General features: G+C 43.5%; 187 protein-coding genes, 1 tRNA gene, 2 pseudogenes and 1 riboswitch (1 of these 191 cut by a window edge). Of the genes and pseudogenes, 102 read left to right on the top strand and 88 right to left on the bottom strand.

Annotated features, from left to right (window positions below; genetic code table 11):
• The 4 genes in view from tkt to LDK34_RS00940 are tightly spaced (at most 60 nt apart) and all read right to left on the bottom strand, a layout consistent with a single transcriptional unit that may run on beyond the window.
• A protein-coding gene (tkt, locus tag LDK34_RS00955; protein WP_236941194.1) for a transketolase crosses the window boundary here: on the bottom strand, positions 1 to 316 show its start. Its footprint begins 1,670 nt before the window's first position; the window shows 316 of its 1,986 coding nt (coding positions 1-316); the start codon lies at positions 314 to 316; the stop codon falls past the left edge of the window.
• 60 nt (positions 317 to 376) lie between these two features.
• The gene (gene ulaA / locus LDK34_RS00950; protein WP_017261379.1) at positions 377 to 1,753 is read right to left on the bottom strand and encodes a PTS ascorbate transporter subunit IIC; all 1,377 of its coding nucleotides are present in this window, start codon (positions 1,751 to 1,753) and stop codon (positions 377 to 379) included.
• Positions 1,754 to 1,772: 19 nt separating this feature from the next.
• Positions 1,773 to 2,078 (bottom strand): PTS sugar transporter subunit IIB, encoded by a 306-nt coding sequence (locus LDK34_RS00945; RefSeq protein ID WP_236941193.1) that lies wholly within the window; start codon positions 2,076 to 2,078, stop codon positions 1,773 to 1,775.
• Positions 2,079 to 2,091: 13 nt separating this feature from the next.
• Entirely contained in the window at positions 2,092 to 2,541 is a 450-nt protein-coding gene (locus LDK34_RS00940) for a PTS sugar transporter subunit IIA (RefSeq protein ID WP_236941192.1), read from the bottom strand.
• 136 nt (positions 2,542 to 2,677) lie between these two features.
• On the opposite strand from LDK34_RS00940, the gene LDK34_RS00935 reads away from it, so the two are divergent.
• Positions 2,678 to 4,732 carry a BglG family transcription antiterminator gene (locus tag LDK34_RS00935; protein WP_236941191.1) on the top strand — a complete coding sequence of 685 codons (2,055 nt, stop codon included), beginning with the start codon at positions 2,678 to 2,680 and terminating at the stop codon, positions 4,730 to 4,732.
• Positions 4,733 to 4,791: 59 nt separating this feature from the next.
• Here the strand turns inward: LDK34_RS00935 and LDK34_RS00930 are convergent, their stop codons facing one another.
• The 14 genes from LDK34_RS00930 to LDK34_RS00865 all read right to left on the bottom strand — a co-directional run bounded on the left by LDK34_RS00930 (position 4,792) and on the right by LDK34_RS00865 (position 30,561).
• Positions 4,792 to 5,205: a MerR family transcriptional regulator gene (locus LDK34_RS00930; protein ID WP_236941190.1), complete on the bottom strand. Its 414-nt coding sequence runs from the start codon at positions 5,203 to 5,205 to the stop codon at positions 4,792 to 4,794.
• A gap of 108 nt (positions 5,206 to 5,313) precedes the next feature.
• A complete protein-coding gene (locus tag LDK34_RS00925; RefSeq protein WP_236941189.1) occupies positions 5,314 to 6,633 on the bottom strand; it encodes a HEPN domain-containing protein in 1,320 nt (439 codons plus the stop codon).
• Positions 6,626 to 7,504, bottom strand: coding sequence for a proline iminopeptidase (gene pepI, locus LDK34_RS00920; protein ID WP_017261128.1), 879 nt, complete (start codon positions 7,502 to 7,504; stop codon positions 6,626 to 6,628). Before pepI ends, LDK34_RS00925 begins: the two co-directional genes overlap by 8 nt.
• Before the next feature lie 376 nt (positions 7,505 to 7,880).
• Positions 7,881 to 8,891 carry a WxLIP family cell surface protein gene (locus LDK34_RS00915; protein WP_236941188.1) on the bottom strand — a complete coding sequence of 337 codons (1,011 nt, stop codon included), beginning with the start codon at positions 8,889 to 8,891 and terminating at the stop codon, positions 7,881 to 7,883.
• A gap of 41 nt (positions 8,892 to 8,932) precedes the next feature.
• Positions 8,933 to 9,661, bottom strand: coding sequence for a WxL domain-containing protein (locus LDK34_RS00910; protein ID WP_236941187.1), 729 nt, complete (start codon positions 9,659 to 9,661; stop codon positions 8,933 to 8,935).
• Between the two features lie 111 nt (positions 9,662 to 9,772).
• Positions 9,773 to 10,540 carry a WxL domain-containing protein gene (locus LDK34_RS00905; RefSeq protein ID WP_236941186.1) on the bottom strand — a complete coding sequence of 256 codons (768 nt, stop codon included), beginning with the start codon at positions 10,538 to 10,540 and terminating at the stop codon, positions 9,773 to 9,775.
• Positions 10,537 to 12,249, bottom strand: a complete 1,713-nt coding sequence (locus LDK34_RS00900; protein WP_236941185.1) for a pectate lyase-like adhesive domain-containing protein — start codon at positions 12,247 to 12,249, stop codon at positions 10,537 to 10,539. Before LDK34_RS00900 ends, LDK34_RS00905 begins: the two co-directional genes overlap by 4 nt.
• A 474-nt stretch (positions 12,250 to 12,723) precedes the next feature.
• Positions 12,724 to 14,256 (bottom strand): glycosyltransferase, encoded by a 1,533-nt coding sequence (locus LDK34_RS00895; protein ID WP_236941184.1) that lies wholly within the window; start codon positions 14,254 to 14,256, stop codon positions 12,724 to 12,726.
• Positions 14,253 to 15,833 carry a glycosyltransferase gene (locus LDK34_RS00890; protein WP_236941183.1) on the bottom strand — a complete coding sequence of 527 codons (1,581 nt, stop codon included), beginning with the start codon at positions 15,831 to 15,833 and terminating at the stop codon, positions 14,253 to 14,255. The genes LDK34_RS00895 and LDK34_RS00890 overlap by 4 nt, the downstream gene beginning before the upstream one ends.
• Positions 15,834 to 15,974: 141 nt before the next feature.
• A complete protein-coding gene (locus LDK34_RS00885; RefSeq protein ID WP_236941182.1) occupies positions 15,975 to 26,594 on the bottom strand; it encodes a KxYKxGKxW signal peptide domain-containing protein in 10,620 nt (3,539 codons plus the stop codon).
• A 419-nt stretch (positions 26,595 to 27,013) separates the two neighbouring features.
• Entirely contained in the window at positions 27,014 to 27,667 is a 654-nt protein-coding gene (locus LDK34_RS00880; RefSeq protein WP_236941181.1) for an MIP/aquaporin family protein, read from the bottom strand.
• A gap of 232 nt (positions 27,668 to 27,899) precedes the next feature.
• Positions 27,900 to 28,235, bottom strand: a complete 336-nt coding sequence (locus tag LDK34_RS00875; protein WP_017261136.1) for a hypothetical protein — start codon at positions 28,233 to 28,235, stop codon at positions 27,900 to 27,902.
• A gap of 82 nt (positions 28,236 to 28,317) precedes the next feature.
• A complete protein-coding gene (locus LDK34_RS00870; protein WP_161002613.1) occupies positions 28,318 to 28,539 on the bottom strand; it encodes a hypothetical protein in 222 nt (73 codons plus the stop codon).
• Between the two features lie 177 nt (positions 28,540 to 28,716).
• A complete protein-coding gene (locus LDK34_RS00865; RefSeq protein WP_236941180.1) occupies positions 28,717 to 30,561 on the bottom strand; it encodes a Cna B-type domain-containing protein in 1,845 nt (614 codons plus the stop codon).
• A 580-nt stretch (positions 30,562 to 31,141) separates the two neighbouring features.
• Here LDK34_RS00865 and LDK34_RS00860 point away from each other — a divergent pair.
• Together LDK34_RS00860 and LDK34_RS00855 are read left to right on the top strand one after the other, a co-directional pair.
• Complete coding sequence (locus tag LDK34_RS00860) at positions 31,142 to 32,263, top strand: baeRF6 domain-containing protein (RefSeq protein ID WP_236941179.1); 1,122 nt, start codon at positions 31,142 to 31,144, stop codon at positions 32,261 to 32,263.
• Between the two features lie 137 nt (positions 32,264 to 32,400).
• Positions 32,401 to 33,069, top strand: coding sequence for a YdeI/OmpD-associated family protein (locus LDK34_RS00855; protein ID WP_236941178.1), 669 nt, complete (start codon positions 32,401 to 32,403; stop codon positions 33,067 to 33,069).
• Between the two features lie 293 nt (positions 33,070 to 33,362).
• Here the strand turns inward: LDK34_RS00855 and LDK34_RS00850 are convergent, their stop codons facing one another.
• Genes LDK34_RS00850 through purH form a run of 3 tightly spaced genes read right to left on the bottom strand, consistent with a single transcriptional unit; the run spans position 33,363 to position 36,565 of the window.
• Positions 33,363 to 33,908 carry a phosphoribosyltransferase family protein gene (locus LDK34_RS00850; RefSeq protein WP_236941177.1) on the bottom strand — a complete coding sequence of 182 codons (546 nt, stop codon included), beginning with the start codon at positions 33,906 to 33,908 and terminating at the stop codon, positions 33,363 to 33,365.
• A gap of 2 nt (positions 33,909 to 33,910) precedes the next feature.
• Complete coding sequence (locus LDK34_RS00845) at positions 33,911 to 34,987, bottom strand: NCS2 family permease (RefSeq protein ID WP_236941176.1); 1,077 nt, start codon at positions 34,985 to 34,987, stop codon at positions 33,911 to 33,913.
• A 57-nt stretch (positions 34,988 to 35,044) separates the two neighbouring features.
• Positions 35,045 to 36,565 carry a bifunctional phosphoribosylaminoimidazolecarboxamide formyltransferase/IMP cyclohydrolase gene (gene purH / locus LDK34_RS00840; RefSeq protein WP_236941175.1) on the bottom strand — a complete coding sequence of 507 codons (1,521 nt, stop codon included), beginning with the start codon at positions 36,563 to 36,565 and terminating at the stop codon, positions 35,045 to 35,047.
• Positions 36,566 to 36,877: 312 nt separating this feature from the next.
• Here purH and LDK34_RS00835 point away from each other — a divergent pair, with 312 nt between their 5' ends.
• The 4 genes from LDK34_RS00835 to LDK34_RS00820 all read left to right on the top strand — a co-directional run bounded on the left by LDK34_RS00835 (position 36,878) and on the right by LDK34_RS00820 (position 40,516).
• Complete coding sequence (locus LDK34_RS00835; RefSeq protein ID WP_236941174.1) at positions 36,878 to 37,672, top strand: SDR family NAD(P)-dependent oxidoreductase; 795 nt, start codon at positions 36,878 to 36,880, stop codon at positions 37,670 to 37,672.
• An 80-nt stretch (positions 37,673 to 37,752) separates the two neighbouring features.
• A complete protein-coding gene (locus LDK34_RS00830) occupies positions 37,753 to 38,067 on the top strand; it encodes a hypothetical protein (protein WP_236941173.1) in 315 nt (104 codons plus the stop codon).
• Between the two features lie 213 nt (positions 38,068 to 38,280).
• Positions 38,281 to 39,153: a helix-turn-helix transcriptional regulator gene (locus tag LDK34_RS00825; RefSeq protein ID WP_236941172.1), complete on the top strand. Its 873-nt coding sequence runs from the start codon at positions 38,281 to 38,283 to the stop codon at positions 39,151 to 39,153.
• Positions 39,154 to 39,598: 445 nt separating this feature from the next.
• The gene (locus LDK34_RS00820; RefSeq protein ID WP_236941171.1) at positions 39,599 to 40,516 is read left to right on the top strand and encodes a quinone oxidoreductase family protein; all 918 of its coding nucleotides are present in this window, start codon (positions 39,599 to 39,601) and stop codon (positions 40,514 to 40,516) included.
• A 53-nt stretch (positions 40,517 to 40,569) separates the two neighbouring features.
• Here the strand turns inward: LDK34_RS00820 and LDK34_RS00815 are convergent, their stop codons facing one another.
• The 15 genes from LDK34_RS00815 to dnaA form a co-directional block, all read right to left on the bottom strand.
• Entirely contained in the window at positions 40,570 to 41,949 is a 1,380-nt protein-coding gene (locus LDK34_RS00815) for a DHA2 family efflux MFS transporter permease subunit (protein ID WP_236941170.1), read from the bottom strand.
• A 162-nt stretch (positions 41,950 to 42,111) separates the two neighbouring features.
• Positions 42,112 to 43,305 carry an MDR family MFS transporter gene (locus LDK34_RS00810; protein ID WP_161002625.1) on the bottom strand — a complete coding sequence of 398 codons (1,194 nt, stop codon included), beginning with the start codon at positions 43,303 to 43,305 and terminating at the stop codon, positions 42,112 to 42,114.
• Between the two features lie 101 nt (positions 43,306 to 43,406).
• Entirely contained in the window at positions 43,407 to 44,789 is a 1,383-nt protein-coding gene (gene dnaB, locus LDK34_RS00805; RefSeq protein WP_017262417.1) for a replicative DNA helicase, read from the bottom strand.
• Positions 44,790 to 44,869: 80 nt separating this feature from the next.
• On the bottom strand, positions 44,870 to 45,322 hold the full coding sequence (rplI, locus tag LDK34_RS00800) for a 50S ribosomal protein L9 (protein WP_236941169.1): 453 nt from the start codon (positions 45,320 to 45,322) through the stop codon (positions 44,870 to 44,872).
• A 5-nt stretch (positions 45,323 to 45,327) separates the two neighbouring features.
• Entirely contained in the window at positions 45,328 to 47,355 is a 2,028-nt protein-coding gene (locus tag LDK34_RS00795; RefSeq protein ID WP_236941168.1) for a DHH family phosphoesterase, read from the bottom strand.
• A 151-nt stretch (positions 47,356 to 47,506) separates the two neighbouring features.
• Positions 47,507 to 47,749: a 30S ribosomal protein S18 gene (gene rpsR / locus LDK34_RS00790; RefSeq protein ID WP_017262420.1), complete on the bottom strand. Its 243-nt coding sequence runs from the start codon at positions 47,747 to 47,749 to the stop codon at positions 47,507 to 47,509.
• A 25-nt stretch (positions 47,750 to 47,774) separates the two neighbouring features.
• The gene (gene ssb, locus LDK34_RS00785) at positions 47,775 to 48,317 is read right to left on the bottom strand and encodes a single-stranded DNA-binding protein (protein ID WP_161002010.1); all 543 of its coding nucleotides are present in this window, start codon (positions 48,315 to 48,317) and stop codon (positions 47,775 to 47,777) included.
• Positions 48,318 to 48,353: 36 nt separating this feature from the next.
• Complete coding sequence (gene rpsF / locus LDK34_RS00780; protein WP_017262422.1) at positions 48,354 to 48,653, bottom strand: 30S ribosomal protein S6; 300 nt, start codon at positions 48,651 to 48,653, stop codon at positions 48,354 to 48,356.
• A gap of 305 nt (positions 48,654 to 48,958) precedes the next feature.
• Positions 48,959 to 49,288 (bottom strand): heavy metal-binding domain-containing protein, encoded by a 330-nt coding sequence (locus LDK34_RS00775; protein WP_161002627.1) that lies wholly within the window; start codon positions 49,286 to 49,288, stop codon positions 48,959 to 48,961.
• 149 nt (positions 49,289 to 49,437) lie between these two features.
• Positions 49,438 to 52,080, bottom strand: coding sequence for a DNA gyrase subunit A (gene gyrA, locus LDK34_RS00770; protein WP_236941167.1), 2,643 nt, complete (start codon positions 52,078 to 52,080; stop codon positions 49,438 to 49,440).
• A gap of 63 nt (positions 52,081 to 52,143) precedes the next feature.
• Positions 52,144 to 54,174 carry a DNA topoisomerase (ATP-hydrolyzing) subunit B gene (gene gyrB, locus LDK34_RS00765; RefSeq protein ID WP_017262425.1) on the bottom strand — a complete coding sequence of 677 codons (2,031 nt, stop codon included), beginning with the start codon at positions 54,172 to 54,174 and terminating at the stop codon, positions 52,144 to 52,146.
• 86 nt (positions 54,175 to 54,260) lie between these two features.
• A complete protein-coding gene (gene recF / locus LDK34_RS00760; protein ID WP_236941166.1) occupies positions 54,261 to 55,445 on the bottom strand; it encodes a DNA replication/repair protein RecF in 1,185 nt (394 codons plus the stop codon).
• Positions 55,446 to 55,706, bottom strand: a complete 261-nt coding sequence (yaaA, locus tag LDK34_RS00755; protein ID WP_017262427.1) for a S4 domain-containing protein YaaA — start codon at positions 55,704 to 55,706, stop codon at positions 55,446 to 55,448.
• Between the two features lie 354 nt (positions 55,707 to 56,060).
• Positions 56,061 to 57,200, bottom strand: coding sequence for a DNA polymerase III subunit beta (dnaN, locus tag LDK34_RS00750; protein ID WP_161002631.1), 1,140 nt, complete (start codon positions 57,198 to 57,200; stop codon positions 56,061 to 56,063).
• Between the two features lie 228 nt (positions 57,201 to 57,428).
• The gene (gene dnaA / locus LDK34_RS00745) at positions 57,429 to 58,763 is read right to left on the bottom strand and encodes a chromosomal replication initiator protein DnaA (RefSeq protein WP_236941165.1); all 1,335 of its coding nucleotides are present in this window, start codon (positions 58,761 to 58,763) and stop codon (positions 57,429 to 57,431) included.
• Positions 58,764 to 59,378: 615 nt separating this feature from the next.
• Between dnaA and rpmH the strand changes: the two genes are divergently transcribed.
• From rpmH to yidC, 3 genes are all read left to right on the top strand, one after another.
• Positions 59,379 to 59,513, top strand: coding sequence for a 50S ribosomal protein L34 (gene rpmH / locus LDK34_RS00740; protein ID WP_011668979.1), 135 nt, complete (start codon positions 59,379 to 59,381; stop codon positions 59,511 to 59,513).
• Between the two features lie 110 nt (positions 59,514 to 59,623).
• Positions 59,624 to 59,968 carry a ribonuclease P protein component gene (gene rnpA, locus LDK34_RS00735; RefSeq protein ID WP_017262430.1) on the top strand — a complete coding sequence of 115 codons (345 nt, stop codon included), beginning with the start codon at positions 59,624 to 59,626 and terminating at the stop codon, positions 59,966 to 59,968.
• 129 nt (positions 59,969 to 60,097) lie between these two features.
• Positions 60,098 to 60,895 (top strand): membrane protein insertase YidC, encoded by a 798-nt coding sequence (gene yidC, locus LDK34_RS00730; protein ID WP_161002119.1) that lies wholly within the window; start codon positions 60,098 to 60,100, stop codon positions 60,893 to 60,895.
• A gap of 111 nt (positions 60,896 to 61,006) precedes the next feature.
• Here the strand turns inward: yidC and LDK34_RS00725 are convergent, their stop codons facing one another.
• Positions 61,007 to 61,477, bottom strand: coding sequence for a helix-turn-helix domain-containing protein (locus LDK34_RS00725; protein ID WP_178943421.1), 471 nt, complete (start codon positions 61,475 to 61,477; stop codon positions 61,007 to 61,009).
• Between the two features lie 316 nt (positions 61,478 to 61,793).
• Between LDK34_RS00725 and LDK34_RS00720 the strand changes: the two genes are divergently transcribed.
• The 5 genes from LDK34_RS00720 (at position 61,794) to mnmG (ending at position 68,900) form a co-directional block, all read left to right on the top strand.
• Positions 61,794 to 62,993: a TMEM175 family protein gene (locus LDK34_RS00720; RefSeq protein WP_178943420.1), complete on the top strand. Its 1,200-nt coding sequence runs from the start codon at positions 61,794 to 61,796 to the stop codon at positions 62,991 to 62,993.
• On the top strand, positions 62,977 to 64,194 hold the full coding sequence (coaBC, locus tag LDK34_RS00715) for a bifunctional phosphopantothenoylcysteine decarboxylase/phosphopantothenate--cysteine ligase CoaBC (RefSeq protein WP_178943419.1): 1,218 nt from the start codon (positions 62,977 to 62,979) through the stop codon (positions 64,192 to 64,194). The genes LDK34_RS00720 and coaBC overlap by 17 nt, the downstream gene beginning before the upstream one ends.
• A 116-nt stretch (positions 64,195 to 64,310) precedes the next feature.
• Positions 64,311 to 65,351: an RNA-binding cell elongation regulator Jag/EloR gene (gene jag, locus LDK34_RS12585; RefSeq protein ID WP_178943418.1), complete on the top strand. Its 1,041-nt coding sequence runs from the start codon at positions 64,311 to 64,313 to the stop codon at positions 65,349 to 65,351.
• 164 nt (positions 65,352 to 65,515) lie between these two features.
• Positions 65,516 to 66,907, top strand: a complete 1,392-nt coding sequence (gene mnmE, locus LDK34_RS00705; RefSeq protein ID WP_236941164.1) for a tRNA uridine-5-carboxymethylaminomethyl(34) synthesis GTPase MnmE — start codon at positions 65,516 to 65,518, stop codon at positions 66,905 to 66,907.
• Positions 66,908 to 66,983: 76 nt separating this feature from the next.
• Positions 66,984 to 68,900 (top strand): tRNA uridine-5-carboxymethylaminomethyl(34) synthesis enzyme MnmG, encoded by a 1,917-nt coding sequence (mnmG, locus tag LDK34_RS00700; protein ID WP_250161172.1) that lies wholly within the window; start codon positions 66,984 to 66,986, stop codon positions 68,898 to 68,900.
• A 177-nt stretch (positions 68,901 to 69,077) separates the two neighbouring features.
• On the opposite strand, the gene LDK34_RS00695 is transcribed toward mnmG, so the two are convergent.
• The 4 genes from LDK34_RS00695 to LDK34_RS00680 are packed head-to-tail and all read right to left on the bottom strand — an operon-like array spanning position 69,078 to position 72,521.
• Entirely contained in the window at positions 69,078 to 69,950 is an 873-nt protein-coding gene (locus tag LDK34_RS00695) for a 1-acyl-sn-glycerol-3-phosphate acyltransferase (RefSeq protein ID WP_178943416.1), read from the bottom strand.
• Entirely contained in the window at positions 69,947 to 70,906 is a 960-nt protein-coding gene (locus LDK34_RS00690) for a glycosyltransferase family 8 protein (RefSeq protein WP_178943415.1), read from the bottom strand. The genes LDK34_RS00695 and LDK34_RS00690 overlap by 4 nt, the downstream gene beginning before the upstream one ends.
• Positions 70,907 to 70,923: 17 nt before the next feature.
• Positions 70,924 to 71,748, bottom strand: coding sequence for a glycosyltransferase (locus LDK34_RS00685; RefSeq protein ID WP_178943520.1), 825 nt, complete (start codon positions 71,746 to 71,748; stop codon positions 70,924 to 70,926).
• The gene (locus LDK34_RS00680; protein ID WP_236941163.1) at positions 71,748 to 72,521 is read right to left on the bottom strand and encodes a lysophospholipid acyltransferase family protein; all 774 of its coding nucleotides are present in this window, start codon (positions 72,519 to 72,521) and stop codon (positions 71,748 to 71,750) included. Before LDK34_RS00680 ends, LDK34_RS00685 begins: the two co-directional genes overlap by 1 nt.
• Before the next feature lie 492 nt (positions 72,522 to 73,013).
• Here LDK34_RS00680 and wecB point away from each other — a divergent pair, with 492 nt between their 5' ends.
• Both wecB and LDK34_RS00670 read left to right on the top strand, forming a co-directional pair.
• Entirely contained in the window at positions 73,014 to 74,132 is a 1,119-nt protein-coding gene (wecB, locus tag LDK34_RS00675; RefSeq protein WP_178943414.1) for a non-hydrolyzing UDP-N-acetylglucosamine 2-epimerase, read from the top strand.
• Positions 74,133 to 74,216: 84 nt separating this feature from the next.
• Positions 74,217 to 74,537, top strand: a complete 321-nt coding sequence (locus LDK34_RS00670) for an MMPL family transporter (RefSeq protein ID WP_225439134.1) — start codon at positions 74,217 to 74,219, stop codon at positions 74,535 to 74,537.
• A gap of 149 nt (positions 74,538 to 74,686) precedes the next feature.
• Here the strand turns inward: LDK34_RS00670 and LDK34_RS00665 are convergent, their stop codons facing one another.
• The 3 genes from LDK34_RS00665 to pyrF are packed head-to-tail and all read right to left on the bottom strand — an operon-like array spanning position 74,687 to position 77,025.
• Positions 74,687 to 75,580: a dihydroorotate dehydrogenase gene (locus LDK34_RS00665; protein WP_178943413.1), complete on the bottom strand. Its 894-nt coding sequence runs from the start codon at positions 75,578 to 75,580 to the stop codon at positions 74,687 to 74,689.
• A 46-nt stretch (positions 75,581 to 75,626) separates the two neighbouring features.
• Positions 75,627 to 76,301, bottom strand: a complete 675-nt coding sequence (pyrE, locus tag LDK34_RS00660) for an orotate phosphoribosyltransferase (protein WP_178943412.1) — start codon at positions 76,299 to 76,301, stop codon at positions 75,627 to 75,629.
• On the bottom strand, positions 76,294 to 77,025 hold the full coding sequence (gene pyrF / locus LDK34_RS00655; protein WP_178943411.1) for an orotidine-5'-phosphate decarboxylase: 732 nt from the start codon (positions 77,023 to 77,025) through the stop codon (positions 76,294 to 76,296). The genes pyrE and pyrF overlap by 8 nt, the downstream gene beginning before the upstream one ends.
• A 325-nt stretch (positions 77,026 to 77,350) precedes the next feature.
• Between pyrF and LDK34_RS00650 the strand changes: the two genes are divergently transcribed.
• Positions 77,351 to 78,577: an MFS transporter gene (locus tag LDK34_RS00650; protein ID WP_178943518.1), complete on the top strand. Its 1,227-nt coding sequence runs from the start codon at positions 77,351 to 77,353 to the stop codon at positions 78,575 to 78,577.
• Between the two features lie 273 nt (positions 78,578 to 78,850).
• Here LDK34_RS00650 and LDK34_RS00645 read toward each other — a convergent pair whose 3' ends face one another.
• From LDK34_RS00645 to LDK34_RS00620, 7 genes and pseudogenes are all read right to left on the bottom strand, one after another.
• Positions 78,851 to 82,060: an MBG domain-containing protein gene (locus LDK34_RS00645; RefSeq protein WP_236941162.1), complete on the bottom strand. Its 3,210-nt coding sequence runs from the start codon at positions 82,058 to 82,060 to the stop codon at positions 78,851 to 78,853.
• Between the two features lie 75 nt (positions 82,061 to 82,135).
• A pseudogene (locus LDK34_RS12665) lies at positions 82,136 to 82,207 on the bottom strand (hypothetical protein); the annotation flags it as partial.
• The gene (locus tag LDK34_RS00640; protein WP_284144464.1) at positions 82,204 to 86,979 is read right to left on the bottom strand and encodes an MBG domain-containing protein; all 4,776 of its coding nucleotides are present in this window, start codon (positions 86,977 to 86,979) and stop codon (positions 82,204 to 82,206) included. The gene LDK34_RS00640 and the pseudogene LDK34_RS12665, both read right to left, overlap by 4 nt.
• Before the next feature lie 338 nt (positions 86,980 to 87,317).
• Entirely contained in the window at positions 87,318 to 88,592 is a 1,275-nt protein-coding gene (locus tag LDK34_RS00635) for a dicarboxylate/amino acid:cation symporter (RefSeq protein ID WP_017262451.1), read from the bottom strand.
• Between the two features lie 388 nt (positions 88,593 to 88,980).
• Complete coding sequence (locus LDK34_RS00630; RefSeq protein ID WP_225439132.1) at positions 88,981 to 90,078, bottom strand: PTS sugar transporter subunit IIC; 1,098 nt, start codon at positions 90,076 to 90,078, stop codon at positions 88,981 to 88,983.
• A 31-nt stretch (positions 90,079 to 90,109) separates the two neighbouring features.
• The gene (locus LDK34_RS00625) at positions 90,110 to 91,105 is read right to left on the bottom strand and encodes an NAD(P)-dependent oxidoreductase (RefSeq protein ID WP_178943408.1); all 996 of its coding nucleotides are present in this window, start codon (positions 91,103 to 91,105) and stop codon (positions 90,110 to 90,112) included.
• A gap of 29 nt (positions 91,106 to 91,134) precedes the next feature.
• Complete coding sequence (locus LDK34_RS00620; RefSeq protein WP_178943407.1) at positions 91,135 to 92,322, bottom strand: aminotransferase class I/II-fold pyridoxal phosphate-dependent enzyme; 1,188 nt, start codon at positions 92,320 to 92,322, stop codon at positions 91,135 to 91,137.
• 559 nt (positions 92,323 to 92,881) lie between these two features.
• Here LDK34_RS00620 and LDK34_RS00615 point away from each other — a divergent pair.
• From LDK34_RS00615 to LDK34_RS00580, 8 genes are all read left to right on the top strand, one after another.
• The gene (locus LDK34_RS00615) at positions 92,882 to 93,709 is read left to right on the top strand and encodes an ABC transporter permease (RefSeq protein WP_178943406.1); all 828 of its coding nucleotides are present in this window, start codon (positions 92,882 to 92,884) and stop codon (positions 93,707 to 93,709) included.
• Entirely contained in the window at positions 93,706 to 94,518 is an 813-nt protein-coding gene (locus LDK34_RS00610) for an ABC transporter permease (RefSeq protein WP_178943405.1), read from the top strand. The genes LDK34_RS00615 and LDK34_RS00610 overlap by 4 nt, the downstream gene beginning before the upstream one ends.
• 3 nt (positions 94,519 to 94,521) lie before the next feature.
• Positions 94,522 to 95,565, top strand: coding sequence for an ABC transporter ATP-binding protein (locus tag LDK34_RS00605; protein ID WP_178943404.1), 1,044 nt, complete (start codon positions 94,522 to 94,524; stop codon positions 95,563 to 95,565).
• 9 nt (positions 95,566 to 95,574) lie between these two features.
• Positions 95,575 to 96,633: an ABC transporter substrate-binding protein gene (locus LDK34_RS00600; protein WP_178943403.1), complete on the top strand. Its 1,059-nt coding sequence runs from the start codon at positions 95,575 to 95,577 to the stop codon at positions 96,631 to 96,633.
• A 14-nt stretch (positions 96,634 to 96,647) separates the two neighbouring features.
• Entirely contained in the window at positions 96,648 to 98,348 is a 1,701-nt protein-coding gene (locus tag LDK34_RS00595; RefSeq protein WP_178943402.1) for an adenine deaminase C-terminal domain-containing protein, read from the top strand.
• Positions 98,349 to 98,860: 512 nt separating this feature from the next.
• Positions 98,861 to 100,093 (top strand): FAD-dependent oxidoreductase, encoded by a 1,233-nt coding sequence (locus LDK34_RS00590; RefSeq protein ID WP_178943401.1) that lies wholly within the window; start codon positions 98,861 to 98,863, stop codon positions 100,091 to 100,093.
• Positions 100,093 to 101,370 carry an NAD-dependent dihydropyrimidine dehydrogenase subunit PreA gene (preA, locus tag LDK34_RS00585; protein WP_178943400.1) on the top strand — a complete coding sequence of 426 codons (1,278 nt, stop codon included), beginning with the start codon at positions 100,093 to 100,095 and terminating at the stop codon, positions 101,368 to 101,370. The genes LDK34_RS00590 and preA overlap by 1 nt, the downstream gene beginning before the upstream one ends.
• A gap of 279 nt (positions 101,371 to 101,649) precedes the next feature.
• A complete protein-coding gene (locus LDK34_RS00580; RefSeq protein ID WP_178943399.1) occupies positions 101,650 to 102,213 on the top strand; it encodes a DUF1097 domain-containing protein in 564 nt (187 codons plus the stop codon).
• Positions 102,214 to 102,321: 108 nt separating this feature from the next.
• Here LDK34_RS00580 and LDK34_RS00575 read toward each other — a convergent pair whose 3' ends face one another.
• The 3 genes from LDK34_RS00575 to LDK34_RS00565 are packed head-to-tail and all read right to left on the bottom strand — an operon-like array spanning position 102,322 to position 104,736.
• Entirely contained in the window at positions 102,322 to 102,486 is a 165-nt protein-coding gene (locus tag LDK34_RS00575; protein ID WP_236357384.1) for a FeoB-associated Cys-rich membrane protein, read from the bottom strand.
• A 35-nt stretch (positions 102,487 to 102,521) separates the two neighbouring features.
• A complete protein-coding gene (gene feoB, locus LDK34_RS00570; RefSeq protein WP_236941160.1) occupies positions 102,522 to 104,513 on the bottom strand; it encodes a ferrous iron transport protein B in 1,992 nt (663 codons plus the stop codon).
• A gap of 4 nt (positions 104,514 to 104,517) precedes the next feature.
• Positions 104,518 to 104,736, bottom strand: a complete 219-nt coding sequence (locus LDK34_RS00565; RefSeq protein WP_178943397.1) for a FeoA family protein — start codon at positions 104,734 to 104,736, stop codon at positions 104,518 to 104,520.
• 172 nt (positions 104,737 to 104,908) lie between these two features.
• On the opposite strand from LDK34_RS00565, the gene sufC reads away from it, so the two are divergent.
• The 9 genes from sufC to LDK34_RS00520 all read left to right on the top strand — a co-directional run bounded on the left by sufC (position 104,909) and on the right by LDK34_RS00520 (position 113,521).
• Positions 104,909 to 105,703, top strand: coding sequence for a Fe-S cluster assembly ATPase SufC (sufC, locus tag LDK34_RS00560; RefSeq protein ID WP_178943396.1), 795 nt, complete (start codon positions 104,909 to 104,911; stop codon positions 105,701 to 105,703).
• Between the two features lie 12 nt (positions 105,704 to 105,715).
• Positions 105,716 to 107,014: a Fe-S cluster assembly protein SufD gene (gene sufD, locus LDK34_RS00555; RefSeq protein WP_178943395.1), complete on the top strand. Its 1,299-nt coding sequence runs from the start codon at positions 105,716 to 105,718 to the stop codon at positions 107,012 to 107,014.
• A complete protein-coding gene (locus LDK34_RS00550) occupies positions 107,004 to 108,251 on the top strand; it encodes a cysteine desulfurase (RefSeq protein ID WP_178943394.1) in 1,248 nt (415 codons plus the stop codon). The genes sufD and LDK34_RS00550 overlap by 11 nt, the downstream gene beginning before the upstream one ends.
• Positions 108,229 to 108,696, top strand: coding sequence for a Fe-S cluster assembly sulfur transfer protein SufU (sufU, locus tag LDK34_RS00545; RefSeq protein ID WP_178914867.1), 468 nt, complete (start codon positions 108,229 to 108,231; stop codon positions 108,694 to 108,696). The genes LDK34_RS00550 and sufU overlap by 23 nt, the downstream gene beginning before the upstream one ends.
• Positions 108,696 to 110,102, top strand: a complete 1,407-nt coding sequence (sufB, locus tag LDK34_RS00540) for a Fe-S cluster assembly protein SufB (RefSeq protein WP_178943393.1) — start codon at positions 108,696 to 108,698, stop codon at positions 110,100 to 110,102. The genes sufU and sufB overlap by 1 nt, the downstream gene beginning before the upstream one ends.
• A 45-nt stretch (positions 110,103 to 110,147) precedes the next feature.
• Positions 110,148 to 110,474, top strand: coding sequence for a metal-sulfur cluster assembly factor (locus LDK34_RS00535; protein ID WP_178943392.1), 327 nt, complete (start codon positions 110,148 to 110,150; stop codon positions 110,472 to 110,474).
• Between the two features lie 62 nt (positions 110,475 to 110,536).
• Positions 110,537 to 111,418, top strand: coding sequence for a helix-turn-helix domain-containing protein (locus LDK34_RS00530; protein WP_178943391.1), 882 nt, complete (start codon positions 110,537 to 110,539; stop codon positions 111,416 to 111,418).
• Between the two features lie 404 nt (positions 111,419 to 111,822).
• Positions 111,823 to 112,875 (top strand): sensor histidine kinase, encoded by a 1,053-nt coding sequence (locus tag LDK34_RS00525; RefSeq protein WP_178943390.1) that lies wholly within the window; start codon positions 111,823 to 111,825, stop codon positions 112,873 to 112,875.
• Positions 112,868 to 113,521, top strand: a complete 654-nt coding sequence (locus LDK34_RS00520) for a response regulator (RefSeq protein ID WP_178943389.1) — start codon at positions 112,868 to 112,870, stop codon at positions 113,519 to 113,521. The genes LDK34_RS00525 and LDK34_RS00520 overlap by 8 nt, the downstream gene beginning before the upstream one ends.
• 134 nt (positions 113,522 to 113,655) lie before the next feature.
• Here the strand turns inward: LDK34_RS00520 and LDK34_RS00515 are convergent, their stop codons facing one another.
• The 3 genes from LDK34_RS00515 to LDK34_RS12630 are packed head-to-tail and all read right to left on the bottom strand — an operon-like array spanning position 113,656 to position 115,156.
• Complete coding sequence (locus LDK34_RS00515) at positions 113,656 to 114,216, bottom strand: hypothetical protein (RefSeq protein WP_178943388.1); 561 nt, start codon at positions 114,214 to 114,216, stop codon at positions 113,656 to 113,658.
• A gap of 53 nt (positions 114,217 to 114,269) precedes the next feature.
• Positions 114,270 to 114,716: a DUF3021 domain-containing protein gene (locus LDK34_RS00510; RefSeq protein ID WP_178943387.1), complete on the bottom strand. Its 447-nt coding sequence runs from the start codon at positions 114,714 to 114,716 to the stop codon at positions 114,270 to 114,272.
• On the bottom strand, positions 114,713 to 115,156 hold the full coding sequence (locus LDK34_RS12630; protein ID WP_236941159.1) for a LytTR family DNA-binding domain-containing protein: 444 nt from the start codon (positions 115,154 to 115,156) through the stop codon (positions 114,713 to 114,715). Before LDK34_RS12630 ends, LDK34_RS00510 begins: the two co-directional genes overlap by 4 nt.
• 190 nt (positions 115,157 to 115,346) lie before the next feature.
• On the opposite strand from LDK34_RS12630, the gene LDK34_RS00500 reads away from it, so the two are divergent.
• From LDK34_RS00500 to LDK34_RS00490, 3 genes are all read left to right on the top strand, one after another.
• Positions 115,347 to 115,637 (top strand): hypothetical protein, encoded by a 291-nt coding sequence (locus LDK34_RS00500; RefSeq protein ID WP_161002713.1) that lies wholly within the window; start codon positions 115,347 to 115,349, stop codon positions 115,635 to 115,637.
• Between the two features lie 272 nt (positions 115,638 to 115,909).
• A complete protein-coding gene (locus LDK34_RS00495) occupies positions 115,910 to 116,230 on the top strand; it encodes a hypothetical protein (protein ID WP_178943386.1) in 321 nt (106 codons plus the stop codon).
• A complete protein-coding gene (locus tag LDK34_RS00490) occupies positions 116,227 to 116,505 on the top strand; it encodes a hypothetical protein (protein WP_225439131.1) in 279 nt (92 codons plus the stop codon). Before LDK34_RS00495 ends, LDK34_RS00490 begins: the two co-directional genes overlap by 4 nt.
• Before the next feature lie 64 nt (positions 116,506 to 116,569).
• On the opposite strand, the gene LDK34_RS00485 is transcribed toward LDK34_RS00490, so the two are convergent.
• The gene (locus tag LDK34_RS00485) at positions 116,570 to 118,879 is read right to left on the bottom strand and encodes a glycoside hydrolase family 31 protein (protein WP_178943385.1); all 2,310 of its coding nucleotides are present in this window, start codon (positions 118,877 to 118,879) and stop codon (positions 116,570 to 116,572) included.
• A 40-nt stretch (positions 118,880 to 118,919) separates the two neighbouring features.
• Positions 118,920 to 120,227 (bottom strand): SLC45 family MFS transporter, encoded by a 1,308-nt coding sequence (locus LDK34_RS00480; RefSeq protein ID WP_178943515.1) that lies wholly within the window; start codon positions 120,225 to 120,227, stop codon positions 118,920 to 118,922.
• Between the two features lie 274 nt (positions 120,228 to 120,501).
• Between LDK34_RS00480 and LDK34_RS00475 the strand changes: the two genes are divergently transcribed.
• From LDK34_RS00475 to LDK34_RS00455, 5 genes are all read left to right on the top strand, one after another.
• Positions 120,502 to 121,500, top strand: coding sequence for a LacI family DNA-binding transcriptional regulator (locus LDK34_RS00475; RefSeq protein WP_236941158.1), 999 nt, complete (start codon positions 120,502 to 120,504; stop codon positions 121,498 to 121,500).
• Positions 121,501 to 121,518: 18 nt separating this feature from the next.
• Positions 121,519 to 122,151, top strand: a complete 633-nt coding sequence (locus LDK34_RS00470) for a sugar O-acetyltransferase (protein ID WP_178943383.1) — start codon at positions 121,519 to 121,521, stop codon at positions 122,149 to 122,151.
• Between the two features lie 407 nt (positions 122,152 to 122,558).
• Positions 122,559 to 123,395, top strand: a complete 837-nt coding sequence (locus tag LDK34_RS00465; protein ID WP_178943382.1) for a zinc ribbon domain-containing protein — start codon at positions 122,559 to 122,561, stop codon at positions 123,393 to 123,395.
• Positions 123,396 to 123,409: 14 nt separating this feature from the next.
• On the top strand, positions 123,410 to 124,321 hold the full coding sequence (locus tag LDK34_RS00460; protein ID WP_236941157.1) for a zinc-ribbon domain-containing protein: 912 nt from the start codon (positions 123,410 to 123,412) through the stop codon (positions 124,319 to 124,321).
• Between the two features lie 24 nt (positions 124,322 to 124,345).
• The gene (locus tag LDK34_RS00455; protein ID WP_178943380.1) at positions 124,346 to 126,070 is read left to right on the top strand and encodes a zinc ribbon domain-containing protein; all 1,725 of its coding nucleotides are present in this window, start codon (positions 124,346 to 124,348) and stop codon (positions 126,068 to 126,070) included.
• Between the two features lie 705 nt (positions 126,071 to 126,775).
• Here the strand turns inward: LDK34_RS00455 and LDK34_RS00450 are convergent.
• Positions 126,776 to 126,848: transfer RNA gene (locus LDK34_RS00450), tRNA-Lys, on the bottom strand.
• Between the two features lie 136 nt (positions 126,849 to 126,984).
• Complete coding sequence (locus tag LDK34_RS00445; RefSeq protein WP_178943379.1) at positions 126,985 to 127,398, bottom strand: nuclear transport factor 2 family protein; 414 nt, start codon at positions 127,396 to 127,398, stop codon at positions 126,985 to 126,987.
• Positions 127,399 to 127,544: 146 nt separating this feature from the next.
• On the opposite strand from LDK34_RS00445, the gene LDK34_RS00440 reads away from it, so the two are divergent.
• The 7 genes from LDK34_RS00440 to LDK34_RS00410 all read left to right on the top strand — a co-directional run bounded on the left by LDK34_RS00440 (position 127,545) and on the right by LDK34_RS00410 (position 135,034).
• Complete coding sequence (locus LDK34_RS00440) at positions 127,545 to 128,546, top strand: helix-turn-helix domain-containing protein (RefSeq protein WP_178943378.1); 1,002 nt, start codon at positions 127,545 to 127,547, stop codon at positions 128,544 to 128,546.
• 48 nt (positions 128,547 to 128,594) lie between these two features.
• Positions 128,595 to 129,158: a TMEM175 family protein gene (locus LDK34_RS00435; protein ID WP_178943377.1), complete on the top strand. Its 564-nt coding sequence runs from the start codon at positions 128,595 to 128,597 to the stop codon at positions 129,156 to 129,158.
• 107 nt (positions 129,159 to 129,265) lie between these two features.
• Positions 129,266 to 129,976 (top strand): response regulator YycF, encoded by a 711-nt coding sequence (gene yycF, locus LDK34_RS00430; RefSeq protein ID WP_178943376.1) that lies wholly within the window; start codon positions 129,266 to 129,268, stop codon positions 129,974 to 129,976.
• Between the two features lie 26 nt (positions 129,977 to 130,002).
• The gene (gene walK, locus LDK34_RS00425; RefSeq protein WP_236941156.1) at positions 130,003 to 131,856 is read left to right on the top strand and encodes a cell wall metabolism sensor histidine kinase WalK; all 1,854 of its coding nucleotides are present in this window, start codon (positions 130,003 to 130,005) and stop codon (positions 131,854 to 131,856) included.
• Positions 131,846 to 133,174 (top strand): YycH family regulatory protein, encoded by a 1,329-nt coding sequence (locus LDK34_RS00420; protein WP_236941155.1) that lies wholly within the window; start codon positions 131,846 to 131,848, stop codon positions 133,172 to 133,174. The genes walK and LDK34_RS00420 overlap by 11 nt, the downstream gene beginning before the upstream one ends.
• A 14-nt stretch (positions 133,175 to 133,188) precedes the next feature.
• The gene (locus LDK34_RS00415) at positions 133,189 to 134,100 is read left to right on the top strand and encodes a two-component system regulatory protein YycI (RefSeq protein WP_236941154.1); all 912 of its coding nucleotides are present in this window, start codon (positions 133,189 to 133,191) and stop codon (positions 134,098 to 134,100) included.
• A 145-nt stretch (positions 134,101 to 134,245) separates the two neighbouring features.
• The gene (locus LDK34_RS00410; RefSeq protein WP_178943514.1) at positions 134,246 to 135,034 is read left to right on the top strand and encodes an MBL fold metallo-hydrolase; all 789 of its coding nucleotides are present in this window, start codon (positions 134,246 to 134,248) and stop codon (positions 135,032 to 135,034) included.
• A 69-nt stretch (positions 135,035 to 135,103) separates the two neighbouring features.
• Here LDK34_RS00410 and LDK34_RS00405 read toward each other — a convergent pair whose 3' ends face one another.
• The 4 genes from LDK34_RS00405 to LDK34_RS00390 form a co-directional block, all read right to left on the bottom strand.
• Positions 135,104 to 136,066 carry a glycoside hydrolase family protein gene (locus LDK34_RS00405; protein ID WP_178943372.1) on the bottom strand — a complete coding sequence of 321 codons (963 nt, stop codon included), beginning with the start codon at positions 136,064 to 136,066 and terminating at the stop codon, positions 135,104 to 135,106.
• 105 nt (positions 136,067 to 136,171) lie between these two features.
• A complete protein-coding gene (locus LDK34_RS00400; RefSeq protein ID WP_178943371.1) occupies positions 136,172 to 137,527 on the bottom strand; it encodes a threonine/serine exporter family protein in 1,356 nt (451 codons plus the stop codon).
• Positions 137,528 to 137,817: 290 nt separating this feature from the next.
• Positions 137,818 to 138,186, bottom strand: coding sequence for a GNAT family N-acetyltransferase (locus LDK34_RS00395; protein ID WP_236941153.1), 369 nt, complete (start codon positions 138,184 to 138,186; stop codon positions 137,818 to 137,820).
• Positions 138,187 to 138,240: 54 nt separating this feature from the next.
• Positions 138,241 to 138,876, bottom strand: a complete 636-nt coding sequence (locus tag LDK34_RS00390) for an HAD family hydrolase (RefSeq protein WP_178943369.1) — start codon at positions 138,874 to 138,876, stop codon at positions 138,241 to 138,243.
• A 240-nt stretch (positions 138,877 to 139,116) separates the two neighbouring features.
• On the opposite strand from LDK34_RS00390, the gene LDK34_RS00385 reads away from it, so the two are divergent.
• From LDK34_RS00385 to LDK34_RS00365, 5 genes are all read left to right on the top strand, one after another.
• A complete protein-coding gene (locus tag LDK34_RS00385) occupies positions 139,117 to 139,509 on the top strand; it encodes a winged helix-turn-helix transcriptional regulator (protein WP_178943368.1) in 393 nt (130 codons plus the stop codon).
• Between the two features lie 102 nt (positions 139,510 to 139,611).
• Positions 139,612 to 139,932, top strand: a complete 321-nt coding sequence (locus tag LDK34_RS00380; RefSeq protein ID WP_178943367.1) for a winged helix-turn-helix transcriptional regulator — start codon at positions 139,612 to 139,614, stop codon at positions 139,930 to 139,932.
• 85 nt (positions 139,933 to 140,017) lie between these two features.
• Complete coding sequence (locus LDK34_RS00375; protein WP_236941152.1) at positions 140,018 to 141,160, top strand: NADH-dependent flavin oxidoreductase; 1,143 nt, start codon at positions 140,018 to 140,020, stop codon at positions 141,158 to 141,160.
• 104 nt (positions 141,161 to 141,264) lie between these two features.
• The gene (locus LDK34_RS00370) at positions 141,265 to 142,050 is read left to right on the top strand and encodes a glucose-1-dehydrogenase (protein WP_178943365.1); all 786 of its coding nucleotides are present in this window, start codon (positions 141,265 to 141,267) and stop codon (positions 142,048 to 142,050) included.
• Between the two features lie 74 nt (positions 142,051 to 142,124).
• Positions 142,125 to 142,991, top strand: a complete 867-nt coding sequence (locus tag LDK34_RS00365; RefSeq protein WP_178943364.1) for a GRP family sugar transporter — start codon at positions 142,125 to 142,127, stop codon at positions 142,989 to 142,991.
• An 84-nt stretch (positions 142,992 to 143,075) separates the two neighbouring features.
• On the opposite strand, the gene LDK34_RS00360 is transcribed toward LDK34_RS00365, so the two are convergent.
• Positions 143,076 to 143,456 carry a winged helix-turn-helix transcriptional regulator gene (locus LDK34_RS00360; RefSeq protein WP_017262510.1) on the bottom strand — a complete coding sequence of 127 codons (381 nt, stop codon included), beginning with the start codon at positions 143,454 to 143,456 and terminating at the stop codon, positions 143,076 to 143,078.
• A 205-nt stretch (positions 143,457 to 143,661) separates the two neighbouring features.
• Between LDK34_RS00360 and LDK34_RS00355 the strand changes: the two genes are divergently transcribed.
• The 9 genes from LDK34_RS00355 (at position 143,662) to LDK34_RS00315 (ending at position 153,094) form a co-directional block, all read left to right on the top strand.
• Positions 143,662 to 144,411: an SDR family oxidoreductase gene (locus tag LDK34_RS00355; protein ID WP_178943363.1), complete on the top strand. Its 750-nt coding sequence runs from the start codon at positions 143,662 to 143,664 to the stop codon at positions 144,409 to 144,411.
• An 11-nt stretch (positions 144,412 to 144,422) separates the two neighbouring features.
• Positions 144,423 to 145,040, top strand: coding sequence for a putative quinol monooxygenase (locus tag LDK34_RS00350; RefSeq protein WP_236941151.1), 618 nt, complete (start codon positions 144,423 to 144,425; stop codon positions 145,038 to 145,040).
• A 182-nt stretch (positions 145,041 to 145,222) separates the two neighbouring features.
• Positions 145,223 to 146,533, top strand: coding sequence for a S1C family serine protease (locus LDK34_RS00345; protein ID WP_225439130.1), 1,311 nt, complete (start codon positions 145,223 to 145,225; stop codon positions 146,531 to 146,533).
• Positions 146,534 to 147,427: 894 nt separating this feature from the next.
• Positions 147,428 to 147,907: a 23S rRNA (pseudouridine(1915)-N(3))-methyltransferase RlmH gene (gene rlmH, locus LDK34_RS00340; protein WP_178943361.1), complete on the top strand. Its 480-nt coding sequence runs from the start codon at positions 147,428 to 147,430 to the stop codon at positions 147,905 to 147,907.
• Positions 147,908 to 148,096: 189 nt separating this feature from the next.
• On the top strand, positions 148,097 to 149,881 hold the full coding sequence (locus tag LDK34_RS00335; RefSeq protein WP_178943554.1) for an ATP-dependent nuclease: 1,785 nt from the start codon (positions 148,097 to 148,099) through the stop codon (positions 149,879 to 149,881).
• Positions 149,878 to 150,084, top strand: coding sequence for a DEAD/DEAH box helicase family protein (locus tag LDK34_RS00330; protein WP_178943359.1), 207 nt, complete (start codon positions 149,878 to 149,880; stop codon positions 150,082 to 150,084). The genes LDK34_RS00335 and LDK34_RS00330 overlap by 4 nt, the downstream gene beginning before the upstream one ends.
• The gene (locus LDK34_RS00325; protein WP_225439129.1) at positions 150,044 to 151,243 is read left to right on the top strand and encodes a DEAD/DEAH box helicase; all 1,200 of its coding nucleotides are present in this window, start codon (positions 150,044 to 150,046) and stop codon (positions 151,241 to 151,243) included. The genes LDK34_RS00330 and LDK34_RS00325 overlap by 41 nt, the downstream gene beginning before the upstream one ends.
• Before the next feature lie 30 nt (positions 151,244 to 151,273).
• The gene (locus tag LDK34_RS00320; RefSeq protein WP_178943357.1) at positions 151,274 to 151,522 is read left to right on the top strand and encodes a hypothetical protein; all 249 of its coding nucleotides are present in this window, start codon (positions 151,274 to 151,276) and stop codon (positions 151,520 to 151,522) included.
• A 189-nt stretch (positions 151,523 to 151,711) separates the two neighbouring features.
• Complete coding sequence (locus tag LDK34_RS00315) at positions 151,712 to 153,094, top strand: PIN-like domain-containing protein (protein ID WP_178943356.1); 1,383 nt, start codon at positions 151,712 to 151,714, stop codon at positions 153,092 to 153,094.
• A 285-nt stretch (positions 153,095 to 153,379) separates the two neighbouring features.
• On the opposite strand, the gene LDK34_RS00310 is transcribed toward LDK34_RS00315, so the two are convergent.
• Positions 153,380 to 153,742, bottom strand: coding sequence for a TIGR02328 family protein (locus tag LDK34_RS00310; protein ID WP_178943355.1), 363 nt, complete (start codon positions 153,740 to 153,742; stop codon positions 153,380 to 153,382).
• Positions 153,743 to 154,155: 413 nt separating this feature from the next.
• Between LDK34_RS00310 and LDK34_RS00305 the strand changes: the two genes are divergently transcribed.
• Complete coding sequence (locus LDK34_RS00305; RefSeq protein ID WP_225439128.1) at positions 154,156 to 154,737, top strand: GrpB family protein; 582 nt, start codon at positions 154,156 to 154,158, stop codon at positions 154,735 to 154,737.
• A 74-nt stretch (positions 154,738 to 154,811) separates the two neighbouring features.
• Here the strand turns inward: LDK34_RS00305 and LDK34_RS00300 are convergent, their stop codons facing one another.
• Complete coding sequence (locus tag LDK34_RS00300) at positions 154,812 to 155,981, bottom strand: DUF2075 domain-containing protein (RefSeq protein WP_178943354.1); 1,170 nt, start codon at positions 155,979 to 155,981, stop codon at positions 154,812 to 154,814.
• Between the two features lie 222 nt (positions 155,982 to 156,203).
• On the opposite strand from LDK34_RS00300, the gene LDK34_RS00295 reads away from it, so the two are divergent.
• Positions 156,204 to 158,150 carry an elongation factor G gene (locus tag LDK34_RS00295; protein WP_236941150.1) on the top strand — a complete coding sequence of 649 codons (1,947 nt, stop codon included), beginning with the start codon at positions 156,204 to 156,206 and terminating at the stop codon, positions 158,148 to 158,150.
• Here LDK34_RS00295 and yaaA (LDK34_RS00290) read toward each other — a convergent pair whose 3' ends face one another.
• Positions 158,151 to 158,897 (bottom strand): peroxide stress protein YaaA, encoded by a 747-nt coding sequence (gene yaaA, locus LDK34_RS00290; RefSeq protein ID WP_236941149.1) that lies wholly within the window; start codon positions 158,895 to 158,897, stop codon positions 158,151 to 158,153.
• Between the two features lie 239 nt (positions 158,898 to 159,136).
• On the opposite strand from yaaA (LDK34_RS00290), the gene LDK34_RS00285 reads away from it, so the two are divergent.
• Positions 159,137 to 159,526 (top strand): type II toxin-antitoxin system RelE/ParE family toxin, encoded by a 390-nt coding sequence (locus LDK34_RS00285; protein WP_178943352.1) that lies wholly within the window; start codon positions 159,137 to 159,139, stop codon positions 159,524 to 159,526.
• Complete coding sequence (locus LDK34_RS00280) at positions 159,519 to 159,833, top strand: helix-turn-helix domain-containing protein (protein WP_178914829.1); 315 nt, start codon at positions 159,519 to 159,521, stop codon at positions 159,831 to 159,833. Before LDK34_RS00285 ends, LDK34_RS00280 begins: the two co-directional genes overlap by 8 nt.
• A 21-nt stretch (positions 159,834 to 159,854) precedes the next feature.
• Here LDK34_RS00280 and LDK34_RS00275 read toward each other — a convergent pair whose 3' ends face one another.
• Both LDK34_RS00275 and LDK34_RS00270 read right to left on the bottom strand, forming a co-directional pair.
• Positions 159,855 to 160,799, bottom strand: coding sequence for a linear amide C-N hydrolase (locus LDK34_RS00275; protein ID WP_178943351.1), 945 nt, complete (start codon positions 160,797 to 160,799; stop codon positions 159,855 to 159,857).
• Between the two features lie 66 nt (positions 160,800 to 160,865).
• Entirely contained in the window at positions 160,866 to 161,672 is an 807-nt protein-coding gene (locus LDK34_RS00270) for a MerR family transcriptional regulator (RefSeq protein WP_178943350.1), read from the bottom strand.
• Between the two features lie 103 nt (positions 161,673 to 161,775).
• On the opposite strand from LDK34_RS00270, the gene LDK34_RS00265 reads away from it, so the two are divergent.
• Both LDK34_RS00265 and LDK34_RS00260 read left to right on the top strand, forming a co-directional pair.
• Positions 161,776 to 162,732 carry a zinc-binding dehydrogenase gene (locus LDK34_RS00265; protein WP_178943349.1) on the top strand — a complete coding sequence of 319 codons (957 nt, stop codon included), beginning with the start codon at positions 161,776 to 161,778 and terminating at the stop codon, positions 162,730 to 162,732.
• Positions 162,733 to 162,744: 12 nt separating this feature from the next.
• Positions 162,745 to 163,089 carry an MmcQ/YjbR family DNA-binding protein gene (locus LDK34_RS00260; RefSeq protein WP_178943348.1) on the top strand — a complete coding sequence of 115 codons (345 nt, stop codon included), beginning with the start codon at positions 162,745 to 162,747 and terminating at the stop codon, positions 163,087 to 163,089.
• 150 nt (positions 163,090 to 163,239) lie between these two features.
• Here LDK34_RS00260 and LDK34_RS00255 read toward each other — a convergent pair whose 3' ends face one another.
• Positions 163,240 to 164,733 carry an amino acid permease gene (locus tag LDK34_RS00255; protein WP_178943347.1) on the bottom strand — a complete coding sequence of 498 codons (1,494 nt, stop codon included), beginning with the start codon at positions 164,731 to 164,733 and terminating at the stop codon, positions 163,240 to 163,242.
• 241 nt (positions 164,734 to 164,974) lie between these two features.
• On the opposite strand from LDK34_RS00255, the gene LDK34_RS00250 reads away from it, so the two are divergent.
• Entirely contained in the window at positions 164,975 to 165,709 is a 735-nt protein-coding gene (locus tag LDK34_RS00250) for a class I SAM-dependent methyltransferase (RefSeq protein WP_178943346.1), read from the top strand.
• Between the two features lie 330 nt (positions 165,710 to 166,039).
• Here LDK34_RS00250 and LDK34_RS12660 read toward each other — a convergent pair whose 3' ends face one another.
• The 3 genes from LDK34_RS12660 to LDK34_RS00240 all read right to left on the bottom strand — a co-directional run bounded on the left by LDK34_RS12660 (position 166,040) and on the right by LDK34_RS00240 (position 168,099).
• Positions 166,040 to 166,282, bottom strand: a complete 243-nt coding sequence (locus LDK34_RS12660; RefSeq protein WP_225439191.1) for a putative holin-like toxin — start codon at positions 166,280 to 166,282, stop codon at positions 166,040 to 166,042.
• Positions 166,283 to 166,592: 310 nt separating this feature from the next.
• Positions 166,593 to 167,357 carry an ABC transporter permease gene (locus LDK34_RS00245; protein WP_161002762.1) on the bottom strand — a complete coding sequence of 255 codons (765 nt, stop codon included), beginning with the start codon at positions 167,355 to 167,357 and terminating at the stop codon, positions 166,593 to 166,595.
• Positions 167,338 to 168,099: an ABC transporter ATP-binding protein gene (locus tag LDK34_RS00240; RefSeq protein WP_178943344.1), complete on the bottom strand. Its 762-nt coding sequence runs from the start codon at positions 168,097 to 168,099 to the stop codon at positions 167,338 to 167,340. Before LDK34_RS00240 ends, LDK34_RS00245 begins: the two co-directional genes overlap by 20 nt.
• Before the next feature lie 116 nt (positions 168,100 to 168,215).
• On the opposite strand from LDK34_RS00240, the gene LDK34_RS00235 reads away from it, so the two are divergent.
• The 3 genes from LDK34_RS00235 to LDK34_RS00225 are packed head-to-tail and all read left to right on the top strand — an operon-like array spanning position 168,216 to position 169,874.
• Complete coding sequence (locus LDK34_RS00235) at positions 168,216 to 168,905, top strand: ArsR/SmtB family transcription factor (protein WP_178943343.1); 690 nt, start codon at positions 168,216 to 168,218, stop codon at positions 168,903 to 168,905.
• 59 nt (positions 168,906 to 168,964) lie between these two features.
• Positions 168,965 to 169,498 (top strand): GNAT family N-acetyltransferase, encoded by a 534-nt coding sequence (locus LDK34_RS00230; RefSeq protein WP_178943342.1) that lies wholly within the window; start codon positions 168,965 to 168,967, stop codon positions 169,496 to 169,498.
• Positions 169,499 to 169,511: 13 nt separating this feature from the next.
• Entirely contained in the window at positions 169,512 to 169,874 is a 363-nt protein-coding gene (locus LDK34_RS00225; protein ID WP_236941148.1) for an iron-sulfur cluster biosynthesis family protein, read from the top strand.
• A gap of 36 nt (positions 169,875 to 169,910) precedes the next feature.
• On the opposite strand, the gene LDK34_RS00220 is transcribed toward LDK34_RS00225, so the two are convergent.
• The gene (locus LDK34_RS00220) at positions 169,911 to 170,225 is read right to left on the bottom strand and encodes a hypothetical protein (protein ID WP_178943339.1); all 315 of its coding nucleotides are present in this window, start codon (positions 170,223 to 170,225) and stop codon (positions 169,911 to 169,913) included.
• A 28-nt stretch (positions 170,226 to 170,253) separates the two neighbouring features.
• A complete protein-coding gene (locus LDK34_RS00215) occupies positions 170,254 to 170,622 on the bottom strand; it encodes a MerR family transcriptional regulator (protein WP_178943338.1) in 369 nt (122 codons plus the stop codon).
• Between the two features lie 131 nt (positions 170,623 to 170,753).
• Between LDK34_RS00215 and LDK34_RS00210 the strand changes: the two genes are divergently transcribed.
• Positions 170,754 to 171,137 (top strand): carboxymuconolactone decarboxylase family protein, encoded by a 384-nt coding sequence (locus LDK34_RS00210; protein WP_178943337.1) that lies wholly within the window; start codon positions 170,754 to 170,756, stop codon positions 171,135 to 171,137.
• Between the two features lie 89 nt (positions 171,138 to 171,226).
• On the opposite strand, the gene LDK34_RS00205 is transcribed toward LDK34_RS00210, so the two are convergent.
• The 4 genes from LDK34_RS00205 to LDK34_RS00190 all read right to left on the bottom strand — a co-directional run bounded on the left by LDK34_RS00205 (position 171,227) and on the right by LDK34_RS00190 (position 172,597).
• Positions 171,227 to 171,478: a hypothetical protein gene (locus LDK34_RS00205; RefSeq protein ID WP_017262540.1), complete on the bottom strand. Its 252-nt coding sequence runs from the start codon at positions 171,476 to 171,478 to the stop codon at positions 171,227 to 171,229.
• 169 nt (positions 171,479 to 171,647) lie between these two features.
• The gene (locus tag LDK34_RS00200) at positions 171,648 to 171,833 is read right to left on the bottom strand and encodes a small multidrug resistance protein (protein WP_161002770.1); all 186 of its coding nucleotides are present in this window, start codon (positions 171,831 to 171,833) and stop codon (positions 171,648 to 171,650) included.
• Between the two features lie 138 nt (positions 171,834 to 171,971).
• Positions 171,972 to 172,316 carry a type II toxin-antitoxin system PemK/MazF family toxin gene (locus tag LDK34_RS00195; protein WP_236941147.1) on the bottom strand — a complete coding sequence of 115 codons (345 nt, stop codon included), beginning with the start codon at positions 172,314 to 172,316 and terminating at the stop codon, positions 171,972 to 171,974.
• Complete coding sequence (locus LDK34_RS00190; protein ID WP_178943336.1) at positions 172,316 to 172,597, bottom strand: AbrB/MazE/SpoVT family DNA-binding domain-containing protein; 282 nt, start codon at positions 172,595 to 172,597, stop codon at positions 172,316 to 172,318. Before LDK34_RS00190 ends, LDK34_RS00195 begins: the two co-directional genes overlap by 1 nt.
• 270 nt (positions 172,598 to 172,867) lie before the next feature.
• On the opposite strand from LDK34_RS00190, the gene LDK34_RS00185 reads away from it, so the two are divergent.
• Entirely contained in the window at positions 172,868 to 174,559 is a 1,692-nt protein-coding gene (locus LDK34_RS00185) for a hypothetical protein (protein ID WP_178943335.1), read from the top strand.
• A 155-nt stretch (positions 174,560 to 174,714) separates the two neighbouring features.
• Here LDK34_RS00185 and LDK34_RS00180 read toward each other — a convergent pair whose 3' ends face one another.
• From LDK34_RS00180 to LDK34_RS00170, 3 genes are all read right to left on the bottom strand, one after another.
• On the bottom strand, positions 174,715 to 174,900 hold the full coding sequence (locus tag LDK34_RS00180; RefSeq protein ID WP_178943334.1) for a hypothetical protein: 186 nt from the start codon (positions 174,898 to 174,900) through the stop codon (positions 174,715 to 174,717).
• A gap of 169 nt (positions 174,901 to 175,069) precedes the next feature.
• On the bottom strand, positions 175,070 to 176,512 hold the full coding sequence (locus LDK34_RS00175) for a hypothetical protein (RefSeq protein ID WP_236941146.1): 1,443 nt from the start codon (positions 176,510 to 176,512) through the stop codon (positions 175,070 to 175,072).
• Positions 176,466 to 179,732, bottom strand: coding sequence for an adhesive domain-containing protein (locus LDK34_RS00170; RefSeq protein WP_236941145.1), 3,267 nt, complete (start codon positions 179,730 to 179,732; stop codon positions 176,466 to 176,468). Before LDK34_RS00170 ends, LDK34_RS00175 begins: the two co-directional genes overlap by 47 nt.
• 299 nt (positions 179,733 to 180,031) lie before the next feature.
• Here LDK34_RS00170 and LDK34_RS00165 point away from each other — a divergent pair, with 299 nt between their 5' ends.
• The 6 genes from LDK34_RS00165 to LDK34_RS00140 all read left to right on the top strand — a co-directional run bounded on the left by LDK34_RS00165 (position 180,032) and on the right by LDK34_RS00140 (position 186,852).
• Entirely contained in the window at positions 180,032 to 181,183 is a 1,152-nt protein-coding gene (locus LDK34_RS00165) for a serine hydrolase domain-containing protein (protein ID WP_236941144.1), read from the top strand.
• Between the two features lie 178 nt (positions 181,184 to 181,361).
• Positions 181,362 to 183,155, top strand: coding sequence for a glycerophosphoryl diester phosphodiesterase membrane domain-containing protein (locus tag LDK34_RS00160; protein WP_178943331.1), 1,794 nt, complete (start codon positions 181,362 to 181,364; stop codon positions 183,153 to 183,155).
• Positions 183,156 to 183,188: 33 nt separating this feature from the next.
• Entirely contained in the window at positions 183,189 to 183,686 is a 498-nt protein-coding gene (locus LDK34_RS00155) for a GNAT family N-acetyltransferase (RefSeq protein WP_178943330.1), read from the top strand.
• Positions 183,687 to 184,667: a DMT family transporter gene (locus LDK34_RS00150; RefSeq protein ID WP_225439126.1), complete on the top strand. Its 981-nt coding sequence runs from the start codon at positions 183,687 to 183,689 to the stop codon at positions 184,665 to 184,667.
• A 77-nt stretch (positions 184,668 to 184,744) separates the two neighbouring features.
• Positions 184,745 to 184,842, top strand: a riboswitch (purine riboswitch).
• Between the two features lie 68 nt (positions 184,843 to 184,910).
• Positions 184,911 to 185,507 (top strand): xanthine phosphoribosyltransferase, encoded by a 597-nt coding sequence (locus LDK34_RS00145; RefSeq protein WP_178943510.1) that lies wholly within the window; start codon positions 184,911 to 184,913, stop codon positions 185,505 to 185,507.
• The gene (locus LDK34_RS00140; RefSeq protein ID WP_236941143.1) at positions 185,497 to 186,852 is read left to right on the top strand and encodes a nucleobase:cation symporter-2 family protein; all 1,356 of its coding nucleotides are present in this window, start codon (positions 185,497 to 185,499) and stop codon (positions 186,850 to 186,852) included. The genes LDK34_RS00145 and LDK34_RS00140 overlap by 11 nt, the downstream gene beginning before the upstream one ends.
• A gap of 146 nt (positions 186,853 to 186,998) precedes the next feature.
• Here the strand turns inward: LDK34_RS00140 and LDK34_RS00135 are convergent, their stop codons facing one another.
• A complete protein-coding gene (locus LDK34_RS00135) occupies positions 186,999 to 187,970 on the bottom strand; it encodes a GMP reductase (RefSeq protein WP_178943328.1) in 972 nt (323 codons plus the stop codon).
• 211 nt (positions 187,971 to 188,181) lie between these two features.
• On the opposite strand from LDK34_RS00135, the gene LDK34_RS00130 reads away from it, so the two are divergent.
• Both LDK34_RS00130 and purB read left to right on the top strand, forming a co-directional pair.
• Complete coding sequence (locus LDK34_RS00130) at positions 188,182 to 189,495, top strand: adenylosuccinate synthase (protein WP_178943327.1); 1,314 nt, start codon at positions 188,182 to 188,184, stop codon at positions 189,493 to 189,495.
• Positions 189,492 to 190,787 (top strand): adenylosuccinate lyase, encoded by a 1,296-nt coding sequence (purB, locus tag LDK34_RS00125; RefSeq protein ID WP_178943326.1) that lies wholly within the window; start codon positions 189,492 to 189,494, stop codon positions 190,785 to 190,787. The genes LDK34_RS00130 and purB overlap by 4 nt, the downstream gene beginning before the upstream one ends.
• A 114-nt stretch (positions 190,788 to 190,901) precedes the next feature.
• Here purB and LDK34_RS00120 read toward each other — a convergent pair whose 3' ends face one another.
• Complete coding sequence (locus LDK34_RS00120) at positions 190,902 to 192,053, bottom strand: ArgE/DapE family deacylase (protein WP_178943325.1); 1,152 nt, start codon at positions 192,051 to 192,053, stop codon at positions 190,902 to 190,904.
• Positions 192,054 to 192,542: 489 nt separating this feature from the next.
• On the opposite strand from LDK34_RS00120, the gene LDK34_RS00115 reads away from it, so the two are divergent.
• The 3 genes from LDK34_RS00115 to LDK34_RS00105 are packed head-to-tail and all read left to right on the top strand — an operon-like array spanning position 192,543 to position 197,040.
• A complete protein-coding gene (locus LDK34_RS00115; protein WP_178943324.1) occupies positions 192,543 to 194,276 on the top strand; it encodes an ABC transporter ATP-binding protein in 1,734 nt (577 codons plus the stop codon).
• Positions 194,276 to 196,180 carry an ABC transporter ATP-binding protein gene (locus tag LDK34_RS00110; RefSeq protein ID WP_236941142.1) on the top strand — a complete coding sequence of 635 codons (1,905 nt, stop codon included), beginning with the start codon at positions 194,276 to 194,278 and terminating at the stop codon, positions 196,178 to 196,180. The genes LDK34_RS00115 and LDK34_RS00110 overlap by 1 nt, the downstream gene beginning before the upstream one ends.
• Positions 196,180 to 197,040: a hypothetical protein gene (locus tag LDK34_RS00105; protein ID WP_178943322.1), complete on the top strand. Its 861-nt coding sequence runs from the start codon at positions 196,180 to 196,182 to the stop codon at positions 197,038 to 197,040. Before LDK34_RS00110 ends, LDK34_RS00105 begins: the two co-directional genes overlap by 1 nt.
• Before the next feature lie 184 nt (positions 197,041 to 197,224).
• Here the strand turns inward: LDK34_RS00105 and LDK34_RS00100 are convergent, their stop codons facing one another.
• Positions 197,225 to 197,908: an EAL domain-containing protein gene (locus LDK34_RS00100; protein WP_017262566.1), complete on the bottom strand. Its 684-nt coding sequence runs from the start codon at positions 197,906 to 197,908 to the stop codon at positions 197,225 to 197,227.
• 797 nt (positions 197,909 to 198,705) lie between these two features.
• On the opposite strand from LDK34_RS00100, the gene LDK34_RS00095 reads away from it, so the two are divergent.
• The 8 genes and pseudogenes from LDK34_RS00095 (at position 198,706) to LDK34_RS00055 (ending at position 209,747) form a co-directional block, all read left to right on the top strand.
• Positions 198,706 to 200,100, top strand: coding sequence for an FAD-dependent oxidoreductase (locus LDK34_RS00095; protein WP_236941141.1), 1,395 nt, complete (start codon positions 198,706 to 198,708; stop codon positions 200,098 to 200,100).
• The gene (locus tag LDK34_RS00090) at positions 200,097 to 201,188 is read left to right on the top strand and encodes a glycosyl hydrolase family 8 (RefSeq protein WP_178943320.1); all 1,092 of its coding nucleotides are present in this window, start codon (positions 200,097 to 200,099) and stop codon (positions 201,186 to 201,188) included. Before LDK34_RS00095 ends, LDK34_RS00090 begins: the two co-directional genes overlap by 4 nt.
• Before the next feature lie 32 nt (positions 201,189 to 201,220).
• Positions 201,221 to 202,717, top strand: a pseudogene (wsfD, locus tag LDK34_RS00085) (glycan biosynthesis hexose transferase WsfD).
• Positions 202,714 to 204,303 (top strand): hypothetical protein, encoded by a 1,590-nt coding sequence (locus LDK34_RS00075; protein ID WP_178943318.1) that lies wholly within the window; start codon positions 202,714 to 202,716, stop codon positions 204,301 to 204,303. The pseudogene wsfD and the gene LDK34_RS00075 overlap by 4 nt, the downstream one beginning before the upstream one ends.
• A gap of 48 nt (positions 204,304 to 204,351) precedes the next feature.
• The gene (locus tag LDK34_RS00070; RefSeq protein WP_236941438.1) at positions 204,352 to 205,605 is read left to right on the top strand and encodes a glycosyltransferase family 2 protein; all 1,254 of its coding nucleotides are present in this window, start codon (positions 204,352 to 204,354) and stop codon (positions 205,603 to 205,605) included.
• A complete protein-coding gene (locus LDK34_RS00065) occupies positions 205,544 to 207,694 on the top strand; it encodes a cellulose biosynthesis cyclic di-GMP-binding regulatory protein BcsB (protein ID WP_236941138.1) in 2,151 nt (716 codons plus the stop codon). Before LDK34_RS00070 ends, LDK34_RS00065 begins: the two co-directional genes overlap by 62 nt.
• Entirely contained in the window at positions 207,669 to 208,532 is an 864-nt protein-coding gene (locus LDK34_RS00060) for a GGDEF domain-containing protein (RefSeq protein WP_178943316.1), read from the top strand. Before LDK34_RS00065 ends, LDK34_RS00060 begins: the two co-directional genes overlap by 26 nt.
• Positions 208,533 to 208,592: 60 nt before the next feature.
• Positions 208,593 to 209,747 (top strand): GGDEF domain-containing protein, encoded by a 1,155-nt coding sequence (locus LDK34_RS00055; RefSeq protein WP_178943315.1) that lies wholly within the window; start codon positions 208,593 to 208,595, stop codon positions 209,745 to 209,747.
• Between the two features lie 222 nt (positions 209,748 to 209,969).
• Here LDK34_RS00055 and LDK34_RS00050 read toward each other — a convergent pair whose 3' ends face one another.
• The gene (locus tag LDK34_RS00050) at positions 209,970 to 211,232 is read right to left on the bottom strand and encodes a DUF2075 domain-containing protein (protein ID WP_225439124.1); all 1,263 of its coding nucleotides are present in this window, start codon (positions 211,230 to 211,232) and stop codon (positions 209,970 to 209,972) included.
• Positions 211,233 to 211,697: 465 nt separating this feature from the next.
• Here LDK34_RS00050 and LDK34_RS00045 point away from each other — a divergent pair, with 465 nt between their 5' ends.
• The 7 genes from LDK34_RS00045 to lepB all read left to right on the top strand — a co-directional run bounded on the left by LDK34_RS00045 (position 211,698) and on the right by lepB (position 230,202).
• A complete protein-coding gene (locus LDK34_RS00045) occupies positions 211,698 to 220,109 on the top strand; it encodes a SpaA isopeptide-forming pilin-related protein (RefSeq protein ID WP_284144457.1) in 8,412 nt (2,803 codons plus the stop codon).
• Positions 220,110 to 220,588: 479 nt separating this feature from the next.
• Entirely contained in the window at positions 220,589 to 225,547 is a 4,959-nt protein-coding gene (locus tag LDK34_RS00030; protein WP_236941137.1) for a lectin-like domain-containing protein, read from the top strand.
• A 139-nt stretch (positions 225,548 to 225,686) separates the two neighbouring features.
• Positions 225,687 to 227,600 (top strand): heavy metal translocating P-type ATPase, encoded by a 1,914-nt coding sequence (locus LDK34_RS00025; protein ID WP_236941136.1) that lies wholly within the window; start codon positions 225,687 to 225,689, stop codon positions 227,598 to 227,600.
• Positions 227,601 to 227,685: 85 nt separating this feature from the next.
• Complete coding sequence (locus LDK34_RS00020) at positions 227,686 to 227,919, top strand: heavy-metal-associated domain-containing protein (protein WP_178943311.1); 234 nt, start codon at positions 227,686 to 227,688, stop codon at positions 227,917 to 227,919.
• 21 nt (positions 227,920 to 227,940) lie between these two features.
• A complete protein-coding gene (locus LDK34_RS00015) occupies positions 227,941 to 228,480 on the top strand; it encodes a ferritin-like domain-containing protein (RefSeq protein WP_178943310.1) in 540 nt (179 codons plus the stop codon).
• A 374-nt stretch (positions 228,481 to 228,854) separates the two neighbouring features.
• The gene (pcp, locus tag LDK34_RS00010; protein WP_178943309.1) at positions 228,855 to 229,490 is read left to right on the top strand and encodes a pyroglutamyl-peptidase I; all 636 of its coding nucleotides are present in this window, start codon (positions 228,855 to 228,857) and stop codon (positions 229,488 to 229,490) included.
• 112 nt (positions 229,491 to 229,602) lie between these two features.
• On the top strand, positions 229,603 to 230,202 hold the full coding sequence (gene lepB / locus LDK34_RS00005) for a signal peptidase I (RefSeq protein WP_178943308.1): 600 nt from the start codon (positions 229,603 to 229,605) through the stop codon (positions 230,200 to 230,202).
• Positions 230,203 to 230,686: the final 484 nt, after the last annotated feature.

Genomic DNA, 230,686 nt, shown 5'->3' with positions numbered 1-230,686 from the left:
CCTCTGGATGTCCAGGTGTTAGCGACCCTAACTGACGAAATTGTTTTAAATCGTCAGTTGTTAAGCCAAAGTGATTAAGATGCAACAAACTGTAAAGCAATGCGGAGCCATGACCGGCACTCAATACAAAGCGGTCACGATTAAGCCACTTAGGATCTTCGGGATTGAAATTCATCAATCTTTCCCATAAAACATAGGCCATCGGTGCAGCATCGATTGGCAACCCTGGGTGTCCACTGTTAGCCTTTTGAATCATGTCAACACTCAGAAAGCGGATTGCATTAACGGCGGCGGTATCTTTTTCAGTAAATGTCATTTCTCTTTTATCTTCCTTTCAAAAATGACCCGGTAGAATAACTTGACCGGGTCAAAAACACTATTTTGTTGCTTCTGCCTTCGAGTTTGCTTTATCGCGTCCATTTAAAATCAAACTAATCAAAACAACAATTACTAAGAAGCCTAGTATTCCAGCCACAACGGCGACCGTGCCCAAGTTACCAAGGTTTCCAAGTAAGATACCAGGAACTAGGTAGTCAGTGTCAGCAAACGTTGAAGCCGCCAGTTTTAACGTACCTAAGACAGGCAAGATGAGAAGCGGTAACCAACTAATCAATAAACTGTTGACCGCCGAACCGATAATCGCACCACGACGGCCACCCGTCGCGTTCCCGTAAATTGCTGCCGCAGCGCCACAGAAGAAGTGACCGACAACCCCGGGAATAATAACCGTTGTTTTCAAAGCAATCATGATAAACATGCTAATTGTGCCGACGATAAAACTAGTGAAAAAGCCAATTAGCACAGCGTTAGGCGCATATGGAAAGATGATTGGAACATCCAAAGCAGGTTTAGAATTAGGCACAAGTTTTGTCGCGATCCCTTGAAAGGCTGGGACAATTTCGGCCAAAATCATGCGAACACCTTGAAGAACAACGACGAAACCGGCGGCAAATGTACCTGCTTGAACCAGTGCATAAACCAAGTAATTAGTACCAGCGCTGAGTTTTGTTTCAACAAAATGCGGTCCCGCTACAATTGCTAAAATAATATAAACAATTCCCATTAATAATGTGATTGATACCGTTGAATCACGTAAGAAACTCAATCCTTTAGGCATTTCGATGTCTTCAGTACTGTTTTTCTTATTACCAAACCATTTACCCATCAAACCAGCAGTTGCGTAACCAATGTTACCCGTATGACCCATGGCAACCTCGTCGCCACCAGTGATTTGACGCATAAATGGTTGACACAAAGCCGGTGTCACAGTAAGCAATGTTCCCTCGAAAATTCCACCAAGAATAATGGTCTGCCAACCAGTACCAAGTTTGGCACTAATTAAAATAACTGCCGTCAAACACGAAACGTATAACATTGCTTGACCAGTTAAGAAAATATACTTAAACCGAGTGAAACGGGCTAGTAGGATATTGACAATCATCCCCACCAACATAATTAATGCTGTCGTCGTACCATACTTAACCAATGCAATGGCGACAACCGCTTCATTACTTGGCACGACGCCTTGAACATGTAAGGCAAACTGGAACATTTTGGCAAACGGCGTTAATGAGTTACTTAAAATCCCAGCACCACCGATTAAGACAAGGAAACCGGCAAACGTTTTAATCGTTCCTTGAACAACCTCAGTCGCCTTTTTCTTTTGTAGGAGCAGTCCCAACATAGCGATCAAGGCAACTAAAATAGCTGGTTGAGTCGCAATGGAGACAAATAAGTTCAATACACTTTTCATCTTTTTTGTCCTTTACGAATTAATCGTGAGCAATGTTTTCGTTATCTAAAACATAATTGACATGTTCTGCAGTTTCCTTTTTGTCGATCAGACTCTTTAGCAAAACGATCCGATCTTTAGGAATGCTACCTAGCGCGTCAGCCAACGTTGATTCAACGAAAAAGTAGTCTGCTGAATCGGCCGTGGCACTGCCAACGTCTGAGTGATCGACTGTAATATCGTTTGCATCAACATCCACGTTTTCGTCCTTTAGAATTTGTTGGACGTTCATTTGCACCATAAAGCTACTGCCTAAACCACTTTGACATACTGCTAAAATTTTCATGTTATTTCCTCCGTTATTCGTTGCGACTATGAATTATTGTGAGCAAATCTTCAGCCGACGAAGCAGCCATTAACTGTTTAACTGTTGCTTCGTTGGTTAACAGTGTCATTAATTGCTTAATGACTTCTAAATGACTATCACTATCAACCGCTGATAAAACGAACCATAAAGTAATGGGATGATCCTGGTTAACAAGTGCAATGTCATGATTCGTTTTGAGCAGTGCAAGCGAGATTCGATTTGATCCATTCTCAGGTCGCGTGTGTGCCAGTGCAATATGGTCACCAATGTTAATATACGGGCCTTGATTATTGACCACATCAATCATTGAATTAACGTATTGCTCTGTCACACTACCGTTGGCAACTAAAGGTTGTGCCGCAAGTCGGATTGCTGCCTCCCAACTCAAATCAGTTGCATCCGTTAACTGGACTGTTTCCTGGTTCAAAAGGTCATTCAGCATTCCATCACCTCCGCTATTAATTTATGGTTTAATCCTAGCATTGATGAAAACGCTAACAAGTGCAATACTTACACTACCAATAGTGCAAAATATTCACCCCGTCAAAAAAGGTGCTTAATTTGGAGGCTCATCATTCATGATTAACTTTACTAACATCAAGCATGGCAATGATCTTCTTAATTACTTGCTAACACGTCAGGATTACACCACTCTTGAAGAATTGAAAACACAGATCGGATTATCTCGTCGCGGCACTTTCTATGTTCTAAAACGCGTGAATGAAGAGTTAAACGACTCTAAGCTTGATATCATCATGAATCTTGCTGTAGTCGGCTATTTCATTCCTGAAGAAACAAAAAAAGAGCTTCTGAATCGATATTCAGAAACTCAACCTGTGACGGAACAATTTACAAAACATCAGCGTTGTCAGCTTATCGCTTGGGATCTCATCAATCACAAGTCACTATCCCTGTCAGACTTAACCAACAGATTTCAAATCTCCAAACATACGGCAATATCCGACCTCAAATCCGTTCGTGAACGTTTAGAATCCCATGGACTAGATATTATTCAACAGCCTAAAGGAAAACATATTTCTGGATCTGAAATATCGCAACGAAACTGGGTATTAGAGGCACTTAATGATCGTGACTCAATTCTGTACAGTCAAATCGACATTAATCCTTCACGCTTGATTGCGATTAACACTGAGATTCATAAGCTGGAAAAAATTACGGGCAATTACTTTAGTGACGATGCCTTATCAACACTTGATGACTTTATTTTATGGTTTTTGGAGCGAATCAAACAGCCAGAGAATCAATTGCCGGATTCTCCCTTAAGAACAACCAATGTAGATTCAATGTCGATTAATTGGTCAATCAAGTTCTTAAGCGATAACAACATTCATAATTTTAGTGAATCATATTTTTTGGGTCGTATCATCAACACAAGCCAGTTTTATCGTGTCAATCGTGCTGACGGATTAATCCAAACTATCTTTCCGATTTCCCGGGAAATTATCGATCGCTTTAACACCGTGTCTGGGGCCAACGTATCCCCTGAAAAGCTTGAATTAACACTATCTACACACTTATTGTCTACCTTTTATCGTTCAAAATTTATGATTCCCTATCACCATCCCAACCTTGAACAAATCACCGAAGGCTTTCGCGAACTATTTTCGTTCACTAAGTATGCCATTCGTCCGTTTGAAAAATTCATCAATGGCCACCTTAGTGATGATGAAATCGCACTGATTGCACTATATTTCGGCGGTGAATTGCGAGCCATTGAAAGCCGCCGTGGCAAACATGTGGATGTTTTAGTTGTCTGCTCTAGTGGTATTGGTACCTCGTACATTCTTCAGCAGCAACTCATTCAACATTATCCCAACATTGATTTTTCTCAGCCTCTTAGTGTTTTCCAGTATAAAAATCAAGATTTATCCAACATCAAGCTTATCATCAGTACCATCGAACTCAATGTCCCCGTTCATATCCCCATTGTTCGCGTATCACCGCTACCAAATAAAAAAGATTGGGAAACAATCGAAAAAGCATTCATCAATGCCCACTTAACTGATAACCATTTTAACGAAGCCAGTGTAAATTCTCTGCTCGATATTATCAGTAATTACGCTCGTATCGAGAACTTCGATGGTCTGACGGATGCTCTACGTGGTTACCTCAATCAAAGAGCAAAACTGCCGTTAAAAAAGGTTCCTGTCACAGGACCAACAAGCCTACAGAAACTTTTACCCAACAGCCATATTACCTATGCTGATGATGAGATGGGTAATTGGAAAAACGTTGTTCAACAAGCTTTGAAACCACTGTTGACTGAACACCTCATCGAGCAACGTTACATTGATCGAATCATTCGGTTAACAGTCGTCAACGGCCCTTACATGGTTCTAGGCAATGGCATCATGCTGGCTCATGGCACACCAAACGACGGCGTCAACGATCTTGGCATGAGCTTACTGTTACTTCAACACCCAGTCACCATTGAAAATAAGAATCACGCAGACAAACGGACAATTCAAATTGTCATTGGTCTAGCACCTTTGGATCAAACCAGTCATCTATCTGCGCTATCGCAGCTTATGCAAAAAATCCAAGATGATCACTGGGTTCAACAAATAAAAGCTGCTAGCTCAGTCGCCGAAATTACCAATCTGCTCTCATAGACAAAAAAGCTGCTGGTCACAATGTCTTCATCAGACATTGTGACCAGTAGCTTTCATTTCTACTGATTTGCTTTTTTCTCCGCGTGCTGTCGTTCTAGCTCACGAAGTTCTTCTTCGGTCGTTTCCATGTGATCATAGAAATGGTTGAGTTTGTAATTAAGGTGATCGATGGCAGACTGCAAGTCATCGCGCTTTTCTTCCATCACGGCGAGCTGTTCCTGCAGAATGGCCTTCTGCTCTTTCGTATTATCTTCTTGTGCATCGAATAACTGGATGTAACGTCGCAAATTTTCAATACTCATGCCGGCAGCTCGCATTTGCGTCACAAACGTGATCCGACGAATGATTCGATCATCGATATCACGATTACCAACCTCTGTTCGGTCAATTTCTGGAATCAGCGATTCTTTTTCATAATACCGAATGGCTGCCGATGATACGCCTGTTTTTTCACTAGCTTCTTTAATATTCATTGCGTTTTCTCCTTGTGGATCATAGTAGCACAATGGCCTAAATAACCGGCCAGTCTCGTTGATGCATTTACAATAGACCTTAATGTGCACTTGAAGGCAAGGGAAACATTAGAAATGAAGTTCGGTATTGAAAAATCGTGTATGAAATATCTCTGCAATGTCTGCACCAACACTCTGTAAAGATCTCTTTGAAAATCCAATCTCTGACAAAAGAAAGTATCGAACACTTAATTGTAAAATTCTTGTTGCAATTATTAGCTTCTCATCTTTATAAATACCTGGTCTAACATTTCCATGTGTCAAATACACTCTTGTGTTGACTAAACTTTTAATAAAATCATCTTCACTGTCAATACTCTTTTGTAAAACATCTCTATTTAAAATTTCATTTGGCACTCTCTTAAAAAGAAATGTTAGCTTGTCTCGTAAACAAGCATCACGATTACGGAAAAATGACTCAATACCTTCCGTTAAATTGATTAAAGTGTTTTCAATAATACTTTCCTGCGTAACTGTCAATATATAATCATCGGCCAGTAACTTTAATTCGCTAGACATATCAAACCAGTTAGTCAAACTATTAGGTAATTCATCTTCAACATCATTATATCTGGGCGTGATTCTAAGGTCACTTTCTCTCTCTACACTTCTTATGGGATAAGTTTGATTGAACAACACATTTGCTTTCAAACCGTTTGACAAATTGCCCTGTAAATATTTAGCACTAATAGTCTCACCAAGTAAAACAGTAAAAAATTTCGCAGTTTCATTAACTATTTTGGTCGATTGCAACATCGATACCGCATTAGAATTAGGTTCAATTATTAATCCTGTTTCATTTTTTATATTAACTTTTAGAAGTTCACGGGGGTAATTAATTGTGCCAGATTCGTCCAAACTAACACTGAAATTGCCTCCATCAAACGCGAAACTAGTTAAAAGTTTTCGCTCAGGTTTCTTGACTTCAAAAATTTGTTTACCGCTCTTTGGTTCTTTTTTGATGGTCAACATGTTGTTTGGCAGCCACACATTTAAATCGGTTAAAGAAAATCTAAAAAAAGATAAATACTGGCGCTGAGTAACCTTGTTGAAATTTCCATTTGTAATAAGCATATCTGATACTTGGTATCTCTCTGAGATTAATCCAGGTATAGAATTTGTATTGCCAATCATGCTCACCGTGGATAAAACAATATTTTCGCCGGTTTGGGCAAAGCCAAATACTGATTCATAATCCTCAAAGTTGAGTACATCTATCGCCGATGTCTCACTAACATTTAGCGTTCCAAAAACTTCGAGAAGTATATTTCCAGAGTCATAATGAAGTTTTCCCGGAATCCAATTTTCTGGATTAATTTCCTTTTTAACAGACCAAATTCCTTGGAATTCAAAGCGATCAAACATATTTTCATTAATTAATTTAGTCATTTTCCTTCAACCACTTATCCAGCACACTGATAAACTCATCATGCTGATCCAACAAAGCCAAGTGACGGCTGTTGGCGAACAAGTGCCACTTAGCACCTGGAATGTGGTCGTAAACGGACTTGGCAATCAGTGGTGTACATAGATCATCCGTCCCATTAGTAACCAATACAGGCACATGAATGTTTTTCAAATCATCGGTTACATCGTAGTCACTGATGGTTCCGTTCTCGGTAAATTCGTTTGGTCCCTCAGCAATTAAGCTGGCACGTTTACCATTCGTTTCACGACGCAGTGGTTCTGGTGAATTTTCATCCGGATCATCCCAGCAATAACGCTCCATGTAACGGTCGTTAGCAGCCAAGTACTTAGGACCGGAGAAGTCACCTGTCCGCTCAGCCTCGGCAATTGCCTCGCGATCCTCATAACTCAAATAGGAAATCAACCGATGTTGCTCTTGCGTCCACAACTTGATAGAAGCAGGCGAACCATCGATCATGACACTCTTAACCCCCGTTTGGTCATAATGCGTGAGGTACAACATTTCGAGCATGCCGCCCCAAGATTGACCCAACATGTGAATTTCATCTAGGTGTAAGTATTTACGGAGCGCGATTAATTCCTCAGCCCACGTTTCCTTGACATAAACGGATTCGTCCTCAGGCAATGATGACTTCCCACAACCAACTTGGTCATACATAATCAACTGACGACCAGTTTCTGCGTAGTCATCCAGCAATTCAAAGTAGTTATGTGATGAGCCAGGACCGCCGTGAATCAGCAATAACGGTGCCTTGCCCGGCGTCTTCTCACCGACAATTCGATAATATGTTTTATACCCACGAAATGGCATGTAGCCTTCTTCAATCTTCATGAATCGCAACTTCCTTTATGTGTGAAATATGGTGCTTATGTTGATTGTACGCCTTGCAACAGACATCGAAGCATCCTGAAATAATTATTTTTCAATCATCTTAGACAAATTAAAAACATGTTAGGCGAAATTATCATAACCCGCCTAACACGTTTTGAAATTCTAGATTATTTTCTTTTTTCTGTTAATTTTAACGTCCATTTCTAACTGTCAAGATATCTAGCAGCGTAAACGTTGGACCTAATAACCTAAACTCGCCACCATAAGAAGGATACGCATACCTATTTTAAACATTTTTCTAGCCGTTACGATCGTTGCCTCAAGAATTGTAGATGGGAAAAAGTATTAATTGTGTTCACATCCGTCTCAAATTAGCCTAGCGTTTACGTTTCATTTTGATAACCACCCAGCTCAGCACACCGATGATGATAATCAGCACGCTACCGACAGCCCAGTAAATCATCGTATGATCTGGCTTCAGCGTCACATCTTGGTTATTGTATTTTTCGGCCTGTTCCTTAGTAATCGTGAATTCACGAACAAAGTGCCACTTCTTCTTAGCGGCAGTGACTGTTAAATCAAGCCGGTAGCGCCCTGGTTTAAATCGTTCCCCGTTCAAACGGATTGGGTAATCCATGATCGAATTTGGTGCAAACTGAACGTGATCCTTTGTCGACTTATACAACGTCCGTTTGCGCGTTGTTTGAACCTTTGCCACGATTTTTGCCTGGCTTAAGTAACGTTTTTTTACATTGCGCAATTGAGCTGTGACCAGATTACGACCCGCTTCAGATTTAGCTTTTACATCCCCAAGTTTTAACATTGGTGTTAATTTTTGCCGACCTTGATGAAGGACCATTCCCACCACGTATTGATAATTATTCGTGACGGAAATTCCTTTCGAGGTCTTTTTCTTGTCGGGTGCTACTTTTTTAAACGAAATTCCGCCGGCAATCACACCGTTAAACTTTTGTTTAGGCGCATCGATTTCAAAAATCGCCATTTTCGAACTTTTGGGCGCTAAACTGAGTTGCTTTAGTGCTGTCGTCACAACATCTGTTATGGGTGTGGTCAACGTTTTGTCAGACTTAAACCGTGACTTACCGTACTCAACCACTCCGTTTGGATTCGTCTTCGCCACGTTCACACTTGTATTGATCTTAATGCGTTTGTCGGACGTATTGGTAACCTTCACCATGACACTTTCTTTTTGACCCGGCATCACGTTTAAATCAAAATACGTTTTCGATTGATCCCGTTGCAGTGACGATTTTTGTGGCTCCACGCTGAAATCCATGCTTTGTGCGTGAGCCACTTGACTATGTAGCAGGAGGCCAACCACCCCACAAAGCATCACTATAATTGTCGTTAATGTTTTCTTGGTCATGTTGAACCCTCCTGTGTTTCGCATATTTGAAACCTTTAAAACTAAATGGTTTCATCTGGTGTATCTTCTAGTGTCCAAGTCAATGTTCCATTGTAGGTCCCCGCACGAGCGGCACCAGCTGGAACTACTAGCTGAACACCAGTTGTTTCTTCTTGTTCAGTACCAGTCACCTCACCACCAAAACGATGGATGGTCGTTCCTGTTCCCTTACCCGTTGGCGCGTTTAATAATTTCACATTCGCGTCATCAGCAAGAACCGTCACATTGCCGCCAACCATAGTTGGTTCCTGGCCAGATTCAGTGCCTAATACAGCACGATCGTTGAATAGAATCTTGCTACCAGTCATTCGGTGACCCCCATTTCCCTCAAAGGGCAGGCTCTGCTTGACTGCTAATTGCCATCCAAGTCCACCACCCCGTTTGTCAGTAACCTGAACGAAGTTGGAACGTTTGACTGAACCTTCAATACCGTCGATTTGAACTATATCTGTTTTGGCATTGAATGTCTGTTCCTGCGTGTTGGATGTCGTCCGTTGACCGAAATCTAGTTTGGACGCGTAATCAATGGTCAATGACCCACTCTGATTAGTCGTCCCGGATCCTGTCAGTTCAGTTGCTGCGTCGTTAGGATCCAATGGTGTCGTAACACTACTTGGATCAGTAAATGAAACTGTCGCTGTAGAATCCCATGACGCCGCCATGACTGGTGTCGCCAATCCCAGCGTCAGTAATGACGTCGCAATAATGGTCGTTAGTTTGCTTAATTTCATGATTTTTACCTCACTTTTTTATCTGCAAAGGGACGGCCATCGTTCATTGTTGTCAGCCCGAATTGGTGGCAAACGGACGTGATGCAAACACTTCATTTTATTCATGTGCCATCACCCCTCCGTTTCGTTCGGTACATCGCTAAGGTTCCAAGTGATTTCGCCATTGTAAGTGCCTGCCTTGGCCTCTGAGGGTGACACTTGGAGCATAAGCCCCTCTTCACTATTCCATTGATTAGAAACGACATACGGATCATTGTCAGGATTACGTGCTGTTTCAATCTCAATGGCTGCATTACTTACTGGCAGTAGTTCGCCATTCTTTTTATACTTAATTGCGTCCGGCAACACATCGCCAGTCGTATTTGTTAACGCCTGCGTCAGTGTCAACGTTAACGACCACTGTTTGGTTACATAACGTTGATCGGTCACACTCAACGGCTGATCCCAGCTTACTAACGGAAACAGTTGATCAGCTTGCCGCACAATCAGATCACGACCAAAATTCAAATTTTTAGGGACACTGGATAATTGCAGCGTACCGGGCGGATTGTAAGCCGCCATTCGGTGCAATGTTTTGCCCCTGACGGCAGTTGCCATCGCTTCCGGATCACTGGTGACCGTGCTACCAGCAAATCTCCCCCACTCAATTTTTTCAAACGACTGTGTTGGATCACCGCTAACTGCAGTGGTATCCCAATATGCAAACGGCGAATTCGATAAGGTTAAGCTGGAATTAGTATTCAGATTTAATGCCCGAGAATTTGTACCAGTCCCAGTGTTTTGCAAATCAAATGCAGCCGGATCCTCAACGACAACTGTTGTCGTACCTGTGCCTAAATCTACTGTTGCTGCTGTTGTACTATTGTTTCGCGCAGTCAATGATCCCCGGCAACCGCAATATTATTGTTTCCCCCTGAGGAACGAATAGCCGCAATTGAACGATTATCGGTATCTAGGTTCATCTGAGCATTCTGGCTAATTGTTAAAGAGGCATTATCATTGGCAGCTTGAAAATAAACGTTGTTTCCAGGCCACTCCGCATTAAACTTTGTCCCATCCCCTAACGTAATGCTCTTGTAGTACAGATAAACAATTGGATAGCCTTGCGTGCCATTAGTGCCAGTCAAGTTCAGTGTACAGTTTTGACCCGTTGTAAATTTCCGAGTTCCACCTGTCTGGTCCTCAGAAGGCCGCAAATCATAATAAAACATCGAATAGTTCGTATTGTTGACGTTCCCGGTGTAGACCGTATTGTCGGCCATTTTCACGCTCCCGGTATAAACGTTTTCTGCCCGCGTATCTATGTTGCAGGTTCCTGAAAACGTGATGTCTGAATACGTTGCAATGGCCAGTCGATTAACCGTTGTAGCCGTGCTAATATTGCCAAATTCAAAGTGCCATTGACCTCGAGCAGCGCCACTATATGTGACGAAAGCTCCGGCCGTGTTTGCCACCTGAATATCATGCACGTTCAGTGTCGGATTGCCTGAAACCGGCACACCATAACGTAAAGCGCCACTACCTATATTTAGAGTGTGTTGCTGCCCATCGATTTCCAAACTCCGGGTGATGGGATTGGCAGATATTGAAGTGGCAGAAATGTTATTTTTCAAAAAAATCTTGGTTACGGATTGTTCGTTAATCGCAGTCTGTAACTCAGAAATATTGCTAACCTCACGTTCTGTCTCGCCAAGTTTTGTGTCTTCCTCTACCCGGGAAGTTTGTGTGCTTTCTGGTCGTGAACTAGTTTCTACATCGGTTCTACTAGACTGATTAGCTGACTGTGAATCAATTGAATTGGTTTCACGTGAAACGGTTACCTCACTTTCCAAATGTTTTGAACTGGCCTTGTTGCCTTCACTAACATCCGGATCATTTGATTCACGACTGCTTTCACTGGATTGACTACTCTCACTCATTGAAGACACCGAACTACTACTTGAGGATTCACTTTCACTGGCTGATTCTTCAGCAGCAGGATCAATCGTTTCAATCAGTGACACTTGTTCAGTGGGAATGTCACTGAGTTTGGTCACGTTTTTCGTATCCACATGGTCAAACGTCAATAACCAGCCACGGCCGCCAGCCTGAGCAGTTATAAACGAACCACTTCGTTCGTTGTTAATGCTCAAATTTCGTAAAGTTAATCGCGTATTATCACCCGATTTACCCAATGGCAGTGCACCCTCAGTTAAAGTTAACTGGTGTTGCTTCCCAGTAATCACGAGCGAAGTTGTCCGTGCAGCTAACTGACGGCCATCACCACTAATATCTGCGGCTAATGTAATCTCGTGAACATCGCTATTTTCGTAAGCATCTTTGAATTCAGCAAACGTATGAACAGTCGGCTTAACCTCAATAGCATCAGTTTTGTCGGCGGATGAGCTATTTGCAACCGCCGCTATCTTGTTTGTCGTAGAATCACTGGCCACTGAAGCATCAATTGAATTAGCCGTCTGCGAGTCATCCCGCGAAGACTGTTGTGCATTCTCTACTGATTCATTAGCCTGTGCCATCATCTGCGGACCAACTTGATTAGCGCCAATAATCCAAAACGCAATCATAAACAAAGTAAACAATCGTTTCATCGGCAAATCTCCGTTAATGCTGATTTTTTCACAATATATCAATTAGTATTTTTGAATTCAAATCATAACTCTGTGATTATTGATAAAAGATACGAAATTTGTCATCAATAAAGGCTTTTCACAGCAAAAAACGGATCAAATATGAATTAACATATTTGATCCGTTTTTGTGATTTAAGTTTTGTGTTTTACTACTCAGTTCATCAAAACTGACAACATTAAATTATCTAGTGATCTCAGATGAATCTTGCCGCTTATATCAGCTGAAGGGCGGCAACATTGATACCGAGCCGTGAAGGTAACGTTAATTCGAGTGATTTACTCGAATTTAGGTTACGGACGGGCGTAAAGACTCGGCACCTCACGAGGCCTTGCGGCGAGGTGAAAGACTCCGAACTTAGGAGGCTTGAACCGGTCCCACGGCGAGCGTGTCAATGTTGCCAACCGCAGGCGACATCCAGCGCATCACTAACTGTTAGTGTTTAATGTGCAATGCCCGCTTCCATTTGGCAAACACGATCGATTCCGTGCGCGGTGTGATGCTGTCGTACGCGTTACGGCTCATTGCTTCCCAAACTTGGTCATCTTTCATGACCCGTTGAATAGCGTTTGCTAAACCAACGACATCGTTATCCGCTACAAGGTAACCGTTCTTACCCTCGTCAATCATGTCTGACGGACCGTAATGCACGTTATAAACGACAGATGGAACCCCATGTGCCAACGCTTCTGCCAGTGCCAATGGTTCGTTGTCACTTTCTGTGGCGTTAACGTAAACCTGTGCACCATCGTAAGCCTTGTCCAAATCTGGATGATAGCCCTTCAGCGTGACACTATCCGTTAACTCAGCCTTCTTGATTTGTTCGGTCAGTGGCTTCTCTTGGTCACCATAACCGTAAATATCCAAGGTTGCGTCAGTGATGTGCTTCTTCACCGTTACAAACGCTTTGACGACGTCTTCCGTATGACGTTCCTTAGTTAACCGCCCAACGACGATCACCTTGTGAGCCGTCCGCTGAGGCAAACGAACACGTTTGGCATGTGCCTGTTCATCATTGACCACACTGAATGGCACAACGCTGATAGGTGCCTTAACTTGCGCCTCACCGCCCATCCACCGCGTCAAATCAGCCTTTTGCTCATCAGTTGCGACAATAATACCGGAGAGCTTATCAATTTGGTTAACGATCGGATTGGCGTAAATACCAGACAGGTTAGCGTAGACCTGATCTTTAGGATCAATAGTATGTGTCGTCGGCAGTGTAATAAACCGACTGACCTTGGTTGTCATGCTTAACATTGCATCGTAAGCCGCACCCGGACGGTCAGCAACGAACGTCGAACCTTCACCATCACGACGGTTTAATTCGTCGAGGAAGAAAGTAAACAGTTCATCATAGCTATCAAAGAACAGGTCCTGTCCTTTGTAATCCAATAATTGGAGTAACGACAGGAAGTTGTGCCCTTCTTTGTCGTGACTGAAGTATTCCTCAATCACCCGTTTTCCATCTGGTGCGTAAGTAACCTGACTGATAAGTTCACCAGCATCACTAAAGAATTGATCACGTGTTTTAAAACCACGGAAGTCCCACAATTCTGTTTGAACTTTTTTGCCAGTACGGTCAAACGCATCAACGCTGTATGACTGACCAATGGTGCCGGGCGCGAAATGAACATTCATCACTAGCTTATCGCCATCATAAACATGACTGACATCAGCCCCGGGATCCACATTATAATCAGCTGCTAAGTTCAACGATTCAATCTTTGGTTCGTTCTTGCCAACTGGCTTTAGATCTTCAATGCCCTGGAAATAGTCATACATATTAACGATCTGATCATCTTCGATGCCAAACCGTTGCTTGTTGGCATACAACATTTGATCAAAGTTCCGCGTCACCAACTTGGCAGGGGTGCCTTGATGTTTAAACAATTGTAGCCGCTTAATTTCGGCATGTTCAATCCCAGAATTCAAGGCCATCAGATATTCATTTACGAAATAAATCATTTGCTGGCCTCCTGTTGTTTGTCCGCCTGTGTTCTTGAGTCAGCTGCAGCAAACGCCCTAACATCGTCTAAAACTGGCCGCCATTTGTCCCACACAGCATCTTCTGAGAAACGTTTGGCATCCTCGTAGGCATTTTCACTGAACTTTTGCATTAGCCGGTCGTCTTTAAGTAACTTCGTGATGGCATCCGCCAAAGCATCGACGTTATCCAATTCAACCAAGTAACCATCGCGATCATTTTCAATGATTCCCTGAGGACCATACTTTGCGTCATACGACACTGTTGGCACCCCATGAGACTGTGCTTCCAATAAAGCCAATGAAAATCCTTCAGCTCGTGACGCCAGCACGTTAATTTGTGCACCATCGTAAACCTTACCAACATCCAAGGTGTAATCGTGGAAAGTAACTAAATCACCAAGCTTTTTATCAGCAACGATCTTATTCAATCGTTCGCCTTCCTTACCGTTTGCGTATCCCCAAAAATCTAGGCGCGCTGCCGGCACTTTAGCATGAACCTTTTCATAGGCTTCGATTACTTTATCTTGCTGCTTTTCGGGAGAAAGACGGGCCACCATGATGATTTGTCCTGGCGTCCTGTCTGACCATTTAACGTGAGGCGCATTTAGAACATCGTTGTCCACAATCCCAACTGGCAACTCGAAGACCGGTGTTTGATCGCCCCAACGATTAATAAAGTCCGTCCGTTGTTGTGGCGTTGGTGCCGCCACACCTTGCCACTGGTCCAAATTCTTAATTGCATACTCGTAGTTATAGTTCAGAGTCGCCGTCATGATCTTTTCAGGATCATTCAAGTGATTTGAGTGAAGGTGCATCATCTTAAATGCCCGTGTCCGCATGTTAAGCACAGACCAAGCCAATTCAAACGTTCGGTCAACGACAAATACGTTATTTTCACCGTTACGTTTGTTTAATTCATCAAGGAAGAAGCGCATCATCGCCTGCTCACCGTTAAATGAGTAGTTCGTCCCGTGCCAATTCATGATCCGATACAGCGAGTTATCGTACTTACCTTCCTGATTTTTCATATGGAATGTTTGGTAAACCACTTTACCATCAGGATTAAAGACTTGCTCAGCATTAACCACGCCGTCTGCGTCATGCCACTGCTCCAGCGCCTTGAAACCACGAGAATCCCAGTATTCACTCTTTACCAGTTTGCCATAACGATCAAACGTCCAAACCGTTTCAACTTCCTTATACTCAGGAGCGCGCATTTTAATTCGCTGAATAATGCGTTCAGAATTGCGCACCATAAACCCGTGCTCATCTTGATCATTAACCAGCACTTGTAAATTTGGTTTCACGTGTAAATCGGCCAGTGTAAAAGGCGTCTTTTTAAGGTCTTCTGTACCCTCGAAGAAGTCAAACAGATTGACCATGTCGCTATCCGCCAAGCCAGCATGAGCCAACGTATCGTGTAGCGTCAGTGAAAAGAAGCGCGTGACGATCTTTGCTGGTTCGCCGTGATCTTTAAACATCCCCAGCCGTTTCATTTCCGCGTGTTCAATTCCTGATTTCTTTTCGTTAAAACTTGCGTTGATAAAGTAATACATCCCATTACCTCACTTATCTGCACACCTATTTTTTAATCATACCAGAAGCTCACAAAAATAGGGCTCAGCATAATTGCTAAGTCCTATTTTAACGTACCTTGAGCCTGATGAACGACCTTTTCACGAGCTTAATACCTTTTTTTAATGCCGTTTTCGCTCGCCAAGTCCCAATAGTGTGACTAAACCGAGTAAAGCAAGGCTAGTCACGCCTGTTAAACGGAGGTTAGCGTCACCCTGTTCACCCGTTTTAGGTAGTTTTTTGTTGTTAGTCGTTGAATTCACCCCGTCATGTTTGAACCGCATTGGTTTAATCACGGCAGATGGAATCAGTCGATGTTGTTGAACAGCCTGCTTGGCAAACGCACCAGGACGCGTTGAAACCATCGTCAGACCGCCGTTTTCTCCAGTCTGTGAAGCCGATGCTGCCTGTTGGTCAATGGTTGGGGTCGAAGCACCGTTCACGTTGGGGTCTTTGTTCGCTTGTAACAATAAATCCGCGTGAGTCTGTAACTGTTGAGCTTGTTCTAATGCAGCTTGGGCTAGTTGTGCATAATGTTGGGCTAATGCGACATCATTATGCGCGGCTGCCTCAGCAGCTAACCGGGCATCGCGTTGGGCTTCATCCCTAGCTAATTGAGCAGCATTGGCCAGATTTTGACCATCTGGTGTCAAGACGCCCGCGTGAGCCGTTTGGCTTGCTGCAGTGGCTGCTTCGCTAGCCGCAACGCTGGCATTTTGCGCGTCTGTATTAACTGCCTGCTGAATCGCTGTCGCCATCTGTTGGACGGCTGCCTCAGCTGACTGAACCACTTGTGCAGCAGATGTTGCTACCTGTTCGGCACTAGCAGCTGCACTCGCAAATTGGCTGGCAGCACTAGCATCATTCAACAACGCAGCACTAGCCGCCTCGCTGGCTAACACACTCGCCAAGTTGGCAGCACTACTGGCAACTTTACCGGCTGCTTGAGCCGCAGAGACTTGCTGTTGTAAAAGTTTGTCCAAACTTTGAACAGTTGCATTCGCCGGGTCACTTACAGCTTGTTGACCGGTCTGAGCTGCAGTTGCACTTGCTGAGTTAACGTGACTGGTCGTATTGTTGGCAGTACTTTGAGTGGCCTCGTTAGCTGCTGAGGCTGCACTTGCCTCACTCGTAGCGTTACTTGAATCGGCTTTGACTGCCGTTTGCAAACTAGCTAATGCCTGGCTAGCAGCAACCTCATCAGAAGTCGCCAACTGTTGCGCTTTAGTAGCGGCTTCTTGAGCGCTTTGTGCCTTCTTGGCCCATTCACTAGCTGCTGATGCGTCATTAGTGTAAGCCGCACTGGCAGCAGATTTGGCAAAGTCGTTGGCTAAAGCGGCAGCCTCACTTGCGGCCGCTTCAGCGCTAGTCGCCTCATTAACTTTCTGCGCCACTTCACTAGAAAGTTGCTGGACACTGGCATTTTGTTTATCTGTTCCGGCCGCGCTGGTCGCAACCGTTGATGTTGAAGCAACCACTGATGCTAGCGAAGCAGTGGACTGGTTGGCGGAAGCAGCGCTGGATGCCTGCTTCGTTGCCTCACTGGCGTAACTAGCAGCCGTTGATGTGTCTGTCGTAACCGTATTATTGACCAATAATTGTAAATCAGTAGCATGACTGGTCAAACCTTGCACTTGATCTGTGAGTGTCTGCGTGTTGGCATTAGCTGATGCCGCCGCACTGGCATAGTGACTGGCGGCAGAAACATCGTTGTCAGCTGCTGCAGATGCTACTTGACTGGCTAATGATGCAGCGGTACTTGCGGTTGCGCTAAGAATCTTTTCAATTGACTGAGCGGCGCTCGCAGCAGAAGTTGCTTGGCTAGCCCAACTCTTGACGGCTTTGTTGGCCGTATCTTTATCGGCATCTTGATTAGCCGTCGATGCAGCGAGACTGGTCCCATTTACAACATGTTGAGCGGCTGCTGTGGCCGACCCAGCGACACTCGCAGCATTACTTGCACCAGATGCTTGCAAACTAGCGGCATGACTATCGGCACTTAATGCCTGCGCAATCAGTTGATTATTGGCAGTAGCCTGATTGCCTAACGAGTTAGCAACACTCTGTTCAGAATTTAGCAAACTTTGGACATTTGCGGCACTCACTGCAAAGTTACTTGCGGCACTAACATCGTTTAGGGCCGCAGCGGAAGCCGTTTGACTAGCTAACTGTTGTGCGACATCGTTCAAACTGGCGGCTAGGCTGTCTGCCGAGTTTAACTCCGACTGTGTTGCTACTTGTTGACTGATCAAACTTTGGTAACTGCTGTTTGCCTTATCTGCTCCCGACTGAACAGCCGTTGTCAATGTTGCGGCACTGCCAGCCAATGAGGCTGCCTGCTTGCTGACATCACTGGACTGTTTAGTTGCCGCACTCGCCTTATCGTTAACCCCATCGGCAATTTGGCTTACCGCATTCGCATCTGCCTTGACGTCATCTGAAAGAGCCGTCATTAATGACTGAGCCGATGTGTTATCCGCGTCGGCAGTACTTTCCAAACTGGCCACAGTGGATGCTGCAGCACTGGCCGACTGGGTCAGTTTAGTGGCTAATGCTGGATCATTAGAGGCAGCCGCGGCACTAGCTAATGATTGTAGCGAACGCGCTACACTGGCAGCTGAATTGGCCGCAGATAATGTCGCACTGGCAGCAGAATCTAACGATGCCAAACTTTGGTTTAGACTCTGTACTGTCTTATTAGCTGAATCTGTGGCAGCCAACTTTTTACCAGCTGATGTATAACCTGCAACACTCGCAACTTGACTGCTCGTCGATGCCGCCTCACTTGTCGCAATGTTGGCATGGATGGTCGCCGAGGTTACCTGCTCAGAGGCAGCTGTGTGATCGGCAGTCACTTTGTCGTTCGCATCGTCAGCCAAACTATGAACTAGCGACTCTAATGAGTTAATCGCAGATTGATCGCTCGTCATATCATCATTTAAAGACGTAGCGGCCGACTGTGCACTCGTAGCGCCACTGACATCGTTTAACGAAGCCGCGGAATTGGCCGCACTGGTCACGGATGCCAATTTGCTGATCGTTGACGTAGCCGAAGCAACCTGACTGTCAGCTGACTTGGCCGCAACTACTGCCTGACTGACGGCAGTTGAAACTGCCTGGTTCTTTGTATCCGCACCAGCCAGTGATTTCAGCTCGTTCACTAAGCTGCTGATAACAGCACGCTGATCTGAAATTGTCTTGTTGGCGCCACTAGCAGTTGTGCTCGTTGTCGTTACCTTTTCGGCAGCCTGGCTTGCAACTTTGTGATCATCTGTGACCAACTTTTGCACCTGAGCATAAATTGACGTGGCCGAATCGTTCAATTGATTGATCTTTGCCACATCAGCGGAGGCCACTGCTCCCGCTGACGTGGCCACTTTTTCAGCAGACTGAGCCGTTGATTGATCGTTTGTTAAAGCTGCCAAGGAAGCAACACTCGCAGCACTCGCAGCAATCGACGCCTGTTGTGACACGACGGTGTTCAAACTCATCGTTTCACTGTCGATACTTGTAGCACTACTATCCAGACTTTGAACTTCTGAATTCATTAAATCCGTCTTAGCCAGTGAGCTGGTGCTCGAAACGGTACTGGTTATTTGACTATCCACATTTTTACTGGTCATTACACCAGTTGCCGCACTACTGGCTGTGTTGCCAGCAGACATAGTAGCATCTTTTGCTGCGGTACTATCGCCAGCCAATGCTGATGTGGCCGAGTTCATAATACTCGTCACTTCAGACTGTGCACTTGCCGCTGTCGAGGCCAAATCATTGGCAACCTTGGCAGCACTTAGAGCTAATGACTGATCCTGACTCGCTAAAATTGGTTTATTAAAGCTGGCAACACTGGTTGCACTCTTTGCATAATCCGTTGCTGATGCTGCAGCAGCGCTGGCTTCACTAGCAGTTGTCGCAAACTTATTGACCAAACTCGTTGCTGTTGAAACGGCCATTTGAATACTTGCGTTATGAGGATCTTGATTAGCAACAACGGCCAATGAACTCAAATTAGTCGCTATTGTTGCGGAGGCCGCTTTAATAATTGGTGCGGCACTATCGGCTGACAACGCCGCACTGGCCGCCTGACTAGCTAAATCACTGGCAACCGTGTGATCGACAGTCGTTGCAACTGAATTAAAATCACTAGTTAATGACTCAGCCTTAGTTTCCAAACTATTAGCGACATCTTGATCTGAATCTGCCTCGCTAGCGAGTTGACTGGCAGTCGCAAAGTCATTGTCATTAGCAGCACTAGTGGCTTTATCCACTAATGTGGCAGCACTTGCTGCGGCTTGTTTGGCCTGATCAATCAGTCCATTAATCGAGTTAGCTAGATCGGCAGCGCTCTTGGAAAGCGTCGTCAATTGCGTATTGCTGGCATCACTAGTCGTCGTTTTAGCAACTGATGCGGCATTAGCACTCGCTGCACTGGCCAAACTATCAACCAGTGAGCTGGCAATACTAGCCACGTTAGCAGCACTACTGGTCGTATCCGCTGCCTGACTGGCACCAATGCTATCGTGAATCAACGTATTTTGCGTATCATTTGTTAAGGACTTAGCCTGTGCGGCAAGCCCATTGGCGACCGTATCGTCAGAATCCGCTGACGATTCAGCAGAAGCAGCCTGGCTGGCAAACGCACTAGCTGCACTGGCATCATTCAAAGCCGCAGCCGACGCAGCTTGGCTAGCAAACACACTAGCATTACTGGCAGCAACACTTCCAGCAGATGCAGCGGTTGAAGCTTCACTTGTTAATGAGTTGACCGCACTGGCCTCGCTTTGAACCGTTTTATTTTTCGGATCACGGGCAGCAATTGATGCTGCCTTACTTGCCAACGAGTTGACCGTTGACGCCGTTTGCGTTGTTTGGTCGGCAACACTGGTCGTCGTTGAAGCCGCGACACTAGCTGCACTAGCCGCTGTTGACGCATTATTACTATCTAAGGCAACTGTGCTGGCAATTTGACTATGAACACTGTTAACACCTGATTGAAGGCTGGCAACCGTCGAAGCGATACTGTTCGCTGTGCTGGCCTGTGTGGATGCCACGGACGCCAACGACTTTGCAGCTGACTGATCATTCAGCAAGGCCGCGTTTGACGCCGCACTAGCTGCACTTTCAGCGATACTAGTTGCCGTTGATAGACTGACTTTCTGGTCACTGACTTGATTATTAAGCTGATTGGCAGACGTCAAAATGGCGCCTAAATCAGTATTCGCGCTATCCGTGTTCACTAATCGACCCGCGTCACTAACAGCACTGGTCATTTGAGAAGCGGCACTGTTGGTTTGTTCAACATCACGCGTTGCCTGACTAGCTAAACTGTTTGCGACGCTAACCGCTGAATTAGCAACACTACCATCACCAGCAATATCAGTCGTTATCTGACTGTAAATATTGTTTGCCTGAGAAGCCAAACTATCAACTTGATACTCTAAAGAGCTAACAGTCGAAGCGGCAGCAGAACCCTTGGCCGCATACTGGCTAGCTAATGACGCATCATTGTTGGCCGCGGCAGAAGCTGCTAACGCTGCGTAAGAATTAGCTTCACTAGTAGCAGATGACGCTTGTTGGTTATCGCTCACAATCGCGCTTGCCAGAGAGTTAGCACCCTTAATTAGATTGGTAACTTCTGCGTTTTTAGGATCCGTAGCTGCCACAGAATTAGCAGCGCTCAGAATACTATTAACATTTGTTCCCTCACTAGCGGCAGCAATCGTTGCCTTATTCGCAATGCTGGCAGCCGTTGAAGCAGCTGAGTTTTGAATGGCAGCAGCCGTGCTGTCGGCGATGGCCGTTTGGTTAGCCGCAACGGCCAGTGAATTTGCTTGGCTCATTAATCCTTGAAGTGAATCTTGTAAGCTAGGAATTTGATGCTCAGCACTGGCTGCTAATGAGGCATCTTTGGTAGCCTCATTAACATCGTTCAACGCTGCAGCTGATGCGGCCATCGAACTATACGTGCTGGCCTGCTTAGCCAAGCCGTTTACCGTCGTTTCAATACTATTCGCGGTACTAGCAACCTGCTGCCCTTGTTTGGCCAAACTTTGTAGCGCGCTATCAGCGGTCGTCGCTGACGCAGCACTGGCAACCTCAGAAATTGCTTTATTAACGTTGCTGTTTTGCTGACTGACTGTTACTGCCTCACCAGAAGCAGTGGAGGCTGCTGCTGCCGCATCGGAACCTTGTTCACTAGCAGTAACACTATCAACATGGACTGCGTTGGCAATAATCGGCGCTGTCTGGCTGACAATAGTATTTAATGACGTTAACGATGTCGTTAATTGTGCATCCTGGCTCGCAATTGATGCCGCCGTTGAGGCAGCTTGAGAAGCACCTGTCGCGTCATTGTTTAACGCAGCCGTAGATGCCGTACTCGTCAGTTGGTCAACTGTTGCCCGATCACTAGATAACTGAGTTGCAAACGAGGCCGCAGAATCCGCTGCCTGACTGATAGCAACAGCCGATTTTTGAACTTCGGTATTTGTACTATCAGTTGCTGCATTACTGGCGGCTTTTTGCGCAATGCTATCAGCTTGGGAAGCAACATCAGAGCGGTTAGTCATCATCGATACCATATCGGTATCTGTTGACTTCGTTGTGGAAGCGGCCTGTGAAGCGGCAGTGCTATCTGCACTGACCTCGTCATCAATATCATCATCTTCAGCTAAGAAGTCCATGTAGAAAGCCCGCGCCGCTTTTGCCGCGGAGTCGGCTTTACTTTGCGCAGCTGACGCCGATGCATATAATGTCTTAGCATTGTCTGCCTGGTTTAGATCAGCGGCTGACTGAGCGGATTTGTACAGATTATTAGCAATTGCCGTTTGATCAGCTGCAACGGTCTGCAAAGACTGTGTGGAGGCAGCGGCTGATGCGGCCGCTGATGCTTGTGATTGAACACGTGCATTTTGTTTGTCCAATACGGCCTTATTAGCGGCCCTGACACTCAACGAGTTGTTGCTCGTCACAAAGTCTTGAATCGTACCAATATCCGCACTAGCCTGTACCGCGGCCGCACTGGTGGCCTTTGCCGCAGAACTCGCCGCAATACTATCGGAACTAACAGCACTCTGAACGAAATCATTGGCGCTTTGAGCAACCGTGAATAGACTGGTAGCCACCATAGCGGCCGATAAAGCTGCCGTTTGGGCACTCGTCGCCGAAGCAGCATATTCACTGGCTAAACTCGCATCATTCGAAGCCGCGGCCAGGGATGCCCGCGAAGCAAAGTCACTGGCAGCAGAAGCATAGTTACTCGATTGACTGGCAAATGACGTCGCTTGTTTGGCCTCGTAACTGGCCACGGAAGCAGCAGATGCCGCACCACTAGCAGCTGACTGAGCTAAACTGGCTGCACTGACAACCTTGTTATTCGCAAGGTCAGTTTTCCCCGTTGCTGAGGCCGCATTGGCATTTGTCACGGCCTGAACAGCCGCACCACTGGCGGTTACGGCATTATTAACGGCATTCGACGCAATGCTTTGGGCCTGGCTAGCCAGTTGTGAAGACACTTGACTATCAACGGTAACCTGACTGGCCACAGTCTTTGTCGAACTAGTGACGACCGCAGCCGCGCTGTGCGTTACCTGTGCTTCCGAGTTCGCCTGAGCCGCCAAACTAGACGCACTCATGGCATAATCGTACGCAGCGCTGACGTCATTATCATCAGCGGCACTAGCAGCTAATGATGCAAATTGTAATGCCTTATTAGCATCATTATTCGCAGAGTGAGCCGCTTTATTCCCAGCATCCGCATTTTGCGAAGTCGTGCCGGCGCCAGTTTGAACATTCCCGTTAGCCTGGTCCGCAGCTGCTAATGACATTGCCTGGCTAGCGGTCATGTTAGCCTGAATCGCAGTCATTGCAGCGGATAATGCGGCCGACTGAACGGAGTGCACGACACTCTGCGCTGTAGAGGCAACGTTGGAGGCGGCAATTGATGTCGCAGTAGCCGCCGTGCTTTTAGCTTGAGAAGCAGTGGATGTCGTTTGGGCCGCTGTGATACTGGTTGCATTCGTCAACGTTTGCGCCGCTGCTGCAGCACTATTAGCTACTGAAGAAGCGTTGGCAATTGCCGTAGATGCTACTGCTAATGCTGAATTGTATTGTTGCGTAGCCGAGCTGGCAGCTGTGTTAGCAGAAGCCGCTTTATTCTGATCAGATTGTGCCATATTGGAATAGTAAACAAGGTTTGAATCGTTTTTAAAGTTATTCTTTTCCCACTGGTACAACGAGTTTGCCGATTGAGCAGCTACATTTGCAGCTGATGCATCAGCCAGTTCCTTCAGATACGTTTGTTCAAGATTGGTGGCCAAACTGTTAGCAGAATTAGCCGTTGTAATAACCTCAGCGACCTTGCCGTTAACTGAGTCTAAAACGCTCTGCGCACTAATTGCTGCGCTTCCTTGACCCAAAATGGCCGTGTAATACGATTGAGTTGCTGAATATTGATTAATAACATTTTTATCATTCGGTGAGACAGACGCAGCGTAACTGGCGGCAACCAACGCTGATTTAGCACTAGAAAGCGCGCCACTGGTCATTGCCTGATATGAATTAACCTGTGACTCATCTGCTGTCACAGTCGGCGTTGGATCGGCCGTAAACGTGTATGTCAGTGACGTATTGGTACCAAATGTTTCCTTCAAATTTGGTGATTTGGTAAGTAAATAATTGAGTCCATCTGTCCCCTTAACTTCGGATGCCGGCTCAACAGCAGACAAATCAATAGCAGTCCCATCGACTCCAGAAATAGTGCGATCATCTTTAATCTGTTTGCCAGTAGCGTCAATGTAGTGAATGGTTGTTGTAACCACATTACCGGTATCAATTTCTGGCGTCGTTTGTGTGGCATCATTTTTAACTGTATAGGCCACAGCAGACTTAATTCCATAGCCAAGACTGTTATCCCAAACCACAACCGTGGACGGATCCATCCCTGTGTCAATTGCTGCCTGGGCCGACTTTTTATCTGGATAGATGTGAATCGTATCCCCGATATTCGCGGTCACCGTAATTGGCGCAGATTGACCAGATGGTGTTTTCACGTTCAGCGTCACTTTGGAAACACCTTTAGTGTATGTCAGGCTGCTAATACCAGCTCCCTGAGCGTTTTTTGAGCCACCAGTTGATGCAGCAAAGGATAACGTATAGTTAGTTTGATTGGCCTTAGGGATGACCTTGGTAAAAGTTGTCCCATTGCCACCATTGTCAGGAACCGTCATTGTTAGCAAACCGTCCCCGTTAGACTGAATCGTATACGTCATCGTAAAGTTGTGGTAATTACCATCAATCAACGCCTTATTCATTGGCCGCCAAGTCGTATTAGACTGCCCGGTATACGAATAACTATTTAACTGTCCTGACTGATCTGTTGTCCGCCAGCCAATATAAACCTGACTCGGATCGCCACCGTTCCAATAATACGTATCGAAAACAAATGCCATGGCATCTTTCAAACCTGGCACACCAAGACCACCACCAGGTTGACCATTATAAGTTTGTGTCGGATTCTCCGGCGACGGAACAAATACCAATGAAACTCCATCTGCACCACCCTGCGGTCCAGTTTTATTCCCAATTTGAACTGATCCCTTAAGCGTAAATGATTTGGTGAAATCCACTGTGTTGTTAAGGTTGGCATGACCCACTTCATCATTTTTATCTTCCGTTAGGCCAACTGTCCCATTATTGTTAAACTGCACACTGGTCCCGTTACCAGTGAATTGTGTCGACGCATTGGCTTGGGTGACGTTCCCGTTAGCTGTTCCAATTTCCATGTTGTTGCTTAAAGTAGGCAGGCTAACACTGGCGTCCTTTTGCGTAATCATCACAGGTTGATTAACAAGCGCCAACGATTTCTTCAGTTCTATCAGCTGAGCCGTTGTCGTGGCATCTGGGACATTAATCACTGTCATGCCATTAATCATTGTTAACGTGCTGCCTGTCGGTAATACAGCTTGTTGAACAATTGACGCGGGCACATTGGTATTAGTGTCTAATGGCAAAGGTGTTTCACGTGTAACAGTCGTTTTTGCTCTGGACTGAACTGTTACGATGCCAGCTTCAGAGGCCGTAGTCACGGCAGATTGCGACGGCGATACTAATGACGTCGTACTTTGTTGAAGACTACCTACTACGCTTTGGCTAGTAGCAACCGATAAAACAGCATCTGCCTGTGGCGCACGTGAAACTAGCGTGGCCGGATTAATAACATTGCCAGTCACAGCCGCTTGTTTTTCAGCCGGAGCACTTGTCGGCACCTGATTAATATCTTGCTGAGCCAAATACGCACGTGAAGTTAATGCGCTACTGTCAGGATTTTTTTCTGAACTACTGTTAACGCTGCTTTGACTACTAGCACTAGTTAAATCTGGATTTTTAGCATCAATCGGCTGACTAACTGTCAGTTGCGCTGAATTGGCTACTTGAGCCGCATTGGATTCAGAAGCAGCACTAGTCATTGAGCTACTGCTAATAACACTGCTGACTGCACTGTTATTAGTCGTATTTTGGGCAGCTCCGTCATTGCCAAGACTTGAAGAAGCAGTGATTGAAGTCTCAGTTGTCTGTGATTGAGCACCAGTTTGATTCGCCAAGACCATCTGATCCGTACCAATCATTCCCGTGCCAAAAAAAAGTAGCGCTATGCCTGCAAACAGCCAGCGCTTCCCTGCCTTATACATCTTGTAGTGTTCTTTACGTGCCGTTGCGAACCGACCCAACTCACTATCTTTCATAAATCCCCTCAGAAACTCTGTTTCGGAAAAATTAGCATCGTTAAATATCACATTTTGTTAATTATATATCGCACAATTTATTTGTAAACATAGTAAATTAATGCGTTATAAGAACATTTAGTTGCATTTTTAAATAGTATTAGTTTTATTTAAATTGGTACGGTTCAAAAGCCCTTATCACAGACTAATCGGCCACTATTGGAACATTAAAATAAAAAACGAAAGATGCTTTTCTGACAAAATTTTTGTTTTCTAAGAATTTAACGATTTTTATATTACTTAACTTTCTGGATTCGTGATGTTTATTGCCAGTACAAGCATTGAATGAAAAACAGCGTTCGACATCAAAAAACACCCTGGTTGCCTGACCAAACGGTCAAGTTTCCAGGGTGTTCGTATATAAAGTTTTAAAAATCAGTCTAGTCTTCGCTACCCATCCAACGACCAACAAAGGCCGCGATAGCAGCACCCAATACTGGGGCAATCAAGTAAACCCAGTAGTGAGACAACGCAGTACCACCAGCAAAGATGGCAGGTCCGAAACTACGAGCAGGGTTCAAAGAACCACCGGTCAAGTTCAAGGCAACAATGATCAAAAAGGCTAAGGTTAAACCAATTGCTACTGGTGCCATTGTGGCGTTACCAAACTTGTCGCTAGTGACCATCAAGATCACAAATACGAATAAGAAGGTAATAATTGTTTCGAAGCAGAACGCTGCGCCAGCAGAGATCTTAGGAAAATCCGTTTGACCAAAACCAACACTCTTTGGCAAGTTTAATGCGTGTTCAAAGAAGTCCAACACGGCTGAAGCAACTGTGGCACCTAAAAATTGCGAAATAATGTAAAAAATGGTGTCACTAGCTGACAAACGACCGTTGATCAACATCGCAATAGATACTGCGGGGTTGAAGTTACCGCCTGACACGCCACCAACGGCGTAAGCCATCATCGTAATGGCCAATCCGAATGCTAAACCAATGGCTAAAGTGCCGCCTTTAGCAACCGTAACTGTACCAGTACCGATGAAAACAAGCATGAAAGTTCCGATAAACTCGGCAAAATACTTTCTCATTTTCATTCCCTCCAGGAATATGTAAATTTAGAAAACTTTTGTTCGAACTAAATGATACCCTATTTAGCCTAAAAATACAGACTAAACACCTGTGATTAACCATTTCGCTACAAAATAATTACGTTTCATGTGTATTTTCAAAATTACATAGAAAAAGAGTTGAACCATGAGCTTATTTCAAACAATCACAAACTTGATTGTTCAAGATAAAAACTGATGATTCAACTCTATTTTAGTTTCGATGATTAGCTGCAATAACCTGCAAACGATGACCAGCAATCCACAATAGGATAGCCGCTACCCAAGAAGCAAAGATCACACTAATAATTCCTTGCTGATAAAACGCGCTACCATTGGCCAGCCATCGATCCGTGAGCTGATTCAATTTGGACAACTCCCACACACCTACAATGGCTGGGATCAAGGTCACCGTGTAAACGAAGAATGATGCCCCACCCGTTAACATTGTCAAACTAATAACAACACCAGAAAAGATGTTGATAATGGCTGCCCATAGTAATAACCCGTGAACGGCGGCATTTGCCTGTTCACGCCATTCCTGATTCATTTTAAATCCGTCCTTTTATCCTTAGTTAGTTGATTCATTATGACACACTTTACTAATCTAAGGGACAAAATGGCAGACGTTATTACTTTGTCTTACGATCTGCTAATGCCTGCTTGCCTTGATCAGTTAATCCTTCGACGGTATTGCCACTCGCTTCGATGTAACCAGCGTCGATCAAAGGCCGAGGATCCCCACCGATTGCATTATCACAGTAGTCTACAAAATGAGTCACTGGCGTCCCGGATTCAACACGGCCTGAGGCAATCGCATCTAAGATATCATAATCTGTATTTGTTAGTTCCATATCAATTCCTCCTTCTTAAACTGAGGAAATTATACCCTGTTCAGTCCTATTTTGTCCTAAATTTGTCCTACATGTCTGTGACAAACCGCAGTCGTATACACATGACCACATCACTAGTGGAAGGACCGTCTAATCCTTAAGCACACCGAGCTAATTGATGAAGAAGATGCATTTCAATTAACTGTGTTTACGACGCAATAGTAATAGACCGGCAACTAATAACACCGCCACACCGATGACAGCGAAAAGACCACTGCTCTTTTCGTTTGTAAATGGTAAACGGCCTTCCTTATTTGTCTTGGCCGTCTTAACTTCACCGTTTTGGGGCTCAGAATTTGTTGGTGTCGGCAAAGCAGCTTTAGGCAAAGCTGCCTGACTTTCGGATGAAGTGCTTGGTTTGTTTGGTACAACAGATGTATTTGGAGTTTCTGTTTTATTTGGTGTACTTGGTAATTCTGGGGTACTTGGCACGCTTGGGGTTTCAGGAATTCCTGGTGTGCTTGGTACTTCCGGAGTCCCTGGGGTTTCCGGATTTGACGGTTCGCCAGGTTTATCGGGTTCGCTAGGCACATATGTGTTGGTAAATCCTTCGCTTGTTTGAGTACTCTTATAATTTGCGACAGGTTCTTCTTTGACGGTGTAATTAATGACCTTTCCTTGATTGTCATACTTTTGCAGGTTGTCAAAGGCGTATTGCCATTTTGATTTATTAGAAACCGTCTGACTGTCCTTCTTGCTGCCGTTTGCATAAAGATCAATAACGACACTCTGAGGTCGTTTGCCAGCAGCGTCATTATCATCGACCCATGTTTTGGTACCAGTAACAGAAACAACCGCCGTGTTGTACGCCGACACATCGGCATGTTGATGATCTTTACTAATCGTAAACGGAATAGAAGTCTTACTCAATCGGTAGCCTGCTGCGGATTGATGTTCCACAAAAGAATAATCTCCAGCTGCTAAGTTTGCGACTGATATTTTTCCGTTAGCATCCGTTGTTAGGCCTGACTTAATCAATACGTTGTCCTTGTAAAGATCAAATGTTGTATTTGCCAGCGTAGCATGCGTTTGTTCATCATATTTTACTAAGTCAACGGAACCACTTGATCCATTTCCGGTGCCACCGCCGCCCCAAACAACATTGCTATTCACAGTGGTGCCATGGTCTGGACTATCTGATGTATTGGCAGAAATCGTGTTACTCCAAGTATTACCGCCATTTGAATTTAAATTTGTGACTTTGACCTTGTAAACAACATCAATATTAGTGGATATATCTCCAAGGTTAATCGTCAAATGTTTACCATTTACAGTCACATTCGGTGTTATTGTGCCATCATCGACCCACTGACCGTTTTCTTCATGACGCTTAGTCAAAGTCATTGAGTTAGAAATGTACTCTTGTCCTTCACCGAGGGTATCAGTTAACACCACATTTTTAAGATTTGCTGCTCCAGGATTAACTGATGCTTCCCAAATAACCTCAGTAGGATAGCCTTGTTTGTCATAGGTACTGCCATCTACCCAACCAATTTTGTTGATAAAATAACTTGCTGGCCCACCACCAGAGTGTGTCCCAATAACATTTAAAAATAAATGGCCTTCGCGATTAAAATTAGTATCTTCTAAGGCATTAGAAAAAGTAATCGTCCCTTGTGACTGTCCTTTTAAAATAGTCCCAGTACCGACGACCTTACCATCATTATTGGTGATATTAAATGTGACATCACTATTCATAACGACATTATCTGGCAGTGAGAACGACGTCGTGTCTCCGGCAGAGATCATTACCCCATCGTCAATCTTCCATTGATATTTTGCCGTATAGTTACTGTACCGATCGAGATCCTTTTGACCGGTAACATTGTTTCCAGCATCGTCCCAAATAGTCGCATCGTTGGCATTCAGGCCAGATACTGAAACGTTAGCCGCCTTTACAGTGTTAACGGACATCAACGGTCCCATTAAACTAACCACTAACGCCATAAACTGGATTAAAAACAATAGCTTATGCTTTTTCATTTGAGAATTATCTCCTTACTCAACATATAAATTATATTAGTCACTACATACTTTAGTGACTAATGTTTTACCAAATTAAATTATACAATGAATAATTAGCCGATGTTAAATGATCGTTATTATTTTTAAATCAAAGGCCAATGGCTAGCAGTTAACCTGCATTTCCTGTGTTAATTGACGCTTTCTCAATTTATTTGCTAATAGGAATAATGTTGCGAAAGCACACCCTTATCATTTTCAAATGTCCTCTCATCAAATAGTGTTAATAGACGTTCACAGTTTCTTTTTAAGCAAGATCCTCCTACCACATAACGCCAGTTTGCCTATAATATCAGCTTAAAATAGCTACTTTTCATTTCGGCTGCACAAATCGAATCAGTGAGAATTACATTCAATAATTAACTAATTTACAGCTTGCTTGGCATTGTATGCGGATTCATCCCCATAGGCACATAATTCGCGTCCAACCGTAGTGCTTGCTACGCTATCAAGTAGAAAGTTCCGTCCAACGGGTGTTTGAAGCCTTAAAGGACGCATGCCTAAACAACTAAGACGTGTTTAAATTAGGAGGATAACGCATATGCCAAACTCACTGTTAAATACAGCTACATTAACAACTTTATTAACACAACATCCCGATGCACCAGTTGTATCAATTTACGCAAACATTGATCCTGCTGATCGGCCACACACACGGTTACGTGTTCAGGATCTTATTCGTCAGGCAAAGCAACACGTCACCCGTCAGTTTGGCACCGACTGGTGGACCAGCATTGAGCCGCGAGTATCAGCGGCACTCAGCGACGACGCACTATTTGCACAAAATATTAAAGAAAGCATCGCCGTTCTAACCACAGCAGATCAAGTAATCATCGATCATTTGTCCACCAACGTAACTGACCAAGTGTCTGTAAGCACCGTGCCCGAGTTACGACCACTGCTGCGTGAACAACAGCGCGCATTCGATTTCGATTTACTTGCTCTAAATGGTGACTCGTTTAAGCTTTACCAAATTCGTAATCATCGCGTGATTTTAACTCCTCTGCCAGAGGATGCGCCAACCACCTTGACACAAGCACTCGGCACAGAAATCCGTGGCGGAGACGTTAACGGTGTCAGTCGCGGCGAACACGCCGGCTATCATGGGCACCACACAAAGGATGTCGGCAAAGATATTGACCTGACAAATTACTTCCAAGCCGTTGATAACTTCATGCAAGCTTGGCAAAAAGATACACAACGCCCGCTAATTCTGTTTGCCTTACCAGAAAATCAAGCTTTATTCCGCAAACTCAGCCGATTAACACATGTTTCCACCGATTATGTACTGAATGAATCTCCTGCCAACTTAAGTACTGCCCAGATTCAGCAACGGGTTGAACCCTTATTTGAACAGCATGCCGATCAAATTATTCAAACAGGACTCAAGGCTTACCATGATGCTGCTAATGCCAATCATCAGGTCAAATTACCAACCGACATCGCCACGGCTGTTTCTCATGGTCAGCTAGGGACTTTAATCGTCGCCGACACATCCGAGTGGCACGGTCACTTAGACCGTGATCAATTCATTACCGACCCAACCGCCGCTAATGCTATTCCTTCACTGTGTGTCACTATGCTTCAACGTGGCGGTGATGTGATTGTCGTTAATGAAGATCAGCTACCAGATGGCCAACCAGTTGGGATCAGTCGCTATTGATTTACACTAAGATGAAGTAAATATAAGGGGTTAAATGCGTCTTAAGCGGCGTACTTAACCCCTTTTTCTTGCGCACTATGCTATGCTGTCGATGACAATTAACGCTCAGATTAATGCATATATGAAAGGTGATACTTATGCCTAAAACGTTTGCCGACAAAATCAAACTCCCAACGTACAAACATGTTTCAATCCGTCATCAACCTGATACAATTGATACACTATCTCTTAAACAAGTCAGCGACTCAACAAAAACAAACGATCTCATTCTGAGTTTTTGTTTATCAACAGACATGATGGCCGCGGAAATTAAAACGATTGCGAACGAAAAATTGCTTTCATCTAGGGGCTATCTTTACCTAATTTATCCAAAATTGAAAAACAAACTTGGTCTGTCTGGGATTCATCGCGATGTTCTTTTCCCCGCTCTCAATGTTGATGAGGACAGCGGTGCAGTAGCTGATACCGGCCTTAAGTTTTCGCGGATGGTGAGTTTTGATGGTAACTATACAGCCGTGGGATTAACTTGGCTGGCAAGCAATCCTCGTCGTGCTAACAATCCATCTGGTCGCGTGGCAACTTATGAAGATCGGTTGAGCGAACTCAAACAACTAATCGGTACAGATACTGATGCCCGTCAAGCCTTCGATACGTTGACGCCTGGCTATCAGCGTTCTTGGGCACGTTATGTATTTAGTCCCAAAACATCTGGTACGCAGCAGGCTCACCTTCAACAAATGATTAGCTTGTTGAAGGAAGATTACGCATCAGTTGAATTATGGCACCAGGGAAAAAAGCGTCACTAAAAATTTTTCAAAAAATATACGCCACGTTTCAAACTCGTAAACGTTGTCACATCAATCGTTTACAAACGTTAACACCGAAATTTCCGCGTTTCGCAACTATTTCATTAAGTCTTTTTAAGCTTACTTTTAGGTAACGTCGGTATATTATAAGCATCGAAGGAGTTCATACCCCTCACTCCTCCGACGTAATGTATCTCCCCCCAGATATGTTAAGACTCTCTCTAGAATGATGGCTGACCTAGGATTCCCCGATCCTAGGTCAGTTTCTTTTTGTCTATTTTTATTGGGACGCCTTAAATTGAAAAGACTGGCAGAGACCCCAGAAAAGTAATATCATCCCTCGTTGCTGCTGTTCCCTCGGCCAAAATCGCACATTTACAAACAACATTGGCATCAACTTTAGCCATTAAATTTTCTGCTGCAGTCAATGAACCTCCAGTCGAAACCACATCGTCCACTAAGAGTATTCGTTTGTCAGTAAGTCGAAGAACATCATTACCATCTAGCACTAACGTTTGTGACTCATCTGTCGTAATTGACCTTACAGGAACACTTATTGGATGAGCCATGTACCCCTTTACACTCTTGCGAAGGACGACATAGTTTTTACGATGCGTTATTTTACTTATTTCTTCAGCTAACGGAATACCTTTGCTTTCCATTGTGACGATTTCATCAAATGGTTCAGTTATTCGTTTGACAAGTTCAGCGGCTGCATAACTAGCCATTTCTGTATCCCCGAGCAGAACAAACGATGCGATTGCAACAGTCGAACTAATCGGAATAATCGGCAACTTTCTTTTCAAAACTCCTATCGTAACTTCATAACTTTTTTCCATCCTCATAACCCCAATCCGATTATTGGCAAAATAAATTTGAAAATGGCCCCTGTCAATAAGCCTGACATTGGATCAACTAATGCTGTGACAATCAATGTCAACGCGGAAATCGATGCACCAGATCCTTTCAACGCTAACGCAGCGTTCTCTGGAAAAATAATCACAGCTCCCAAAATTAGCAAAAATCCTGCAATTGAAGCAGCTGGTACATATTTACCCAATCGTGGTAACCAACCGGAAAATAATAAAAGTGCCATTAGCAACATCATCAATATTCCAGAAACAACTGGTTCTGGTGCACTTGCGGTCGCCGAAATAATACTTTCTACTGGCGCCCCACCAAGTAAACTCGTTCCCATATCCGCAAAGGCCTGCGTCCCCGTCAGAATATTCAGGTTCACCGGATTTGGCTTAATGCCTGTTAACTGACCAGTTACCAGCCCGTATGAAATGTTCGCGCCAATATTCAAACAGGCTAAGCTTAGTGCTCCCCGAATCACTCGCAGATTAACCATTGGTTTCAAGAAGTGAAAGCGCCGCTCTACAACGTATTGTGGCAGTTCCACCCGATAGTGAATGCCATAAACGGCCACTATGCTTGATGCAATGACGGATAAAACAATTGTCCAAACCAAGTCCTTCGTTAATAAATATGTCAGCACAGCAACGCCGACAGAAGTGCCGCCAGCAATTCGTTCGTTTTTAACCATTGTCAAGCTGATCTTACTAAGCATTAAACCGACGCCTGCCATCATACCCGCGATGATACCATTTCCTAAAACATGTACGATACTCGTTAAAGTACCTGTCAAACCAATAACTAACATAAAGATGGAACCGCCAAAAATGATCGACGACCGTTCTCGGTGTGTTTGACCTAAACGACTCAATAAGCCTAATGACTCGGCCTGAAATGAAATAGGCGCAACTGATCCGACTGCGCCATTCACTAATGCGCCAAAAGCGAAGGAAAAGGATGTCGGAAAAATGGCGAATCCCAGAGTCATGGCCATAATACCTTGAGGAATCCCATTCAGAACAACGCCTATTGCTGCCATTAAATCAGCCAACCAATGCATGTAAATACCCCCGGATTATCATTCTGTATGTTTGGCGTAATAACATCAGGTCATAAACTAGTGTCGAAAATGTCGAACACCTGTCGTCACCATTACAATGCCAAGTTCGTTGGCCTTATCAATAGAATCTTGATCACGGATGCTACCACCTGGTTGAATGATTGCATGAATACCATGCTTAGCCGCATATTCAACACAGTCGTCCATCGGGAAAAAGGCATCACTAGCTAACACGGCCTCGTTAAATCGAGGCTGTTTTTTTGCGGCGCTAATAGCTAGTTCCACTGAACCAATACGATTCATTTGGCCGCAACCAATGCCCAATGTCTGATCAGCAGTAGCTACAACAATGGCATTACTCTTAACATGTTTCACAACAGTTTGTGCAAACTGAAGAGCTTTTAGTTCTGCCTCAGTTGGCTGAATTTCTGTTACAACGGTCATATCAGTAATTGCTTCAGTCTGACGATCTTTATTTTGTAAAAGCAACCCACCTGTTACAGAAATCGCCTCAAGTTCACCTGGTTGCGCTTTTCCTAATCCGATAGTGAGCAATCTGACGTTCTTTTTCTTAGCCAAAATTGCATAAGCATCGTCATCAAACGCAGGCGCCATGATAATTTCTAGAAACAAGGCGTGCATCTTTGTCGCTGTGGTAAGGTCGACCGATCTATTCAGCGCAACAATGCCACCAAAAATCGACATTTTATCTGCACTGTATGCTTTGTCCCATGCCTGCTCGATATCATCTCCAAGACCAATGCCAAACGGATTCATATGTTTGACCGCCACCACTGCTGGTCGATCAAATTCACTAAGTGCGGATAAAGCTGCATCAGCGTCTTTAATATTGTTGTAGGAGAGTTCTTTACCGTGAAGCTGGTTAGCAGATGCAAGACTTATTTTCGAAGGATATTCCTTTGTATAAAAAGCAGCTTGTTGATGTGCATTTTCACCATAACGAAGAGCTTGGCGCTTCTGATAAGTCATCGTTAATTTTTCTGGGAAGGGTTCAGGATTTAGATAATGTGCAATAGCTGCATCGTAGGCGGCAGTAATGGAAAAAACTTTTGCCGCCAGCTGACTGCGTAACGTCGCATCTTCAGACTTAATGCCGCTCAGTACAGCTGAATATTCGCTCGGATCTGCAACAGCCCAAACATCTTTAGCATTCTTCGCGGCCGCCCTCAGTGCAGTCGGACCACCAATATCAATTTGCTCAATTGCTTCGGTACGTGAAACACCCGGTCGATTTATCGTTTCAGAGAATGGATATAGATTGACGCACACAACGTCAATCGGTTCAATATTGTTTTCAGACAACGTTTGCATGTGTTCAGTTTTATCGCGCTGCGCAAGAATTCCTGCATGAATGCGGGGATGGAGCGTTTTAACTCTTCCATCAAGCATTTCAGGAAACTGTGTCACTGACTCTACGCTAATAACTGGCACCCCAGCGGAGCTTAGATGACGTGCAGTCCCGCCTGTTGAAATGATTTCAAAACCCAAGTCAACCAAACCACTGGCAAAATCCACAACTCCTGTTTTATTGAATACGCTAATCAATGCACGTTTCACCTTAACGTCTCCTTATCATCAAATGAGTGACTGACTTTTCTAATTAATTTCGAACATTTAAATAAAGTTCGTGTTTATAAAAGCATTCGTTAACTCGTTTTCAAGTTAATAAAGGAATTCTATCATTGCACTTTTCTTAAATCAACGATAAACATTAACTATTATGTTCAATATAAATTATATAGTTCGTGTTTTACAAATATATTAATTGTTATGATTCTCTTTTTCAGCGGTTACCAAAAAGTGCCTACTTGTTCTTTAACTGATAACCAACTAACCTGATGATTGCAAAAAGACAGGAGATTATGCCATATGGATTTACAATTAACGCACAAAATTGCCCTTGTAACAGGTTCAACCAAAGGAATTGGAAAAGCTATTGCTACTGAACTAGCTCGGGAGGGGGCCACGGTTATTATCAATGGCCGCAGTCAGAAGAGTGTTTCAATGGCCATCAGCGACATTACCGAAGCTGTCCCAGATGCATCTTTGCAACCAGCACCGTTTGATCTAACAACATCTGACGGTCGCACAACACTGGAAGAAAAGTTTCCAACACTGGACATCCTTATCAACAACCTAGGTATTTTTGGTGCCATGGATTATTTCGACATCGATGATGAAACTTGGAATAGCTACTTTAACACCAACGTTTTAAGTGCTAATGACCTCGTGAAATTTTATTTACCAGGGCTGATGAAAGCTGATTTCGGTCGGGTTATCTTTATCGCTAGTGAGGCCGCCATCATGCCATCCCCAGAAATGCCGCAATATAGCATGACTAAGGCCATGCAACTGAATCTATCCAAGAGCCTAGCCAACGTCACTCGTGGTACTAACGTTACGGTAAACACCGTTATGCCAGGGTCCACACTGACTGAAGGCGTGGTCGATTTCATTAACGATCTGTACCCTGACCCGAAACAAACGTTTGAAGAAAAAGAACGTGAATACATGGCCAAGAATCGACCAACGTCAACGCTCGGTCGACTCATTCGCCCGGAAGAAATTGGCAAGCTTGTTACCCTTGTCGCTAGTCCTGCCGTTGGTGGTTTTAGTGGTAACGCTATTCGTATGGACGGCGGGATTGTGCCAACGATGTTCTAATCACAGTGGGCGAGGTGCACGTTTTGCGGTACAATTAACCGAACGTTTTAATGAAACCGTGAAGAAAGTGAGTGCTGCTCGTGTATTATTTTCTTGCCCAGTTACTGGCCGTTGGCTATGTCGCAGCTTGTCTGGTAACCACTGTCAAATCATATTCTGACCCCAAGGTGTCTACTCACATTGCGATGTGGTGGTCCGCCGTAACTATCGTAATGGCACTCACACTTGCCAGTTGGGTCTTTCTTGTCGTCGGCAGTCTCGCCTCACTTGAATTGGCTTATCAAACGGACCGGTCCAAGGGTCTCATTCGTTGGTGGCCATTGATTGGTCGAACAGCCTACGTTGTGGTAACCATCGCGCTTTACCTCCGTTTTGGTGTACCAAATTTTAAATAGTCTAAAAAAGCCTGATTTCTCGCTGTATTGCTGAGAAATCGGGCTTTTGAATTTAAACCATATTGAACACTATTTAAAACACACATTTTTTGGCAACGTTGGTAGACCAACTTTATCAACACTTTTCCCGCCCATTTTTATGAAAAGGATGTTAAACTGCACTCATTAATTATTTGTATTGCTGAGACAGATACGTTTTAAGAGGAAAATATCATGTCTGAATATGAAACATCGTTTGCTGCCATGGCACAAACATTGGGCAAAAATTTAGCCATGCAACGCCGTCGTTTAGGCTTAACGCAAAAACAATTAGCGCGTGATATTTGTTCGCAGGGGCTCATCAGCAACATTGAACGTGGTAATTACGTACCCAATGCGATTCTGCTTGGTCAAATTTGTAACCGATTAAACATGTCCATCGACCACGCTTTATTGAACCATTACTACAAAATTGGTCACCACGAGAACTTTAACGAAACTGTTGAACAACTATGTAATCAGCATTTATATCAACAAATGCGGGACTATTTAGAAAAATCCGAACTTGCGGATCACTTGCGACGAGATGACGATTTGCAGATTTATTATTACTACCATGCCTGCAGCGTTTACCAATTAACAAAAGATGCGCAAGTAGCACTGAGAGAATTGAACCTAGCCTTATCCTTCACCTACTCTCCACATCAGACACACCTCACCAGCTTAGAAATGATCATCATTTCCTGCATTGATTTTGTCGAAAGTGAATCCAATATCAATCACGAATTTAATCGATTCAAACGGCTCGAAAACATTATCTTGAACGATGATAATCTAACTATTGATCCAAACTTTAGTTTAATATTCTATCAATACGCGCTAACTCTGTTTCACCACGGCAAAAAACCAGAATCCATCGCTATTCTACAGACCGGGATCAAATGGGCTACCGACCATAACGTAACGTTTATGTTAGCCGACTTCTTCTTTCTGTTATCGAAAGAATATATCACAATCAAAGACGATGACAACGCACAAACAGCAACGCAAAAGTATCAAGTTCTTGAATCGTTATTTCATCAGCCAATCAATCAAACAATCGACTAAAAGCAGTTAAGAGTTTGGTGACGAAACTTTTTTACCAAAATAACGCAGAATGCCCCGTTCCTATCATTTGGAGCGGGGCATTCTGCGTTCAAGCGAATATTTCTGCTTTTTTTAAACATTGAGCTTGCCTTACTCAAGCTAAGTGCGGTCGGTCATCACCCTTTTTCTAATACAACCTTCGCTTAAAGAATAAAACCGCACAAATTCTCACCGCCAAGAAGATTGCCAAGGCAACGCTAGCCCAGCCTAAAACAAACACAAAACTAACCGAGAAAATTTTCGCCAAACCTAGCAAAACTAATAACCATAAAACGACTGGCATGTAACCACCTCCATGAGAAAAGGATGCTCGCAAGTGAGAAATCAACAAAATCAGAATACTGATTTTTATCAAAACGAAATGCGTTTTATACTGCGTGCATCAAAACAAATGGAGGTCCATATCATGAAAGCAGTCATGCAAACCAGTTACGACGGCATTGATGCATTACGGATTATTGAGACACCATCCCTGCATGGTCAATTAATGGGCACACTGGTAAATGTCCATTTTGTCCCAGTATTACCCTGGGATGTAAAAAGTGAAATGGGGTTACTACCTGATGTTCACGCAGACCATTTGCCCAAAATACCGGGCTATGGCTTTTCAGGAATTGTTAACGCGAGTCATCTACTTGGACCGGCTGTCGGAACACGTGTCGTTGGGGCAACACCAACGGGTAGTTACGCAGAAATCATCAACGCACCAATTCCAATTTATTTATTCACCCTACCAGACGAGGTTTCTCTCGCTGATGCCGCAACCATTTTTGGCGGCGCTGATACCGCAATGATGATTTTAAACAGTGTCCGTTTGAAAGCAGCAGACCACGTTTTACTCATTGGGGCCTCTGGTGGCGTTGGCGATTATCTCGCCCAGCTTTTAACTTCGCGTGGAATAGCCTTCACAATCCTTTCTTCTCAAAGAAGCTTAGCGTACACACGGCAAACTTTTGTAGATGCCGACAGTCGCTCAACAATTGAAGAACTCGCTAATGAAACATTCGATTATGTCCTCGACACAGCCGGTGATGTCACAACACTAGGCAAGATTGAGCGCACGTTAAAAACGAATGGTGTTCTATTTACCTCAGCATTGCCAAATTATCAGCCGCATAGACAAGATATCCGTAGTCACTTCAACAACAACCCGATTCCACCAAAACAATATCAAACAATCATTCATATGCTCGCTACTGGTCAGCTCGTCGCACACATCGACCGCATTTTTCCAATGCAAGATGTTAAAATCGCGCAACAACGACTATTACAGTCGCCATCACGCGGTCGCGTACTATTAAGTGTTCATGAATCAACCCCTTGATTAGAAGAAATGGAAAACCATATTGTTACACGTGAAACTAAAATTGTTTCTGCCTAGCCATTGTCTGGAATTCCCTTCGCATTTTGTAAACGAAAGGCCTGCGTCACTGCAACCAGTAATAGACACAAACAAATGCCGAAACCAACTTGAATCCCGACTCGCGAGTTTGGCACATGTAAATGGGCATCAGTAATCGTAATAGCAGCCACAATTAATGCCGTCCCCATCGTTGCGGCTACCTGACGTAATGTATTAAAAATTGCGACACCATCGGGAAGTTGCGCCCGTTTAAGATAAACTAACGAATGCGTTTGTAACGGAATCAGCATCAGTACCAAACCTGATTGACGAACCGCCTGGCCTAACGTCACCATCCAAATCGATGACCGTGCACCAATCAACATTTGTAACAGCGTTCCACAAAGGTCAATTGTAAGTCCGATGAGCACTAAATGTTTGATTTTGAAACGATCATAAAATTTGCCACTGGTAGACGACATAAAGCCAGTAATTAGTGCCCCAGGTAAAATAACCAGTCCGGACACAAGTGGGCTCTTATGCATGCTATTTTGAACAAGCAGCGGTAATAAGATCGTATTGCCATACATTGTTGCGATTGTCAGCGAATTAATCACCAGTGCAAACGTAAATTGGCGCGTTTTAAAAACATTGAGGTTCACCAAAGGTTGTCTTGTTCGCAATTGTAGCCAAACGAATAATAGCCAGAAAACTATCGCTGCTACTAAGGATAAGCTAATCAGTAACCCTTCTCCCGACAGCAACTGGCTGACGTTTGATAATGCCCACAATAAAAACCACAGACCTAAACTAATCAGCACTAACCCTTGGTAGTCAAAGGACAACGCCAAGCTGTGCGACTCTGCTGGTAACACCTTAAAAGCCACAACCAACACGCCTGCCAAAAATGGAATTAGTAAGATAAATAAATACCGCCAAGAGAAGTAGGTCAAAATGACGCCTGACAGTGTCGGACCAATAATGGGCGAAAAATTGAATGCCAATCCGATAAAGCCCATCACTGACCCCTGCTTACCTTTGGGCGCATAACGGATCGCCATGACATTTACCAGCGGCACCATGACACCTGCTCCAACGGCCTGAATCATGCGTGCAAACACGACCAGCCAAAAAGATGGTGCCATCGAGCCCAGAATCGTCCCCACCAAAAAAACACTGGCAAAACCAAGAAATAGCCGTCTAAATGAAAACCGTTTAATTAAATAGGCACTAACTGGAATCATCAGTGCATTAATTAGCATATAACCATTGCTAACCCATTGGACTTGTTCGGCTGTAACGTGAAACGTCCGCATTAAAATTGGTAATGCAATGTTCATCAGTGTGGAGCATAGTAAGCTCCAAAAAGCGCCAAAGGTTAAAATCGTCAGTGAAATTTTTTCTTGTCGTCGCAACTACACAATCTCCTCGAATATAATCATAATTATATTTATTGTACGTGGTTCTGACCTCAAATTCACTGACAATTCTGAAAATAACACTATAAACAAAATCGGCAGCGACCCTAATCAGAGTTGCTGCCGATCTTATTAGTATTTATTTTTTACGCGAACACATTAATACTGTGTCGTTTTATGATACATCAATCGGCGAATGACAATCACCATGATCCATGTTAACGCAATGGCAACCGCCGCAAAACCAAACAAAAATTTGTATGAGGTCGCATCAATCAGGACACCACCTAGAAGTGGACCAATCGCGCGTCCAGCAGCAGCGGAAGCATTAACAGCACCTTGATATTTTCCCTTCACGTCTAATGGCGTCAACTGATTGACAATCGCCGGGATCGCTGGAAAGGCCGTCGCTTCGCCCAGCGTTAATACAGCAATGGCAAGGACAAACCCGATGTACTGTTTAACAAAGAGCAAAATAACAAATGATATTGCTACTGCGGCAATTCCCGGGATGATTTGATAGTACGGATTGCGAATACGGTCACCAAGAAAATTGACACCCATTTGAAAGACAAGAATAAGTCCGGCATTGATCGTCCATAACAAACTATATTTTGTCAGTGGAATCCCTTGATCGGTCATGTAAACTGCCATGTTTGATGTCCATTGTTCATACATGATCCAAATAACAATCAGTGTAGCGAAGAACGTCCAGATGATAATCAAATTAGGCTTAGGCAACTTGATTTTGCTCTTAGTCTGCTTGGCATGGGCTGCATGGGCCCGTACACTATCTACATTAAATTGCGTCATCGCGATGAAGAAGTAGGCCACATACATTGCGGCTGTGATAATGAATAGATACTGAACGCCGTGTTCATAAACAAAACCAACCATCATGGTTCCAAAGACAACCCCAAGGTTTTGCATAAAGTAGATCATGTTGAACACATATCGACCGTCACGACTTTTAATGGTCGTTCCTAAAGAATTAATCAGCGTGATCAAAAGTCCACTACCAAAGCCCATAAATACAAGACCTATTGGAAAGGCCGGCCACCCATGCCAAAAAATCAAGAAGGCCGTGGCAATAAACTCATAAACTGTCGCAATCAACGTCAGCTTATAAGCATCAACACGATCAAACAGCCAGCCACCTAAATAAGCACCAATGATATTTGCAGTTGAGTTAAACAACAATACAAGTCCAACGACCGTTAATGATTCATGAAGTGCATCATGAATATAGATGGTTGTTAATGGCCAAATAAAACTTTGTCCCATATTGTTGAGCAGCCCGGCAACTAATAACCATGGCAGCTTAATTTCTTTCCCAGTAACTTGTTGTTGCATCGGTCTTCCCTCCAATTTATTTCCCCGGAAATAATGATTGATTAGTAATGATAAACGGGTGCACATCATATCGATGCACGCCCGTTTTATTGGTTGTCACTTTAGTTTTGCGCGTTATACGCAATGTTTGAGAACTTGTTATACGACTTAACAAATAGCAATTTGACAGTTCCCCGGGCACCAGAACGGTTCTTTTCAATAATGACTTCAACTTCCCCAACGTTTTGATCCTCATCATCACGCGGATCATTGTCATTATCCTCATCATCGTTGTCACGTTCATAGTAGTCATCACGGTACAAGAAGGCAACAATATCGGCATCTTGTTCGATTGAACCAGATTCACGAATATCAGATAACACTGGTCGTTTATCCTGTCGTTGTTCCAAACCACGAGATAGTTGTGACAAAGCAATAACTGGTACACGTAATTCCTTAGCCAATTTCTTTAACTGACGGGAAATATCAGAAACTTCTTGCTGTCGGTTTTCTTTGTTCCCACCTTCGATCAACTGAAGGTAATCGACAATAACAATCCCTAGGTCATGTTCTTTGGCCAAACGACGACACTTTGCACTAATTTCAGCCATCCGGTTACCAGGTGTGTCATCAATGTAAACACTGGTCTTAGATAGTGCGCCCATGGCAACAACGAGGTTCTGCCATTCTTCATCAGTCAGCTGTCCTGTTCTCAAATGGTTTGCATCGATACTACCCTCAGCACAAAGCATCCGGTTGACTAACGATTCAGCTCCCATTTCAAGACTAAACAAAGCTACCGTTTTATTCGTCTTTGTCGCCACGTTTTCGGCGATATTCAGAACAAACGCTGTTTTACCAACACCAGGACGAGCAGCAAGGATAATCAATTCGTCGTCATGGAATCCAGTCGTCATCTTGTCCAGTTCATGAAAGCCGGTAGCTAAACCGGTAATTTCGTCGCCATTCTTCGACAACTCGTTAACGGTATTCATGGCCTGATTTAACACGTCCGCAATCGGTTTAAAACCACCACTATTGCGATCGTCGGCCACCTTCATGATTTCTGTCTCGGCATTCTCAAGCAGTGTCGAAACATCATCCTCTTCATTATACGAACGGGTAACGATGTCTGTCGCTGTCTTTATCAAACGACGTAGCAAAGCCTTTTCTTGAACAATCTTGGCATAGTAAACGACGTTCGCTGCAGTTGGCACTGCCTGCGCCAGCTCAGCAATGTAAGTCACACCACCAACGTCATCAATTTGTGCGTTAGCAGTAAGGGCATCGTTAACTGTCACAGCATCAACAACACTGCCGTTATTGTTCAAATCAATCATCGTTTGAAAAATAATCTGATGTGCTCGACGGTAAAAGTCCTCAGCTTGGAGATATTCCATCGCTTCAGGCATGGCGTCATTACTTAAGAAAATGGCCCCCAAAACGGCCTGCTCTGCTTCAATGTTTTGTGGCGGGGTTTGTTCCCGCAAATCTACATTATCCATGCTATCTCCACTTGATTCTGAACCAAAATAACAAAACGCACCATTTCCCGGGAAATAGTGCGGTCAAAATACCTTAATAACTATTGTTCAACCACGTGCACACGAATCTTCGCAGTCACTTGGCTGTGTAGTTTAACTGGCACATTCGTATAACCGAGCACACGAATTGGATCCGGCAATTCGATCTTGTGCTTATCTAACTTAATATTGAATTGTTGATTTAATGCCTGAGCAATCTGTTTTGAGGGAATTGAACCAAATAGACGACTATCTGAACCAGCTTTGGCCTTAATTTCAACAACTGTTTCATCAGCCTCTAATTTCTGTTTCAATTCCTGAGCCGTTGCTAATTCGGCTGCTTCTTCGCGAGCTTCAGCACGTTGCTGGCCTTTAAGTTGGCTCATGGCAGTTGCGGTTGCCGCTTTTGCCTTACCTGTCTTAATCAAAAAGTTTTGAGCAAACCCATCTGGTACTTCTTTGACTTCACCGCGCTTGCCACGGCCACGAACATCCTCCGTAAAAATAACTTTCATCGTTGTTACTCCTTTGCATCCTGTGTCGCTTCTGCCGCCTGATTATTGAGAATGTTCAATAATTCTTGACGAACTTCGGTAACACTTTGATTTTCAATCTGTGTGGCTGCGTTTTGTAAATGACCGCCACCGCCCATTTGTTCCATAATGACCTGCACGTTAACCTCACCAGTAGAACGAGCAGAAATACCAACCCGGTTGTCAGCACGTTTAGTGATAACAAACGAGGCTTCGACGCCTGCCATATTTAGCAACGAATCAGCAGCTTGGGCCGCCGTTACTGAATCATATGTGGTGCCGTCCTCTCCAGCAATCAATGCCGCGCTCTCATTAATCAGTTCAACTCGGCTAATGAGGTGATTACGTTGCATGTAACTGTCTGGATTTTCCTTATTAAATTGAACAATCAGTTCTGCATCGGCACCAGCTGATCGCAAATAGCTGGCTGCGTCGAACGTTCGCGTACCGGTATGATTCGTGAAATTTTTAGTATCAATTTCAATCCCGGATAGCATTGCTGTCGCTTCAATTTTGTTCATTGCATTTGCTTCCTGTGGTTGATACTCTAACATCTCTGTAATCAACTCACAAGTTGAACTTGCATAAGGTTCAATGTAAACCAAAATTGGGTTTTCGGGGAATTCTTCACCTCGACGATGATGATCAATAATCACAGTTCGATTCTGAAGCTTGTCATACACGCTCTCAGCCATCGACATAGATGGTTTAGAATGATCCACCATAATCAATAAACTTTGATCAGTGGCCCGATTAGCAGCATCTGCGGGCGTGATGATCGCATCTTTTACTTCCGAATAATTATCAATGGACTGTAGCAAACGTTGAATATCAGAATGGGACTGTTGTGCCTCATCCAGAATAATCCAACATTTCTTACCGTTCATCTGTGCAATCCGTCTAATCCCCAGGCATGCCCCTAATGAGTCCATATCAGGCGTTCGGTGACCAGCAACAAATATCTGGTCTGATTGACTAAATAATTCCTGTAATGCCTGAGAAATCATTCTGGCACGCACACGCGTCCGTTTTTCCATTGGGTTCGTCTTACCGCCGTAAAAACGAGCTTCCTCATTTTCAGCTTTAACGACAACCTGGTCACCACCACGACCAAGGGCTAAATCCAAATTACTCTGAGCTAAGCTAGCCAGACGATTGATATCTTTCTGTCCATAAGCTAATCCCATAGACAAAGTGAGCGGATAGTTCTGTTTAGAAGTGGTTTCACGAATCGTGTCGAGAATCTTAAACTTATCAGCTTCCAAATTTTCCAAGTCACTCAAATGGCCAACTAATAAATAATGATCTGAATTCAAACGGCGCAGGTACGTATTGAAATCTTTAGTCCAGTCTGTCAGTGTGCTCGTCACATAATTACGAAGTGTTGAAATATCTGAATCACTCATGCTTTGAGTCACTTCATCGTAGTTATCCAATGAAATAATTCCAAGAACAAGTTGTTCATTATGGTAGTCACGTTCAATCTGCGCGTAATGACTGACATCCATCAGGTACACAACGTTTAATTCTGGTTGAACGAGCAAGTAAAATTGCTTATCAGCCCACGTAATTGTAGTGTATGTTTCATCTTTTGCGTGTGCTTCAATCGCATCAGCCAACGTTTGATCCACGCTAGCAATGCTCTTCCCTAACACTTCTGTATCGCCAAAATAGGCCTGTAAATATGGATTAATCCAAGCGACGCGTTGATGATCATTGAAAATCAGCACGCCCATTGGCATTTCAATCAGTGCTTCCTGTTCACCACGTTTAATGCGATAGGATAAATCGGCGATGAACTCTTGCGTATCGATGCTGATCTCCTGCAGAGTATTGAAAATGACGATCAACACGACAACGGCTGCGATCAACACAATGAGCCCGAATATCCAATTCAACATAAATGCCGTAATAACACCTAACAGGCCGAGCGCCAACCCATAAAATGCAATCCACCGCAATCGCGTGTTTTGCATGAATACAGGCAAACGAAACCGTGCAAGTAATTGCCTCATGTTGTTCGTTCCTTTCCATAAAGTCCTGTTACCAGTTTATCACATCTAACGCAACCAATACACGGCGTGTGTCACTCCGTGGTCACCTTGACAAACATAAAAAATGAAAACAAAAAAACAGCCCCATAAGGACTGTTTGTTAGAACATTGATTAGTCTTCGGCTACGAATGGAAGCAAGCCCATGATCCGTGAACGCTTGATTGCCACCGTCAAACGACGTTGGTTCTTAGCGGACGTACCAGTCACCCGACGAGGTAAAATCTTGCCTCGTTCTGAGATGAACCGTTGCAACAATTCAGTGTCTTTGTAATCGATGTATTCGATGTGGTTTGCGGCGATGAAGTCTACCTTACGGCGACGACGGTTACCACCACGACGACGTTGATCTGCCATGATATGATCCTCCTATCTTCTGAGACTAGAATGGAAGGTCGTCATCCGAGATGTCAATGCTTTCACCGTTACCAGCGAAAGGATCAGCAGGGGCCTGGCTTGTTTGACTGGAAGGTGCAGCATTACCCGCATTGTTCCCGCCATTATTACCAGTGCCGCCAAACGGATTGGCGCTTCCTGATTGAGGAGCATTATTGTTGTAGCCGCCGTTGTCGTTTGTGTTACCAGAAGTCCGTTGATCAGATTGAGAACGGGATTCTAGTAAGGCAAAGTTTTCGACGACCACTTCAGTGACGTAAACGCGCTGGCCCTGTTGGTTCTCGTAGTTCCGGGTTTGAATCCGGCCCTCGATACCAACTAGTGAACCCTTATGCGTGAAGTTAGCGAAATTTTCCGCTGACTTACGCCAGATTACACAGTTGATGAAATCAGCCTCTCGTTGGCCCTGTTGGTTAGTGAACTGACGGTCCACTGCCAACGTAAATGAACCAACAGCTGCTCCTGATTGTGTGTAACGAACTTCAGGGTCACGGGTTAAGCGTCCGGTAAGAACTGCGCGATTAATCATAGTTGTAGTGCTCCTCTCTTAAAATTTTTGTTTTGTTTACTTGTCGTCACGTTTAACGATCATGTGACGCAAGATGCCATCGCTGATTTTAGCCAAACGATCAAATTCGTTTAAAGCTTCAGCCTGGTCAGTGGTTAGGTTTACAACGTGGTAAGTACCTTCGTTGAAGCCTCCAATTTCGTACGCAAAGCGACGAGTTGACCAGTCTTTTGAATCAGCAATTTGTGCACCATTGTCTGTCAAAATCTTGTCGAAACGTTCAACTAAGGCTTGCTTAGCTTCACTATCAAGATCTGGGCGAACAATATAAGTAATTTCATACTTAGTTGCTAACATTGACTGTCTACCTCCTTATGGACTTTTGACCCGCTGTTTTTCAAACGAGTAAGGAGTCATTCACCAGAATGGCGAACGCTCACGAACTAAAAGTATAGCATGGCAAAGCTTAAATAACAAGGTGTAGCTTATTGCGTTTGACGTAGCTGATCGACATTGCGGCCACATTACAAACACGAAACGGTTATTTGTCTTACCACAGAGCTTCTAATCCGCAACGCCTGTTGTTCGTTCACACACCTATAACATACGCAAAACGACAACAAATGTTTGTTGTCGTCGAAATTTTTTAAAATTATGGCTCACTATTTAAATTTGACTGCAGTTCCGTACGCAGCAACGGTCTCCATGTCTTGGCTAATTGAATCCGAGTCATAACGCATCATGACTACAGCATCAGCACCCATCGCCGCAGCATTTTCTCTCAATCGATCCACTGCGATATCCCGTGCCTCACTGAGCAACTCAGTATAGGCTTTAATTTCACCACCAACGATGTTTTTCAAACCAGCACCAATATTACGCACAACATTTTTAGATTGCGTTGTTAACCCAAAGACTTCACCAATAACTTCATACTCTTGACCGGGGATTCGTTCGGTCGTCACAACGAGAATCTTTTTTGAATCACTCATGCAGTATCACGCCCTTAGCTAGAATTTATAACTCGAGTTTATTGTCCAGGATTAGCATCGCAAAAGCAATCGACAGGCCCTGAGTCATAAAAAAAGCACCGCGTCGATTTTGCTCGTCGCGATGCTTTAATTAAATCTAATTATATTTTTTAGTCATTGTCGTCATCAGCATCATTAGATGTATCATCCTGATCAGCTTCAGCACGTTTCAACAATTCGTTGACCTGTGCATCAGCGTCACCGGCTGGTTCATCGCCTGCTACTGGTGTCGTCGAATCAACATCCTCGCTTGAAGATGATGCCACTGTGCTATCGCCATCGGTTGGTGTGGCACTGGCTGAATCATCTTCGTCTTCGATTTCCGGTTCTACTTTGGCCATCGTTGCGACTGAGGCATCTTCATCGATCCGAATCAAATGAACCCCAAGCGCTGCACGACCTGTTTCAGAAACAGAATCGATGCTAAAACGAATCATGACACCCTTATTGGTTACTAGCATGATGTCTTCCGTGCCGCTAACCGTTGTTAATCCAGTCAGTGGCCCGTTCTTAGCTGTCACGTTAACGGTCTTAATCCCTTTACCACCGCGACCCTTAATTGGGTACTCACTGGCTTTGGTTTGCTTACCGTAACCCTTCTCGCTAATAACAAGCACATGACTGTCCGGTTTCAACACGTCGGCACCAACGACAAAGTCATCGTCACGCAAACGAATTCCGCGAACCCCGGCCGCAGAACGACCCATGTCACGAACAGCATCTTCAGCAAATGATACCGCATAACCAAGGTGAGTTCCGATAATCATGTTTTGATGACCATCCGTGATGGAAACATTCATCAACTCATCACCATCGTGCAAATTGATGGCCTTCAGTCCATTGCTCCGAATATTACTGAACTCATTAACAGCCGTGCGTTTAACCACACCGTGAACCGTTGTGAAGAACAGATAATTATTGCTCTCATCCGGACCACCCTTGACGTTGATCACCGCTTGAATACGTTCACCAGCATCCACGCCAAGTAAGTTGATCACCGGAATTCCCTTAGCTGTTCGGCCGTATTCAGGAATTTCGTAGCCCTTCATGGCATAAACTTTCCCAGTGTTGGTAAACATCATCAACCGGTCATGAGTCGACGTAGAAATCAGGTGTTCGATGAAGTCGTCATCATGAACGTTCATCCCCTGAACCCCACGGCCACCACGATGTTGCGCTTTGAACTCGGTTGTTGGTAGACGTTTGATATAACCATTGTGGGTCAACGTCACAATGACGTCTTCTTCTTCGATTAAATCTTCGTCTTCAATATTCGAAATGTCACCGACCTGTAACTCAGTCCGTCGTTTGTCACCAAACTTAGTCTGAATTTCAAGTAGTTCTTGGTAGATGATTTCGTTGATCCGTGAATCATGAGCCAAGATATCCTTGTAATCAGCGATATCTTTCATCAACCCAGTGTATTCATCTTCAATTTTGCCACGTTCCAAACCAGTTAACCGAACCAGCCGCATGTCCAAAATGGCTTGCGCCTGTTTATCGGACAATGAGTAGTTGTTCATTAACTGGGCCTTGGCAACATCAGCTGTTTGTGAATTACGAATAATCGAAATAATGGCGTCAATGTGGTCTAAGGCGATCCGCAAACCTTCAAGAATGTGCGCCCGTGCCTGAGCACGCTTTAAATCAAATTCGGTCCGACGACGGATAACACTTTCTTGATGCCGCAAGTAGTCAATCAAAATTTGCTTAAGACTAAGAACTTTCGGCGTGCCATCTTCAATAGCCAACATGTTGAAGCTGAATGAGGTTTGCAACATCGTCATCTTGTACAAGTTATTCAAAATAACGGACGCAGAAAAGTCTCGACGCGCGTCAATCACAATCCGCATACCTTCACGATCAGATTCATCGTTGATATCCGTGATACCTTCGATGCGTTTGTCACGTGCTAATTCAGCGATATGCTCAATCAATCGGGCCTTGTTAACCATGTATGGCAATTCGGTCACGATGATGCGTTCCTTGCCGTTCTTTTGCGTTTCGATGTCAACTTTTGAACGCACGGTAATGGATCCCTTACCCGTTTCGTAAGCCTTCCGAATACCGGCCTTACCCATGACGATCGCACCAGTTGGGAAGTCTGGTCCCGGAATAGCCTCCATCAGATCAGCCGTTGTGGCATCTGGGTTGTCCATCAAAATGTGGATACCCTTGATAACTTCAGCCAAGTTATGCGGTGGAATACTTGTCGCCATCCCCACGGCAATCCCTGAAGCACCATTGACTAACAGGTTAGGGAACCGCGCTGGCAATACCGTTGGTTCACGTTCTGTACCGTCATAGTTGTCTTGGAAATCAATCGTGTTTTTATTGATGTCACGTAACATTTCCAGTGCAATCTTGCTCATCCGCACTTCCGTGTAACGCATAGCAGCCGCACCGTCACCATCGACAGAACCGAAGTTTCCGTGACCGTCAACTAACATATACCGGTAACTAAAGTCTTGTGCCATCCGCACCATGGATTCGTAAACGGCACTGTCACCATGTGGGTGATACTTACCTAAAACGTCCCCAACGATTCTGGCGGACTTTTTGTAGGGTTTGTCCGGTGTATTGCCAAGTTCATGCATATCGTACAAAATCCGGCGGTGAACCGGCTTCATTCCGTCACGAACATCTGGCAGCGCCCGGGCGACAATAACGGACATCGCATAATCCAAAAATGATGTCCGCATCGTTTGCGACAAATTGACGTCGGTGATGCGACTCGGTAAATCTTCGCTCATTTCGCTACTCCTTTGTCTTCGTTCTTACGTCGGCGCTCTAGTGCTTTAATTCGTACAAACAAATTAAGCATCGAGGTTTTCAACGAACTTAGCGTTATCCTCGATAAACTTCCGACGTGGCTCAACTTTATCACCCATCAACATGGTGAAAATCTGATCTGCTTCAATGGCATCTTGTGGATCAACTCTTAATAAACGGCGCTTTTCAGGATCCATTGTTGTTTCCCAAAGTTGTTCAGCATCCATTTCACCAAGCCCTTTGTACCGTTGGATCATTGGCTTAGGAGACGGCGGCAACTGACCTAAAATCGTGTTTAGTTCATCATCTGAGTCGATATAGCGCATCATCTTACCTTGAGCAACTCGGTACAACGGTGGCTGCGCAATGTAAACATAACCAGCGTCGATCATTGGCCGCATAAACCGGTAGAACAATGTCAGCAACAGTGTCCGAATGTGGGCACCATCGACATCGGCATCGGTCATGATGATTAACTTATGGTAATTAGCCTTTGAAATATCGAAATCTTCACCAAAACCAGTTCCTAATGCGGTAAACAATGACCGAATTTCTTCATTGGCTAAGACACGATCCAAACTAGCCTTTTCAACGTTCAAAATCTTCCCACGGATTGGCAGAATTGCCTGCGTTAACCGTGACCGACCTTGCTTAGCTGAACCACCGGCCGAATCACCTTCGACGATGAATAATTCTGAAATTGCTGGATCCTTAGAGGTGTTATCCGCTAACTTACCAGGTAGGTTTGAAATTTCCAGACCTGACTTTTTCCGTGTAACTTCACGTGCCCGTTTGGCAGCAACCCGCGCTTTCGAGGCCAAAATACCCTTGTCCACGATTTTACGAGCCGTGTCCGGATTTTCCATCATGAACCGACTGAATGTGTCACTAAACAAGTGATCCGTGGCGGTCCGGGCATCTGAATTACCCAACTTAGTCTTCGTTTGACCTTCAAACTGTGGATCTGGGTGTTTGATTGAAACAACGGCCGTCAGACCTTCACGAACATCATCCCCAGACAACGGATCGTCGTTATCCTTCAACTGACCACTCTTGTGCGCGTAGTCATTGATTACTCGTGTCAGCGCTGATTTAAACCCAGTTTCATGAGTCCCACCTTCATAGGTGTGAATGTTGTTGGTGAACGTTAGTAAATTGCTGTGGAAATCGTCAGTGTATTGCAAGCTGACTTCGACCACGATGTTGTTTTGAGTTCCTTCAACGTAAACAGGATCCTCGAACAAAACATCTTTGCCATCATCCAAGAACTTAACGTATTCCTTAATTCCACCTTCGTAGTGGAAATCTTGTTTGGTCGGCGTTTCTGGGCGATTATCGGCAATCGTAATCCGTAAGCCCTTGTTCAAAAAGGCCAGTTCACGAATCCGAGTCGTCAAGACTTTAATGTCATAAACCGTTGTTTCACGGAAAATATCCGGATCCGGCTTAAAGTGGACAATAGTTCCATGAGCATGCGGTTCTGAATCGCCGATGATCTTCATTGGTGTCTTAACGTGGCCAGTATCAAAATCCATGTAATAGATTTTGCCATTTCGCATAACCTTAACGTCCAATTCAGTGGACAAGGCGTTAACAACGGACGCACCAACCCCGTGCAGACCACCAGAAACCTTATAACCGCCACCGCCAAACTTACCGCCGGCGTGCAAAATTGTATAAACGGTTTCCAGCGCTGGTTTACCCGTTTTCTTTTGGATATCGACTGGAATCCCACGACCGTTATCCGTCACAGTAATGGAATTGTCCTTTTCAACAACCACATTAATTTCATTAGCGAAACCGGCTAACGCTTCATCAATCCCGTTATCGACAATTTCCCACACAAGATGGTGCAGTCCTTGAGAACTGGTCGTCCCAATGTACATTCCGGGACGTTTACGAACGGCTTCGAGGCCTTCCAAAACCTGAATTTGATCAGCATTATACTGACCAGCTTCAGCTTCACGTTGGTTGGCATCGCCAGAAGCAACCTTTGATGCTTGGTCAGCCTCTGCCTGTTCCACACGTTCGCGTTCCGCTTGCGTTAACTTTTGCTCGTCGTCTTGTTCAGCCAAAGTAATTCCTCCTCAAACGTGGTCCAGCATCTAAAAACGGACCGTTAACCACGTTGCTCAAAAACTGCTGCTTACTAACTTGTTACTTACTCCTGTTTTGGTTCCTGTCCATCGTTACCGTTCTGACTATCACTACCATCGCTTGATGATACTGATTCATCCTGACTTAAATGACCGCTAGCAATATTGAATATCGTTGGATCATTAATCAGTTTGCGGGCAATACCGCTTAACGATGTGGTGGTTAGAAAGGTTTGCACCTTGTCTTGAATAGACCGCAACAGGTGTGTCTGTCTTGCATCATCCAGCTCGCTCAGCACGTCATCTAGTAACAACACTGGATATTCACCTGTGATTGCCTTCATCAAATCAATTTCAGCTAGTTTCACAGATAATGCTGTCGTCCGTTGCTGACCTTGTGAGCCAAACGTCTGGACATTTTTGCCGTTAACCATGAAGTGAAGGTCATCGCGGTGAGGGCCAATTAATGTCGTCCCTTGCTCGATTTCCTTCGCTTGTTGTCGCTCAAACTGTTCCTGATACGCCTTGTACAACGTATCAACACTTTGTTCGCGCGTTGCTTTAATCTGGTTAACGTATTCAAACGCGAGTTCTTCGCGCTCTTGCGAAATCACTTTATGCACTTGTTGCGCCCAAACGGCCAATTGATCAAGAAAATTCAACCGTGCTGCAACAATTTCAGCGCCAAACGCAGCTAGTTGGTCACTCAACACACCGAGATAAACCAAATCCTTAGCCTGCTTACGTTGCAATTGCCGCAAGTAATTATTCCGCTGTCGCAAAATTGACCGATACTGGCCAGCGTTATACAGATACTTAGGACTCATTTGCCCAAATTCTTGGTCAATGAAATGTCTTCGCACTGATGGCGATCCTTTAACCAGCTCTAAATCCTCCGGAGCAAACAAAATCACATTAAGATTGCCCACATAAGCCGATAAACGAGCCTGCTCAAGGTGGTTCACCTTGGCTTTTTTGCCCTTCTTGCTAAATGTCAGCTCCAATGGCGTAACCGTATTCGTTTTATGAACACGACCAGCAACTAAGGCCTCATTAGCCTGCCAGCCAATTAAGTCACGATCATTTGCCGTTCTGTGCGAACGCGTCAAGGCTAAAACATAAATTGCTTCCAGCAGGTTTGTCTTCCCCTGCGCATTTTCGCCCAGTAACACATTCACACCTTGATTAAACTTGACGTCAAGGTCAGCGTAATTACGGAAATTCTTGAGGTGTAAACCTTCCAGGTACATTTACGCATCCTTTTCCGTCGTGTCTGCTGACTGATTTTGCCGTATAAAAAATAGCCCTACATCTGGGACATCTACTGAATCACCAGGATAAAGTTTACGACCACGACGATCATCCGGTTCGTTATTAACGGACACTGAATGCTCGCGTAAGTACCACTTAGCCTGGCCGCCTGAATCAACGACTGATTCCTCTTTCAATAGTTGGCCCAAAGTAATGAAGGCTGTCTTGATTAAAACTTCTTTTTTCACAATCAACACCATCCCTTACTTACAGTAACTATTATACCGTTTTCAGAACCGAAAAACAATTAATTAACCGGTTTTTACGCCCTATAATCGATTTTATATCTTTTTAAATACCTGATACTAACGAGCCCCCAAAATGGCTAAGAGACGCTTTAAACGCAAAATACGACAAAATCGCCTTAAAAAACGACTTTTATTTCGAATCTTAGCGTTGTTTTTCTAATACCCACGTTCTGTCGTTTGAAATTAGCGCAAACACCCCAACCACGGAATGTGACTTTCACAAGATTGGCGCAAAAAAGAAGCACCCTGAGACCAAAATGCTAGTGGTCCCGGAGTGCTCCTTTTGGGGGTTACTTATGCATTCAACTAAAACGTCCGCACAGGTGTAATTAGTTGAATAAAGTTTTGTTCATCCTCACTTGGTACCAAGGTGAATGGCCGTAGTGCCGAAGTGAAGCTTAATTTAATCTGTGATTGACCAAAAGAACGCAACGCATCCTTCAGATAATCTGGGTTAAACGAAATCTCTAAGTCTGACCCTTCTAGGCTGATGGCCGATAGATTTTCTTCAACAGCACCAACATCTGGTGAGTTGCCGAAAATTGTGGCCGATTTTTCTTCGCCCTTCAACGTGATTTTAACCACGTTGTTACGACTTTCATGTGATAACAGCGAAGCACGTTCAATAGCAGATAGTAACGTTGGGGCTGAAATTTCCATGGTCGTGTCAGATTCACTAGGAATTAGGCGTGACGTATCTGGATAATTTCCTTCTAACAAACGTGAATAGAAAGACGTGTCACCAAGTAAGAAGAGCACCTGGTTTTCAGCGAGGCGCATTTTAACATCAGTGCTGTCTTCACCAATCATCCGTGATAGTTCAACTAAGGACTTCCCGGGGATGATTACGTCATGAGTTTCCGTGGCTGGTGTCGGTAGCGTGATCTTGCGCTGACTTAAACGATGTGAATCAGTCGCAACAGCTGTAAATTGATCACCGGCCAAAGTAAAGTGAACCCCAGTCAAAATTGGGCGACTTTCTTGGTTTGAAACAGCAATAACTGTGGTATTGATGATGTCACGGAAGACATCCCCAGCCAGCGTTACTTCATCATCGCTTTCAATTTCAGGTAAGTGCGGGTAGCTATTGGCATCCAACCCGTTGATCGTAAAGGCAGCTGCTCCAGATGTAATGTTTGCCTGAAAACCTTCTTTAACTGCAATGGTCATCGTAGCTTCTGGTAACCGTTTGACGATCTCACCAAAGAAACGTGCTGGCAAAACAATGTTACCTGCTTCTTCAACATTCAGTTCTGCGTTTTCATCATCAGCACGGAGTGTGGTTTCAATCGAAATGTCGGTATCGGATCCAGTAAAGGTAATTTCATTATTGGTAACTTCTAGCTTTAATCCGGTTAATATCGGAATTGTTGTTTTTGTAGAAATGGCACGTGAAACATCATTGAGCTTTTTAATAAAACTTTGTCGATTGACCGTAAATTTCATTCTTAGTCCCCCAAAGTGGTTTATGTAATTTGGGGCAAAGCCCCATTACTTATTTAAGATATAAAGATAGTCGTAGTAGTAGGCAGTGTGGATACTGTGGAAAACCAAGAATTTCAAGAACTGGTAAAGTTTTCCACCTGTGGATAACTCAAGTAAAACTCAGATGGTTTCGATTCACTTATCCACAGGTCCTAACGACGTCCTGCCCCCATGATACGCCAGTTTTTACTAGCGTTGTATCTCAATTTTAAGCTGCTGAATGTTTTCAGCAAGTTTTGCGTCGTTTGAAATGCTCTCTGCAATTTTGTCGCAAGAATGCAAAACAGTTGTGTGGTCTTTGCCACCAAAGGCTTTACCGATTTTTGGCAAGGATGAATTCGTTAATTCACGGGCTAGATACATCGCAATTTGCCGTGGGACAACGATTTCCTTCATCCGCTTTTTACCTTTGAGATCGACGAGATTAACGTCAAAGTAGCTTGCAACCTTCTGTTGAATGAGCTCGATCGTAAGTGTTGGTTTGCTTTCGAGATTAAGGCTCTTCAATGCATTGTGAACTAAGTCTTCGTCAATCGGCTTCTTTTGGAGGCGCGAATAGGCCTGCACACGTGCGAGGGCACCTTCCAATTCACGGACGTTACTATTGACCTGACTGGCAATGATTTCGAGTGCGTCATCGGGAATTTCAATTTGTTCACGCTCAGCTTTATTACGTAAAATGGCAATTCGTGTTTCTAAGTCAGGCGCTGTAATGTCAACGGATAGGCCCCATTTGAAGCGACTCACTAAGCGGTCTTGTAACTTGGGAATCTCGTTGGGCAAGCGGTCAGACGTCAACACGATTTGTTTACTATTATTGTAAAGTTGCTCAAACGTATGGAAGAACTCTTCCTGAGTCCCTTCCTTGTCTGCAAAGAATTGAATATCGTCCACAAGTAGTAGATCAACGTACCGATACTTCAACCTGAATTGTTCCTGAGTCTTGTCACGGATCGACATAACCATATCATTTGTGAACTCTTCACTGGTGACGTACATGACGTTGGTATTAGGGTTACGTGCAATCATGGCATGGCCGATGGCGTGCATTAAATGCGTTTTACCTAGGCCAACACCACCATAAAGAAACAAGGGGTTGTACAAGGTCCCAGGTTCCTCAGAAACCGCCATAGCAGCAGCATTCGCCATCTGGTTCCCCTTACCAATAACGAATGTATCAAACGTGTATTTGTCGTTTAGAGAGTTTGCGTGATTAGCAACTTCAGTTGTGGCAGCGTCAGTAACAGGTTCTTTTACTGTTGGCTGAACCGGTTGCTCACCTTCAATGACGTATTCTGGTTCCAATTCAGCTTGAAAATCAGAGAAAGCAAATTCGACCAGTTTGGGGGTTAGTGTTCGCTCCCAGTAGTCTTTATGAAGCTGGGAAGGAACTTGTAAAACAAAGCGTGGCGGCTGGTAAGAAAGAGGCAGTGCTGATTCGACCCACGTATTAAAGGTAACGGGTGACAAATTAGCGCGGAAACTTTCTTTTAAACCATCCCAGAGTGTGTTTTTATCGACCACCGATGAAGCCTCCTAGAATGAATTATGCATAAATAGTAATAATTTATGGCGAAAAATGAGAATAACAAAATCTGCAAAGACAACTTTAGCATGAACAAACAGAGTTTTCCACAGGTTCCACAGAACAAGTTACGAATGTTCCACAGGATTGTGTGAAGGTTATCCACAGGAGCGTTGAAAAATCAGGATTTGGCCTCTGTGAAACAAGTTTTCCACCGGCAAGTGTGATTAAATAACGTTGAGAACAATAGCTTTCAAAAAGTTATCCACAGAAAAAATCAGAGGTGTGGATAACTTTTCAAACGGCTGTGGATTTGTACATTTTGCTGTTGAATTCCTGTGGAAATAACGTTTTTAAAAATCTAAAATCCACTGAACCTGTGGATTAATTTTGACAATCTGTGGATAACTTTTGTCCTACAAATTATCAGAATCGACAATTTGTTGTTTGCAAGTAACTCTGTCTATGATATTATATTTAGGAACTGCATGAGTTTTCTCGTGCGCTAGCTTTTAGCTAATCAACCATATATGTAACGCTGGATATCCAAGTGTGTCGTCACGTCACCACTAAGGTATCTGTGTCGTAACGATCCAAAGGAGGTGCAATCCAACATGAAAAGAACTTACCAACCAAAGAAGCGTCATCGATCACGTGTCCATGGTTTCCGGAAACGGATGAGCACAAGTAACGGCCGTCAGGTGTTAGCACGTCGGCGCCAAAAGGGCAGAAAAGTATTATCTGCATAAAAACAGGCCACTGATATTTTTCAGTGACCTTTTTTATTTTTTTAGTCCACGATGACCATTAGTGTTGGTTTTGTGGCGTTGAATCATTTTAGTTGAGGAGATTCGGACCATTGAGAAAGTCATACCGCATCAAAAAAGAAAGCGAATTTCAAACGGTCTTTGAAACCAGAAACTCGATTGCCAACCGTCAGTTTGTTATCTATACAATGGATAAACCAGAGCAGCCACATTTTCGTGTCGGTATTTCTGTCGGTAAGAAGATTGGCAACGCTGTCCACCGTAACTGGGTTAAGCGTCGAATTCGGCAGTCATTGTTGGAGTTAAAGCCAATGCTTCGTCAGGACGTCGACTTCTTAGTTATCGCACGACCTTCAGCTGATGGGCTATCAATGGCCGAAATCAAAGAAAACCTGACGCATGCGTTACGTTTGGCAAAGTTGCTGGATGCAGAGTAGTAGCGTTACAGCAAAATATAAGTGGGCAACATAGGCATTATCAAAATGAATGAAGTAAATGAGGAAAAAATCGTGAAGTCAAACGGAAAACGCTCCGGCCGTAAAAGCCGACGACGATTAGCGCTGACCATGATTGCTGCAGCCAGTTTATTCTTGGCAGCGTGTGGTAAAAAGCCAATCACCAGCAGTAGTACAGGATTTTGGGATCACACGATTCTGTATAATTTAAGTCAATTCATCATTTGGCTGAGTCATGTATTCGGCGGTTATGGGATGGGGATCATTATGATTACCCTGATCATCCGGATTATTATTCTGCCATTAATGATTTATCAAACGCGTTCAATGCGGCGAATGCAAGAAATTCAGCCACAGTTGTCAGCGTTGCAGAAGAAATATAAGTCGCGTGATACGGCTACGCAACAAAAGCTCCAGGAGGAAACACGGAAATTATATGCCGAAGTTGGCTATAACCCGGTTTCCGGATGTTTACCACTGATTGTTCAGATGCCAATTATTTGGGCACTGTATCAAGCAATCTATCGGACAGCAGCATTGAAGACGGGTTCGTTCTTATGGATGCAGCTTGGGGATCGCGATCCTTACTTCATTTTGCCAATCCTTGCTGCCGTTTTCACTTTCATTAGTTCTTGGTTGAGTGTTAAGAGTCAACCGGAAAGCAACTCAATGAATGCTGTGATGGTTTGGGGGATGCCAGTGATCATCTTCTTCACTGCCGTATCTGTACCAACAGCGCTGTCATTATACTGGGTAATTTCAAACGCCTTCCAGGCTGGTCAAACATTGCTGATTCAGAACCCTTGGAAGATTAACCGTGAGCGTGAAGAGCGTGAAACTGCCAAACGCGATCAAGCGAAGGCCAAGCAGCGAGCAATCAAAAAAGCTCGTCGGTCACGACGTCGCTAATTCAATAAATGATTGAAAAATCTGCACGCCTCATCAATTGATGAAGCGTGCAGATTTTTTTGAATCGTGTAAAAATGATGCTTGTTGTTTACAACAAAGGTTATAAAATAACTAATTTATGAGGTCGGACTGAACACTTTTTAGAATGTACTCAATGCGCTCTTCCATTTGATTCATATCTTCAAGGGAATGAGTCATCAGGATGTTGATAGCCAGCGCTTCAATTCGCTTATACCAAAACTGATAAACTTTTTTACCTGAAGCTAATAACTTTAAATTATGCACCCGTCGATCTTTTGTATCCTCGACTTGCTGAACCAAATTGAGTTTCATAAGAGCAGTAATCCGCGTTGACAGTAGTGGACTCGACATGCGGAAAAGGTGGCTAAGCTTCGAAGAAGTGATTCCTGGTTCTAAACCAATCTGAGTAACCAGTAAAATATCGCGTAGGCCCAGTTTGGGAAGATTGCCAACGTCCATATTGACCTTCTGTAATGCATAGATATCGGCGAGGTGGCCATGAATTAACAAGGTCGTCATTCGGGCGATGTCAGCCTGCGAAGGTTGAGCTTGCTGTGTCACTTTAATGACTCCAATCTGTATAGCTTTTAATGTGGTGTTTTAGCGCAAGTGCGCCGAGTGCGCTATTTATAGAATAGACGGGTGGTGTAAACAGTTCAAGCCATCAATGATTACAATAACGTTACAAATGAAACTATTGTGGACATTCATTATTTATCGGCTACAAGTTTTGCGATGAATATTGGCTACATCACGAATTAATTTACCCGCGACAACTATTCTTGATCAAGGTTGTGATTTGCCACACTTTATAGTGGTGTCTATGCACAAAGAACCTTAAACTGATAATAGTTTCGATTTGGAGATGGCATGAACGATGAATAAAGAGCGTTTCACCGGATTTTCTGACGCGATTATTGCGATTGAAGTTACGATTCTCATTCTTGAGATTGAACCACCTGAGCAGGCAACACTGGCGGCAGTTCTAAAGCAAGGCGGGTCGTTTGCCGCATTTAGCGCTAGTTTTCTATTAATTATGGCGACATGGTACTTTCATCACAATATTATTAATGTCGCTCACCGAGTGACGTTTCCCGTGTATTTGGCCAATACGTTGTGGATTTTTGTGATGTCATTATTTCCTCTAGCTACCGCTTGGGTTGGTCGATATCCATTGGCTTTTTGGCCTGAATGTCTATTCATTTTAGTAACATTGGTATGGATGGGCGCTTATTCGTTGTTAGTATATAGCTTAGATGTTGCCAATCCAGAACAACGCCATGAGTTTTATGCCTTGGGAAATTCCCGTACAAATTTACGATGGCGTTTTGGCATCGTTGTTGCCGTGTTACTGATTTTACCATGGTGGCCGATTGCCGGAATCATAGGCCAGATTCTGTTAGGTGTCGCATCTGCTGTATCAACACTGCGAAATAACAATCGTCATCAGGATATTAATAAATCGAGATTAATTGCCTTTACGGATGGCATCATCGCCATTATCGTAACACTGTTGGTTTTACAGCTAGTGGTGCCAACAGGAATTCACGTTCATGATTTATTGACCCAAAGTGTTAAATTTGCCACCTATGCGATTAGTTTCTTGTTCATTATGATTGTGTGGTATAACCATCATGATTTATTTAATGGTTCTGGTAAGATAACGACTATTGTTTACTGGGATAATGTGCTATGGCTTCTCTTTTTGAGCTTTTTCCCGTATGTGACAGCCTTTGTAGGGGAGTCTCCAGACAAACGGTTGGCAGAGTGGCTATACGTGGGTGTTCAATTGCTATGGTCGTTATCTTATACAAAAATGGCGCGTGACTTACGACGGGTCAATCCAGCTGATGGCGATCATATCCGGTTTGTTGGCAAACTAAATGGGTACAGTGCGACTGCATTGTACGGTGGTCTCTTTGTCGCCGTTGTGCTGGTCTACTTTGTGCCAATCAGTGGCTTACTTGTTACGATATTGTTGGCAGTTTTTAACGTTATTCGGGCTTGGCAAGATGCACAACGTCAAGAACATCATTCAGTGGAGAAACGGGAGGAAAAGCATGGGACTCGAGAATAAGCACATTGCCGTTTATGTCACCGGTGGCATTGCAATCTATAAGGCGGCTGAAGTCGTTCGCGGTTTGATGAAACAGGGAGCTGTTGTTCGTGTAGCAATGACAATGGATGCAACAAAGTTTGTAACGCCACTGACGTTTGGTGCACTAACTAAACAACCGGTATTAACGGATTTATTTGGCAACAATGGCAGTGACGGTCACTATGTGCCACACATTGAGATGGCTGATTGGACGGATATTGCGGTTGTTGTACCAGCAACGGCGAATAGCATTGCTAAAATGGCGATGGGAATGGCTGATGATGCTGTCTCAACAACATTGTTGGCCACCACAGCGTTAAAAATCGTGGTGCCAGCAATGAATAATCACATGTGGGCAGCGCCAGCGACCGTTCGTAATGTGGCAACATTAGCAGCCGATGGCGTGATGATGATGCAACCGGACACAGGGATGCTAGCGGAAGGATACGCAGGGCGTGGCCGACTACCTGAACCGACAACAATTGTAGATTTTGTGCAACAAAAGTGGGCTCAACAAACGGGGCGTTTGCGCCATCGCCATGTACTTGTCACTGCTGGCGGGACGCGTGAACGCATTGATCCAGTTCGTTTTATCAGTAATGATTCCTCAGGAAAAATGGGCTACGCAATTGCAACCGCGGCGGCTAATGAAGGGGCTGACGTCACTTTAGTTAGTAGTACAACCACTTTGAGTGCACCGGCCGGTGTTGAAATTGTCCACGTTGCTGGTGCTAAAGAAATGTTAAACCAGATGCAACACCGTTTTGCCCAACAGGATGCTGTCATCATGGCCGCGGCGGTCGCTGATTTTCGACCAGTTGAAGAAGCTACCCAGAAGATTAAAAAAACGGCTGATAACGATACGATGACGATCAAACTTACAAAAAATCCCGACATCTTAAAAACATTGGCAACGCAGAAGACTAAACAAGTCATGGTGGGATTCGCTGCAGAGACCGAGCATCTATTGGCAAACGCCCAACAAAAATTAACCGATAAGAAATTGGATATGCTGGTTGCTAACGATGTGAGCCGAAAAGATATTGGCTTCAACGCCGACAACAACCAAGTCATTATTCTGCGTCCCAATCAGGAGCCCGAAAAATTACCAATCATGACTAAGTCTGAGCTTGCGGCAGAACTTGTTGATAGGGTTGTAACGTTATTACCCGGGAAATGATTTCAGTTACTGACATTTTGGCGACGAATGGTCGGTAACTAGAATGTGAATGTTCAATAAAAAGTTAGTCAATCCATGCTAAAATGTAGGTACGTGATTTATTTGGAGGAATAGCTGTGACGCAATATCAGGGGAAGACCGTGGATGAAGCAATTCAAAACGGGCTCAAAAAAATTCAAATTGATCGTGACAAAGTAGCGATTACAGTTGTATCTGAACCGGTCCATGGCTGGTTTGGACGCTTGAAAAAAGAGGCCATCGTTGATATTACGATTAAGCCAGTTTCCGTTACAAAAACGCCGCAATCGGCAAAGGTATCGGCTGGTGCGTCCACGGGGGCAACTTCATCACGGACAACGCAAAGCAAACTACTTAAAAATGCTAAAACTAGTCCGACGTTTGATCATCCAAGTGGTCAACGGGTGACTGCTAAGCGTGATGAGGATATTGAACGAAATGTTGATGCAACTGCCGATGTTCGACAACGTGAGGGAGACCACCCCCACGCTAAAAGTTCATTAACCTCGGCTGAGGTTGCCGACAGTGTTGTTGCGTCTGCTGAGACCACTTCGACTGTTTCGACGACTGCCACGATGAGCAGTGCTGTTGCTCAATCGCAGACTGCTGGTTTGACTGATTCGATGTCTGCAACCACTCAATTGACACCAGAAGAGTTGAAGGCTCGCCAGCAGGCTAATCAAGCGCGCTTGGATGATAATTTGGAAGCAGTTGCCAATTACTTGCTCGATGCATTGGAACAACTTGGTATTAGCGCTGATGCCGAGGCTGAGACGTATCATCACGGCGCAGCAATAACCTTTATGACCGAACAAGAGGGATTATTGATCGGTCGGCATGGTCGTACGTTGAATGCTTTACAAGTGCTTGGCAATACATTTATGTTGCGGCAGGGCATGCAACATTTCGAATTAATGCTTGATGTGGCTGGCTATCGTGAGCGACGCGCCAGCACTTTAAGGCGTTTGGCTGATAATACTGCGCGTGATGTAATTGCGGGTGGTGAACCAGAGCTGCTCGACCCCATGCCTGCTTATGAGCGGAAGGTCATTCACACACAACTGGCTAAAAACACGCATGTGACGACTTTCTCACAAGGTAGGGAACCACGGCGCGGTGTGGTTGTGGCCCCACGCTAATGCTTGACAAAAAGAGCCGACGCTTTTAATATTGGGTACATTAATTAAACATTTGATATGAATATTACTGGTTAAAGTAGTCAAGGTGCTTTGCCCACGTGTTTTTACGCGTGGGGTGGCACTTTTTTTATGCAATTTATTAATCAGCGGAGAAGGGAGTTTATATGTCACAAACGATTACTGAGTTTGATACCATCGCTGCAATCTCAACGCCACCTGGTGAGGGTGCAATTTCAATTGTGCGATTGAGTGGTGAGGAGGCGTTGACTACTGCTGAAAAGGTCTTTAAGGGTCGTGATTTAAGTAAAGTAGCTAGTCACACCATTAATTACGGACACATTATTGATCCTGACACCAACGAAGAAGTTGATGAAGTGATGGTTTCTGTCATGTTAGCGCCAAAGACATTTACGCGTGAAGATGTTATTGAAATTAACTGTCATGGCGGGATTGTTGCCACCAACCGAATTTTACAGTTGCTGTTAAGCCATGGGGCGCGGTTAGCTGAACCTGGTGAGTTTACCAAACGTGCTTTCCTTAATGGCCGAATTGATTTGTCACAAGCTGAAGCTGTAATGGATTTAATCCGTGCCAAAACTGACAAATCGATGAAGGTCGCGTTAAATCACTTGGACGGCGATTTGGCTCACTTGATTCGCAATTTGCGTCAGGACATCTTAGATGTTTTAGCGCAAGTCGAAGTGAATATTGATTACCCTGAGTATGACGATGTGGAAACCATGACAACACGGTTATTGTTGGAAAAGGCCAAGGATGTAAAGGCTAGAATTGCAGATCTTCTCAGTACCGCTCAACAGGGTAAGGTACTGCGTGAAGGTTTGGCCACAGCCATTGTTGGACGACCTAATGTCGGAAAATCGAGTCTCTTAAATCACCTTCTTCATGAGGATAAAGCAATCGTGACGGATGTCGCCGGGACGACTCGCGATGTCATTGAAGAATATGTGAACGTGAAGGGTGTCCCGTTAAAATTGGTTGATACGGCCGGCATTCGCGACACGACGGATAAAGTTGAAAAGATCGGTGTTGAACGTTCTAAACAGGCATTGGCAGCTGCTGATTTAGTTTTGCTGGTCATTAATGGTAGTGAACCATTAACGGACGAGGACCGCACGTTAATTAAAACAACGGCAGATAGCAAACGAATCGTCATTTTGAACAAAACTGATTTGCCGCAACAAGTCGACTTGGCCGATTTGCAAAAGTTAGTTGGCGATGACGCAGTGATTGCAACATCCGTGCTGACGAATGCTGGGATGGATCAGTTAGAGGATAAGATTGCTAACCTGTTCTTTGGCGGTATTGAAAACAGTCAGACAACGGTAATGGTCACTAACGCTCGACATATTGGGTTATTAAACCAGGCTTCACAAGCCTTGGATGACGTTATGAGTGGTATTGCTGCGGGGATGCCGGTTGATTTGGTTCAAATCGATATGACCCGTGCATGGGATTTGCTGGGTGAAATAACCGGTGATTCTGTTCAGGATGAACTGTTGACACAATTATTTTCTCAGTTTTGTTTGGGCAAATAGTTACCGAGTATGTTTCATGTGAAACATACCGCCAGAACTACAGTTTAAATAAGTTGGCAATTGAAAGGAAAATGAAATGATTTCAGAGGGAAAGCCATACCAGGCAAAGGCGTATGACGTAATCGTGGTCGGCGCTGGTCATGCAGGCTCTGAGGCCGCGTTAGCTGCAGCCAGAATGGGCAACAAAACATTGTTGATGACTATTTCATTGGAAATGGTTGCCTTTATGCCATGTAATCCATCTGTTGGTGGTCCGGCTAAAGGGATTGTGGTCCGTGAAATTGATGCTCTCGGTGGTGAAATGGGCCACAACATTGATAAGACATACGTTCAAATGCGGATGTTAAATACCGGGAAGGGCCCTGCTGTCCGTGCCTTACGGGCTCAGGCCGACAAACATGCCTATCATGAGGAAATGAAGCACACGATGGAGCGGGAACCTAATTTAACGTTGCGTCAGGGTGTTGTTACTTCCTTATTGGTCGACGATGGTGTTTGTCACGGAGTTGTGACGGCAACTGGGGCACACTACGAAGCTAAGTCTGTGGTATTAACCGCTGGTACCGCTTCACGCGGAAAGATTATCATTGGGGAACTGATGTATTCATCTGGCCCCAACAACTCGCAACCGTCCATTGAGCTGTCAGAAGATTTAGAGAAACTTGGTTTTGACCTGGAACGGTTCAAGACTGGGACACCGCCACGTGTTGATGGTGGAACAATTCATTATGATGAAACGGAAGAACAACCTGGTGATAAGGAACCTAATCACTTCAGTTTTGATACGCCAGACAGTCAGTACATTGATGTAAAAAATCAGCTTAGTTGTTGGTTAACCTATACCAATGAACACACGCATGAAATTATTCGTGAAAACTTGGATCGAGCACCAATGTTCTCAGGTGTGATTGAAGGGGTCGGACCGCGTTACTGCCCTTCCATCGAAGATAAGATCGTTCGTTTTGCTGATAAGAGTCGGCACCAATTGTTCTTGGAACCTGAAGGTCGGCGGACTGATGAATGGTATGTACAAGGGCTGTCAACATCAATGCCGGAAGAAATTCAGCAGCATATTTTACATTCCATCAAAGGTTTGGAAGATGCAGAAATGATGCGGCCTGGCTATGCAATTGAGTATGACGTTGTGTCACCTTACCAGTTGCGTAACACGCTAGAAACGAAGCTGATTAAAAACCTGTATACTGCTGGTCAAATGAACGGCACGTCTGGTTATGAAGAGGCTGCTGGTCAGGGTCTGATTGCGGGCATCAATGCAGGTCGTCGTGCTTTAGGCGAGGATGATTTCACATTAAAGCGGTCTGACGCATACATCGGCGTCATGATTGACGACTTAGTGACCAAGGGCACGAAAGAGCCTTACCGGTTGTTAACGAGCCGTGCTGAATATCGGCTGATTTTGCGGCACGATAATGCGGATCTGCGTTTAACAGCTATGGGTCACGATCTTGGTCTGATTAATGATGAAAAATTTGCTAAGTTTGAAAGCAAAAAAGCGGCTATTACCGCTGAGTTAAATCGTTTGAAGTCTGTTCGTGTTAAGCCCAACGCGCAAGTTAACGCGTGGTTGGCAGCACATAATGATGCGCCGTTGAAGGATGGCGTGTTGGCAGCCGATTTCCTTCGACGCCCAGAAGTGACTTATGCTGATTTGATGCAATTTATCGATGGACCAGCTGAGCCACTCGATCACCGTGTGGTGGAACAGGTTGAAATTGAGCTAAAGTATGCTGGTTATATCCAAAAGGCTGAGGAGAAAATCGCCAAGCTGAAGAGGATGGAAGCAAAATCCATTCCAGCAAATATCGACTACGAAGCCATTGAAGGCCTGGCGACAGAGGGTCGGCAAAAGCTTGCTAAAATTCAACCAGAAACACTTGCTCAGGCAAGTCGAATTTCTGGTGTTAACCCTGCTGATATTGCGATTTTGTCCGTCTATATTGAACAGGGACGCATCGCTAAGGTGTCGCAATAGCTAAACAAATTGAACATCTGGTTTAACGGATACCTGTCAGAGGTAACGATTTAAACTATAAAAAGAGTGGTCGTCGCAAAAAATGTGACGGCCACTCTTTGGTATTGCTGTTAATTAACACCCACGTCTGGATCGTACTATCGTTGATTGTGCGCTAATGATAGTGAAATAATGGCTTTATTGCTGAGCACGATCCGGAATCCATCCTACAATATCTTGTGGTTCAAACTGATAAGATAGTGGTTCATGATAGGCTGCCTCGTAGGCGGCCTTTTTTTGTGCATAATCCTGATTCATCATGCGTGTGGCATTTGCGTTAGCCGATAGTTTAGGATCGGGATAAATGAGCGGCAAAATGTGTAAATGATAACTCGTTTCATGAAATTCCGACGTTGCTAATTTCTTTTCAGACCGGATTTCGGTAAAACATGAAATGATGGGCACGTTTGCTTTGGCGGCGTAATAATACGTGCCACGTTTGGGCGGCCTAGGCTTGCGGTAATTAAACCACATTTCCTGTTCGGGATAAATCAACACGAAGTGACCAGCGGCAGTTGCTTGTTGAATCAATGCTGGTAGTTCGCGACCGAGATAGTCCAACCGTTTGGAAAGGGGAATGATATCTAAGTTATTCATTAAATAACCCAGTCCGCCAGTCATCGCCAGATTTGTATCCTGGCTGACGATGAATAAGCGCCGGTGTTCATGGCGAGCTAGTAGCCGCGGTACCGTATTTTCAAGGGGATTGAAATGATTGGTGGTGATGATGGCACCTTGGTGTTTAGCTAGACTAGACAGATTTTCCCAACCGGAAACGGTGGTCGTTCGGTTAGTCAGCCAAGTTGCGATGGCCATAAACGTTCGCGCAATCCAGTTTGCAATTTTAAAGTGAAGCGTGTGACTGCGTTTGAGATAGTTATCGACAGCCTGCGCTTTGGCCTCAGTTGATAAGACAGGATCACCCACCTCTACCTTATCGTTAAAGCGCTCCTCAGCAACGGCCTGTCGAATGTTATTAATGACTTGGTCGCGATGATCTGCAACAATCATACGCGAATGGGCACACCGGTGGCGGCCACTTTTTTAAACGTCGTGGGTGTATCGGGTAACTGGCCAGCTTTAGTCATTAAAGTGGTCAGCTTGGCTCGATCGGCGTTTCGCTGTGCAGTTGTATAATCGTTTAATTGTTGATGGAGCATATCTTTGTATGAGGTCTGATCCGCATACTGCCAGAAATAATGACCGTACATAATGTGGTCAAAATACCACGGTTTATAAAATAGATTGTAATGAATCAATTGCGGATTCTTCACTGGTGCATACTGTGGGTCTTTTGGCATGGCGTCCCAAACCTCGTCTAAGTAACGGATGCGACCATGACACATTGTATTGAGATAATCTTGATCTGGCGCAATACAGTCAAACTGGTACGTTTGTAGCAATTTCAAGAAACGTTGACTGAAATGTTCCTCTCGTAATTTTGTTAGATTGAGGAGCAATACACCGGAATTGATGTATTCGTTAGCAGGTAGACCAAGTGCATTAGTGATGTAATCGACCATTGGCGGAACGTGTTCAATTGAATGGTCTGGGGCAGCGCCAATCAAATTATTAGCCAATGGCAGTTCGTATAAATTAGCTAAATTCCCGGGGATGACCGTATCGCTGTCAATGTAAATAGCTTTTTCAAACTGCGGAAACATGTCGGCGATAAATAAGCGATAGAAAATGGTTAAGGTAAAGAAATCGGCTCTGAGAAAATTTTGATGCTGATTTTGAATAGCAGATAACGACTGTGTTAAAGCCTTAAAGCTAACCTCTACATTAGGCGTACTAAGGGCGGAGAGGCTGGCCTTTGTTTGATCAGACAACCCTTGATGCAAAATAATGACTTGGTAATGATCATTTGAATCAGCATTTGAGGTTAGTGATTTGATTGAGACAGCGGCATAGGGTGCAAAATCGTCACTGATGGCGTAAAAAACAGGAATAATTGCTGAAGGCATCGTGTGTCGCTCCTTTCTTACTGATGTTGTTTGAGTTCAAGATACTTATTGAGGACATCATCGTAATCGTGAAGGCCTAACTCACTGTGGACCCGCTGAACTTCCCATGGTTTCACGGTGAACGTGTGCACCCACGGGAAGAACTTAAAACTCGTCGTAAAGTGTTGAAAAACAGTGTCAGATTGAATGCGATGCTGCTCGTTAAATCGTTCCGGTGCAATCCGTTTGGTGCGGCTCAGCTTGTTCAATGCAGTCTGATCTGGCATGAAACGTTGCTGCGTCTCACACATGTAGCGGGCTTTGGCAAAAAGCCGCGTTTGTCGAATGTAGGCTAAGTTAAGCAGGAGAACACCAGAATTGACGTAATCATAGACTTTCAGTTCATGATGGAAGAACCATTTTCCGTAATGATCCAGCACACCGACAAACTCAACGCCGTGAAGATCTTGGTGATAGAACGCTTCAAATGACTGACGGCAAATAATGTCAGCATCGAGGTAAAGCAAACGGTTAGGTAATTGTGGAATCTGGTCGGCATATAAACGGAGCATGGAATATGGTGTGAACCGTGACGTCATGTTCGCACTAGGTGGTGTTTGGTTGAATAATGTGGTGCAATCAATTGCTTCAATATTACTGAGTGGGTTGGCAGTGCGTAATTCATCGCGAGCACAAGTGAGTAATCGCTCACCAACGGGCTTGCATTGTGCCCCGTTTGACGACGATAACGTCATCGTCATCACGTAAATATGCAAGGGCTCTCGCACATGTTTGATGAGCGATAACGTTGCGATAAGGATGCCATCCTCTACGCTATGATCGCCACAGAATAAAATATTCATCATGAATCATCTCTTTTGTAGTGAATGTATTCGTAAGTGCTGGCGGCACTGCGCCGTTTCAAGGTCAGGGTCACATCTTGCCAAAGCTCATGCTGCTGAGCTTTTCTTGACTGCCCCGCTGTTGGTTGAAACGGGCCGTCAATATAAACCGTTAGCCGTGGTCGTTTGCCAAATTTACGCTTTTGATAAGTCGTCGTCATGCAGAAGACGGGCTTCTGCGTTTTAACGGGAAAGCTAAACGATGTTTCCGGAAATGGTCTAATCTTGGTGTAATAGGGCCACACATGTGCTTCAGGATAAATGACAACATAGTTATTATGGTTCATTGCCCGATCGACCGCTTTAATGAGCTGAATGGTCTGACTCGTTGTGGTTGCAGTTGGCAAGGCACCACCATAAGGTAGGTTAGGCCCGAGTATCGGAAGCGTGAAATTTGCGGGGCTGACAATGGCGTGAAAACGTTGCGCACCACCGATAACTAACGGCATAAACGCATCATTGACCGGCTGGGTGTGGTTTGCATACATAAAGTAGCCTTGATGGCGAAACGGTTTCAAGACACCGCGGTTAACCACCGTTAAACGCCAATTGGCGTAGCAATAAACGTAAGCAAATGCCTTAGCCAAACCACGAAAGATAAGGGACCATAATCGTTCCCACCAGCGGTCGCGATGCCATCGATAATCTTTGGGCAGAATATTCGTTTGGTGATTGGTCGTCACCACGTCATCTGTCACGTCATGATAGGTTTGAACTCGCTTAATGTGCCTCACCTCCTTCACGTCGGTTTTGGTTCATTTCTAATGTAACGTTAATCTTATCATAGATGCCAACATTTAGTATTTATTGGTCAAAAAAGGCCAGCGAACCTGTTGAAACATGATTGTTAATCGATTAGGTGGCCACTATTAAGAATAATATTGAGCAACCGCTTGGCTACTTTTGACGATCTATTGTGCTTACGGTTGCCGCACTGGTTGTTCTGGAGACGGATAGGATTTGAATGAGGACAAATGGGTATTGATTTAAAATGAGCGTTCACTCACTTTTGTGATTTCAGTATATGGTTAATCGACTGAAAGTCAATAACGTTTAAAGACAAATGATTTAAAGCAGATTTGGTAAGGAATCAATTATGCCGTTAAATCTTTGGGAAACAACCTTAAAACCTCAAAAATTTCGTTGCTTAAGCGCTAAATGAAGCTTACTTTAAGCCAGTCATGTTATGGTGGGCTTATTCAGTTTGTTAAGGGAGGATATCTAATATGGCACAGCAGCCAATTAAGGTAATGTTGATTTTTGGAACTCGGCCAGAAGCGATTAAAATGGCGCCGGTAGTGCAACGTCTGCAACAGGACGAACGATTTCAACCCATTGTGGTTGTCACAGCGCAGCATCGGGAAATGTTGGATCAGGTATTAACGATTTTTCATATCAAACCGGATTATGACTTAAATATTATGCGTGCTGGGCAAACGTTAACTGGGATTACCGTTCATGTCATCAGTCAGCTAGATGACATCATTCAACAGGAGCAACCGCGCTTGATTTTGGTTCACGGCGATACCACGACCACGTTTGCTGCATCTGTGAGCGCCTTCTATCACCAGGTTGCCATTGGGCACGTTGAGGCCGGTTTGCGGACATGGGACAAGTATTCGCCGTATCCTGAAGAAATGAATCGTCAGTTGACTGATGTGCTGAGTGATCTTTATTTTGCACCAACCACAACAAGTCGTGACAACTTATTGAAAGAAAACCATCCCGCTAGTCAGATTTTTGTCACGGGGAACACCGCTATTGATGCGCTTGGCGAAACAGTCACGCAGAATTATCATCATGAAGTTTTGGACAAGATCCCTGCAGGACACAAGTTTGTACTATTGACGATGCACCGGCGTGAGAATCAGGGCGAACCAATGCGCGCAACCTTCCGCGCAATCAAACGCGTTGTAGATGAGCGCCAGGATTTAGACGTGGTCTATCCTGTTCATCTCAGTCCTAACGTTCAAGAAGCCGCGCATGAGGTGTTTGCTGATGACGAACGCATTCACTTGATTGAGCCGCTGGATGTGGTTGATTTTCATAATCTAGCTGCCAAGTCCTTATTTATCATGACAGATTCTGGCGGTGTTCAGGAAGAAGCGCCATCGTTAGGCAAGCCTGTTTTGGTGTTGCGTGAAGCAACTGAACGGCCAGAAGGAGTCACGGCCGGTACCCTGAAATTAGTAGGCACAAACGAAGAAAATGTTTACACCGCGATGACCAATTTATTAACTAATCAAGCCGAATACGAAGCAATGGCTAGCGCCAAAAATCCGTATGGGGATGGGCATGCAAGTGAACGAATTGCGGATGCGATTGCAACATACTTTAAAGCCTAGTTTGAGAATGAGGGTTGCAAAACTAACTAAAAGAGCGTTTCACGTGAAACATAATCTTTAGTTGGCTAATGCAGAGAGGTTAAAATGCATGACTGTCAAACCTGCAGCAATTTTTACCGGCGTTATCATGACAAGTATGATTTGTTACAGGATGAGTTTCGGATAGTTAGAGAAACGATGGACGCGACAATCAGTGCTGTTTCATCCGTTGCACAGGCCATTTTTGTGTCTGGAATGACAATTATTGGTGGTTTTTCCGCGATTATCTTTGTTAGTTTCCCTGTGCTGAAATCGTTTGGTCTAATCACTGTGATTGATACTGGGTTCTCGCTGATTAGTGCACTGACGATTCTGCCGGTCATCATTGTGTTCATGCATCGTGGTGACAAATGGAAACGGGTGTAAGCATGCTTGCTTTAATGTTAGCTTTGTTGTTAGCAACAGAACCAAAAAACGTGTCACGCTGAAAGACAGTGTGGCATATTTTTTTGGTTCAGTAGGATTATTTTCCTTAAAGCTAATTCACCTGTAAGCACGAGTCTTGTCAGAGAAACTTAATGAGTTGCTGATGGCCAAGTTAAGTCGTATTCGGCTAGGGCTGCCGGAATGTTCGCCGCAATGTTTGCACAAGATGCAGGGTCATGAAAAGTGGCAGCCCCAACTTGAACAGCGTTTGCACCAGCTAGCATGAGTTCTACAGCGTCCTTACTGGTAAAGACACCACCGACGCCGACAATAGGCAGTGTGGATGCCTGGCGAACTTGGTGCACCATATAGACGGCGAGTGGGTGAATTGCTTGTCCAGATAGGCCACCAGTGCCATGTGCCAAACGCGGTTTTTGCGTTGCGAGATCAATTTCCATGCCCAATAGGGTGTTAATGAGGACAAAACCGGCAGCCCCGCCAGCCTCGGCTGCTTTAGCAATCGGGACAATATCCGTTACATTCGGTGTGAGTTTGACAAACACTGGTTTATCCACGGCGGCCACAATTTTGGCGGTCAGAGTTTGAACAGTTGCTGGATCTGTGCCAAATGCAAGGCCACCATGGTCGACATTAGGGCAGGAAACGTTGACTTCAATGAATTTAACGTTTGGCGCTGTGGTTAGCTGTTTTGCAACCTCAACGTATTCATTCATGCTACCGCCTGCGACACTGCCAACGATTGGTAGATCAGGATAGTGGGTGGCAAGCCAAGGCAACTTTTCGGCCATGACATTTTTAATGCCAGGATTTTTTAACCCAACGGCGTTTAGCCAGCCGGCAGTTGTGTTGGTTGTCGTTGGCCAAGGATTGCCTGTTCGTGGTTCAGCGGTCGTTGACTTAATTACTAAGGCACCAAGCGCATTGAGATCAGTCTTTTTGGCCAGTTCCTGACCGTAACCGACCGTGCCACTGGCCGCAATGACTGGATTTTTCAAACGCACACCTGCAAGTGTAATAGACATGTTAACCTCCTGATTATGATGAGTTGGGTTGTCGACGAGTATTGATTTACATGGATACTGGCTGCCAGTGCCAAGGATCATTATGCCAGGCTTTGGCCAATTCGCAGTCTGTTTCACTTAACTCATGGTGGTTGGTGAGATGCTCAAGTAGTAGGTGATAGTCCAGTAATGGCGTCAGTGATGTTTTCGCTTGTTCAAAATTAGTCGTTGCGTCAGGCAAGTCATAACTAAAAACAGAAACAACACCGTCTACGTGGGCACCAGCCGCGCTGACAGCTTTTGCGGCCCCCAGCACACTGCCACCGGTTGAAATGAGATCGTCAATAAGCACAACATGATCCTTGGATGACAATGCACCCTCAATTTGTTTGCCAGTCCCGTGATCCTTTGGGTGGGACCGTACATAAATCAATGGCAGTGAAAGTGCCTCGGCTACCCATGCAGCATGTGGAATACCGGCAGTAGCGACCCCAGCGATGACCGTCGCATTTGGATATTGACGTTTGATTAAGGCTGTGAGACCTGTTGCGATATGCTGACGCAACTCGGGATAGCTGATCGTCATCCGTAAGTCCGTGTAGACCGGCGAAATCATTCCGCTAGCATATTGAAATGGTTTGCTTGGGGATACTTTAACGGCCTTGATGGCAAGCAATTCAGTGATGATTGTTTCAGTTAGGTCAGTTGTATTTGTGTTTGAGGTATTATCCGTGTTAGTCATGAATTAACCACTCCTTTTTGATTGTCATATAAGCGTCTGCAGGTTGATTAGATTGAGTTATTGGACGGCCAACGACGATGGCTGAACTGCCAGCCTCTGCCGCTTGCCGAGGTGTCATGACACGTTGCTGATCATCGGCCGGGTTCGTTGTTAGACGAATCCCAGGCGTGACCAACAGAAAGTTATCGTTAACAAACGGTTTAATCGTTGTGACTTCCTGCGGGGAACAGATGACGCCATCTGCGCCTGCTGCTTCAGCCAGTTGAGCGAGTTGGCGAACCTGATCGGTCATTGGTAGGCTGACGTGCTGCTCATTAACTAACATCTTTTCTGAGATGGATGTTAGCTCAGTTACTGCCAGTAATTTTGGCGGCGTCACGTGCGCTTGCTGTGCGCCTTGCTGGAGGCCACGTTTGGCCGCCGCAATCATGGCCTTACCACCTAACGCGTGGACTGTAGTGTACTGGATGCCAAGTTGCCCGAGCTGGTAAGCAGCACGCTCCACAGTGTTGGGAATGTCATGTAGTTTCAAGTCTAAGAAGATGTCAAAGCCGCGTTGTTGAATGTGGCGAATCATTGCAGCACCTTCGCTGTAGAATAGTTCCATACCAACTTTTACCGCGGGTCGGTCATCTGTTTGTGATAGTTGATCAAGTAATTGATCGACTGAAGATGTTGTATTTACATCAAGGGCAACAATAATTGAATTCATGCTGGCGTTCATGAAAACTTCCTTTCGACCACTTGGGCACAAAAAAATGGATCATCTGCCCGGCTAACCGTTCAGACGATCCATTACTGGCATACATTTCGCCATAATATCGGATTGAATTTGAGCTAGCTTACCAACCTCACAGGATTGGTTTAAAGCGGCGCTTGTTTAATTGGAGATTATGATACTGTTTTTTTCAGCGGCATGCAAGAGGGAATTTTTTACGTGATACGGGTTGTCTGAAACGCACACTTGCAAATTATTTTTCGACGTGGCATGATAAGCGACAAGAAAAAATAACGAATGTCAGTGAGCATTCATTTTGGAGGTAATCGTGATGAATCAAGCGCCAGTAGCTTCTGCGATCCATACAGACAGTCAACAGAAATGGACTATTGCATCCACCAGTGCCGGTTTTGCGTTGGAAAATATGGATGTGATGTTTTTGTCATTTGCATTAAGCTCAATTATCACAGAACTACATCTATCAGCAGGTCAGGCAGGAATGATTTCTTCAGTGACTAACCTGGGTATGCTGGCAGGTGGTTTACTATTTGGATTATTAGGTGACCGGTACGGAAGGGTAAAAATCTTTTCGTATACGGTCTTTATTTTTGCCATTGCGACCACAGCCATGGCGTTTGCAAACTCGATTGGTTGGATCTATTTATTCCGATTTTTAACGGGCATTGGCGCTGGTGGTGAGTATGGTGTGGGCATTGCGCTGATTTCGGAACGGTTTGCCGCCAACAAGATTGGTCGGATGACTTCGGTGGCTGCTATTGGCGGTCAAATTGGGGCAGCATTGGCAGCCGTTCTGGCAGCCGTCATTTTACCAACCTTGGGCTGGCACGCATTATTTTTCCTTGGCTTAATTCCAGTTACGTTAACCGTCATTATTCGGCGGCATGTGCACGAAACACCCGCATTCTTAACGGCTAAACGAAGTGCTAACACACAGTCGGTTAACCTACTGGTGTTGTTCAACAGTCCACGAAGGGTATACCAAACGGTTGGACTCATGTTGATGTCAGTGGTTCAAATTGCTGGTTATTTTGGGCTGATGAACTGGTTGCCGTCAATTATGCAAAAGCAGGCTCATGTATCGGTATCCGGATCGGCCATGTGGATGATTGCAACCATTGCCGGCATGGTTATGGGGATGTTTGTCTTTGGTAACGTACTAGATAACATTGGACCTCGATGGGCGTTTGGCATTTTTCTCATCGGTGCAGCCATTTCGGTTTATATCTTCACACTGGCCAAAACAACAGCGACAATTCTGCCCGCCGGTGCACTGATTGGATTCTTTTCAAACGGCATGTTTGGCGGTTATGGGGCCGTAATCAGTGAACTTTATCCGGTCACGATTCGCTCAACGGCCAATAATGTGATTGTGAATGTAGGCCGTGCAATCGGGGGATTCTCCTCGGTGGCAATTGGCCTACTTATGGAACACTTTACCTTGCCAGTTGTCATGGGTAGCTTAGCGGGATTATACATCTTTAGTTTTATCGTAATGTTGACGATTCCAGCCCTGGTCAAACGGGGTATTACTGCTTAAACCAAATTAAGATTGTTAGTTTCTCTAAGAATGATCAGTTTAGGATAACTCGTTTAACGTTTGTTTTACAGCAGTATTCTGACTCACGGTTCAGATGGATGGAAGATATTTGACACAGGACGAAAAAGGCCAAACAACGAATATTACCCGGGAAATAATCCCTTTAAAACAAGACACATATAAAAAAGACATTGTCCCGTGCACTGGCAGTTGTATACCATGCGTGGAGACAATGTTTTTTTAAGTCAGCTGAGGAAACTTTAATTAATCATTTTAATCCTCGTCACGCTTGCGGCGCTTAAATCCTGCCAGTGCTAATAATGTTCCCAATAAACCTAAACCAACTTCTGCTGCTACAGTATTGGCATGTTCGCCGGTGTGTGGCAGTTCGGTCGTTTTTTCTGTATTAGCGAACGTGGGTTTCGATGTGACAGGACTTTCTGCGACGGATGGATCTTTTACAGAAATACTTTGATTATTCACATTGCTGGTCACAGCATCTGTAGCCGCACGTGACTTAAGCGTCTGGGTTTTCTGCTGAACAAGTGATTGTGTTGTTGCACTATTGTTTTGCTTCTCAGAGCCGCGTGACGCTGTTACAGATTGTTGAACGGCTTGACTGAGTTGTGACACATGAACCGATGATGAAGTGCTTTCCTGGTGACTTGTTGCGGAATCCTGACCCTGACCCTGAGCGGAAATATTGGCTTGCTGACTTGCTTGAGGACTCTGGCTCATGTTGGCCGATTCGGGGACATTGGTTGCCGGTCCCTTAACGGTTACTGTCGCCGTTTTCGTGACAGGATCACCAAAAATATAAATAACTGTATAAACACCGGGCTTTAAGGTATTAACGTTATCTGCGTTTTTAACAATTCCGTTTTGCATAATGAATTCTTGCCAGTTGACTGAGACACCACGATCATTTTTAGCATTGACGAAATTCATGCTTGGATTCCAGGTGTCTCCCTGTGTCAACGTAATATCAGTAACGTTGAGGTCAGCGTATGACTTGATGGTTAGTGGAGCCCCAAATGTCGTTACCGTGTAATTTTGAGCGTTTTTAACGGCAACATTAACATCATAAGTTCCTTTGTCTTCATTCATATTAGAACGCGTGTAAACGAGCTCATAAGGGTTTGAATCCAGCCACCCAACAACATCACTGGCATAGCTATCTGGGTCACCAAACGTTTTTTCAGCATGGTGCATCGTAACGGTTAGCGGAGCTGGTGTGACCTTGAATGTAACAACGGCCGGGCCACCAACAATATCAAAATTAGAATTAGCCTCGCGGAATTTTGACAATCCGCTTTCAGATAGTGAAACGGAATACTGACCAACGTCTTGGTTGTTTGCAGTCGGCGCTAAAATTGTAAAATCAGTTGCAGTTAAGCTAGTTGGCATTTTGATGAGGTTTGGAACATTGATTGTATAAACTGATGGGACAGGCTGAGCATTATACGTTTTATCGGCGACGACTGGTTTGAACTCAGCGGCGTTAACTTTAGCTTTTTGAATTGTATAAAGACCAGATGTAACGTCATCAAATGAATAGTCGATATTTTGTGCCTTTAATTTAGTGAGGCCAATCTTATTCAATTGAATTGTATATGTGCCTGCGCCTGTTAAATCGGCAGTACCCGTAATTGGGCTAATATCAAAATCATCGGATGTTAAAGCAGCTTGTTGCATGAAGGTTGGCATCGTTAACGCAAGTAGGTTATCCGGAACCACTGCTGGCTGACCGTCATAAACTTTCTGTGTGTTGCCAATCTTGATATCTGCAGTTGACACCGGCTTAACTGATACATATAAGGAACCTGTATCGGTTGCCACATCGTAATTGTTGGTTAGCTCGTCTTCATTATCAACAACAACTAGTAGCTCATAATGACCGTTTCGAATCTGAGTTGGATTGGATGCAATTTCAACATGGGCTTTCACCGAATCTGGCGAGATGAGTCCAGTAGTAGTGAATGAAAGATTCAGGTTTTGATCACCGACAATCTTGTGTTGATCCGTAGCTTTGAGAGAAAGCTTCTTTTTGTCAATGAAGTAAGTGCCTGGATGAACACTACTAATGCTGTAATTTTTATTGGCATCCTGAATCTTTTTTAAACCTGACGCAGCAATTTGAACTTGATAAGTCCCAGCCTGAATCAAATCAGAACTGCCTTTTATAACATTTGTGATAACAAAGTCGTTACGATTTAAATTTGTTGGCATTTGAAGATTTTGTTCACTTTGAAATTGGATTGTTGGTAATTCGGCAGTACTGTCATAAACCTTGCTAAATTTGACAATCGATACAGTCGCTTCGGCGGGCGTGATCGTAAAAATTCCGTCGGTATTGGTAATAGTGTAATTGCGTAATGTTTGTGAATCTGCATTCACTTGCGATGTGACGCTGTAAGTACCGACGGATTCACCGGCATCTCGACTAGTAGAAACGGTAATCACGTCCTTACCCTTTGTTCCAGTGATTGTAGCGGTTAGTTGTGGGTCCTTTTTGCCGAAAACCTTTGTCTTGTTAGTAGTGGTTACAATCAGATTAGCTGGCGTAATTTCATAATGACCTGAAAGGCTAGTTAAATCAGTATGGGTAAATGCAGTTCCAAGCTGCGTTTGCACATGTTGAATACCTGTGGAAGTAAGCTTCCATGTGTATTGACCGACGTTACTGTCAGTTGTCGGGTCAACGCTTTGGCCAGATTCATTGGTAAAGGTGTAATCTTCTGCGGCTAATAAAACATTTGGAACAGTGCCGTTGTATGCCGTATTTACTGGTTGAATATGCAATGTCGGCACATACTTGGATGAAATTGAGGCACCATCATAGGAGCTTGAAGATGATCCGGTTGTTGGCGTTGCTTTAAAGTCGATGGTGTAATAGTAGTTTGCATCATCATTAGTCGTGGTGAAGATACCAGTAGCATTTACTGGTGTCTCACTTAGCGTGTAACCGTCAATTTGTGCGGCACTCGTTGTGTATTGACTATTAAAATTACCACTCACAATCTTTGTAGCAGCAATTTTGTCAGTTGTACCCTTAATGTAATAGTTAGCACTAACAGTTTCTTGAAGGGGTACATATTCGTAATTAACTTCGGCGGTATTTGTACCAAACGTGCCGTTGGCATTTGCGGGCGTAGTGGCTAATTTATAACCGTCAACATTGGCCGCTGCGACTGAGTACTTGCCATCAAAGAAACCATTCACAGTCGTTGATGCTGCAACCTTACTCGTAGTGCCCTTAAGGTAGTAGTTAACGCTAACTGATTCCGGAAGTGGCGCATATTCGTAAATAACTGGCGCGTTAGTAATGCCAAATGTGCCAGTAGCGTTTGCTGGTGTCCCAACTAATTTATAACCGGCGATATCTTTAGAAGCTGTCGTGTACTGAGTGTTGAAGTCACCTTTTACTGTAGCCGGATCTGCGAGTGCGGTCTCTGTACCTTGAACAAGATAGCGAGACTCCACGGATTCATTATCGGCCGTGTAGAAGTAATCAACGTCTTTGTTTGCTGTGCCAAACGTCCCAGTGGCATTTGCCGGCGTTTCATCGAGTGTGTATCCAGCAACTTGAGCGGCAGGGGCCGCGTATTGAGTATTGAAAGTACCACTTATAATTGTTGAATCTTTAATCTTGTTGGTCGTGCCTTTAAGGTAATAAGGTAATAGTTAACGTTTACCGATTCTGACAGTGGTGTGTAGACGACGTTAACTGTGACCCCAGGGGTATCAGGAACAGCGGGCATGGTTTCTGGTAATGCATAACCCGGAATTGCCGGTAGGTTAACGCTAGACTGAATTGATTGACCAGGTGTGCCTGTGCCAAGCAGTCCGTTAGCAATTTTATTACCCTTACTGTCGACTGGCAAAACCGTGTAGTTAACGGTGTAATAGTAATTAACGGTGTTTCCCGTTGGGGCGTAGATACCTTGGGCATTGTCAGGTGTGGCTACTAACGTATAGCCATCAACGTCTGCAGCAGAAGTTTGATAATTTAAACCCGCGGCACCATTCGTAATGATTGAATCGACAATTTTAGTCGTCGTACCGTTGACATAATAATTAGCAGTGACAGTCGTATTTTGACGATATTTAACTGTTACCGACTGGTTTCCCTGATCCGTCAACGTATAACTGGTTGGTTGACTAGGTACAAGTGAATACCCAACGACAGTGGGCTGTTCAATTGAGATGGTATTTCCTACCTGTTGGGCATTAACTGTCTTAGCAGGAACAGTTGCCAGTTGATTACCGTCCTGATCAACATAAGATACTGTCACGACTGGCGTAATTGTCAGCGTTCCATCAGCAGTTGCCACCGTGTAATTAGGATTTAGGCCAGTGGTAACAGAAATTTTGTAGTTACCAGGTTTTTCTCCTGTTTCACGTGAAACGGTGTAATTTAATTGATCATTGTTTACAAGACCAGATACCGGGTTGCCGCCAATTGCACTCCCTGTTGCTGAAAATGTTGGATCATCATTTCCATATACTTTCGTGTTGTTGTTGGCTGTGATCAGAATTGGTCGTGGCGTAATCGTAAATGTTGCAGAATCACCAGGCACCAAGATGTAATTTGGATTAGGATTTTCTGCAGCAGATACAGATATTGTGTAAGTGCCAACGCTATCTTTGCCATCGGCGCTTGAGGTTCGTTTGACCTGATAAATATTGTCATCACCAATTACGATACCAATGTTAGGGTCACCGTTCAGTGCCTCAGGTGTATTAACGTTGAAGATATCACTAGGGTCAGGTTGACCATAAACTTTTGAACCCGGTTTCGGTGTAACGCGCACCTTTTTAGGCACAATAGTGAAAATGCCAGTTGGAAGTTCACTCAGATTAACATTACTAAAGTCGTACGTTGGGTTTGCTTGTCTGAGGGCATCCAAGCCTAACTGATTTAGTGACAACACATAAGTCCCAACATCTTTACCTGCTGTGCGGGTGAAGTCTGCTGATGTTAAGGAACCACTATTCATCAGTGTGGTTGTATTACCACTGACGTCGTTTAAAGTCACAGTATATTGAGTATCAAATTGATTATCATCGGTCGTTTTACCGTCGTAGACTTTTGAACCACTGAGGGTAACTTTGAGCCAATGTCCATATAATGTGACGTTACTAGAGCCAGTGGCAATGTCATTAAGGCTTGGCGTAGTCGTCGCAGTTGTTGTTTCAGAAGTGCTCCATCCGAGTAATGGCAAGTTGAAAACATTGAGTGAACTTTGTGTTAAGGCACGAACGGTGCTGTCCTTTTCGGCCGAAATAACTTGGTTAGGAATGCTTTGATTGTCTGGATCGTTAGGCACAAAGGTAACGCTGATGGTTGATTCTTTGGTTGCGTACCGTTCGGTGAAGGTTAACGTTTGATCGGCAGAGGCGGCACTGACATTAACTAAGTTATGATCGATTTTGACGAAGTCACCAGGTAAGTAGTTGTGCTTTTTGCCATCTTGATCCGTGTATGCCCATCCGAGAAAAACCTCGTCAGAATTTGCCGACCAATTAGCTGGTTCATCTGCCAAACGGATGGTAGTCCCTAAGCCATATTTACTGTTGTCAGAAACCGGAGATTTATGGCCGCTACCGACTTGATAAGCGATATTGAAATGCACAGCATCATAGGACCCGAAAACGTTGTAATCACGGGTAATTAAAAGTCCATTTTTAAGGGCAACAGCAGAGCCACCAACCATGTAGTTCCAGTTTAAAAAGCGGCCACGGTCAGGATCAATCGTGCTTGCGTTGTAGGTTGCTGGCGTCTTGGCTTCGTCATTTTGGGCGTAAACTTGTGCCAAACCAGTTAGCTCTTTACCATTAACCATGTCATTGTAATCGGCGTAGTAGTGGATGTGATAAGTTGACTCAGTCCATTTGGCGAATAACGTGACATTACGAGCGGGCATTGTTGAAAATTCTGGTTGCCCATTTTGGGTAAAAGGTTGTGTCCCATTGGCATCAACATACCAGCCATCGAAGACATAGCCAGCGCGTGAAGGTGTTGGGAAGTTGGCAGAGGAGATGTTGGAGCCAAATACGTAATCCCTTGAAGTAGGCGATGTACTAGGTGTCTGCTCGTCAAAAGAAAGTGTGTAGCGTTGACGATCATAGTACATATTGAAAACTTCGATGCCCTTACTGTTACGAATGCCGTCAACAGATACTTCTTCAGCAACAACTCCCGGAATCTGTTTGTAGCTAAGCGTAGATTTAGTTCCATTTGTCGGCTTAGAAATAATAAAATTATCTTCATAATCTGATAGCAGATTGTAGAATTTATTATTAAGAAAAACGTTAGTTGACGTTTGATGCTGAACGAGTGACTCTAAATAATAATGCGTTTCAGATTGATTGTAGCTGCCTGTGGTTAAAAAATTAGGAGTCATGGTAACGATGGCACCATCTCCGGACGTTGCTTTAGTCAGCATGTCTTGAGTTAATGCAACACGCTTAGTTACCCATAATACATTGTCAGCTCCCCCACTCCAGCCGGAAAAACGGGTGTTGTAATAATGATTGTCATCAATAAAATATTTTCCAGATCCGGTTACGATGGGCCAAATTGAGGAGAGATTTTGTCCATACTTTATGGCAATCGAGTACGTTCCATCGGAATTTTTATCGGCTTGCTGAACTGATAAATTATCGGTGTATATATAATAGTCAGGCCGATATGAATTATTCAAAGTATAATAATCATCGCCAAAATCAAAGTTAAACGTATAAGAGTTCAAGGCATAGTAAACATTGATGTTGGTTTGACCATTACCAAGAATCTGAACGTTTTGGTCAACATGGGCAAACTTATTGGCCGAGCTGACTGGGTAAAAAGTTGCAAAATTAATGGCGGCCGTTGGATCACTTTTTGCTTTTAACTGATTGAAATGTTCGTTTCGTTCGTAGTCAGTTAAGGTGACCTTTGAGTCCGTCAGTGCCGTGTCATCAGCCTGTACTTTGCCAATGACATCGTACGTTGTTTTGTCGTCAGGGGTGGCATATGGCTGCCCATTTTGGTCGAGCTTTTCAATCCAGTACACAATGTTGTAATGAACTTCTTGCGGATCCCAGACACCGTATAGGTCGGTATCGTTATTGATGATCGTTGAAAAGTCGAAGGCATTGCCAGGTTGAGTGTAGTTTGAACTGTTAACCCCAGTGCTCTTAGTTGTCCAACCGATGAACTTGTAGCCGGGACGGCTGACAGTTGGTTGCTTAGCTAAGGATCCGGTTGGAACTAACTGTGGATCAACGGGCGCACCATCTGTATGAAAAGTTACGGTGTGAACATCAGCAAAATAACCATTCAATTCAAAATCATGGGTAACTTTGTCGACACCGAACACATATGCGTCCGGTGCTTCTTTTTTCGCAAGATGAATTTTATTTGCATCAGTATTTGCATCGTACCAGTAGACAAAACGTTGTCCGTTGCTGGCAACTGGGACTTTTGTTGGTGCTGAAATAGTCGTGTTTTCCGATGCTGTTTCGGTTGCATCGGTGCCTTCAGTATCCGTTCCGTTATTTCTTGGATAGTTGAATTTGACATTAAATAATCGCGTAAACTTGGGAACAATCGTGGCATTGTTAAATACGGGTTGCGAAAAGTCGAATTTAGTTCCACTGATGCCATCAGAAGTTTTGTAGAACCAGCCGTCAAACTGTTCAGTACCGCCACGGCCATCATTTGGAACATTCATGATAGGGTCCGCCATATCGTCAGCGGTGCCACCTTTAGTAATGGTGTCCTGTTTCGTTGAGCCGTCTACATTTTGAAAAGTGACAGTGACATTGTTAGCAGTTTCGTCTGAGGATTTGGGATCTTCACTGACAAACTCCAAGTTAACTGCTCGGCTAGTTGTTTGTGAAACGTTCGCAACAGACGATGGCTGTTGTGTTGGGGCTGAAGAGGGCATACTTTCAGCACTGGGCGTGTCAACTGCAGATTCGCTTGTTGCCTTGGCCGTGGTGACATCCGCAGAAGTACTGTGAGCCACCGCTGAGCTATTTGCTTGAGTCTTGCTTAACTGATTGTTTTCAGTACTGGTGTTTGCGAGCGAATGATTAGCGACGTTTGAGTTGTTTGATTGTGAACTAATAGACGCCGCACTATTTTGTGAATTTTCACTCGTAGCCGACGTTGCTTGTGAGGCGGTATTTGAAGAGGATGTCGCACTTTTTTCAGTGTTTGAAACGACTTCAGCAATTTGCTGATTATTATTTGGTGCTGACGTGGTGTCCGCACTGGCTTGACTCATGCCGACAAGGTTGGCAGTAGCAAACGATAGCATCGTCACACCGGCAACTAACCAGCCATGCTTTGATTTGAACATTTTGAAATGAACTTTATGAGTTATTTGAGGATTAAAGTTGTGACGATGCATAGAAATCTGTACCTGTACCTTTCTACCGCATAATTAAGAAAAAATGCGTACAAACGACATGATGTTGCTAGTTTCGGAACTAATAACAGGTATTATACACGATAAATTTAGCCAAGAAACAATTTAGTACGTAAGTATTAACACAAAACTTTAATTTTAGCTAATGAAACGTTTACGTGGTAAACATAAAACGCTTACATCACTGCAGCAAGAGGAATGCTGTCACTCTTATGAAGCATTAAAACTGGCTAAAAAAAACACAACAAAAAACGTTAGATTATACGCTTTTAGTCAGCACGTAATCTAACGTTTTTTAAATCTATAATGTGTTTTCAGCGTTAATTCGAAATTTTAGCCATATAGTCGGTATGCTTTTCGCTGTCGAATTCCTTTTCAGACTTACTAATTACAACAGTTGCCAAAGAATTTCCGACCACGTTTACGGCTGTACGACCCATGTCGACGATTCGGTCAATTCCTGCAATGAATGTTAACCCAGCCACGGGGACACCGATGGTTGAGATTGTCGCCAGTAACACGACGAACGAAGCCCCAGGCACACCGGCCATTCCCTTGCTAGTTATCATTAGAACCACTAACAGGGTGATTTGTTGGCCAATCGACAAGTTGATATGGTAGGCCTGAGCGAGAAATAATGCCGCTAAGGATTGGTAAATGGCGGAACCGTCTAAGTTAAAGGTATAGCCGGTTGGGACAACAAAAGCGACAATCCCCTTGCTGACGCCATAGTGTTCGAGCTTATCCATTGTTTTCGGCAGGGCTGATTCAGAACTAGCTGTGGTGAAGGCAAGGATAATCTCGTTTTTAATCACTTTGAGCAACTCGAACAAGTTGATCCCGAATCCTTTAGCAACTAGTCCCATCACAACAACGACAAAGAATATCATGGTCAGGTAAGTGACTAAGATGAACAATCCGAGCGGAGCTAACGCAGTTAATCCCATTTGTGCAACGGTGGCACCAATTAGGGCACAAACGCCGATTGGTGCCAGATGCATAATCCAGTTTGTGACTTTAAACATAACGGCGGCCACGGCATTGAGAAAATCGACGATGATCTTGCCAGGTTCGCCGATTGCAGCCGTGCCTAATCCAAAAAATACGGAGAAGAAGATTACCGGCATCATGTTGCCTTCACTTAAAGCGGCAAAGAAATTAGTAGGAATAATATTAAGCACAGTTGCCCAAATACCACCTTCAGAAGCGTGTTTTGCTGTTTTTACGTACTGAGAGATGTCAGTCTTGGGCAGGTCATGAATGTTGATTAGACTGCCAGTTCGAGTAATGTTACCAATAATTAGACCTAAAATGATTGCTAAAGTTGTCATGCTGGCGAAATAAAGCAATGTTTTACCACCAATACGACCAAGTTTGCGAATATCGCCCATGTTGGCGATGCCGACTGTTAGGCAGGAAATCACAATTGGCAGAACGATCATTTGAATTAGGCCAATAAACATTGCACCAATATTGGTAAATGCGGTAATGGCTGGTTTTGAATGATAAAAAAGTGCGCCAAGGACAATTCCTAGAACTAACCCGATGCCAATTTGCCAACCTAAACTTATTCGGAATGTGCGGTGTTGCTGCATAAGAAAACCCCCGATTATAAATGTGAAAAAGAAAACTAATCTTTATACATACTATCACGAATAATTAATGGGATTCAGCCTTGAAAAGTTCGGAAATATATGTATTGTATTTCGATTCTGTGAAACCCGAACTTTCATCATCGAGCAGTAAGATCATCTTTAAAAATACGAACATTCATTGTGGAATTTAGCATTTATACACTAATAAACGAAAAAGGTGAATCAAAAAAGATGACTCGTTTCACGTGAAACGAGTCATCTGGTTAAAACTTTGTTATTGATAAGAGCTTACAGTAATTTAGCGATGTGTAAACGGTCTCCATTGCGGTTCTTACGGAATATTCAGTATTAAAGACAGCGTCACGTCACAGCTTTTTGAAAATCATGGTTAGAGTGGTAATTTCAGGTAATCCGGTTTGACCAAATGCAGTCGATTTACGAAGATCACTTTTAAGACTAAGGCCAAAGTGATTGGCAGAATAATGAATACTAATAGTACGCGAAGGCCGACATTTGTGCCAGCGGTAGTTTGCAATGCAGTCAAGGGTCCAATTAATCCGGAGAGCCCAAAGCCAGCGGAAAACGCAGTTCCACAGACGCCCAATATAGCCGCAAAGGCGCCCATGATACCAGAACCCAGCAGGATTGGAATGAACATCACCGGATGAGCTAGCATATTGGCCATCTGAATTTTTGGTGAACCCACAAAATGAGCAATGGTGCCACCAAACGAATTTGCGGACGCCCCCATGGCTGCTAAAGCGAAGCTGGTTACGATAATGCCAGCGTTAGCTGCACCAGAACCGATGCCGGTCAAACTAATGGCCGTTGCAATACCAACCGACGATAGAGGAGACACAATGAGAAGTGCAAAAATCATGCCCAACATGGCACCCATCATTATTGGCGTCAGTGTTGTGGCCGTGGCGACCACCTGCCCGATGGCCGTTTGAATGCCAACCATAGCAAGCAAGGTGAGCAGGCCAATTGAGCCACAAACAAGGACGACTAGGGTTGGTTCCAAGATTAAGCGTAGTTGTCCCAAACGTTTATGAATGACAAAAATAAAACTTGCTGTAACGGTTAGTACAAGCAAAACGTTAAGAATAGCACCAGTACCAGCTATTGCCAGGCCAGTTTTTGTGGGCTTAAGGACGCCGGCAGATACAAATGTGGCACAGCCAAGTGCAGCAGTATCAAGAACATCAAATTTAAAGGCGTGGCCAACAGCGAGGGCCGCAATGATGGGTAATAGGCTTTGAATGACGGTGACCATCATTAACAGGTTACGGGTCAGGCTGTTTGTTCCAAACAATGGGATGATTTGAGAGGTTAATGCTGCCGGGATAAGGGCAATGATGATTCCCAGACTAGTGCCGTTTAAAATGGCGAGAATAAATGTTTTGAATTGGATCATTTCACGTTTGATGGTGGTCATTAGGCCGGTTGCTGATAGTGCAGGGGATGTTTCTTCGGGTATTTTCATCGGCAGGCTCCTTAGTTAATGGTTAGGCTGATTATTCGACGCTGTGTTCCGTTGGTCGACCAGCAAGAATGTCCTGAACATCATTCAATGAGATATCAACCATGTTTTGGACTGCAATATTAGTGAAAAAGGCGATGTGCGGCGTGATGATCACGTTATTCATGGCGTGCAGCTTGGCAATGTTAGGTTGTGACTCGAGCCCGTCTTGCCGATGGTCGGCATTAAAGATCTTCTCCTCACCAGTTACTGTATCGAGCATGGCAAACGCAAGTTGGTGGTTTTCAAGAGCGGTTATTAAGTCATTCGTATTGATGACTGGACCGCGACTAGCATTTACAATGCCTGCTGTTGGTTGCATAAGGGAAAAATCGTTTGCGGCGATCAATCCTTCCGAAGTTGGATTCAGGTCGACGTGCAAACTGACGACATCGGATCTTGCCAATAGGGTTTGTTTATCAACGTAGGTCACGAGCGGCTTTAACGCTTCACGTTCAACCACATCATAAGCTAAAACAGTTGCACCAAGCGCGTGCAGTAGTTTAGCTAAAGTACCGCCAATTCGCCCGGCACCAATAATGCCGATGGTAGCTGAGTGAATTTCTTTAGCCTGTAAATTAGCCCAAGAGTAGTTATTTTCGCGGACCTGAGCATCAACCAATGGCGCTTTCCGTAATACACGGAAAATTTGCATGAGGGCGTGTTCGGCAACACTGCGTGGTGAGTAAGCAGGAACGTTGGTAACGAGTAATCCGGCCTTATGGGCCGCTACCACGTTAATCATGTCAACACCGGCTGTTCGGGACGTCAGTTGTTTGAGTCCCATGTCAGCTAATTGTTGGTAGACGCGATCATCGTCAATGCGATTGCGTTGTTGGATAACAATGCCGTCAAAACCGTTAGCCTGGTCAACAGTTGACGCAGATAAGGCATCCGTCGTTGTGTGAATTTCGAGGTGTTCACGTTTCGCGTGATCTTTGATAGCTGCCATTTCGTCTGATCGGACTGAATACATAATGATTTTTGTCATGTGAGTGACCTCCGTTTAATCCTTAAGGTTTAGTGAGTTTCCATATAAGTTGTGAGACGGGCCATGGCCGTCTTTAAGTTTGTCATTGAGGCAGCGTAACTAAGACGCAGGTAGCCTTCGCCACCGGGTCCAAACGCTGCTCCTGGAATGACAGCCACTTGACTGGTTTGAGCTAACGAAAGGCAAAAATCGTAATCAGTCATGTGCAAACGTTCGGGGATTTTCGCGAAGATATAGAATGCGCCTGCCGGTTTAGGGATAGTGAAGCCGAGCTTTGTCATGGTGTTATAAACGAAATCACGTCGCTGTTTGTATTCTGCCTTCATGTTCTCGGTGTCATGACGGCCCTGTTCTGTTCCCAATGCTTCAGCAGCTGCTGCCATAGCCGGATTAGAGGCTGACGTTACCGTAAAGGCATGCATTAAATTGATTCTGCCAATTAAAGCTGCCGGGCCAGCGAGAATACCAACACGGTATCCTGTCATGGCATGTGATTTTGACACACCGTTTAAAACTAATGTTTGTTCCGGCAGGTAGTGTGCAAATGAAACGTGAGGTTGACCATATGTCAATTCAGAATAAATTTCATCGGAAATCACAATGATATTGGTGTCACGAAGCACATCCGCTAAGGCTTCTATTTGATTGGCAGTATAAGTGACGCCCGTTGGGTTAGACGGAAAGTTTAGCATGATAGCCTTGATGTCATCACCATATTCATTGATAGCGGCTTGCAGTTGCTGGGGTGTGAGGACAAATTGGTTAGGTTCTGTGTTGATGGGGACGACTTCGGCACCGTTGAGTTTAATAATTGGCTCGTATAAGGGAAAGGTTGGCCCCGGAAGCAACACTTTATCGCCGGGATTTGTGACGGCCCGGAGTGTGTCAGAAATAGCCTCAGTTGCGCCAACGGTAGCAACGATTTCTGTTTGCGGATCATACTGAATCCCATAACGATCTGCTAAAAAATGTGCAGCTGCTTCGCGTAACTTTGTGGTCCCAGGAACTGGCGCGTAATGGGAATCATTGTCCTCAATGCTCTTAATGGCCGCCTGTTTGACGTGCTCAGGGACATTAAAGTCCGGTTCGCCTAACGTTAGTTTGATGATGTTGGGGATGTCGCTAACTTCGTGGTCAAAGCTGTGAATCATATCTGGCTTGATAGCTAGTAGCTGGGTGTTTAAACGTTGTGCGAGATCTCGTTGTTGTGTTTGCATATAAAATATCCTTTCTAAACTTTGGCTCGATGACAGTGATAATTGAATTGAAAACAAGAAAAGCCCCCAGCGTGTCGTTAAACACCTGGGGGCTTAAATCATCGATAAACAACTGATGACCATACACGCAGATGTTTTATCCATCCGCATGGCCACGTTAAATAATGGCTAATTGGATGAATTTCCAAAAAACCAAAAATAAAACGCATATGTAGTTTTGACAGTTGTTGTTGTCATCATTAGTAAGCTTCCTTGAATTAAAGATTGATTAGAATACTAATTTATTTTTCATGACGTGTCAATGAAAAGTTTAATAATTGCTGACCAAACGGCTGGCAGGTTAGCAAACAAATTTGTAAAACCAATTAAATATATTTATTAAAAATGGCCAGAGCAGACGATGCTCTATTAAGTCGAGTGCGAGCTAGCGGAATTCCAGTACAATTAATTTTTTTATAGTCAGGCATAAAACACGTTCAAAGGGCCGCTTTTATCCTAACATTGTTCGTTTACTGATGATAAGATGACTTCATCAATTTTTTGAGGAAGGTTTTACATCGTGAGGGATAGACGAATCAGTGTGGCACTGTTACTGCCGAGTTTGGTTGGAATTATATTGTTTTTGATTTTTCCAGTTGTTCAGTTGGTGTTACCAGTGATTTTCGGAGTAAAAAGTAATGAAACATATTTTTCATTTTTAAAGGCTACATACAACCAGCAAATTATTTTCAGAACGATCGGCATTGCATTTGTAACCACCTTGGGTTTGCTAGTTTTAGCATTTCCATTTGCGTTTTGGATCGCTCACCAAAGAGTGAAAGTTCGTAAATTACTGTCGCTTGTCATTTTGTTTCCAATGCTCACTAATGCAGTTGTTAGAAACTTTGCTTGGATTCTAATCCTTGGACGTAACGGGCTAGTCAATACATTGTTAATGGATCTGCATATTGTCAACCAACCAGTTCGCATTTTATATACGAATACGGCTATTGTGATTGGGCTTATTTATTTGTTTTTCCCCGTCATGGTGACGATGCTGATTGACTCAATCGTATCACTGGATCAATCAATTGATGAGGCGGCCGCAATGTCAGGTGCAGGTCCGTTAACACGGTTTTTCAAAATCACCTTACCGCAGTTAACGACCAGCCTACTGACTGGCAGTATCTTAGTTTTTGCAGGCGCAATGACAGCCTATACGACGCCACAATTACTAGGCGGTAACAGTAGTTTAGTTTTGTCGACGTTGTTATATCAGCAATCCATGACACTGGGGGATTGGCGGGCCGCAAGTATTGTGGCATTGACGCTGATATTGATTGCCTTAGCAAGTCTATCAATAACAAAAGTCATTACTAAGCGGATTTCGGGAGGTAACGAAGTTTGAGACAGAAAAAACACTGGTTATTGACGTTATATGGTTACTTGATGTTGCTACTACTGTTGCTCCCGCTAGTTTTAGTTGTTGTCACTTCATTTGGTTCACAGGCAGCTATTACTTTTCCGATAAAGGGTTTCACTTTGAAATGGTACGCCAACATATTGTCACAACCTGACTTTGTGACAGGTTTCAAAACAAGTTTTGCAGTCGCTGTTACTGCAAGTTTCTTAGCAATTGTGATTGGAACGCCAGCGGTTTATGCATTAACGCGCCGTGGTATTCATCATGCTAACTGGTTTCAAACAGTTTTTCTGTCCCCAACCTTGATTCCAGAGATCGTTATCGGCTTTGCACTATTTCAAAGTTTAGTTATTGGAATCAAGCTGCCGCTAATGCCAGTTCTTATCACAGGGCACTTTTTACTCAGCGTGCCATATGTAATTAGAATGCTAACGGCTAGGTTATTGCTGTTTGATCAGACTATAGAAGAAGCCAGCTGGTTAAGCGGAGCATCGAAAATAAAAACTTTTTTCAGGGTAGTGATTCCGAATATTTCAGGCACGCTCCTCGCTATTTTCATCATGTGCTTTATTAATTCATTCAATAACATTCCCATTACGCTATTTTTGAACGGCCCGTCGTTAACAATGTTACCAACTGCTATTTTGAATTATTTGCAAAATAACTATGATCCAACCGTTTCAGCAGTGTCAGTAATTTTAATGTTGTTGACGGGTCTCATGATGTGGCTGATGGAGCGGATGAATGGATTAACACATGTTAACGAACATCTGAATCAGAAAGGACAGAAATAAATAATGCAGGCAATGCAAGTTAAGCACTTATCAATGTCGTATGAGGATGGTAAAAAAGTGCTGACAGATATCAATTTTTCAGTTAATGCGGGTGAACTGGTTTCGATTCTTGGTCCAAGCGGATGTGGGAAAACGACTACCTTAAGAATCATTGCGGGACTGCAGCGTCAAACAAGTGGGAATGTTGCGATTGATGAGCAGTCAATTGACTCGGTCCCCGTTTTCAAACGTAATATGAGCATGGTCTTCCAAAACTACGCTTTATTTCCTCATTTGAGTGTGTTTGAAAACGTCGCATTCGGTTTAAAACAACGCGGTATTGGCAAAACAGCTATTCGCAAACGTGTGGCCGAGATATTGTCTCTAACAGAGCTAACGGATTTAGCTAATCATCGCCCACACGCACTTTCCGGTGGTCAGCAACAGCGTGTTTCACTAGCGAGAGCCTTAGTTGTTAACCCAACGTTACTGTTACTGGATGAACCACTTAGCAATTTAGACAGGGCACTGCGTCTGTCCCTACGAGAAGAAATTCGCCGACTACAGCAAAAATTAGGAATAACTGCACTTTTCGTTACGCATGATCAAGAGGAAAGTTTTGCAATTTCTGACCGCGTCATTGTTATGAATGGTGGTCACATTGAGCAAATTGCGTCCGCACAAACCGTCTATGCTCACCCAGCGACAACGTTTGTAGCAAAGTTCATCGGATTTGAAAATTTCTTCAACGTAACACGGCAGGTGAATTCAGATGAGTATTTAAGCGGTGAAATGCACCTTTACATGGCCGAGAAGACAACTAAACCAGCGGTTCGTCTTTGCATTCGACCTGAAAACATTCGCTTTGATACCAGCATGAATACGCAACAGAACAGTCTTAATGGCATTATTTGCGACAAAACGTATCTTGGCCGCGCATATCGCTATGTTGTAGCGACAGACCATTTAGGCCAAATCAAGGTGGATTCAGAAGGGGCTACGCATCAATTAGGAGACGCAGTACGACTGACATTACCGTCCGACAAACTCATTGCATTGGCAGAATAGGAGAATTTGATGACACACCATAAGGAATTATTGAAAAGAATAACCATTTCGTTGTTACTCGGTGGATTGACGGTTGGCTTTTTGGATGCAACGGCGAAAGCAGATGAGTCGATGACCGTTTCAACGTTTGGATTGGCCACAAAGCAGATGAATAGCGACGTGTTGACACCGTTTGCGAAGGAAAATCACGTAACGATGCGAACCCAATTCGGTGACAGTAACGCCAGAATGACACAATTAGAACACAATCCCAACAGTGGCGTAGATGTGGTTGAATTATCACAAAATAACGCGTTGTCAGGGAATCAAAAACACTTATTTAAGAAACTGGATTTCAGTAAGCTAAAGAATTTCAAACGGCTTACACCTGCTCAACAAAAATTGGCAAAAGAAACCAACAGTGTGCCGTACACGTTGAACAGTGTTGGTATCATGTATAATCCTCAAAAAATTTCAATTAACTCATGGAAACAACTATGGTCATCAAAACTGAAAGATAAACTGGCCATTCCGGATATTACGACGACATTTGGACCCGCGATGATTTATCTTGCTGGCGAGCACGCTGGTACGGCGGTTGAAAAAGATAATGGTCAGGCAGCATTCAAGGCGTTGTCACAGTTGAAACCTAATGTGACTAAAACATATTCACAATCCTCTGACATTGCCAATATGTTTAAAACGGGAGAAATTGATGTGGCAGTTGTCGGTGATTATGCTGTCAATATGGTTCAAAAGGCAAACCCACAATTAAAATATGTCGTGCCGGCGTCAGGAACATTAGCTAACTATGATACGGTTTCAATTTTGAAGAGTAGTCATAATACCGAAAAAGATTATCGGTACATTGATGCCCGTTTAAGTGCAACGGTTCAAAAAAAGGTTGCCAGTCCGCAGTCATTAAATAATGCGCCGGTTAATAAGGCTGTTCAATTAAGTGGTAAAGACGCAGAAAATAAAACGGTTGGCACAGTTGCTAAGCAGGCTGAAAGCCTTAACTTTGCGTATGTTAATCGTCATTTGGCCCAATGGATTACACGTTGGAATCAATTGATGAATAAACAATAAGGTTAGGAGACATTATGACAAACGTTGATTTGCTGATTAAAAATGCCCGAGTATACAACAGTTATACAAAGACTTTTAACAATGTTGATGTCACCGTTAAAGATGGCAATTTTTATTGGATTGGTGCGAATTTACCTGATATTCTAGCAGAGCGGACGATTGATCTAAAAGGCTTTTCAATTATTCCGGGATTGGTTGACGCTCATATGCACATTGAGAGCTCAATGGCTACTCCCACAAACTTTGGTCGTGCTGCCGTTAAGTTTGGCACGACAACAGTGATTGCAGATGCCCACGAAATTGCCAACGTTGCTGGCATTAATGGCCTGTCAGAATTCATGCGCCAACCCTCATGCATTTCAGTTTTTTATGCCATTCCTTCCTCAGTTCCATCCACAACGCCGGCAATGGAAACAACTGGTGGCATTATTGGACAGGATGAGGTTGCCACATTATTAAACGATCCTAAAATTATCTGCTTGGGCGAGGCCATGAACTTTAAAGGGATTACATCACAGCCTCAGTCTCTGATCCGGAAAATCATTAAGGACTGTCGCAATATCAGACCGACAATGCCTTTGGAAGGCCATGCGCCCAAAGTGAGTGGCAAGGATTTGGCTGATTTTATTAATAGTGGCATTACATCCGATCATACTTTCCAGACGCCTTCGTCCTTAATTGAAAAGATAACTAACGGCATGTTCATTGAAATTCAACAAAAGTCATTATCTGCAGAGATAGTGAAAACAATTATTGAACATCAATTTTATGAACATGTTGCACTGGTAACGGATGACGTGATGGCTGACGATTTGCGCAGTGGACACCTTAACAGGCTGGTTGAGCAAACAATTAAATTTGGTATGGCGCCAGAAGAGGCAATTTACTTGGCCACTTATACACCAGCTCGTCGGATGGGACTTTGGGATCGTGGTGCCATTGCGCCAGGTCGGATAGCAGACTTTGTTGTTCTTAGTGACGTAGATAACTTTGTTATTGAAGATGTATTTTTGCATGGCAATGCAGTGGCGGATATTGTTGCTCCTGATACAAATGAAGGATTGTCATTTGACTCGACGATTACAGATTCCGTTCACGTACCAGTATTAACAGAATCAGATTTGTTAATCAAAACCGCTATGCAACGTGACGAGGTGGCGGTTAACACGGTCCAAATTAGTGCTACCGGCACTTTTACTAAGCGTGGCCAAGTTACGTTGCCAGTCATTAATGGGCAAGTGCAATGGCAAGAAAATAATTTATCTCTGTTGATGGTTCAAAATCGTTATTCAGGTCACGGTGAACTGGCATTTGGTTTTGTCGAAAATGGCGTTAAAGGACATGGTGCTATAGGGGCGACATGGGCTCATGATCATCACAACTTGATGATTATGGGGACGGATGTTCCTTCAATGTTGGCGGTTCAGCAACAACTTGTCGATGATCACGGTGGCTATGTTGTTGCGGAAAACGGTCTAATTACTGCCAACACACCGTTACCAATTGGTGGCATTATAAGCAGTGAACCAATAGACGAATTGGGAGCGAAATTAGCCACCGTCCGTCAAGCAATGCGACAGCTGGGATATCAAAACAGTAATGAAATTATGTCATTTTCAACGCTATCGTTGTTGGTTTCACCAGCGATTAAAATTTCAGATAAAGGATTGTTCGATGTTAAAACACAACAACCTATCCCAATGTTTGTAAAATAATGCCGTCAGCAACTCACTTAAAGTAATTGGCGAGATAATCTAACGGTTTAATATATGAATTAGGTCACAGAGACAACTGGGCGAATTGGCCAGTTGTCTCTGTGATCTTTTTATATTTTCAATGCTAGATAATGTAGCTCTCTTATGCGAATGAAAATAAAACTAATATTTTATTCCAAAAATATATAGAAATAGTGGGTAAAAAGAGATATTGGCCAATTAAATTCCGTTTAATCCAATCGCCATTTTGTCGCTGAGCACGAACAAAGCTAGTAACAGCAGTGTTTCTAAAACAACTGATAACAGTTAATGGTTACTAATGCATGTTAGGAAACCTGCTAAGCCTTACTTTTCTTATATACATAAGCGTATAAAAAGAAGGCTCTAACCGTGATGAATCCTTAGTTTATACCTGTATTTTTGCTGGTCATTAGTGCCGATGCTAACCTCAAAGACGTAAACACATGAACCATGTGAACGTTTAAATAACAAATAAGCGAGGGTTACATCTTATGAGTACAAAATACGAAAAGGAAGCACCTAGTTACACAATGACAACGGTGATGGAAGAAGCTGCGCGGTGCTTACTTTGTCACGATGCGCCATGTTCTAAAGCATGTCCTGCCGGAACTGATCCAGCACGTTTCATCCGTAGTGTTCGTTTCAGAAATTTGAAGGGTGCTGCTGAAACGATTCGTGAAAATAACGCCATGGGTGCCATTTGTGCTCGCGTTTGTCCAACTGAAAAGTATTGTGAACTTGCTTGTTCGCGAACTGGGATTGACTGCCCAATTGATATTGGTGGCATTCAACGCTTCGTGACTGACTACGAAGAACAAGAAAAAATGGACATTCTTCGCAAAGGCGATTCAAATGGGTTGAGCATTGCTATCGTCGGCAGTGGCCCTGCTGGGTTACAAACGGCGGCAACGCTACTTCAAAAAGGTTATGCAGTCGACATTTACGAAAAGAATGAGAAGGCCGGCGGTTACCTTCGTTATGGTATTCCTGAATATCGTTTACCAGATGAAATTGTCGACGTTGAAATCAACCGGATCGTCAATCTGGGCGCAGAAATCAAGTACAACGTCACTATTGGTAAAGATGTCACAATGGCTGATTTAAAGGCTGATCACGACGCTGTCGTTGTTGCCGTTGGTGCCAGTGAAGCGAAGATGTTACCAATGTTTGAAGGCAATCCATATGTTGAAACTGCCGTTGATTTCTTAGCACGTGTTAAGGAAGCCAAGGGTGACATCGACAACATTCCTGCCAGTGCAGTTGTTGTCGGTGGTGGGGATGTTGCGATGGATGTTGCGACGACTTTAAAGCGGTTGGATGTTAAGAACGTCACTGACCTCGTTTACGAAGAATTTGATGAATTCAAGGCTTCTAAGAAGGAACTTGATGCAACTCAGAAGGCCGGTGTCACCATTGTTGATGGTTACGTTCCAACTGACGTAGATGGCAATACCATTACCTTTAAACATCGTCATTTAGACAGTGAAATGACCATTAAGACCGACTTGATTATCCTGGCCGTTGGTCAACAAGTTAACACAGACAACCTTGGTGTAAATACAGATCATGGTGAAGTTCAGCATGCCGGTTACAAGACTGATGACGAAAAAGTGTTCTTCACTGGGGATATTGCCCAAGGTGACAAGACCGTCGTTTGGGCCGTTCGCAAAGGTAAAGAAGTTGCCGAAGAAATTGATCAGGCATTATTAGGAGGTAACAAATAATGATTAGCAAAGATCTATCAGTGGAATTTTTGGGGGTTCATTTTGAGAATCCATTCCTCCTGTCTTCTTCACCTGTCGACAACTGTTATGAAATGTGTGCTAAGGCTTTTGACGAAGGCTGGGGCGGGGTTGTTTTCAAAACAATTGGTCCGAAACACTTTAAAATCAATGAAGTCTCACCACGGTTTGATGAACTGACAAAAGAAGGAACGCCCTTCGTTGGATTCAAAAACATGGAACAAATCGCTGAGCATTCGTTGGAGGAAAACCTTCACGATTTACGTCATTTGAAGGATGACTATCCGAACAAGGTTGTCATTGCCTCCATCATGGGGACAAACGAAGAGGACTGGGAAACACTGGCTCAGCTGGTAACTGAAGCTGGGGCGGACATGATCGAAATGAATCTGTCGTGTCCTCAAATGACCTCTCACGAAATGGGTTCCGATGTTGGGACTAACCCTGAACTGGTTAAAAAGTACTGTGCAGCGGTTAAACGTGGCTCAGATCTGCCAATGATGGCTAAAATGACGCCTAATATCACGGACATGGTTCCTGCTGCCAAGGCCAGCATGGCCGGTGGTGCTGTTGGGATTGCCACGATTAACACGGTTAAATCTGTGGCCAACATTGATTTGGATCGCAAAGTTGGTTTGCCAATTGTGAATGGTAAGTCTTCAATCTCCGGATTTTCAGGGAAGGCTGTTAAACCAATTGCACTTCGTTTCCTACAACAATTGAGAACAGCCGCTGGTTTGGAACAATTACCAATCTCTGGGATTGGTGGGATTGAAACCTGGCAAGATGCAGCGGAATTCATTCTGATGGGCGCAACAACCTTGCAAGTGACCACTTCGGTTATGCAATATGGCTATCGAATCGTTGAAGATATGAAGAACGGTTTGATGCATTACATGGAAGATCAGCACGTTGAACATTTAAGCGAATTGATTGGTGTTGCCAACAAGAACATTGTCCCTGCCGAAGATTTGGACCGTGATTACAAAGTTTATCCGAAGATTGATTGGGATAAATGTATTGGCTGTGGTCGTTGTTATATTTCTTGTTTCGATGGTGCTCACCAGGCGATTACTTGGGATATTAAGACACGTCGTCCATCCATTGACACTAGCAAATGTGTCGGTTGTCACCTATGTAACTTAGTTTGTCCTGTTGGTGCGATTACAACCGGTGAAGTGGTTATGAAACCAGGTACTAAAGGCAATCCAGAAGATGTTCAAATTGAATCTTCACGTTTGACACACCCAGTTCAGTAAATCTGGTAAAATTTAATAGTTTCATTTTACGGGAAACTGGAACATAACGTCTCAACTCAATTTCTAATGAAACGGCAGCAAGCAATTTTTCCTCAACCGCAAAAGGTCATGCGGATGAAAAATTGCCGCAAACGCGGGACATAACACTGACTTTTGCTCATCTAACGCGAATAAGGCATTCATGGGAAAAACGCCCATAAACGCCTTATTCGCATTACCTGAGAAAGCCAAAACGTGTTATGTCCCGCTCTCTTTATTGACTACGAATGGAGAATTCATATGAAAATCAGTAGGAAAGTATGGTTTGATGCCATTGGAGTGGGATTCTTTACGCTAGTGTACAGCTTGATCATGAGCTATGGCTCATTGTGGATGGGTGCAGCCGCATTCGTCGCAGTTTCGTATTTCTTTGGCGCAGGTTTTCCAAAAAACAAGATTTGGAATATTTTGGCAAGCTTCGTCTGTGGCATTGTTTGGGGGCTGCTGGCCTTTAGCTTGCTTCAAATAAGCTGGATTGCATCGATTTGGCCAACCGCGATTATGTTTGGCCTGCTAACCTTTGCCGTCTTGTTCCTACAGGGCACTATCATGAAGTTTACAATGGTGCCGGCCTGGCTAATCACGTGGGGAACATTTATGTTGATTGTTTCAAACGTCACGATTAAAAGTTGGCCGCTGTTTGTGGTTGAATTGTTCGCTTCTATGGCGCTAGGAATTTTTGTAATCGGTTATGCTTCTGATTATTTCAATCAGTTAATGTTTCGCTGGTTTCCAGAGCGAAAACAGGATGCACGTCCATCAATCGAGGCGGATAGATTAACTAAAGAAAAAGAAGTTAAATAATTAAAAAATACGATTCTGATTTTGTTCTTTGAGCAAATCAGGATCGTATTTGTTTTGGATGGGATTCATATACAATTTCGTTTCTACCGCTTTCAGTTAGCATAATTGCTAATTACGTGGCCCACGGTGCTGCATCAATTTTCTTGCCGGACAAGCATATTCGCAACTCTCACAGGGCGGTTTGGTTGCTGACTGTCGCATGGTGTGAACGGCGATAATTACCGCAATGACAACAATAGCGACGAAAATTAGCACATTGATCAAAACGGACATAACCTAACCTCCCATCAGAACTGTTTCAAACGTTGTCAGAATAAAGAGCCAACTTGAAAAATAATTAGCGCCAATCCGTAAGCCAAAACAGTACTTGAAATTAACGAATAGATGGCCCATTTAACGGAACCTGTTTCGGTTTTAATAGCACCGAGCGTCGCAAAACATGGGGCGTAAATCAGAATGAAAACTAACAGACTGTATGCGGATAACGGCGTAAACAGTGTGCTGAATGTTGTCACTAAGCTGGTTTGCCCACTTAAGTGAAATAGGACAATCATACTGGAACTAATGACTTCTTTAGCGAGCACCCCAGTCATCAGCGCACTGATTGTTTGCCAATTAGTAATGCCAAGTGGCGCGAAGGCCGGTTGCAACCAATGACCAATAATTGCTGAAAAACTGGCGTCAATGTTAATAACGTATCCGTGTGGACCAATGTTAGACAACAGCCAAACGAGCACTGTGCCGGCAAAAATAACGGTTCCTGTTTTCTTGACGAAACCTTTGCCTTTTTCCCAAGCACCTGCAATGACGAGGTCTAATCGAGGACGATGATAATTTGGCAAGGTTACAACAAAGTTGCTCGCGTCTTTTAATTTAAAGACCAGTTGATAAAATTTAGCCATGGCTAACGCAATCACAATACCGAGAAAATATAGGGATAAAACGATTACAGCTTGGTGTTGATTGAAGAAGGCGGTAACAAACAGACTGTAGATTGGCAGTCGAGCGGAACAACTCATAAATGGCGCGATTAAGGTCGTCACGAGACGTTCACGGGGTTGTTCGATCGTTCGCGTGGCCATGATGCCGGTTACGTTGCAGCCAAAGCCAATGATCAGTGGGATGAATGCCTTGCCGTTTAAGCCAATGAGCTGCATTAATCGATCAGTGACTAGGGCGGCACGACTCATATAACCTGAATCTTCCAACACTGTAATGCAGGCAAACAGGACAAAAATTTGGGGAATAAACGTCAGCACGCCGCCGACACCAGCAATGATACCGTCAACAATCAGTGATCTTAAAAAGGGTAAGGCACCTACAACAGTTAGCCAATGATTTGCGGCCTCAGAGAGAGGTCCGGACAGGAGCGCGTTTAAATAATCGCTCAATGGTGTTCCAATCCAGTCAAACGAGAGTTTAAACATGAACCAGAAGATCCCGATGAAAATAGGCAATCCTAAGATTGGGTGTGTAACCCAGCGATCAATTTTCGCAGTAACCGTATTTTGAGAACGGTTTTCAGTAAAACTTGTAGCCGCGGCAAGTGTGTTTTCGATGAAAGTAAGTCGCACGTGAAAGATTTGGTCTGCATAATGATGCTCGCGGTACGTTTGGCATCCCTTTGTTAACGTGTCTAGACGATGTTCATCAACATATTTAACCGCTGCATCGTTGTCGCTCATGAATTGAATAGTTAACCAACGAGCAAAATTTTGTGAGAGTCGATGTTTTTTAACCAATTGTGTTGTGGCGTCGCGAATATCTGCTGAAATGGCTTTAGGATAATCCAATTCCAGCGGATCAGAAGTGGTTATTGTAGTTTGGTCAAATAAACAGGCACGAACCTCATCGACACCACTGTTTTGTCGAGCAGCACTTGCATGTACGGGGCAGCCCAAACGTTGCGACAAAATGTCTAGATCATAGTGAACGCCGCTCTGTGAAAGCTCGTCCATCATGTTCAGGACCAATATTAGTGGTTTACCGAGTTCTAACAACTCGATAGATAACAGAAGGTTTCGTTTGAGCTGACACGCATTGGCAATGTTCAAAATGGCGTCAGCCGGGTTGTTGTCCAGCAGATAGTCTACGGTGACGGCTTCATCCTTTGTTATTGGAGTTAGTGAGCAAATACCGGGCAGGTCGATAATGTTAATATTTGATTTTGGAATATTCCCTAATGTCTGGTCAACGGTGACGCCCGCCCAATTGCCAACGTTGGCATATTGGTTGGTCAAACGATTGAAAAATGTCGATTTGCCAGTGTTCGGATTACCTAATAGTGCAATGGTTGTCATGACACTAGCGCCTCGTTAAGGTTTGCAACACAGCGTCACGAACACCGATACGTTGGCCATCGACTTCAATGATTACCGGCCCGTGAAATGGATAACGGCGCACGACAGTTAGGACAGTACCTGGTTCGATTCCTAGACGATGAAGTTGCCTAGAGATTCGTTTTTCAAGGTGATCCATGCAATGAACGGTTAACTGCTCATTGACCGAGACCTGTATTTCCATAAGATAACGCCCTTTCTGTGTTGATAATGATTAAAGATTATCACGAAAGGGTTTTCATAAATATTAGGGAGATGCCTAATATACCGACAGGAATATTCCAGAATATACTTGTTTTAGATATTTGAGATCATGAAATTAATCACAAGAACACAACCGATGGAGGTCAAAGAGAATGTCAACACTCGAAGTTAAGGATTTGCATATTGAAGTACAAGACGGTGAAAGTGGTGCCGTTAAGGAAATTTTGAAGGGTGTTAATCTCTCCATGAGTACGGGTGAAATTCATGCCATCATGGGACCAAACGGAACGGGGAAGTCGACCTTGTCTGAAACCATCATGGGGCAGTCTGCCTACCACGTGACACAAGGTGATATTTTATTGGATGGCAACAGTATCCTTGATATGCCAGTTGATGAACGTGCCCGTCGAGGCTTGTTCTTGGCAATGCAATATCCAGCCGAAATACCTGGCGTTACCAACGCTGAATTTCTAAGGGCAGCTATTAATGCCCGCCGTCCAAAGGATGACCAAATTTCAGTGATGAGTTTTTTAAAGGAATTAGATAAGAATCTTGACCTCCTTGATATGAATGAAGCAATGACGGAGCGATACTTAAACGAAGGTTTTTCCGGTGGTGAAAAGAAACGGAACGAAATCCTGCAATTATTAATGATCAAACCAGCGTTTGCGCTGTTAGATGAAATTGATTCGGGATTGGATATCGATGCCTTGCAGGTGGTTGCTAAGGGAGTGAATTCCATGCGTGGCGACAACTTTGGTGCCTTAATCATTACGCATTACCAACGTTTGCTAAACTACATTAAACCTGACGTTGTTCACGTAATGATGGGCGGGCGCATTGTCAAAACCGGCGGCGCAGACTTGGCCTTGAAACTTGAAGATGAAGGTTATGCCGGTCTCCGTGACGAGTTTGGCCTGGATGTTGACCTTGTGGATGAAAACTAGGAGGCAGTGATCATGAGTCAAGAAACAATGCCACTGGTTGAAGACACGGTGACGAAGCATGATGAACCAGCATGGATGACAGACAAACGACGCGTAGCAATGGACCAGATGCCAACGTTGAAGATGCCACGGGTTCAGCGATTTGATTACAGGGATTGGCAAATGATGCCGTCTACGGAAATACATTGGCAGTCATCGTCAGCCAGTTTGGCCCAATCCGATTTAGATGCAACTACCGCAAAAGCGGATGATCAACAAATTAGTATCGTTCAGGTTGGTCAAACAACCACACAAGTTAAGTTGCCAGCACAGCTCGCTAAGCAAGGTGTCCTAGTGATGGATTTATTCGATGCCATGCGCGAATATCCTGAGTTGGTCAAACAGCATTTAATGACTAATGTTGTTAAAACAAATGAAACAAAGTTGACGAGTTACCATATGGCAATGTTAACAAGCGGCCTCTTCATATATGTACCGCGTGGGGTTGTGGTGAATCAGCCAATTGAAGCACATATCATTCAGGACAGCACGAAGTCTGACCACCCGTTGATCTCACACGTTTTAATTGTTGCTGAAGCGGGTAGTGAGTTTGCTTTCACCCAACATTTATCAACGGTTGGTGAGGCGGCAAACATAGCAAATTGTTTTGTTGAAATTGATGCTGCTGAAGACAGCCGGGTTCGTTTTTCTTCCCTAGATGCGTTTGGCCCTAAAACGGTGACTTACTTTGAACGTCGTGGATTGGCTGCCAATCATGCAAATATTGACTGGGCGGTGGGGCTGCTCAACGATGGCAACACCATTGGTAATATTGATACGAATTTATTAGGCGAAGGCGCAGAAACTGACTCGAAAATGATTGCCATAACAGATGGTACGGCGCGGATGGGCATCAATAATGGTGTCACCAACCGCGGCAAACATTCAGTTGGTAATATCCTGCAACGCGGGGTTCTTTTAGGACGATCACAGTTGGTTTTTAACGGTATCGGTGACATTATTCACGGTGCCTCAGGGGCTAAGGCCGAGCAAGAAAATCGGCTTTTGATGATGTCAAACGAAGCGCGCGGGAATGCTAATCCAATTCTGCTCATCGATGAAAATGATGTATTGGCGGGTCACGCCGCGAGTGTGGGTCAGGTTGATCAACAGCAACTGTATTACTTGATGAGTCGAGGAATCGACAGACAACAAGCACAGCGACTGGTCATTCGCGGCTTTCTCGGGGTTGTTCTGAGTGCGATTCCAGCCAAGACTGTTCGGCAGGAACTAATTACGACGATTGAAAGGAAGCTGACTGATGAAAACTGATATAAGTGATCTACGTGGCGACTTTCCAATTCTTGATCAACTGGTTAATGATGAACCATTAACATACTTAGACAATGCGGCGACGGCCCAGAAGCCTAATCAAGTTGTGGCCGCTTTGACACACTTTTATCAAACAGATAATGCCAACGTACATCGTGGCGTTCATACGCTGGCAGAACGTGCAACAGCCGCATATGAAGACGCTCGTCATAAAGTGACTCACTTTATCAATGCTGCTGAGCCTGCTGAAGTAATTTTCACGAAAGGCGCAACGGACAGTCTTAATTTGATCGCTAGTACGTATGGCGAAGCCAATATTGAGGCTGGCGATGAAATCGTAATTAGCATTATGGAACATCACAGCAACCTCATTCCGTGGCAACAATTGGCTTTGCGCAAACATGCGACGTTAAAGTACATTGAGTTGACGCCAACTGGTGAATTGGACATGGCAGACGCTGAGACCAAGATTACGGATAAAACTAAAATTGTTGCAGTGGCTCACGCCAGTAATGTAATGGGAACTGTCAATCCCATTGCTGCGCTGACTAAATTGGCACATCAACATGGGGCCATTATGGTTTGTGACGGTGCTCAAGCGGTGCCACATATGCCTGTTGACGTTCAAGCGCTCGACGTTGATTTTTACGCTTTCTCTGGTCACAAAATGATGGCACCAACCGGAATCGGTGTTTTGTACGGCAAACGGGATTTGTTGGCCGCAATGCCACCGTATCAGTTTGGCGGTGAGATGATTAATTTTGTTCACAGGTACGAAAGCACCTGGAATGAATTGCCATGGAAGTTTGAAGCTGGCACTCAAAATATCGCTGGCGCAGTGGGATTAGGTGCTGCCATCGATTATTTAGAAAACTTGGGGATGAGCAATGTGCAGGCACATGAGCAGCAATTGGTTAACAGTTTGCTGCCACAGCTGACTGCTGATCATCAGATTGAGGTTTACGGTCCACATGATCCTGCGAGACATACTGGTGTTATTGCATTCAATATTAAGGGACTGCATCCTCATGATGTTGCAACAGCACTGGATATGGAAGGCGTTGCCGTCCGCGCTGGTCATCATTGTGCACAGCCACTGATGGAAACGCTCGGTTTAGTGGCAACGGCCCGCGCCAGCCTGTATATCTACAATACCCAAGATGATGTGGATCGCTTAATTCACGCACTGAATGAAACAAAGGAGTTCTTTAGTCATGAGCTTATCAAAGCTGAATAGTTTATATCGGGAAGTCATTTTGGACCACGCCGACCATCCACATCACAAACATGCACTGACCGATGCGACGACAACGATGACTGTGAAAAATCCAACCTGTGGTGATGTTATTAATTTAGATATTGATTTAAATGAAGACGATGTCATTACTAATATTGGCTTTACTGGAGAGGGCTGCACGATTAGCCAGTCCTCGGCTAGTATGATGAGTGATGCGGTTCTTGGTAAAACTAAGGATGAAGCGCTTAAAATGGCGAAGACGTTTTCTGATATGGTTATGGGCAAACAGCATGATCAAGCAGATTTAGACGAATTGGATGATGCAGCAATTTTATCCAGTATTGTCAGTTTTCCAGCTCGAATTAAGTGTGCAACGCTATCCTGGTGGGCATTGCAGCGGGCGCTATTGAGCAATCAACAAGAAGAAAGTGACGGTGAGGCATAATGTCAGAAACGACTGCAGTACCAGTTAAAGATGAAGACTACGAGTTCGGCTTTCATGATGATATTAAGCCGGCCTACTCCACCGGGCGCGGGTTAACTGAGGCAACGGTTCGCGAAATTTCGGCGGCCAAACACGAACCACAGTGGATGCTCGATTACCGTTTGAAGGCGTACGAAATTTATCAATCATTGCCGATGCCAACATATGGGCCAGATTTGTCGGGATTGGATTTGGCCAACATGCACTACTACCAAAAAATGACGGATAAAAAGTATCGTGATTGGGATGACGTACCGGCAGATTTGAAGAAAACATTTGACCGACTTGGCGTGCCAGAGGCCGAGCGGAATTACTTAGCCGGTTCGTCAGCACAGTATGAGTCTGAAGTGGTCTACCACAATATGCGTGATGACTTTGCCAAACTAGGTATTATCTTTACGGATACGGACACTGCTCTTCGGGAATATCCAGATTTATTCAAAAAGTGGTTTGGTAAACTGGTTTCGCCTTCGGACAATAAATTTGCAGCGCTGAATGCCGCGGTTTGGTCCGGTGGCTCTTTCATTTACGTGCCAAAGGGCGTGCAAACGAGTACGCCAATTCAATCCTATTTCCGGTTGAATTCGGAGAACTCCGGGCAGTTTGAGCGAACCTTAATTATCGTCGAAGAGGGCGCCAAGGTTGATTACGTTGAAGGTTGTACGGCGCCGAACTACTCTTCGGACAGTTTGCATGCGGCAGTGGTTGAGGTAAATGTACAAAAGGACGCCTATTGTCGCTACACAACGATTCAGAACTGGTCGGACAACGTTTACAGTTTGGAGACGAAACGTGCGGCTGCCGCTGAAAATGCCACGATGGAATGGGTTGACGGCAACCTCGGTTCAAAAGTGACAATGAAATATCCGAGTGTGTACCTGAACGGTGAAGGTGCTCGGGGTACCATGTTGTCCATTGCGGTCGCCAGCAATCACATCTTGCAGGATTCTGGTGCCAGAATGATCCACAACGCGAAAAACACCTCCAGTTCAATCGTCTCAAAGTCGATTTCAAAGACAGGTGGTGCGACGAACTATCGAGGAACTGTGCGGTTTGGCAAACATTCCGACGGTTCTCTGGCACATGTGGAATGTGACACCATCATCATGGACGATCAGTCAAAATCAGATACAATTCCGTACAACGAGATCAATAATGCCAACGTTTCAATGGAACATGAAGCAAAGGTTTCTAAGATCTCTGAGGAGCAATTGTACTATCTGATGAGCCGTGGGATTTTCGAAGAAAAGGCCACAGAAATGATTGTCATGGGTTTTGTTGAGCCCTTTACTAAAGAGTTACCGATGGAATATGCCGTGGAATTAAACCGTTTGATCAGCTTCGAAATGGAAGGCTCGATTGGTTAAACTGCATTGAGTTCAATTATTGAAACGAAAAGATGAGGACAGCGAATGTTAAGAGAAACAGCGGCATTATCAAAGACGGAAACAGCGGTTATGACGGCACTCGCTGACGTGATCGACCCCGAATTAGGAATCGACATGGTGAATTTAGGTCTCATTTACAACGTGACGGTCGTTGATGGTCATTGTGATATCGCCATGACGCTGACCACTATGGGTTGTCCACTGGGGAACATGTTAGATGATGCCATCACGGAAGCGGCACTGTCAGTTGACGGTGTTACTGACTGTGATATTCATCTCGTGTGGGAGCCAGCATGGAACATGGGGATGATGACCCGTTACGCCAAAGTTGCATTGGGCATTCATGAATAAAATGGTGTGACGCCCGTCCAAAAATGAAGTCCCGTATTAAACGATGACAGAAAGGTGCCAAAATGGAGACACAAGTGTTTGTTCAGCGGCGCAAAGCCCTTAAAATTTCACAAGTTAAATTGTGCCAGGGAATTTGCACACAGGCCACTTTAAGTAAGTTTGAAAGTAATCGTCGTGTGCCTGCCTTGTCGATCTTGAGTAAACTGTGTGTTCGTTTGGGCATGACGGTAGACGACTTATATCAAGGGGAGTCGACCGCCATTGAGTTACAAACAAAGTTAGACGAAATTGAGCGCGAATTGATGGTTGAAAACTATCAGGGTGTGCTCAAACGCCTCGCCAAAATTGATGACAAACAGATTGATGCGCTGAATAGTAAGATGCAGTTGTGTTATTTGCGCGGTATTGTAAACGCCTTGATTAATCGACAGCCAGATGACATTCTCTTTGATTTCGCGCGGATTCTAAATGATTTGGATGAAAAGCATCAAACAATCTTCACGCAGTTGGCCTTTTTGGGATCGGGCATCATGTATGATCGCCATCAGCAGCAAAAGCAAGCATCATTCTACTTTGACAAGGTGTATCAATACATCCGTCTCAATCAACGCACGGCGCTGGGGGATGAAAACCAATACTATCTTCGGGTGTTGACGCTCATTTTCTTTACGGCTGAATTTTATGCCGCTCAGCAAAACTATCGGCGTAGTAATTGGCTGATTGAGGCAGGTTTGAAAATTTGCTGTGACGAACGGGTGACATATTACTTGTCACGTATTAAGTTTCTGGCCGCACAAAATGCAATTAACTTGCGGCATGATGCCACGGAAATTCAGCAATTGTTAGACGAGACCTTGGCCTTTGCCCGAATTAACCGCAATGAGGTTGTTCAGGTGAAGTTGGCCGCCTTAAAATGCCAATTTAAACAACAATGCAGTAATTAACAGAACAGGTAGCAAATAAAAACGGCGATGATAAGCTCTGATTTGGAGTAGATCATCGCCATTTTTGTTGGTTATGTATCTATTTAGAGAAACGATACATAGACGGTGTCATCTGTGATTACTAAAGTTTTTTAAACTGTGCGCAACCCAATAAAAAGTGTAGTTTAATTCTCGGTAAGCGTTTACAAACAGTCTGTATATGTTAAGCTATTTTATATCAATGTGACCGTATAAAGACGGTCGTGCTCGGGGATTATAGTTCATTTCTTGTGAAATAGTGAACTATTCTAATCAAAAGGTTTAGATGTTATCGGAGTTCAGCCCTCTCCTCTTGAGCGATTTTAGTTAGTGTGCGAAACAGCATGGTAACAGTCGTTTAGTGTGTGTTTGAAGGGGGTCATTTTGTGTTTGATAAAGATCAATTGATTCATAATTATTTTGAACAAGCACCTGAGGCAATTTTGATCTTTCAAGACGACGAATTAGTTGCCAGTAATGCCTTGGCACAGACTTTGGAAAATAAGTTAAACTTTTCGCCTCAGTACTTGATTGAAATTGTTCAAGCAACGTTACGTCGTCATCATGATCGCGACCGCTGTCAACACTGCCACGTGATAGATTCAATGACAGACTTTTCAATGCCTGTATTGTCTCAGTGCACCGACAGCCAACTCACAAATTATGCGATGACTTACACGGTGCTTGATGCGGCGTCTAACATGTTTGCGTTGACACTTAAAAGTTGTGGCGCCATTGATCGTGTGAACATGCTGGCTGACCGACGCAAGCAGAATTGCGCAATCAATGACGCTCAGGAACAAGCGCGCAAAACGATTTCTGCAGATCTTCACGACAGCATTGCACAAGGTGTCTATGCTGCTATAATGGGCGTGCGTAAACTGAACGAACCTTGCTGCTGTGAATGTGCTAATGTGATGCGCAAACGGACAGGAATCATTGAAGCGCAATTACGTGATACATTGCGTGAAGTAAAGGACATGGCAATCAATGTTCGGCCATCGGTATTGGATGCCTTTGGGCTAGGTGAAGCGTTTAAAACACTGGCGGAACGGATTGAAACAGCGACTGGTGTTACGATTACAGTGGCCGGCAATGCAACTGGCGATAACTTAACCCCAGGGGTTCAAAATACGTTGTATCGAATTGCCCAAGAAGCCATCAATAATGTGTTGAAACACGCTGAGGCGACCGAAGTTCTCCTTTTGTTTGTGGAACATCAACATTATGTATCACTGCAAATTGTTGATAATGGTGTTGGTTTTGAAGTGGCCGACCACCAAGCATTTAACGGTCATTCATTAGGTTTACATGATATGGCAGATCGAATTAAAGCATTAAACGGTGTTTTTGAAATTGACTCAAAACTTGACGTTGGCACCACAATTACCGTCAAGTTTCCGATTAAGGTGATGGAAGGAAGTCTTCCAGATGCTTAGTGTATTAGTAGCAGACGATCATGCGGTTGTTCGCTCTGGACTGACTTATTTAATCAATAAACAGCCCGGGTTAAGAGTGGTTGACGAGGCCGCGACTGGAACTGAAGCATCTTTGCGCGTAGAAGAAGGTGGCATTGACATTTTGGTCATGGATCTCAGCATGCCGCCCGGTGAAAATGGCTTGGTGACAACGAAACGTTTGCATGACGCGTTTCCCAAGACTAAAATTCTGATTTTATCGATGCATGATGAACGAACTTATATTAATCAGGCCATCAAAAATGGTGCGATGGGATACGTGCTTAAAAGTTCACCCGACACGGAGGTTATTCGCGGATTGACAGTTATTGCGAGCGGGAAGAAATACCTCGATAGTAATATCAAAATGACGGCATCAGATATCGATAAGATTAACCCGGATGCCACTGATGTAGAACTTGGCAGCTATCAAGCATTGTCCAAACGTGAACGAGAGGTTCTGCCGCTGATAGCTCTTGGCTATTCGAATAAGGAAATTGCTAACAAACTGTTCATTTCGACAAAAACTGTCGAGGCACACAAGGCAAATATTATGCGCAAACTGGATATCCATGTTCATGTCGACTTAGTACGTTATGCGATTAAGCATCATTTGATTGAATTCTAGATGATGAAATTGACTGACGGAAGCGCACTAGTAATTGAAAAGTTTAAAAATGTTACACGTGAAACCGAAATACAGTTTAGTTATCTAAAAAGGCTTGAAAAATTGACCTAATTTGGTCGAGTTCTCAAGCCTTTTTAATTATTATTATGACGTGCAATTCGGTCTTCACGTCTGCGTTGACGGCGTTGCTCACGTTCTGCGTGCCGGTTTTCATGTAGTGCTACAGTGTTAGCCATTGCTTCTGGATATTGTCTTTTAGCGCGTACCCAAACCAATCCGCGTTGAACCAATAATGTGATGCCAAGATACAACAAGATGGTTGCATTACTACCGTGCCAAGCTAGGCCGGCTAAAGAATGGATGAATAAACCAACTATCCATAAGACAATTGTTTCCCAGTTGCCCTGTCTCATGACTGTGCCAGTTTTATCAATCCACAGGCGGTATGAAAGTGTTCGTAGATAACCAAATAACACGGCACTGATTAACGATCCTAAAACGAATAGTCCTGTACCTGCTGTAACGATCAAATGATTGTGCGTGATGGCATCAGCAGCTGAAGCAGCGCCAAACAAAATCAAGAAAAGATACAACGTTAGATTGAGCTGAATTCGATGAGGCGACAACTGACGTTTGAGTACGGCATATAGTACTAAAAGTGCCAAGACGATATTAGTGAAATCGATGTTTTGCATGTTAGGCTCCGATTGGTTTTGCTCAGACTGGAGAATTGTGGTGATTACAGGTTTCAATCATGTAATTTCGCGTTAAAGGCGCGGACTTCGTGACGGGCTGTAGTCATGGAAGTCAACCAAATGATGAAGTAAACGATGACGAAGATGAGGGTAAAAAACGAAAGCCAGAAGAAGTTTAAAGGGAACCAACCACAAAGAATGGCCAGCGGGGTGAAACCAACATAGGTAATTAGAAAGTGGACTATTGTTTGTTTAGTAATGCTCCATCGGTCTACTTCAAACGCCAAGCTAGAAATTGCAAATACACATCCGATCAAGGCCCAAAGTAATGCAGATACAGCGGTTGCTGAGGTAGACGAGGAGAAATGTGACATGAAGGTTGGCGCGGAAGGCGCATAATCTTTGCTCTGATAAATAAATGCAAAGGTTAGGCTGATTAGGAAACCAGTTGTAATACCAATGGTTATTCCTCGAAGAAGATAATTGATTATTTTTTTCATGAGAGCAGCTCCTTTCTAATTTCACGCGTGTATCTTCGTGAAGTGTACGTTTGTTGACCGTCTCGTAAAATGATTTGGTACATCCCGGTTGGTGTTAGAGCAAATTCCTTGATCCAGGCTATACGAATGATTTCACTACTTGAAGTACGAATAAATAAATTATGCGGTAGCGTACCAGCGAGCTCATAAATACGTTGGTGCAGTTCGTACGCACCATCAGGCGTCTGGCAAATAACACGTTTGCCGCTTGTTTGAATGCGATTTATCTCTAAAACGGAAATCATTTTACGTTTGGTGTCGCGGTAGCCAGTTAGATTTAGCGAATTAGACAATTGTTGAATCTCATCACTTAATTGGACAAGCTGTGGCGTTTTCTCAGCGGCGTGGATGGTGATGAATGGTTCCAAAATTGTTGAAATGATTTCAAAATTTATTTTCACCGTAAGCACTCCCTTCTGTTGAATTAACCATACGCAGAAATTGCGTCATTGTCATGTCTTTACTGACAAACGGTCAGTTTGACGGGATAAATGGTCATTAATTTTATGTTAACCGTTCGGATTTTCAAGCAAAATCAAAGAAAGATTAGCAGCATGTCTGTTAGACTGGACAACAGGAAGGGTGAATAGAATGACTCCACAAAAATTGTTGCGGCACGTTAATCGCATCACCGATTCGGGAAAGAAAAAGCTACTTGTTGTGATTAATCCATTGCGCGTGTATGAATTTGGTTTAAGCACACAACCATATGTTGAGGACAACATCGAGTGGTTCACTGGGGATATGCGGCGCGTTGTTAAAGTTTTATCAGATCATGATATTCCGTCAGATTTTTTGGAACAGCGTGATGGTAAAATTGACGAACCGCACCAAGTGTACAGTTATCAACTGGATGAAATTAAGCGACGACAGATGAAGTAAACTAGGAACTGTAGTGCGCAAATGTTTTTAGAAAATCGATAAATGTAAAATGCAGAATTCCGATTTATTTCAAAATCAGAATTCTGCGTTTTCTTTTTAGCGACTTGTTGTGAATGAAAAAAGTGTAGTAGTTGTGAAAGTGAAATCATCACGATCACAATAAGAACCATAGATTCGGTATAAATTTGATTACTGTTCCAAAAAAGTGGAGTAATTTCGATAGTCAAGGAGGACCTGAGCTGGTACGCCTTAACTGAAGGAAGTGCGTTAAGATGCAGGCGGTATTTGACAAGTCGGGTTGCAGGTCTTTTTTCAAGAAGTTCAGAAGTCAGCAGCATCAGATACAAAACGAAATTATAGATGCCATTGATGAACAGATCAATCTCGGCATGAGCAAAACTAAAATTGCCGCTCATGAGCGAATTAACGGGCGTTCCATTCATGAGTTTCGTTTAAATCTGGGTACGATTGGTTCGGCCCAGGTGGTCTTTTATGTTAACAACCAATTAGCAACGGTGTTATTCATATCGACTGATTTACAAAAACGAACATTCACTGACGAATTGGACCGATTTTTGAAGGAGCGAGGATGATGCGTTTAATTCCAGTTAAACAGGCTGAAAACATCCTGAAACAGGTGTGCACACCTGGCAAAAGTGTCGCAATTGTGTTGTTAACGCGTAAAAAAGATCGCTCATTAAAAATTGAACGGTCGGAACATCTACTGACTGTGACCGAACAGGGATATCGAAATGAAACAAAGCACGTTTTACTTGATAATCATGAAGGCAAGGCGATATTGAGACAGGCTTTTAAACGTGAATTTCCTAGAAGTCATGAGGTATACATAAGCCAACGACACAATTAAAATGCCTTTTATGCGGCCATGATTGGTCGTGTAAAAGGCATTTTTTAGAGATGATTAGAATGAGCTATTTTGTTACATATGTTTCTGTTGTGTCGTCATACGTAAACAGAAGGTTCTTACCATTTGCTTCAACATGGATTGTCCGATAAACGGGCTTATAGCCATGTTTGATTAATTCAATACAACAGTGACCATTATCGGACACTTTGATGTTATATAAATTATATTCACCATCTTGATACTTAAAGTCTTCACCATTGTCCTGATAGTGAACATAGCTACCCCGAGCGCCAAACAATCTAAAGGTCATTTCATCTGCTGGTGCATCTTCAAGGTGATTAACTGCCTTCCCCCATGGTAAGAGGCTGCCTGCCTTAATAAAGACAGGTAATTGATCAAGTTGTGCATTTGCAAGAATATTAGTATTACCGGTATATTGAACGCCGGTGAACAAATCAATCCAAGAACCTTCAGGGAGATAAACAGATCTATTAGTTTGACCCTGTTGAACGATTGGAGCGACTAGGACTTGATTGCCGACCATGTATTCGTCATTTAGGTTGCGAACCTTCGGATCACCTGGGTAATTAAGAACTAATGGCCGAAATACCGGTAATCCATCCTTAGCTTCTAGAGAGAAACAGTCATATAAGTACGGAATGAAATGGTAACGCAAACGCAAGAATTTACGATAGATATTTAGTACCTTATCGCCAAAAACCCATGGCTCTTGATCTCGAACCTGAAGAACACAGTGGTTCCTAAGTAATGGTGAGAAGATGGCCCCTTCAATCCATCGGGTTAATAGCTCAGGCGTAGTATCGGCACTAAAGCCACCTATGTCTGTACCTGCAAAACTAAAACCACTTAACCCAAGATTGCTCATTTGTGGAATCATCATTTGTAGGTGTGCCCAAATACTTTGATTGTCGCCTGTCCAAATAGTTGAATATTTTTGTGTCCCAGAATAAGCAGCACGAGTGATAACGTATGGGCGTTTGCCAGTTTCGTTTTTGATGCCCTCGAACGTTGCTTTAGCCATGTTATGACCATAGACATTGTTCATTCGTTTAAGGGAAGAAGGTTTATCCTCGTCGGTCATTACAACATCTTCTGGCATGTCGCCATCAAATGTTGCTGGTTCATTCATATCTGTCCAAATGCCAGCTGCACCATTGTCCAACAAGAATTTACAGTGTTTTGCCCACCATTGACGGACATCGGGATTACCGAAATCTGGAAATGCTGATTTTCCAGGCCAAACGCGGTTGATATAGATACTGCCATCAGTGCCTTTGGCAAAGTACCCGTTTTTGACACCTTCTTGGTAGATATTGTAATTATCGTCTTGTTTTACGCCGGGGTCGAGGATTGGAATGACACGAACACCACGTTTGCGTAAATCCGAAAGCAATTTTTTTGGATTCTTGTACTTGTTTTTATCCCAAGTGAAAACCCTGTAGCCATCCATATAGTCGATATCAAAATGAACTGCTTCTAAGGGAAGATCGTATTCTTCAAACTTATCGACAATTTCTTCTACTTTGGCCTGACTCATACTATATCCCCAACGGGACTGCTGATAGCCAAGCATCCAGCGTTGAGGTAACGGCGTCGTACCAGTCAAATATGTGTAGTTTGAAATGACGTCTTTTAAAGTTTTGCCGCCTAAAACATAGTAGTCAATATTGCCATCCACAGCTGAGTAAAAATAGTAACCTTGATTTTCTTTGCCAAGATCGAAATGACTACGGTAAGTGTTGTCAAAGAACATTCCATAAGGATGCCCATTCTTTAGACCGAATAGAACTGGAATTGATTTATATAGATGAGTGAAAGTTTCGATGTGCGGGCGTGGCTCATCCATGTTCCAATTATCATACTCATAGCCTCTTTTATTGAGATAACCGGTTTTATCGCCTAACCCATAAAACTGTTCATCATCTGCTAATGTTTTCACAACTTCATAGTAGGAATCTTCAGCGCTATTCACAGCAGATACTTCGTGTCCCTCTGCTCGAACGATTTTTTTATGAGCTTCATCGATATGCTTATCGATTGGCTGACGAGTGCCACGGTAGTCCATAATTAACGGCTGATCATTAGCATCGTAAACATCTAGCATTAAATTCTTGTAAACTTTTAGTTTAAGATTAGTTGTGGCTATTTCAAGGTGATCGCCATTCTGCTCGACAGAGTAGTCTGTTGGCTTAAATTTGTTCCCCTCAATGGCATAGGAATTAGTTGCCTTTTTATGATTTTCGAAAACACGAATGATGCTGTCCGTTAAAATGGACAGTTGTAAAGATTCAGTTCCGTTCTTAATGTTGATTATCTGATTTTCATTTGAAAAAGTAAGTTTAGCGTTTGCCATGTTTAAAACTCCTAAAATTTTGATCTTAATGCATCAATCTTTAATTTTCTGCTGGATGTTCAACATGAATGACACCCATAAGTGCAGCACCAATCAACCAGGCGATACCACCGATGATGGTCATTGCGGGCATCGAGTGTCCAACCATTGGAAAGAGTACAAAGCTAGCTAGCGATGCCACAATCTGCGGTAGACAAATGAATATGTTGAACAGTCCCATGTAGGCGCCATCATCTTGACCATCGGTTGAAGTGGTGAAGATAGCGAATGGTTCTGCATGCATAGTCAGGAAACAAATTCCGATTAACACAAAAGCAAAAATTAAAACATATTGGTTGTGAGTAAGGGCAGTCCAAATCATTCCTAAACCGCCAGCCAGTAATCCAATACGATACCAGAAGGGGCGTTTGTACTGACTTGTTCTAGACAGCACGAGGAAGCCGTACAATATACCAACAATCGATTGAACAAATGTTAAAATTCCGTACCAGTTACCAGCTGACTGGAAGCCTGCAGAGGTAGCATTGGCGGTGTGCCAAACATTTTGAGCGATAGTACCGGTACTATAAGTCCATAGATATTGAATGCCAAAGTAAGCGAAGAACTGAATGAAAGCAACTTCCCAAAATGTTTTTGGTGCTTCTTTCATCAGAGTAATAAAGGATTTCTTTTGTTTCTTTTCTTTGTAATCAAAGTCGTGATACTTAGCGTATGTAATAGGGTCGTATTCCTTAACAGAAACGATTGTATAAATTGATGTCAGTAACAGTACAAATGCGGCTAAGTAAAATGAAAGTTTGACTGATGTGGGAACGACACCACGTTTAGCAACGTTAGCGATTCCAAATCCAGTTAAGACAAAGGGGCACAAATTAGCAAGCACGCCACCAATATTGCTGAAAGCTTGTTGCCATGACCAGGCTTGATCTTTTTGATCTTCATTAACCATATCACCTATAATCATGCGGAATGGTTGCATGCAGGCATTGTTTGAGAGATCCATCAACAGAATGGCTGTGGCACCAAAAATTAAGGCAGCCATTGAACCATAACCAAAACCGAATGAACCAGCATTTGGTAGTAATGCAAGGACGATTGCTGCAAATGGGGCAGAAACCATCAAAATTGGCATACGACGACCGAATCTTGGTGACCAAAAACCGTCGGAAAACTTACCAAGGATAGGTTGAACGATCATTCCAATAAGTGGCGGTAAAATGAAAAATAGACCAAGTTTATTTGGGTCGGCACCTAAGGTCTGAAAAATTCGACTCATTTGTGAAGTTTGCAGGGAGAAGGCCATGTTGACACCCATAAAACCAAAGGTGATTGCAAACATAATCTTCATTGAAATATTCGGTAATGAATGGTGTTGCTGCGGGCGTTGTACGTCAACTTTCGTAGCAGTGTTATGTGTAATTCCTTCCACAAAGAACATCTCCTAAAAATATTTTGTTTAATGTAAACGTTTACAGTGGTATTGTAGATTTAAATGTAAACGTTTACAACCCCTGAAATACAATTTGTGAAGTAAAATAAAAAAGATACCAAATCAAAAGAACATGAGACTTGGTATCGGTAAGACAATCTAAAAATTTTATTTTAAGCAAAGGGTAGTTTAAATGAGTGAAGATAATCGCATTACGATTAAAGACATCGCTAAAGAAACGGGATTATCAATCGCCACCGTGTCGCGGATTTTATCAGGCAAGGGACAACACAACGGCGATACCGTAAAACGTGTATTAAATGTTGCCGAACAACTCGGGTATGTTAAAAATACTGCTGCTGTTGACCTAGTTAAGCGTCAAAGTCACGTAATTGCTGTTATTGTTTCAAATACAAAGTCAAATTTTAGTTCGAGTATTATTACGGCTATTGAAAATCAGGCAGCTGCAAATGATCTTGATGTGTTTATTCTATATGCAGGCAATAATGATTCGTCTTCTCAATCACGTGCCATTAGGACTGTGATTGAACGTGCAGTGAAGGGGATTATTTTAGTTTCACTTGAATTAAATGAACACGTTAAGAGCATTTTAGCCGATACGACGATTCCGAGTATCTTTTTGTCAACAGCAGTTAAAGATCAGAGTTTTCCTTATGTAACGTCGGATAACTACCAAATGGGTTATAAGGCCACCGAATTTTTAATTAAAAAAGGGCATCGTAGTATTGGCCTCATTGGTATTCCGCAGCATGGTTCAATTAGTGATCGAATTCGTGGTTACGAACAGTGTCTACATGATTACCAAATACCTTTCAATGATAAGCATATTCAAATTGGTGATTGCCTCTACGAGGATGGATCAAATGCATTGACTAAGTTTGAAAATAAATTACCCATAACGGCAGCTATTTGTGCAAGCGATGTTGTTGCTATAGGAATGATGAATTCCGTGAAAGATGCAGGGTATAAGGTTCCGGATGATTTGAGCCTAATCAGTTTTGACGGTACAGAATTGGTTGATTATGTAAGACCGGCCATAACAAGTGTTACGCAGTCCTTCTATAACATGGGCATAGAAGGTGTAAATTACTTACTCAATGATGCGACGATTAAAATGAAATACTTGCCTTTTAAAATTATTGAACGTCAATCGACGCAAAAATTAATTTAAAGAATCGAGGATCTTATTATGGATACAGATTATGAAAAAATGTTGTCTGGGCGCTTATATAATGCTGACAACGATCAATTGGTAGCAATGAGACATCAAACACGTAAAATGATTTATCAATATAATAATACCGATCCGGATGATGACGATGGTCGTAATAAGATGTTGAAGACGTTGATAGACTGTCCTTCGGGAGATGCATACATTGAGGCACCTATGCATATGGATTACACCCAGAATATGCATGTTGGTCGTCGATTCTACGCTAACTATAATGCGGTGTTTTTGGATGTTGCGCCGATTAATATCGGAGATAATGTGATGCTTGGTCCGTCAGTTGACCTGTACACTGCCGGGCATCCCATTGCGGCTGATGTTCGTAATATGGGATTAGAGTATGGTTATTCAATTACCATTGGCAATGACGTATGGATTGGTGGTGGCGTGAAAGTCTGCCCAGGTGTGAACATCGGCAATAACGTGATTATTGCGGCCGGGGCAGTTGTAGTGAGTGACGTTCCAGACAATGTTATTGTTGGTGGAACGCCTGCCAAAATCATTCGGGAAATTGGTGCAAAAGATGAGAAAAAGTGGACTGAGGAAAAAATGAATTATTTTGACACGGTCCAAAAAGAACCGACTAATGTTTAATATAACTGAAGCTCAAACGGCAAAAGTCATATGTCAATTTCTGCGAGGTCGGCTAGAAATTAGAATTATTGTATTCATGGATGTTTAAAAATTTTTTGTGATCAATGTATGCTGAACAAATTAATTAAATGGTTTTCCTTTTTAAAACATGTGAAATGAACTCAGTTAAAAAGCTTCAACACGTCGGTCAAAGAGCTGATGCGTTGAAGCTTTTTATAATTGAGTGATGAACTATTTATATTTTACATAAAGTATATGCTGGTATATCTTATATGAAGTACATGTAATATTGATATTAAATTTGAAATTTATGTTAATTATGCAAACTTAATTCAATAATAGCAACTCGTTATTAACGAAGATCTTTTATATGTACTATGTTTTAGCCAAAAAAGGGGGGATGGGCAATGAAGTATTGTCCAAATTGTGGAGCCAAAATAGCTCCTGATGATAAATTTTGTACCAAGTGTGGTTTCGTTTTGCCAGTTGAGGGGCAAACGAGTGGGACTGCTAAACAAGTGCGACCAGCACAACCAAGCCAACCTCAATCCACATCCACATCTACGCCAGCACAACCTAACCAAACTGTTACGGCCGTTCAAGGCTATGCAACGAATTATTTTCAATGGTTATGGGATGCCTTGAAAAAACCATTTAATAATGACGAGAGTGCGGGACAGTATTTTGGATTAATCAATTTTGCAATTATTATTTTGCTTAACGCATTTTCATTCAACACCGTTATTCAGCGGGTTGAACAAATGGGTTCTTCAATGCTAGGAGCTTTTGGTGCCAGTACTCAAAGTGCCGTCAAGTCCTCATTTTGGATGCAATTCATCTTTGTTGGTTTGGTAATCTATGCCATTTTTGTTGGCGTGAGCTATTGCTTTAGCCACTACGCTACGCACAATCTTGATCGAACGTTCTTAGGCTACACGAATAGACTTGCTCACTACACAAGTAGCATTTTAGTTTTAGCTGTTGTTCAATTTCTTGATTCGTTTGCTGTTAATTCAACGAATGGCGTGGGCTTTTACACCATACTAGTAGTCTTACAACTTTTCATCTTGTTGAGTGGCTGCTTGTTGTCTGTTGCACCACAACAAGGTGTAACAGGTAGTTTCGATTCCGCTTACACAGCAATTTTAACGACAGTTGTCATTAATGTACTTCTTTTCATTGTTGCGGATATTGCCGCGCAGTCCGCTTTATCAAGTTTGATGTCGCTGCTTAAACAGTTCTAGTGGGGTATAGGTAAATGGATGATAAGGTCTTTTGTTCAAACTGTGGCAAACAGATTTCGCGGACGACTAAGTTTTGCCCATATTGTGGGGCGGCTAATCGTGAATATGTTAGTTCAGCAAATAGCGTAGAGTCGGCTCCGAATAATAATGGGACAGACGTTCAGCAAGCAACGATGAGTCAAGAATCGGCAACACAACAACAGGCTACTAAACAAACCAGAAAGCCTCGCCGACATGGGAAGCTTACTAGGGGAAAGCTAGTCGCGTTGATTGTTGGTCTAATCGTGCTTATTGGGGCAGGAGTTTTCGGAGCCAAACAATATTATGGAAATCGCTATGACATTTACTCAATGCCACATGATTATGATGCCGCGCCAGAGAGCTATACGCTTAAGTTTATTCCTAAGACATATATTCAAATTAATGATCATTTCATCAATATGGTGACTGTTGAAGTATCATCTGACAATAGTAATCAAATATTTTTAATTTCGAGCCGCATTCCAATTCATAAAAAAGGATCGCAGTTGCAGTTAGATTACAATGACGGGCAATATTTATCGAAGCTTTATTGGCCAGAGCAATTCGCAAGTATACAAAAAGGATTGCCAAAGAATGATAAGGCTGAAATCAATTTAATTCAGTCACTTGGAGCATCTGATAAGTCTGCAGCTGGGGCCACCTTCAAGGGCAAAGTGGAAACAATGGGATGGTCACAGAATTTCAAAGGTCAAAAGAACTTTAATTCGCGTCAGCAAATTGTTCACTATCTTTATGGGACAAAACATTTACGACTCCTAGATATTCATAAGCCTAGTTTTGATTTCGATGCTGCAATTTCAAGCAAAAAGGTTAAAACAATGCCAAACGGCGCGAAGTTTAACCAGGAAGTTAGGCGCATAGAAAACATGCATTATTTGAACTAAATAAAACAAGGAAAGGATCAACTCATGGCCCAACAAGATTCACTACAGTTCTGCCCAAATTGTGGTGCAAAATTAAAACCAGGCGCTGTTTTCTGTGGCAATTGTGGATTTAACATTGCTAACTATAAAGCGTCAAAAAAGAATGCCGGTAACGAAAGTCAAACAAGCCAACCGGGAAGTGCGTCGGCTGCTCCCAAATCTGGTAATCGTTTCAATCAACCAAATCAGCCAGGTAGCCAGAGCAACAGTGTACTTCATACTGGCACTAGAGAAGCAGGTAAGCCTGTTCAGTCACAGGCTGCCTCTAAACCAAAACCATCAGCTGTCAGTTCAGCACCAACGCGAAGAACTAAAAAAACAAAAAAATGGCCGTGGATTACGGCCGCCATTGTGCTTATTATCTTAGCCGGTGGATATATGTTTGGCAAAAACTACTATTCCCAAGATAATCAATTGAAGCGCGCAATGACCTCTGTTAAAAAGAACGATAAGAATTTAGCAAAAAACTTTGCGGTTTCTGATAAACAATTCAAACTGAGTCACAAAAGTTTGCAACCCTTGATCAAGGAATTGAAAAATAAACCCTCGGGGATGAAGCAGTTTGAGTCACAACTCAAAAATAACGGTGTGACCGAAGATGGCGCGTATTCGTTTACCCCTTCTGGACGGGCATGGTTACTATTCCCACGATACAAAATCAAGGCCAAAACTTTTTCGGCTAAGCTGCGAACCAATCAGCCGAACATCAAATTGACTGTCAACAGTCAACACGCATATAAAACCACAATGACGAGCGTTTCGCATAGCTTTGGTCCATATATTGCCGGGCAATACGAATTGACGGCTGAGGGAAATGTTCATGGGCACCACATGAAAAATGACGGTAACTATTGGCTTACGCCAAGTAATGCTAGCGATGTTTATCTAGAGTTAAAGACGATTTCCTTCACAGCAAAAGGTTATCCTGGCGCTGAGGTTAGGATCAACAACAAATCATATGGCAACCTAGATAATACAGGTTCCCTGTATCTTCAGGACATTCCGTGGTCTAATGACATGGAATTAACGATGGTTTACAGCGGCGACGGTGGGAAGGCTACATCTAATCAACGCAAAATTCGTGATTCGGACGAAGATGAAGAAGTATCTGTCAGCTTCCCAGGAGTGATGTCTCATGACGATGCTCACAATTTAATTTCTGACGTCTTTACAGATATGGACTTACTGTCAGCCAGTGGTGATGTTCCTTCTGATCTTGCTTCTCTGTTTGACGATGGCACGTCGAGCCAACAATACAAAGATATTGTTAGCATGGCTAAGAACTACAATAATGATAAAAAGATCAGTAGTGTAAACTTCACTGTCCAAGACTTCCACGTAGTGCCTAATAAGAACGCTGAAACAAAGGCTACCTATAACGTGAAATATAAGTTTTACGGTGACAGTGGTGCCTCACATACGCAGGTTTTCCAGTACGTGGCTGTACTTGATGGTACAGGCAGCGCTGGCAAGATTAAGAGCATCCATGCTACCAAGAAAATTAGTGATACATCGGCACCGGGGGATGATGATTCGGATTCCAATAGTGATTCAGACTCCAGCAATAACGATGATTCCAGTTCAGACTCTTCGGATAGCGACTCAGATTCGACTGATAATTCTGATGATAGCAATTCAGATACGGATTCAACTGACAATGAAGCATACCAAACGAACCAAAAGTATGTTAGCCAAAATTTGAGTTATTAATTTAACCAAACTAAATTTTCTGATCGATGATTTCATCGGCATATTTAAACAAAGCGTGTAATCCTGAAAAAAGGATTACACGCTTTGTTTATTCTTTTTCATACTTTAGTGAATTTGTAAAATATGTAAAGGCTAGTATGGATTAACAGGGATTTAGATATTCTAATTACATGAACGTTCAGTCAGCTCATTACTTGCCATCGTTCTAGCTGGTAGGTGTTACGGGTCTCTATCTTCACCAATAGCTCAGTAAAGAGGTGGAAATTATGATACCGATATGAGGAGTTTGAGCCGTGTGATACAGTTCGCTGTGTCCGCTTACCTAGTCGGGTGGTTAGAGCATTCAAAATGTTTGCTCAGAGTTACCGGATAATAAAAAGCTAACCCCAAAAGCGATTAGCTAACGACTTAACATTTATCCCAGCGAGCGAAGAGGCCTTTAGCTGGAACTCTTCGCTTTCCAATGACGTTATTATAGCAAGCTTGCTAGATTTCGCGAACGTAAACTGTTGTTACATCTCAGAGAACCTAGATTGAGATTTTCGGGATTTCGTTCAAGGACTGCTCGCTGATGAGTAGCCCTTTATTTATGGGCAATTTGGCTACGTTTTCATGTTGTGCAGTACTATTCAATAATCTATGAGAACAAGAAAAAAACCACCAATCACGGGCTGAGCCAGCGTGATTGGTGGTTAATTGTTTTGATGGATCGCCAGGGGATCGAACCCTGGACCCACGGATTAAGAGTCCGTTGCTCTGCCAGCTGAGCTAGCGATCCATATCAATTCAACTTTTATATAGTATCATATGCTCCAAACCCTGACAACAGGTTTTTCAGAAAAAGTTTAGATTATGACAAAACAAAAGCCGTTGCAGGCGTAGTGATTCGTCTACAGCGGCAATTTTAGTGCAAATTATACAGGTTGATAATTCAATCGATGAATCAACCAACGATTGTGATCTTGGCTACGAATCAGGCGGTCCGACACGAGTGTCATCGTGAAACTATAAGGTTCTGAATAATTATCAGTTCCTTGGATAACTACATGACCGTGAACAAGTGCGACTAATTCTAGTGATGGAACATCGATCGTCATGTTGGTTAGGTGTTGTGGGTTTGTTAGTAAGGTTTGAATCATTTCTAGAATGGCCGCATGACCAGCACGCTCATGACTTTTGAAACGTAAAAAGGATTCTGAACAGAACAGACTTGTTAGCGTAGCGGCATCCATACCCCCATCCAATGCCTGAAAATAGGTTTCGATCGTATGTTTAACGGCCTGCTGCTTTGTTTGTTTTTGCAAACGTACTTCATCAATATTGAACATTTTAAAGCCCCCTAAATGTAATCAATCACTGACGTCTATTACTAACTCCTACCAACTGTTTAGAGTGTAATTAGTTCGCTTATATTCAGATATGATAAAGACGACTTAATGGTTGAAATCCGTCGTGGATATGGAGGCAAAAAAAGATGACTAGTAAGCAGCGTTTATTGGAATCAGAAATTGCTAAATTAATGAAGATTCAACTAGTTGAATTGGACGAACTTGGACGCATAAAAAGAAATGTCACAGATAATGACTTTGATATCCTTGATCGTGTCTTAATCAAGGCGGCCGTTCAAGAAGTACAACAAACAGAAATAACGATGTTAAAGCACCCGTCAGTCAAGCATCGACAGGCCTTTTGTTTTAAGGCAGAATTAGGTGTCATCGTTTGTGGCGTCGGTTTTTCGGATATGGACGAACAGCAGTTACGGTTATGTGCGCTCTGTTTATATGTCGGTTTGCTGGGCAGATCACCGTTGATGGTACAGAAACTCAGTGAAGCCAGACTTGAGCCGTTTCAAACAGAACCGGCTCACACGTTGATTCAAGCAATTGCGAAGGAAAACTGGGAAGTTTTAAGTAACTTTGTTAAAACGCATTTTGTCAAAGTTATGCCGAGACCCCAACACCTGATTGGGTTAACATTGATTGCAGGACTGTTTGTGGGGCATCAACTGACGGTAAATGGACGTTTGCGCCACTTTACAGAGCTTGTCGGTAAATGGTGGCAGGATGTCCGCAATGATGATATGACTAGCGCAAAATTGGCAGGCCAACTGGTGGTGGCGTTTGAACGGCGCCGTGTTCATGGTTCTCGTCTCAGTGGGGATCACCTCGTGAACCAGATTGTGAAAGATATCAATGTACATATAGAAACCCGTCTGCGCGTTGTGGATGTTGCCAAACGGATGAAACTGTCCGCAGATTACATTACCAGGCACTTCCACCAGCAAACGGGGTGGACGCTGAAACAGTATATTTTGATGCGTAAGGTAACCGTAGCTAAAACGCTGTTACTTCAGCAGAGTGTGACGGAAGTTTGTTATGAACTTCATTTTGGCGATCAGAGCCATTTTGCCAAGGTATTTAAACAGTATGTTGGGCTGACACCCCATGAATATCAGCGCCAACAACAGGATCGTTAACGACAGCAAGCTGAATCTGTTAAACTCTGATGTGGAGGTTGTAAACACATGTCAAAGTCACGAATAGAGGCATTTACTGATGGCGTTGTTGCTATCATTATTACCATTCTAGTTTTGGATTTAAAATTGCCTGAACAACACACTTGGGCCGCGTTGTGGCAGATGAGAATGCCATTTGTCGTGTATGTCGCTAGTTTTCTAATGATTGCCGAAATTTGGAACTTCCATCATCAGATGTTTGCTGCAGTCGAAAAAACGGACGCTCATGTTTTGTGGGCAAACATGAATTTGCTGTTTTGGATGTCCTTAATTCCTGCGGTAACGGCCTGGTATGGGACGGACATCTTTGCTAGACCGAGTGCGGTATTGTACGCATTGATTGTCTTGCCGTTTAACATTTCGTTTATCATCTTGAACCATGCTGTTCAACACGCTAATCAACTGTCTACTAAAGAGGGCATATCGGCCGATTCCGAGAGAAGAAACCAGTGGTCCTTGATTATTAATGTTTTGGTGATCATCATTACGTTCTTTTTCCCACCGTTTGCGTTGTTATCAATGATTTTAAACGTCATCATATGGTTAATTCCGCTTCGACGCGTGCGTCGTTAGTCAATTTAGTGGCTGTGATATAATAGTAGAGGTTGCTCATAGTCTTGAGCGACGTTTTATATGAAATTCGTATTCAATTACTTAACTCCAATGGAGGATATGTTTACATGAGTAAAATTCTTGTTGTTGACGATGAAAAACCAATCTCTGATATTATCAAATTTAACCTTGAAAAAGAGGGTTACGAAGTTGTTACGGCGGCTGATGGCGAAGAAGCAATTGCCAAAGTTGATGATGAACAGCCAGATTTGATATTACTTGATTTAATGTTGCCTAAAATTGATGGGCTGGAAGTTGCCCGTCGTGTTCGGACTAAGTACACCACGCCAATCATTATGGTTACAGCCAAGGATTCTGAAATCGATAAGGTTCTTGGCTTGGAACTGGGTGCTGATGATTACGTCACGAAACCATTCTCAAACCGTGAGCTGGTTGCCCGTGTGAAAGCTAATTTACGTCGACAGGATACGGTGGTTAAAAACTCTGCCGCTGCGGAAAATGAATCCAACTCAATTGAAGTTGGCGATCTAAAAATCGATCCAGATGCATACATGGTGTCCAAACGTGGGGATGACATTGAATTGACCCACCGTGAATTTGAGTTGTTGTACTACCTTGCTCAGCACATCGGTCAGGTTATGACACGTGAACACTTGTTACAAACGGTCTGGGGCTATGACTATTTCGGTGATGTCCGGACTGTCGATGTTACGATGAGACGATTGCGTGAAAAAGTTGAAGATACACCAAGTCATCCAGCTTGGTTAGTTACCCGCCGGGGTGTCGGTTATTACTTACGCAACCCAGAAACAGATTAAGTTAAAAACTAGGAGCAGTTTGGATTGTGAACAAAAAGATTCGTTTTTTCCAATCAATTAATTTTAAAATTGCGCTCATTTTTGCCCTGATGCTATTGATTACGCTGGAAGTCGTCGGGGCTTTTTTCGTACGCCAATTGGAACAGCAGAACTTGAGCACGTTTAGACAGCAGATTCAATTGTCAGCTTATATTGATAATTCATTATCTGACCAGTTGATGCGCAGTAATACTACAGCTGCCAATACGAGAATCCGTAGCATTTTATCCGAAGTGAATAACGCGAACATCACTGAAATTCGCGTTATCGATAACAAAGGCACAGTCCGTGGTACCAGTAATGTCAACGATCAAACGATTGTTGGTCAGAAAACAACGGATAGTAACGTTAAGAACGCAATTTACAACAACCGTTCCTATCAACGGGATGTTTACGATGCCCACGATAATAATCGGTACTACGTTTCGATTGTACCGTTGTTAAGTTCCTCGGGTAATAACGGGAACACGCTGGTTGGGGTGCTTTACATTCGTGCCTCACTAGAAGGTGTTTATCAGAACATTAATAACATCACGTTGATTTACCTATCTGCAGCGGCGGTCGCTATCATTTTAGGTTTGATCATGTCGATTGTTATTTCCCGGGCAATAACCCGCCCAATTGACGAAATGAAGCGACAAACGGTTCAAATTGCGCAAGGTGACTATTCTGGTCAAGTGCGTGTCTATGGAACCGATGAGCTAGGTCAATTGGCCAGTGCGGTTAATAACCTTTCCGTGCGTGTTGAAGAAGCGCAGGAGTCCACAGAGGCTGAACGACGCCGGTTGGATTCGGTGCTGGCCCATATGAGTGATGGGGTCATCGCCACTGATCGACGCGGAAACATTAATATCATCAACTCGGCGGCTCGCGATTTCTTGAATGTTGATGAAATAGAAGCAGAAGGTACATCTATCCTAGACATTCTGCATATTCGTGATCAGTATACGCTCCGGGAACTGCTGGAAAGCCAGGATGAAGTCGCTCTGGATTTGTCAGAAGAGGGCCGGGATCTGATCTTGCATGCGACGTTCTCACTGATTCAACGTGAATCTGGGTTCATTTCAGGCCTGGTTTGTGTTCTTCATGATGTAACTGAACAGCAGAAGGAAGACGAAGACCGTAAGCAGTTTGTTTCAAACGTTTCTCATGAATTGCGGACACCGTTAACCTCTGTCCGTTCATACATCGATGCTTTAGTTGATGGCGCTTGGGAAGATAAAAAAGTCGCACCTGGCTTTTTGAAGGTTGCTCAAGACGAAACGGAACGGATGATCCGGATGGTTAATGATCTGTTAGCCCTTAGCCGAATGGATTCTGGGACCACTAAACTTGAAATGGAAACGGTCAATTTGAACGAACTGTTCAACTATATTTTGAATCGTTTTGACATGATGATAAAAACGGATGACAATCCCGAAAAGCATTATCGAATTGAGCGTGACTTTACCGACAAAGACTTATGGGTTGAAATCGATACTGATCGGTTTACTCAAGTGGTCGATAATATCATGAACAACGCAATCAAGTACTCGCCAGATGGTGGTGTAATTACTTGTCGTTTACTAGAGACGCATAACCAGGTCATCATGAGTATTTCCGATCAGGGATTAGGTATTCCACATAAGGATCTGACCCACATCTTTGACCGATTTTACCGAGTTGATAAGGCCCGCTCCCGTGCCCAAGGTGGTACAGGACTAGGACTAGCCATCTCGAAGGAAGTTATTCAGATGCTGGGCGGTCGAATTTGGGTTGATAGTACCGAAGGCAAGGGCTCCACGTTCTATATTTCACTGCCATTCGAGCAATTTGAGGAGGATGACTGGGATGTGGACTAGACTAAGAAATGGTTTATTACCGGTCGCACTAACATTGTTGATCGGACTCAGTATTGTTTTATCACTATTAATTTGGATTAATCCGGCCCGTTTTGATCGCGCTAGGACTGCTACTTCATCGACCCGGTCGACGCATTCAACAGTATCAACGCGGTCTATCGATGATATTTACTTGCCAACGCAGGTAATCGTGACGGATTCGCACGGACACGCTGAATCAATTTATAATCCCAAAATTAATTTGGTCACCACCGTTAAAAACGAAGTTAAGAATTGGCGCATGACGAATTTTCGCAAGGTTAGCCAAAAAGATAAAGATGCCTATCAAAAATTGCTGAATCAAAAGAACACAGTGCAGTTAAGTTACGCCGATAACATTGGTCGTTCTATTTTTAACAGTTCTTATGATCAACGATTGCTTATGTCGCCCACTGCTAAGTTCTCACGAATTTTATTTTCAACGACCAAACCAGGTGAGCTGTACCTGCTGAACGATAACGACTTAACAATTTATAAAATTAGTGTTTCCAAACAGCAGTTGAGCAAGGTTCGTCGCGTGATTGCCGAGGGGGACAAACGTTATCCAGTTGAGCAGATTACGTCAAAGGATCATACGCTAACTTACTATACTAATGAGGTCCATATTCCTAAGTACAGTTACCTTATTGGTGAACAGAGTGCTAACTTTTTTGTTACGTCGTTGCTGAATTCTGGAGAAGCCACTTCCGTCAGTGTCCAGCGTCATGATGGTCACACGATTTATTTTGACGGTGCGTACAAACGGATGACCGTAAACGATAAGACGGGCGCGGTCATGTTCGAAAATTACAATGCTAAGAATTCAATTTCTCGTGATTTAGGCAGAAACCTAAAGACTTCGTTTGCTGGGTTGAGCAGCACTGGCATGCCGTTAGATTCTGTACGGTATTTTGACAATGAAAACAATGGTCGGGAAGTAACCTACCGTTCGTTTGTTGAAGGATTCCCAATCTTTAATCAAACGGATTTTGGCGCTGTTCAGGTCAAAAACAAAAAGTCTGGTACCGAAGAAATTGACTTTACGTTGACCAATCTTCAGGTGCCACTGCCAACAGATTCTAATAGTAACGTGACGTTGCCAGCAACATCGACGGTGATGGCACAACTTGAGGCGGCTGGTATTTCGAAAAACAAAATTAAAGATATTGTGCTCGGCTATCAATGGGAAAATAATTACGATTCTAAACAGGTTGTGGATCTACAACCGACTTATTACGTTTACACGAGTGGTAAGTGGCAACTATATACGGATCTGCTTAATGGCGGCGGTACCCAGTAGGAAGGAGGGGCAGTATGGATTTTCGCAGAATTCAATGGATTTTTATTGTGGCCTTTGTAGCCATTAATACTTTTTTGTTTGTAACTTGGCAGAAGAGTGATTCAACCGTAACGGAATCCTCACAACGAAACGCGAATAATGCGACCACCATTCTTCGTGAAATGAAAAATGATGGCATTACGTTTACTACTCCCTCGTCTGAAGAGGCGGAAGGTTATTATGTATCCGCAAAGTCTGGCCTCTCACGTTTGCGCGCAGGTGTTGATAATTTAACCTACCAGGATCTCCGTTTTAACGCTACTGAAATGACCAGCTATCTGCATCAGACATTGACGGTTAGTCCTAAAAAGCCACAAACGCAATTGAACCGGTTTGTTAAGAGCAATGCCAACGTCACAGCCGGAGATGAATATGTTTATAGCGCGGAACTTTCTAAAGTTTCTGCCAACGAAGTAGTCTATGTTCAGAAAGTTCCATCCGGCACGATTATGGCGCCTTCGGGTCAATTGCGTTTCCGCATCGGTGCTAAAAATCAGGTGATTAGTTACACACAGAGTTATGTAATTCAGGCTGAACCACTTCGCGAAAAAACAACCACCATTAGCCAACAAAAGGCATTGATTTGGTTATACCAGTACAACGAATTGCCAAACAGCACGAAGGTATTGTGGTCTAAACTGGCTTACTCACGTTTGCTACGCGTATCGGATAATAATGTGTACGTGCCAACCTGGTTTATTGCCTTGAAGTCGAAGAACACGGATAACGTGGTCATCAAGCGGGTCAACGCGTTTACCGGCGCTGTTATGAAATCGACAGATTCAACAACTCAGGTGACAAATAGCAGTAGTTCCTCAGGCAGCAGTAGCAGTACATCAAGCATTACCGTGGATAATGAAGATGACACGGCGACCACCGGAAATTAAATTATGATTGCAGCACTAAAACTACCACGTATTTCATGTTACGATGAGTGGTAGTTTTTATTTGGACATAAATAATGGAGATGGCTCTGTGATTGATTTAAGTAATCCTCATTCCTTAAACGCAGTATCTACAGATACTGACGAAATGAAGATTAGTGTGCTGGCCAGCGGAAGTACTGGCAACACAACATATATCGAAACGCCCACGCATAAGGTCTTAGTCGATGCCGGACTCTCCGGGAAAAAGATTAATGAGCTGATGCATCAAATTGGGCGTGATTTGAACGATGTCGACAGTTTATTTGTAACGCACGAACATACCGACCATTCCAAGAGTGTGGGTGTTCTGGCGCGAAAATATGGCATTAACGTGTATGCAAACGAAAAAACATGGGAAGCTATTTCTGGCAAAGTTGGCAAAATTCCGTTGGAACAAAAGTTTGATCTTGAAGCTGGTGAAATTCAGTCGATGGGTGACCTGGATGTTCAAAGTTTTCCAGTGTCACACGATGCTGTGGACCCTCAATTTTACGAATTACACTCTAATGGCAAGTCGTTTGTGATTTTAACAGACACGGGTTATGTGTCTGAACGAATGGCTGGTGTGATTAAAAACGCAGACGCCTATCTGTTTGAATGTAATCACGACATGGAAATGTTGCGAATGGGCGGGTATCCGTGGCCTCTAAAACAACGGATTTTGAGTGATACGGGTCACTTGTCCAACGAAGATGGTGCTAATGCTTTGATGCAGGTGCTGGGAAACCGGACCAAACGAATTTTCCTTGGTCACTTGAGTAAAGAAAACAACATGAAGACATTGGCTCACTTAACGGTCGCGTCCATGATGGAAGAACATGATTTTGGTGTTGAACACGATTTCCGTATTCTAGATACGGATCCCGATTCAGCAACGAATTTGATGACTTTGTAAAAGTTACACATGAAACAAAAAAGACTTTCATTGAAAGCCTTTTTTATTTGCGCTAAATATGAAATTTTTTCAATGAACAAAGCAAATCGCCCAAGGTGTGTAATCATTACCGGGAGACGTATATTTCAATGGTTTTAAGGATTCCGTGATGTTGACACCGTCCGAGGAGAGTGGCGTAATTGGTGAGAACAGGATGCCATCCTGATTATTAAATTTGGGGTTGGAAAAAGCATCGACATAAAGAACCCATTGATTTTCAATCCATTCAATTTCTGGAGCCTCGTAAACAGAACCGTTAATTGTGTGTGAATCAAAATCTAATGGCACTTGAGTCCAACCAGATTCAATTTGGCTACTACAGTAAAGATCAATTGTTGACTCAGAATCAGCAGTGTAGTGAGCAGCCACAAGGTAATATAGATTGGTTGCTGCATCAAATTTAATATCAGGATCAATTAGTTTCTCGGGAAACACAGTACCTCTTGCTGGGGTGAGCTTTTGCATAGTTGATAAGTGTCCGCTGTGGATATCAAAGTCATAGGTGTAAATACTAAATGGTGCCATTTCAGTTCCGTGAGGCGTTGTATTATGCTCGCATTGAGAAATAACTACTTTTACTTGATTATCTTTATCCCGAAAAAACTCAGGTGCCCATACCGAATCGAAACCTAAACTTTTCCAATCCCAATTTAGATTTTTCCAATTCATTAAATCGAAAGTTTGATAAAGTCCATCTGATTCTATTAAATAATAGCCGTTGTTTTCCGTTTTTATCATTGATGGATCGCGAATTGTTTCTGTAGGAACCTTAGTAATGTATTCCTGAAAGCTAAAACCATCAGAGGATTTCCCCAGCTGCAAACGCGCCGGAGTAAAATCATCTTTAGTTGCGCAAGATCTCATTAGAACAGCTTGGTATGGGGCTCGATCAAATTCAATTGTTTTTAAAGCGGAAATGTCAGATAACCAATTGCCAGTTTTAGTGGATTGAAAATCGTGAGCATGAACGTCATCATTTTTGTCAGTAAGCATATGGATTATCTCCTTTGCAATGCCATCCATATTATGAAGTGAGTAAACTCTTTCATAACCTACTCTCTTCAAAATTACATTTTGGGGCTTATACATATTCGTTTTTTAGTCGAAATGCCGCCAACTCTTATCTAGGATGGCTCGCGCTACAAACAACCCCAATGGCAGGAACATAATAATCAAAATCGCTTTTGTCAGCCATAGAGAGCCAACTGCAATTTGATTACTCCCGATATTAAAGACGGCCCGATAAATGTACAAGCCAGGAACCATGATAACGATCGAAGGTACAGTCAAAGAAATTCGTGGGTAACCATTGAACCGATTAACCACTGAAGCAATCAGACCTGCCACAAGAGCCCCAAAGAATGCGGCAGATGCTGGCGGAATGTTTGTTAAGTCGACCAGTTCTAGTCGGAGTGTGTTTGCTACAGCGCCGATCAATCCAGCAGTAATCGCCATTTTCTGAGAACTGTTAAACATAATCGAGAACCCGTAAACCCCGAAAAAACTAGCCGGCAAACGTAATAGCATTAATACTAATGGAGATAATCCAAGCGGCAAGAAGTTGGCAGGTTTAAATCCAAAGATTGTGGCCACTAACCAACCAACTAATGTTGCGACCAGCGTGATCATGATTGCGTAAGCAAGCCGTTCTAGACCAGAACGCATGTCCAGCTTGGAAATGTCCAGCATGCTGGTAATAAACGGAAATCCTGGAATCACGAAGAGGAGCGCGCCAATATAGCCGGCTTCATGTAGCGCCAAAACATGGAAATACATTTCAAAAATTCGGAAAGCAAACATATAGGTTAGACAAGCGACGGCGACACTAACTGCAATGCTAGCAATTACAGTAATGGAATGTTTACCCATCAGGGCCCGAACAAAATTACCAAGTCCTGCACCAATGAAGGTACAGATCATTTCGGGAATACCGCCACCTAGCAAAAAGATAAATGACGCACAGGCAATTGCGGCGGCCAAACCAGAAACTAATGGTGAATATTGTTTCGGTCGTTGTTGAACTTTATCAATGAACTGATGAATTTTCTTAACTGGCAAGAACGAGAAATCGTTATTAAAGTTCTTGACCATTTCCTCTAGAATGTTTAATTTGTCGGTGTTAACGCCGGTGCTTGGCAAGGATAACACCTGTGTGTAACTGTGCTCATCGCTGAAACAAGTATAGGAAATCGAGATTAAGCTGATGTCAGCAGAACAGGTTAGTTTTAAGGATCTGGCGACCGTGTTCATTGCTTCTCTGACTCGCCAAGCCCCGGTACCACAGGACAACATTGTGATGCCAATTCGGCCGACAATGGATGCTCGTTCTTGCAAGCTGGCATCACGAGCCTCAACATCATTGTCCTCAATCAGATCCTTCCACGGGATTTTCATGTGATGTCGTCTTGATAGCGGCACCTCTGACGTAGAGCCCGTATGATTATCTTTATCCATGCTTTCCCCCATAATGACTGAAATAATTCAGATATAGTTTTAATTATGCCAGTATTGGTCTAATCTGCAACTTTTTCCGAAAGTAATATGACAAAAATGCTGTAGTGTAAATAAAAGATGAACCGTTCCACATGAAACAAATAGCGGATTAGCCAAACAAAATAAAATTTGGTTAATCCGCTATTTGTGTTATTAAATGTCTTTCGTAAAGTAAATGATGTGCATGCTACCGCTAATAGTTTTTTCTTTGTTTGGTAATCTTGTATAACCTGCTTTTTGGTATAGAGAAACTAACTTCTTTTCTTCTTTAATCGTATCAAGAGACCAATGATGAATAGATGGAAATTGACATTCAACATCTTCTGAGCATAACCGTGTCCTTGAAAATCGGGCAAAATAAGTAATGGTGAAATTCTTCCCAGTGACATGGAAGAATCGGTAGTGAGTCGAAACATACCCACATTCTTTTTGTATATGTGAAACAGATAGTAGGCACTATTAGGTTGCTCGGACTTTTTTCGCAAGGTTTCAAGCGTTTCCATGTATGGATTAGTGTATCGATCATGATATTTTTCGAACAACTGTTTAAAAGCAAGTTTATACATTTGCTGAACGATAATTAATTGTTGGTCATCGACCAATTGAAATTCGTTTTCCATTATTAATCACGTTTCTGAAAAAATGAGTGTGCATTTAAACGACGACTAGTGCACTTATTTCGGCAACACAATCTGTCGGAAGTCAGCCACACTATGACACGTATAGTCAGGTTTTAACGCAGCCACTTTTTCTGGTTCAATGATGCTACCCCAAAGTGCGGCAGCAATCTTAATGTTAGCTGCGTGAGCAGATGTGATATCGCTTGGCGCATCACCGACGTAGAGAGCATCAGACGCATCAGTGCCAGTTTCTTTCAGGGCTTTAACAATATTTTCAGGCTTGTTAGGTCCTTTTGGAGAACCTGTCAGGATCATTTTAAAATCTTTTGTAAGTCCATATTGTTCAAGTGAAATGTCGGCGCTGGTGCGGGCTTTACCAGTAACGAGGATGTTTTGAAAACCAGCTTTGGCAGTGTCATCAAGCAATTCCTGAATGCCGTCAAATGCTTTAGGAGCCATGTATTGTAGTTCTTTGTAGGCTTGCCAATAAGCGTGAATTCCTTCGTCGAAGTGATCAGGAATTAAGGCCTGAATCGTACCCTCTTCACTGGGACCAAACGTCGAGACAATTTCTTCGTCAGAAATGTCACGATCTAAAAAAGGGGTTACCGCTTTTTTGAAAGCGGCAATGCAAATTGGCAGTGTGTCGCCGATAGTGCCGTCAAAATCATAGATTAAAGTTTTATACATATGAACCTCCAGTAGTGTTCGTTTGAAACGCTCAGTACCATAAGTATACGTTACTCACTGTCAGGATTCTAATTAGGTTAGATTGTAATCATCAGTGAACACTTTCTAAGCCAGCTAGTCGCCAGCAAACTCGCACTTCAGTTAAGTTCATGGCTAGGTTACCCAAAAGTACCTACTTCACACGTGAAGTTGAAGCCTGTAGACTGGTGAACAACTGATGATGGTTGAGGAGGTCTAAGAATGGCAAAGACATACAATATTGGGGTTGAAGCAACGTTAGAAGTGATTGGTGGAAAGTGGAAACCGATTATTTTGTGCCATTTGGGCAAAGGTCAACAACGCAGCAGTGAGTTACGACGTGAAATTCCTGACATCACACAAAAAGTGCTGACCCAACAACTGCGTGAGTTGGAAAGCGATGGCATCATCGTTCGCCATGTTCATGGCACAAAGGCGCCGTTCTGTGTAACGTATGATTTAACGGCGTTTGGCAAAACATTGGGTGGCATTCTGGTCCAAATGTCTGTGTGGGGCGAACGAAGAATTGAGCAGTTAAACGAAGCCGGCGAACCCGTTGAAATTTTAAATCCTGATCACAGCGGTTACGCAGATATTTTGAATCAAGTTGGTTAAATTGAAATGTTTTTTGGGAAGGTACTCAAAAGTGCCTTCTTTTTTTGTCCATACAGAGTCAGTACACTAGCGTCATTCACTTGAGAAATTGGAGGATGGCTAATGGGTGATGAAGATAAAGGGCTCCGTTATACAACCAGCGTATTAGCTGGCACATGTCGACCATTGATTGTGACAGCACTGCTGGATGGTCCACAATCGCTACTGAATTTATATCAACACTTACCGAAACGTAATTTGTGTTCGTTTGTCTTTCAACTATGTAGTTTATGGCGAAATGGTCTGATTCAGCTTCGGTTGACGACACATCAGGGATTCAGCTGTCGGTTAACAAAAGCCGGTCAATCAACGCGTCCGTTTTTATTATTAATGGCTGAATGGGGTAAACATCGTCAAGAAGCATCTACTGACAGATCAATTTAATGGTACTAAAAAGTGCCTTATTTCAGTTTTAGATGGCAGCTATTAAACTATGAATCATTCAAGAAAACAGAGGGAGAGAAAATTTATGAAATATCAATTTGAACAACCATATACGTTTGCTAACGGCGTCACGATTAAAAACCGCGTGGTGATGGCACCAACCACCACAATGTCCAGTTATTATGATGGTCATGTGACTAATGAAGAAATTGACTACTATAAAATGCGCGCCGGTGGCGTTGGCATGGTAGTCGCCGAGGTTGCCAATGTTGTGTCTGGTGGGAAGGGATTTGAAGGCGAGCTATCGATTGCAGATGATAGCGATATTGACGGACTGGCAGAGATGGCCCGTGCAATCAAACGGAACGGGACTAAGGCTGTGCTACAGATCTTTCATGCTGGGCGAAAATCAAATTCACAGATTTTACGCGGCACGCAAACTGTCAGTGCCAGTGCGGTAAAACCTAATCGCCCTGAAGATGCGGAAACACCAAGGGCGTTGTCCGAAACAGAAATTGAATCAATCATTCAAGCATTTGCCGACGCCACTCATAGGGCAATTGAAGCAGGTTTCGATGGCGTTGAACTCCATGGCGCTAACACTTATCTACTGCAACAATTTTACTCACCGCATTCCAACCGCCGCGAAGACCGTTGGGGTGGTAATCGTGACAAACGGATGAACTTTGCCAGAGCCGTTATTCAGTCCGTTCACGAAGTTATTTCCCAGGAAACAAATGGCAAGTTCTTGCTAGGGTATCGGATTTCACCGGAAGAAATCGGCGAACCAGGTATTCGTTTGGACGACACGATGGCTTTTATCGAAATGCTGAGTGAGACACCAATTGACTATGTACACACCTCAATGGGATCGGCATGGCGCACTTCGTTGAATGACGCAACGGATAAGGAACCGATTTTGGACAAAATAGTTCGGCAGTTAGATGGCCGTAAACCATTGATCAGCGTGGGCTCGATTGAAACGCCTGCTGATGCTGAGAAGGTGTTGGCTGCTGGTGCTAGTTTTGCGGCAATCGGTCGTGAAATGATTCGTGAACCACAATGGTACGAAAAGGTTGCTGGGGATGATGAGGATAGTATTCGCTACCGGATTTCACCGTTTGAAATGGACGAGTTGGGTATTCCAGTGGCGATGCAGCATTATTTAAAAGGTGCCTTTTACTCAGTTATGCACTTTAGTAATGATCACACACCGGTTGTGGACTAAACGAATTCGGTTGCACCGATGGAAGGCTTTGAGAAGAAAATGTAAGGAACTAAATGGTCGGATAGCGTTCAGATCATTAACGAGAAGATTCGGAGGAAGAAAAAATGTATTCAGATTTAAAGAACAAAGTAGCGGTAGTAACAGGCGGTTCAAAGGGGATTGGTCAGGCGATTGCAAAACGGTTTGGCGAAGAGCACATGTCAGTTGTTATCAACTATCGGTCAGATAAAACGGGTGCCGATGAAGCGGTCAAACTGATTGAAGAAAATGGTGGCAAAGCAGTAGCCGTTCAAGCAGATATTAGCGAAGAAGACGGTGCCACGGCATTGCTGAATGCTGCGTTAAACAACTTCGGTACGCTTGATGTATGGGTTAACAACGCGGGGATGGAAAACCGTGTTGCGACAAACGAAATGCCACTATCAGATTGGCAACGCGTGCTGAACATTAATCTAACGGGTGTTTTCTTAGGCTCACGCGCAGCGCTAGATTATTTCGTGAAGAACGATAAGAAGGGCAACATTATCAACATGTCCTCCGTTCATGAACAAATTCCGTGGCCTGGTTTTGCGCATTACGCTGCTTCAAAAGGTGGCGTGAAATTATTCAATGAAACGATTGCGATGGAATATGCTAACCGTGGCGTGCGTGTGAATGCCATTGGCCCTGGCGCCATTAACACGCCAATCAACGCCGCTAAGTTTGCTGATCCACAACAAATGAAGGACACACTAGAAATGGTACCAATGAAACGAATCGGTGATCCAGAAGATGTTGCGGCCGCCGCAGCGTGGTTAGCGTCTGACCAATCTAGTTACGTTACCGGTGTGACCTTGTTTGTTGATGGTGGGATGACGCTGTATCCATCATTCCAAAACGGTAAGGGCTAGTATTCAAGAATTCATGAGATAGAAAAATGCGGTCAGTATAAGGCTGACGCATCGACAGAAGAGGGGTTTTAATTGTGAGTATTTTGATTGGATTGATTCCGGCAATTGCGTGGGGCATTTTGCCAATCGTGGTAACTAAAATTGGTGGGAAGCCTGTTAACCAGATCATTGGCACGACGTTTGGCACCTTTATTGTGGCCATCATCACGTGGCTGTTCATTCGCCCAGATATTGCTGTTGGTCAGTTTTGGTTGACCGTTTTGTCTGGCGCTTCGTGGGCGTTTGGACAGTATCTGCAGTACATGGCGTTTCAGCGGATTGGTGTTTCGAAGGCGATGCCAATTTCTACGGGGCTGCAATTAGTTGGCACGTCGTTGTTGGGGGTACTGGCATTCGGCGAATGGTCCGGCTCTGTGGAATTATTGATTGGCTTCATTGCGCTAGTGATTATTGTTGTTGGCATTGTGCTAACGACAGTTGATGGTGCCAAACAAACGGATGAAAAACGGCCATCTCTTGGGGTGACGATTTTGATTTTCGCGCTATCTACCCTGGGCTATGTGGGATACTCAGCCTTTCCACGTTTGGCAAACGTATCCGGATGGCAAGGATTCTTACCACAAGGTTTGGGAATGGCCTTGATGGCACTTGTACTGACGCTTGTGACGGCTGGCCCGCATATTTTGAGTGAACGGGTTACGTGGATTAGCTTGATTGATGGTGTTGTTTTTTCCATTGCTGCGCTGACGTATCTGATTTCGGCTCAACGAAATGGCGTGGCCACTGGTTTCACACTGTCACAAATGAACGTTGTGTTGGCAACGCTTGGCGGCATCTTCATTTTACGTGAGCACCGCACTCCTCGAGGCTTAGTATGGACGGTTGTTGGTCTGCTATTGGTCGTGGTTGGTGGCGTCATGATTGGTAACATGGCCGTGTAATGGCTAGTTGACGATTAGTTAAAGACAAAAGAAAACAACGGTTTGATTTCGCGTGGTAAACGTCAAATCAAACCGTTGTTTGCGTTAATTTTCATAGCCGTCATGATCGGGGAAAAGCAACGAGGCGTTTTGCCCCTGCGATTGAAGAATCTTAATTCGATCCTCGCCCCATTCCGACATGGCAATGAGCACGTTATTCAGCGTTTTACCGTATTCGGTCACGCTATATTCAACGTGCGGCGGCACTTCGTTGAATACTTTCCGGGTAACGATGCCATCATGCTCCAACTCACGTAGCTGTTCAGTCAGAACTTTGGGCGAAATACCGGTGACGTTGCGACGAATATCGGCCGTCCGCATTGGCCCGTGCCCTAAGTGGCATAAAATGAGCGGTTTCCATTTATTGCCCATGACGGCTAGTGTGGCTTGAACACCATTTTTGTAGATTGGTTCAGCTTCACTCATACGTTAATTTGCTCCTCATCTATTATGGCATGAATGCTACACCACTTATGTTTAAAAATAAAACGAAAAAGTTGGACCTTCCAAACGGCGCGGGGGCACAAAACTTACCTGAAAGTGCATTAGTTAGGTCAAAGTGCGTAATTGTTTGCTTAAAAAAACCGGGTATATTGAATGTCATCAGGTTAAAGAAACGAGGTAATGAAAAATGGAAAATGTTCGTGGAAAAGTTGTTGTTATTACAGGCGCTTCTAGTGGTATCGGTGCCAAGACGGCGACGCTATTAGCACAACGTGGGGCAAAACTGGTCCTAGCCGCGCGGCGGGAGCAGGCATTAACAGAACTTGCCAGTCAATTGACGCAAACCTATCAGGCAACAGTTATCTATAAGGTGACGGATGTAACAAACGCAGGTGCCGTACAGGCGTTATTGACGTTTGCTAAAACACAATTGGGGCGGGTTGACGTGTTGTTCAACAATGCTGGTTTGATGCCGGTCTCGATGTTGCGGGATGGCAAGCTCAGCGAGTGGGAAGCGATGATCGATATCAATTTGAAAGGCGCACTCTATGGCATTCGGGCTGCGTTACCAATCATGGAAGCCCAGCACAGTGGTCAAATCATTACAACAGATTCGGTAGCCGGGCACTTTGTCGGTGCTGGCTCTGCGGTTTATTCAGGTACCAAGTTTGCTATGCGCGCCATTATGGAAGGCTTGCGGGTAGAAGAAGTTGGTAAAGGCATCAAGTCAACACTGATTTCACCTGGGCACGCGCAAACAGCGCTGGCTTCCACGATTTCAGATCCAGAACTACGTGCGGCCGTGCTTAAAAGCGAGTCTGAGACTGGTTTGACGGCTGAAGATGTAGCGAGTGCGGTGGTCTACGCAATCGATACACCGGAGAATGTTGGCATTAATGAAGTAGTTCTAAGATCAACGGAACAGCGTGATTATTAGGAGAATGTGACATGAAAACAATTTTTGCAACAGTCCACGTGAAACCAGGGGATGAAGATAACTTTATTAAAGCTGCAACACATCTAGTGAGTGGTACTAGAAGCGAGCCTGAAAATGAGCAATTCAACCTGTACCATGGCATTGACTGCCCGAGTGATTTTATTTTTACAGAGGTTTATAAGAACGAATCAGCGATTGAGAACCACCGCAACGCCAATCATTTTCAAACTTTTTTGGCGCGGCTAGCTGACGTTTCTAATGCCCCGATGGATGTCATGATTTTTAATGGCATCGGCAAAGACAATGATGAAGTTAATGAGGAGAATATAAATATGATTACGATTAATGCAACGGTTTACGTGAAGGAAAATCAATTGAAAGCCTACGATGAGTTAGCACAAACGTTGATACGTGGGACTCGAAACGAAAGTGGCAACCTTCGTTATGATATGTACCAATCTATGGAACGCCCAGGAGAATTCATCTTTATTGAGCAGTATGCAAATCAAGCAGCATTAGACGCTCATCATGAGGCAAATCATTTCACAACATTTTTGAAAATGGTAGAACCTTTGCTAGCTAAAGAAATGGACGTGGCCGTTTTTAGAGCGTTACCCGAAAAAGAATAGTAAGGAAGATCATTTCAAGGGCAGTTTGTAAATGAAACAATAATTAAGCCAAATAGTCATCATTAGAAAAAAATATGGGTTTGCGAGGCATCCGTTTAAGCCCGCTTTAAGTTGAAACTGTATAATGGTCTTTGTAGAGTAATCAATTTTTAGAGGAGGTAAGCGATTTTTCGCAAAAGCCTATGGATTATAATGACGAGAATAAGCAAACAGGTGGGCAAGGACCACAACGTCTACGCAAATCGAATGCAGGTTTAGTGAAGGTTGGCATTGTTGGCTTAGTTGCCGGATTATTAGGTGGCGGTATTGCTTATGGGGGTGCCTCTGCCCTGAATAACAATAATAATGGCGATACGTCATATAAAAATGGTACGACTAAGGTAGCTAATGTCACTGTAAAGAGCAACTCTGACGCTACGAAAGCCTTTAGCAAGGTTAAGGGCGCAGTTGTTTCGGTTGTTAACATGCAGAAGCAGTCATCTTCGAGTGATAGCGAAGGTTTGTACGGTATCTTTGGTGGTGGATCATCATCAAATTCGAATGGTAATAATTCGGATTCCTCATCTAGCAAATCATCTTTGGAAACTGCCAGTGAAGGATCCGGGGTCGTTTATAAGAAATCCGGAAACGACGCCTACATTGTGACGAACAATCACGTGGTCTCTGGTTCCAGTGCTTTGGAAATCATTCTCAGCAACGGGAAGAAGATTTCAGGTAAGCTGGTCGGCACGGACTCAACGACCGATTTAGCCGTTATCCGTGTGGATGCCAAGTACATCAACACGGTTGCTCAATTCGGTGATTCCACTGCGATTCAAGCTGGCCAATCTGTCTTAGCCATCGGGTCACCACTTGGGTCACAGTATGCAACATCAGTGACTGAAGGGATTATCTCCGCCAAGAAACGAACGGTGCCGGTAGAAGATGAATCTGGTAATCAAACTGGGGATGCTACCGTTATTCAAACAGACGCAGCAATCAATCCTGGTAACTCTGGTGGGGCTCTGATCAATTTATCTGGTCAGGTCATCGGTATCAACTCGATGAAGTTGGCGTCATCTTCAAGTGGTACGTCGGTTGAAGGGATTGGATTTGCTATTCCTTCTAACGAAGTTGTGTCCATTATTAATCAATTAATTACGAATGGTAAGGTTATTCGTCCAGCGTTGGGTGTCGGACTTGTGGATCTTTCAAACGTCGACAGTACTAGCCAGAAGAATACTTTGAAGCTGCCAAGCAGTGTAACTGGCGGTGTTGTGCTAGTTAAAATTTACAATAATTCGGCTGCTGAAAAGTCTGGCCTGAAGAAGTACGATGTTATTACCGAGATAGATGGTACCAAGGTAACGTCGCAAGCAGACTTACGTGATGTGCTTTATAACCATAAAATTGGGGATAAAGTTTCCGTGAAATATTATCGTGATGGTCAACAAAAGACCGGTACGATAACGTTGAGCGAGAGTACGAGCCAATTAAGCAGTTCAAGTAAGTAGATCTTTTAAAGGGTAATTGTGGAAAACAGTTACTCTTTTTTTGTGCCTTCAAGGATTTCACAAACTCAAATTGAATCATGATAATCATTTCCTGGGAAATTTGATAACTTTCTATTTATCCTAAACGACTGGTATGGGTGTATTTATAAGCATTTTTTATCTATAATTAGGTGGTAAACAATCCACAAATGAATAAAATAATGTATACTTTTGAAAACGAGAAGGTCACGGAATGTGGGATAAAACAACGAAACGTGGTGTGGATAAACTGTCTTTATACAGAATAAAGTGTAAATATGCAGGATTATTTCTGCATAATAATCACCGTCACGTAAACAGCATTCTGTAGTTATCGTTTAGTTAGCTGGTGTCCAATTTGGAAAACCGAATGTTTTCCTGGGACATTACCCATTTTCGGCAAATTGCCCCATAAAAACATCGAGTTTTCCGAACAAACTAAGCTATGAAAAATAAAGTGGTTCGTTTCGGAAAATGCAATGAAAAAATTGTTTTGCACAGGTGTGGATAACTATGTGGAAAACTGTGGATAAGTTTGTGAATTGGGGATAAATGCCGAAAACTAAGGATTTCGAAACAGTGGGAAAAGTTATCCACAGGTAAAAAAAGTGCGGTGGATAAGTGGTCATAAAAACCTCTGTTCGATTTTAAAATCCTTTATTATCAGTGATTACGGGCTGTGTGTTCGTGTAAAGATGTCTTGTGGATAACTGTGGATAACTTTTATTCACAGGCTAAAATGACAGCGTCACATAGCGTCGCAAAATCGATTATTTTTGGTAAAGAAAGTTAAGGAAAAGTAAAAGCTGTGGATAACTTTTTCATAACAGATGAGCTTGTGGATGAAAACAAAATTTGGAAACGGAGTATATACACGTGAATATCAAGATTATTGGTGTTGGAAAACTGAAAGAAAAGTATTTTAAGCAGGGCATCGCCGAATATGCGAAACGTTTGTCTAAGTTTTGTAAATTTGAAATTGTCGAAGTTCCGGACGAAAAAGCTCCCGAATCTTTAAGCCAATCCGAAATGGATACGGTTATGGCTAAAGAGGGGGAGCGAATTCTGGATCATATTAAAGATAAGGAATATGTCTATGCGTTGGCTATTTTAGGCAAGGAACGGACATCAGAGGCGTTTGCCAAGGAGATAGCAGACTTAGGGACGTACGGGCATTCTGACATAACGTTCGTTATCGGCGGCTCACTGGGACTGACACCCGCAGTTTTGAAGCGTGCAAACGCACAAATTTCGTTTGGTAAGTTTACGCTGCCACATCAGCTGATGCGTCTAGTGCTGAGTGAGCAGATCTACCGGGCATTTATGATTAACTCAGGTAGTCCGTATCATAAGTGATGACAAAGAAACATTGTTTACGTAATAGAAACATTTGGAAGGCGGAGAGCCTACTATTTCTTTTGAAAAGTGTTTTATTTAATTCCCGGATTTAATTTGAAAATGAACATTTTTTGATTGTACGAATTGACTAATGTATTTGTTGTCTACTTAATTACTGATAATTCAAAGGGAAATGAGGATTTGAGAATGCGTATCAAACATATTTCGGTCAAAGGATTTAGAAACGTGAGGGAAACAGATTTTCCGATTGGTCAAAATTTAATTATTGTTGGTGAAAACAATAGTGGAAAAAGTAATCTTTTAAAAGCATTGTCACTGCCTTTGTTTACGGACTTGTTTTCTAAACCTAGACTAGGATTTTCAGATCTTAATATCCAAGATTGTGCAGAATATTATGGGTTTGTACAAAGGCACATAAGTAGGTTTGAAAATGATTTTTCTAACGACGATCAATATGATGAATTTTTGAGTGAACTACAAGCTGCACTTCCACAGATATCCGTATGTTTACAGTTTCAGCCAGATGCTGATACAGACATTCCATTTAATAATTGGCTCGTAGACATCGATGATAAGAACGGAAAAGTCTATAAAATCAAATTTGAATATTCAGTTCGTGATTTAGATGATTATTATCAAACGTTGCGTAGATTAATCGTAGAAATAAAAAAACAAGGAGAAGACTTAGGTAAGGTGAAACGGAGTCTGATAATGATTTCAAAATTTCACTCTAGAACTTTTGTGCCTGAATGCAATCGTGATGTATCGTTTGACGATTTACGTAGAGTTACCTGTAGTTCATTGGTAGCAGAAAGAGATAATTTCTCTCAGAGCAACAATAAACTGGGATCTAGAGCAATTGTTAGCCTGATGGAGAAGAAAATAGATGATAGTTCCAAGTTGAAGATTGAAACGGATTATCAAAATTTTTTTGAAGTGATTAAGAATAATGGTGGTATGGATCACATTTTTAATTGGCAAGAGTATTCCAATATTGATAATGCCAAAGACTTTTTTGATGAGATAAGTGTGTTGCCAAATATGCCGTCAATGAATTCGTTATTAGGAAGTATTCAGTTGGGATATCACGATGAACCATTGTCATCCCAGGGGCTTGGTTATAGAAACTTAATTTATTTAATGGCAGTTACAAATTCGCTAGAAGAAAGTTCAGATGCTGACTTTTCGGTTTTAACTGTAGAGGAGCCCGAAGCGCATCTTTGTATTAATAACGAAAGGCTTATGGCTAGTTTTTTACAAAGCTCAATTAAAAATTTTCCAAAAGTTCAATTAATTTACACTACACACAGTACGGAATTCATTGATAAGGTGGGTCTTGAAAGCGTCGTTGTAATGGCTGATGGATATGGTGTCTCTCTCGGATCTGAGCTAAACGAAGAAGAGCGTAGTTATCTGTCTAGAAATCCAAATATGGATATTTTTAAATTGTTTTTTTCCAATAAACTGTTGCTAGTTGAAGGTATTTCAGAAGAATTGTTAATTAAAACATATCTTGGACAGCAAGACAAAATGTTAAACAGTTTTGAAGTACTTTCTTTTCATAAAGGTTATGAGAAAATCATTAAACTGTGGAAGAAAATCAATAAAAACAATAGCCATAGACTTGCTGTAGTCCGTGACTGGGACAACGAAGAGACAGCTAAGCAAAAGCATAATGATTTGACTGATGATCAAGTTTGTGTCCAAACTACAATGGGAAAGACTTTAGAGGATGACCTAGTGGCGTCAAACTTTGATGTCTTTAAAGATTTTTTCTTACGCGATGATTACTGGAAATCCGATGATGTCGCAAATAAAGAAAAATTGGTGACAAAATGGGAGAGCCTCAAAGCAGAAACAATGATGCATGTTTGCTTAAGAATGAAAAAAGATGAGTTGAGCGGATTAAAATTGCCAAAGCATATTGATAATTGTTTGAGGTTTTTAAATGACATGGAGATTAATAAATGAAAATCAGGTTGGCAGGAGCTGGAGCTGGAAAAACTTCTCATTTAGCAAATGTTATTTTTGATGAATATCGGATGATCAGTGGTACTGCGAGACCCATATATGTGATGGCTTATTCAAATTTAGCAAGGAATATTATTTTTGAACGTTTGCAAAAGAAGTTCCATGGAAACATTCCGCGAGATATTTTTTTCAACAATTCATAATTTTTTAAATCATAAAATCATAAGGCCTTATTTTTACTGTTTGTTTAATATAGAGTACCACGGTGTATCAATGGAGGATGTGTCTGGAAAGTATAGGGGGTACAACTTAAAGCGAATTAATGACAGTGGTTTGCTCCACGTTTCTCAATTTTCCGAACGTGCCAAATGGGTTCTGTTTCAAAAGTCTGGTGAAAGTAAAAAGACAAAATCTAATAGAAAAGTCATCACAGATCTTATTACGGATAACATAGGCAAAGTTTATATCGATGAAGCTCAAGATATAGATAAAGATATGAGTATAGTTTTAAAGATATTGGACAGTCTTGGAGTTGAAATTTATTTGACGGGAGATCTAAATCAAGATTTGAGTAGTAGAGGAGGATTAGCTGGTTTATGTGAAGAGAGAAAATATGAAGTAAACCACGAAAATCATCGTTGCCCTGAAAATCACGTTAAATTAGCTAATGTTTTTTTGAGCACGGAGTTTGAGCAAAGTGCATTGTCGACTAGTATAGGGTCCTTGAATTATTGTCTTGAACCGGAAATACGTGATGTTGCGAATTTGGTTTCAAAGTATCAACTCACGTATGTTAACAAAAGTAATTTAAGATTTAGAAAAGCAAAAAAAAATGAAGATAACCTAGAAACAATTCTGCAGTCTATCTTAGAGTCAGCACTTTGCGTATCAAAAAAGGATAAGGAGTCGAAAAGAATTTTTGATGATTCAGTTTATAATTACGTTTATAGGACAAAAATCGAAAAACGTTTAAATAGCTCTAATCTGATACAGTATGTTGATGGAATTCTTAAAACCTTTGATATTAAAAATGATCGTAGAACTTTTGCTCGTCTCCGTGAAGCTTTAAAAAAATACGAAAATAGCGTGATGACTGATGGTATTGAAGTCTCTACTATTATGGGTATAAAGGGAGACGAGGCGGATGACTGTCTTTTTATTATGTCGACTGACCTTTTTAGCTATCTTAGTCAGGAGAGTAGCGCTGCTAATAAAATGAAGTGCGCCTTGTACGTCGGTTTAACTAGAGCAAGAAAAAATCTAACGCTGCTTTTAACGACAGAAGTCACAAAAAAATATTCGGCTACTGCCATTAGTGACATAATGAAAAAGCTTGGCATACAAAAGCTCCCGATAAATTAGTTTAAGCAGAATATAATTGAATATTACCAGTTGATTCAAGGAACGTACGAGCTGAAATCGGTCAATGGTCCGAGAATTGAAGAACTGGAACGTCAAGTTGACGATTTGAATGCTGAAGCAGGCCAGCTAGTCGGGCGGAGGATGCCATTTGGAGACTTGCCTAGTCCTAAAAGTATTGATGAATTGCTGCCGTTAATAGTCCAGTTGATTAAGGACTCTGACAAGAGCACACTGAAAAAGCTATACCAGTCCTTTATTACACATGTCACATTCGATTAAAAAGAGACAAACTAGTTTAGGTGGAGCAGGAATTTGTTGAGGACATTGTGTCTCAACTGAAAAAACAGAGTAAAGGGACTGAATCCATGTTGAGACCAGTCTTTTTTCACTAGTAAAGTTGTATTTAAAACCTTTAAATCTGGTTTTGTCCCGATGGAGGGAATATACTGAATTTAAAGAGGTGGTTGAATGGACTTTGTGGGTTTTAACAAGTTAATTAATCCTAAAAAAATTGATAAGAGCATGTTGAACGATCCTGAAACAATGTTGGTATTTGATACCAATACCCTATTAGATCTGATACACCAGCCGTCAGAGACAGTAAAAAGTTTCGTTACGGAAATTGAAAGAAGTCAATCATATAAATTTGTGCCTTATTTTGTTGCTTGGGAATATGCATACAATTTTGGTGGTGTATCTGCCAACAAAGTTGTTACGAGAAGTGACGAAAAAGCACTGAAGGAAACTATAGAAAAAAATTTGGATAGTTTATCCAAGAAAATAGCTGCGAACATTTTACCTGCTGCGAATGCCGAGGCATACGGTGATAATTTTGAAGACATTCAGAAAAAGCTGGATGTTGATTTGCAAAAGGCTGCTGAGGAAATGGTTCAAGCAGCTGAAATGGGAAGATCTGAAGTTCAGTCTATACTAGATCGTTATGCTGATCCGTCAGATGAGACAAAACAGATGTTATCTAGTCTAATAAGCAAGTATATCGATAACGAAGTTTCCATAGATCAATCGTGGATTGATGAAGTAGAAAAAGAAGGCAAGAAACGTTATGTGGTGGGTCATGGTCCAGGATTTAGTGATATTGGAAAAAAAGGAAAACGTACATTTGGTAATTTAACCTATGAAATGAAATATGGTGACTTTTTAATCTGGAAAGAATGTTTATGCTATTTAAAAGACCACACTGACGTTAAAAGATTCATCCTTGTAACGAAAGATGGTTATGCTCAAATAAAGACGGATTTATACAGAGGCGGAGATCCGCTTAAAGGCCCCGACCCGTTTTTGATTGGTGAAGTGAACGCTTTACATTCAGTTGATTTAATCATTTGCCCAATTTTTGAACTGATGAGTACATTTGTTCCGGGAGCACAATATAGACAAATCATCACCACTAATAATCTGAGTTCGGATTCTTCTCATTTTCTAACTAACCTTGAAGAAGAGCTGTCTGAAAAAATGAAAGAGTCGGATGAAGTTTATCAATCGATAAGTGACTATATTGATGACAATGTAGTCGAAAAGCCAGATTCCATGGAATATTACTGGGATATTTCTCATGACCTGATGAATTTAGAAATAGATGATATTTCGGTCACTATTGATGACATTAGCAGCTTGTCAGAATTTAATTTTAGCAGCACTATTGATGGCTCTGCAGAAATTTATTATTCTACACCAAACCCTGCATATGAGTCGGATGAAAAAGATGGAGAACCAATGGACATTGATGATTCCGTTAGTCTGAGCTTTTCAATAGATTTATCAGGAAACTATGATTCTGAAAACCAATACTTTGATGATTTGAATTGTACAGGAGTTAGTTTTAATAATTAATTTAACTCACGTTATGTTACGAAGGCCTTTGAAATGCGTTGCGATTTTTAAATCGTTAACGCATTTTAGCTTCAACAAAAATTATTGTCACTAATAGCCACAGGTATAAGCGAGACACTTCTCCCTACCACAAATAACCGCAGGCAGAAATGATACGGTAGTCCGTATCATAAGTGATGCGGTTAATTCGTTTTCAATATGGGTGTCATGAATTCAGAGTGACACATTTCGAGCAGAATTATCGTAAAAGCAGATATCTGATTTTTATCTAGATACACTACACGTCTATAGGTAAATACCCTTTCTCTTTAGATTATTAAGACATTCCTGCAGATAGGCGTCATTATGCTCAGGATAAATCGGCGAGGTTAACGGAACTTTTTCTAAGGTGGTATAGGGAGGGCAGCTTTGTCCTCGGTATATAGGATTACGCCACCTAGGATCTGGTTTGTAGCCGCGCCTTTTCATTTCAGACATGACCAGCATGTGAAATTGATATAACTTGTAAGGCGAATGAGTAAAAACATAATTGACGGTTGCGTGTCTTTTGCCCCAGCCCTTTCCCCGTAACGCGGCTATTTCACGATGCTGCCCTAATAGTTGCTGACGGGGTAGTTTACTGATTAGCGCTTCATGCCAAAGTCTCAAGGTAATTATCCTCCTGTAAAATCAATGTGTTGAGGATGAAAAGTATCATTTTTCAGTGGCTAAAAATATCGATACAAGTACTCTAACTTTACTAAAATATATAACGGTCAGACTAGTTTACAAACTAATTAGCCTAATGATTCAAACTGTGAAAGAACGACCAATTTTTCAAGAAGCAACACCAGCCAAAACAATGTTTATTATCAAGAATCTGATAAGACTACGCTGCTAACAATTGAAGGAATGGTACAACCTGATGGCGGGAAGGTAGATATAACGCGAGATAGTCAGGAAACAATGATGAGTAACAAGTCTAAATAATCAGCGATTAAGAAGACAAAATCGACTAAATGAATTTAGACGGTTTTGCAAGGTAATCATAAAGGCAAGTTATGAGTATGGAGATGGTTTAGTTGAAGAACTTAGAAAATATGAGCCTACACGATTCATGGAAACAATTTCCAATTATCTTAAAGGAGTCTAACCCCAACTATAAACAATGGTATGAGGACGAAAAGAAGATACTTCTGGACCATCTAAGTGATGTACCTATTTATCGAATTAATCATATTGGTAGCACGTCGGTTCCTGGATTAGTTGCCAAACCGACAGTTGATATTCTATTGGAACTAGCACAACCGTATTCTTTAGATGCAATAACGCGAATTTTAAGACCATCATGGAATGTAATGTCGAAAAATGATGACGAGGGGACACTCGACCTTAACAGGGGGTACACCCCAGCTGGTTTTGCCGATAAAGTTTTTCATTTGCATATCAAGCCAGCTGGTGACTGGGAAGAACTCTATTTTCGTGATTATTTGAGTACCCACACTGAGATAGCAAGGCAATATGGCGAGCTGAAATTAAGTTTGGAGAAGAAGTTCAAACATAATCGAGGCGCTTATACAGCGGCCAAAACAGGCTTTGTGACCACCTATACGCAAAAAGCTCGAGAAGAGTTTGGCGGACGTTATCGTCCAACGATTATTTAAAAACATTGAATATAATCAAAAGGCGATACCAACGAACATCAACTGCTCATCGGGACCGCCCTTTTTGGTGATCACTATTTACCATTTTCGTACAAATCCACAAGTCGTTTCCGCAACGCATCATCGTACGCGGTCAAGTACAAGCCGTACTTCCCACGTTTCATCAGCACATTCAGCACGTCAGCGATGAACTTCTTGTACTCGTCACGGGAGAACTTCATGTCCTTACGTTTCTTGAAGACTTCTTTATGTGAATATTTTTCAGGAATCACTGTCATTGTGTCCGTTTTGGGGTCGTAACCAAACGACGGACCGATAATCATGCCAACGTAATTGAGGTCGAAACCCTGGAGGGTATAAATCGTACCCACTTGGGTAATCGATCCTTCACGTTTGGCCCAGTGTGTCCGTTGAGGATCCCATTCATCCCATGGCAAACTGAAGGAATCCATTTCCACGTTGTGTCGTCCGTTGATTCGGGGGAAGCCAGAGGTAGCAACCATCCGGCTCATACCGACCTCTTTGTTCCGTTTCTTAATGGTTTCAAACATCTCGCCAGCAGTATCGAACACCTTGAACTTGAAGTCACTGTTATTCGGGAACGGCTTCATCGGTTTTTCCTCAGTCAAGTCGTCCATCCAGGCAACTTGCTCATCGCTAGCGACCATCCGGTACTGAAAGTTCATATCAAACGTTTTGTGGGGATGATTACCGATAGTTTTCAGTAATAAATCGCGATCCCAATACATTTTTGATTGGAATACTTGGTCGAAATCATAGACAACGACGACTACTTTGGCCAAGTTCATCAAGTCAGTGAGCTGATTTTGACCGCGGTAGTGCGCGTAAGGTTCGGATTTTGAATATAAAAGGTGGGCTTCATCAACAAAGATGATGTCATACTTCTTGTTGTGCTTTTGGGCATCATTAATAAGCGATGTTGGTCGGCGAATTGTGTTGACCTTCATGTTGGGAATCGATTCCGCGATATCCTGATAGGCTTTATACAACTCAGGATGGTTAACAACTAATGATGTCTTGTAATGATTATCCGTCATGTATTGGCGAACCAGTTCCATGAGAACGACAGATTTACCGGTGCCAGCTGCACCTTCAATAATGGCAACGGAAGATGGCTTTGTGGTAAGCCCCTGTTTGATGTAGTTATTGATGTTTGTAATCACAGATTTCTGATCGTCTGAAAGATCGTCAACAAAGAATTGTGCTTTTAATATTTCGTTCATGAATAGGCTCCTAATTGGTTCGTTATTTTGCGGGCGACGGGTCTGCCCGCGGCTTGAAATGCCTCAAAACAACATTATACCGCTTAACGTGTGGAGAAATGTTACGACTGAACATTCCCATTGCAATCGTTTTTCTGGTTGACTGGGCAAATAAAGTTGATTATCAGCCGAGGCATTATTAAAGTTGTTATGTAAGAACACAAGTTATAAGGAGGTCACCACATGAAACACATTGTTGCCGGCGTCGTGGCGCACGTGGATGCAGGGAAAACGACCCTGTCGGAGGCGTTACTTTATAAAACTGGTGCCGTGCGCACATTAGGTCGTGTGGACAATGGGGATGCGTTTTTGGATCCAGACACGTTAGAAAAGCAGCGTGGGATCACTATTTTTTCGCATCAGGCCAACCTCCACTACGGTGATTTATCCTTAACATTACTGGACAGTCCCGGCCACGTGGACTTTGCCGCACAAACGGAACAGATTTTACCGGTCCTCGATTATGCAATCCTAGTCGTCTCAGCTACTGATGGCGTTCAGGGATATACACAAACATTGTGGCGTTTATTAAAACGGTACAATGTGCCGACACTCATTTTCGTGAACAAAATGGACGCAGATGGTGTGGACCGTGAGGCGATTCTCCAACAGATACAAACGGAATTAGCGCCAGGCTGCCTGCCGTTTGACTGGGACGGCGATGTCGATTCGATGCCAGAAGAAACCGCCGAGGCCGTTGCATTACAAGATGAAACGGTCCTCGACGATTACTTAAATGGGACACCATTATCAACATCAACGATTCAATACATGATTCAGCGACGTGAAGTCTTTCCCTGTTTCTTTGGATCAGGTCTTAAGATGACCGGCATTGATACATTGTTGGATGGTCTGTCACGTTGGACGCTTGGGTCAGAACCAGCGGCCGAATTTGGTGCGCGAGTATTCAAAATTTCTCACGATGAAAAAGGTGAACGGTTAACTTGGGTTCGCGTGACCGGCGGCGTGTTGAAAACGAAGGCAGAGGTCTTACCTGATCAGAAAGCCAACCAATTACGTGTTTATAATGGTGGCAAGAGTCAGATGGTTTCTGAAATCTCAGCGGGTGGCGTCGGTGTCATTCTCGGTTTAACCGATACGCGGCCAGGTCAAGGTCTTGGTGCTGCCGCAAATAGTCCAGCAGCGTTGCTACAACCGGTTTTGAACTATGCGGTCAAGTTGAATGGTGTGGATGCACATGCCTGCCTAACCGCGTTGCGCCAACTTGAGGACGAGGACCCACAATTACATGTGACTTGGTCTGAGCAGGTTCAAGAAATTCGTGTTCAAATCATGGGTCCAATTCAGTTAGAAGTCTTGCAGGAACAATTAAAGACTCGTTTCAACCTTGTTATCAGTTTTGGTGAAGGCAGCATCTTGTATCGTGAAACAATTACTGAACCAGTTGAGGGTGTCGGCCACTTTGAACCGCTGCGTCATTATGCGGAGGTTCATTTGCAGATGACATCGGCTGAACCTGGCAGCGGAATGACGTTTGACACAGACTGTCCGGTCGATGTCCTCGGCAAGAACTGGCAGCATCAAGTGTTGACTAGCCTACAGGCTAAAGAGCACCTAGGCGTTCTGGTTGGTGCACCGCTGACGGATGTGCACATTACGTTAATCACAGGCAAAGCTAGCATTGTCCACTCAGTTGGCGGCGATTTTCGTGAGGCGACGTGGCGCGCAGTCCGTCAGGGTCTCATGATGTTGTTGGCAAACGGTGGTGACCAGTTGCTGGAGCCTTGGTACCAGTTCCGTTTGACGGTTGATGGTGATAATGTTGGCCGTGCGATGACCGACATTCAGCGGATGCATGGGTCGTTTGAGACGCCCACGACAAAAGGCGCCAACACCATTTTAAGTGGTGTGGCGCCGGTATCTGAAATGCAAGATTATGCCCGAACTGTCCAAGCCTATACGCATGGTCTGGGGCAGCTCGAATGTGTCGTCGATGGGTACCGTCCGTGCCATAATGCGGATGAAGTGATCGCTGACGCAGATTATCATCCGGTTAGTGACCTTGAAAATACACCGGATTCTGTATTTTGTGCCCATGGTGCGGGATATCCAGTGGCATGGGATCAGGTTCCGACCGCGGCTCACGTGCCTTACGTGATGAATCATTGATCAGTCTTGTTTTAAGAAAACGAAAGTCGTTTCATCGGTACGTTTGGCATCAAACCGATAGTTCAACCGGTTAAATTGTTTCAAATCACTAAGTTCATGAATATCATTTTCAGCTAAAAAACGAACCATCTCACCCCGTGCCATTTTTGCGAATGTGGCACGGGTTTTTAGTTTGCCGTCAACGAGGTGACCAAAGACAACATTGATTAACGGTTCAGCAGGAGTTAAATACCGCTGAACCGTTTTTGTGTATTCCTGTGAGGCGAGGTTAATTAACGGTTCATGATGCAGCCCCAGACCACGTTCAGGTTTGTTACCCCAAAAGTCATACAGATTCTTGTGGTTGGCCACATGAAGGGGTGCCTGCATTTCCAGGCGGTAGGGCGCAACGCCATCAAACGGACGCAGCACCCCGTAGAAACCAGACAGAATCCGCAAATGATCCTGCACGTATTGCAATGCGTGCGCCGTAAATACACTGGGCGCCATGTACTGATACTGAATGCCGGAGTAAGCCACCAGTGCAGGTGTTAACAGATGTTTGAGATTGATTTGCTGTAATTGTTGGTAGGCTTGTTGAGCGATTTTGTCGCTACAATGCCAAAGCTGACGCAGTTCTTCGTAACTCATTGATTGCAACGTTTGCAAAATTTCTTGCGTTTCTGGTAGGAATTGCGGCAAGGATGAAATATCGAAACTGTCTGAATCAATGGTCATTTTCTTGGCTGGTGAAATGATTATCTTCATGTGAGGCCCTTTACTTTTAAATGCTGTTTTGTAAATGATAGCAGGTTTTTTGTTCGATATCGCCATCATTCAAGCGTAAATATTTGTACGAAAATTATTCCAAACGAACATATTGATTTGAATTACGTATGTTAATGTAACTGGTTTTAGTAGCAGTGAATCAGTGAATTTTATTAATTGACAGGTACGATTGAACCGTATATTCTATAATCGTACTTCGGCAATGAACTGGAGTATGGATGGAACATGAGAAGATTCACTTTATTTACCCAAAGCTTTTTATAAAGAGATGGCAACAGTTAAACTTGAGTTTGCTCGATAAAGGTCGACTGGAGAGAAACATCACGTACTTCTTTAATAGTAGTCCCGAGAATAATAATGGTAGAAGATTTCCAGGTAATATCATTCGTGGCACTGGTGGTGCCTATAAACTCAGATTCTCGTCAATAGCCAGTAATCAAGGGCAAAGTGGTAGTTACCGAGTTATTTATTTCGTGGTTGCAGACAGTCAGGTAATCTTTTTAGAAATGTATCAAAAGAATCGACAAGAATCCCTGAGCGATGCAAAAAAACAAGAGATTCGAAAGATGATTAGTCTGATAAGGGAGGTAAATGAATCAGATGAGTAAGGATAAGGATGAAAGTTATATCATGCAGAACTTGGCCGAAGTTGAAGCATATTTCAAAGGTGAACCTAACAATGTTGAAGTGCACACGGTCACCATCGATGTGCCACCGCGTTTTGATGCCAAGACGGTTAAGCAGCTGCGCAAGCGGTTAGATGTGACACAAAATACAATGGCCCATTTGTTAGGCATTTCGCCACGAACTGTGGAAGCCTGGGAAATTGGCCGGGCTGAACCTAATGGCAGTTCACGTCGCCTTCTTGAACTGTTTCAGAAAGATCCTAAGATTATTGAATTGCTGCGCGATTAACAATATCCAACTAACAAATAACTACGTAAACGGATAAGCAACCACTTGCTGGGGGCTATCCGTTTTTATGTCGTCTAAACGTAGATGATGAATTTCACCGGTCCGCACGGATTTAAACGTCATGGTGCGTTCGGTTAAATCCAGTATGTTCTCATAATGTGTGTAGTCCATGTTGCTGCGCCGCAAGCGCTCGGGTGTCCGGGGGATGACAACGTCGTCAAGCAGTGTGAGTAGTTGCTGTTCAGCGGCAAGAGACGTTTGCGGCGCATCTTGCCGCCATAAATTGATGACGGTGCGCTGGAAACGGTCCGTCGGCAAATTTGTGTGGCGCAATTCACCATCGAAAGAGCGACAGGCCTGTTTGAAGGTATCAACCGAGGATTTGGGATCAATGCCAAGGGTTTTGGCCAAACGGACAATGTGCGCCGGATAGTTTGGCGTGTTTGTCAGCACATGCAGTGGTGCTTCAGTCAGCGTTAGCCCGTGGCCCCGCGGCTCCAAAATAGCCGTATTGCCCGCAACATCAGTCAGTAGCCAATGAAATGGTCGCCAATTATTCTCGCTATACCACTTTTGTGCGACGATGTTGATATTTGGCAAGTCCAAACGCAATTCGGCAATTGAATGATGCGTTAGCGCCCAGTAAATGAAGTCCTGTGGCGTGATGTTCAGTTTGCCATCGACCATTGATGAAGCATAGTGAGCTTCAACCGGAAAGTAAAGTTCAGCGCAGGCAAGGCCAGCTTCGTTCATGCCATCACCCATTAAATAATGATTTCCCGGCGTCCAGCGACCGCCGCCAAGAACCGCCATTGGCAGTGGTTTACCAGGATTATCAGTAGATGGTTGCCACAAAAATCCAGCAGGTAGGCAAATTGGCCGCCATGGCGTGGTGGTCGGTAGATCCATGGTTCGCGCGAAAAAAGCGTGGTCATTTACGGATTGAATAGTAATTGCGGTGCACATGAGAAAACCTCCTAAATGCGAGTGTCTATGTTCCACGTGTAACTTTCTTGGTCAGTGTGTCCAGCGTCAATCAAGCAGCCGATATTCTAGCAACATGTATGACGATCCTGCTTTACTAGATAACTGTTCATCGAGATTTAATTGCCACAGTGTCTGGTCGATTTTGAGATCGTGGAGTTGAATGAAGTCATGCAAGATACTCAGTGAGTGACAAACGTCTGCTGTTGTATTGAATGTTTTGACGGAGACGTATTCGCCAGCTGGTCGGTTAACTGTTGCGACATTGTTGGGAACGGCGGGGCTGACGGCTTTGATAATACAGAAAGAGGCCGTTTTATAGTCGTCAGCAATGCACCCAGGTAACGTTGTCATGAAGCCTGATTCGCGTTTGTCGATTAGTTTTAGCGTCCCGATTTTCTGGTAGAAGTCTTGATACAATTGACTGATTTCCTCGTCGGTACAGGTCACGGATTGAATTGAGCGCCAGTATTCCTGGTTAGAGTGGTCAACGATCACAGGTTTATTGAGATTGGTAGTCTGACTGGCAGGCACTGGCGAAAAACGCTGATTTAGCGTTTGTTTAAGTGTATTCAAACGTTGAATTTTAGCGTCAATAGTTTGATTTAACGATTGTAGCTGATTATCTAGGGTCGGTGTTTGGTCAGCGTTAAGCAAGTTCTTGATTTGTAGAACAGATAACCCTAGCTTTCGCAGTTCCAGAATGAAGGTCAAATCATATAATTGATCATAACTGTAATAGCGATATCCATTTTCTGCGACCTTGGCGGGTTTAAACAAATCTTGTTCGTCGTAAAATAGTAATGTGCGTCTTGTTGTATCTGCGAGCTCCGCAAATTTTCGAATTGTTAACATTCTTGCCTCGTATTTCTTGACCTGTACGTTACGTAACAGTTTACACTGATTATAGTTTGAATAATGACAAAACGAAACAGGTTAATCCTAGGAGGAACAGAATATGAAAGCAGTTGTGATTAGCGAACCAGGTCATGCGGATGTGCTAAAAATCGTTGACTGGCCAATGCCTGTTGCGGACGCAGAGCACTCAGTCCTTAAGATTCACGCATTTGGTGTGCATCGCTATGAGGTGTTGACGCGTGAAGGGGGTTCGCCTAGCGTTAAATTTCCACGTGTCATCGGTGTTGAGGCCGTGGGTGAAGTTGCAGAGACAAAGCCTGGTTCAGGTCTCACAGTCGGTCAGAAAGTTATCACGTTGAATGGTGGTTTTGGTCGTGAATTCGATGGTAGTGAGCAAGAATATGCCTTGGTTCCGAACAAACAGCTGTACACCGTTGATTTTGATGGTTCATGGGTTGATTTGGCTCAGTATCCTGAAGCCTTTGTGACGGCGTTTGGTTCTATTAAATCGTTGCACTTGAGTGCTGGTGACACGATGCTTGTTCGTGGTGGTACGACGGCGGTCGGGTTAGCGATGATCAAGCTGGCAAAGGCAATGGGACTGAACGTGGCTGCCACAACACGGAAACCGGAACGGTTGGCAGACGTTACTGCAAGTGGCGCCGATGAAGCCGTGTTGGACAAGGACGGTGAGTTGCAAACGGACAAGCAGTTTGACGGCATTGTTGATTTAGTCGGGACCGTAACGATGCGCGATTCAGTCAAACACGTGAAGAGCCAAGGAATTTGTTGTGTGATTGGTTTGCTGGCTGGTGAATGGGAAATGAAAGACTTTTCGCCGTTTGAAATGGTGGATAAATATCTAACGGCCTACGATTCAAATGACTTTGATCAAGCGATGATCGATGAGCTATTTGGCCTGATCCGGGAGCATCACATCAGTATTCCAATTTCGAAGGTGTTTACACTGGATGATATTGCGGCTGCTCAGGATTATGTGATGGCCAATTCCAAGATGGGTGAGGTCATTGTGACAACGGATGAACTAGCTAAGTGAGGGCTGGATTTCATGACTGAAAAAGAACTTATTCAGATTGTCATAGACGAAACTGGTGGTTTTCTCGACCATCCCTTTAACGGTGGTAGCAGTCATGAAAAAATCAATTGGCACATCATTCGCCATCATCGAAACCGGAAAATCCTCGCGATGGTATTCATCAAGGATGATAGACTGCTGATTAATCTAAAACTCAGTCCTGAACACGGTGAATTCGCACGCAAACTTAGGGGTGTCGAACCTGGCTACCATATGAATAAAACGCACTGGAACACCATTGATGTTAATCACTGTGATGTTCAACCGCAGGAGTTGATTGGGATGATCAGGGAAAGCAGCGCACTGACAGAGAAGTGAGTGTACTCTCAATTTCAAAACGGCTTTGTTTCGTCCCACGATTGATTCAATTGAAGATAATACTAAACAAAAATGCCATGCCTAATTCATTCAGGCATGGCATTTTTGGATTGCAAAGTTTAACGGGAAGTATCTGTGTTGCGGGGCGGGCTACTTATCCAATGGATCGATTGTGTGTTCACCACGGCCCTGAATTTGCGTGTACCTAGGCACCTCATCGTGATTGAGATGGCGGACGTGCCAAGGACGCTGTGTTTTAGCAGTTCGTCTGCGAGAGTAAAGCCACAAAGTTACACCAAGAATGAGCAGGAAGAAACCACTCATGACGAGCGTATAAGTGAGAGCCGGTAGTTGTGCGTTGGCTGTTGGGAAGAATGTTGATCCAAACACTAGTGCAGAAGTGATGAACCCAATTACGCCAATAAGCAAACAGACAAAACGGCCACCAGGGAGTTTGAAAGCTGCTTGACGGCTTTTGCCAGTGATGTTGAGAACGATAAAACCGGCAAATAGAAGTAGATACGTGACAAGATAGAGCATAACAGTTAGGGCCATCGCCATGGCAAACGCACCATTGTTGCCGCCGATAACAACCGTTAATACGAAAGCAATGATGGAAACGATGATTCCTTGCAGGAGAACAAGGTGTACGGGTACCTGATGTTTATTCACTTTGTTAAACGCCGTTGGTAAAATTTCGTCTTCGGCCGTAACTAGCAATGATCTAACGGGACCAACAATCCAAGAACTGATTTCACCCAGCATACCGATTGCCATGAGCAAGCCGATGACTTTTACCAGTGGCGCAAAGGTCGGTCCGAGGATAATAGCCACCATGCTGTTGATGGCCTGAATAACGCCTTGATTAAGTGAAAGGTCTTTCAAAGGCACGACGGCGGCTACAGATAGGCCACCAAACGAATCGATGATGATGGCAAAGGCGACCAGCGTCAGCATAATAATCGGGTAGTTACGCTGCGGTCGTTTGAGATTGTTAACGTAGGAAGCAGAGGCTTCAATACCGGTAAACGCAAGAATGTAAGGCACAATTAACGTTAATGGATGTCCACTTGTGAAGCTGTTAGTCGACAGGGTTGTTGCAAACTGAAGGGGATGCCCCGTGGCAACGTAGACGCCGCTGAAAACTAACAGGATTAACGCAGGCAAAATAATCCCAAGAATAAACGTCCATTTTACCAACCGATCGGTATCATTGATGCCCTTTAGCTGAATCACAGTCATGACCCAGTAAATCGTGAGAAAAGCGGCGAGCTTTAACCACGGATTGGTGTTAAGTGCCGGCAAGTTTAGCGCATAGGCCATTACCCCGATGATGAAGTAAATCATGGTGATAAAGTTAACGGTAATTTGCAACCACTGAAAGAAGACGGCCACAAAACCGGCTCGCTGCCCCAGCGTACCTTTGACCCAGGTATAGACGCCACCGTCACTCCATCCGGGCATCGTCGTCATTTGGGCAGAGGCCAGTGCCACCGGCAAAAACCAGAAGATACCTGCGACAACTAATAACAGGGTTGCCATCAGTCCCGACTGAGCAAAGGCTGGATATTCGTCGGCGGACATAAGCATGGCAGCCGTTAGTGTGAAGAAACCAAAAGCACTTAGCGAAGCATTCTTTTTCATGAGGGAAACCTCTCACTATTCATAATTTAAAAATTATTGTTTACATTATTTTATCGATTTAAATTAGTGGCTGTCAAAATCCTAATCTACTCCAGACTGCTTTTCTACTGGCGCCGATCCATTTTTCTCAACTGATGTTAGATTTTGGATAAAAATGGGTGTGGTCTAAACTTCTCAAAGTAAACTATCAATGTTACACTGTAAAAATTGTTGCAAAAGAGGGACTCGAAAGGGAAAATACATGAATCAACCAACACATAAACGCATCACCCGAGGAATTGACGCACCGTTTGTGCCGATAATGTACTTAATCGCTGGTATCCTGATACTTATTAACTGGGCATTTTCACACAGTTATCCAACATCGTGGGTAACGTTAACATTAGGAATCATTATGCTGGCAGGTGGTCTAATCTTTTTCCACACTACTCTTCGTGGCAAATACATAATTTGGCAAAAAATCATGTCGAACATGTCAATTCCAAAGGATGCTCAAGTGCTCGATTTAGGTTGTGGTCATGGTGCGGTTCTAATTGCGTTTGCCCAGCGTCTTGGTGCGCACGGTCATGCGACTGGTTTGGATCTGTGGCGTCAACGTGATCAGTCCAACAATGGCAGTGAACAAACGCAAGCTAACTTGGTGGCATCAGGTGTCGCTGACCGAACATCGTTATTGACTGGTGATATGACGAAATTGCCAACGGGCGACAACGCTTATGATTTCGTTGTTTCTAGTTTCGCTTTGCATAACATTAAACCGGCTGCTCAACGCAAAATTGCTTTGAGTGAAGCAGTTAGAACGTTAAAACCAGGTGGTCGGCTCGTCATTGTTGATACGAATCATAACGACCGTGAATATAAAGCTGCGCTACAAGGGTTGGGACTTAAGGATATTGAGCTCAAGTCAGCTGGCTTTAATGGCTGGTGGAGTGGTCCGTGGATGTCTTCGTATGTAATTCAGGGGATTAAAAAGTAACAATATTTAAAAAGGTTAGCACTTCCGTGGACGGCGTTATGATCACGACAAGTGCTAACATTTTTAATGAGGTAAATTGTACCAATTCTGGAAAGAACTCTACTTTTTAAAATCATCCCTAAAATTATAGAGTTATTTTGGAGAGGGCCTCTACCGATTATTTACTGATTAAAAAAATTGCTTTTAACAGTACCTTTGATGATATAATGAACACGTAAAAAAGGATGTCACTGCGAATGACATCCCTACCGATCCGCAAAAGCGGTGGTGTGTTGCGACAACGAGTAATCGTCAGCTTCCAAAGTTGAGACGACTGCCCGTTTTTTTATGTTAACAGCAGGTCATAATGACCACTATTAACTGAACGACCAATGCCAAAAGTGCCACCACAAACATGGCGAACTCTAGCATCAGTTGCAGTGCATCCTTTACGGAGACACGAGGTAACCCCTTTCCATCAGATTCTGTGACAATACGGTAAAAGTTTCTTACCCCATTAGCACCATCTTCTTTCAGGTGTAAAATACACCAAGAGTCACCAAACGTGTCACTGACGCACAGAAAGCTGTGCATAACCCAAACAGACAGATGCAAAGGCAAAGTTCACCTTCACATCTGTCTGTTTACGTTATTGCTCGCTTTCTCCCGTGCTTCGTGAGCACTCTCAAAACCGTCTTCACTTCTCGGTAGATAAAATTATAGCAAAGCAAACGGCATGGAACCCTCAACTTTGATGAGGATTTCATGCCGTTTTAATAACAGCTACATGATGTTTTCGTGTGACTATAAATCCTTTAATATCAAGGCGTGTCACTGATTTTTTGTCAAAGATATTATCTAGGATTTTAAAGAGGCAGAGGTGTGAAAATACTTGAAATTACATTTAGTAAACCAATCGTCGATGCACGAGATAAATTGGCAATCCGGCAATGAGTATGACAACCACAACTAGCCAACCCAGATGAAACCAAATGCCAGTTGGATTGCCTAACATCAGACCACGGCAGACTTTAACGGCATGGTATAGGGGCGATAGCCAGCAGTATGGTTGAAGCCAACGTGGCATATTGGCGACGGGAAAGAATGTATCCGAAAACATGTACATTGGTTGAATGACCAGCATGGCATAGTAATTAAGATAGTCGCGATTAGGCACAAGCAACGTAAAGATCAGGCCCAGTAACCCGAATAAGAGACCATTCAGGAATAAAAGAAATGGGACAAAGATAACTAGCCAGCTATGGATAGCACCTAAAAATCCTGCAATAATCAAAAACAGCGTGCCGAAAATGGTAGCACGAATGCCAGCCCAAATTGCTTGACCGATGATGATGTCTTGTAGGTTAACCGGCGTCATGCTAACAGCGTAATAAGTTTTTTCAACCCGCATCTGAATAAACGCGTTTGTCGTTGCCTCATTGGTTGCTGCATTCATGCTGGTGGCAGCGACTAAGCCTGATGTTACAAACAGAAAGTAGGGCATGCCTTCAACGTTGCCAACAAAGTTTGCTAAGCCAATTCCCATTGCAATCAGATACAGAATTGGATCAAGCAAGTTTGGAAACACAGATACCTTGAAGAGTTTTCGAAAACTCATGTAATTGCGTTGAATGACATGTTTGATGGATCTAAGAGAGAGCTTGTACAATGTGATCATCCTCCTCATGAAAATCGGTAAGTGCCAGAAAGGCCTCTTCTAGTGACTGATAACCATACTTCGCCGGTAATGAATCTGGGGCACCAGAAGCGAGAATTTTACCGCGGTGAATAATTAATACTTGATCGGCCAACCGTTGAACTTCATCCATGTAGTGAGACGTGAGCAACAGTGAAACACCTTCGTTTTTTAATTGCTCCAATTTCTTCCAAATTACATGGCGTGACTGAATGTCTAGTCCGGTTGTTGGCTCATCAAGAATGATTACTTTGGGATGGTTGAGAAGAGCGCGTGCCAGCACCAAACGGCGCCGCATGCCACCAGACAAATCACTGATTTGTTTGTCATCGTAATTTGCTAAACCGGCAAACGTTAGCAGGTTCTGTGTTCGCTTTTTCAGCTCACGTTTGGGGATGTCATAGCACAGGCCGTGAGCAATCATGTTTTCGTAAACAGTAAGTGAACCATCCAATAAGTCCTCTTGGGATACAATGCCAAGCGCCCTTTTTGTGTTTGAGGGAGACTTTTTAACGTCGAAGCCATCCACGGTGATCCTGCCGTGAGTAATGGATGCTGCTGCGTAGATCATTTTCATGGTTGTTGTCTTGCCTGCACCATTTGTGCCTAATAAAGCAATGCAATGGTTGCGTTGCAACTGAAACGAAATGTCATTAACGGCTGTAAAGGAACCATATTTTTTTGATAAATGAGAAACTTCAAGAATGGGTTTCATGGTTATCAACCTCCGAATTAACTAAATTTGGTGAAAAATGTCGTTTCTCACTGAAATTTAATGTATCATGAGGTCAACTCGATGGTCTTCGAAATATGGAATTCGGCGGTGATAATATGAATGAAGCACCAGATGTAGCAGCAATCGTGGAAATTTTTAGTAACTCAGCACGGGTTAAAATGGTGGATATGTTAATGGATGGTCGAGCTCACACAGTCAATGAACTGGCCTTGGCTGCTAAGATCACGCCGCAAACAGCGACATATCATTTACAAAAAATGGTCGGCCTTAACTGGCTAAAACTAGAGAAGTACGGGCGTTTTCACTACTACACGTTGATTCGATCAGACGTCGCAACGCTGTTTGAAACGCTGAGTCCGGTTGCGCCTGAGAAGAAAGTCGCTTCTCTAAACAAGAGTTTGAAGTATAAAAAGTTATATTATTGTCGAACATGTTATGATCATGTGGCAGGTCGAATTGGCGTTGCCATTACTGATAAACTAATTGAAAATGGCGCCATCGCTTTGGAAAGTGCGAATTTTAACGTGACACAAAGTGGCCGAACATTCTTATCAAGCACTTTTAATTTGAACTTAGACGAGTTGATGAAGAAAAAACGTGCTTTTTGTAAACCTTGTCTGGATTGGAGCGAGCGTAAAGATCACGTTGGGGGCGCAGTTGGTCACGGCATTCTGACGTTTCTGTTGGACCATGAGTACTTGGTTCGTGGCAAAGATGCGCGAGCATTGGCGGTGACGGATTCTGGTCATGATTTTCTTGAACAGCGCCTTCAACTCAGCATTTAATGATCTGGCTCAGTCTAAGAAATTTTAAAAATCGTAAATTAACGAAGAGATGATCAGTAATGATGTTACGTGTGAAAAACCAACTTCAGCTCAGTTCTTTAGCGCAAAGTGAAGCGCCAGCATACTTTCAACTAATCACACGAAACCAGCAGTATCTTGGCAAGTGGTTACCTTGGGCGTTAAAGGTTACAACGTTAGCGGACCAAGAACGTATTACTCGTAATGCGTTCTTGGCCGACCGCCAGCAACCCAAGCAGTTTAGTATTTATTGGCAAGGCCGGTTGGTGGGCCGGATTAGTTTTGTTGAATTAGATATGGCCAATCGGACAGCTGAAATTGGGTACTGGCTGAGTGAGGATGCGCAAGGTCATGGCATCATGTGTGGCTGCGTTGACCGTCTTGTTCGTTATGGATTCGAAAAGTTGCATCTCAAAAGAATTGATTTGAAAATTGCGACGCATAATCAGTCAAGTTTAAAAGTGGCCGCTGCCTGTGGTTTTGAACGGCAAGGAATCTGGCCTAATGCTATTCATTTGGTAAGTGGTTCAGTAGATGCGATTCGTTGGTCGCGATTCAATGTTAATAATGATTAAAAAGGAGGGATAAATGATGGATCTTGTATTTTCGGATGAGGCGCAAACAAAACTCGCGTCAAAAATGACAGACGATGACGCGCTTTTGCTGGATTTGGATGATGGTATTGGTCCGTTGTCACCGTATTTGAAAGAAAATGGGTTAATGTATCAGTTGTTCATTTGCCCAAAGACGAAAGTGCCCAGTTCTTTTACTAAACATTTCCAAACGTCGTTGGGGCCGGTTTACTTTACCGATGTGACAGAAGTCTACTTAGACGAGCACATGAAAATCACGTACAAGCCTGTCCAAAATCGGTTTGAATTACAAAGTGATCAACAGATTATGGAATCAAGTTTGGATCTAGTTAATTTAAACGAACAAAAAAACTTCTAAGCTAGTCAATCAGGCTAGTTTAGAAGCTTTTTGTATTTAGCTTGCAATGATAAACAGGACAAGCAAGACGATTTCAACGGCGAGGCGAAGCAGATGATGTGACCAATGAATATCAGCACCAAACATTCGCTGTCCTGCCAGTAATGCACCGCTTGAAATCAATACCATGCCGATTACTAAAAATGGAATCGTTGCGTTAGTGGGAAAATCGCCCACTGCGGCCAACAGGAATAGTGAACCAATAACCGTTGTAATGGCGCCGGCCCAACCGCCTTTGCGGACATTGAACCAAGGCAAAATGAGATAAATCAGTGCATAGATGCCGATCAAACGGCGCATAAAAATGAGCATGTAATTTCCCAGAGTTTTTGTTTAATACCTAGTTTTGATTGAGCTGTTGTTTTCGTTGGTGGTAACTGTCGATTTTTTGATCTAGAAAATCGAGATGTTGCTGAATCAACTGTTGTTGGCCTTTCAAACGTAGTCGCTGCTTAGCTAAGAGATCCAGCCGTTCATCGATGGTGGCGTCACCAATATCACGCAACTGAGCGTAGGCTTGAATCTGTTTCATTGGCATGCCAGTGCTTTTAAGTCGTTTGATAAACGCAATCCATTGAATATCCGCGTCAGAGTATTCACGTTTGTTGGTGTGGGAGCGAGCAGGCGTGATGAGATCGAGCTTCTCGTAATAACGTAACGTGTCGGTCGGCATCCCGACTAGTTTTGAAAACTCACCAATACTGTACATATTTCCCCACCTAAGATAATTTTGGTCTAGAACAGTTGTCATCCTAGAGAAAGTGTAAAACTTTAGTTGACATGGAGTTAACTCCAGATAGTAGGCTTATCCCAATCTTAAGGGAAAGGGAGCTTATATTGATGCCAGAAAATGAAAATAGTCGTTTGAAACGTGGCCAAGCAAAATTGCAGGAGGTTGATGCAGAAGCGGCGACAAATGTCATGTTAGGATTGGCAGATGTGGCGCCAGATATTGCGACGTACATTGAAGAATTTGCGTTTGGTGACATTTATTCACGGTCAGGGCTTGATCTCAAGCAGCGTGAAATGATCACGGTCACGAGTTTATTGACGCAGGGAGACACGGCTGCACAATTAGAGGTTCACATTAATGGCTGCCTTAACGTTGGGCTGACTAAGCAGGAAGTTGTCGAAAGTTTCATTCAGTGCTTGCCATACGTTGGGTTTCCAAAGGTGTTAAATGCAGTCGCAGTAGCCAAACGAGTTTTTGCTTCACGTAAATAGTTAGTTTTGGGGCGGTCTAATAAACACAAAATAGCAGTTGTCAGTTTTTAGTTCTGGCAACTGCTATTTTCAACTGTTCAAACTGACGGCTATCCCTTCAATCCTCGTGATTGCCGATCCATATCCTCAACGACAATGTCGAAAATTTCACCTAGTGAGGCGCAGTACTTTAGAATGTCCCATGGTTCGTTGGTGTGAAAGTGAATTTTAATGAGGTTGCTATCGCCAACGGCAATCAAACTGTCACCTTTGAAATGAGCTTTAATGTAGGCGTCAATTTTATCCTCGTCAAGGTCGTGACCGTCAATTAAACATTGTGTGTCATAGCGAAATTCAATCATAAGTTAATTCTCCAATTTCAGTTTGATAATATCGAATGCCTTTATTGTACGTGGGCAGGACGATAAATGCATGAAATCTATCTTAACGAAAAACAACGTCACGGTTCCGACCAGCATAGAGACTGGCAGAGACCGTGGCGTTGTATTTGTAGTTTAAATCAGTTTTGTGTTAGAAACTGCGGCCGAGAAACGACAGTCCGCCGATGGCTAAGAAGATGAGCACTAACCAAATGGCGATGTGGGCGAAGAAAACAAATCCTGCGACCACGACCAGCGTACCCAAAATCCAGAAAACAGCCTTGCCGATGAACCGCCCAAAAATCAGTAAGATGGCCAGTCCAATTAATAGTCCCATTGAGGAACCCTCCTAAATTTTAAACGTGTCAATTAACGCATTTCGTTAACTGTGCCCAAATTCTAGCATTTCTACTGGCGGATACAAGTAGTTAAATCGTAAGGATTGGTAAAGCTGATTATGGTAGGAATAAAATCGCTAAAGAAAGTGCTGCTGTTTGAGAAATGTAGATAAGTTAACGACGTCTAGCAAGGTCAGTTCACCAATTGGACGATATGCAAAAACACGTTCACGCGTTAAAGCATAAGCCCGATGTGTATCAACATAGGATGGCTCATTTAGCCCTGCTAATTGCCATTGTTTGATTGGATAATACAACCGTTGTATAAAATCTGACTTATTAGAATGCTGGCTGGTGATTTTAAAAACAATCACTCGCTGAGCGGTTACCTCAATAACCAATGCTGGCCGAACTTTTGAAATATGACCTTCATCGAAAGGGACGTTTGCAATGTAGAGCTGCATTGGATGGATGTTAGTCATTATTTTTCACGCATCCATTCGTCAAAGTGTGGTGATTTGTGAGCATCATAATGACCCTCTTTATCAATATCAACATCCTCAATAGGAATATTTTTGATGAGGTCGTGCCACTCGAGAGGGGTCGGTCGGCTTTTCAAAACAATATTATTATTTTTGTCAATATCGACAGAAAGCTGATCCCCAACAGATAACCCGAGTTGTTTTCTGACTTCGGCAGGGATGACTACCTGGCCTTTGCTGGAGAGTCGCGTCGTAAGGGATTCAAAATTATTTTTGGTCATTGAACTGCCTCCGTTAATCATGTCTTACATCTTACGTCCTTACTATATTTTGTAAAACTCACCAAGTCAATTTATTTGATTACAGATAACATACGCAAGCACGATATGAAAAAATCGCGAGGATTAATAAAAGTAGTTATACTCTTGGTAAATTTTTCTGAGATTCTCTCATGTTTCTTTCAGGTTTAAGTACTTTTAAGCCTGGCGCGCTCAAATTAAGCTTAGATACAAGTCGCAGTTGGCAAATCAATTTAAAAAGAGATGAGCGAAATGATTAAAAAATCTGGGTGGCAGGTAACGTTGCTTGTTGAAGTGGGTTTTGTAATCTTAAGCATGATGTTGTTTGCGGCGTTGGTTCACGGAAACCAGGTGTTTGCGACAGGAGATTATCATTTTCATCAAAACCGAATTGAAAGTCTGTATGAAGCGTTAAAACATGGTGATTTGTTACCGCGCGTTGATACGTACTTTGCAGGCGGCTACGGGTATGCGGCGAGTCTGTTTTATCCGACTCTATTTTTGTATGTGCCAGCGCTGTTTAGATTGATCGGTTTTAGCTCCGCACAAGTTTACTTTGGAACATTGATTGGAATTTTGTGGGCAACATTTGCGACGACAGAGTTTGCTGGTCGTCAAATGGGTCTCTCGCGTGTGCGCAGCGTTATGTTTGCACTCCTATATGGCTTAAGCACCTATCATCTTCAAGATTTGTTTAGTCGGCAAGACATGGGTGAGGCAATGGCAATGGTTTTCTTCCCCTTGGTTTTGGCGAGCCTAGTTAAGCTGAATCACGGCGACAAACGGGCATGGTTGTGGCTTGCACTTAGCATGACGGCAGTGGGCTATTCACACATGCTATCACTCGAAATGATGGGGTTGTTCTGCGTTATTTACGCGTTCACTCACTGGCAGACGTTTGTGACCAAACGGACGCTCTTAGCTGTTGGCGCTGCTGCCATAACAGCGATTCTTTTATTGTCAGCCTATCTAGTTCCCGTTGGCGAACAGCTAATGTCGCAAACTTTTCAAGTGACGTCAACGCCGCTGGTTTACATTTCAAAAGAAGCAGTCTCTCCCATGAATCTGGTGATGAATTCGCTGACAAACCAGGTTTTTCACGCCAACACGGTCAATGTTGGACCAGTTATTTTTATCGGCAGCCTTGTTGGTTTAGGATTGGCGCTAAAGCAGCACCACAACCGTCGTTTGGCCGTTATTGCTGTGGCTATGTTGGTAATGACCACGAGTGTGTTCCCGTGGGCTTTATTAAATCACACAATGTTTAATACGTTACAATTTCCATGGCGGTTATTTTCGATTATTAGTTTATTAGTTAGTTACAATTTATCTGATTTGCAATATGGCCTGTCATTTAAGAGAGCCACCAATATTATTGTGCCAATGAGCATCAGCGTCCTTGTATTATTAGGACTGCAATTAGGCATGAAAACAGTAGCCGCATCTCCACAACGAGTTGAAGCGGAGAATAGTTTCAATAAGATCGATTCATATTACATTGGCGCTGGTCATGAATACCTGCCTAAGACGTTGTCATACAATAAAATTTTGTCTAACAAACACCGGACACTCGTTTACAATAACGAAGATGTGACCGTTACAGCGGCCAAAGCGTCTGATGGGCATGTTGAATTTCATTACGTTGTCCACGATTCTCAAAGACACGCCAAAATAAGCCTGCCATTGGTTTATTATAAAGGCATGCAGGCGGTGAATACGCTGGACCATCAGTTTGTGACCACTAAGGAAAGTGGTACGGGCATGACCGAGTTAAATGTCACGGGTTCTGGAAACGTGGCCGTTGGTTACGCTGGGACAGCATTGCAACGAATTAGTGTGCTCGTTTCAATGGCTACCGTATTTGCGATGAGCTTGAGTATTAGGCGGCGACAACGTTCGTTTGCCCATGCTCGTTTGCGAACGCGTCATGGTAATAGATTTTAATGATCGTGGGGATGAACATGGAAAACCAAGTATTAATCGTTGAAGACAGCGCTGTTTGTTTTAATCACTAAATTTGGTAGTCCAGTAGTTGCCACGATTGCAGCGATCCTGAGGGGACGTTAAACATTCTTGATGAGTTAGTTAGACAGATGATGCTAGTGCAACCCGTGCTGGGCCATTTTGTCGAATTGCTCTGGATCAACAAAGAAGGTGACCTCACCGGTTTCTGGATTCACCTTGGGGTAGACATTAACACTGATAGGTAAAACTTTATCCTGATTTTCTACCGTCAGCTTGAATATGTTGCCCCAAGCGTACATTTTACAATCTGTTTTTTCCATGATGTCGAGTTGCTCCTTTATTTTTTAATGTAGCACGTTCAATTTATTCCTAGGGTTTAGCAAAATAAAGCAAGTCATTTCAGCGATGTGGTCTAAACGCCGAGATGACTTGCTTTTGAAATTCTGAATATTAATACATTAATGTCTGCAACTCGTTATTGTTTTAAGGCTACCGTTTTCTGATAAAGCGGTAAGCGGCGGCAATTGCGCCAATCAGTAAGCTAGCACCGAGGATTGAAGCAACAGTAGCGCGTTGCTGATCTGTCAGTGGGAGAACGCCTGATTTATCACGTTGCGTCTGACTAGTCGTTTGAGATCCTGAACGGCCTGAGGTGGTGCCACTACCTGATTGAGGAGCAATGGCACGTGTTCCATTAACGGTACCACTTGTTACAGAGCGTCCGTTTGAGCCGGCCCCGTTGGTACCAGTTGTACCAGTCATGCTTGAGTCGGTTGTTTTTGAACCTGTTGTTCCTGAGCCAGTGTTACCAGAACCTGAACCGCCTTGACCTGTCATGGCTGATCCTGAACGACTCGTTTGACCTGCGGTGCCAGAAGCAGTGCCGGAGCCTGTGGAACCAGATCCGGTTGCGCCTGTTCCACCGTTGCCGGAGGATGTTTGTCCACTTGATCCTTGACCGTTGCCAGTTCCGGTAGTACCAGAGCCAGTGTTTCCAGATCCACCGGTGTTACCCGATCCAGTGTTACCTGAACCACCGTTATTCCCAGTGCCTGGGTTACCAGGTGTGCCGGGCTGACCGCTACCAACTGTAACGTTCACTGGTGTACTGTCCTTAGTGTTGTCGCCATTAGCGGCCACAATCTTAACGGATAGTGTTTGACCAGCAGTTAAACCGTCAATTGGAATGGAGAAGCTACCGTCTGCATTCACTGGCGCAGTTTTGGTTGAGCCATCAGGCAACGTTACAACTGCGGTAAACGTTGTCCCATCTGGTACTGGTGTTGTGATGTTGGCATTCCCAGTTACCGCAGTGTCACCGGTATTAACTGGATTGACGGTCGGTGTTCCCACGTTGTAATCATCCAGTGGATTTGTTGCATTTGGCTGACTAACAGTGATTGAAACGGGTGCGCTATCCTTAGTGTTCTCACCATTGGTAGCGACAATTTTGACACTCACTGTTTGACCAGGTGTCAGGGCACCAGTATCGATGTTAAAGGAACCATCGGGGTTCACAGTACCAGTCTTTGTTGAGCCATCTGGTAATGTTGCGATAGCGGTAAATGTGGTGCCGTCTGGTACTGGTGTCGTAATGTTGGCGTTCCCAGTCACGCTGGTATCGCCGCCCTTAGCGGGGTTTACGGTCGGTGTGCCAACGTTATAACCATCCAGTGGATTTGTTGGGTTGGTTGGGTCACCGGCTTCAACTGTTACGGAAGCAGGGGAACTGTCTTTCGTATAATCTCCGTTTACAGCTTGCAGTTTGACAGACACGATTTGGCCAGTAGATAAGGCACCTGTATCGACTGTGAACGTGGCTTTGTCGCCGCTAACCGTTGCGTTGACGGTTTTGGTTGAACCATCTGGTAAGGTAGCAATAGCCTTAAACGTGGTTCCATCCTTCAGGGTAACCAGGGTTGATGTTGGCATTACCGTCAATTGAAGTGTTGCCTTCTACAGCTGGATCGACGGTTGGGACATTAACAGTATAGCCGTCCAACGGATTACTTGGGTCGGCTTGGTCAACAACGATACCTGTTGGCAAACTATCTTTGGTGTTATCGCCATTGGTTGCCTGAATCTTCACGTTGATTTGCTGACCAGCGGCTAGTGTACCAGTATCAATTGAATAGGAACCATCACCGTTAACGGTCGCTGTTTTTGTGCTTCCGTCAGGCAAGGTAGCGATAGCTTCAAATGTTGTCCCATCAGGAATTGGCGTATTGAAGTTGGCATTACCAGTTACGGTAATTTCACCGGCCTTGGCTGGGTTAACAGTTGGTGCATTAACGGTGTAACCGTCCAATGGATTGGCCGGATTAGTTGCTTCAACAGTTGTTGAGGCTTCGGCTCCGTCCTTTGTGTTGTCACCGTTAACTGCCTGTAGTTTGGCAGATACTACTTGGCCGGTCGTTAATGTTCCAGTATCAGCTGTAAACGTCGCATTGACGCCATCAACATTTGCATCAACCGTTTTAGTCGTGTTGTCTGGTAATGTCAGGATGGCTTTAAATGTGGTGCCTTTTGGAACCGGAGCTGTCAGTACAGCTGACCCTGAAACACTGGTATCGCCGTTCTTAGGTGTGACAAATGTTGGTGTTGCCACTTCGTAGTCAGCCAATGGATTTTCGGCTTCGCTAACAGTCATGTCCGTTGGCGTACTATCTTTGGTTGCGTCACCGTTTTTAGCTTGAATCTTGACGCTAATGGCTTCCCCCGCTGCCAGGGTACCCGAGTCGATCGTGTAGGTGCCATCTGGGTTGATCTCAGCTGTCTGTTGAACACCACCGGGAAGAGTAGCAATGGCTGTGAAAGTCGTACCATCTGGATAAGGTGTGTTCAAGTTAGCGTTCCCAGTAATGGTTGTGTCGCCAGCCTTGGCTGGGTTCACTTCGGGGGAGTTAACGGTGTAATCGTCAAAGGCATTGGCCACAACAGTTGTCGTTGCAGGTGATCCATCTTTTGTGTTGTCGCCGTTAACTGCCTGAAGTTTGACAGAAATTTCTTGGCCTGTCCGCAGTGAACCGGTTTCAATGGTAAACGAAGCTTGACCGTCTTTTACGGTAACGTCACCGGTGACTGGTCGGCCACTCGGCAGGGTTGCGACCGCTTTAAACGTTGTTCCCGCAGGAATTGGTTCCGTTAATGTGGCCGTGCCAGAGACACTTGTCTCACCGTTCTTCGGCGTCGTCAATGTTGGTGTCGTAACGTCGTAATCAGCAATTGGGTTTGTGACCACGGCCTTGCCGACGGTGATGTCAGTGCCGGCACTGTTCTTGGTGGCAGCGCCATTTTTCGCTTGGATACGAACGCTAATGTCTTCGCCTTCTGTTAATCCACCGGAGTTGATTGTGTAACTGCCATCTGGATTAACATCCGCTGTTTTCTCAATACCACCAGGGAGTGTTGCGATAGCGGTAAACGTCGTGCCTGAAGGGTAAGGTTTGTTTAAATTAGCGTTCCCCTTAATCGTTGCATCGCCATCATTTGCTGGGTCAACACTTGGTGCGGCAACCGTGTAGTCTTTAAACGGATCTTCCGCTTGAACGGTTACAGAACGTGGTAAACCGTCCTTAGTGTAGCCACCGTTTTCAGCTTGGACCTTAACGGAGAGCACATCATTGGCGTTTAATTGGCCAGTGTTGATGGTAAATGTTCCGGTCCCGTTATTAACCGTGACAGTGCCTTCTGCGGTGCCGCCACCAGGTAATGCCGCAATGGCTTTAAACGTGGTTCCGTTTGGCATACCCTCTGCAATGGCAACATTTCCTGAAATACTAGTGTCACCAGCCGTGGCAGGGTCAAGGTTTGGTACATTAATGGTGTAATTTTGAAGCGGATTAGTCGGGTCAACATCATGGACGACCACGCTTGCTGCGCCGCCATCTTTAGTATTGCTGCCATTGATTGCCTGCAGCTTGACTGATACTTCTTGACCAGCCGTTAACTTGCCGGTGTCCACGTTAAACGAAGCATGATTACCGTTAACGACAACATCGCTTGTTACTGTGCTACCACCAGGCAGTGTGGCAATCGCTTTAAACGTGGTTCCATCAGGAATTGGTTCTGTCAGTGTCGCATTCCCAGAAACGCTGGTATCACCGGCTGTTGCTGGATTCAACGTTGGTGTTGCGACAGTATAATTTTCCAGCGGATTTTGTGGTGTTACTGCAAATTGGAGGTCAACAGTATCACCTTCGCTGCTTAGTAGGTCAATGTCCACAGCACCATTACTGGATAGAACACCGTAAACCTTAGTGTTGGCCGCGGTTGGTTCACTTACAGTCGTTGTCAAACGTGCGGTAGTGTGACCAAGCAAGTTAACGTTCAGTAAGTTATTCAGCAGGTTGCTTGATACCCCGATAATCGGGTTTAATACGTTAAGTAGTGCTTGTAATGCCCCACGCAAGGTTGCTGTGAGCGGGTTAGAGGCTGGCAATGCGTTCAGTGCGTTTTGCACGTCAGCGATAATTAAGCCAGTTTGACTCTTAACATAGTTGCCCAAGCCATCTGTTACATCGGCCGTAATACGATCACTTGATACAGTTCCGGCAACATTAGCTTGATAATTACCCAGTGGTTGTGCACTGGTTAACCGATTCAATGCGTTTTGAACGGCTTTTAATTCTGGTGATCCGGTTCCTAGTGCGGAGAGGGCGGTTTGAACCAGCGCAACTTCGGCACTAACACCTGGAATCTTAGACAGGTTAATGTCCGTTAATGCCGCATCTACAGCAATGTTTGCGCCGCCGACAACCTTTCCACGAAGTTCAGAGGCTAGTCCGAAGACCATGATTTTTTTCGTTGCTAAGCCGACATCGGCGACACCAGTCCCTGTGTAACTAAGATCCAAGTCATAATTGCCCTGAGCGTTCTTCGCTTGTGGGTTAGCTTTATTAGTGGTCATTTGACCATTGGATAGCAAGCTAACGTCAGCTAAACCAGCTCTAGCCTGACGAGTTGTTTGTGGTTCGTTGATGGTGTCAGCTAAAGCAACGCCACTTGGCACTGAGGCACTAAGTAGCATTAGTGTGGCACCGCATACATAAATAGACCGGCGCAGGTTGCGTTTGAAATTAGCACGAGATTCAGATGGTGATTTTTTTGACACCTTTTTGGGGGATTGCGTTGACGCTTTTGTTTTTGACATGACGTAGTCTCCTTTCGCGGCCCAAGTGGGCAACACATTGCTAAATGTTTACCTGACGCCCACATGTTTTGGGGCCTCGGCATCACTCTGAATCGATCATGATCAATTAAAAATGACTACCCGTCGATAGTATCTGAATCGTAACAAGGAACATTTCATAAGCAAAAACATATGCTTTTTATAATTAAAATTTTAACGATGAATTCCTGTCGGAGTATGAAAATTATGGCATAGCAGTGAACTGTTGATATAATGAACCGATAGGAAAATGTTGATTCGCAGTGAGAAAGGGGAGGAAAATGTTCAAACAAAAAAGAATTTGGTTTATAGTTCTCCTCGTTCTGCTAGTCAGCACATTAGCGTGGAGCACGTTATATCATGAGGTGCAACGATCAACGAAAGTGGCACACCCAGTGTACAAACGAAAACCTGCTGTTAAGCCAATTGCGAAATGGCAGAGTGCTAAAATACCGACGGCAATTGACCAGACGCAGGTGGATTCGTTGGATAAAAAGATGCAGTCAATTGATTTTGTCGGCTCTGTGCTTGTCGTTCGTGGCGATAAAGTGGTGTTTGAAAAGCAGTATGGGGATGCAAATGCAGCCCGTAAACGTCAAAATGATGTGAATTCAGCGTATGCTATTGCTTCCATCCAGAAAATAGCTACTGGGGCATTGGTCATGCAGCAAGTGCAACAAAACCATCTGTCTCTTTCTGACCACATCAGTAAATTTTATAAAGACGTTCCACACGGCAATGAAATTACAATTCGGCAAATGCTGGACATAACTTCTGGATTAACTTTGCCTGGACCACCCGGCCCGACTACGCCACAAACGGATAAGCAAATTGTGGATTATGATTTGCATCACTTAAAATTTAATCCACAGCTTTATAATCAGTGGCGTTATTCGCAAGTGAACTACAATATTTTGGCAGGAGTACTGACTAAACTGACGGGAAAGTCTTACGAAGCCTTGTTCAATCAGCAGGTTATTCGGCGCTTTAATTTGCGGCAAACGGTGTTCATGCCGTCTGACAACCCACATGTTGCTGTATCTTACGCGGGCACTAAAACAGACAACGTGGACTATGGTAAGGAAGTCGTGACGCCGGACGCGATGTGGCATGACGAGCTGGGAACAGGGCGCATCGCGATGTCAGCGCGTGATTTGTACGTTATGGTCAGTCAAATTTTGCAAGGTAAATTAATCTCAAAAACCTCAGTGAATCAGTTATATGAATCTGGCAGTCGCAGCACTTATGGTGGGGGTACGTACAATATGTATGGCGCGGCAGTTAATCACGGGCTGGGCTACGGTTATCAAGGAATGTCGATCGTTTCAAAGGATGGCCAGAATGGTCTGATCATGCTAAGTAATTCATTTCGTGCCAAACACAGTGTGAAGCCGTTTGCAGAGCAACTGTATCTCAATTTATTTAAAAAATAGCAAACTAATTCACTGGTTAACAAGAATTCCTCGAGCAACTAATAAAGTTGGTCGAGGAATTTTCTTTTGTCACCGTGTGATTAGCAGTAAAGTGGTATTTAACACACAAAACGAATAATAAATCAGTTATGAAAAAGATTATGATAGAACGAGTAACTTCATCAGAGAGGATGTACTTATGACGGGGACTAAGCGAACGAGTATCTGGCGTTTTTTAGGCGCTTTTTGGTACTTCTTTAAGCATTATTCATTTACAGCAATTATTGTATACGCTATTTTAATTCCGGTATTTTCTTGGCTGGGCGCAGGCATTTTACGCTGGAGCCATATTCCGTATTTGTCTTATACAAACGCTATCTCAGTGGCAAAGGATCATCCATGGGCGATGGTTAGCCTACTTTTGTTACTGTTGCTGATTGTTCTGGCAATTTACATGCAGTTTGCTTATTTACTGTTGATGGTGGCTTATCGGCGGAAGGATCAACGACCAACTATCCGCCAGCTGGTTGCTGAGTTATGGCACAGGTTACCACGTTTATCACCCGGCACGTTTGGCTTTTTCATGTTGTACTTTTTGCTAATTGTTCCGTTTGGGGGCAGCTTTATCAGTACACCGTTACTGGCAAAGGTTCAAATTCCCGACTTTATCGTTGAGTTCATCATGACCAAACCATTGTTAGTGGTAGCGTTGGTGTTACTGTACGTCGGCGCTTTCTATTTCGGAAACCGATTATTTCTTGTTATTCCAATGCTGATGTTTGAACAACAAACAGTTCGACGTGCGGTGCGCGCATCTTGGCAGCGGACTTGGGGACGATTCTGGTGGATCACATTGAGAATCGTTGGCATTATCGCCAGTATTTCGGTTCTGTATGGCATCATGTTAGGCGGTTTTTATTTTGGACAACGGTGGTTCGACGATCAAGGGCGCACGACTGCATTGAGTGCTGCGATTGTTAACTTTAATTTGTTAACGCTGGTTAACTACACGATTTCAATTCTCGCAACCGTGTGGGTATTGGATCTGAGTTTGCAACTGATGAAAGATTATGACGTCCACGCTTTTGATGAGTTGCCAGACTTGCCACGAGTAACAGCAAAACCGTGGTGGCGAGTGGCCGTTCCAGTCGCTTTTACCGTTGTTGCCATTGTGTTTGCAGGCTACGGTTACAGCTATTTTGCCGGATTGCTGGTCGTGAATCCACAAACGTTATCCCACCGAGGTGTAGATGATAGTAATGGCGTGCAAAACACGGTGCAGGCGTTAAAGGAAACACACAAACAGCACCCAACATACGTTGAAATGGATATTCAAGAGACGCGTGATCATAAGTTTGTCGTCATGCACGACCCGAATTTAAGTACCTTAGCTGGTCAAAATAAAAAGGTCGACAAACAAACGTTAACCGGTTTAACAGATACCACGATTCATGAAAATGGGCATCAAACCAAAATTGATTCTTTCGACGATTATCTTCATGCAGCGCAACAGATGCATCAAAAACTGCTAGTTGAAATTAAGTTGAATGCTGGTCAAAATAGGCAAGAACTCGTTAACCGGTTCATAAAACGTTATGGTGACTCATTACTTGCTCATCATGACATCATTCATTCACTGGACTATGGTGTTGTTGAACAGTTGAAGACTCAACGGCCAGCGCTGACGGTGGGATACATTCTGCCGTTTAACTTTATTGGCGTGCCGCAGACCAAAGCAGACTTTTACACGATGGAATACACGACGTTAAATGATCGATTTGTCAGTGGCGCTCATCGGGAGCACAAAAAAGTGTTTGCGTGGACTGTGAACAATAGCGATTCGATGATTAAAGTCATGAATATGGACGTTGATGGTGTCATTACCGATCAGTTAAGCACTTTAAAACGGCAAATTAGGCAGCAACAGGGTGGACGTGATTATGCCACTCAGCTACTGCAGTATGGCACTCAAGTGATTAGCGATAACCAATAGTCGTTTGAGCTGAGAGAGCAAAGGGGATTGAGTATGAAGATTGAACCTGCAACAGTAAATGATCTAGAACAAATTGAGGCAATTGAACAGGCTGGCTTTAACGCGGCAGAAGCTGCGTCATTGGAAACATATCGCAAACGACTGGCTGTTTTGGCTGATACTTTCTTAGTTGCCCGTGCTGACAATAGCGATGTGGCAGGCTTTATCGTTGGGCCGGCAGTGAAGGAACGTTTTGTTGAGGACTGGATGTATGAGGAGACACCGCAAAATTTGCTTCAAGGCGGCCATCAACTGGTTTTCACAATTGCGACGGCGCCCACTGTTCGTGGACAAGGAATCGGCAGTAAGTTACTGACAGCCTTGGCCGACGTTGCGACACAGGCAGGACGGACATCCATGGCATTAACTTGCTTAAAAGACCGCATTCCGTTTTATGAGAAGAACGGTTTCACTAACGTTGGCGTGGCTGATTCAGTTCACGCTGATGAGATTTGGTACAACATGGAAAAACAACTGAAACGGAGTGTCTGAATGGAAACACAAGCAACGAATGTTGACGCAAAGGTAACGGCTAGCTCAACAGAAACGAAAGCTGCGCCACGTCCTAGAAAGGCGCTGGGCATTGCCTTGGCATGTACGGCGGGGATTTGCTGGGGGATTTCAGGAGTGGCCGCCAGTGCACTATTTCACCGCAATCACGCGATTACGCCACTGTGGGTGAGCCAAGTGCGGATGACGATTGCTGGCCTAATCATGATTTTAGTTAGTCTGACACAGGGGGAATCGGTAGCCATTTGGCGTAACAAGCGGGATGCACTGCAATTAGTGATGTATGGGCTTTTAGGCCTTATTCCAGTTCAATTATTTTATTTCAACGCGGTTCACGCAGGAAATCCATCAATCGCAACAATATTGCAATTTTTAGGACCATTTGTGATTGCTTTTTATTACATTCTCTTCCACCATCAGTTGCCGACGCGTTCTGAAGTTATCGGGATGGTACTGGCGTTTGGCGGAACATTACTGATTATTACCCACGGCCATTTCAACACATTGGCTGTGTCTGGTGCCGTTTTATTCTGGGGCGGATTGTCGGCCATTGGCGTGGCCACCAATACGTTACTGCCACGAGCGTTATTGCGTAAATATGGTTCGTTTGCCACAACCGGATGGGGTTTGCTGGTCGCTGGTTTATCGCTAAACATGCTTGGACCTGTCTGGTCGAATCCAGTTCATTTAGCTGCGACAGATTGGTTGCTGATGAGCGTGATTATTGTTATTGGAACCTTGCTGGCATTCATTTTGTTCGCGATTAGTTTGAAACATATTTTGCCAACAACGGCGAGCTTGCTTGATGCGTTTGAGCCATTATCAGCGACGGTCTTCTCCATTATTTTTCTTGGCATCTCGCTATCGGGTATGGATATTGTCGGCGGTGTCTTGATAATTCTCGCCGTAATGGCATTGGCGATGGATTTTCGAGCAATTCATTGGTTCCGCAAACGTTCGTAGGGCAACACTTGAAATGAAAAAGTGAGTTCTGTGATTGCACGATGGACAAACCTGTGATAATCTATGAACCACAAGTTAATTAGCATACGAACAAAGCTTATATATAACCATGATATGGATGGTTGTCTCTACCCAGAGCCCTAAACTCCGGACTATAAGCAAATTAAGTCAATGTATCCTCGGCTTCTTTTGCGATATCCGCAAGGGAAGCTTTTTTGTTCTCAGAAAATGGAGGAGAAGTTTATCAAACGTCTTGAAGAACGCATTGATGCCGAAGGTCGTGTCCTCGGTGAAGATATTTTAAAAGTTGATAGTTTCCTAAATCATCAGGTAGATCCCGAATTGATGCAGGCTATGGGCGATGAATTTGCTCACTACTTTGCCGATATGGGGATCACTAAGGTGCTAACCGTGGAGTCGTCTGGGATTGCCCCTGCATTGATGGCTAGTCTTTCTCTTGGTGTTCCGATGGTGTTTGCACGCAAGCACAAGAGCCTGACGTTGACAGACAATTTATACACAGCGACGGTCTACTCCTTCACGAAACAAACTGAAAATACAATTTCAATTTCAAAATCCTTTTTGTCAGCTGATGATAAGGTACTGATTATTGATGATTTTCTTGCAAACGGGCAAGCTGTTAACGGCCTTCTGGACATCTGTGAGGCTGCCGGCGCCGCGGTTGGTGGTGTTGGCGTGGTGATTGAGAAACGATTCCAACGGGGTCATCAGTTCATCGTGGATCGTCACATCCCGTTGCTCGCTTTGGCAAGTATCGCAAGTTTTGATAATGGTCACGTTGTTTTCAGCCATGAAAAGGAGCAAATTAATGTCCAGTAAATCCACGACAACGGCACGTGAATCCCAAGCTGCCATGCTTGGACTTCAGCATCTACTAGCAATGTACTCAGGCGCCGTATTAGTTCCGTTGCTCATTGGTGGCGCTTTGCATTTTAATGCAACTCAAATGACATATTTGGTTTCAATTGATATTTTCATGAGTGGGTTGGCAACGTTACTTCAACTGCTTACAAACCGTGTTTTCGGGATCGGTTTGCCAGTCGTTCTCGGATGTGCCGTTCAAGCGGTAGCACCATTAATCTTGATCGGTCAGCACTTTTCAATTGGAACTATGTATGGTGCCATCATTGCCGCCGGTATCTTTGTTTTTCTAATCGCCGGTGTGTTCGCAAAGCTCCGACACCTGTTTCCGCCATTGGTTACAGGCATAGTCATCACCGTTATCGGACTAACACTAATTCCCATTGCATTTTTAAACCTTGGCGGTGGGGATGCATCGGCCAAAACCTTTGGCGCACCTTTAAACCTCGGGGTTGGTTTTCTGACTGTGGCTGTAATCATTGCTGCTAACGTTTGGGGTCGTGGATTTATTCGCCAAATTGCAGTGCTGATTGGTTTGCTGGTTGGTACACTGACGGCCGGAGCATTCGGAATGGTGTCATTAAAGCCGGTTTTGCAGGCCAGTTGGTTTCACTTTCCACAACCGTTTTATTTTGGTGTTCCACACTTTGAAACCTCTTCAATCCTAACGATGATTTTGATTTCACTCGTATCAATGGTTGAATCCACCGGTGTTTTCTTCGCACTGGGAGATATCATGAACAAACCGATTTCGGAAACGGATTTGAAGAAGGGCTATCGTGCTGAAGCCTTGGCAGTTACCCTTGGTGGTTTGTTCAACACATTCCCATACACAACGTTCTCCCAAAATGTTGGATTGGTTCAGCTATCCGGAATTAAGAGTCGCCGACCAGTGTTTTATGCAGCTGGTTTTCTGATGACACTGGGATTATTGCCAAAGATCGGCGCGTTAGCTACGATTATTCCAGCGCCAGTTATCGGTGGCGCGATGGTTGTCATGTTCGGTATGGTTGCGATGCAGGGTGTACGGATGCTTGGTCAAGTTGATTTTCACAACAATAAAAACATCTTGGTGGCGGCAGTTTCTGTTGGTTTAGGTCTGGGCGTTACCGTTCAACCAGCAATTTTCCAAGATTTACCAAAAACGGCTCAACTTATTTTGAGCAATGGCATTGTGATTGCTAGCTTCTCAGCTGTTATCCTAAACCTGCTCTTACGACCGGAACGCAAGCAGCAACCGGAAAGAGAGCAAACAGTAGTTACTGCGGAGAACCAGACTACAGCAGCAAAGCCAAAGAAGTAAGTCTCCGTGTTAATCGTGAATTGATTTTATTTCCAATTAGGTAGTGTGTTTTACAACTAACATCGAATTTAAAAAAGACGAATTGAAAGGGCGTTGCCAATTTCTGTATTTACTCAGAAATTGGCAACGCCCTTTTTATGTTTGAATTAATCGCCATTTGTAATGGTGTTGCGCACGATGACATAATCGACGGTTTTGAGTGCTGTAAGGTCACTCCCACCTGCATATGAAATAGATGATTGGAGATCTTCTGTCATTTCAGTTAATGTATCGCTGATTTCGCCACGGTAATCTACTAGGATATCTTTACCTTCAACGTTTTTATGGCCACCCTTTTGGTTTTCAGATGCCGAACCATAATATTGCTTGAAGTGGCGGTGATTGATCATAATGTCATGACCTGGTGACTGACGATGACCGGCAAACAGTGAACCAATCATTACCATACTTGCACCAAAGCGAATGGACTTAGCAACATCACCGTTATGACGGATGCCACCGTCCGCAATAATTGGCTTGCGCGCGGCCTTTGCGCACCAGCGAACTGCGGCCAGCTGCCAACCACCGGTACCAAAACCAGTCTTCAACTTCGTAATGCAAACTTTACCAGGGCCAACGCCAACTTTTGTTGCATCGGCGCCAGCATCCTCAAGCTCACGGACGGCATCAGGTGTTGCCACGTTACCAGCAATCACGAATGCCTTTGGGAGACGTTTCTTAATATAATGGATCATTTCAATAACGCTGTTGGCATGACCGTGAGCGACATCAATCGTGATGAAGTCTGGTGTTAGCTTTTCACTGGTCAAATCATCGATAAATTGTTTTTCGTTCGGTTTTACACCGACACTGATCGAACTAATGAGATGTTTCTTAGCCATTTTCCGAACAAAAGGTAATCTTGTTTCCGGTTCGAAACGGTGCATGATATAAAAGTAATCATGTTCGGCCATCCAGGTTGCTAACTGTTCATCAATGACAGTTGCCATGTTCGCTGGAACCACAGGAAGCTTGAAGTGATGCCCACCAAACGTAATACTTGGATCCGCCTGAGAGCGACTCTCAATCAAACATTTATTGGGGATTAACTGAACGTCTTCATAATCAAATATTTCCATGAAGGTGAAAACCTCTTTCTGTCATTTATTGATTAAAGTTCGTCAACACGAGATACAATAATCGTTTTAAATCTTGCTGTCAAATTAAAATTCACTAAAACAAGAACAATAAAATTATTAATAATTAGATTATACAGTTTTAGTTGATTATCCGAACTTTACCTGTTATAGTTCTCATTGTTGTTCGACAAATAAAATTTGAGGTGACATAATGACAGCAGTAGTGATTGTTGGGAGTCAATGGGGCGATGAGGGCAAAGGAAAGATTACCGATTTTGTCAGTCAGCAGGCTGACGTGATTTCACGTTACCAAGGTGGCGACAATGCGGGACACACCATTACCTTTAACGGCGAAAAGTACCAGCTACAACTATTGCCTTCAGGAATTTTTGAAAGTGATAAACAATGTTTGATTGGCAACGGTGTTGTGCTGAATCCCAAAACATTGTTAGCTGAAATTGATTACTTACATGAACGCGGCATTAGTACCGATAACTTAAGAATTTCTGATCGTGCTCACGTGATTTTTCCATATCATATTTTGCAAGATCAATTAGAAGAGGCCAGTAAAAAGGGCAGTAAGATTGGCACGACAAATAAGGGTATTGGCCCTGCATATATGGACAAGGCCTCACGAATTGGCATTCGAGTGGCTGATTTATTGGAACCAGAAACTTTTAAAACATTGCTCGCTCGCAATGTCATCGCTAAAAATGAGTTGTTGGCCAAATTATATGGTGCGGAACCGATTGCGTTTGAACCATTACTACAGGCTTATCAGGGTTACGCCGAAAGGCTCGCCAAATATGTAACTGATACATCAAAAGTGCTTGATGATGCGCTGGCCAATGGTCAACGTTTGCTATTTGAAGGTGCTCAAGGAGTAATGCTAGATATTGATCACGGAACTTACCCTTATGTAACTTCATCTAATCCAGTTGCGGGCGGTGTCACTATTGGTGGTGGCATCGGACCGACTAGAATTTCAGCCGTTATTGGTGCGGCAAAGGCCTATACGTCTCGGGTTGGCGATGGTCCGTTTCCAACTGAATTACATGACGAGAAGGGTGACCACATCCGTGAAGTGGGACACGAATATGGGACCGTCACGAAACGGCCTCGCCGAATTGGTTGGCTGGATACGGTCGTTTTGCGACATGCCAAACGTGTATCCGGCTTAAACTACTTGGCGTTAAACTGTTTAGATGTTCTGACCGGTTTGCCAGAGTTAAAAATTTGTACAGCTTATGAGCTGGATGGCGAAACAATTGATCGTTATCCCGCTGGACGGGAAGCTTTGTTGCGTTGCAAACCAGTGTACGAAACCTTACCTGGCTGGACGGAAGATATCACAAATTGTAAAACGGTGGATGACTTACCAAAGAATGCACGCCAGTATGTGGAACGCGTCATGTCATTAACTGGTTTACCATTAGCGACATTATCTGTTGGACCAGATCGTAAACAGACAATGGTTTTGAAAGATGTTTGGCAAGCTGATATGAAAGTTGAGGAAATGGCATGATTGATCGCTACGTGCGACCGGAAATGGGCCAAATTTGGTCACAGAAAAATAAGTTACAACAATGGCTAAAGGTCGAAGTGGCTGCGTGTCAGGCGTGGGCAAACTTAGGTAAGATCCCACAGGCGGATGTTGATGCCTTGTGTGAGCATGCCGTCATAAACGTTGATCGAATGCAGGAAATTGAAGCAGAAACTCATCATGATGTGGTGGCCTTCACACGCATGTTATCCGAATCGCTGGGTGATGAACGGAAGTGGGTTCATTATGGCCTGACGAGCACGGATGTTGTGGATACGGCCCAGGCATTGCAGTTAAAAGCCGCTAATGCCCTATTGATGACAGATCTGCAAACATTACGAGACACATTGATCAAGCAGGCAAAACGGTATCGTCACACGGTAATGATGGGACGTACACACGGCATTCAGGCGGAACCGATGTCGTTTGGCGTTAAATTAGCACGGTGGGTAGATGAAATTAACCGTGATATCACGCGTTTACAAGCAGTGACTGATGAAATGGCCGTGGGTGAGTTAAGTGGTGCAGTGGGCACTTTTGCAAATATTCCCCCACAAGTGGAACAGGATGTTTGTGATCAACTCGGACTACGACCACAGCCAGTGACCAGTCAGGTGTTGCCACGGGATCTTCACGCACACTATTTGAGTGTATTGGCACTCATTGCGACTAGCTTAGAAAACTTTGCAACGGAAATTCGCGGTTTACAGCGGACGGAAATTGGTGAGGTTGCTGAGCCGTTTTCCGTTGGGCAAAAAGGTTCTTCAGCGATGCCTCATAAACACAATCCAATTGGCTCAGAAAACATTACGGGTTTGGCTCGGGTAATTCGTGGGCATATGATTACGGCTTTTGAAGATGTATCTTTGTGGCATGAGCGCGATATTTCGCACTCTTCAGCCGAACGAATCATTTTACCGGACACGACTGAGCTGTTAGATTACATGCTGAACCGTTTTAATCGCATCATGACAAATTTGGTCGTCAATGAGGACCGGATGATTCACAATATTGAATCCAGTGGTGGCCTGGTGTTCAGTCAACAATTACTACTAGCCTTAATTGACAAGGACATCAGTCGTGAAACAGCTTATGATCATGTGCAACAATTGGCGCAAAAGGCAATGACCACCGATAAAACATTTCAACAACTGGCGATGACCAGTACTTTTGTCAACCAATATTTGACGCCGGCCGAAGTGACTGCCGTGTTTGATGTGCAACGTCATTTGCGGTATGTTGATGAAATTTTCAAACGTGTTGGCATCAAGTAAGCGATGCGTTCCGATGTGTTTGAGGATATCCTGAAATTAATAAAAGCAGTCCGATTACGAGCCCACTCACCATTGAGCTGGCCCATAATCGGGCTTTTTTGTTTTTAATAAGCACTAGTCATTCGCTTTATTTAAAAAGCGCTTCGCTAATTCACGATACACATCGATACTTTGAAAATAGGCACGTTTGGAGACAAATTCGTTTGGCTGATGCGCCTGCTGCGTGATTCCCGGTCCATAAACAATGATAGGAAAATGAGTTTTGGCCTTGATGAACTCTGAGGAGTCCGTTGTGCCAACCATGCCGATTACCTGCAGATTTTTTCCAGTAATTTCTTGAGCAATATCAACGGTTTGATGGACTAAAGGCGAGTCTTTACCACTCACAACCGGCATCTTGTTGAAGTTAATGGTGAGGCCAAGGTTCATCGATGATGATTCGTTTAACCGGTTAACAGCGTTAGTGATAAGAGCAATAAACGCAGTGTTATCGAACTCTGGGATAGTCCGGGCGTTACCTTGTAGTTCGGCGTGGTTGGGAATGGTGTTAACTTGATCGCCGGCGTGGAAAGTGGTCACACTATTGTGAAATTTACCTAAAATGGGGCTTTCTTCTTGGTGCGATTGCAAGGCCTGTTGTAACGCATTGTAAAAGGTAACCAAGTTGTCCAGTGCGTTAACGCCTAAATCAGGCATCGAACTATGGGAGGTCTTACCAGTAGATACGACAGTGTAGTCAATTGACCCCTGATTAGCGTACCAAACGTCCTGGGAAGAGGGTTCACTAATCACTAATCCGGACAGATCATCTGCGTAGCCAAGTTCGGTCAGTTGTTGAGCGCCGTATTCACCAACTTCTTCGCCAACCGTGAATAGCAGTCGTACTTGCCCATTTAGTTTGGCGTGTGCATCGGCTAATTCGGCTAGCGCAATCGCTTGTGCTGCAACGCCCGCTTTCTGGTCAGCTGTGCCACGGCCAATGAGATGGTCACCCACAGCAGTTAGTGCAAACGGAAAGGATTGCCATTCCTTTTCATTAGCAGTTACGACGTCCATGTGGCCCGAAAAACCGAGTACTGGTGTCTTTTTGTCGCCGTAACTCGCAATCAAATTTGAACGGTCGGTATCATAATCGATTAAATGTGCAGTAATGCCGTGACTCTTTAGAAAAGATTGTAGGATAAGCGCTACTTCACGTTCGCGACCATTGACAGATGGTACGCCAATAAGGTCGGACAGTAGCTTCAATTTTTCTTCTTGATTCATGTTACTTCCTCCTCACACTCAGCCAGGGCGGTGGTTGAATCTGTTTGGTAACAGCGTAAGTTGGGAAGGCAAAACGGTCAATTCTTTGATACCGAATGCAACGATTTTTGTAATTGGCGGGATTAAATAAGCATGGCTTAACAAACAAAAGCTTGCAATTACTATTTCAAGCACTATAATAAAATTATTAATTACTTAATCACAAACAGTAATTTATCGTTTGACTAAACTTGGGAATTATTAAAAAGTCAGTTTAAAATAGTTTCCATAAGAAACAGTAAGTGATATACTCACTCTACTTCGTGCGAAAAATAGATTGTTACGGACAAAATAGCAGATATAACGTCAATTGATAAAAATGAATTAATTTACAGTTATTTTGAGTAAATTAAGTTAGAGAATACGCCTTTCTTTGGCGTATAATAGCTAGGTTTATTTTGTGTCAATCATCGTCACATCTTTGCTTACGAACGAGGAGGAACGTGCCAAATGCTAAAAATAGCTAGGGGCCGAATTTCATTATGGGCGGTACTCGGTGCCGTATTTTTTATGATTATTCAGGTCATAGCCAACCTAAACTTGCCCAGTTTAACATCAGACATTGTAAATAACGGGGTGGCAAAGGGTGACATTAGTTACATATGGAAAATCGGTTTTGAAATGATCGGTTTTTCGTTACTGTCAGTGGCGGCCGCAGTGTTGAACGTGTTGTTAGCAGCGCGTTCTTCACAAAAGTTAGGTCAAAACTTGCGGAGTGACATCTATAGCAAAGTAATGAACTTTGCCAATGATGAATTTAATAAGGTAGAAACTTCATCATTGATCACACGAACAACCAACGATGTGGTCCAGATTCAAAACGTTGCCATGATTGCTTTGCGAATGATGATTATGGCACCGATTATGCTGATTGGTGCAAGTTTCTTGGCCTATAACAAGAGCCACCAGTTGTCATGGATTTTCGTGGTGTCGATTCCTGTCTTACTGATTTGTATTGGTTTGATTATGGGCTTGGCGATTCCACGGTTCCGTGCCATGCAAACGAAAACGGACCGTTTGAACCTGGTTTTTCGTGAAGGTCTTACTGGTGTTCGCGTTATTCGGGCCTTCCGTCAGGATCAGTTTGAACAGGATCGTTTTGAAGCAGCCAACCGAGATTACACGGACAATTCGATTAAGGTTAATACGATTGTGGCGTTTGCCTATCCTGTGATGACACTGATTATGAGCGCGACAAACGTTGCCATTGTTTGGTTCGGTGGCAAGCTGATCAGTTCGCAGGCGATGCAAGTCGGGAACATGATTGCCTTCATGACGTATGCTATGCAAGTTTTGATGAGTTTCATGATGCTCGCAATGGTCATGGCCTTTCTGCCTCGTGCGGCCGCTTCGGCAACGCGGATTCAGGAAGTACTATCACTGGATGCCAGCATTAAGAATCCAGAGCAACCTACTACTCCAGCTGCTGGTGAAGCCAAACGACTGGCGTTTGATAACGTTGAATTCCGTTACCGCCACGCCGAACAGCCCGCTTTAAGTGGCATTGATTTTAGTGCCAAGGCTGGCCAGACGGTGGCCATCATCGGTGGTACCGGTTCTGGTAAAACAACGCTGGTCAACCTAATTCCTCGTTTCTTTGATGTTGAAAAGGGGAGCGTCAATGTGAACGGTATTGATGTTCGTCAACAGGACGTTAAGACACTTCATGGTGAAGTCGCGATGGTGCCACAAAAGGCAACATTGTTTACTGGTACTATCCGTGACAACATGAAGTTTGGTAAAGAAGACGCGACAGATGACGAAATCTGGCAAGCGTTAGATATCGCCCAATCAACCGACTTCGTTAAAGAAGAAGGCGGCTTGGACGCCCATGTTGAACAGGGTGGTGCAAACTTCTCTGGTGGTCAACGTCAACGGTTAGCCATTGCCCGTGCGTTGGTGAAAGATGCCAGTACGTATGTATTTGACGATTCCTTCTCCGCTTTGGACTTTAAGACCGATGCCAAATTGCGTGGTCAACTGCGGCAGGACAAACGAATTCAACAGAGTATTGTTGTGATTGTCGCGCAACGGATTGCCACGGTGGCTGATGCGGATCTGATTCTAGTGCTTGATAACGGGAAGCTAGTCGGCAAGGGCACACATGAAGAATTGCGACAGTCCAACAAAGTTTATCAAGAAATTATGCGGTCTCAGTTACGTGAAGGGGAGGCGGGTCTGTAATGAGTGATAATGCAAAGAAAACACAGACACCACGACCAACTGGCGGTCACGGACACGGTCCCGGATCAGGCCCTGGTTTAGTTGAAAAGCCTAACAACTTCTTCGGCACGTTTATTCGATTAATGAAATACATGTCAGATCGTTGGTTTGGCATGATTATGGTACTCGTTTTCGCCATCACGGCGGTTGTGTTCCAAATTCGAACACCAAAGATTTTGGGTCAAGCAACAACTGAAATCTACAAAGGAATTATGACAGGTGTCGCGCATCAAAAGGCCGGCATCGCCATGAGTCACTATCCAATCAACTTCGAAAAAGTCTTCAATATTATCGTTGTTGTGTTGATTATGTATTTGGCTTCTGCCTTGTTCAACTTCCTGCAACAGTACATTATGACGCGGATCTCTCAGCGGACTGTGTACAAATTACGGCGTGAGTTTAAAGGCAAGATGCGGTTAGTGCCAATCAAGTATTACGACACGCATAACAACGGGGACATTATGAGTCGTGCGGTCAACGATATGGATAATATCGCCAGCACGCTGCAACAGAGTCTGACACAAGCGATTACCAGTTTGGTCACGTTTGTCGGCACCTTGTGGATGATGTTAACAATTAGTTGGCAATTAACGCTGATCGCGTTGGTAACCATTCCACTCAGCTTGATCGTCGTTGGTGTTGTGGCACCAAAGTCACAACGCTACTTTGGTCAACAGCAAAAAAGCCTTGGGTTGATCAATAACCAAGTTGAAGAAAACTATTCACGGCATGAGGTGGTTAAGAGCTTCAATAAGGAAGACGATGCCATCAAGGACTTTGAAACGCAGAACGAAACGTATTATAAAGCGGCTTGGAAGGCGCAGTTCATTTCGGGAATTATCATGCCGCTGATGATGTTCTTGAACAACATTGGTTACGTCTTTGTGGCGATTGTTGGTGGGATTCAAGTTGCTAATGGGAATGTCACCCTTGGTAACGTACAGGCCTTCCTTCAATACACGCAGCAATTCTCACAACCAATTTCGCAGTTGGCAAACTTACTGAACACGATTCAGTCAACGATTGCCTCAGCTGAACGGGTCTTCGACGTGCTTGATGAAGAAGAAATGAAGCAAACACAGTCAAACTTACCTGCACAGCCTGATGATCCAAACTTGCTGACTCTGGATCACGTACAGTTTGGTTACGATGACGAACTGTTGATGACTGATTACAACTTAGCTGTTAAGAAGGGCCAACAGGTCGCCATTGTTGGGCCAACCGGTGCTGGGAAGACGACCATCATTAACCTATTGGAACGCTTTTATGACGTTAAGGGTGGTTCGATTCGCTTGAACGGTACGGATACCCGTGACCTTCAACGTGAAGACTTGCGCTCACACTTTGCGATGGTGCTTCAAGATACTTGGCTGTTTACTGGCACAATTTGGGATAACTTGAAATACGGGCGTGAAAACGCCACGGACGACGAGATTATGGCTGCCTCTAAGGCCGCTCACGTCGATGAATTTGTCCGTAAGTTACCAGAAGGGTACAAAACGGTATTGAATGAGGAAGCGTCGAACATTTCTCAGGGACAACGTCAGTTATTAACGATTGCCCGGGCATTTGTGGCGGATCCCGAAATTCTGATTCTTGATGAAGCGACGAGTTCCGTTGATACGCGGACTGAAGTTCAAATTCAGCACGCCATGGAACAGTTACTTCAAAATCGAACGAGTTTCGTTGTTGCGCACCGGTTATCGACAATTAGAAACGCCGACAACATCATTGTTATGAACCACGGTTCTGTTGTTGAAACAGGTAACCATGATGCGTTGATGGCAGCTAATGGATTTTACGCTGACCTCTACAATAGTCAGTTTGCCGGCAACATCAGCATGAGTGAAGGGGAGGAATCGTAATGCAACGAAAGACAATATTAGGCGTTGTTGCTGCGGCTTCCGTCCTCGCCTTGGCTGGTTGTGGGCGCGCATCATTGACAACCACGCATGAAACGTACCATCAGGATGGTATGGTTGCCGCGGTGAAAGGACACACCAACGCTAGTAAGGTGACCTATCAAGTCGACGGCCACACAAAAGAATCATTAGCTGTGCATAATGGGACGTTTGTTATTCAGGTGCCCACAACGACAAAACGCCAGTCAGTTAAGTTGGCCGCTAATGGTTCGCGCAAGACGATCCATGTCTCAGCAGCCAAGTCATTGACTGATTACCAATCCTTGCAAAAATCGTTCAATCAAGCACTAACGGGTTCTAAATTAAGCAAAGCTGATCAAGGCAAAGCAATGGCACTACAAAAGGCTGCGGCAAGTTTGAAGAAACAACCAACGCCAGAAGCTGCTGCTCAAGTTGGCGCTTTACAAAGGGATGTTCAGGCAGCAATGACCACGGCCAAACAACAGGCCAAAGGTCAATTGTTACCCGTTAAAACACCTGCAAATGGCGTTAGTGACGTTGTCTCAACCAAAGACTACCGCATTCGAATGAACGTTCAGAACGGTCAAGTCCTCGGCGCAACGATGATCGTACCGACCAAGTCATTTAAGCAAAAGGCTACCCAAAAGCAGTTTGGCACGAGCTTCGCGCTTTTAACAAACGGTGTCGGTGCGGATTCTAAGAGTGTGATGAAACAATTCGGTAAGGAAACAAAGAGCGTTAAGAGTGGTTCCAGTTCCATTGATCCAATCTATTCTAAGGGTGTTAAGTTCACGATTGGACTGTCACCTGCTGACATTTACATCTTTGTCGTAAAGCAATGATATTACGGTTCCAAAAAATCGCCTTCCTTAAAATTTTAAGGAAGGCGATTTTTTTAAATATTCATGCGAATTAGACCGCTATCAGCCTAAATTTTTGTAAAAAAACGTTTTATTTTTTAAAGTAATACACATAGGTGCGTTGTGTTTTGTTAGATCAGCGGATTTGATCGCCGCATTAACAAAACTAGGCGAATGATTTATCCTGACCTAAAGCTAATAAATGTGGTTTGCCGTAATAATAACCTTGGCGAATGTTAATGCCCATTTCGTTGGCGATGTCGTCGCCAACTTCGTCCTCAATGCCTTCCAATACTAGACGTTGATTATACTGATGGGTAATGCCAAGCCAAGTGTCTAATTCTTGCCGAATATTGGGCGACATTAGTCCCTGCTTGAAGTTTTGCAGAGCAAACTTAATTTCATCGGCATAAGGTAGGAGGTCTTTAATATTGTTGTAGTGATTGTCGCCACTATCAACGTCATCTAGGCTAAAATCCATGCCTCGATTGGTAAATTGCTGAATTTGGGGAATCAACTCGGCGTTTGTGAAAGGCACCTTACCAACCCGTTCAGTTAGTTCAACGACGACCCGCATTGGCCGCATACGTTCCTGGGCATCAATAACTGATTTGGCAATGTCGTCATTCATCAGCTGACGGCGATCTAGATTGACGGACACGGAATGAATCTTTAGCGACAAGAGTTTAGTCGAGGCCACAAATAATTCTGTCCAGTTTTGAGGTGTAATGCTGTCAAAAGATGTTGGGACCCGCCAACCGTCTGGCGTGTGTTCTTTTAAGAGCATTTCATAACCAATAATCGAATTGGTGGCGATGTTCAATTGAGGTTGTATAAAGAAACGAAACATGCTCATCCATCCTTTGTATTTTATTTGGTCGAACTTACAGTTCTTGTTTGTGACATCACTGTCGTTGCGTCGACCAGAGACGCCGTTCCATGAGGACCTGTCTCAGCCTCCTGAAAACCGGAGTCTTCCACCTCGATTCTGAGCCAAAGTTCGTCTCAGAACTCGTCCCACAGCACTAAATGGCCAAACCCGCTCCATTAAGTGCTGTCGACACGGAACTCTGTCTCTGGTCGCCTCCACTCATATTACCGTATAAATAAGCTGTTACCTTTTAACAAACCCGTTTCTAACTAGCGGTAGGTGTAGCCTGAGTCTGTAATGTAAGCCGAAGGGCGTCAACAAGGAAACTAAGGCGTGAAGGGTGCTGTAATCAGGTGGTTTTCCTGATATACAGCACGGGGACGGTCGCGAAGACTCGGGTTTTGAGGCTTGGCGACGAGGTGAAAGACTCTGGGTTGTGGAGGCTTGAACCGCTCCCACGCCGGTGTTTCCGTGTTGACAACCGAAGGCGACCTGTAAGACCTACATATTAGCGCTCAAGTTAATGATGAAAAGACAAACTTGAGTTTAATTATGGTGAACTACTTGACCTATGGTACAGTTGCTGGTTAACTGTGGTCAAGCGTTAAGAATCGTTGATTTAATCAAGCTCGTCGATGTTTTTGCGACTTAAAAAACGAGCTATAAAACATTTTATAAAGTTAATTTTAAGGTAAGCCGATTATGATAGCCGTATTACCGTAATTTTCTTTATGAGAGTCATAAGTTACTAATTAAAAATTTGGGGATGAACTTTCATGAAAGTTATTGTTGTTGGTTGTACACATGCAGGTACCGCTGCGATTAGTCAGATGTTAGTGACTAATCCGGATTTAGACGTTGAGGTTTATGAACGGCATGACAATATTTCTTTCCTGTCATGTGGGATTTCATTATATTTGGACGGCCGTGTGCAACGGTTGGAGGACATGTTTTATTCAAGCCCTGAGGCTCTGCGTAAACTAGGTGCACACGTTCATGTAAAGCATGATGTGTTAAAGATTGATGCTAAACGACAAACGGTGGTCGTCGAAGATCTTATCAATAAGGATGTTGAAACGGTTCATTATGATCGTCTAGTGATGACGACTGGATCAACAGTGATTGTTCCGCCTCTGAAGGGAATTGACTCACGCCGCGTGTTGTTGTGTAAAGATTACGATCAGGCCAAACAGATTTATAAAACGGCTGAGGAAAATAAGCACATTACCATTGTTGGCGCAGGTTACGTTGGTGTGGAGTTGGCGGAAAGCTATGCTAGCACAGAACATGTGGTTAGTCTGTTTCAGAATCATAAACAAATTTTGGTTCACTCTGTCGACCAAATGTTATCTGAAAATATTACGCAACGGCTGGTTGACCATGATGTCGACGTGCATCTGCATGAACGTGTGACCGGCTTTAGCGCAGACCCAGCGGGTGACGGTATTCTTGTGGAAACGGAAAGCGGTCATTATCCCACTGATTTAGCAATTGTGGCGACCGGGTTTGTGCCTAATACAGGATTGCTGAGTGGTCAGGTTGACATGTTACCAAATGGCGCCATCTTAACTGACGATTACATGCAGAGCTCCGATCCCCATATCTTTGCAGCCGGGGATGCCTGTGCGGTTCACTTTAACCCGACAAACGAAAATCTTTATGCACCCTTGGCGTCCACGGCTGTTCGCCAAGGCACGTTGGTTGGCCTGAACTTGCTGACGCCAACTTTGAAATACATGGGCACCCAGTCGACGTCGGCGATGGAAATCTTTGGCAGTACTTTGGCAACGACGGGGAGCACGCTCGCTCACGCACAAAAGCAGGGAATTGACGCAGCAACAGCAACGTATGAAGGCAACTACCGTCCCGCTTACATGCCATCAACGGCCAAACTGACCATTGCGTTAGTTTATGATCGGGATTCACGGCGAATTCTGGGTGGTCAGTTGTTGTGCGAACATGAAGTTGCTCAGTCCGCGAACACGTTGTCTGTTTGCATTCAGAATAAGAATACGATTGATGATTTAGCATTTGTTGACATGTTATTTCAGCCAAATTACGATGAACCGTTCAATTATTTGAATCAAGTGGCTCAAATTGCCGTGGCGCAGGAACAACAACGTGGCCGGAAAGAACCAAAGAATAGTGATCAGGCGGCATCAGAAATATGACTCAATGGCGACGGTATCTAATCCTTGTTAGTTTATTTGTTTTACTGATGGTTAGTGGCCCACTGCTAAACGTGCAAGCGGATACCGATGCACAATCGCTGGAATCTGCCCATCAAGCACTGACCAAGTTTGTGACAATCAAGCTGGTTACCAAGCAGGGTGTTAAAACCAATGTGAATGATCAGGTTAGTGCAGGTGGCGACACTGCTAGTGGCAATGAACTATTGAGTGAATCTGCCGGCTTGTATCTGCAACACCTTGCGCTCACGAATCAGCGAGAAGCATTTACTAAGTTTTATCAGCAAACGAAAACGACCTTTTACGCGCATAACCAGTTTAGCTATCGGTATAATCCACGGACAAAAAAACGCTCAAATGTGAACGCAACGCTTGATGATCTGCGAATTATCGGTGCCTTGATCCAGTATGATAAAACCTTTAAAACGAAGCATTATCAGCGTGAAATTAAGTCACTGTGGCATCATCAGCAAAAACAGGCCTTGAAACAAGGACATGTTGCAGACTTTTACGATCCGCAGTCTAAAAAGCGCCCCCAAACCGGTACGCTGTCATACTTTGATTTTTTGACGTTGCGTCAGTTAGAAGGCAACACTAAAACCTATCAAAAGCAGTTGCGTTTGGTTCAAGGCGGTTTTATTAGCCGCAAGATGCCATTTTACGCACGAAGGTACAATTATCACACACGCAAATATACGACTGGTAATATTAACACCACAGAAGGCTTAGTGACGTTACTGCACGTCGCTCAAATTGGTCGTTTGAAACCATCTAGTGAACGGTGGCTGTTACAGCAAACAAAGCATAAGACGCTGGTTAACCAGTATGACCAGCATGGTCACGCGTTAACAACTGATCAGTCTGCTGCCAATTACGCATTAGTCATGATGATTGGTAACGCAAGCGGTCAAAAGGCACTTCAAGCCGCCGGTCAGCAACAATTGTTGGCGATGCAGGTCAAAAATGCTGCATCACCACTGGCTGGTGGATTCGGGGATGAAAGTACCAATACGGCATATTCATTTAATAATTTAACGGCACTGGTGGCGATGGATGGTGTCACCCACTAGTAATGTGGTGGTTGAGAGAAAGGAGTGATTGAATGGGCGCGCATTTGCGGCATGGCCTGACACGGAGCTTGTTGTGGTTTCGGTCGCATGTTTCACCAGCGGCGTTGGCGGTAATCTTGTCAGCGCTGATCGTGGCGTACCTGTTATTCATTCCACCGGTTAACGGCTACGCTAACAATGGCGATTTTGATCGTGCCATCTACGTCAACGGTCTCTATCGATTAACTGGTAAACCATATTACTTTTTTACATACATGGTTCAAAAATATGGCATTATGCAATATTTTAACGAATCATCAGCGGCGCTATTTTCGTCACAGCCGTTATTTATCAAGGCGGCGATTGGCTTAAACATGTTGGCCTATAGTACCAAAGTGTTTGACATTCGGTTTATGGGACTGATTTATTACGTGCTGTTTCTAGGCGGCATCTACCTTTTGACCGAGGCGTTAACATTTCCTTCGAAACGGTGGCGGAACTACATTATTGCGTTAATGGTCGTGTTTGTTTTTGCCGATTCGTCGTACACACTGTACTTTAATTCTTTCTTCGCAGAACCAGGAATGTTTGTTGCCATGCTCTATTCGTTTTCTTCGATTCTGTTATTGGCACGTCACCGTTTCAAACGACGCTGGCCGATGGTCTTGCTCTTTTTTATCAGCACGGTGGTCCTGATTACAAACAAACAGCAAAATGCACCGCTGGCACTAGGCTTTGCACTGACGATGCTAAGTTTGTTGTTTGTGTTTCATAAACGTGCCGAGAAATTGTACGTCATTTTAGGCACTGTGCTGATTTTAGCGTCTGGGGTAGCAACCTATGCACTGATCACAAAGACGTTTAATAACATTAACGAATATCAATCGATGACTCGTGGTGTGTTGTTAAAGGCCAAGGATCCTGAAAAAGCACTGATGCAGGGTGGCATTGACAGTCAGTTTGCGTTGACCCGAGGGCAAACGTACTTTGATCGTTATTCGCCGATTGACGTTAATGGCAAGTACATGCAAAAGCACTTTACGGATAAGTTCAGCTTCATGTGGATTTTGAAGTATGAACTGACCCATCCGTCAGAATTTGGTGCATTGCTGAATTTGGCTGCTAAGGATGGCCAGTTGACGCAGGTTAAGGCAGTTAGTGATTAAACCAAGGCGGCCGGTCAGCCAAAATATGCGCAAACACATTATTTTACGGGATTTTCCACCATCATGGGTGCATTTTTCCCACGAACGTTCGCTTTTTATGTGTTAATTGCCTTCGCTTTTATCGGCGTGTACGCGTTTGGCGCCTATCACGGTATTCGTGATGGTGATCCGGAAATGGTTGTTCGACTGGCACTCATCATTGCGAACATGGCCATTATTTTCATGACCTTTATCGCATCTGTGATTGGTGACGGAGACGCGGATTTGGCGAAGCATCTGTTTATGGTGCCGTTGTGCACGGATTTGTCGCTAGCATTGCTCGTCTCTGATTTGTTGAATCACCGCCTCTGGCATGTATTTGAAATGCGGGGTGGGCAGCGATGAAGAAACGTTTTGGTGCCATTTTGCTACTAACCCTGACATTTTTGGGACTGCTATCGTCAGTACCGGTGACAGTTTCTGCCAGCCAAGTCAGCCATGCGCCCCGTGTATTACTCGCTTACGATAGCGAAAATCGCGCCAAGAGTGACCAAACAAAAATTGATGCGGTGCAGCGATTGCTGACGTCGTTGAACCTAGAAGTTCATACGATTCGCATCGATCAGTATCATGCTGGTGATATCAAACGACTGCATTTTAAAGCGGTTATCACGATGGTGAATTGGTCACAGGCTAAGTTGACAATGAGTCACTTTGCTCATGATCGGGCGGCGTTTACGGGTTTAAAACTCCACATTGGACCGTCAATGGCTACAGATGAGCAACAATCGCTCGGTTTGAAGTTGCGTCCACGCTATCATCAGCAATATTGGTTAAGCGACCACACATCATCAGCGCGGCAATTATTATCTTTCAGTGAGTCTTTGGCCGTGACGGCACAGACACCAGCGACAGTGACGACGTTTGGGACCTTAGTGCCGCAAAGTCAAAATGCCCAAAAAGTACCATACGGCGTCATCAATGGAAACAGCGCGTACCTACCTTATCTGACACCAAATGGCCTGAGTTTCGTTGTTGCCAGTCGGTTAATTGCCCGTTTCTTTGGTCACACGTCAACTTATGCGCCATTACTGACGATTACAGACGTGACGCCATTTACGAACATGGACTTGTTGCATAAGTTGGCTACGGATTTAGAGAATAACGGGATTCCGTTTGCCATCAGTACAACCAGTATTTCCGTTAATACCGATTTGCCGGCATACAAACGGTTTACGAGTGAGCTGCAGTGGGTTGAAAACCATGGCGGCGTCATCTTTCTGCGAACGCCCGTTGTATATTATCCCAAGGCCAGTACTCAGTCGGAACTGACACAGTTGATGCAAACGCAGATCCGGCGGTTTATTGCCCGGCAGGTGTTTCCGGTTGGGATGAGCGTTCCTAATTACTGGAATCAAGACTTGGTTTATCGGCCAGCAGCGTTGTCATATAGCAATAATGTCATTTTAACGGGCAACCCTTCTGAAACTAAAAATGCCGACGCAGATAACACTGCCGGTGTATACAAACGGACATTTTATGGACTCAAAGAACAGTCATTAGAGACTGTCCACAACGGTACCAATTTGGCTCAAACAAACCTCTCATTTTCATCGCCAACAGCAATTACCATGACAATGCCCGACAGTCAAAAGGACTTGACGGGGCTAGTCAAACGCGTGAGTGCTGCTAAGGTTAGTTGGTTGGATCCAAGCGCTGGCAAGTTTAGTGGCACCACGACGGTCGCCAACCAGCGGGCACACTATCGTAATGGCAATTATTACTTAAACGGGCAGTTAACGGTGGTACCAACGTACAATCCGCCAAAGCAGACTAAGCCAACACCAGTTACGCCGACAGGGGCGCTAAACACATTCTTTAGCGTAGATGGTGTCTTCCTGTTCTTCTTCATGATTGTGTCGTTAATCGTCTTACTCGCATTTTATATTGTTGGTCGTCAAGTTTACTGGCGCATGTTTAAAAAGAAGTAGTGGCAAACTTCGCGCAGTCAGTTTGGCATCTTGAAAGGAGGGACCATCATTAACATTCTCGACATTTTTCTCTTTATTGCGATCTTGGCAATTTGGACCATTTTAATCGTGAATATCATTTTGGTCATTGCAGGATATGTCAATTATCTACGCCAGGTAAAAACGCCCGCGCGTGAACTGCCGAAAAAAGTGCCGTTTGTGTCGGTGATGGTTCCTGCCCACAACGAGGGGATCGTTATCGTCAAGACGGTTGAGTCGTTATTGAACTTCGATTATCCACACGATCGCTACGAAATCATCATTATTAACGACAATTCGGATGATGATTCGGCAGAATTGCTGGGTCGTTTACAAAAGCGTTACCCTCATCGCCAGGTTCACGTGATCAATACAGACAAGACAAATGGTGGTAAAGGGAAGTCAAACGCCCTGAATATTGGTCTTGCCGCTGCCAAAGGCGATGTCATTTCCATTTATGATGCGGATAACACGCCAGAAAGTGGTGCGCTTCGAATTCTAGTTGCCGAGTTAATGGCTGATGATACGTTGGGGGCAGTGATTGGCAAGTTTCGGACGCGAAATCGTAATGCAACGTTACTCACACGCTTCATTAACATCGAGACGCTGTCCTTTCAATGGATGGCGCAGGCCGGGCGACAACAGTTATTTCATTTATGTACGATTCCGGGCACAAATTACGTCATTCGTCGATCACTGTTGGAAGAAGTCGGTGGTTGGGATGTGAAAGCACTCGCTGAAGATACGGAAATCAGTTTTCGGATCTACATGAAGGGCTTTCACATTAAGTTTCAGCCTAAAGCAGTTACTTGGGAGCAAGAGCCACAAACGTTATCCGTGTGGTTCCATCAACGAACGCGCTGGGTTAAGGGAAATATCTACGTCATCCTAAAAAACACGCATTTGCTATTTACCAAACGTGGCCGGCCAATTCGTTTCGATCTGTTGTACTTTTTGTCCATTTATTTTCTCCTGATGACGTCGTTAGTCTTATCCGACACCGTATTTGTCCTCTCGGTTGCGGGTAAAGTTCATTCAAACTTACAGGGGTTCAGCAATTCGTTATGGTTGCTGGCAATTGTTCTCTTCGTTGCCAGTACGTACATCACAATCACAACGGAAAAGGGCGAAATGAACTTTAGCAACGTTCTCATAATTATCTTGATGTACATCACATATAGTCAAATGTGGCTTGCAGTAGCCGCATACGGGATGGTGGGTTATGTTAGAGAGCAGGTTTTTCATAAACAAGCGAAATGGTACAAGACAAAGCGGTACCGGTAAGGGATTGTCGGTGCTGTGGCTGTTATTCGCACTCGCGGTTAGTTTGGTCATCACAATAACACCGGCGAAGGCCGCTGATGAACAGACGTACACGCAGCCATTTCAAAATAGCACCACAACGTTGTCCGGCAATTCAATTACCGCCAATACGTACTTTATCAAGATGGATTACTGGGACGTTAAACAGGCAACACTGAATTTAAACTATCAGGTTAGCCAGTTAACTAATGGCGATACATCTGACATCACCGTCTCGATTAATGGCGTTAAATTTTATTCGTTCAGGCCCGAAAATAAGGCTGGCTTGCAAACGAAGAGTGTCGACATTCCGACTCGTTTGCTCAGTGGCACGAACAATATTAAGATCAGTGGCCAGATTTTGAATTCTGACGGGAGCAAGGCGGAAGTAGCGCAAACGCCAGCTAACTGGTTCACGTTATACAGTGGTGCCAACGTCAACTTTCGGTATGTGTTGAAGGATCCGGAAACTGCTATTAAATCGTTCTACGATCATTTCAGCGGACCGGATACCATCGTGAATCATAACTCGGTTATTTCTGTGCCAAAGCAGGCAACTAATGACGAGCTGACTGCCAGCATGTACGCTCTGGCCGGTTACGCACGGGTAATCACTACTGAGAATAACCAGATTCCTGTGACCACGTTTGATACGAGCAAGGCTAAAAAAGCTGACTATCAAATTGTCATGGCAACGTATCAACATCTGCCAAAGAAATATCAGGCGGCCGTGAGTCGTCAGGATGTTGCCAAACACGCGGTGCTTAAAACAATTTATGACGGAAATAAGCATGTACTCTTGGTCACCGCTGCAACCGGCAAAGATCTGGAAAAGGCGGCGCGGTTTATTGCTAACGCTGAGTTGATGAAGGAAACCAGCGCGGATACTAAAAATATCTCCGCAGCTACCCAAACATTTACGTCTGATCTGCAGTATCAAGGCAGTCGTAAATTAACGTCGACGGGTGATCAAATCACGGGTCCGAAGCATCAGGAAAGTACTTATTTCGTTAATTTACCGACGGACCGGACGAATGCGGACGGGAGCAAAATCCGTGTGCACTTCCGATACGCAAAGAACCTTGATTTCACGCGCTCACTGGCTACCGTTTATGTGAATGGCAAACCGATTGGCAGTAAGAAATTGACTGCGGCCAATGCCGACAATGATCAGCTCACTGTTAACTTGCCAAACGGTCAATCTTTGGGTAACAGCTTTGTCATTCGGGTAGCGTTTGATCTCGAAATGAAGGATCAAAGTGATAGCGATAATGCGCAGACACCATGGGCGTTCGTGGAACCAGACTCGCGGGCCTACATCAAGTCCAAACCGGTAACAGATATTCTCTTTAGCAACTATCCAAGTCTGTTTATCAAAAATCAGTCGTTCAACAATTTAGCCATCGTGCGGCCAAAGACACTGAGTGCGAGTGATTTTACTACCATGACGAACATCTTTAATTTGATTGGCAATTTTGCCCAAAGCAATACTGGGTCAATTCAGTTTTACACGAAGACGCCGCCTAAGAATGTTCTTCGCGAACACCACGTCATTGCGTTTGGAACGCCAGCAGATAATTCATTTATCAAGTCATTGAACGACAAACTTTATTTCCAATACAATAAAAAGTTTACTGGTTTCCTTTCGAACGAGAAACTCAGCATTGAGTCGGCCTATGGTCAAACCGTCGGTGCTAATCAACTCTTGCGGTCACCATGGAATAAGCGCTTAGGCGTGCTCGTCGTCACTGCGGCGCACAGTCGTGACGTCGCAATGGCCTCGACGCAGATTAACTTCCAGCGTAATATTCAACAATACACTGGGGATGCCATTTTGGTGGACCGAGATAATAATCACTATAATTACCGGTTTAAGAAGCAAAAGAATGCTGAAGTTAAACCGACTGTTACGCAAACGATTCACAAAAACTCGGCACTTGCTATTTACCTTGGTTTGGCATTCTTGATGATTGTGATCATCGCGTATGCGCTGTTCCTAATGTTCCACAAGAACGGTCAACGAATCGGGAAGGGAGGCCGTTCTCATGAAAAACAATCGTCAGACAAATAACGCCAGTTTGATGGCCGATGCTTGTTTGTTGGCCTTCCTGGGATTGATTGCAATTACCGCCATCTTTTTCGGCGCGACGCCAAGCAACCTATTGCTAAATACGCTTTATTTAGGCATCACTGTCGCATTGGTGATGACGACTTACTTCTTTAGTTTGACGACCGGCCTGACGCTAAACTTGGTGTTCATGTTTATTCAGGGATTAGTGATGGTGTACCTCAATCTGGTTCAGCACCATACGGTTAACTTAGCACTAGTCTTTTGGCTGCTCATGCCGCTACTGTTGTCACTGAGCTTTTATGGCATGACCACGATGCAGCGCCAGTTACAGCAACAGAATCAGCAATTGACGACTGACATGGTTGAACGTGGGGCGTTTGATGCGCAAACAAACTTGCGAACCACAGTTTCCTATATCGAAGATGCCAATGTGTATCTTGAAACGCACACCCGGTTTAAAATTCCGGTGACGACAATCATTATTCGGATTCGTTATTACTCTGAACTGGAACGGATGATGGGCGACGAACAGTTGGATGCCTTGATTCGGTTGGTGTCTGACACGATCGTGCAATCAACCCGCGATAATGACATTGGGTACATTTTGGACACCGTGACGCCGACATGGGGAACGTTGATGTTCACAGACGCAGCTGGGGCACGCATCGCCGCTCAGCGGATTCGCGATAACTTCACCAAGGCTGCCAACAGCGCCAAGGCGTTAGAAATGATGGAATTGTCACTTGTTATCGGGGTGGCTGAGTTTGACGATAACACGATGCACAATCCTTATGACATGATGAATGCTGGTATTAAAGAAACGGAATACGATGTCTAATAATTGTTGAAACGATAACGCGATAAAAAGCGCTGCATTAAAGCGAAAGGAGATCTGGGGATGACATTGACGCACTGGAACCTAAATCCGTTGTTGACGGGATTGTTCTTTGAACTGGGAATTATTTTCTTGTTCCAAATTCTCGTCCGTCGCATCTGGGTTCACCCTGGACATGATCCTAAATTTTCGTTGAATTATCAGCAAGGCCGGTTGAAAGTGCTCAGTGTGATTTACTTTGGCCTGCTTGGCATCTATTTCGAATACGCTACGATTCATGTGGGCCCCAACTATGCGTTTGTTAACATTCGCATGCTGCTGTTAATGTATGTGGTCTTTTTCATTGGTCAACAAACGGCGTATATCGTGTTAGGCCTTCAGTTTCTAACTAGGATCATTTTGATCGGTGGTTCACAGATGGAACGTTCGCTACTGTTTCTGGTTTTCTATGCTGTCATTATTTGCCTGCTTGGTGTGGTTCGTCATCGATTGTGGACGTCACGGATGTTGACGATTATTGTGACCAGCATAGTGTTCATTCCGCTCTTTTGGTTACTGGTGTACGTGATGCACTTTCCGATTCAACAGAAAATCACGTTGGCTGACATGTATGAGCAGATTGCAATCTTTTGGGTGATGGATATCGTCCTGTATTTCGCCATTATCTTTTTGGATCGAGATAATCGCTCATACGTGCAGCGCGTTCACCAAGCAACCATTGACGAACTAACGGGGTTAGCGAACTATGCTGCGTTTGCGACCACGTTTAATCATGCGTATAAGAGCTCTCGAGAAGAACATGATCAGTTAATTCTCATTGCGATGGATATCGACCGTTTCAAACGCATTAATGATACGTACGGACATTTAGGGGGCAATCGCGTCCTGACAACAGTTGGGACCATGCTTCGAGAGTATGTGGGCAACGATAAAGATATTTCCGTTTATCGGGTTGGCGGCGAGGAGTTTGAAATGTTGCTAACGGGGATGACGATGGAAATGGCGCAGATGCTGGCCCGTGAAATTCAGGTTAACGCCGAGAATAAGACGGTTATCTATCAGCACTCTCAGATTCAATTTACGATGTCATTTGGCTTAGCACAACTGAGGGACGGTGACGACGAAGCTGATCATCTTTACGATCGGGCAGACCGGATGCTGTACCAGTCCAAAGGTCGTGGCCGTAATGAAATCACGACGGATTTGCAAGATGATTAGAGAGAGTCTGACTCGAAGGTCTGGTAAACGGTGTTGAAGTGGTGCACTGGTGGCTGTCAATAGTGGCATGCTTCAGTTGATAGCGTAGCAATGTATGGAATCCACGATTGCTGTGACAAAGTTGCCGGACAAGCCAGTCCAGATTTGATTCTCCAATATGTAACTAAAATAGACGTTTTGCACAAACTTTCGTGTGCAAAACGTCTATTTTGATTGATTAGCTTATTTTGACGAGGTCAGTTCCAACAATCGTTGCCGAAGTGCAGGCTGACTCGCGTAGATATAAAGACCATAGACACCACGTTTCATTAATACGTTGAGCACGTTTAGTGTCAGCTGTTCTTTAATTTGTTGGATTTCTTGTGGGTTTGTTAAATCATCACGTCGTTTGAAAACCTCGGGATCTGTCACCCGGTCTGTGTTGACGGTCATGCGTTGAGTGATTGGATCGTAATCGAATGGCGGGCCAAGAATGACACCAACATAGTTGAGGTCAAAGCCTTGAACGGTGTAAATAGAGCCGACTTCATTGATGGTTTCGGGTTTCTCTGCCCATGAAGTGGCTTGGTAATTATATTGATCCCACGGCAATTTAAATCGTCCTTCTGTTACATAGTGTTTGCCGCCATCGAGCCTAGAAGGATAGCCGGATGTCGCGACGATTCGTGAGAGACCAACTCGTTGATCATCCTGTTTGATACGGTCGTACATTGCCTGAGCGTCGTCGAATATGTGCAATTCGAAGTCTTTGGTATTTGCTGGCACAGGTGTAAGTCGACGGGCCGTCAGATTATCAATCCAATCGACGACATCTTGATTTGCGTGCATCCGGAATTGCTGGCGCAGCTGATAATCAGCATGTGGGTACGGCGCAAGCAATTGTTGCAAACGTTGTTCATTCCAAAAGCTTTTGGTTTTTAAGACTTGATGCGTATCAAACACTAAGACAACAATCTTCGCTAATTTAAGGATCTCTAGTAGCTGATTTTGCTGATCAAAGTTATTGTATCTGTCTGGTTTGGACAGCAGTAAGTGAGCTTCGTCAATAATGACGATATCGCTGTGGTGACCGTTCTTATGTGAGCGGTTAATAAACGAAGTTGGCCGGTCAAAATCCTTTTTCCGTAAGTTAGGGAGTTGACCGGCTAGTTCTTTATAGACTTTGAGAATTTCTGGATGATTCACGAGAAAAATATTCGTCGTGTCAAACAATGGGCTGGTTGAATCAGTGCGAGCAGCGGTTTGAATATCATTGAATAGCTGACTTAAAATAACACTTTTCCCGGTACCTGCGTCGCCATGAATTGTAAAGATAGCTGCTTTGTTAGTCTCGGCTTGAATATGCGACTTACAGAAGTCCTCGATTTTGGTTTTTAGTTTGCCCTGCTCAATTGATAAGGATTTGAAGGGCGACAACTTATGAATGGCAGAATTTTTAACGATTACGTTCGACCTCCTAGCAGTCATAAAGAGATGACATTGCATAATAGTGTACACCATTTTTGGAAAATGCTGTTCGAAAATAAGTTAACTGGTTCATGAACCTAAAATTTCAGGGATAGTGAACTAGTTAAATATTACGAATGTAGAAATATAACTATTACATTTTGCTTAAGATTAATAATATGTAAGCGATTGAATTTTTTGAACAAGAAATTGGTATAGTGGCTAAAACAATAAGTCGTGAAGACAAACGATTGCACAAGAACAGGGTTTCATAAACAACGTTTTAAGTAAAACGTATTACTAAAGTGGAACGGTCTAATAATTAAAAGAAAATATGGGCGTCAACCCCCACAGTGACGCGGTTTTAAAGCATTGAAAAGTATGTTATAAATGACGCTGTAACTTTTAGTTTACCTATTGAAATAATAACTAGTAAAAACATTGATTAATAGTATTTTTATTTATGCTAAATGATTTAGCTATAACTCGTGGGGGAACATTATTTTGAGGAAACATCTATACGCGCTAGCGGGAGCAGTTATTGCAAGTGTCTTTTTCAGTGTCACAACCGTCAAAACAATCAGTGCTGAGGCGGATACGACGCCAGTGGTTGCTGCCACTAGTAGCACGGCGGGTAGCCAATCGAGCACAGCTACTAGTGATGCAAGTAGCGCCAAACAGAATACGACAGACGCTGCAACTAACCAGGCAACTTCTTCGACGGGATCACCTAGCTCTTCGGGTAATGCTTCAGGGGCCTCTGGTACTCAGTCGGCTGCACCTTTTAGCAATTCAAGTGGGTCTGTAACAAGCACTAGCAAGCCTTCTTCGACTGATGCGTCGGGCACAAACAATGCGAGCTCAAGTAGCGTTACTACGCCACCTGAGGGTAAGACCAATACGGATACCAGCACTGTAGAAACGCCGCAGACGCAAACAACGCCTAAGACTGACAACACTGCTACTAGTTCGGCCAGCTCCGCCAGCAGTGATAGCAGTTCAACACCGCAACCGGTTACGGACAACACCAGTTCTGGTGGTGGCGGTCCAGGGGATACTAGTCAACAAAGTGGTTCATCTAACGAGTCCAAACAAGATGCCACATCAAGCCAAGAAAGCTCTGGTTCTAAAGACGTTACTCCTGTAGTAACACAGCCTAGGGACAAATACGATCATGGTGATAATAAATCAGCCACTGATCCTTCTGCTAATAGCAACGCCATTAATGATACCAATACAGATCCTGTGCATGATGCCCATGATTTGGGGACGTACATTCTAGATGAAAATGGCGTAGATGGTTCAAAAGCCAGCCAAGCAGATAAGGCTAAGACCTTAGATGTTAACTTTAACTTGACTTATAATGACGGCACTACGAAAAAGAATTCCATAAAGCCTACTGAAGTGACGATTAATTCTGGTATTAGCGGTACTATGACGTTTTCGATTTCAAATTCAATCTGGCGTTATTTAGTTACTGGGGACACGTTTACCTATCAGCTTCCTGATGGGTACAAGATTGTTGAGGCGCAATCCGGAGACATTAAAAACAATAATGCTAGCGATGGCGGCCAAACTTATGGGCGTTACTTGATTGATACAGACGGCAAGATTTCGCTGACGTTTTACAATCCTCACGTCACAGGGGAGATAGGTGACAATCCAGTCCAGTATATTGACGGTCAAATGTCATTTGATGCTTTATTCAATAAGGATATTATCCAAAACCCTGGGCAACCTGGCGATCATTTAACGTTACCAGGAAAAAATGATACAGATAAAATTACGATTCATCCTGCCGTAAAACAAAGCATTTCGAAAAGCGGTCAACTGGATAAAAATCTTGATCCAGACAAGGTGACGTGGAGCGTTTACATGAACCGCAACATGCAAACACTAACGAACGCACAAATAATAGAAACCTTTGATTCACAAGTCACTTACAATCAAGCGTCACCTGTAAAGATTTATAGCATTCAGGAGGACCTCAATGGTCACATTGTACGTGATGTTAACGGTCAGGATGTTTTAGGAAAACAACTGATTGAAGGTACGGACTACACAGTTGATGAAAAGGGAAATGTTAAATTTCTTCATCCAATCAACTCTGTTTATAAATTGGTTTATGTAACTGATATTAATAAACCAGAGGATTCAAAGGGCAATATTAGGACGGCCACTTTGAATTTGACTAACAACGTTGACCAAACTGCTAAGGAACAGGGCACGACAAAAATCCACGCTAGTACAACGTTGAATGCACATTATGAAGGACTTTTTTATAAGATTGGTCCAAAGACACTTGATGCTGAACATCATATATATTCATGGACTGTTGGATTCAACCATGGTCAGGATACTTTAACCGGTGATAAGCTCACGTATACAGATGTCGTAGTTAAACCACAAACGTTCGTACCAGGTTCATTAGCAATTGTACTGATGACGTATCATCAAAACGCCAAGAATGCTGATGACATGTACACGCCTTCGAACACGTATTTAGTGCCAGGAACGGATTATACTTTGACGACTAATACTGACGGTAGTGGATTCGTTGTGACTTTTCTGAGGGAAAACTTCCATTCACCAGTCAATTTGGTCTACAAGACGCAAATTGATCAGCACCAAAAGGTTATTTCCACGGCAGATGATAAAAACCAAACGGTAAAAATTATTAATCAAGCTAAAGTTAACGGGTATGAAACTCAACAACCAAAGACACAGTATGGTAAAAGTTTTAATCTAGTTAAAAATCACACTGATATTGACGTTGGGTTCAAAACAATTCGTTGGAACATCGATATCAATAAAAGTAATTATCAACTGAACAATTACGTTTTAACGGATAATGCTGATAATGGTGGGCTGAGCTTACCATTTACTTCAATACAAGACGCACTGAACTCAAACAATGCAAATGCAAAACCAGCAATTGTGTTAAAAGATACAACAACCGGTGATGTCCTGCTTGAAGGTAGAGATTATAAATTAACAACCCTAGTTACAACGAAACACGACGCCGTAAAAGGTGACATTAAATATGCTAATTTCACAGTTGAATTTTTAGGGAAATACACACAGACGAGTGATCAATTCAACATCAATTACTACACACTTTACGATGTGGCACATGTAACAACACCAGTGCCAGATAAACAGAACACATTTGCAAACACTGTTGACGCAACTTGGAAAGATGTTAACAAGAATGAGATTCATGATCACGCTACGACGGATTACCAAGCTAAGGATGAAGAAGCCTATCAAGGTAAAAAAGGTGGCGCCTACGATCCAATCACTAAGGAAATCCATTGGAATATTGTTTCCAATTACGATACAGAAAATTATGATCATTACTACTTGATGGATCCAATTCAAGGAAATCAACAATTGTTGCCTAACAGCATTACGATTACGCAAGGCTCAATTGGCGGTAACGGTCAATTTAACCCTGGTATTAAAAATCCACCATATGCACAATTAAAGATATATCATGGAAAGTATGACCCAACTACTGGTAAGTTTCATGTTGATCAGATTTGGGACAAGGTTGCAGGTACATTTAAGCCATTTAGTTTAGCTGAAGATTTGAACTTTACTCAATACTTGAACTACAACAATGGCGGACCAGGTTACTACAACTATTCATTGCTTAATGCGACAGAGGTTATGTATATCGATTTCGGTACGGTAGAAAATCCATTACCAAAGTTGACAGACGCTAACAACGATAATCGAACTCAAATGGCCTTTCAAATTGAGTACCAAACAAGTGTTGATGGTATTCAAGTTACTAATATGTACAATAATGATGCATTTACCCATTATTCTGATACACCGGGTGGACGTTTGACAGTTCATGCTGATGTAGAAACGTATGTTGGTAATGCCTATATCAGTAAGCAAGGCCAAGCACCGGTTGACATTAAAAAGGATAACAGGGCTACTTGGACGATTGACATTAATCGCAGCCAGTCGACCATTAACAATGCTGTTTTCTCCGATACACCTTCGGAAAATCAACGAATTGATCCAAATACGATTCATATTTATGAGACTATTTTGAAGACTGTTACGACTTCAACTGAAGGTGGCAGTCAAGGAAAATACAATGTGTACGATAATTCTGTTGGTGATGTGACTAAGGCTAATAGTGGAACCGTTCGTCAAACAATCTTGAATCCGGACCTGACTAAAGAATTAAAGGGTGTCCAAATTTTCAAGGATTTCGACACTTTGTCAGATCAGGATAAGCAAGATTTGATTTCTAAAGGTTATGCTTATACATTTGAAATTCAACATGATTTAGGTAGTGGACAGGAAACGTTGAAAATTAATTTCTTAAAAGCTATCGGTCGTGCGTATGTATTGCAGTATCAATCACGTTTGTATTTCAACTATGCTAACACCAAGGATGGAAAAACAAACTTTACGAACAACGCCAACTTAAATGGTCAAAACGTTACACCAGGCAATCCTGGTGACACGGATGCAGACAGTTTTAACGTTACAAAAAGTCAAGCCAGCGCAATCGGTTACTTTTACGACCTCCATTTAACAAAGGAAGTAACCGGTGGAAAACTTCTTGAAGGAATTATCTTCAATCTTTACGAGAAGGATACGATGGGAAACTTGAACTTAATTAGAACTGCAACGACTGATAAAAATGGTTTAGTTGTCTTTAAAAATATTCCTGGTTATCACTTGGACAAGAGCGCAATCCAATATTACATTCAAGAAATGAACCCTTCAAAAAACTACATTACTCCAGTTGATTTAGATGGTAGTTGGATGAAGATTGCAGATCCAGATGACACAAAAAACCTTGTGAACCATCCAGATGCTTCACATACAATGCGTAATATCAGCGTTGATATGCTTGACGGGGATGTAACTAACCAGATTCAAACGGGTACGATTTGGAATCATCTTGGTTCAGCAACTTTGACCAAAACAGATGATCAGGGCAATGCACTTGAAGGCGCCCACTTCAATTTTCAAGTATCTAACGATGGTAAAACTTGGACTGATTACACAGATAGTAGCAATAGAAACTATAGAGATTTGATTACCGATGCAAAGGGTACAATCACAGTTGATGGTTTATTGCCTAACTATTATAGATTTAAGGAAACACAAGCTCCTGATGGGTACATCTTGAACAAGACAGATCCTCAATCTAAGGAAATAATTATTCCGAAGTCTGATGGTGATAATTCGTTTGCGGACGAACAAAAAATCACTGTTTCTGACACGCAAAGTAACAGCAAAGGTACATTTGAATTACACAAGGTTGGCACTGACGACAAGGCAATTGCTGGCGCTGAATTTGATCTCTATTATTTAGATGCAGCGAAAAAGAGTGTCTATGTTACCAAGACTAACTCTGATGAAAACGGATTAGTTCGTTTCACCGGTTTAAATGCTGGCTGGACCTATTGCGTTCGTGAAGCAACTTCACCAAATGGCTACTACAATCCAGATGCTAATGCCGACATTGTTTCATTTACAATTAACACGAACTCCGCAGATGGTCTCGATAATGTAAAATATACAAATTCTGTAGACAAAACCGACCATGTTATCAACTATACTGACCATGTTGTTCTGACAAAGGTTGGTAACGATAATAGCAAGGTTGTTGGCGCAACTTTCGTTTTGAAAGATGCTTCCGGTAAGGTTATTAAAACATTGACCACGGATGCTAATGGCAAACAGACATCGAATGATGTTTGGACGACGGACGGCAATGGTCAGATTGTCATTGATGATTTGACAGCTGGCGACTATACGTTACAAGAAGTTGCTGCCCCTGCCGGTTACATTTTGAACAGTACTCCTATTTATTTCCATATTGACGCTGACAAAGATAGTACTAATGAATTCACATTGATCGACTATCGAGGACAAATTAAGTTAACGAAAACCGATAAAGTTACCGGTAATCCTCTTAAAGGTGTTAAGTATCAATTAACTTTGCCAGATGGAACGACAAAACAAAAAGTTACTGACGAAAATGGTGTAATTAGTTTTGATGATCTTGGCGGAGGTGACTACAAGCTACAAGAGATTTCTGCACCTGATGGATATTTGGTCGACGAAACAACCTATACGTTAACAATTTCCAATGATGTTCGGAATGCGACTCTTGCAGCTTGTGAATTAACACCAACATTTACAAACGTTAAGAACCAAATTACGTTTACTAAGTATTTAAATAGCGCTGACGGAAAGGTTGGCCCTAAGGCAGTTTACCAATTGTTTTTCGAAGATCTTTCGGAGACTGATGACAACAATTATGTTTTAGTCAAAAATTCATTAGACGGTGATGGAAACTGGGTTACAAATGACCAGGGACAATTTACTCTCATCGGGCTAAAAACTGGTAAATATCAATTAAGGGAGCTAACTGCACCAGAGGGCTATGCAACTAACAATGATGCTGTCCAATTTACAGTTAATGAAAAAGGCAAAATTTCAGTCGCAAGCCTAAGTCAGATTGATTACCAAGGTCATGCACAATTGACGAAGACAGACGTTAACGGTAAAAAACTTGCTGGTGTGAAGTTTGATTTACTGGATTCAAACAACGACATTGTTGAACGTGGCTTAATTTCTAACGACAATGGGGTTGTTACCACTCAAGATTTAAAACCTGGCACTTACTACTTTGTTGAAAGACAAACATTGCCTGGTTATGTGCTTGATGTAACACCAATCAAAGTAGTTGTGAATGATCTTCAAGGTCAAAACACGGCCTGGTTGGATGATTCAGCTAAAGCCACTTTGGTTAATGTTCAAAATCGTCTTGTGTTCACTAAGTACAATATGAAACACCAAATGCTTGATGATGCACAGTATGAATTGACTAGTGACAACGGCCAAACGGCTAAGCAATACAAGACTCAAAATGGTCAAATTGTTTTTGATGGTCTGACTGCCGGCAATTACACGCTGACTGAAATTAAGGCACCGAAGGATTATCTTATTAATTCGGACGTAATTAAGTTTGTTGTTAATGGTGATGGATTCATCGATAATCAGTCGAAACTGTCACTTAATCAAATTGACTACCAAGGTTACGCTTACCTAACTAAGACTGATTTTGCAACAGGTACGCCGTTACCTGGTGCAATCTTCAATGTTTACGATTCAAACGATACATTTGTTCAGACAATTACGTCTGATATAAACGGTTTGGTTAAAACACAATTTCTTTCCGTTGGCGATTACTACTTCAAAGAAATGAAAGCACCAAACGGTTATGTTTTAAACACTAACTTGATTCACTTTACTATTGGAAAGAGTAACCAAGATCTTGTGGATAAGCTGCCAGACTTTGCAAACTGGCAAGGTGCCGTTAAAATGACTAAGTATGGTCAAACGGACGTGCACGATGTCGGTACGCGAACAATGTTAGCTAACACGAAGTTTGAACTCTGGTATGTCAATGACGACGGTACTCAAGAACGCGTTTCCATTGACGGCAATACAGAGTTTACAACTAATGACAATGGTCAAATCTTCATTTATGGTTTGAAGCCTGGTAACTACTATTTCAAAGAAATTGCTCATGCGCCTGGTTACATTCTTCGTGATGATACGCCGGATCTTCAACCAACAAACTTGATTAAAGGTTTGAATGCTGATTTGAGAAAACCACATGGCTTGGAATTTTATCGAGTTGATGGTGCTGAAGCTGTCACTGAGAAAGATGGTCACGTTAAGTCTGCTCCAGATGGTCGTGATTTTAGTAATCGGTTATACTTCATGGTAATGCCAGCTAATGACGCGCCAGTCGTTACATTTGCTGGTGATCAAACGAACTATCAAGGATCAATGAAGTTCACCAAGACAAACAGTAAGGGTGATAAGCTTGCCGGTGCTGTCTATCAATTGCTTGACAGTGATAAGAAGAGTGTTGAAGTCACAATGGATGGCAAGCAAGTTAGCCAACTTACTACTGACGCAAACGGTAACTTCACGATTACTGGACTAGCACCTGGTACTTACTACTTGAAGGAAATCACTGCACCTGATGGTTACCTGATCAACGACAATGTTGATGAAACGAAGTTTGTTATTGCGGACACCACTCGTGGTGGTCAAAGTAACGTAACTGCTTCACAGGTTGATTACCAAGGCAGTATTAAACTGACGAAAGTTGCTGCCGAAGATGGTCACGTGTTGGCCAATGCAACGTTTGATCTGCTCGATGCCGACAAGAATGTTATTAAGACAGGCTTGACGACGGATGCCAATGGGACGTTAACCGTTACTGACTTGAGGCCTGGTACTTACTACTTCAAGGAAACGGTCGCCCCAACTGGTTATCAATTGAGCACTGAGTTGTTGAAAGTTGTTGTTCTGGATCATGCAACTGATGAACCTGTGGCTGTCGCGGCTAAGTTCCAAGACGTACAGGTACCACCAGTTACACCTCCAACGACACCAAACATTCCGAATATCCCGACCACACCGACGACACCGAATGTACCAAAAATTCCGAATACACCAACGACGCCGAATATTCCGAACGTACCAACAACCCCTGAAGTACCAAACGTTCCTACGACACCAACTGTACCGAATGTACCAGTAATGCCAAACGTACCAAACAAGCCAATGACACCAACAATACCAAATCAACCAGCGCGTCCAGTTAAACCTGAAACGCCGATTGTATCAGCACAAAATGGTTCTTATGAGGCTGTCGCTGTTACGTCTGTAGCATCACAAAAACTTGTTTCCAACGGTCGTCCTGCGGGTCAACCTGCTAAACAAGAAGGACATGGTGTGACTGGATTACCAGAGACTGGTGAAAAATCAGCTTTATTACTAGCGATGCTTGGTTTAGTTCTGCTCAGTGTTATTGCAGGATTTGCCTACTATGTGCGCAAACAAGAAGCTTAATCGAATAGGTATTACTTGAAAACGATTGCGAGGAAACTCGTAATCGTTTTTTTGTACGCGCAAATTATTTTAGCTATTTAAATATTTTTTGGCTAAATTGGTATAGTTACAAAAATGATTACTAGTAAAGGCAAACGATTGCATTTATTACGCGATGAAAGCACATTTCCAGACATGGTGAAAAATGTAAAGATGAAACATTGGTTGTTCCAAAAGCGGCAAAAAGCGCAACCTATATGCCTTTTAAAGGCGACGTTTCTATGGTATAAATACCCACAGAATAAATTTGATTACTAAAAGGTTAAGCTACTAAAACGCTTACACGGTTTAATGATATAAATGTAATCGATTATGCATGACTTTCTTCGTTTGCAAACAACCATCGCAGACCTCTTTCCCATGCAAATTGAACAACCGCCAAGAGATTTAATGACGATTAAAAATACAACAGGGTTTTAAATTGAGGGGTATTTAAACGAATGAGTTATAAACACATGCAACCAGAAACGAAGCTGCATTATCGGATGTATAAAGATGGCAAGAACTGGGTATTCGCCGCAGTTGCACTTGCCTTTTTTGGCGTGGGCGCAATGACGACCACTGCTCACGCTGCTGATGTAACGACGACAGATCAGGCACCAGTTGAAAAGCCGGCTAGTGCTCCGGCCAGTCAGGCCTCAAGTGCTGCGGCTTCGCAAACATCAGCTGGTAGCGAAAAAGCCTCAACGGCTAGTGAAGCTGCAAGTGTTGCCAGCTCTGCTAAAAGCGATACAGCCTCAAATTCAGACGCGGCAAAAAACACTACGAATGAAGTCGAAAGCGGCACAACCTCTACCGCTTCAGCTGATAAATCTGACACAAAGGTCAGCGACCAACAGTCTCAAGATTCAGCAGATGGTTCAAGTTCAGTAAAGTCTGATGCACAATCAGTAACTTCTGTGGCAAGCCAGGCCTCACAGAGTAGTCAAAGTACTGTGCAGTCAGTGACTTCATACAACACCAAAGACTCTCAAGCTTCTGATTTTGTTGCTAAAGATGTGGGATCACAATCTACAAATCAAGTGTCATCATCTGACACTTCGGTTGCTAAAGCGCCGAACCTTGAATTTTCAGTGGATACATCCTCTGAAAATGTGGCAAGCGCCGTTGATTCCACAAACACGCAGTCTAAACCCAAAACTTCAGTTGATAAGACAACAATTGCCCCTGACGGGCAAACGGTTACTATCAGTCCAAGCAATTTTGACAGTTTTTTCAAAGTAAACGGTGACGCTCGATATGCCGATGGTAAAGTGACATTGACTAGTAAGGGCGGTCAATCCGGGAATATAACCTTGTTAAACCAATTAAATCCGAACTATGGTTTTACCGTTAACGGCGGAGTTAGTATGTCCTTAGATGGACAGTCATCTAACGCCGATGGGATATCTTTCATATTTCACCCTGGGAATAATAACATGGTAGGTGGAACTGGTGGAGAACTGGGAATAGCGGGTTTACCAAACTCATTCGGCTTTAAAATTGACAATTACTACAATGGTGATGACACTAATGTTCACCCAGAATTTTATCCAGATCCAAGCAGAGATCGTAGTGGACAGAGACTGGCTGATGACATTTGGTACTTCGGAACAGACTATAAATCAGCCAATGACTTTTATAACGAGCATATTAAGGACATCACGGATAAAAAAATTTCCATGAATTTTGATGGAATGAATGAGTATTTTCGAGAGCAACACGCGTACGGAGCCTTTGAATATACAAATAGCCAAGGAGTAGCTGCAACTTATGGTGGGCCTAATGGAACTGTCTATCCCCAAGGGTTTTATAACGATGAAGCAGTGAATCCCGCGAATGATGCCCTGGATTATCAAGCCTTGAATCATCGAGACGATACGAAGGAATTAGGCGGTATATATACGGCAGCAATCGGAGATAGCAAAATTGCAACAACAGATCAGCATGCCGGTCCTAAACGAGTACTGACGCCATCGGTCACCAACGGTACAACAATTCCTATTCATATGGTTTACGAGCCGCTAGAAATTCCGCAAAAAGATGCCAATGGTAAAGAAATATTAAATGCAGATGGAACTCAGGCGGTTAAAACTGAACACATTATGACAGTTACTTATGGCGGCCCTTCTGATAAATTAGATGCCGCTGGTAACCCAGTAGTGGGAAGTGATGGCAAAGTTGTAACCGTGCCTGGAATTCAAGATTTAACTACTTGGTCAATCGATGTAACACCCTGGTTGACTAAAAATGCAGATGGAACGTACGCGCCATTATCATTTGCAATGGCGGCGTCGACCGGAGCTTCATACAATATTCAGAACATGAACTATGAATCATTTAGATATGTTAGTGAAGCAGTTGTTAATGTTAAATATGAAGTTCTCAACCCTGATGGAACGAAATCCTTGATTTCACATACAGCGTATGACAATGACGAGCTAGTTACAAAGGATGAAGCGAAGCCAGAAGGTAGCGATTCATACATCCCAACTTCCTTTCAAAAGTCATACAAAGTTGGGCAGTCGTACGCGATAGGGCCGGTAGAACTACAGGGATATAAGCTTGCTGTTGACGGTATTCCGACTAATGTTTCAGGAACTGCAGGCGTATTGAATGATGACGTTATTTTCACTTACACAGTTTCTGATAAAGATACAACACAGCTTATCCCTTATAATGCAACCACTGGAAAACCAGATGGTCTTATTGCAAAATTACCAATCATAAATTTATCTGGTGTAACTGGGCAAGAGAACGTCATGGACTCAGGGAATCTGGATAAGGCTCCTGAGGGATACACGCTAGTTTCAGTAAATGAGGCTGCAAATTATCCCGCCATTGCCGAGAAATTGGGTAAAACTGGATTAGGTTATACTTTGCAAAATCATGCTGATGGCACAGTGTCCGCGGAGGTGCAATTAAACGGATCTTCAGTTCCAGTTTGGTATGCACCTTTGCAAGCAACAGCAACCGTTAAGCTTATTGATGCAACCACTGGTAAAGAAATCGACGCAGACTCAAACTTTGTTAATAAAGTAGTTCATTACAACGATTCTATTTCTTATAATGAGCCACAAAACGTCATGGCGCCAGCTACAGATGGAACTAGTGGAAATACTAAAATTAGTTATATTCCAGTAGATCCAAACGTACAAACGTATTCAATTAATGATCCAAAGAAGACTTCGGAATATGTTTTCGAGGCTTACTATGTGCCAACACCAAAATTAACAGTCGTAACAAACGGTCAAACAGCAAGCACCCTGGTTTCGTTTGATAACTCTCTTAAGGATAACGACGAATCAAAATCATTGACGCCCGATTCAGCTAAGAAGATTGGGATCTCAACCATTGTAGAAAGCGATGATCGAACCAAAGATCGAACTATTGTTGCCTATACTGCTGATCAAGAAAAAGCTGATTTGGGAACAATAGCAGATAATTATCTGCTTTCTGATAAATATGTTGCATTTCCACAGATTGTGGCAGATGCAAATAACAAATATAACTTAACACCTGAAACAAGTGTGACGTTGACTGCAAAGCCTGTCGCATTGAATATTTCAATAGTTAGTACTGATGGGAAACTGAACAAAGACCATGATATTTCCGTTGCCGGTGGAACTCTGTTAGGCAGTTATACGATCAATTTGCCTGAAACAGTTAACACATCTGATGCCACGTATAAACTGGAAATGAAAGATGGCAACACGTACAAGCTCGATGCCGAAACAGGAATTGTTTCTGTGACTGGAACTTATAATCTCAACGATGTAGTGATGGGTGACACAGGTTTGACTCAAATGGTTGAGGTTAAGTATATTCGACAGAGTGTTGTTACTGTTCAAGATGTTATGACCGCAGCTGTTGAGCCAGGGATGCTTTTAGATAATCAAAAGTATGCACCTGTACAAAATCTGCTTTCTCTGATTGACGAAACTGGTCGCAGACTGAGAGTACCGGACGAAATGCTTAATGATGTCACTGTTGATAGTAAAGTAGATTTATCTACTCCTGGAATTTACGATGTAACATTTACACCTAAAAATGGGCAGTCTGTTACAGCAAAAACCCATGTTGTTGAAATTAAACTCAATAAAATTACTTTGCATGTTGGAGATAAGTGGAGTTTAGCTGATAGCTTTGCTGGTGGGACAACGTATGACAAGGCTGAGATGACAGTTAAAAATGTGACGCTGGTGTCACAGCCTATTTCAACTAAAACACCTGCCAGTGATATGCCGGTGATAGTTTCATATAGTGCACCCTATGCAACAAAGGCTATCAATCTAGACTTGATAGATGAGCCTGTAAGCACTGATTCCGTTGCAAACGATGCTCCGCTGGTTGATTCTCGTACTAGGTCAGTGTATGCAGAGACTTTTGTTAATGTGATTCCTCGGCAGGCTACAACTCCAGAAACACCAGTAACGACGCCAGAGAAACCGGCTACAACTCCGGAAAAGCCAGCAACGACACCAGAGAAACCAGCTACAACTCCGGAAAAGCCAGCAACGACGCCAGAGAAACCCGCTACAACTCCGGAAAAGCCAGCAACGACACCAGAGAAACCGGCCACAACTCCGGAAAAGCCAGCAACGATACCAGAGAAACCGGCTACAACTCCAGAAACACCAGTAACGACGCCAGAGAAACCAGCTACAACTCCGGAAACACCAGTAACAACACCGGAGAAGCCGGTCACAACTACCGAAGTACCAGTTACAACGCCGGAGAAACCGGTCAATGTTGCCGAAACTCCAACGCCAGTTGATCAGCCAACCACACCGGCCCAAACACCTGATGTGCCAGCTGAACCAACGACACCGACTGAACCTGCACAGCCAGTAACGGTCGCAAACGTAACGTCAAACGTGCCGACGCAGCCCGTGCTCACACCAACGGCCACTGCCCAACCGACAACGCCTGTGTCATCAGATCGTCCTTGGGACCCAATCGAACTGCTTATGACGGATGACGATAATGGTCAAATTATCACAACCACTGAGATTCAGGGTTACACTGGCAACTGGGTTTACATTGGCAACATGGTTCCTGCAGGCTATCATTTGGCACCAGGCCAAAGCGACTGGATTTTGTTGAATGATGTCACACCACAGACAGTTCATTTAGTTGCTGACGCAGTTGATCAAACATCAACCGCTGCAACACGGACCACGGTGGCACCTGCAGCAACGACACAAACTTTAGCACCAGTTGCTCAACAGAGTGTGCCGGCAACTGTTGTTAAGAAAGCTACTGCACCAACAACGAAAACGACTGATGAAACTGATCAGCCTGCTGCAGCTGAGTTGCCACATACTGGCGAACTTGCTACAACAGCAGCAATGGGTACTGGTTTAGCCTTATTAACTGGTTTACTCTCATTGTTTGGTCTTCGTCGTAAGCAACACTAATCATTAAAATGAATGACTGAAAGACTAAATTCGATTAATTTCGGATTTAGTCTTTTTTGTCGTTCTTGATGACCGTCAATTATCTATGACGCAATCCCACCTATACTGAATGCATTATCAAACGAAAAGGGGTTACGTTATGAAATTTCAACGCTGGATTCAGCACCATACGAATCAAATTACAGGGATAACAGCAGGTTTGATCATCCTCGGTTTTATTGGCCGCTTCACGGGTCAAACATGGTTAGACACATCAGCCTTTATCCTTGCTTCAATCATCGCGGCCACGCTGATTATCATCAGAGCTTGGGAAGCACTGAGAGTTAAAACGATCAGTATTGAATTATTGGTGAGCATTGCGGTCATCGGTGCGTTTGTCATTCGGGAATTTGATGAATCCGCAATTGTGACCTTTCTATTCTTATTCGGCACGTTCCTGGAAGAAAAAACGTTAGCGCGAACGCGAAAGTCAATCAAGTCACTCACTGAAATGGCACCAACGACTGCACAGGTTCTCCAAGAAGACGGTAGTACGAAAGAAACGGATGTCGATTTTGTTGATGAAGGTGACGTTGTGCTGGTCAAAACAGGTGCACAGGTGCCGGTGGATGGCAAAATTATCAGCGGCAGTGGTTACTTGAATGAGGCCAGTGTTACGGGTGAATCAAAATTGGTTACTAAGCATCTAGGTGAATTGGTCTATTCCGGAACGATGGTCGATAACGGGACCATTCAGGTAGAAGCAACTAAAGTCGGCGACGATACTACGTTTGCCAAAATTATCGAATTAGTTGAAGATGCACAGGATACCAAATCCCATGTAGAGAAGTTTATTGACCGCTTTTCCACGTATTACACGCCTGCTGTGTTGATTCTTGCACTGCTAGTGGGGATATTCTTCCGCGACTTCAAACTGGCGATTACAGTACTGGTTCTTGGCTGCCCTGGTGCACTTGTGATTGGTGCGCCCGTTTCAAACGTTGCTGGTATCGGTAACGGTGCCAAGAATGGTGTCCTAATCAAAGGCGGCGAAGTGGTCGATACGTTTAGCAAGGTTGACACTCTGGTGTTTGATAAAACAGGTACGTTGACGAAGGGCAAAACCGAAGTTGCCAGTATTCAAACGTACGAGGATGACCATGCTTTGTCATATGCCGCCGCAATGGAGCACGAGTCGGATCATCCACTTGGCCGTGCAATCGTGAATTATGTAACTGACCACGCTTTGCCGACGACTGGCATAACTGTCAACGCAATCAATACGATTAAGGGTCAGGGGATGGTGGCTGAGGTGGATGGTCATCACGTTGCGGTTGGCAATCAAACTTTAATGAACGCTGAAAATATCATTTTAAACAATAATCAGCAACAAACATTAGCGACGGTTCAACATCAAGGGAGTTCAACAGTTCTGGTGGCGGTTGACGGCACGCTGGAGGCCATTATCGGGATTGCAGATGTTATTCGTGATGGGGTCAAGGAAGATCTCCGCCAGCTCAAGACAATGGGCATCAAACGGCTCGTGATGCTGACGGGGGATAACGACCTGACCGCACGGGCGGTTGGCAGTCAATTGGGCATAGATGAGGTGCACGCAAACCTGTTGCCTGAAGACAAAGTGACGTTTGTTAAACAGTTGCAAAAAGAAAACCACACGGTGGCTTTTGTCGGCGATGGCATTAACGACAGCCCGTCGATTGCAACGGCCGACATTGGCATCGCAATGGGCGGCGGTACAGATGTAGCGGTTGAAACATCTGATATCGTGTTGATGCAGTCCTCATTTGGCGAATTGATCCACGCATACGGACTGGCCAAAAAAACGGTTCGCAATACTCGGGAAAACATCATTATTGCAATTGGTACAGTGGCCTTCTTACTAATTGGTCTAATTTTTGGCTATATTTATATGGCCAGTGGCATGTTTGTTCACGAAGCCAGCATTTTAGTCGTTGTTCTTAACGCGATGCGGCTGATTCGATATGCACCGAAAGCGACAACAGCCACGCAGAGCTCTGTAAAACAAATCAAATCACCGCTCATAATTAATTAGTGTGACAAACTTGATGAGCGTCAATTATTAATCATCGTTCTCCAGCTAGACTGTTAGTAATCAAACACAAACGGAGGTTATCGAAATGAGTAAAGCAATTATGCAGTTAAACGCGTTGTCATGCCCATCATGCATGCAAAAGATTCAGGGTGCATTGGCCAAACAGGCCGGTGTTGAGGACGTAAAAGTGCTGTTCAATGCAGCTAAAGTTAAGGTCAATTTTGATGAAAACGTTGTGAGTGCCGATGTATTGGCGGACGTTGTGACAAAGTTAGGTTACGAAGTTCAAAACGTAAAAGTGAAAGTTGCACAACAATAAATTAAATAAGGGATGGCAAATATGACAACAACAGTAGAAGATCGTTATCAAGCAGAATTAAAGCAATCAGACATTGATCATCACACACCGACGGCTGGTGCGATGGCAGGACATATCATTGCCAATTTAGTGGTGCTAGAAAACAAGCTACAGCAAGCGAAGTGGTACGTTAAGGGGCCTGAACGTTTTTCTTTACAGCCGCAATTTGGTCAACTGCTGATAGCAGCTCAAAAGCAGCGCGATGAATTGGGAGATCGACTTTTAGCCGAGGGCGAAATTGTTCCAAGCACGACTTCAGCATTCACCGAATACACGATGTTAGAAGAAGCTGGTCAAAATAAATATCAAACTGCCTCATGGTTGGTTAATAACATTGTTAATGACTTCGAAACGAATAATTTATTTGTGACGCGAGCAATTAAGCTCTCAGAAAAAGAAGATCGCCCTGCGTTAGCACAATATTTAACCACTTTGCTCTTTGAAAACAACAGGGCCATTGCCAATTTACAGGCATATTTGGGCAACGATGCTAGAACCGGTCTGGAAGACGATGAGGACTAACACAAGCAATTAAGCTGTTACGAAATGGCTCATCGTACTGATTGACTACAATGCCGTAAAGATTCCGAATACACCGATAGTTTCCATAGTGTGCGTTTCGGGAGAACGAGCTATCCAATAATAGCTTCCAAAAATCTCAGTTTTGGTTTTATCGGCGTAGGCACAGACGGCGTAAGTTTAGATAATGGTTAGTTGTCATCTATACAACATGAATTGCTAATTGAAACAGGAAGCTGGACGGACTAGTTCAGCTTCCTGTTTTTGTGTTCAAAACTATGACTCCAAAAAGTAATCCAATTAAAGGAACCTTTTCGAATGTGAAACGGTATAATTTTAGCAAGCGTTAGCATTTCATTGGATAGTGGGGATGTAGAATGAAAATTTTAGTAACAGGATTTGATCCTTTTAGTACTGATAAAATTAACCCAGCCTTCGAAACGGTCAAACGGTTGCCTGATAGCATCGCGGATGCGACCATTTTGAAATTGGAAATTCCGACAGCGTTTAAGCGTTGCGGTGAAGTTGTTCATCAGGAAATCGTCAGCGCTCATCCGGATTATGTTCTTAACGTTGGGCAAGCAGGTGGTCGGTTTGGCATCACTCCTGAACGCATTGCAATTAACTTGGATGACGGTCGTATCGCTGATAATGATAATTATCGGCCAATTAATCAACCGATCGAAGCGGATGGGGCGACAGCTTATTTCACCCAGCTGCCCGTAAACGCAATGACACGTGCGATTCGCAAAGAGGGTCTGCCAAGTAGTATTTCGCTGTCAGCTGGGACGTATGTTTGCAATCACATTATGTATGAGGTGCAATATAGGCGAGCAACAGAATTTCCAGAATTAAAAGCCGGCTTTATGCATATTCCTTTTTTGCCGACACAGGTTGTCAATCGTCCGAATATGCCATCACAGTCACTAGATGATGATATTTGCGGAGTTGTTGAGGCGATTAAAACAATGGTTGAGATGGATGGACGCTCTGACGTGGACAGCATTGAGTAGGCGTTACGAACATGTCCGGTTCTGACGTTATTTAGAATTGTATTGTGATTGAAGTGGACTAAAATAAATGTCTGTAGAGATTTAAAAATAGTAGACGGTTGGTACGTAATTGATGAAAACTTTGAAGAGTATTGTAAATGTTCTCGTAGCATTACTTATTGGGGTGATTGTAGCGGTAGTGATAAAGTCGACGGTTTTTCAGTTTGCCCATGTGGCTGGTCCATCAATGCAACCCAATTTAGTGGATCGTGAGCAGGTAGCAATGCTAAACCTGGCACCGATTCGTCATAACTCGGTAATTATTTTTAATGCGCAAGGTGAGGATCCAAATGCCACCTCGAAGATCGATTATGTCAAACGGGTTATCGGTATGCCGGGCGACAAAGTGCAAAGCCAAAATGGTGTCATTTACGTAAATGGTCGCCAAATTAATCAAAACTATATTAGCCATAACGAACGCAACCAGGGTACTGGTAATTGGACACTATCTTCGCTGGGTGAACAACATGATTGGCAGGTAAAGTCTGCAACCGTCCCCAAGAATATGTATTTTGTGCTAGGTGACCATCGTTCGGTGTCTAATGACAGCCGTTACTGGGGCTTTGTCCAGAAAGATAAAGTTGCCGGAGTGGTGAAGGTGCCGTTTTGGACGAGCACCGCAAGTCAACGTTTTAATATCAACGAAGCCTACAAGCACTGGTCAACAAAATAGAATGATTAATGTTCAGAATATTTGCTTGGCATTGAATCACAGTAGCATCTTTCCAATACGTTTTTGGAGGGATGCTACTGTTGTTTTGAAAAGGTCAAGATGTTTGAGTGTGAGCTTGACGGATGAATTTAATTGAAAGGTGGCTAGCACATATAATGAAAGAAACGAACGTTAATGAGTTGGCTTGAATTTTTTTAAATAAAACGCTTGACCGATCTCCATCTTGTTGATATAGTATTACTTGCTGCTACGAGAGGTCGTCAAGTTGCTAAACGGATTTCAAAAAAATGTTTAATTTCTTGCTTGACCGATTAGAAACAGCATGTTATACTAATTAAGTTGTCGCATGGCAGCGATGTAGATCTTTGAAAACTGAACAACGTTTCGACGAATCAAATGTGTAGGGTCTTTGAACGAAAGTTCGAAGCAATTACAATTGTGAAGTCAATTCACTTTATAACCAAGTAACAACAAAACAAGAGCT

This window comes from Furfurilactobacillus milii, from assembly GCF_021654115.1.
Classification (GTDB): Bacteria; Bacillota; Bacilli; order Lactobacillales; family Lactobacillaceae; genus Furfurilactobacillus; species Furfurilactobacillus milii.
This window is presented reverse-complemented; position numbering and strand designations above follow the sequence as displayed.

Coding starts and splice junctions, on each gene's coding strand:
- yidC (WP_161002119.1), top strand. CDS start 60,098: ATGATTGCTGCAGCCAGTTTATTCTTGGCAGCGTGTGGTAAAAAGCCA.
- LDK34_RS00065 (WP_236941138.1), top strand. CDS start 205,544: ATGTTAGAGAGCAGGTTTTTCATAAACAAGCGAAATGGTACAAGACAA.
- LDK34_RS00090 (WP_178943320.1), top strand. CDS start 200,097: ATGACTCAATGGCGACGGTATCTAATCCTTGTTAGTTTATTTGTTTTA.
- LDK34_RS00405 (WP_178943372.1), bottom strand. CDS start 136,066: ATGCTTACTGACAAAAATGATGACGTTCATGCTCACGATTTTCAATCC.
- LDK34_RS00215 (WP_178943338.1), bottom strand. CDS start 170,622: ATGTACAGTATTGGTGAGTTTTCAAAACTAGTCGGGATGCCGACCGAC.
- dnaN (WP_161002631.1), bottom strand. CDS start 57,200: ATGAAATTTACGGTCAATCGACAAAGTTTTATTAAAAAGCTCAATGAT.
- LDK34_RS00385 (WP_178943368.1), top strand. CDS start 139,117: ATGGCAAAGACATACAATATTGGGGTTGAAGCAACGTTAGAAGTGATT.
- LDK34_RS00465 (WP_178943382.1), top strand. CDS start 122,559: ATGAAGTATTGTCCAAATTGTGGAGCCAAAATAGCTCCTGATGATAAA.
- LDK34_RS00155 (WP_178943330.1), top strand. CDS start 183,189: ATGAAGATTGAACCTGCAACAGTAAATGATCTAGAACAAATTGAGGCA.
- LDK34_RS00020 (WP_178943311.1), top strand. CDS start 227,686: ATGAGTAAAGCAATTATGCAGTTAAACGCGTTGTCATGCCCATCATGC.
- rpmH (WP_011668979.1), top strand. CDS start 59,379: ATGAAAAGAACTTACCAACCAAAGAAGCGTCATCGATCACGTGTCCAT.
- pcp (WP_178943309.1), top strand. CDS start 228,855: ATGAAAATTTTAGTAACAGGATTTGATCCTTTTAGTACTGATAAAATT.
- LDK34_RS00120 (WP_178943325.1), bottom strand. CDS start 192,053: ATGAATCAAGAAGAAAAATTGAAGCTACTGTCCGACCTTATTGGCGTA.
- LDK34_RS00855 (WP_236941178.1), top strand. CDS start 32,401: ATGCCTAAAACGTTTGCCGACAAAATCAAACTCCCAACGTACAAACAT.
- LDK34_RS00665 (WP_178943413.1), bottom strand. CDS start 75,580: ATGTCTATTACACTTGCAGGTGTGCGTTTGAAAAATCCAGTCATTGCG.
- LDK34_RS00135 (WP_178943328.1), bottom strand. CDS start 187,970: ATGGAAATATTTGATTATGAAGACGTTCAGTTAATCCCCAATAAATGT.
- LDK34_RS00280 (WP_178914829.1), top strand. CDS start 159,519: ATGAGTAAGGATAAGGATGAAAGTTATATCATGCAGAACTTGGCCGAA.
- LDK34_RS00200 (WP_161002770.1), bottom strand. CDS start 171,833: ATGGGACTATTAATTGGACTGGCCATCTTACTGATTTTTGGGCGGTTC.
- LDK34_RS00885 (WP_236941182.1), bottom strand. CDS start 26,594: ATGAAAGATAGTGAGTTGGGTCGGTTCGCAACGGCACGTAAAGAACAC.
- LDK34_RS00335 (WP_178943554.1), top strand. CDS start 148,097: ATGCGTATCAAACATATTTCGGTCAAAGGATTTAGAAACGTGAGGGAA.
- LDK34_RS00600 (WP_178943403.1), top strand. CDS start 95,575: ATGACACACCATAAGGAATTATTGAAAAGAATAACCATTTCGTTGTTA.
- LDK34_RS00345 (WP_225439130.1), top strand. CDS start 145,223: ATGGATTATAATGACGAGAATAAGCAAACAGGTGGGCAAGGACCACAA.
- LDK34_RS00470 (WP_178943383.1), top strand. CDS start 121,519: ATGGATACAGATTATGAAAAAATGTTGTCTGGGCGCTTATATAATGCT.
- LDK34_RS00285 (WP_178943352.1), top strand. CDS start 159,137: ATGGAACATGAGAAGATTCACTTTATTTACCCAAAGCTTTTTATAAAG.
- LDK34_RS00220 (WP_178943339.1), bottom strand. CDS start 170,225: ATGCTCATTTTTATGCGCCGTTTGATCGGCATCTATGCACTGATTTAT.
- LDK34_RS00510 (WP_178943387.1), bottom strand. CDS start 114,716: ATGAAAAAAATAATCAATTATCTTCTTCGAGGAATAACCATTGGTATT.
- pyrE (WP_178943412.1), bottom strand. CDS start 76,301: ATGACTAACACGGATAATACCTCAAACACAAATACAACTGACCTAACT.
- LDK34_RS00015 (WP_178943310.1), top strand. CDS start 227,941: ATGACAACAACAGTAGAAGATCGTTATCAAGCAGAATTAAAGCAATCA.
- LDK34_RS00140 (WP_236941143.1), top strand. CDS start 185,497: ATGTCCAGTAAATCCACGACAACGGCACGTGAATCCCAAGCTGCCATG.
- LDK34_RS00170 (WP_236941145.1), bottom strand. CDS start 179,732: ATGTCAAAAACAAAAGCGTCAACGCAATCCCCCAAAAAGGTGTCAAAA.
- LDK34_RS00635 (WP_017262451.1), bottom strand. CDS start 88,592: ATGCAGCAACACCGCACATTCCGAATAAGTTTAGGTTGGCAAATTGGC.
- yycF (WP_178943376.1), top strand. CDS start 129,266: ATGAGTAAAATTCTTGTTGTTGACGATGAAAAACCAATCTCTGATATT.
- LDK34_RS00240 (WP_178943344.1), bottom strand. CDS start 168,099: ATGAAACCCATTCTTGAAGTTTCTCATTTATCAAAAAAATATGGTTCC.
- lepB (WP_178943308.1), top strand. CDS start 229,603: ATGAAAACTTTGAAGAGTATTGTAAATGTTCTCGTAGCATTACTTATT.
- LDK34_RS00300 (WP_178943354.1), bottom strand. CDS start 155,981: ATGAACGAAATATTAAAAGCACAATTCTTTGTTGACGATCTTTCAGAC.
- LDK34_RS00030 (WP_236941137.1), top strand. CDS start 220,589: ATGAGTTATAAACACATGCAACCAGAAACGAAGCTGCATTATCGGATG.
- dnaB (WP_017262417.1), bottom strand. CDS start 44,789: ATGGATAATGTAGATTTGCGGGAACAAACCCCGCCACAAAACATTGAA.
- LDK34_RS00190 (WP_178943336.1), bottom strand. CDS start 172,597: ATGACCAAAAATAATTTTGAATCCCTTACGACGCGACTCTCCAGCAAA.
- LDK34_RS00915 (WP_236941188.1), bottom strand. CDS start 8,891: ATGACCAAGAAAACATTAACGACAATTATAGTGATGCTTTGTGGGGTG.
- LDK34_RS00495 (WP_178943386.1), top strand. CDS start 115,910: ATGCAGGCGGTATTTGACAAGTCGGGTTGCAGGTCTTTTTTCAAGAAG.
- LDK34_RS00195 (WP_236941147.1), bottom strand. CDS start 172,316: ATGACTAACATCCATCCAATGCAGCTCTACATTGCAAACGTCCCTTTC.
- LDK34_RS00775 (WP_161002627.1), bottom strand. CDS start 49,288: ATGAGTGATTCAAAAAAGATTCTCGTTGTGACGACCGAACGAATCCCC.
- LDK34_RS00395 (WP_236941153.1), bottom strand. CDS start 138,186: ATGGAAAACGAATTTCAATTGGTCGATGACCAACAATTAATTATCGTT.
- LDK34_RS00055 (WP_178943315.1), top strand. CDS start 208,593: ATGACATTGACGCACTGGAACCTAAATCCGTTGTTGACGGGATTGTTC.
- LDK34_RS00925 (WP_236941189.1), bottom strand. CDS start 6,633: ATGACTAAATTAATTAATGAAAATATGTTTGATCGCTTTGAATTCCAA.
- LDK34_RS00420 (WP_236941155.1), top strand. CDS start 131,846: ATGTGGACTAGACTAAGAAATGGTTTATTACCGGTCGCACTAACATTG.
- LDK34_RS00835 (WP_236941174.1), top strand. CDS start 36,878: ATGGATTTACAATTAACGCACAAAATTGCCCTTGTAACAGGTTCAACC.
- LDK34_RS00180 (WP_178943334.1), bottom strand. CDS start 174,900: ATGGAAAAAACAGATTGTAAAATGTACGCTTGGGGCAACATATTCAAG.
- LDK34_RS00875 (WP_017261136.1), bottom strand. CDS start 28,235: ATGAATCAGGAATGGCGTGAACAGGCAAATGCCGCCGTTCACGGGTTA.
- LDK34_RS00565 (WP_178943397.1), bottom strand. CDS start 104,736: ATGGAAATACAGGTCTCGGTCAATGAGCAGTTAACCGTTCATTGCATG.
- gyrA (WP_236941167.1), bottom strand. CDS start 52,080: ATGAGCGAAGATTTACCGAGTCGCATCACCGACGTCAATTTGTCGCAA.
- LDK34_RS00150 (WP_225439126.1), top strand. CDS start 183,687: ATGGAAACACAAGCAACGAATGTTGACGCAAAGGTAACGGCTAGCTCA.
- coaBC (WP_178943419.1), top strand. CDS start 62,977: ATGGGACTCGAGAATAAGCACATTGCCGTTTATGTCACCGGTGGCATT.
- LDK34_RS00435 (WP_178943377.1), top strand. CDS start 128,595: ATGTCAAAGTCACGAATAGAGGCATTTACTGATGGCGTTGTTGCTATC.
- LDK34_RS00460 (WP_236941157.1), top strand. CDS start 123,410: ATGGATGATAAGGTCTTTTGTTCAAACTGTGGCAAACAGATTTCGCGG.
- LDK34_RS00890 (WP_236941183.1), bottom strand. CDS start 15,833: ATGTATTACTTTATCAACGCAAGTTTTAACGAAAAGAAATCAGGAATT.
- LDK34_RS00390 (WP_178943369.1), bottom strand. CDS start 138,876: ATGTATAAAACTTTAATCTATGATTTTGACGGCACTATCGGCGACACA.
- LDK34_RS00650 (WP_178943518.1), top strand. CDS start 77,351: ATGAATCAAGCGCCAGTAGCTTCTGCGATCCATACAGACAGTCAACAG.
- LDK34_RS00235 (WP_178943343.1), top strand. CDS start 168,216: ATGAATGAAGCACCAGATGTAGCAGCAATCGTGGAAATTTTTAGTAAC.
- sufC (WP_178943396.1), top strand. CDS start 104,909: ATGTCAACACTCGAAGTTAAGGATTTGCATATTGAAGTACAAGACGGT.
- rplI (WP_236941169.1), bottom strand. CDS start 45,322: ATGAAAGTTATTTTTACGGAGGATGTTCGTGGCCGTGGCAAGCGCGGT.
- LDK34_RS00945 (WP_236941193.1), bottom strand. CDS start 2,078: ATGAAAATTTTAGCAGTATGTCAAAGTGGTTTAGGCAGTAGCTTTATG.
- LDK34_RS00900 (WP_236941185.1), bottom strand. CDS start 12,249: ATGAAACGATTGTTTACTTTGTTTATGATTGCGTTTTGGATTATTGGC.
- LDK34_RS00640 (WP_284144464.1), bottom strand. CDS start 86,979: ATGCATCGTCACAACTTTAATCCTCAAATAACTCATAAAGTTCATTTC.
- LDK34_RS00230 (WP_178943342.1), top strand. CDS start 168,965: ATGATGTTACGTGTGAAAAACCAACTTCAGCTCAGTTCTTTAGCGCAA.
- recF (WP_236941166.1), bottom strand. CDS start 55,445: ATGTACCTGGAAGGTTTACACCTCAAGAATTTCCGTAATTACGCTGAC.
- LDK34_RS00850 (WP_236941177.1), bottom strand. CDS start 33,908: ATGGAAAAAAGTTATGAAGTTACGATAGGAGTTTTGAAAAGAAAGTTG.
- LDK34_RS00100 (WP_017262566.1), bottom strand. CDS start 197,908: ATGTTTCGTTTCTTTATACAACCTCAATTGAACATCGCCACCAATTCG.
- LDK34_RS00210 (WP_178943337.1), top strand. CDS start 170,754: ATGCCAGAAAATGAAAATAGTCGTTTGAAACGTGGCCAAGCAAAATTG.
- LDK34_RS00690 (WP_178943415.1), bottom strand. CDS start 70,906: ATGCCTTCAGCAATTATTCCTGTTTTTTACGCCATCAGTGACGATTTT.
- LDK34_RS00625 (WP_178943408.1), bottom strand. CDS start 91,105: ATGACAAAAATCATTATGTATTCAGTCCGATCAGACGAAATGGCAGCT.
- wecB (WP_178943414.1), top strand. CDS start 73,014: ATGGCACAGCAGCCAATTAAGGTAATGTTGATTTTTGGAACTCGGCCA.
- LDK34_RS00480 (WP_178943515.1), bottom strand. CDS start 120,227: ATGAAGATTATGTTTGCAATCACCTTTGGTTTTATGGGTGTCAACATG.
- LDK34_RS00695 (WP_178943416.1), bottom strand. CDS start 69,950: ATGATTGTTGCAGATCATCGCGACCAAGTCATTAATAACATTCGACAG.
- ssb (WP_161002010.1), bottom strand. CDS start 48,317: ATGATTAATCGCGCAGTTCTTACCGGACGCTTAACCCGTGACCCTGAA.
- pepI (WP_017261128.1), bottom strand. CDS start 7,504: ATGAAGATTGAAGAAGGCTACATGCCATTTCGTGGGTATAAAACATAT.
- LDK34_RS00355 (WP_178943363.1), top strand. CDS start 143,662: ATGGAAAATGTTCGTGGAAAAGTTGTTGTTATTACAGGCGCTTCTAGT.
- LDK34_RS00870 (WP_161002613.1), bottom strand. CDS start 28,539: ATGGAACTAACAAATACAGATTATGATATCTTAGATGCGATTGCCTCA.
- LDK34_RS00295 (WP_236941150.1), top strand. CDS start 156,204: ATGAAACACATTGTTGCCGGCGTCGTGGCGCACGTGGATGCAGGGAAA.
- LDK34_RS00685 (WP_178943520.1), bottom strand. CDS start 71,748: ATGAATATTTTATTCTGTGGCGATCATAGCGTAGAGGATGGCATCCTT.
- LDK34_RS00580 (WP_178943399.1), top strand. CDS start 101,650: ATGAAAATCAGTAGGAAAGTATGGTTTGATGCCATTGGAGTGGGATTC.
- sufB (WP_178943393.1), top strand. CDS start 108,696: ATGTCAGAAACGACTGCAGTACCAGTTAAAGATGAAGACTACGAGTTC.
- LDK34_RS00515 (WP_178943388.1), bottom strand. CDS start 114,216: ATGCAAAACATCGATTTCACTAATATCGTCTTGGCACTTTTAGTACTA.
- feoB (WP_236941160.1), bottom strand. CDS start 104,513: ATGACAACCATTGCACTATTAGGTAATCCGAACACTGGCAAATCGACA.
- LDK34_RS00895 (WP_236941184.1), bottom strand. CDS start 14,256: ATGATTTATTTCGTAAATGAATATCTGATGGCCTTGAATTCTGGGATT.
- LDK34_RS00255 (WP_178943347.1), bottom strand. CDS start 164,733: ATGAAAAAGAATGCTTCGCTAAGTGCTTTTGGTTTCTTCACACTAACG.
- rpsF (WP_017262422.1), bottom strand. CDS start 48,653: ATGTTAGCAACTAAGTATGAAATTACTTATATTGTTCGCCCAGATCTT.
- LDK34_RS00490 (WP_225439131.1), top strand. CDS start 116,227: ATGATGCGTTTAATTCCAGTTAAACAGGCTGAAAACATCCTGAAACAG.
- LDK34_RS00590 (WP_178943401.1), top strand. CDS start 98,861: ATGAGTACAAAATACGAAAAGGAAGCACCTAGTTACACAATGACAACG.
- LDK34_RS00260 (WP_178943348.1), top strand. CDS start 162,745: ATGACTGAAAAAGAACTTATTCAGATTGTCATAGACGAAACTGGTGGT.
- LDK34_RS00105 (WP_178943322.1), top strand. CDS start 196,180: ATGCAACGAAAGACAATATTAGGCGTTGTTGCTGCGGCTTCCGTCCTC.
- sufD (WP_178943395.1), top strand. CDS start 105,716: ATGAGTCAAGAAACAATGCCACTGGTTGAAGACACGGTGACGAAGCAT.
- LDK34_RS00940 (WP_236941192.1), bottom strand. CDS start 2,541: ATGCTGAATGACCTTTTGAACCAGGAAACAGTCCAGTTAACGGATGCA.
- LDK34_RS00575 (WP_236357384.1), bottom strand. CDS start 102,486: ATGTCCGTTTTGATCAATGTGCTAATTTTCGTCGCTATTGTTGTCATT.
- LDK34_RS00165 (WP_236941144.1), top strand. CDS start 180,032: ATGTTCAAACAAAAAAGAATTTGGTTTATAGTTCTCCTCGTTCTGCTA.
- LDK34_RS00620 (WP_178943407.1), bottom strand. CDS start 92,322: ATGCAAACACAACAACGAGATCTCGCACAACGTTTAAACACCCAGCTA.
- LDK34_RS00360 (WP_017262510.1), bottom strand. CDS start 143,456: ATGAGTGAAGCTGAACCAATCTACAAAAATGGTGTTCAAGCCACACTA.
- LDK34_RS00075 (WP_178943318.1), top strand. CDS start 202,714: ATGAAGAAACGTTTTGGTGCCATTTTGCTACTAACCCTGACATTTTTG.
- LDK34_RS00820 (WP_236941171.1), top strand. CDS start 39,599: ATGAAAGCAGTCATGCAAACCAGTTACGACGGCATTGATGCATTACGG.
- LDK34_RS00315 (WP_178943356.1), top strand. CDS start 151,712: ATGGACTTTGTGGGTTTTAACAAGTTAATTAATCCTAAAAAAATTGAT.
- LDK34_RS00530 (WP_178943391.1), top strand. CDS start 110,537: ATGGAGACACAAGTGTTTGTTCAGCGGCGCAAAGCCCTTAAAATTTCA.
- LDK34_RS00160 (WP_178943331.1), top strand. CDS start 181,362: ATGACGGGGACTAAGCGAACGAGTATCTGGCGTTTTTTAGGCGCTTTT.
- LDK34_RS00410 (WP_178943514.1), top strand. CDS start 134,246: ATGAAGATTAGTGTGCTGGCCAGCGGAAGTACTGGCAACACAACATAT.
- LDK34_RS00670 (WP_225439134.1), top strand. CDS start 74,217: ATGCATGACTGTCAAACCTGCAGCAATTTTTACCGGCGTTATCATGAC.
- LDK34_RS00630 (WP_225439132.1), bottom strand. CDS start 90,078: ATGAAAATACCCGAAGAAACATCCCCTGCACTATCAGCAACCGGCCTA.
- LDK34_RS12660 (WP_225439191.1), bottom strand. CDS start 166,282: ATGCACAGCTTTCTGTGCGTCAGTGACACGTTTGGTGACTCTTGGTGT.
- LDK34_RS00275 (WP_178943351.1), bottom strand. CDS start 160,799: ATGTGCACCGCAATTACTATTCAATCCGTAAATGACCACGCTTTTTTC.
- LDK34_RS00350 (WP_236941151.1), top strand. CDS start 144,423: ATGAAAACAATTTTTGCAACAGTCCACGTGAAACCAGGGGATGAAGAT.
- LDK34_RS00930 (WP_236941190.1), bottom strand. CDS start 5,205: ATGAATATTAAAGAAGCTAGTGAAAAAACAGGCGTATCATCGGCAGCC.
- LDK34_RS00400 (WP_178943371.1), bottom strand. CDS start 137,527: ATGGATAAAGATAATCATACGGGCTCTACGTCAGAGGTGCCGCTATCA.
- LDK34_RS00325 (WP_225439129.1), top strand. CDS start 150,044: ATGGAAACATTCCGCGAGATATTTTTTTCAACAATTCATAATTTTTTA.
- LDK34_RS00415 (WP_236941154.1), top strand. CDS start 133,189: ATGGATTTTCGCAGAATTCAATGGATTTTTATTGTGGCCTTTGTAGCC.
- LDK34_RS00370 (WP_178943365.1), top strand. CDS start 141,265: ATGTATTCAGATTTAAAGAACAAAGTAGCGGTAGTAACAGGCGGTTCA.
- LDK34_RS00025 (WP_236941136.1), top strand. CDS start 225,687: ATGAAATTTCAACGCTGGATTCAGCACCATACGAATCAAATTACAGGG.
- LDK34_RS00865 (WP_236941180.1), bottom strand. CDS start 30,561: ATGAAAAAGCATAAGCTATTGTTTTTAATCCAGTTTATGGCGTTAGTG.
- LDK34_RS00050 (WP_225439124.1), bottom strand. CDS start 211,232: ATGCAATGTCATCTCTTTATGACTGCTAGGAGGTCGAACGTAATCGTT.
- preA (WP_178943400.1), top strand. CDS start 100,093: ATGATTAGCAAAGATCTATCAGTGGAATTTTTGGGGGTTCATTTTGAG.
- ulaA (WP_017261379.1), bottom strand. CDS start 1,753: ATGAAAAGTGTATTGAACTTATTTGTCTCCATTGCGACTCAACCAGCT.
- LDK34_RS00185 (WP_178943335.1), top strand. CDS start 172,868: ATGATTAAAAAATCTGGGTGGCAGGTAACGTTGCTTGTTGAAGTGGGT.
- LDK34_RS00485 (WP_178943385.1), bottom strand. CDS start 118,879: ATGGCAAACGCTAAACTTACTTTTTCAAATGAAAATCAGATAATCAAC.
- LDK34_RS00225 (WP_236941148.1), top strand. CDS start 169,512: ATGATGGATCTTGTATTTTCGGATGAGGCGCAAACAAAACTCGCGTCA.
- LDK34_RS00060 (WP_178943316.1), top strand. CDS start 207,669: ATGAAAAACAATCGTCAGACAAATAACGCCAGTTTGATGGCCGATGCT.
- LDK34_RS00520 (WP_178943389.1), top strand. CDS start 112,868: ATGCTTAGTGTATTAGTAGCAGACGATCATGCGGTTGTTCGCTCTGGA.
- LDK34_RS00270 (WP_178943350.1), bottom strand. CDS start 161,672: ATGTTAACAATTCGAAAATTTGCGGAGCTCGCAGATACAACAAGACGC.
- LDK34_RS00595 (WP_178943402.1), top strand. CDS start 96,648: ATGACAAACGTTGATTTGCTGATTAAAAATGCCCGAGTATACAACAGT.
- sufU (WP_178914867.1), top strand. CDS start 108,229: ATGAGCTTATCAAAGCTGAATAGTTTATATCGGGAAGTCATTTTGGAC.
- mnmE (WP_236941164.1), top strand. CDS start 65,516: ATGTCACAAACGATTACTGAGTTTGATACCATCGCTGCAATCTCAACG.
- yaaA (WP_017262427.1), bottom strand. CDS start 55,706: ATGGTGTTGATTGTGAAAAAAGAAGTTTTAATCAAGACAGCCTTCATT.
- LDK34_RS00475 (WP_236941158.1), top strand. CDS start 120,502: ATGAGTGAAGATAATCGCATTACGATTAAAGACATCGCTAAAGAAACG.
- LDK34_RS00550 (WP_178943394.1), top strand. CDS start 107,004: ATGAAAACTGATATAAGTGATCTACGTGGCGACTTTCCAATTCTTGAT.
- LDK34_RS00860 (WP_236941179.1), top strand. CDS start 31,142: ATGCCAAACTCACTGTTAAATACAGCTACATTAACAACTTTATTAACA.
- LDK34_RS00095 (WP_236941141.1), top strand. CDS start 198,706: ATGAAAGTTATTGTTGTTGGTTGTACACATGCAGGTACCGCTGCGATT.
- mnmG (WP_250161172.1), top strand. CDS start 66,984: ATGATTTCAGAGGGAAAGCCATACCAGGCAAAGGCGTATGACGTAATC.
- LDK34_RS00910 (WP_236941187.1), bottom strand. CDS start 9,661: ATGAAATTAAGCAAACTAACGACCATTATTGCGACGTCATTACTGACG.
- LDK34_RS00110 (WP_236941142.1), top strand. CDS start 194,276: ATGAGTGATAATGCAAAGAAAACACAGACACCACGACCAACTGGCGGT.
- LDK34_RS00535 (WP_178943392.1), top strand. CDS start 110,148: ATGTTAAGAGAAACAGCGGCATTATCAAAGACGGAAACAGCGGTTATG.
- LDK34_RS00720 (WP_178943420.1), top strand. CDS start 61,794: ATGAATAAAGAGCGTTTCACCGGATTTTCTGACGCGATTATTGCGATT.
- LDK34_RS00375 (WP_236941152.1), top strand. CDS start 140,018: ATGAAATATCAATTTGAACAACCATATACGTTTGCTAACGGCGTCACG.
- LDK34_RS00880 (WP_236941181.1), bottom strand. CDS start 27,667: ATGAGAAAGTATTTTGCCGAGTTTATCGGAACTTTCATGCTTGTTTTC.
- LDK34_RS00605 (WP_178943404.1), top strand. CDS start 94,522: ATGCAGGCAATGCAAGTTAAGCACTTATCAATGTCGTATGAGGATGGT.
- pyrF (WP_178943411.1), bottom strand. CDS start 77,025: ATGAACGCCAGCATGAATTCAATTATTGTTGCCCTTGATGTAAATACA.
- LDK34_RS00445 (WP_178943379.1), bottom strand. CDS start 127,398: ATGTTCAATATTGATGAAGTACGTTTGCAAAAACAAACAAAGCAGCAG.
- LDK34_RS00845 (WP_236941176.1), bottom strand. CDS start 34,987: ATGCATTGGTTGGCTGATTTAATGGCAGCAATAGGCGTTGTTCTGAAT.
- LDK34_RS00130 (WP_178943327.1), top strand. CDS start 188,182: ATGACAGCAGTAGTGATTGTTGGGAGTCAATGGGGCGATGAGGGCAAA.
- LDK34_RS00810 (WP_161002625.1), bottom strand. CDS start 43,305: ATGCAACAACAAGTTACTGGGAAAGAAATTAAGCTGCCATGGTTATTA.
- LDK34_RS00115 (WP_178943324.1), top strand. CDS start 192,543: ATGCTAAAAATAGCTAGGGGCCGAATTTCATTATGGGCGGTACTCGGT.
- yaaA (WP_236941149.1), bottom strand. CDS start 158,897: ATGAAGATAATCATTTCACCAGCCAAGAAAATGACCATTGATTCAGAC.
- LDK34_RS00205 (WP_017262540.1), bottom strand. CDS start 171,478: ATGATTGAATTTCGCTATGACACACAATGTTTAATTGACGGTCACGAC.
- LDK34_RS00265 (WP_178943349.1), top strand. CDS start 161,776: ATGAAAGCAGTTGTGATTAGCGAACCAGGTCATGCGGATGTGCTAAAA.
- LDK34_RS00440 (WP_178943378.1), top strand. CDS start 127,545: ATGACTAGTAAGCAGCGTTTATTGGAATCAGAAATTGCTAAATTAATG.
- purB (WP_178943326.1), top strand. CDS start 189,492: ATGATTGATCGCTACGTGCGACCGGAAATGGGCCAAATTTGGTCACAG.
- LDK34_RS00175 (WP_236941146.1), bottom strand. CDS start 176,512: ATGCCAACATCAACCCTGGTTACCCTGAAGGATGGAACCACGTTTAAG.
- LDK34_RS00250 (WP_178943346.1), top strand. CDS start 164,975: ATGAATCAACCAACACATAAACGCATCACCCGAGGAATTGACGCACCG.
- LDK34_RS00455 (WP_178943380.1), top strand. CDS start 124,346: ATGGCCCAACAAGATTCACTACAGTTCTGCCCAAATTGTGGTGCAAAA.
- LDK34_RS00795 (WP_236941168.1), bottom strand. CDS start 47,355: ATGAGGCAATTACTTGCACGGTTTCGTTTGCCTGTATTCATGCAAAAC.
- rpsR (WP_017262420.1), bottom strand. CDS start 47,749: ATGGCAGATCAACGTCGTCGTGGTGGTAACCGTCGTCGCCGTAAGGTA.
- LDK34_RS00825 (WP_236941172.1), top strand. CDS start 38,281: ATGTCTGAATATGAAACATCGTTTGCTGCCATGGCACAAACATTGGGC.
- LDK34_RS00935 (WP_236941191.1), top strand. CDS start 2,678: ATGATTAACTTTACTAACATCAAGCATGGCAATGATCTTCTTAATTAC.
- LDK34_RS00380 (WP_178943367.1), top strand. CDS start 139,612: ATGGGTGATGAAGATAAAGGGCTCCGTTATACAACCAGCGTATTAGCT.
- LDK34_RS00330 (WP_178943359.1), top strand. CDS start 149,878: ATGAAAATCAGGTTGGCAGGAGCTGGAGCTGGAAAAACTTCTCATTTA.
- LDK34_RS00500 (WP_161002713.1), top strand. CDS start 115,347: ATGACTCCACAAAAATTGTTGCGGCACGTTAATCGCATCACCGATTCG.